This window comes from Streptomyces sp. NPDC027672 (assembly GCF_055566335.1).
The window spans coordinates 430,109-651,992 of record NZ_JBVHSO010000003.1 but is presented as its reverse complement, the minus strand read 5'-3'; the positions used below and the strand labels follow the sequence as shown (position 1 = coordinate 651,992).

206 protein-coding genes and 5 pseudogenes (2 of these 211 cut by a window edge) are annotated in these 221,884 nt (G+C 74.2%); 101 read left to right on the top strand and 110 right to left on the bottom strand.

The features are described 5' to 3' along the window. From treS to ACZ4SV_RS10945, 4 genes are all read left to right on the top strand, one after another. A protein-coding gene (treS, locus tag ACZ4SV_RS10960; RefSeq protein ID WP_468003281.1) for a maltose alpha-D-glucosyltransferase crosses the window boundary here: on the top strand, window positions 1–899 show its 3' portion. The gene continues 820 nt to the left of window position 1, outside the view; only the last 899 of its 1,719 coding nucleotides appear in the window; the start codon falls outside the window, past its left edge; its stop codon occupies window positions 897–899. Window positions 900–931: 32 nt separating this feature from the next. Further along, entirely contained in the window at window positions 932–2,296 is a 1,365-nt protein-coding gene (locus ACZ4SV_RS10955) for a maltokinase N-terminal cap-like domain-containing protein (RefSeq protein ID WP_468003279.1), read from the top strand. Between the two features lie 3 nt (window positions 2,297–2,299). Then, entirely contained in the window at window positions 2,300–4,501 is a 2,202-nt protein-coding gene (gene glgB, locus ACZ4SV_RS10950; RefSeq protein ID WP_468003277.1) for a 1,4-alpha-glucan branching enzyme, read from the top strand. Between the two features lie 93 nt (window positions 4,502–4,594). Continuing rightward, entirely contained in the window at window positions 4,595–5,683 is a 1,089-nt protein-coding gene (locus ACZ4SV_RS10945; RefSeq protein ID WP_468003275.1) for a glutamate--cysteine ligase 2, read from the top strand. A gap of 18 nt (window positions 5,684–5,701) precedes the next feature. Here the strand turns inward: ACZ4SV_RS10945 and ACZ4SV_RS10940 are convergent, their stop codons facing one another. Beyond that, on the bottom strand, window positions 5,702–5,917 hold the full coding sequence (locus ACZ4SV_RS10940; RefSeq protein ID WP_468003273.1) for a DUF6480 family protein: 216 nt from the start codon (window positions 5,915–5,917) through the stop codon (window positions 5,702–5,704). Between the two features lie 148 nt (window positions 5,918–6,065). Between ACZ4SV_RS10940 and ACZ4SV_RS10935 the strand changes: the two genes are divergently transcribed. The 5 genes from ACZ4SV_RS10935 (at window position 6,066) to ACZ4SV_RS10915 (ending at window position 12,736) form a co-directional block, all read left to right on the top strand. Continuing rightward, window positions 6,066–7,955 (top strand): AMP-dependent synthetase/ligase, encoded by a 1,890-nt coding sequence (locus ACZ4SV_RS10935; RefSeq protein ID WP_468003271.1) that lies wholly within the window; start codon window positions 6,066–6,068, stop codon window positions 7,953–7,955. 158 nt (window positions 7,956–8,113) lie between these two features. Continuing rightward, window positions 8,114–8,548 (top strand): ATP-binding protein, encoded by a 435-nt coding sequence (locus tag ACZ4SV_RS10930; RefSeq protein WP_365880658.1) that lies wholly within the window; start codon window positions 8,114–8,116, stop codon window positions 8,546–8,548. A 189-nt stretch (window positions 8,549–8,737) separates the two neighbouring features. Continuing rightward, window positions 8,738–10,114, top strand: coding sequence for an NAD(P)/FAD-dependent oxidoreductase (locus ACZ4SV_RS10925; protein ID WP_468003269.1), 1,377 nt, complete (start codon window positions 8,738–8,740; stop codon window positions 10,112–10,114). A 93-nt stretch (window positions 10,115–10,207) separates the two neighbouring features. Further along, window positions 10,208–10,414, top strand: a complete 207-nt coding sequence (locus tag ACZ4SV_RS10920; protein ID WP_397937602.1) for a DUF4287 domain-containing protein — start codon at window positions 10,208–10,210, stop codon at window positions 10,412–10,414. A gap of 99 nt (window positions 10,415–10,513) precedes the next feature. Continuing rightward, window positions 10,514–12,736, top strand: coding sequence for an FUSC family protein (locus tag ACZ4SV_RS10915; protein WP_468003267.1), 2,223 nt, complete (start codon window positions 10,514–10,516; stop codon window positions 12,734–12,736). Window positions 12,737–12,889: 153 nt separating this feature from the next. Here the strand turns inward: ACZ4SV_RS10915 and ACZ4SV_RS10910 are convergent, their stop codons facing one another. Both ACZ4SV_RS10910 and ACZ4SV_RS10905 read right to left on the bottom strand, forming a co-directional pair. Continuing rightward, complete coding sequence (locus tag ACZ4SV_RS10910) at window positions 12,890–13,744, bottom strand: RNA polymerase sigma factor SigF (RefSeq protein ID WP_468003265.1); 855 nt, start codon at window positions 13,742–13,744, stop codon at window positions 12,890–12,892. A 229-nt stretch (window positions 13,745–13,973) separates the two neighbouring features. After that, entirely contained in the window at window positions 13,974–14,399 is a 426-nt protein-coding gene (locus tag ACZ4SV_RS10905) for an ATP-binding protein (RefSeq protein WP_365884332.1), read from the bottom strand. A 124-nt stretch (window positions 14,400–14,523) separates the two neighbouring features. On the opposite strand from ACZ4SV_RS10905, the gene ACZ4SV_RS10900 reads away from it, so the two are divergent. Beyond that, window positions 14,524–14,766, top strand: coding sequence for a hypothetical protein (locus tag ACZ4SV_RS10900; RefSeq protein WP_468003263.1), 243 nt, complete (start codon window positions 14,524–14,526; stop codon window positions 14,764–14,766). 286 nt (window positions 14,767–15,052) lie between these two features. After that, window positions 15,053–15,511 (top strand): cyclic nucleotide-binding domain-containing protein, encoded by a 459-nt coding sequence (locus ACZ4SV_RS10895; RefSeq protein WP_365883676.1) that lies wholly within the window; start codon window positions 15,053–15,055, stop codon window positions 15,509–15,511. Between the two features lie 25 nt (window positions 15,512–15,536). Here the strand turns inward: ACZ4SV_RS10895 and ACZ4SV_RS10890 are convergent, their stop codons facing one another. Next, the gene (locus ACZ4SV_RS10890; protein WP_398217337.1) at window positions 15,537–16,835 is read right to left on the bottom strand and encodes an MFS transporter; all 1,299 of its coding nucleotides are present in this window, start codon (window positions 16,833–16,835) and stop codon (window positions 15,537–15,539) included. 85 nt (window positions 16,836–16,920) lie between these two features. After that, entirely contained in the window at window positions 16,921–17,535 is a 615-nt protein-coding gene (locus ACZ4SV_RS10885) for a LysE/ArgO family amino acid transporter (protein ID WP_468003260.1), read from the bottom strand. A 69-nt stretch (window positions 17,536–17,604) separates the two neighbouring features. On the opposite strand from ACZ4SV_RS10885, the gene ACZ4SV_RS10880 reads away from it, so the two are divergent. Then, a complete protein-coding gene (locus ACZ4SV_RS10880; RefSeq protein WP_468003258.1) occupies window positions 17,605–18,489 on the top strand; it encodes a LysR family transcriptional regulator ArgP in 885 nt (294 codons plus the stop codon). Between the two features lie 273 nt (window positions 18,490–18,762). Beyond that, on the top strand, window positions 18,763–19,014 hold the full coding sequence (locus tag ACZ4SV_RS10875; protein ID WP_397937589.1) for a WhiB family transcriptional regulator: 252 nt from the start codon (window positions 18,763–18,765) through the stop codon (window positions 19,012–19,014). A 56-nt stretch (window positions 19,015–19,070) separates the two neighbouring features. On the opposite strand, the gene ACZ4SV_RS10870 is transcribed toward ACZ4SV_RS10875, so the two are convergent. From ACZ4SV_RS10870 to ACZ4SV_RS10860, 3 genes are all read right to left on the bottom strand, one after another. Continuing rightward, window positions 19,071–19,520 (bottom strand): DUF6098 family protein, encoded by a 450-nt coding sequence (locus ACZ4SV_RS10870; protein ID WP_365884406.1) that lies wholly within the window; start codon window positions 19,518–19,520, stop codon window positions 19,071–19,073. A gap of 275 nt (window positions 19,521–19,795) precedes the next feature. Next, window positions 19,796–20,524: a L,D-transpeptidase family protein gene (locus ACZ4SV_RS10865; RefSeq protein ID WP_468003255.1), complete on the bottom strand. Its 729-nt coding sequence runs from the start codon at window positions 20,522–20,524 to the stop codon at window positions 19,796–19,798. Continuing rightward, window positions 20,521–21,975, bottom strand: a complete 1,455-nt coding sequence (locus ACZ4SV_RS10860; protein ID WP_468003253.1) for a M1 family metallopeptidase — start codon at window positions 21,973–21,975, stop codon at window positions 20,521–20,523. Before ACZ4SV_RS10860 ends, ACZ4SV_RS10865 begins: the two co-directional genes overlap by 4 nt. 192 nt (window positions 21,976–22,167) lie before the next feature. Between ACZ4SV_RS10860 and ACZ4SV_RS10855 the strand changes: the two genes are divergently transcribed. Next, window positions 22,168–22,518, top strand: coding sequence for a DUF488 domain-containing protein (locus ACZ4SV_RS10855; protein WP_365881580.1), 351 nt, complete (start codon window positions 22,168–22,170; stop codon window positions 22,516–22,518). Window positions 22,519–22,521: 3 nt separating this feature from the next. On the opposite strand, the gene ACZ4SV_RS10850 is transcribed toward ACZ4SV_RS10855, so the two are convergent. Then, window positions 22,522–24,195 (bottom strand): FAD-binding dehydrogenase, encoded by a 1,674-nt coding sequence (locus ACZ4SV_RS10850; RefSeq protein ID WP_468003251.1) that lies wholly within the window; start codon window positions 24,193–24,195, stop codon window positions 22,522–22,524. 49 nt (window positions 24,196–24,244) lie between these two features. Then, a complete protein-coding gene (locus tag ACZ4SV_RS10845; RefSeq protein ID WP_365881575.1) occupies window positions 24,245–24,865 on the bottom strand; it encodes a TetR/AcrR family transcriptional regulator in 621 nt (206 codons plus the stop codon). 159 nt (window positions 24,866–25,024) lie between these two features. Between ACZ4SV_RS10845 and ACZ4SV_RS10840 the strand changes: the two genes are divergently transcribed. From ACZ4SV_RS10840 to ACZ4SV_RS10830, 3 genes are all read left to right on the top strand, one after another. Beyond that, a complete protein-coding gene (locus tag ACZ4SV_RS10840) occupies window positions 25,025–25,654 on the top strand; it encodes an alpha-ketoglutarate-dependent dioxygenase AlkB (RefSeq protein ID WP_365881573.1) in 630 nt (209 codons plus the stop codon). 81 nt (window positions 25,655–25,735) lie between these two features. Then, window positions 25,736–26,482, top strand: a complete 747-nt coding sequence (locus ACZ4SV_RS10835) for an MBL fold metallo-hydrolase (RefSeq protein ID WP_397947433.1) — start codon at window positions 25,736–25,738, stop codon at window positions 26,480–26,482. 31 nt (window positions 26,483–26,513) lie between these two features. Continuing rightward, window positions 26,514–27,749: a DUF4032 domain-containing protein gene (locus tag ACZ4SV_RS10830; RefSeq protein WP_365881569.1), complete on the top strand. Its 1,236-nt coding sequence runs from the start codon at window positions 26,514–26,516 to the stop codon at window positions 27,747–27,749. Between the two features lies 1 nt (window position 27,750). Here ACZ4SV_RS10830 and ACZ4SV_RS10825 read toward each other — a convergent pair whose 3' ends face one another. Both ACZ4SV_RS10825 and ACZ4SV_RS10820 read right to left on the bottom strand, forming a co-directional pair. Further along, window positions 27,751–28,617 (bottom strand): universal stress protein, encoded by an 867-nt coding sequence (locus ACZ4SV_RS10825; protein ID WP_468003247.1) that lies wholly within the window; start codon window positions 28,615–28,617, stop codon window positions 27,751–27,753. Window positions 28,618–28,890: 273 nt separating this feature from the next. After that, a complete protein-coding gene (locus ACZ4SV_RS10820; protein ID WP_468003245.1) occupies window positions 28,891–30,636 on the bottom strand; it encodes a M4 family metallopeptidase in 1,746 nt (581 codons plus the stop codon). Between the two features lie 335 nt (window positions 30,637–30,971). Here ACZ4SV_RS10820 and ACZ4SV_RS10815 point away from each other — a divergent pair, with 335 nt between their 5' ends. From ACZ4SV_RS10815 to ACZ4SV_RS10780, 8 genes are all read left to right on the top strand, one after another. After that, complete coding sequence (locus ACZ4SV_RS10815) at window positions 30,972–32,186, top strand: serine hydrolase domain-containing protein (RefSeq protein WP_468003243.1); 1,215 nt, start codon at window positions 30,972–30,974, stop codon at window positions 32,184–32,186. Beyond that, window positions 32,176–32,853 (top strand): AIM24 family protein, encoded by a 678-nt coding sequence (locus ACZ4SV_RS10810; protein WP_397973130.1) that lies wholly within the window; start codon window positions 32,176–32,178, stop codon window positions 32,851–32,853. Before ACZ4SV_RS10815 ends, ACZ4SV_RS10810 begins: the two co-directional genes overlap by 11 nt. Window positions 32,854–33,018: 165 nt before the next feature. Beyond that, on the top strand, window positions 33,019–34,059 hold the full coding sequence (locus ACZ4SV_RS10805; RefSeq protein WP_468003241.1) for a tetratricopeptide repeat protein: 1,041 nt from the start codon (window positions 33,019–33,021) through the stop codon (window positions 34,057–34,059). Further along, a complete protein-coding gene (locus tag ACZ4SV_RS10800) occupies window positions 34,056–35,081 on the top strand; it encodes a polyprenyl synthetase family protein (protein ID WP_468003239.1) in 1,026 nt (341 codons plus the stop codon). Before ACZ4SV_RS10805 ends, ACZ4SV_RS10800 begins: the two co-directional genes overlap by 4 nt. A gap of 90 nt (window positions 35,082–35,171) precedes the next feature. Beyond that, entirely contained in the window at window positions 35,172–36,131 is a 960-nt protein-coding gene (locus tag ACZ4SV_RS10795) for a threonine/serine dehydratase (protein ID WP_468003237.1), read from the top strand. A 192-nt stretch (window positions 36,132–36,323) separates the two neighbouring features. Further along, window positions 36,324–37,295: an LLM class F420-dependent oxidoreductase gene (locus ACZ4SV_RS10790; protein ID WP_365877173.1), complete on the top strand. Its 972-nt coding sequence runs from the start codon at window positions 36,324–36,326 to the stop codon at window positions 37,293–37,295. Window positions 37,296–37,410: 115 nt separating this feature from the next. Beyond that, on the top strand, window positions 37,411–37,836 hold the full coding sequence (locus ACZ4SV_RS10785; protein WP_365877171.1) for an SsgA family sporulation/cell division regulator: 426 nt from the start codon (window positions 37,411–37,413) through the stop codon (window positions 37,834–37,836). Window positions 37,837–37,913: 77 nt separating this feature from the next. Continuing rightward, entirely contained in the window at window positions 37,914–38,564 is a 651-nt protein-coding gene (locus tag ACZ4SV_RS10780) for a DUF2238 domain-containing protein (protein WP_468003234.1), read from the top strand. Here the strand turns inward: ACZ4SV_RS10780 and ACZ4SV_RS10775 are convergent. From ACZ4SV_RS10775 to ACZ4SV_RS10765, 3 genes are all read right to left on the bottom strand, one after another. After that, window positions 38,531–39,055 carry a DUF6328 family protein gene (locus ACZ4SV_RS10775; RefSeq protein WP_397973141.1) on the bottom strand — a complete coding sequence of 175 codons (525 nt, stop codon included), beginning with the start codon at window positions 39,053–39,055 and terminating at the stop codon, window positions 38,531–38,533. The genes ACZ4SV_RS10780 and ACZ4SV_RS10775 overlap by 34 nt on opposite strands. Window positions 39,056–39,114: 59 nt before the next feature. Beyond that, window positions 39,115–40,098, bottom strand: a complete 984-nt coding sequence (locus ACZ4SV_RS10770) for an aldo/keto reductase (protein ID WP_365877167.1) — start codon at window positions 40,096–40,098, stop codon at window positions 39,115–39,117. 86 nt (window positions 40,099–40,184) lie between these two features. Further along, window positions 40,185–41,381: an FAD-dependent monooxygenase gene (locus ACZ4SV_RS10765; RefSeq protein ID WP_468003400.1), complete on the bottom strand. Its 1,197-nt coding sequence runs from the start codon at window positions 41,379–41,381 to the stop codon at window positions 40,185–40,187. A 339-nt stretch (window positions 41,382–41,720) separates the two neighbouring features. Here ACZ4SV_RS10765 and melC1 point away from each other — a divergent pair, with 339 nt between their 5' ends. Both melC1 and melC2 read left to right on the top strand, forming a co-directional pair. Next, window positions 41,721–42,101, top strand: a complete 381-nt coding sequence (gene melC1, locus ACZ4SV_RS10760; protein ID WP_468003231.1) for an apotyrosinase chaperone MelC1 — start codon at window positions 41,721–41,723, stop codon at window positions 42,099–42,101. A gap of 35 nt (window positions 42,102–42,136) precedes the next feature. Beyond that, the gene (gene melC2, locus ACZ4SV_RS10755; protein ID WP_468003229.1) at window positions 42,137–42,958 is read left to right on the top strand and encodes a tyrosinase MelC2; all 822 of its coding nucleotides are present in this window, start codon (window positions 42,137–42,139) and stop codon (window positions 42,956–42,958) included. On the opposite strand, the gene ACZ4SV_RS10750 is transcribed toward melC2, so the two are convergent. The 3 genes from ACZ4SV_RS10750 to ACZ4SV_RS10740 all read right to left on the bottom strand — a co-directional run bounded on the left by ACZ4SV_RS10750 (window position 42,959) and on the right by ACZ4SV_RS10740 (window position 45,260). Continuing rightward, entirely contained in the window at window positions 42,959–43,675 is a 717-nt protein-coding gene (locus tag ACZ4SV_RS10750; RefSeq protein ID WP_468003227.1) for a ribonuclease H family protein, read from the bottom strand. Window positions 43,676–43,709: 34 nt separating this feature from the next. Further along, window positions 43,710–44,504 carry a VOC family protein gene (locus ACZ4SV_RS10745; RefSeq protein ID WP_468003225.1) on the bottom strand — a complete coding sequence of 265 codons (795 nt, stop codon included), beginning with the start codon at window positions 44,502–44,504 and terminating at the stop codon, window positions 43,710–43,712. Window positions 44,505–44,777: 273 nt separating this feature from the next. Beyond that, window positions 44,778–45,260 (bottom strand): VOC family protein, encoded by a 483-nt coding sequence (locus tag ACZ4SV_RS10740; RefSeq protein ID WP_468003223.1) that lies wholly within the window; start codon window positions 45,258–45,260, stop codon window positions 44,778–44,780. 317 nt (window positions 45,261–45,577) lie between these two features. Here ACZ4SV_RS10740 and ACZ4SV_RS10735 point away from each other — a divergent pair, with 317 nt between their 5' ends. Further along, entirely contained in the window at window positions 45,578–46,462 is an 885-nt protein-coding gene (locus ACZ4SV_RS10735; RefSeq protein WP_365877183.1) for an RNA polymerase sigma factor SigF, read from the top strand. A 172-nt stretch (window positions 46,463–46,634) separates the two neighbouring features. Here ACZ4SV_RS10735 and ACZ4SV_RS10730 read toward each other — a convergent pair whose 3' ends face one another. Both ACZ4SV_RS10730 and ACZ4SV_RS10725 read right to left on the bottom strand, forming a co-directional pair. Beyond that, the gene (locus ACZ4SV_RS10730) at window positions 46,635–47,087 is read right to left on the bottom strand and encodes an ATP-binding protein (protein ID WP_468003221.1); all 453 of its coding nucleotides are present in this window, start codon (window positions 47,085–47,087) and stop codon (window positions 46,635–46,637) included. 140 nt (window positions 47,088–47,227) lie between these two features. Next, entirely contained in the window at window positions 47,228–47,638 is a 411-nt protein-coding gene (locus ACZ4SV_RS10725) for a hypothetical protein (RefSeq protein ID WP_365877181.1), read from the bottom strand. 343 nt (window positions 47,639–47,981) lie between these two features. On the opposite strand from ACZ4SV_RS10725, the gene ACZ4SV_RS10720 reads away from it, so the two are divergent. Continuing rightward, window positions 47,982–48,383, top strand: coding sequence for a nuclear transport factor 2 family protein (locus ACZ4SV_RS10720; protein ID WP_468003219.1), 402 nt, complete (start codon window positions 47,982–47,984; stop codon window positions 48,381–48,383). Between the two features lie 124 nt (window positions 48,384–48,507). Here the strand turns inward: ACZ4SV_RS10720 and mgrA are convergent, their stop codons facing one another. Then, complete coding sequence (gene mgrA, locus ACZ4SV_RS10715; protein ID WP_365877148.1) at window positions 48,508–49,500, bottom strand: L-glyceraldehyde 3-phosphate reductase; 993 nt, start codon at window positions 49,498–49,500, stop codon at window positions 48,508–48,510. 111 nt (window positions 49,501–49,611) lie between these two features. Here mgrA and ACZ4SV_RS10710 point away from each other — a divergent pair, with 111 nt between their 5' ends. Both ACZ4SV_RS10710 and ACZ4SV_RS10705 read left to right on the top strand, forming a co-directional pair. After that, complete coding sequence (locus ACZ4SV_RS10710; RefSeq protein WP_365877146.1) at window positions 49,612–50,493, top strand: LysR family transcriptional regulator; 882 nt, start codon at window positions 49,612–49,614, stop codon at window positions 50,491–50,493. A 120-nt stretch (window positions 50,494–50,613) separates the two neighbouring features. Continuing rightward, window positions 50,614–51,129, top strand: coding sequence for a mycothiol transferase (locus ACZ4SV_RS10705; RefSeq protein WP_365877144.1), 516 nt, complete (start codon window positions 50,614–50,616; stop codon window positions 51,127–51,129). Here the strand turns inward: ACZ4SV_RS10705 and ACZ4SV_RS10700 are convergent. From ACZ4SV_RS10700 to ACZ4SV_RS10685, 4 genes are all read right to left on the bottom strand, one after another. Then, window positions 51,111–52,181, bottom strand: a complete 1,071-nt coding sequence (locus ACZ4SV_RS10700) for an adenosine deaminase (RefSeq protein WP_468003216.1) — start codon at window positions 52,179–52,181, stop codon at window positions 51,111–51,113. The genes ACZ4SV_RS10705 and ACZ4SV_RS10700 overlap by 19 nt on opposite strands. A gap of 35 nt (window positions 52,182–52,216) precedes the next feature. Continuing rightward, complete coding sequence (locus ACZ4SV_RS10695) at window positions 52,217–52,609, bottom strand: VOC family protein (RefSeq protein WP_397937536.1); 393 nt, start codon at window positions 52,607–52,609, stop codon at window positions 52,217–52,219. 176 nt (window positions 52,610–52,785) lie between these two features. After that, a complete protein-coding gene (locus ACZ4SV_RS10690) occupies window positions 52,786–53,679 on the bottom strand; it encodes a M48 family metalloprotease (RefSeq protein WP_468003213.1) in 894 nt (297 codons plus the stop codon). Between the two features lie 93 nt (window positions 53,680–53,772). Then, window positions 53,773–55,095, bottom strand: a complete 1,323-nt coding sequence (locus ACZ4SV_RS10685; RefSeq protein ID WP_468003211.1) for an aldehyde dehydrogenase family protein — start codon at window positions 55,093–55,095, stop codon at window positions 53,773–53,775. A gap of 196 nt (window positions 55,096–55,291) precedes the next feature. Between ACZ4SV_RS10685 and ACZ4SV_RS10680 the strand changes: the two genes are divergently transcribed. After that, a complete protein-coding gene (locus ACZ4SV_RS10680; protein ID WP_468003209.1) occupies window positions 55,292–56,386 on the top strand; it encodes an acyl-CoA dehydrogenase family protein in 1,095 nt (364 codons plus the stop codon). A gap of 92 nt (window positions 56,387–56,478) precedes the next feature. Here ACZ4SV_RS10680 and ACZ4SV_RS10675 read toward each other — a convergent pair whose 3' ends face one another. From ACZ4SV_RS10675 to ACZ4SV_RS10665, 3 genes are all read right to left on the bottom strand, one after another. After that, window positions 56,479–57,621, bottom strand: coding sequence for an LLM class flavin-dependent oxidoreductase (locus tag ACZ4SV_RS10675; protein ID WP_468003207.1), 1,143 nt, complete (start codon window positions 57,619–57,621; stop codon window positions 56,479–56,481). Between the two features lie 63 nt (window positions 57,622–57,684). Beyond that, on the bottom strand, window positions 57,685–58,239 hold the full coding sequence (gene ssuE, locus ACZ4SV_RS10670; protein WP_365882425.1) for an NADPH-dependent FMN reductase: 555 nt from the start codon (window positions 58,237–58,239) through the stop codon (window positions 57,685–57,687). A gap of 231 nt (window positions 58,240–58,470) precedes the next feature. Next, window positions 58,471–58,548 carry a putative leader peptide gene (locus ACZ4SV_RS10665; protein WP_365882433.1) on the bottom strand — a complete coding sequence of 26 codons (78 nt, stop codon included), beginning with the start codon at window positions 58,546–58,548 and terminating at the stop codon, window positions 58,471–58,473. 534 nt (window positions 58,549–59,082) lie between these two features. Here ACZ4SV_RS10665 and ACZ4SV_RS10660 point away from each other — a divergent pair. From ACZ4SV_RS10660 to ACZ4SV_RS10650, 3 genes are all read left to right on the top strand, one after another. Next, window positions 59,083–60,594: an SDR family oxidoreductase gene (locus tag ACZ4SV_RS10660; protein WP_468003204.1), complete on the top strand. Its 1,512-nt coding sequence runs from the start codon at window positions 59,083–59,085 to the stop codon at window positions 60,592–60,594. A gap of 111 nt (window positions 60,595–60,705) precedes the next feature. Further along, window positions 60,706–62,082, top strand: a complete 1,377-nt coding sequence (locus ACZ4SV_RS10655) for a cryptochrome/photolyase family protein (protein ID WP_468003202.1) — start codon at window positions 60,706–60,708, stop codon at window positions 62,080–62,082. A 111-nt stretch (window positions 62,083–62,193) separates the two neighbouring features. Next, the gene (locus ACZ4SV_RS10650) at window positions 62,194–62,643 is read left to right on the top strand and encodes an SPW repeat protein (RefSeq protein WP_468003200.1); all 450 of its coding nucleotides are present in this window, start codon (window positions 62,194–62,196) and stop codon (window positions 62,641–62,643) included. A gap of 144 nt (window positions 62,644–62,787) precedes the next feature. On the opposite strand, the gene ACZ4SV_RS10645 is transcribed toward ACZ4SV_RS10650, so the two are convergent. After that, the gene (locus ACZ4SV_RS10645; RefSeq protein WP_468003198.1) at window positions 62,788–64,233 is read right to left on the bottom strand and encodes an APC family permease; all 1,446 of its coding nucleotides are present in this window, start codon (window positions 64,231–64,233) and stop codon (window positions 62,788–62,790) included. Between the two features lie 127 nt (window positions 64,234–64,360). On the opposite strand from ACZ4SV_RS10645, the gene ACZ4SV_RS10640 reads away from it, so the two are divergent. Beyond that, window positions 64,361–67,075: a glycoside hydrolase family 2 protein gene (locus tag ACZ4SV_RS10640; protein WP_468003196.1), complete on the top strand. Its 2,715-nt coding sequence runs from the start codon at window positions 64,361–64,363 to the stop codon at window positions 67,073–67,075. 45 nt (window positions 67,076–67,120) lie between these two features. Here the strand turns inward: ACZ4SV_RS10640 and ACZ4SV_RS10635 are convergent, their stop codons facing one another. Then, a complete protein-coding gene (locus tag ACZ4SV_RS10635; protein WP_468003194.1) occupies window positions 67,121–68,563 on the bottom strand; it encodes a hydrolase in 1,443 nt (480 codons plus the stop codon). Window positions 68,564–68,785: 222 nt separating this feature from the next. Between ACZ4SV_RS10635 and ACZ4SV_RS10630 the strand changes: the two genes are divergently transcribed. Continuing rightward, window positions 68,786–69,049, top strand: coding sequence for a GlsB/YeaQ/YmgE family stress response membrane protein (locus tag ACZ4SV_RS10630; protein ID WP_365883245.1), 264 nt, complete (start codon window positions 68,786–68,788; stop codon window positions 69,047–69,049). Window position 69,050: 1 nt separating this feature from the next. On the opposite strand, the gene ACZ4SV_RS10625 is transcribed toward ACZ4SV_RS10630, so the two are convergent. Both ACZ4SV_RS10625 and ACZ4SV_RS10620 read right to left on the bottom strand, forming a co-directional pair. Further along, a complete protein-coding gene (locus ACZ4SV_RS10625; protein ID WP_468003191.1) occupies window positions 69,051–69,827 on the bottom strand; it encodes a GNAT family N-acetyltransferase in 777 nt (258 codons plus the stop codon). Between the two features lie 221 nt (window positions 69,828–70,048). Next, entirely contained in the window at window positions 70,049–70,420 is a 372-nt protein-coding gene (locus ACZ4SV_RS10620) for a MerR family transcriptional regulator (protein WP_468003189.1), read from the bottom strand. 59 nt (window positions 70,421–70,479) lie between these two features. Here ACZ4SV_RS10620 and ACZ4SV_RS10615 point away from each other — a divergent pair, with 59 nt between their 5' ends. Both ACZ4SV_RS10615 and ACZ4SV_RS10610 read left to right on the top strand, forming a co-directional pair. Then, complete coding sequence (locus ACZ4SV_RS10615; RefSeq protein ID WP_468003187.1) at window positions 70,480–71,766, top strand: MFS transporter; 1,287 nt, start codon at window positions 70,480–70,482, stop codon at window positions 71,764–71,766. Beyond that, complete coding sequence (locus ACZ4SV_RS10610; RefSeq protein WP_468003185.1) at window positions 71,750–72,235, top strand: nucleoside deaminase; 486 nt, start codon at window positions 71,750–71,752, stop codon at window positions 72,233–72,235. The genes ACZ4SV_RS10615 and ACZ4SV_RS10610 overlap by 17 nt, the downstream gene beginning before the upstream one ends. Before the next feature lie 3 nt (window positions 72,236–72,238). Here the strand turns inward: ACZ4SV_RS10610 and ACZ4SV_RS10605 are convergent, their stop codons facing one another. After that, complete coding sequence (locus ACZ4SV_RS10605; protein ID WP_468003183.1) at window positions 72,239–73,093, bottom strand: GNAT family N-acetyltransferase; 855 nt, start codon at window positions 73,091–73,093, stop codon at window positions 72,239–72,241. A 396-nt stretch (window positions 73,094–73,489) separates the two neighbouring features. On the opposite strand from ACZ4SV_RS10605, the gene ACZ4SV_RS10600 reads away from it, so the two are divergent. Together ACZ4SV_RS10600 and ACZ4SV_RS10595 are read left to right on the top strand one after the other, a co-directional pair. Then, window positions 73,490–75,157 carry an alpha/beta hydrolase gene (locus tag ACZ4SV_RS10600; protein ID WP_468003181.1) on the top strand — a complete coding sequence of 556 codons (1,668 nt, stop codon included), beginning with the start codon at window positions 73,490–73,492 and terminating at the stop codon, window positions 75,155–75,157. A 157-nt stretch (window positions 75,158–75,314) separates the two neighbouring features. Next, complete coding sequence (locus ACZ4SV_RS10595; protein ID WP_468003179.1) at window positions 75,315–75,842, top strand: DUF4232 domain-containing protein; 528 nt, start codon at window positions 75,315–75,317, stop codon at window positions 75,840–75,842. Here the strand turns inward: ACZ4SV_RS10595 and asnB are convergent. Then, entirely contained in the window at window positions 75,835–77,676 is a 1,842-nt protein-coding gene (asnB, locus tag ACZ4SV_RS10590) for an asparagine synthase (glutamine-hydrolyzing) (RefSeq protein WP_468003177.1), read from the bottom strand. The genes ACZ4SV_RS10595 and asnB overlap by 8 nt on opposite strands. A gap of 426 nt (window positions 77,677–78,102) precedes the next feature. Here asnB and ACZ4SV_RS10585 point away from each other — a divergent pair, with 426 nt between their 5' ends. Continuing rightward, window positions 78,103–79,200: a baeRF3 domain-containing protein gene (locus ACZ4SV_RS10585; RefSeq protein WP_468003175.1), complete on the top strand. Its 1,098-nt coding sequence runs from the start codon at window positions 78,103–78,105 to the stop codon at window positions 79,198–79,200. A 157-nt stretch (window positions 79,201–79,357) separates the two neighbouring features. On the opposite strand, the gene ACZ4SV_RS10580 is transcribed toward ACZ4SV_RS10585, so the two are convergent. Beyond that, window positions 79,358–79,771: an SsgA family sporulation/cell division regulator gene (locus tag ACZ4SV_RS10580; protein WP_468003173.1), complete on the bottom strand. Its 414-nt coding sequence runs from the start codon at window positions 79,769–79,771 to the stop codon at window positions 79,358–79,360. A 360-nt stretch (window positions 79,772–80,131) separates the two neighbouring features. On the opposite strand from ACZ4SV_RS10580, the gene ACZ4SV_RS10575 reads away from it, so the two are divergent. Next, window positions 80,132–81,547: a PP2C family protein-serine/threonine phosphatase gene (locus ACZ4SV_RS10575; protein WP_468003171.1), complete on the top strand. Its 1,416-nt coding sequence runs from the start codon at window positions 80,132–80,134 to the stop codon at window positions 81,545–81,547. Between the two features lie 63 nt (window positions 81,548–81,610). Here ACZ4SV_RS10575 and ACZ4SV_RS10570 read toward each other — a convergent pair whose 3' ends face one another. Further along, the gene (locus ACZ4SV_RS10570) at window positions 81,611–83,107 is read right to left on the bottom strand and encodes a DNA-binding protein NsdB (protein ID WP_365882626.1); all 1,497 of its coding nucleotides are present in this window, start codon (window positions 83,105–83,107) and stop codon (window positions 81,611–81,613) included. Between the two features lie 331 nt (window positions 83,108–83,438). Between ACZ4SV_RS10570 and ACZ4SV_RS10565 the strand changes: the two genes are divergently transcribed. Both ACZ4SV_RS10565 and ACZ4SV_RS10560 read left to right on the top strand, forming a co-directional pair. Next, entirely contained in the window at window positions 83,439–84,581 is a 1,143-nt protein-coding gene (locus ACZ4SV_RS10565) for an aminoglycoside phosphotransferase family protein (RefSeq protein ID WP_365882624.1), read from the top strand. Between the two features lie 262 nt (window positions 84,582–84,843). Next, complete coding sequence (locus ACZ4SV_RS10560) at window positions 84,844–86,811, top strand: N-acetylmuramoyl-L-alanine amidase (RefSeq protein ID WP_468003168.1); 1,968 nt, start codon at window positions 84,844–84,846, stop codon at window positions 86,809–86,811. Window positions 86,812–86,890: 79 nt separating this feature from the next. Here the strand turns inward: ACZ4SV_RS10560 and ACZ4SV_RS10555 are convergent, their stop codons facing one another. From ACZ4SV_RS10555 to ACZ4SV_RS10530, 6 genes are all read right to left on the bottom strand, one after another. Next, the gene (locus ACZ4SV_RS10555) at window positions 86,891–87,388 is read right to left on the bottom strand and encodes a glycosyltransferase family protein (RefSeq protein ID WP_070026621.1); all 498 of its coding nucleotides are present in this window, start codon (window positions 87,386–87,388) and stop codon (window positions 86,891–86,893) included. A 159-nt stretch (window positions 87,389–87,547) separates the two neighbouring features. Next, the gene (locus tag ACZ4SV_RS10550) at window positions 87,548–88,981 is read right to left on the bottom strand and encodes a 3-hydroxybutyrate oligomer hydrolase family protein (RefSeq protein ID WP_468003166.1); all 1,434 of its coding nucleotides are present in this window, start codon (window positions 88,979–88,981) and stop codon (window positions 87,548–87,550) included. 205 nt (window positions 88,982–89,186) lie between these two features. Next, window positions 89,187–89,723: a cysteine hydrolase family protein gene (locus tag ACZ4SV_RS10545; RefSeq protein ID WP_468003164.1), complete on the bottom strand. Its 537-nt coding sequence runs from the start codon at window positions 89,721–89,723 to the stop codon at window positions 89,187–89,189. Window positions 89,724–89,819: 96 nt separating this feature from the next. Further along, window positions 89,820–90,737 carry a universal stress protein gene (locus ACZ4SV_RS10540; protein ID WP_468003162.1) on the bottom strand — a complete coding sequence of 306 codons (918 nt, stop codon included), beginning with the start codon at window positions 90,735–90,737 and terminating at the stop codon, window positions 89,820–89,822. Between the two features lie 164 nt (window positions 90,738–90,901). Continuing rightward, window positions 90,902–91,144, bottom strand: a complete 243-nt coding sequence (locus tag ACZ4SV_RS10535; protein ID WP_365941673.1) for a DUF397 domain-containing protein — start codon at window positions 91,142–91,144, stop codon at window positions 90,902–90,904. Between the two features lie 407 nt (window positions 91,145–91,551). Continuing rightward, the gene (locus ACZ4SV_RS10530; RefSeq protein ID WP_468003159.1) at window positions 91,552–92,391 is read right to left on the bottom strand and encodes an alpha/beta fold hydrolase; all 840 of its coding nucleotides are present in this window, start codon (window positions 92,389–92,391) and stop codon (window positions 91,552–91,554) included. Between the two features lie 157 nt (window positions 92,392–92,548). Here ACZ4SV_RS10530 and paaK point away from each other — a divergent pair, with 157 nt between their 5' ends. Beyond that, window positions 92,549–93,856 (top strand): phenylacetate--CoA ligase PaaK, encoded by a 1,308-nt coding sequence (gene paaK / locus ACZ4SV_RS10525; RefSeq protein ID WP_365880202.1) that lies wholly within the window; start codon window positions 92,549–92,551, stop codon window positions 93,854–93,856. A gap of 57 nt (window positions 93,857–93,913) precedes the next feature. On the opposite strand, the gene ACZ4SV_RS10520 is transcribed toward paaK, so the two are convergent. Then, window positions 93,914–95,146, bottom strand: coding sequence for an MFS transporter (locus ACZ4SV_RS10520; protein WP_468003157.1), 1,233 nt, complete (start codon window positions 95,144–95,146; stop codon window positions 93,914–93,916). A gap of 77 nt (window positions 95,147–95,223) precedes the next feature. Here ACZ4SV_RS10520 and ACZ4SV_RS10515 point away from each other — a divergent pair, with 77 nt between their 5' ends. From ACZ4SV_RS10515 to ACZ4SV_RS10505, 3 genes are all read left to right on the top strand, one after another. Further along, window positions 95,224–95,787: a CGNR zinc finger domain-containing protein gene (locus tag ACZ4SV_RS10515; protein WP_468003155.1), complete on the top strand. Its 564-nt coding sequence runs from the start codon at window positions 95,224–95,226 to the stop codon at window positions 95,785–95,787. Window positions 95,788–95,881: 94 nt separating this feature from the next. Beyond that, window positions 95,882–96,214, top strand: coding sequence for an ArsR/SmtB family transcription factor (locus tag ACZ4SV_RS10510; RefSeq protein WP_397947483.1), 333 nt, complete (start codon window positions 95,882–95,884; stop codon window positions 96,212–96,214). 103 nt (window positions 96,215–96,317) lie between these two features. Continuing rightward, window positions 96,318–97,193: a TIGR03620 family F420-dependent LLM class oxidoreductase gene (locus ACZ4SV_RS10505; RefSeq protein WP_365880194.1), complete on the top strand. Its 876-nt coding sequence runs from the start codon at window positions 96,318–96,320 to the stop codon at window positions 97,191–97,193. 156 nt (window positions 97,194–97,349) lie between these two features. On the opposite strand, the gene ACZ4SV_RS10500 is transcribed toward ACZ4SV_RS10505, so the two are convergent. Then, complete coding sequence (locus ACZ4SV_RS10500; protein ID WP_468003152.1) at window positions 97,350–98,846, bottom strand: acyl-CoA synthetase; 1,497 nt, start codon at window positions 98,844–98,846, stop codon at window positions 97,350–97,352. A gap of 272 nt (window positions 98,847–99,118) precedes the next feature. Between ACZ4SV_RS10500 and ACZ4SV_RS10495 the strand changes: the two genes are divergently transcribed. Beyond that, window positions 99,119–100,903 (top strand): serine hydrolase domain-containing protein, encoded by a 1,785-nt coding sequence (locus ACZ4SV_RS10495; protein WP_468003150.1) that lies wholly within the window; start codon window positions 99,119–99,121, stop codon window positions 100,901–100,903. Between the two features lie 47 nt (window positions 100,904–100,950). Here ACZ4SV_RS10495 and ACZ4SV_RS10490 read toward each other — a convergent pair whose 3' ends face one another. From ACZ4SV_RS10490 to ACZ4SV_RS10475, 4 genes are all read right to left on the bottom strand, one after another. Beyond that, on the bottom strand, window positions 100,951–103,083 hold the full coding sequence (locus ACZ4SV_RS10490; RefSeq protein WP_468003148.1) for a cellulose binding domain-containing protein: 2,133 nt from the start codon (window positions 103,081–103,083) through the stop codon (window positions 100,951–100,953). Window positions 103,084–103,358: 275 nt separating this feature from the next. Further along, on the bottom strand, window positions 103,359–104,921 hold the full coding sequence (locus ACZ4SV_RS10485) for a phytoene desaturase family protein (protein WP_468003146.1): 1,563 nt from the start codon (window positions 104,919–104,921) through the stop codon (window positions 103,359–103,361). A gap of 55 nt (window positions 104,922–104,976) precedes the next feature. After that, entirely contained in the window at window positions 104,977–105,819 is an 843-nt protein-coding gene (locus ACZ4SV_RS10480; protein WP_468003144.1) for an oxygenase MpaB family protein, read from the bottom strand. Between the two features lie 50 nt (window positions 105,820–105,869). Beyond that, window positions 105,870–106,241 (bottom strand): four-helix bundle copper-binding protein, encoded by a 372-nt coding sequence (locus ACZ4SV_RS10475; RefSeq protein ID WP_365877613.1) that lies wholly within the window; start codon window positions 106,239–106,241, stop codon window positions 105,870–105,872. Between the two features lie 102 nt (window positions 106,242–106,343). Between ACZ4SV_RS10475 and ACZ4SV_RS10470 the strand changes: the two genes are divergently transcribed. Beyond that, the gene (locus ACZ4SV_RS10470) at window positions 106,344–106,709 is read left to right on the top strand and encodes a DUF6479 family protein (protein WP_365877611.1); all 366 of its coding nucleotides are present in this window, start codon (window positions 106,344–106,346) and stop codon (window positions 106,707–106,709) included. Window positions 106,710–106,733: 24 nt separating this feature from the next. Here ACZ4SV_RS10470 and ACZ4SV_RS10465 read toward each other — a convergent pair whose 3' ends face one another. The 14 genes and pseudogenes from ACZ4SV_RS10465 to ACZ4SV_RS10400 form a co-directional block, all read right to left on the bottom strand. Next, the gene (locus tag ACZ4SV_RS10465) at window positions 106,734–107,189 is read right to left on the bottom strand and encodes an RpiB/LacA/LacB family sugar-phosphate isomerase (protein WP_468003141.1); all 456 of its coding nucleotides are present in this window, start codon (window positions 107,187–107,189) and stop codon (window positions 106,734–106,736) included. Between the two features lie 74 nt (window positions 107,190–107,263). Next, the gene (locus ACZ4SV_RS10460) at window positions 107,264–108,511 is read right to left on the bottom strand and encodes an ANTAR domain-containing protein (RefSeq protein ID WP_468003139.1); all 1,248 of its coding nucleotides are present in this window, start codon (window positions 108,509–108,511) and stop codon (window positions 107,264–107,266) included. Window positions 108,512–108,985: 474 nt separating this feature from the next. Continuing rightward, a complete protein-coding gene (locus ACZ4SV_RS10455; RefSeq protein ID WP_468003137.1) occupies window positions 108,986–109,894 on the bottom strand; it encodes a glycosyltransferase family 2 protein in 909 nt (302 codons plus the stop codon). Next, complete coding sequence (locus tag ACZ4SV_RS10450) at window positions 109,891–110,835, bottom strand: glycosyltransferase family 2 protein (protein WP_468003135.1); 945 nt, start codon at window positions 110,833–110,835, stop codon at window positions 109,891–109,893. Before ACZ4SV_RS10450 ends, ACZ4SV_RS10455 begins: the two co-directional genes overlap by 4 nt. Continuing rightward, a complete protein-coding gene (locus tag ACZ4SV_RS10445; RefSeq protein ID WP_365877601.1) occupies window positions 110,825–111,814 on the bottom strand; it encodes a glycosyltransferase family 9 protein in 990 nt (329 codons plus the stop codon). Before ACZ4SV_RS10445 ends, ACZ4SV_RS10450 begins: the two co-directional genes overlap by 11 nt. A 229-nt stretch (window positions 111,815–112,043) precedes the next feature. Next, window positions 112,044–113,468 carry a PfkB family carbohydrate kinase gene (locus tag ACZ4SV_RS10440; RefSeq protein WP_365941676.1) on the bottom strand — a complete coding sequence of 475 codons (1,425 nt, stop codon included), beginning with the start codon at window positions 113,466–113,468 and terminating at the stop codon, window positions 112,044–112,046. 212 nt (window positions 113,469–113,680) lie between these two features. Next, window positions 113,681–114,352: pseudogene (locus tag ACZ4SV_RS10435) on the bottom strand (D-sedoheptulose-7-phosphate isomerase); the annotation flags it as partial. Beyond that, window positions 114,349–115,581, bottom strand: a complete 1,233-nt coding sequence (locus ACZ4SV_RS10430; RefSeq protein ID WP_468003132.1) for a glycosyltransferase — start codon at window positions 115,579–115,581, stop codon at window positions 114,349–114,351. The pseudogene ACZ4SV_RS10435 and the gene ACZ4SV_RS10430, both read right to left, overlap by 4 nt. Then, window positions 115,578–116,540 carry a glycosyltransferase gene (locus ACZ4SV_RS10425; protein WP_468003130.1) on the bottom strand — a complete coding sequence of 321 codons (963 nt, stop codon included), beginning with the start codon at window positions 116,538–116,540 and terminating at the stop codon, window positions 115,578–115,580. The genes ACZ4SV_RS10430 and ACZ4SV_RS10425 overlap by 4 nt, the downstream gene beginning before the upstream one ends. Next, the gene (locus ACZ4SV_RS10420; RefSeq protein WP_468003128.1) at window positions 116,537–117,547 is read right to left on the bottom strand and encodes a glycosyltransferase family 9 protein; all 1,011 of its coding nucleotides are present in this window, start codon (window positions 117,545–117,547) and stop codon (window positions 116,537–116,539) included. Before ACZ4SV_RS10420 ends, ACZ4SV_RS10425 begins: the two co-directional genes overlap by 4 nt. Continuing rightward, on the bottom strand, window positions 117,544–118,086 hold the full coding sequence (locus ACZ4SV_RS10415) for a D-glycero-alpha-D-manno-heptose-1,7-bisphosphate 7-phosphatase (protein ID WP_468003126.1): 543 nt from the start codon (window positions 118,084–118,086) through the stop codon (window positions 117,544–117,546). The genes ACZ4SV_RS10420 and ACZ4SV_RS10415 overlap by 4 nt, the downstream gene beginning before the upstream one ends. Beyond that, window positions 118,083–119,081, bottom strand: a complete 999-nt coding sequence (locus ACZ4SV_RS10410; RefSeq protein WP_397937452.1) for a glycosyltransferase family 2 protein — start codon at window positions 119,079–119,081, stop codon at window positions 118,083–118,085. Before ACZ4SV_RS10410 ends, ACZ4SV_RS10415 begins: the two co-directional genes overlap by 4 nt. Further along, entirely contained in the window at window positions 119,078–120,712 is a 1,635-nt protein-coding gene (locus ACZ4SV_RS10405) for a carbamoyltransferase family protein (RefSeq protein ID WP_468003123.1), read from the bottom strand. The genes ACZ4SV_RS10410 and ACZ4SV_RS10405 overlap by 4 nt, the downstream gene beginning before the upstream one ends. 75 nt (window positions 120,713–120,787) lie before the next feature. After that, window positions 120,788–121,795 (bottom strand): NAD-dependent epimerase/dehydratase family protein, encoded by a 1,008-nt coding sequence (locus ACZ4SV_RS10400; RefSeq protein WP_468003121.1) that lies wholly within the window; start codon window positions 121,793–121,795, stop codon window positions 120,788–120,790. Between the two features lie 364 nt (window positions 121,796–122,159). On the opposite strand from ACZ4SV_RS10400, the gene ACZ4SV_RS10395 reads away from it, so the two are divergent. Both ACZ4SV_RS10395 and ACZ4SV_RS10390 read left to right on the top strand, forming a co-directional pair. Then, on the top strand, window positions 122,160–123,053 hold the full coding sequence (locus ACZ4SV_RS10395; protein ID WP_468003119.1) for a polysaccharide pyruvyl transferase family protein: 894 nt from the start codon (window positions 122,160–122,162) through the stop codon (window positions 123,051–123,053). A 101-nt stretch (window positions 123,054–123,154) separates the two neighbouring features. Further along, complete coding sequence (locus tag ACZ4SV_RS10390) at window positions 123,155–123,721, top strand: hemerythrin domain-containing protein (RefSeq protein ID WP_365877581.1); 567 nt, start codon at window positions 123,155–123,157, stop codon at window positions 123,719–123,721. 222 nt (window positions 123,722–123,943) lie between these two features. On the opposite strand, the gene ACZ4SV_RS10385 is transcribed toward ACZ4SV_RS10390, so the two are convergent. Beyond that, window positions 123,944–124,303: a DUF3040 domain-containing protein gene (locus ACZ4SV_RS10385; RefSeq protein ID WP_468003117.1), complete on the bottom strand. Its 360-nt coding sequence runs from the start codon at window positions 124,301–124,303 to the stop codon at window positions 123,944–123,946. 121 nt (window positions 124,304–124,424) lie between these two features. After that, window positions 124,425–125,030, bottom strand: a complete 606-nt coding sequence (locus ACZ4SV_RS10380; protein ID WP_468003115.1) for an HAD family hydrolase — start codon at window positions 125,028–125,030, stop codon at window positions 124,425–124,427. An 815-nt stretch (window positions 125,031–125,845) separates the two neighbouring features. Between ACZ4SV_RS10380 and dhaK the strand changes: the two genes are divergently transcribed. From dhaK to ACZ4SV_RS10365, 3 genes are all read left to right on the top strand, one after another. Next, window positions 125,846–126,838 (top strand): dihydroxyacetone kinase subunit DhaK, encoded by a 993-nt coding sequence (dhaK, locus tag ACZ4SV_RS10375; protein ID WP_365883252.1) that lies wholly within the window; start codon window positions 125,846–125,848, stop codon window positions 126,836–126,838. Window positions 126,839–126,905: 67 nt separating this feature from the next. Beyond that, complete coding sequence (gene dhaL / locus ACZ4SV_RS10370; protein WP_468003113.1) at window positions 126,906–127,514, top strand: dihydroxyacetone kinase subunit DhaL; 609 nt, start codon at window positions 126,906–126,908, stop codon at window positions 127,512–127,514. Window positions 127,515–127,521: 7 nt separating this feature from the next. Then, complete coding sequence (locus ACZ4SV_RS10365) at window positions 127,522–127,932, top strand: PTS-dependent dihydroxyacetone kinase phosphotransferase subunit DhaM (protein ID WP_365883259.1); 411 nt, start codon at window positions 127,522–127,524, stop codon at window positions 127,930–127,932. Between the two features lie 9 nt (window positions 127,933–127,941). Here the strand turns inward: ACZ4SV_RS10365 and ACZ4SV_RS10360 are convergent, their stop codons facing one another. Beyond that, the gene (locus tag ACZ4SV_RS10360; RefSeq protein ID WP_468003111.1) at window positions 127,942–128,661 is read right to left on the bottom strand and encodes a glycoside hydrolase family 75 protein; all 720 of its coding nucleotides are present in this window, start codon (window positions 128,659–128,661) and stop codon (window positions 127,942–127,944) included. A 417-nt stretch (window positions 128,662–129,078) separates the two neighbouring features. Between ACZ4SV_RS10360 and ACZ4SV_RS10355 the strand changes: the two genes are divergently transcribed. Together ACZ4SV_RS10355 and ACZ4SV_RS10350 are read left to right on the top strand one after the other, a co-directional pair. Next, window positions 129,079–130,047, top strand: a complete 969-nt coding sequence (locus ACZ4SV_RS10355) for a fibronectin type III domain-containing protein (protein WP_468003109.1) — start codon at window positions 129,079–129,081, stop codon at window positions 130,045–130,047. A 228-nt stretch (window positions 130,048–130,275) separates the two neighbouring features. Then, entirely contained in the window at window positions 130,276–130,860 is a 585-nt protein-coding gene (locus tag ACZ4SV_RS10350; RefSeq protein ID WP_397937440.1) for a hypothetical protein, read from the top strand. A 49-nt stretch (window positions 130,861–130,909) separates the two neighbouring features. Here the strand turns inward: ACZ4SV_RS10350 and ACZ4SV_RS10345 are convergent, their stop codons facing one another. Together ACZ4SV_RS10345 and ACZ4SV_RS10340 are read right to left on the bottom strand one after the other, a co-directional pair. Next, window positions 130,910–131,467, bottom strand: a complete 558-nt coding sequence (locus ACZ4SV_RS10345) for a PadR family transcriptional regulator (RefSeq protein WP_468003107.1) — start codon at window positions 131,465–131,467, stop codon at window positions 130,910–130,912. A 38-nt stretch (window positions 131,468–131,505) separates the two neighbouring features. Further along, on the bottom strand, window positions 131,506–133,521 hold the full coding sequence (locus ACZ4SV_RS10340) for an FAD-dependent oxidoreductase (RefSeq protein WP_468003105.1): 2,016 nt from the start codon (window positions 133,519–133,521) through the stop codon (window positions 131,506–131,508). Between the two features lie 160 nt (window positions 133,522–133,681). On the opposite strand from ACZ4SV_RS10340, the gene ACZ4SV_RS10335 reads away from it, so the two are divergent. Further along, on the top strand, window positions 133,682–134,095 hold the full coding sequence (locus ACZ4SV_RS10335; RefSeq protein WP_468003103.1) for a tautomerase family protein: 414 nt from the start codon (window positions 133,682–133,684) through the stop codon (window positions 134,093–134,095). 7 nt (window positions 134,096–134,102) lie between these two features. Here ACZ4SV_RS10335 and ACZ4SV_RS10330 read toward each other — a convergent pair whose 3' ends face one another. Then, window positions 134,103–134,477, bottom strand: a complete 375-nt coding sequence (locus tag ACZ4SV_RS10330) for a hypothetical protein (protein WP_365878651.1) — start codon at window positions 134,475–134,477, stop codon at window positions 134,103–134,105. 94 nt (window positions 134,478–134,571) lie between these two features. After that, the gene (locus ACZ4SV_RS10325) at window positions 134,572–135,456 is read right to left on the bottom strand and encodes a hypothetical protein (RefSeq protein WP_468003101.1); all 885 of its coding nucleotides are present in this window, start codon (window positions 135,454–135,456) and stop codon (window positions 134,572–134,574) included. 326 nt (window positions 135,457–135,782) lie between these two features. On the opposite strand from ACZ4SV_RS10325, the gene ACZ4SV_RS10320 reads away from it, so the two are divergent. Further along, complete coding sequence (locus tag ACZ4SV_RS10320) at window positions 135,783–137,864, top strand: SpoIIE family protein phosphatase (RefSeq protein ID WP_365941678.1); 2,082 nt, start codon at window positions 135,783–135,785, stop codon at window positions 137,862–137,864. A gap of 12 nt (window positions 137,865–137,876) precedes the next feature. Here ACZ4SV_RS10320 and ACZ4SV_RS10315 read toward each other — a convergent pair whose 3' ends face one another. Next, window positions 137,877–138,677 carry a putative protein N(5)-glutamine methyltransferase gene (locus ACZ4SV_RS10315; RefSeq protein WP_468003099.1) on the bottom strand — a complete coding sequence of 267 codons (801 nt, stop codon included), beginning with the start codon at window positions 138,675–138,677 and terminating at the stop codon, window positions 137,877–137,879. Between the two features lie 183 nt (window positions 138,678–138,860). Continuing rightward, window positions 138,861–139,967, bottom strand: a complete 1,107-nt coding sequence (locus tag ACZ4SV_RS10310; protein WP_468003097.1) for an ABC-2 transporter permease — start codon at window positions 139,965–139,967, stop codon at window positions 138,861–138,863. An 84-nt stretch (window positions 139,968–140,051) separates the two neighbouring features. On the opposite strand from ACZ4SV_RS10310, the gene ACZ4SV_RS10305 reads away from it, so the two are divergent. Continuing rightward, entirely contained in the window at window positions 140,052–140,492 is a 441-nt protein-coding gene (locus ACZ4SV_RS10305; RefSeq protein WP_397937425.1) for a MarR family winged helix-turn-helix transcriptional regulator, read from the top strand. Window positions 140,493–140,713: 221 nt separating this feature from the next. Here the strand turns inward: ACZ4SV_RS10305 and ACZ4SV_RS10300 are convergent, their stop codons facing one another. Beyond that, complete coding sequence (locus ACZ4SV_RS10300) at window positions 140,714–141,475, bottom strand: GNAT family N-acetyltransferase (protein ID WP_468003094.1); 762 nt, start codon at window positions 141,473–141,475, stop codon at window positions 140,714–140,716. A gap of 215 nt (window positions 141,476–141,690) precedes the next feature. On the opposite strand from ACZ4SV_RS10300, the gene ACZ4SV_RS10295 reads away from it, so the two are divergent. From ACZ4SV_RS10295 to ACZ4SV_RS10270, 6 genes are all read left to right on the top strand, one after another. Further along, window positions 141,691–142,296, top strand: coding sequence for a sulfite oxidase-like oxidoreductase (locus ACZ4SV_RS10295; RefSeq protein WP_468003092.1), 606 nt, complete (start codon window positions 141,691–141,693; stop codon window positions 142,294–142,296). Between the two features lie 4 nt (window positions 142,297–142,300). Then, window positions 142,301–143,056 (top strand): ferredoxin reductase, encoded by a 756-nt coding sequence (locus ACZ4SV_RS10290; protein WP_468003397.1) that lies wholly within the window; start codon window positions 142,301–142,303, stop codon window positions 143,054–143,056. Window positions 143,057–143,437: 381 nt separating this feature from the next. Next, entirely contained in the window at window positions 143,438–144,019 is a 582-nt protein-coding gene (locus ACZ4SV_RS10285; protein ID WP_468003090.1) for an Rv1733c family protein, read from the top strand. A gap of 209 nt (window positions 144,020–144,228) precedes the next feature. Further along, on the top strand, window positions 144,229–145,197 hold the full coding sequence (locus tag ACZ4SV_RS10280; protein ID WP_468003088.1) for an acetylxylan esterase: 969 nt from the start codon (window positions 144,229–144,231) through the stop codon (window positions 145,195–145,197). A 123-nt stretch (window positions 145,198–145,320) separates the two neighbouring features. Continuing rightward, window positions 145,321–146,511 (top strand): serine hydrolase domain-containing protein, encoded by a 1,191-nt coding sequence (locus ACZ4SV_RS10275; RefSeq protein WP_468003086.1) that lies wholly within the window; start codon window positions 145,321–145,323, stop codon window positions 146,509–146,511. 152 nt (window positions 146,512–146,663) lie between these two features. After that, window positions 146,664–147,407, top strand: coding sequence for a GntR family transcriptional regulator (locus tag ACZ4SV_RS10270; protein WP_468003084.1), 744 nt, complete (start codon window positions 146,664–146,666; stop codon window positions 147,405–147,407). Here ACZ4SV_RS10270 and ACZ4SV_RS10265 read toward each other — a convergent pair. The 3 genes from ACZ4SV_RS10265 to ACZ4SV_RS10255 all read right to left on the bottom strand — a co-directional run bounded on the left by ACZ4SV_RS10265 (window position 147,377) and on the right by ACZ4SV_RS10255 (window position 149,677). Then, window positions 147,377–148,150 carry a class I SAM-dependent methyltransferase gene (locus tag ACZ4SV_RS10265; protein WP_365883425.1) on the bottom strand — a complete coding sequence of 258 codons (774 nt, stop codon included), beginning with the start codon at window positions 148,148–148,150 and terminating at the stop codon, window positions 147,377–147,379. The two genes, ACZ4SV_RS10270 and ACZ4SV_RS10265, sit on opposite strands and share 31 nt — an antisense overlap. A 64-nt stretch (window positions 148,151–148,214) precedes the next feature. Further along, window positions 148,215–148,667: a hypothetical protein gene (locus ACZ4SV_RS10260; RefSeq protein ID WP_468003081.1), complete on the bottom strand. Its 453-nt coding sequence runs from the start codon at window positions 148,665–148,667 to the stop codon at window positions 148,215–148,217. 140 nt (window positions 148,668–148,807) lie between these two features. After that, the gene (locus ACZ4SV_RS10255; protein ID WP_468003079.1) at window positions 148,808–149,677 is read right to left on the bottom strand and encodes a hypothetical protein; all 870 of its coding nucleotides are present in this window, start codon (window positions 149,675–149,677) and stop codon (window positions 148,808–148,810) included. A 403-nt stretch (window positions 149,678–150,080) separates the two neighbouring features. Between ACZ4SV_RS10255 and rho the strand changes: the two genes are divergently transcribed. Together rho and ACZ4SV_RS10245 are read left to right on the top strand one after the other, a co-directional pair. Continuing rightward, complete coding sequence (gene rho / locus ACZ4SV_RS10250) at window positions 150,081–151,229, top strand: transcription termination factor Rho (RefSeq protein ID WP_468003077.1); 1,149 nt, start codon at window positions 150,081–150,083, stop codon at window positions 151,227–151,229. A gap of 98 nt (window positions 151,230–151,327) precedes the next feature. Beyond that, window positions 151,328–152,503 (top strand): D-alanyl-D-alanine carboxypeptidase family protein, encoded by a 1,176-nt coding sequence (locus tag ACZ4SV_RS10245; RefSeq protein ID WP_468003075.1) that lies wholly within the window; start codon window positions 151,328–151,330, stop codon window positions 152,501–152,503. Window positions 152,504–152,647: 144 nt separating this feature from the next. On the opposite strand, the gene ACZ4SV_RS10240 is transcribed toward ACZ4SV_RS10245, so the two are convergent. Next, the gene (locus tag ACZ4SV_RS10240) at window positions 152,648–153,586 is read right to left on the bottom strand and encodes a glutaminase (protein WP_397937409.1); all 939 of its coding nucleotides are present in this window, start codon (window positions 153,584–153,586) and stop codon (window positions 152,648–152,650) included. 185 nt (window positions 153,587–153,771) lie between these two features. Here ACZ4SV_RS10240 and ACZ4SV_RS10235 point away from each other — a divergent pair. Next, window positions 153,772–153,972: pseudogene (locus ACZ4SV_RS10235) on the top strand (IS1380 family transposase); the annotation flags it as partial. Window positions 153,973–154,178: 206 nt separating this feature from the next. Here ACZ4SV_RS10235 and ACZ4SV_RS10230 read toward each other — a convergent pair. Next, window positions 154,179–154,503: pseudogene (locus tag ACZ4SV_RS10230) on the bottom strand (hypothetical protein); the annotation flags it as partial. 123 nt (window positions 154,504–154,626) lie between these two features. Further along, window positions 154,627–155,184: an NIPSNAP family protein gene (locus ACZ4SV_RS10225; protein WP_468003072.1), complete on the bottom strand. Its 558-nt coding sequence runs from the start codon at window positions 155,182–155,184 to the stop codon at window positions 154,627–154,629. A 105-nt stretch (window positions 155,185–155,289) separates the two neighbouring features. Here ACZ4SV_RS10225 and ACZ4SV_RS10220 point away from each other — a divergent pair, with 105 nt between their 5' ends. Both ACZ4SV_RS10220 and ACZ4SV_RS10215 read left to right on the top strand, forming a co-directional pair. Next, window positions 155,290–156,219, top strand: a complete 930-nt coding sequence (locus ACZ4SV_RS10220; RefSeq protein WP_468003070.1) for a helix-turn-helix transcriptional regulator — start codon at window positions 155,290–155,292, stop codon at window positions 156,217–156,219. Window positions 156,220–156,258: 39 nt separating this feature from the next. Continuing rightward, window positions 156,259–156,351 (top strand): annotated as a pseudogene (locus ACZ4SV_RS10215) (DUF1737 domain-containing protein); the annotation flags it as partial. Window positions 156,352–156,412: 61 nt separating this feature from the next. Here ACZ4SV_RS10215 and ACZ4SV_RS10210 read toward each other — a convergent pair. From ACZ4SV_RS10210 to ACZ4SV_RS10170, 9 genes and pseudogenes are all read right to left on the bottom strand, one after another. Next, window positions 156,413–157,429 (bottom strand): asparaginase, encoded by a 1,017-nt coding sequence (locus ACZ4SV_RS10210; RefSeq protein WP_397970781.1) that lies wholly within the window; start codon window positions 157,427–157,429, stop codon window positions 156,413–156,415. A 361-nt stretch (window positions 157,430–157,790) separates the two neighbouring features. Continuing rightward, entirely contained in the window at window positions 157,791–158,522 is a 732-nt protein-coding gene (locus tag ACZ4SV_RS10205) for a FadR/GntR family transcriptional regulator (RefSeq protein WP_468003068.1), read from the bottom strand. Between the two features lie 110 nt (window positions 158,523–158,632). Next, window positions 158,633–159,469 (bottom strand): undecaprenyl-diphosphate phosphatase, encoded by an 837-nt coding sequence (locus ACZ4SV_RS10200; protein ID WP_365876760.1) that lies wholly within the window; start codon window positions 159,467–159,469, stop codon window positions 158,633–158,635. A 76-nt stretch (window positions 159,470–159,545) separates the two neighbouring features. Beyond that, entirely contained in the window at window positions 159,546–159,920 is a 375-nt protein-coding gene (gene crcB, locus ACZ4SV_RS10195) for a fluoride efflux transporter CrcB (protein WP_397937405.1), read from the bottom strand. Beyond that, on the bottom strand, window positions 159,917–160,297 hold the full coding sequence (locus ACZ4SV_RS10190) for a DUF190 domain-containing protein (protein WP_468003065.1): 381 nt from the start codon (window positions 160,295–160,297) through the stop codon (window positions 159,917–159,919). The genes crcB and ACZ4SV_RS10190 overlap by 4 nt, the downstream gene beginning before the upstream one ends. Then, window positions 160,294–160,755, bottom strand: coding sequence for a fluoride efflux transporter FluC (locus ACZ4SV_RS10185; RefSeq protein WP_365876766.1), 462 nt, complete (start codon window positions 160,753–160,755; stop codon window positions 160,294–160,296). Before ACZ4SV_RS10185 ends, ACZ4SV_RS10190 begins: the two co-directional genes overlap by 4 nt. 68 nt (window positions 160,756–160,823) lie before the next feature. Then, window positions 160,824–161,144 (bottom strand): annotated as a pseudogene (locus ACZ4SV_RS10180) (SMP-30/gluconolactonase/LRE family protein); the annotation flags it as partial. Between the two features lie 190 nt (window positions 161,145–161,334). After that, window positions 161,335–162,897, bottom strand: coding sequence for a glycoside hydrolase family 53 protein (locus ACZ4SV_RS10175; RefSeq protein WP_468003062.1), 1,563 nt, complete (start codon window positions 162,895–162,897; stop codon window positions 161,335–161,337). 108 nt (window positions 162,898–163,005) lie between these two features. Next, window positions 163,006–165,027: a beta-galactosidase gene (locus tag ACZ4SV_RS10170; RefSeq protein WP_468003060.1), complete on the bottom strand. Its 2,022-nt coding sequence runs from the start codon at window positions 165,025–165,027 to the stop codon at window positions 163,006–163,008. A gap of 235 nt (window positions 165,028–165,262) precedes the next feature. Between ACZ4SV_RS10170 and ACZ4SV_RS10165 the strand changes: the two genes are divergently transcribed. The 6 genes from ACZ4SV_RS10165 (at window position 165,263) to ACZ4SV_RS10140 (ending at window position 170,447) form a co-directional block, all read left to right on the top strand. After that, a complete protein-coding gene (locus ACZ4SV_RS10165; protein ID WP_397970769.1) occupies window positions 165,263–166,579 on the top strand; it encodes an ABC transporter substrate-binding protein in 1,317 nt (438 codons plus the stop codon). Beyond that, window positions 166,576–167,502, top strand: a complete 927-nt coding sequence (locus tag ACZ4SV_RS10160) for a carbohydrate ABC transporter permease (protein WP_397947525.1) — start codon at window positions 166,576–166,578, stop codon at window positions 167,500–167,502. The genes ACZ4SV_RS10165 and ACZ4SV_RS10160 overlap by 4 nt, the downstream gene beginning before the upstream one ends. Beyond that, window positions 167,499–168,404: a carbohydrate ABC transporter permease gene (locus tag ACZ4SV_RS10155; RefSeq protein WP_365876776.1), complete on the top strand. Its 906-nt coding sequence runs from the start codon at window positions 167,499–167,501 to the stop codon at window positions 168,402–168,404. The genes ACZ4SV_RS10160 and ACZ4SV_RS10155 overlap by 4 nt, the downstream gene beginning before the upstream one ends. Continuing rightward, window positions 168,401–169,432, top strand: a complete 1,032-nt coding sequence (locus ACZ4SV_RS10150; protein WP_468003057.1) for a LacI family DNA-binding transcriptional regulator — start codon at window positions 168,401–168,403, stop codon at window positions 169,430–169,432. The genes ACZ4SV_RS10155 and ACZ4SV_RS10150 overlap by 4 nt, the downstream gene beginning before the upstream one ends. 193 nt (window positions 169,433–169,625) lie before the next feature. After that, window positions 169,626–169,976, top strand: a complete 351-nt coding sequence (locus tag ACZ4SV_RS10145) for a VOC family protein (protein WP_397947528.1) — start codon at window positions 169,626–169,628, stop codon at window positions 169,974–169,976. A gap of 72 nt (window positions 169,977–170,048) precedes the next feature. Continuing rightward, window positions 170,049–170,447, top strand: a complete 399-nt coding sequence (locus ACZ4SV_RS10140) for a MarR family winged helix-turn-helix transcriptional regulator (RefSeq protein WP_468003054.1) — start codon at window positions 170,049–170,051, stop codon at window positions 170,445–170,447. An 82-nt stretch (window positions 170,448–170,529) separates the two neighbouring features. Here the strand turns inward: ACZ4SV_RS10140 and ACZ4SV_RS10135 are convergent, their stop codons facing one another. From ACZ4SV_RS10135 to ACZ4SV_RS10120, 4 genes are all read right to left on the bottom strand, one after another. Beyond that, the gene (locus ACZ4SV_RS10135) at window positions 170,530–170,928 is read right to left on the bottom strand and encodes an SseB family protein (protein ID WP_365876784.1); all 399 of its coding nucleotides are present in this window, start codon (window positions 170,926–170,928) and stop codon (window positions 170,530–170,532) included. A 265-nt stretch (window positions 170,929–171,193) separates the two neighbouring features. Continuing rightward, a complete protein-coding gene (locus ACZ4SV_RS10130; protein WP_468003394.1) occupies window positions 171,194–171,718 on the bottom strand; it encodes an isochorismatase family protein in 525 nt (174 codons plus the stop codon). Window positions 171,719–171,744: 26 nt separating this feature from the next. Next, window positions 171,745–173,253 (bottom strand): purine-cytosine permease family protein, encoded by a 1,509-nt coding sequence (locus ACZ4SV_RS10125; protein ID WP_365876786.1) that lies wholly within the window; start codon window positions 173,251–173,253, stop codon window positions 171,745–171,747. A 108-nt stretch (window positions 173,254–173,361) separates the two neighbouring features. Then, a complete protein-coding gene (locus ACZ4SV_RS10120; RefSeq protein WP_468003052.1) occupies window positions 173,362–173,547 on the bottom strand; it encodes a hypothetical protein in 186 nt (61 codons plus the stop codon). A gap of 181 nt (window positions 173,548–173,728) precedes the next feature. On the opposite strand from ACZ4SV_RS10120, the gene ACZ4SV_RS10115 reads away from it, so the two are divergent. Beyond that, on the top strand, window positions 173,729–173,923 hold the full coding sequence (locus ACZ4SV_RS10115) for a DUF2795 domain-containing protein (protein ID WP_365876790.1): 195 nt from the start codon (window positions 173,729–173,731) through the stop codon (window positions 173,921–173,923). A 428-nt stretch (window positions 173,924–174,351) separates the two neighbouring features. Then, entirely contained in the window at window positions 174,352–175,272 is a 921-nt protein-coding gene (locus ACZ4SV_RS10110) for a CAP domain-containing protein (protein WP_468003049.1), read from the top strand. Here the strand turns inward: ACZ4SV_RS10110 and ACZ4SV_RS10105 are convergent. Beyond that, complete coding sequence (locus ACZ4SV_RS10105) at window positions 175,239–176,438, bottom strand: MFS transporter (RefSeq protein WP_468003047.1); 1,200 nt, start codon at window positions 176,436–176,438, stop codon at window positions 175,239–175,241. The genes ACZ4SV_RS10110 and ACZ4SV_RS10105 overlap by 34 nt on opposite strands. Window positions 176,439–176,492: 54 nt before the next feature. Here ACZ4SV_RS10105 and ACZ4SV_RS10100 point away from each other — a divergent pair, with 54 nt between their 5' ends. Then, a complete protein-coding gene (locus tag ACZ4SV_RS10100; RefSeq protein ID WP_468003045.1) occupies window positions 176,493–177,233 on the top strand; it encodes an AraC family transcriptional regulator in 741 nt (246 codons plus the stop codon). A gap of 21 nt (window positions 177,234–177,254) precedes the next feature. On the opposite strand, the gene ACZ4SV_RS10095 is transcribed toward ACZ4SV_RS10100, so the two are convergent. Both ACZ4SV_RS10095 and ACZ4SV_RS10090 read right to left on the bottom strand, forming a co-directional pair. After that, complete coding sequence (locus ACZ4SV_RS10095; protein ID WP_468003043.1) at window positions 177,255–178,973, bottom strand: sigma-70 family RNA polymerase sigma factor; 1,719 nt, start codon at window positions 178,971–178,973, stop codon at window positions 177,255–177,257. A gap of 159 nt (window positions 178,974–179,132) precedes the next feature. After that, a complete protein-coding gene (locus ACZ4SV_RS10090; protein ID WP_365883131.1) occupies window positions 179,133–179,546 on the bottom strand; it encodes a winged helix-turn-helix transcriptional regulator in 414 nt (137 codons plus the stop codon). Between the two features lie 96 nt (window positions 179,547–179,642). Between ACZ4SV_RS10090 and ACZ4SV_RS10085 the strand changes: the two genes are divergently transcribed. The 3 genes from ACZ4SV_RS10085 (at window position 179,643) to ACZ4SV_RS10075 (ending at window position 182,715) form a co-directional block, all read left to right on the top strand. Further along, window positions 179,643–180,509, top strand: a complete 867-nt coding sequence (locus ACZ4SV_RS10085) for an alpha/beta fold hydrolase (RefSeq protein WP_468003040.1) — start codon at window positions 179,643–179,645, stop codon at window positions 180,507–180,509. A gap of 378 nt (window positions 180,510–180,887) precedes the next feature. Beyond that, window positions 180,888–181,994 carry an NAD(+)/NADH kinase gene (locus tag ACZ4SV_RS10080; protein WP_468003038.1) on the top strand — a complete coding sequence of 369 codons (1,107 nt, stop codon included), beginning with the start codon at window positions 180,888–180,890 and terminating at the stop codon, window positions 181,992–181,994. Window positions 181,995–182,214: 220 nt separating this feature from the next. Then, window positions 182,215–182,715 carry a peptidylprolyl isomerase gene (locus ACZ4SV_RS10075; RefSeq protein ID WP_365883134.1) on the top strand — a complete coding sequence of 167 codons (501 nt, stop codon included), beginning with the start codon at window positions 182,215–182,217 and terminating at the stop codon, window positions 182,713–182,715. Between the two features lie 117 nt (window positions 182,716–182,832). Here ACZ4SV_RS10075 and ACZ4SV_RS10070 read toward each other — a convergent pair whose 3' ends face one another. Continuing rightward, entirely contained in the window at window positions 182,833–183,612 is a 780-nt protein-coding gene (locus ACZ4SV_RS10070; RefSeq protein WP_365883135.1) for a thioesterase II family protein, read from the bottom strand. Between the two features lie 176 nt (window positions 183,613–183,788). Here ACZ4SV_RS10070 and ACZ4SV_RS10065 point away from each other — a divergent pair, with 176 nt between their 5' ends. The 3 genes from ACZ4SV_RS10065 to ACZ4SV_RS10055 are packed head-to-tail and all read left to right on the top strand — an operon-like array spanning window position 183,789 to window position 186,651. Next, window positions 183,789–184,457 carry a helix-turn-helix transcriptional regulator gene (locus tag ACZ4SV_RS10065; RefSeq protein WP_365883136.1) on the top strand — a complete coding sequence of 223 codons (669 nt, stop codon included), beginning with the start codon at window positions 183,789–183,791 and terminating at the stop codon, window positions 184,455–184,457. Window positions 184,458–184,471: 14 nt separating this feature from the next. Beyond that, complete coding sequence (locus ACZ4SV_RS10060) at window positions 184,472–185,638, top strand: alanine racemase (RefSeq protein WP_468003035.1); 1,167 nt, start codon at window positions 184,472–184,474, stop codon at window positions 185,636–185,638. A gap of 44 nt (window positions 185,639–185,682) precedes the next feature. Further along, entirely contained in the window at window positions 185,683–186,651 is a 969-nt protein-coding gene (locus ACZ4SV_RS10055; RefSeq protein WP_468003033.1) for a threo-3-hydroxy-L-aspartate ammonia-lyase, read from the top strand. Window positions 186,652–186,828: 177 nt separating this feature from the next. On the opposite strand, the gene ACZ4SV_RS10050 is transcribed toward ACZ4SV_RS10055, so the two are convergent. Further along, window positions 186,829–188,112, bottom strand: coding sequence for a hypothetical protein (locus ACZ4SV_RS10050; protein WP_468003031.1), 1,284 nt, complete (start codon window positions 188,110–188,112; stop codon window positions 186,829–186,831). Window positions 188,113–188,196: 84 nt separating this feature from the next. Beyond that, on the bottom strand, window positions 188,197–189,471 hold the full coding sequence (locus ACZ4SV_RS10045) for a hypothetical protein (RefSeq protein WP_468003029.1): 1,275 nt from the start codon (window positions 189,469–189,471) through the stop codon (window positions 188,197–188,199). A gap of 368 nt (window positions 189,472–189,839) precedes the next feature. On the opposite strand from ACZ4SV_RS10045, the gene ACZ4SV_RS10040 reads away from it, so the two are divergent. The 3 genes from ACZ4SV_RS10040 (at window position 189,840) to ACZ4SV_RS10030 (ending at window position 192,115) form a co-directional block, all read left to right on the top strand. Then, on the top strand, window positions 189,840–190,280 hold the full coding sequence (locus tag ACZ4SV_RS10040) for a hypothetical protein (RefSeq protein WP_468003027.1): 441 nt from the start codon (window positions 189,840–189,842) through the stop codon (window positions 190,278–190,280). Window positions 190,281–190,346: 66 nt separating this feature from the next. After that, complete coding sequence (locus ACZ4SV_RS10035) at window positions 190,347–190,919, top strand: hypothetical protein (protein WP_468003025.1); 573 nt, start codon at window positions 190,347–190,349, stop codon at window positions 190,917–190,919. Beyond that, window positions 190,916–192,115, top strand: a complete 1,200-nt coding sequence (locus ACZ4SV_RS10030; protein ID WP_468003023.1) for an MAB_1171c family putative transporter — start codon at window positions 190,916–190,918, stop codon at window positions 192,113–192,115. The genes ACZ4SV_RS10035 and ACZ4SV_RS10030 overlap by 4 nt, the downstream gene beginning before the upstream one ends. Window positions 192,116–192,527: 412 nt before the next feature. Here ACZ4SV_RS10030 and ACZ4SV_RS10025 read toward each other — a convergent pair whose 3' ends face one another. From ACZ4SV_RS10025 to ACZ4SV_RS10010, 4 genes are all read right to left on the bottom strand, one after another. Further along, on the bottom strand, window positions 192,528–192,728 hold the full coding sequence (locus ACZ4SV_RS10025) for an SCO3870 family protein (protein WP_468003021.1): 201 nt from the start codon (window positions 192,726–192,728) through the stop codon (window positions 192,528–192,530). A gap of 92 nt (window positions 192,729–192,820) precedes the next feature. Continuing rightward, entirely contained in the window at window positions 192,821–193,918 is a 1,098-nt protein-coding gene (locus tag ACZ4SV_RS10020; protein ID WP_468003019.1) for an enoyl-CoA hydratase/isomerase family protein, read from the bottom strand. 245 nt (window positions 193,919–194,163) lie between these two features. Then, entirely contained in the window at window positions 194,164–194,511 is a 348-nt protein-coding gene (locus ACZ4SV_RS10015) for a hypothetical protein (RefSeq protein WP_468003017.1), read from the bottom strand. A 129-nt stretch (window positions 194,512–194,640) separates the two neighbouring features. Continuing rightward, window positions 194,641–195,378 carry an SAM-dependent methyltransferase gene (locus ACZ4SV_RS10010; RefSeq protein WP_468003015.1) on the bottom strand — a complete coding sequence of 246 codons (738 nt, stop codon included), beginning with the start codon at window positions 195,376–195,378 and terminating at the stop codon, window positions 194,641–194,643. 405 nt (window positions 195,379–195,783) lie between these two features. Here ACZ4SV_RS10010 and ACZ4SV_RS10005 point away from each other — a divergent pair, with 405 nt between their 5' ends. The 5 genes from ACZ4SV_RS10005 (at window position 195,784) to ACZ4SV_RS09985 (ending at window position 201,195) form a co-directional block, all read left to right on the top strand. Next, window positions 195,784–196,122 carry an antibiotic biosynthesis monooxygenase family protein gene (locus ACZ4SV_RS10005; protein ID WP_365884185.1) on the top strand — a complete coding sequence of 113 codons (339 nt, stop codon included), beginning with the start codon at window positions 195,784–195,786 and terminating at the stop codon, window positions 196,120–196,122. Further along, window positions 196,119–197,006, top strand: coding sequence for an NAD(P)-dependent oxidoreductase (locus tag ACZ4SV_RS10000; RefSeq protein ID WP_468003013.1), 888 nt, complete (start codon window positions 196,119–196,121; stop codon window positions 197,004–197,006). Before ACZ4SV_RS10005 ends, ACZ4SV_RS10000 begins: the two co-directional genes overlap by 4 nt. Further along, window positions 197,003–198,151, top strand: coding sequence for an amidohydrolase family protein (locus ACZ4SV_RS09995; RefSeq protein ID WP_468003011.1), 1,149 nt, complete (start codon window positions 197,003–197,005; stop codon window positions 198,149–198,151). The genes ACZ4SV_RS10000 and ACZ4SV_RS09995 overlap by 4 nt, the downstream gene beginning before the upstream one ends. Beyond that, window positions 198,148–199,392: a cytochrome P450 family protein gene (locus tag ACZ4SV_RS09990; protein WP_468003009.1), complete on the top strand. Its 1,245-nt coding sequence runs from the start codon at window positions 198,148–198,150 to the stop codon at window positions 199,390–199,392. Before ACZ4SV_RS09995 ends, ACZ4SV_RS09990 begins: the two co-directional genes overlap by 4 nt. Window positions 199,393–199,968: 576 nt before the next feature. After that, a complete protein-coding gene (locus ACZ4SV_RS09985) occupies window positions 199,969–201,195 on the top strand; it encodes an MFS transporter (RefSeq protein WP_468003007.1) in 1,227 nt (408 codons plus the stop codon). Window positions 201,196–201,245: 50 nt separating this feature from the next. On the opposite strand, the gene ACZ4SV_RS09980 is transcribed toward ACZ4SV_RS09985, so the two are convergent. From ACZ4SV_RS09980 to ACZ4SV_RS09960, 5 genes are all read right to left on the bottom strand, one after another. Then, window positions 201,246–203,327: a SpoIIE family protein phosphatase gene (locus tag ACZ4SV_RS09980; RefSeq protein ID WP_468003005.1), complete on the bottom strand. Its 2,082-nt coding sequence runs from the start codon at window positions 203,325–203,327 to the stop codon at window positions 201,246–201,248. An 806-nt stretch (window positions 203,328–204,133) separates the two neighbouring features. After that, the gene (locus tag ACZ4SV_RS09975) at window positions 204,134–205,177 is read right to left on the bottom strand and encodes a 2-hydroxyacid dehydrogenase (RefSeq protein ID WP_468003003.1); all 1,044 of its coding nucleotides are present in this window, start codon (window positions 205,175–205,177) and stop codon (window positions 204,134–204,136) included. Window positions 205,178–205,204: 27 nt separating this feature from the next. Then, a complete protein-coding gene (locus ACZ4SV_RS09970) occupies window positions 205,205–205,810 on the bottom strand; it encodes a histidine phosphatase family protein (protein WP_468003001.1) in 606 nt (201 codons plus the stop codon). After that, window positions 205,807–207,321, bottom strand: coding sequence for an FGGY-family carbohydrate kinase (locus ACZ4SV_RS09965; protein WP_468002999.1), 1,515 nt, complete (start codon window positions 207,319–207,321; stop codon window positions 205,807–205,809). The genes ACZ4SV_RS09970 and ACZ4SV_RS09965 overlap by 4 nt, the downstream gene beginning before the upstream one ends. Next, window positions 207,314–208,867, bottom strand: a complete 1,554-nt coding sequence (locus ACZ4SV_RS09960; protein ID WP_468002997.1) for an FGGY family carbohydrate kinase — start codon at window positions 208,865–208,867, stop codon at window positions 207,314–207,316. Before ACZ4SV_RS09960 ends, ACZ4SV_RS09965 begins: the two co-directional genes overlap by 8 nt. 364 nt (window positions 208,868–209,231) lie before the next feature. Between ACZ4SV_RS09960 and ACZ4SV_RS09955 the strand changes: the two genes are divergently transcribed. The 4 genes from ACZ4SV_RS09955 (at window position 209,232) to ACZ4SV_RS09940 (ending at window position 213,989) form a co-directional block, all read left to right on the top strand. Then, window positions 209,232–210,053: a DeoR/GlpR family DNA-binding transcription regulator gene (locus ACZ4SV_RS09955; RefSeq protein WP_397937343.1), complete on the top strand. Its 822-nt coding sequence runs from the start codon at window positions 209,232–209,234 to the stop codon at window positions 210,051–210,053. A 176-nt stretch (window positions 210,054–210,229) separates the two neighbouring features. Continuing rightward, a complete protein-coding gene (locus tag ACZ4SV_RS09950) occupies window positions 210,230–211,072 on the top strand; it encodes an SDR family oxidoreductase (RefSeq protein WP_365881270.1) in 843 nt (280 codons plus the stop codon). Window positions 211,073–211,086: 14 nt separating this feature from the next. Beyond that, a complete protein-coding gene (locus ACZ4SV_RS09945; RefSeq protein ID WP_468002994.1) occupies window positions 211,087–212,142 on the top strand; it encodes a type I phosphomannose isomerase catalytic subunit in 1,056 nt (351 codons plus the stop codon). Between the two features lie 125 nt (window positions 212,143–212,267). After that, on the top strand, window positions 212,268–213,989 hold the full coding sequence (locus ACZ4SV_RS09940; protein WP_468002992.1) for a hypothetical protein: 1,722 nt from the start codon (window positions 212,268–212,270) through the stop codon (window positions 213,987–213,989). A gap of 66 nt (window positions 213,990–214,055) precedes the next feature. Here ACZ4SV_RS09940 and ACZ4SV_RS09935 read toward each other — a convergent pair whose 3' ends face one another. Further along, on the bottom strand, window positions 214,056–215,792 hold the full coding sequence (locus ACZ4SV_RS09935; protein ID WP_468002990.1) for a PP2C family protein-serine/threonine phosphatase: 1,737 nt from the start codon (window positions 215,790–215,792) through the stop codon (window positions 214,056–214,058). 390 nt (window positions 215,793–216,182) lie between these two features. Here ACZ4SV_RS09935 and ACZ4SV_RS09930 point away from each other — a divergent pair, with 390 nt between their 5' ends. Further along, window positions 216,183–216,536, top strand: coding sequence for a hypothetical protein (locus ACZ4SV_RS09930; protein WP_397947551.1), 354 nt, complete (start codon window positions 216,183–216,185; stop codon window positions 216,534–216,536). A 139-nt stretch (window positions 216,537–216,675) separates the two neighbouring features. Here the strand turns inward: ACZ4SV_RS09930 and ACZ4SV_RS09925 are convergent, their stop codons facing one another. Then, entirely contained in the window at window positions 216,676–217,713 is a 1,038-nt protein-coding gene (locus ACZ4SV_RS09925) for an inosamine-phosphate amidinotransferase 1 (protein ID WP_468002989.1), read from the bottom strand. A 929-nt stretch (window positions 217,714–218,642) separates the two neighbouring features. Between ACZ4SV_RS09925 and ACZ4SV_RS09920 the strand changes: the two genes are divergently transcribed. Beyond that, window positions 218,643–219,293: a response regulator transcription factor gene (locus ACZ4SV_RS09920; protein ID WP_365941944.1), complete on the top strand. Its 651-nt coding sequence runs from the start codon at window positions 218,643–218,645 to the stop codon at window positions 219,291–219,293. 256 nt (window positions 219,294–219,549) lie between these two features. Here ACZ4SV_RS09920 and ACZ4SV_RS09915 read toward each other — a convergent pair whose 3' ends face one another. Beyond that, window positions 219,550–220,911, bottom strand: a complete 1,362-nt coding sequence (locus ACZ4SV_RS09915) for a dihydrolipoamide acetyltransferase family protein (RefSeq protein ID WP_468002987.1) — start codon at window positions 220,909–220,911, stop codon at window positions 219,550–219,552. Beyond that, window positions 220,904–221,884 carry the 3' portion of an alpha-ketoacid dehydrogenase subunit beta gene (locus ACZ4SV_RS09910; protein ID WP_468002985.1) on the bottom strand. Its footprint extends 3 nt past the window's final position, so the window shows 981 of its 984 coding nt (coding positions 4–984); the start codon falls outside the window, past its right edge; the stop codon is at window positions 220,904–220,906. Before ACZ4SV_RS09910 ends, ACZ4SV_RS09915 begins: the two co-directional genes overlap by 8 nt.

Sequence of the window (221,884 nt, the reverse complement as noted above, 5' to 3'; positions counted from 1 at the left end):
ACTACGGCGCCGGCGGCGACGAGTGCCACATGGCGTTCCACTTCCCCGTGATGCCGCGCATCTTCATGGCCGTACGACGCGAATCGCGGCACCCCGTCTCCGAGATCCTGGCCAAGACCCCCGCCATCCCCTCCCACTGCCAGTGGGGCATCTTCCTGCGCAACCACGACGAGCTGACCCTGGAGATGGTCACCGACGAGGAACGCGACTACATGTGGGCCGAGTACGCCAAGGATCCGCGGATGCGCGCCAACATCGGCATCCGCCGGCGCCTGGCACCCCTGCTCGACAACGACCGCAACCAGATCGAGCTGTTCACGGCCCTGCTGCTGTCCCTGCCCGGCTCCCCGATCCTGTACTACGGCGACGAGATCGGCATGGGCGACAACATCTGGCTCGGCGACCGCGACGCCGTCCGCACCCCCATGCAGTGGACACCCGACCGCAACGCCGGATTCTCCACCTGCGATCCCGGCCGGCTCTCCCTGCCGACCATCATGGACCCCGTCTACGGCTACCAGGTCACCAACGTCGAGGCCTCCATGTCCTCGCCGTCCAGCCTGCTGCACTGGACCCGCCGCATGATCGAGATCCGCAAGCAGAACCCCGCGTTCGGACTCGGCTCGTTCACGGAACTGACCTCGTCGAACCCGGCGGTCCTCGCCTTCCTGCGCGAATACGGCGACGACCTGGTGCTGTGCGTGAACAACTTCTCCCGCTTCGCCCAGCCCACCGAACTCGATCTGCGGGCGTACGACGGACGGCACCCCGTCGAGCTGATCGGCGGCGTGCGCTTCCCCGCCATCGGTGAACTGCCGTATCTGCTCACCCTGCAAGGCCACGGTTTCTACTGGTTCCGGCTCACCCGAGTCGCATCCCGCATCGGCCGCCGCCGCTGACCCGTCCGGCGCCGAGGAAAGGACGCGTCACCATGCCGAAGACCATCACCCCCCGACCGCGCGCCGCGGCCGGACCCGACGGGCCGCTGGCCTCGCTCGGCGGGCTGCTGCGCGACTGGCTGCCGCGGCAGCGCTGGTTCGCGGGCAAGGACCGGCCCGTCACCGATCTGTCGGTGCTGTCCGTGACCGAGCTGTTCCCGGGGTGCCTGCACCTGCTGGTGCACGCCGCGCACGGGCCGGTACCCCTGCCCGGCGGCACGCCCGCGCCCGGCGACTGCTACCAGTTGCTGCTGGGCCTGCGCCCGCACCTCGCCCCGCGCCTGGAGCGGGCCCTCATCGGCCGGGCCGCGGAAGGCCCGCTGGCCGGTCTCGCGGTGTACGACGCGCTGCACGACCCTCGCTCGGCCCATCTGCTGCTGGAGCGGCTGCGGCAGCCCGGCGCCGCGGGCCCGCTGCGCTTCGAGGCGGACCCGGCCGCCCGGGTGCCCGGCGGTCTGCCGCCGCGGCTGCTGGACGCCGAGCAGTCCAACTCCTCCATCGTGTACGGCGACGCGTACATCCTGAAGCTGTTCCGGCGGATCCAGCCGGGCGTCAACCCGGACCTGGAGGTGCCGGCGGCGCTGGCCGCGCTGGGCTGCTCCCGGGTGCCCGCGCCGGTGGCCTGGCTGACCACGACCGCCCCGCGCCCGGCCACCCTCGGGGTGCTCCAGCCGTTCCTGCCGGACGCCGCCGACGGCTGGTCGCTGGCGCTCGGCGCGCTGGCCGCGGGCGACGACTTCACCGCCGAGGCCCGCGCGCTGGGCCGGGCGATGGCCGAGGTGCACCTCGCGCTGGCCGAGGCCTTCCCGCAGGCCGGGCCGGGCGAGAACGGCCGTACGGCCGAGGCGATGTGCGCGCGGCTGGACGCCGCCGCGCACGCCGTGCCCGCGCTGCTGCCCTTCGTGCCCGGTCTGCGGGCCGCCTTCGCGGCGCTCGCCACCTGCGACACCGGGCCGCCCGCCCAGCGCGTCCACGGCGACCTGCATCTGGGGCAGGTGCTGCGGGCCGGCCGCGACTGGTTCGTCATCGACTTCGAGGGCGAGCCGTCCCGGCCGCTCGCCGAGCGCCGGGCCCCGCAGTCCCCGGTGCGGGACGTCGCCGGGATGCTGCGCTCCTTCGACTACGCGGCCCGGCAGCGCCGCCCCTGGCGGCCCGAGTGGGCGCGCCGCTGCCGGGAGGCGTTCTGCGCGGGCTACGCGGCCCGCGCGGGCTGGGATCCACGCAAGAAGCACGCGCTGCTGCGCGCGCACGAGACGGACAGGGCGGTCTACGAGGTGCTGTACGAGGCGAGACACCGACCGGACTGGCTGCCGGTTCCGATGGCGGCGATCAAACGGCTCGCCGTGTGGGGAGGCTGACGCATGGCACTGCGCGACACCACGGCGCCCGAGGGCGCGGGGCCCGTGCCGCCCGTGGCCGAGCCGCTGGACGCGGCCGACCGCGACCGGCTGCTGGCCGGGGCCCATCACGATCCGCACGCCCTGCTGGGCTCCCGCCCGGTGCCGGGCGGCACCCTGTTCCGGGCGCTGCGCCCGAACGCCCGCTCGGTGAGCGTCCTGGCCGACGGGACGCGCACCGAGCTGCGTCCGGAGGGCGACGGCCTGTTCGCCGGCGTCCTGCCGTACCCGCAGGTGCCGTCGTACACCCTGCTGGTGGCCTACGACGACGGGGAGCAGGAGGTGCACGACCCGTACCGCTTCCTGCCCGCGCTCGGCGAGCTGGACCTGCACCTGATCCGGGAGGGCCGGCACGAGGAGCTGTGGCGGGCGCTCGGCGCGGAGCCCATGGTCCACCAGGGCGTGGCCGGCACCCGGTTCACGGTGTGGGCGCCGAACGCCCGGGGCGTGCGGGTGGCCGGGGACTTCACGTACTGGGACGGGACGCAGTACCCGATGCGGTCGCTCGGCGCGAGCGGGGTGTGGGAGCTGTTCCTGCCCGGGATCGGCGAGGGCACCCGGTACAAGTTCGAGATCACCTCGCGGCACGGCCACCGGTTCCTGAAGGCCGACCCGATGGCGCGGTGCGCACAGGTGCCGCCGGACACCGCGTCGGTGGTGACGGCCTCGCACTACGAGTGGGGCGACGCGCAGTGGATGGCGCGGCGCGGTGACACCCCCGTGCACCAGGCGCCGTTCTCGGTGTACGAGGTGCACCTGCCGTCCTGGCGTCCCGGTGCGACCTACCGCGAGCTGGCGGAGGAACTCCCGGCGTACGCCCGGGACATGGGCTTCACGCACCTGGAGCTGATGCCGGTGGCCGGGCATCCGTTCAGCGGTTCCTGGGGCTACCAGGTCACGTCGTACTATGCGCCGACCCCGCGGCTGGGCTCCCCGGACGACTTCCGGTACTTCGTGGACGCCTGCCACCGGGCCGGCCTGGGCGTGATCATGGACTGGGTGCCGGCGCACTTCCCGAAGGACGACTGGGCGCTGGCCCGCTTCGACGGGGACCCGCTGTACGAGCCCGGGAACCCGGCGCGGGCCGAGCACCCGGACTGGGGCACGTACGAGTTCGACTACGGCCGTACGGAGGTGCGCAACTTCCTCGTCGCCAACGCCGTGTACTGGTGCGAGGAGTTCCACATCGACGGGCTGCGGGTGGACGCGGTCGCCTCGATGCTCTACCTGGACTACTCGCGGGACTCCGGGCAGTGGGAGCCGAACGTGTTCGGCGGCCGGGAGGACCTGGACGCGGTGGCCTTCCTCCAGGAGATGAACGCCACCGTCTACCGGCGCTGCCCGGGCGTGGTGACCATCGCCGAGGAGTCCACCGCCTGGGACGGCGTCACCCGGCCGACGGACGGCGGCGGGCTCGGGTTCGGCCTGAAGTGGAACATGGGCTGGATGCACGACTCGCTCCAGTACATCCAGAAGGACCCGGTGCACCGCGCGTACCACCACAACGAGATGACCTTCTCGATGGTGTACGCCTACAGCGAGAACTACGTGCTGCCGATCTCGCACGACGAGGTCGTCCACGGCAAGCAGGCGCTGGTGTCGAAGATGCCCGGCGACTGGTGGCAGCGGCGCGCCAATCTGCGCGCCTACCTGGCCTTCATGTGGGCCCACCCGGGCAAGCAACTGCTGTTCATGGGACAGGAGTTCGCACAGGGCGCCGAGTGGTCCGAGGCGCACGGCCCGGAGTGGTGGCTGCTGGCCGACGACTACCACTCGGCCGGCGACCACCGGGGCGTCCAAAGCCTGGTCCGGGACCTGAACCGGGTGTACGGGGCGACGCCCGCGCTGTGGCAGCGGGACACCGACCCGGGCGGCTTCCGGTGGGTGCTGTGCGACGCGGCGGACGACAACGTGCTGGCGTTCCTGCGGTTCGCCGCCGACGGCGCTCCGCTGCTGGCGGTGTCGAACTTCTCGCCCGTCGTCCGGCACGGCTACCGCCTGTGGGTGCCCGACGGGTGCCCCGCCTGGCGGGAGGAGCTGAACACCGACGACGTCCGCTACGGCGGCAGCGGTGTCGGCACCGGGGCGCCGGTCAAGCCCGACGAGGGGTTCCTCACCCTGTCGCTGCCACCGCTGGCCACGGTCTGGCTGACGCCGGAGCGCTGAGAGCAGCCAGGTGTCGCGGGCCGTCCGGGGGGCAGGCGGGGTCGTACAGATCCCCGACTGCCCCTTGTGGCATGACAGAGGAGGACGGCCCACGTGCGCACCGTCGGAGTGGAGGAGGAACTCCTCCTGGTCGATCCGGACAGCGGCGACCCGAAGGCGCTGGCGGCGGCCGTGCTCGCCCGCGCCGAGCAGGACGATCCCGGACAGGACGTCTTCGAGAAGGAACTGTTCGGGCAGATGCTGGAGTTCGCCACGCATCCGCAGTCGGACATGGCGGACCTCGGCGAGGAGATCGTCCGCTGCCGCAAGGAGGCGGCCCGGCACGCCGGGCAGATCGGCTGCTCGGTCGCCGCGCTGGCCAGCTCGCCGCTGCCGGTCAGCCCGTCGCTGAGCGTGAACGACCGCTACCGGTGGCTGGCCGAGCGGTACGGGGTGCCCACCTGGGACCAGCTCGTCTGCGGCTGCCATGTGCACGTGTCGGTGGAGTCCGACGAGGAGGGCGTCGCCGTACTCGACCGGCTGCGCCCCTGGCTGCCGGTGCTGCGCGCGATCACCGCGAACTCGCCGTTCTGGCAGGGCCGCGACACCGGCTACGCCAGCTACCGCAGCCGGGTGTGGAACCGCTGGCCCTCGGCCGGGCCGGCCGAGCCGTTCGGGACCCCCGAGCGGTACCACCGGCGGGTGACGGACATGGTGGCCACGGGCGTCATCCTGGACGAGGCCATGGCCTACTTCGACGCGCGGCTGTCCGCCCGCTATCCCACCGTGGAGATCCGGGTGTCGGACGTGTGCCTGTCCGCGCGCACCGCCGCAACCGTCGCGACGCTCGTCCGCGCCCTGGTGGAGACCGCCGCCCGGGAGTGGCGGGCCGGCCGGCCGGTGCCCGACACCGGCGTGAGCCTGCTCCGGCTGGCCGACTGGCAGGCCGCCCGGTTCGGCCTGGAGGGCGACCTCGTCGACCCGGTGACGCTGCGGCCCCGGCCCGCCCGGCAGGTGCTGGACGCGCTGCTGGAGCACACCGGGGACGCGCTCGCCGACAGCGGCGACGCCGACCGGGCCGCGCAGGGCGTGGCGGAGCTGCTGCGCACCGGCAACGGCGCGCGCGAGCAGCGCGGACTGTTCGAACGCACGGGCAGCCTGCGGGACGTCGTCACCGAGTGCGTGCGGCGCACGCAGGCCTGAACGTCCCGCAGGCACCGGTCAGAAGATCAGGATCAGGGCGTACACCAGGAAGAACGCCGCGATCAGGATCACCAGACCGAGGATCAGCGTCAGCGGCGCCTTCGCCCAGCCCTTCGTCGGATTGTGCGTCTCGCGGGGCCCGGCCTCGGGCATGCTGCTCTCGGCGGGCGGGGTCTCGCCCGGCGGGACTCCGCCGCCGGGCTCCAGCCCCGTGGTGCGTTCGACATGGCTCATGCATGCCGAGTCCCCACCAGACGCCCGGATCATCAGCCGATCACGACTTCTCCGTTCCCCGCTCCCGGCTCGCCCGCCTGGGCTACATTCGAGCACCGCCGGAACGGAGCCGTTCGGCGCAGTGACCCCGCGTACCCAGGAGCAGCGCATGCGGAACGTCGCCCTCGCTCCCGCGGCCGCCCCGCCGCTCACCGGCGGTCTCGCCGACAGCGTCTTCGCCGCGGCGGACCGGAGCCCGGCCCGGCCGGTGCTGGCCCGCCGCGCGCCCGCCGGGTCCGGCTGGGAGGAGGTCACGGCGGCCGGGCTGCGCGACGAGGTGGTGGCCCTGGCCAGGGGCCTGATCGACGCCGGGATCGCGCCCGGCCACCGGGTGGCCCTGATGGCCCGGACGCGCTACGAGTGGACGGTGCTCGCGCACGCGGTGTGGACCGTGGGCGCGGAGCTGGTGCCCGTCCATCCGGCCGCCGCGCGCGACCAGGCCGAGTGGATCCTGCGGGACGCGGGCTGTGTGGCCGTGATCGTGGAGGACGAGCAGGGCGTCATGACGGTCGGCACCGTGTGCGCCCGGCTGCCGCGGCTGCGGCACGTCTGGCAGCTGGACGCGGGCGCCCTCGCCGATCTCGTGGCCCGGGGCGCGCGGGTGCCGTACACCACGGTGGAGTCGCTGCGCCGGATCGTGCTGCCGGACGCGACGGCGGCCGTCGTCTACACCTCCGGGACCTCGGGGCGGCCGATGGGCTGCGCGCTCAGCCACCGCGGCCTGGCCTACCCGTGCGACACGCTGCTGGCCGGCTGGGGGCACGCCGCCGCTCCCGCGGGCCGGCAGCCGTCCGTCCTGGCCTTCCTGCCGTTCTCCCACGTCTACGGCTTGATGATCATGCTGACCTGTGTGCGCGGCGGGGTGCTGATGGCGCACGAGCCGGAGCTGACCGAGGCGGCGCTGACCTCGGCCCTGGCCACGTTCCGGCCGACGTACCTGTACGGCGTGCCGTCGGTGTTCGAGCGGCTCCACAAGACCTTCCTGCGCACCGCGCGGGAGGCGGGCCGGGGCGCCCTGTTCGAGCGGGCCGCGCGCACCGCGCGGGAGTTCGCCGCGGCCGGGGAACGCCGGCGGCTGGGCACCGGGCCTGGTCCCGGGCTGGAACTGCGGCTCCAGCACGCCCTGTACGAGCGGACGGTGTACCGCGGGCTGCGCGCGACGCTGGGCGGCCGGGTGGTGCGCGGGGCCTCGGGGGGTTCATCGCTGAGCCGTGAACTGTGCCTGTTCTTCGAGGGGATCGGGGTGTTCGTGCACGACGCGTACGGACTCACCGAGACGTCCGGCGGGATCACCATGCAGCCGCTCGGCCGGGAGAAGTCCGGGACCGTGGGCCGGCCGCTGCCCGGCACCGACGTCCGGGTGGCCGGGGACGGGGAGATCCTGGTCCGCGGGCCCTCGGTGTTCCAGGGCTACACCGGGGACGAGGCGGCGACCCGGGCCGCGCTGCGCGACGGCTGGCTGGCCACCGGGGACATCGGGCGGCTGGACTCCGAGGGCTATCTGACGATCACCGGGCGCAAGAAGGACATCATCGTCACCAGCGGAGGCAAGAGCGTGGCGCCGGCCCCGCTGGAGCAGCGGCTGCGCATGCACCCGCTGGTCCACCAGGCGGTGGTGCTCGGCGACGACCGGCCCTGCGTCGGCGCCCTGATCACCCTGGACCCGGAGTTCCTCGCGCACTGGCGGGCCGCCCTGGCGGTGCAGGGCGCTCTGCCGGTCCGGGAGACGCGGGAGGAGAACGCGCTGCGGGAGGAGATCGCGCGGGCCGTGGCCTGCGCCAACAGCACCGTGTCGAGGGCGGAGTCCATCCGGGTCTACCGCGTCGTACGGGAACCGTTCGCCCCGGCCGGCGAGCTGCTCACGCCGTCCCTGAAGCTGCGCCGGGACGCCGTCGTGCGGCACTACGCCGCCGAGATCGACGCGATGTACCGGTCCCGGTCGCGAGCGGTTCCGCCGGAGCCCGCCGAGTGGGACGAGCCGGACGACGTGTTCCGGTGAGCCGGTGCGCCCGGCGACGACCACGGGACGCCGGCAGAGCGGACGGATAGTCCGCGCCTGCCGGGGAACCCGCAGCAGCGCACGAGAGATCAGCAACGACGACCGTCCTGGTCGCCGGGGCCCGTGGGGCCCGGCGGGCCCGGACCGGGGAATGCGAGATGGCGACGGAGCCGCGTTGGGACGACACACCGCCTTCGGAGGAGAAGTATGAGCGTACGTTCTCCTTCCCCGGCGAACTGCGCAACGTCACGGGCGCGCGGCTCGCCGCGGAGCAGTACCTGTGCGCGCTCGCCCGGGATGCACCGCCGGGCGCGCAGGAGTACTGGGACGACATCCTGCTCGTGGTGACCGAGCTGGCCGCGAACGCGATCCAGTACGCGCCGGGCCCCTTCGACCTGCGGATGCGCCGCACCTTCGACGGGGTGCACGTGACGCTGCGGGACACCAACCAGGCCCGGCCGGAGCCGCGGCCCTTCCACCCGCGCACCGGCGGCGGCGGGATCGGCTGGCACCTGGTGCACACGCTGTGCAGCCAGGTCAGCGTGGTCGTGCACGACGGCGGCAAGGACATCCACGCGTTCCTGCCCTGGTGACGAGTGTGTAGCCGGGCGCCAACCGGGTTACTCCACCGGCGGTGGGGGCACGTGGGTCCCCATACGTTCGTCTGCCTGCCGCACCCGGCTGGCGGGGCTGCCGAAGCCGCGGTGGGATCGGAGTCGGCGCTCGGCGATCCAGGGCATGCGAACGGCGTCGAGTCGGACCGCCTGGAGCCGCAGAAAGGGATGGACACCGTGACACGACCCAGGATCCTGGTGGTTGGCGCAGGCTTCGCCGGAGTCAGTTGCGTCCGCCGCCTGGAGCGCAATCTCGCCCCGGACGAGGCCGACGTCACCTTGGTGACGCCGAACTCCTACCAGCTCTACCTGCCCCTGCTGCCGCAGGTCGCCTCCGGCGTGCTCACGCCGCAGTCGATCGCCGTGTCGCTGCGCCGCAGCAGCAAGTACCGCACCCGGATCATCCCCGGCGGTGCGATCGGCGTGGACCTGAAGTCCAAGGTGTGCGTCGTGCGCACCATCACCGACCGGATCGTCGACGAGCCGTACGACTACATCGTGCTGGCGCCGGGCAGCGTGACCCGGACCTTCGACATCCCGGGCCTGACCGAGCACGCCTTCGGGATGAAGACCCTCGCCGAGGCCGCCTACGTGCGCGACCACGTCATCTCGCAGCTGGACCTGGCGGACGCCAGCGACGACCCGGCCGAGCGGGCGGCGCGGCTGCAGTTCGTGGTGGTCGGCGGCGGTTACGCGGGCACGGAGACCGCGGCCTGTCTGCAACGGCTGACGCACGCGGCCGTGCGACGCTACCCGCGTCTGGACCCGGGCCTGATCAAGTGGCACCTGATCGACATCGCGCCCAAGCTGATGCCGGAGCTGGGCGACAAACTGGGCCGCAGCGCGCAGGAGATCCTCAAGCGGCGCGGTATCGAGGTCTCGCTCGGGGTGTCGATCGACAAGGCCGGCCCCGAGGAGGTCACCTTCACCGACGGCCGGGTGGTGCCGACGCACACGCTGATCTGGACGGCCGGGGTGGTCGCCAGTCCGTTGATCGGCACACTCGGCGCGGAGACCGTCAAGGGCCGGCTGGCCGTGACGGCGCAGATGTGCCTGCCGGGCGAGGACGGGGTGTTCGCGCTCGGTGACTCGGCGGCCGTGCCCGACCTGGCGAAGGAGCAGGAGGGCGCGGTCTGCCCGCCCACCGCCCAGCACGCCATGCGGCAGGGCAAGGTGGTCGCCGACAACGTCATCGCCACGCTGCGCGGCCAACCGATGCGGCCGTACGTGCACAAGGACCTGGGGCTGGTCGTCGACCTCGGCGGCAAGGACGCGGTGTCCAAGCCGCTCGGTGTCGAGCTGCGCGGGGTGCCCGCGCAGGCGGTGGCCCGCGGCTACCACTGGTCGGCGCTGCGCACCAACGTCGCCAAGGCCCGGGTGATGACCAACTGGCTGCTGAACGCGGTCGCGGGCGACGACTTCGTCCGCACCGGCTTCCAGGCCCGCAAGCCCGCCCGGCTGAAGGACTTCGAGTTCACGGACGCCTATCTGACGCCGGAGCAGGTGCGGGCCCGGGTGGAGGGCACACCGGCCGTACAGCCGTGAGGTGACAGGGATCACAGAGGGCCGCCGGTCATTTCCGCACCGACCGGCGGTCTTCTCTGGTGACCGGAACACGTCACCGAAAGGAACACCACCATGGCGGAGCGGACCGTGAAGGGCCCGGCGAGCTATTTCCCGTCGATCGAGGAGAAGTACGGCCGGCCGGTCGCCGAGTGGCAGGAGCTGATCCGCTCCTCGCCGCTGACGCGGCACATGGAGCTGGTCGGCTGGCTGAAGTCCGAGCACGGCCTCGGCCACGGACACGCCAACGCCCTGGTCGCCGCCACCCTGGCCGAGGACTGACAGCACGGCCCCGCGTGCGATGCTGGGTCGAAGATCGAATTCCGATACGGGAGAGAGCGCGGCGGCGTGAGGGCAGTGGCACGGTCGGGACGGGCACGGATGTGGGACCTGCTCGCGGCGTCGGATCCCGGACTGCTGCGGCTGACCGCGGGGCTACGCACGGTCACCGCCATCGCCCTCGCACTGGCCGTGCTCGCCGTGCTGCGCGTCCCGGTGCCCCAGCTCGTCGCCGGGGCCATGGCGGCGATGGTCGCCACCTTCGCCATCCGGGAGAAGCAGCGCGGCCCGCAGGCGGTCACGCTCGCGCTCGGCCTGCCCGTGGCGCTGGCCTCGGTGTCGCTGGGCGCGCTGCTCAACCAGCGGGTGGTCGTCGGGGACCTGTTCTTCGTCGTCCTGATCTTCTGCGCCGTCTACGGCCGCCGGTTCGGCGACCGGGGCACGGCGCTGGGCCTGATCGGGTTCCAGATCTACTTCCTCTCCCTGTTCGTCGGCGCGACGGCGGCCACGCTGCCCGCGCTGTACGGCGTGCTCGGCGTGGCGTTCGCGAGCAGCGCGGCCGCCCGGTTCGCGCTGCTGCCGCAGACCGCCGCGGGCACCCTGGACCGGCTGCGGCGGGCCTTCCGCGCCCGGCTCGCCCAGTTGCTGGCCAGCCAGGCCGAGCTGCTGGACGCCGGGCCCGAGGAGATGGAGAAGGTGCTGGAGGAGCTGCGCACCCGGACCGCGCGGCTGCACGAGACGGCGCTGATGATCCAGGGCCGGCTGGAGGACGGCACCTCGGACGCGGCGGGGGCCCGGCTGCTCCAGCGCCGTGTCGCGGACGCCGAGATCGCGGCCGAGCGGCTCGGTCTGCTGCTGCTCACCGCGCGCAGCGCCGAGCGGACCGACACCCTCACCCTGCACCTGCCGGGCGCCCCGGTGCCCACCGGGGTCGAACCGCCGGTGCGGGACGAGGCGTCGGCGGCGCTGCGCCGGGACCTGCGGGCGCTGCGGCTGCTGATGCTGCGGCCGGCCGGCGAGGTGTCGGGCACCGCGCTCGCCCAGGTCCGCAACCGGCTGCTCGGCTACCGCGAGGAGGAGAATCTGCCCCAGGCGTCCCCGGCCGTGCAGGACGTCTTCCGGGGTCTCGGCGAGGCCGCCCGCGCCTCGCTGGGTCTGCGGCTCGCCCTGGAGGGGCCGCAGGACGACTCCGACGACAGCCCGGCGACCGCGCGCTCCCGCGAGGAACTGGACGCGGAGGACGCCGCGATCGAGGTCAGCGAGGAGAGCGAGCCGCCGGCGGCGGAACCGGCCGGTCTGCAACGGCCCACCACCCGGGCCGCGGTCCAGGTGGCCGTCGGCTCTTCGCTGGCCATCGCCGGCGGTGAGCTGCTGTCCAGCCAGCGCTGGTACTGGGCGGTGCTGACCTGCTGGATCGTGTTCCTCAACACCGCGTCCACGGGCGAGATCCTGGTGAAGGGCTACCGGCGGCTGCTGGGCACGGTGCTCGGTGTGGTGGCCGGCATCGGGCTCGCCGGGCTGGTCGGGCACCACACCTGGACGGCGTTCGCGCTGGTGCTGCTGTTCATCTTCGCGATGTTCTACACCGCGCCGCTGTCGTACACGCTGATGTCGTTCTTCGTGACGGCGATGCTGGGGCTGCTGTACACGCTGCTGAACACCTACAGCATGGCGGTGCTGGTGCTGCGGGTGGAGGAGACGGCGCTGGGCGCGGCCTGCGGGGTGTTCGCGGCGGCGATCGTGCTGCCGGTGCACACCGACCGCCGTACCAACGAGCTCCTGGTGGCGGTCCTGGAGCGGCTGGCCGAGGTCACGCGGGGCGCCGTCGACCAGCTGAGCGGCGGGGCGGGCGGTGATCTGGTGGAGCTGGCGCGCGAGCTGGACCAGGCGCTGGCCGATCTGCGGGCGGCCAGCCAGCCGCTGACCCATCCGATCACGCCGCTGCGGTCGCGTCGGAACACAGCCCGCTACGTGGTGGCGCTGCTGGAGACCTGCGCGTACCACGCGCGCTCGCTCGCGGCCACGGCCGAGCTGCTGCCGACGCATCCGTCGATCGCGGCGGACCCGCGGCTGCGCGGGGCGTGCGGGCGGATCGTGCACAACATCGAGGCGATCGCGGCGCGGGTCGCGGACCCGCGGGCCGCCACGGAGATCGAGAGCGGCTCCAGCATCGCGTCGATGCTGGAGCCGGGGACCCTGCGCACGCCGCGCTACGGCCGGGTGACCGACCGGGTGCTGCGCCATCTGCAACGGCTGGACGAGGCGGTCTCCGGCCTGGCGCGTCCGCTCGGTGTGGCCGGCGGCCCGGCACGGCCGGGCCGGTGAGCTGCGTCGCCGGCCGGGACAGGTGTAGCGCCGGCCGGCGTAGGTTCCTCGCCGGCGAGTGCAGCTTTCTCGCCGGCCGGCATGAGGGAGGGCCGCCGGTGAGGGCCACCGGCGGCCGGCGGGCCGGGGGCGTGCGCCGCCCGGCCGTGCTCTTCACCGCGGGTCGGCGGTGCCGGGCCGGCGGGCGCCGAGGGCCTCGTCGCGGACGCGGGCGCAGCTCCGGCTGATCAGCCGGGAGACGTGCATCTGGGAGATGCCGAGCCGGTCGGCGATGCGGCTCTGGGTCATGTCCTCGAAGAAGCGCATGTAGAGGATGGCCCGCTCGCGCTCGGGCAGCCGGCGCAGTCCCTCCTTGGCGGCCTCGCGGTCGACCACGACGTCGTAGGAGGTGTCCGCCTCGCCGAGGGTGTCGGCGAGGCTGTAGCCGTCGTCGCCGGCGGACAGCTCGGCGTCCAGCGAGAGGGTGCTGAAGCTCTCCAGCGCCTCCATGCCGGCCGTGACCTCGTCCTCGGTGAGCCCGGTGTGGGCGGCGATGTCGGCGACGGTGGGTTCGGGGCTGCCGGGGTTCTGGGTGAGTTCCCGCCGGGCGACCCGGACGCGGTTGCGCAGTTCCTGCACCCGGCGCGGCACCCGCAGGGCCCACATCCGGTCGCGGAAGTGCCGCTTGACCTCTCCGGTGATCGTCGGGACGGCGTAGCTCTCGAAGGCGCCGCGGGACGGGTCGAACCGGTCGATGGCCTTCACCAGGCCCAGCGCGGCCACCTGGCGCAGGTCCTCGACGGACTCGCCGCGGTCGCGGAACCGGCCGGCGATCCGGTGGGCCATGGGCAGCCAGGCGGTGACGAGCCGGTCGCGTACGGCGTCCCGCTCGGGGCCGTCGTCCAGTTCCGCCAGCCGGGCGAACAGCTCCGCGGTGTCGGGGGCGTCGTCATGGTTCCGGCGGCCGGGCGCCCCGGTGGTGGGGGCGGTGGGGGTGCCGTGACGGCTTGTCGACATGTCGGTCAGCATGCGGAATCGCTCCTGAACGTGGTTTCAGGGCACGGCCGGAACAGCGGTTCCGGGTTCAGGCCCGAACAGTGGTGTCAGGGTTGCCGCGGGTGAGCCGCCGAGCCCGCCGGGAGGGGCCCAGGCAGCGGTACTCTCCCCGCTGGGCGCGCGCCTCCGGTCCGAAGCACGAGACTCCGTCTGCCCCCCGCCCACACGGGCAAACGCGATGAACGGAACTTCCCGCACCGCTTCAGCGCAGCGGTACGACGGCCGTGATGCGCTTGCCGCCGCGGGGCAGCTCCGCCACCCGGACGTCCCTGGCCAGACGGCATACGAGGGGCCAGCCACGGCCGCCGGGCAGGGTGCGGTCGCGCCGGCCGGCGGCCACGGGGAGCGCGTCGCTGCGGTCGCTGACCGAGACCCGGACGCCGTCGGAGTCGACGTCCACGTCGAAGCCGGTGATGCCGCCGCCGTGGCGCAGGGCGTTGGTGGTGAGTTCCGAGGTGACCAGCAGGGCGTCCGCCATGGTCTGGGCCGGGCACGGCAGGGCGCGGGCGCGGCACCGTTCGGTGATCACGCGCTCGACGGTCCTGCGTGCCTCGGCCGGCCGGCCCGGCACCCTGCGGCGGGGGCCCGGCAGCGTCACGGAGGGACCGGTCCGGTGCTTGTCGTGCATGTCTTCCTCCTTGGGCGGTGCCCGAGTTGCCCTGTTCCCTCCTTTTCGACTCACCCCCGGCGGCGGTGTCAAACACCCTCGGTGTGGCGGTCATCACCCGGGCCGGAGCGGGTACCCGCGTGCCATGACGGATGTGGTGGACGCGGACGAGTTGTTGCGGCGGATCCGGCGCGGGCGGGAGTACGCGAGCGAGCAGGAGCGGTCCTGGCGGGAGCGGGCCGGCGCGCTGGCGGCGACCGACCCGGAGGGCGCGCGGGAGGCGGCGGACCGGGCACGGGCACTGGAGGCGGTGGCGGGAGTGCTGGAGGAGATCGTCCGGCCGGGCGGCGGTCCGGCACGGGACGACGGAGTGAAACAGGTCACTTGACCCATTTGGGGGTGCCCCCGGGTACAGCAGATGGTTTATCGTTCATTCATAGTGATGCGCGGAGCGGCGCGGAACCGTCCTTCCCCGCTCCTCGTGTCACCGCGTACGGCCCTGGCTGGCCTCCCCCGTCCAGCCAGGGCTTTTTTCTGCCCGGAAGGCGGCGCGCCGGGTGCCGCCCCGCCGCCGGACCGCCTCCTTCGAGGTGCCCGGTGCGGCGGCAGCGGATGAAATGGGCTCAAGCACACCAGCAGGACCGTCAACCGCCGCCGGCGAGGAGCCCCGCGCCATGACCAAAGCCATCAAACTGCTCACCGCGCTCCCCCAGGCTCAGCGCGAACGCCTCATGGAGGTGGCCAAGGAGGTCTCCTTCCCGGAGGACACCCGCATCTTCGAACCGGGCGGCACGGCCGACCGCTTCTGGGTGATCCGCTCGGGCGCGGTCCACCTGGACCAGCAGGTCACCTCCCGGCAGCGGGTGACGGTGGCCACGCTCGGCGCGGGCGACCTGCTCGGCTGGTCCTGGCTGTTCCCGCCGTACGAGTGGGACTTCGGGGCGGTGGCCTTCAGCAACGTGCGGGCCTACGAGTTCGACGGGCCGTCGGTCCTCGCGCTGTGCGTGGAGGATCCGCTGCTCGGGCTCTCGGTGGTGCGCACGGTGGCCGAGATCCTCGCCCACCGGCTGGAGACGACCCGCGGGAAGCTGATGGAGCAGTACACGATGCGCCGGCGCAGCGGCCCGCTCTAGGACCTGTCAGGACCTGTCGCCGGGGTCAGATCCGGTAGCGGCGCAGCGCCGGGAACGCGGCGGCCAGGGCCAGCATCGACACGACGACCAGGGCGCCGCCGCCCGCGACCGCGGCGCGCGGGCCGAACGCGGCGCCCATGGTGCCGTGCAGGACGTCGGCCAGCCGTGGCCCGCCCGCGACGACCACCGTGAACACGCCCTGCATCCGGCCGCGCATCTCGTCGGTCGCGGCCGACAGCAGGATGGCGCCGCGGAACACCATCGACACCATGTCGGCGACCCCGGCCGCGGCGAGGAAGCCCACGGCGACCCACAGGTTCCCGCTCAGCCCGGAGCCGGCGATGGCCACGCCCCAGGCGACGACCGCGCCGATGACCATCCAGCCGTGCCGGCGGGCCCGGGAGAAGGCACCCGAGAACAGGCCGCCGAGCACCGCGCCGACGGGGACGCCGGCGAACAGCACACCGAGCGCGAGGCCCTCGCCGTAGGAGCCGTACGTCTCGGCGGCCAGTTGCGGGAACAGGGCGCGGGGCATGCCGAACACCATGGCGACGATGTCGGCGAGGAAGGACAGCAGCAGCACCTTGTGCAGGGAGATGTACCGGAAACCGGCCGCTATCTCCCGCACCCCGGCCCGGCGGGCCACCTCGCCGAGCGGCGGCAGGGCGGGCAGCCGGAAGACGGCCCAGACGGTCGCGCACAGCGCCAGCGCGTCGATCAGATACAGCTCCGGGAGCCCGACCACCGGGATCAGCGCGCCGGCGAGCATCGGGCCGGCCACCAGGCCGACCTGCATCACCGTCGAGCCGAGCGCGCCCGCGGCCGGCAGTTGCCCGGCCGGGACCAGCCGGGCTATGGAGGCGCTGCGGGCGGGCGCGTTGAGCCCGAAGAACGCCTGTTGCAGCGCGAGCAGGACCATGAGCACGGCGACCGAGTCCAGACCGGAGACGGCGTGCGCCCAGAACAGCAGCGAGGTCACCGCGATGCCGCAGTTGGTGACCAGCAGCAGCTTGCGCCGGTCCACGGTGTCGGCGACCGCCCCGCCCCACAGCGCGAAGGCGACCATGGGCACCAGTCCGGCCAGGCTCGCGTAGCCGACCCAGGCCGAGGAGTGGGTGATGTCGTAGATCTGCTTGGGTACGGCGACGGCGGTGAGCTGGCTGCCGACCGCCGTGACGATGGTCGACGACCACAGCCGCCGATAGGCGGGGATGCGCAGCGGACGGGTGTCCATCGCCCAGCGCCGCCAGCCGCGCCGGGGCGGCTCCCCGGCCGCCGGCGCGCCGCTGTCGGTCCCGGTGCTGCTGCTCTCGCTCGTGTTCACGGATGTCCTGGTTGCTCGTTACATCTTTTCGGTTTCGGGAGCCCGACTATCTCAGCAAGACCCGGTTCCGGCCGAACGGGCCGGATCAGGACCCGACGAGCAGGCTCACGCCCAGGACCAGCATGGTGGCGGCGACCAGGCCGTCCAGCACCCGCCAGGCGCCCGGCCGGGCCAGGTGCCGGCCGAGCAGCCGGGCGCCGAAGCCGAGGGCGGCGAACCAGCACAGGCTGGCGAGCGCGGCGCCGAGCCCGAAGGTCCAGCGCAGCGGGCCCCGGTCCGCCGCCAGCGAGCCCAGCAGGAACACGGTGTCCAGGTAGACGTGCGGGTTCAGCCAGGTCATCGCCAGACAGGTGAGCACCGCCCGGCGGCGCGAGCCGGCCGCCTCGCCCTCCGTGCGCAGCCCTGGGCCCGGCCTGAGGACCCGGCGGGCGGCCAGGGCGCCGTAGCAGAGCAGGAAGACACCGCCGACGATCCCGACCGCCCGGACCGTGCCCGGCCAGGCCGCCACCACCGCGCCCACCCCGCCGACGCCGAGTGCGATGAGGAGCGCGTCGGACAGGGCGCAGATGCCGACCACGGCGAGGACGGCGTCCCGGCGCACCCCCTGCCGCAGGACGAAAGCGTTCTGGGCGCCGATGGCCACGATCAGGGAGAGGCCGGTGCCGAATCCGGCGGCAGCGGCGGTCAGAGCGGAGTGCATGCCGTCGACGCTAGGGAAACGCCTCGCACAAGTACAGCTAAAGATTTTTACGTACCATTAGGAGATGTGATGAGCGACCTTCCGGCGGAGCAGGTGCGCACCCTGCTGGCCGTGGTGGACGAGGGCACCTTCGACGCGGCGGCCGCCGCACTGCACGTGACGCCGTCGGCGGTCAGCCAGCGGATCAGGGCCCTGGAGCAGCGCACCGGCCGGGTCCTGCTGAAGCGCACCAGACCGGTCCGGCCCACGGAGTCCGGCACGGTGCTGGTGCGGTTCGCCCGGCAGCTCGCCCGGCTGGAGCGGGACGCCTGGGGCGAGCTGGGGCTGGACGGCAGCGGGGAGCCGACGCGGGTGTCGGTCGCGGTGAACGCGGACTCGCTGGCGACCTGGTTCCTGCCGGCCCTGACCCGGGTTCCCGGCCTCTGCTTCGAACTGCACCGGGAGGACCAGGACCACACGGCGGCACTGTTGCGCGAGGGCCTGGTGATGGCGGCGGTGACCTCCTCGCCCGACCCGGTGCCCGGTTGCACGGTCCGCCCGCTCGGCCGGATGCGGTATCTGCCGGTCGCCGCGCCGGAGTTCATCGCCGCCCGGCTGGACGGCCGGCCCCTGGCGGAGGCGCTGCCCCGGGCACCCGTCGTGGTCTTCGACCGCAAGGACGACTTCCAGGACGGCTTCGCGCGCCGTCTCGGCCTCGCCTCGGCCGGACCGCTCCGGCACCAGGTGCCCACCTCGGAGGGGTTCGTGGCGGCGGTCGCGGCGGGGCTCGGCTGGGGCATGGTCCCGCAGGCGCAGGCCGGACCGCTGCTGGAGCGGGGCCGGCTGGCCGTGTTCGCCCCCGGCGAGGTCATGGACGTCACGCTCTACTGGCAGCAGTGGAAGCTGGATTCGCCCGCCCTCGCGGCCCTGGCCGACGCGGTGACCGCGACCGCGGCCCGGGCACTGCGCCGCTGACTCCATTTCGGGAGTCCTTTCCGAACTCCCCGTCGGCAGCGCCCGGTCGGGCCGCCGGACGCCCTGCACCCCCCGCTGACCTGCTTGTTGACCGCCTACGGCCGCTGGACGGGCCGCTGCCCGGGGTGCCCCGGCGGCGACCGGTGCCCGATCCGCCGCCGGTTGTGCCGTTTCACGTCGGCGCGAGAGGTCACCCGAATCCGTGAGACCGCATACGGAGCGCGTGCGACAGGGCACGGACGACTTCCACCGATCCGATCCAGGAGACATCCGATGGACAACTGGCGTGACCATGCCGAGTGCCGCACCGAGGATCCCGACCTGTTCTTCCCGATCGGGACCACCGGGCCGGCGCAGGTGCAGACCCAGCAGGCGAAGGCGGTGTGCGGACGCTGCCCGGTCCGGGAGCAGTGCCTGGGGTGGGCGCTCGACAGCGGCCAGATCATCGGTGTCTGGGGCGGGACGACCGAGCTGGAGCGCCAGGCCCTGCGGCGCCGGGCCCGCTCCCGGCAGCGCTCGGGCTGACCGGGGGGACCCGGTGCAAGAGCGGCTGAGCCCCGGCGGGAGCCCCCCGCCGGGGCTCAGCCGCTCTTGCGGCGCAGGGTGCCCCAGTCCCGCTCCTGCCGGGTCACCTGCTCCCTGGCCGCCTCGATGACGTCCTCGGCGATCCAGCACAGCGGCTCGACGTCGGCCACGAGGGGCTCGTTGTCGGGGCCCCGGCCCGTCTCCCGGCCGCGCAGCACCCAGGGGCGCACGCCGGGGCCCTTCTCGTGCGGCAGGTGGGCGTAGTCGTAGAGGCGGCGGGCCACCCACAGCTCCACCGACCGGTCGCCCCACCACTCCGCCACGTCGAGCGGGTTCGCGGACAGTCCGGGCAGGGCGACGCCGGTCAGCTCGTCGGTGCTGGAGGAGGTGTGCAGGTCGGCGCCGGGCCCGCGGGACCAGCGGACGTACAGACCCTGGTGCCGTTCCGCCAGGCGGGCCGCTTCGGTGAGGGTGGACACGACCGGCAGGTCTTCCGGTGTGCTCATGGCCGACCTCCCTGTGGTGCGCGTGCGCGACCGGAGTACCCCCGGCGCGCGCCGGAAACCGGATGCAGGCCCTCCGCCCTGTTTCGGATCGCGTCCCAGGTCACCGGCCCGGCCGGAGTGCCCTCACCGCCCGCGACCGGCGGCGCACGGACCGCGAACGACTCTCACCGCAGGCGACCGGTGGCGCACGGACCGCGACCCGCTCTCGTCGCCCGCGACGGGCGGCGCACTGCTCTCATCGGCCGCGACCGGCGGCCTGCGGCCCCGCGACCGGTTCAGCGAGCGAGCCAGTCGGCGGGCCCCATGACGACGACCGGGTGCCGGGCCGGGTCCAGGGCGCGCAGCAACTGCTTCATGTGGGTCCGGGCGATGCTGACGCAGCCGTGGGTGGGGCCGCCGTGGTCGACGTGCAGCCACACTCCCCCGCCGCGCTCCGGGCCGAGCGGCCGGCTCCAGTCCAGCGGCGAGGTGCCGGGCTCACGGTTGTAGTCGACGGCGACGACGTAGTCGAAGGAGCCCTCCAGGGGCTCGCCCTCGAAGCCGGTGCCGGGCGAGCGGAAGCCGCGGGAGTGGTGGTACGGCAGCCGGCTGCCGGGGTCCGGGAGCAGGCCGCCGGCGTCGGAGAGGGTGTAGACGCCGAGCGGGGAACGCAGGTCGCCGGCCGTGTGGTGGGCGCTCCAGCCGCGCAGCGCGTTGTGGCCGGGCCAGGCCGGGCCCGCCTGCCAGCCCACGGCGGTGCGCCGGTGCAGGACGACCGTGCACAGCGGGGAGTCCGCGCCGCGCCCGGTGACGACGACGGCCTGCGCGCAGCGCCCGGGTATGCGCGCGGAACGCTCGGGACCGAGCCCGGGTATGCGGCGCCGGGCCGGGTCCGTGGACGGCCCGGGGGCGGCGGGCGCCGGCCGGCGGGCCGGCGCCCGGGTCTCGGTCGCCTCGGCGCCGCCGCAGCCGGTGAGCAGCAGCGGGGAGGCGAGGAGTGCTACGGCGGTTCTGCGTGGGATCATGGGTCGACTCTGGCCGAAGGCCGTGGGGAGAGGGGCGGGTTGGCGGTGCTGTCCGGCTTGCCCGGCGTGAACAGCCAGGTGCGGAACAGCCCGTTGAGCTGCTTCCCCGACTTCTGTTCGGCAAGCCTGGCGAACTGGGCGGTCGTACCGTGTCCGTCGCGGTGTCCGGCCGTCCAGGCGCGCAGGACGCGGAAGAACGCCGGGTCGCCGACGGCCCGCCGCAGCGCGTGCAGGGCCATGGCGCCGCGGGCGTAGACGGGGGTGCCGAAGAGGTGCCCGGGGCCGCCCGGGTCGCCGGGCGGATAGGCCCACAGTGCGTCACCCGCCGGGCGGGCGTAGAGGCTGTCGAAGGTCCGCTGGGCGCTGGGGCCGCCGTGCTGCTCGCTGTAGAGCCACTCGGCGTAGGTGGCGAAGCCCTCGTTGAGCCAGATGTCCTTCCAGGCGGTCAGGGAGACGGAGTCGCCGAACCACTGGTGGGCGCTCTCGTGGACGAGGGTGGCGAGGTCGGGCGCGGAGTCGTAGAGCGGCCGGGTCTGGGTCTCCAGGGCGTAGCCGGCTTCCGGGGCGTGGTCGACGATCGAGCCGGCGGCCCGGAACGGGTAGGGCCCGAACAGCCGGCTCTCCCACTCCAGCACGGACGGCAGCTTCTTCAGCACGGGCGCGGCGGCGCGGGCCTCGCGGGGGTCGACGGCGTTGTACACCCGGACGCCGTCGCGGGTGGTGTACCGCTCCACCTGGAAGTCGCCGATGGTGGCGGTGGCCAGGTAGGCGGCCATGGGCCGGGTCTCGCGCCAGCGGAAGGCGGTGTGCCCGTGGGCGGTGCGCCGTCCCAGCGGGACGCCGTTGGCGACGGCGGTGAGGCCCCGCGGCACGGTGATCGTGAAGTCGTACGACGCCTTGTCCCGGGGGTGGCCGTTGGCCGGGAACCAGGTCATCGCGCCCTGTGGTTCGCCCGCGACGAAGGCGCCGTCGTCGGTGGGGATCCAGCCGTCCGCCGAGCCGTCGGGGTCGGTGACCGGCTTCGGGGTGCCGTGGTAGGTGACGGCGACCCGGAACAGCCGGTCCCGCGCGGGGGCGCGCGAGGGGGTGACGACGAGTTCCTGTCCGTCCCGGGTGAAGCGGGCGGCCGCGCCGTCGACCGTCAGCCGGGTGACCTTCAGGCCGGTCAGGTCGAGGTCGAAGCGGGTGAGCCGCCGGGTGGCGCGGGCGGTGAGGACGGCGGTGCCGTCCAGGCGCCGGGAGGCGGGCTCGTAGCGGAGGGTCAGGTCGTAATGGCGCACGTCGTAGCCGCCGTTGCCGCTGAGCGGGAAGTACGGGTCGCCCGCGCCCGGCGCGCCGGGGCCGCACGGGGCGGCGGGCGCGGTGGCGCCGAGGAGCGCGGCCACGGCGACGGGGACGGTGGCGAGGACGGCGGTACGGCGGCGGGCGGGTGGTCTGCGCGTGGGCCTCACATGCGCTCCTCGGGAAGCGGCCGGTGATCGACTGGCCGTCAGCGTAGGCGGGCCGGCGGCCGGGCTTCCCCCTTCTTCCGGTCAAGTCCTGCCGCGTCCTTCCGGCCGAGCCGGGCCGCGTCGCCGCCCGGTCGGCGGCGCGCGGCGCAGTACGCTCCAACGACCGTCCCCGACCCGGAAGGAACCGTGTCCGTGAGCGTGCGCGTGCGCCGGATCTACGACCCGCCCGAGCCCGACGACGGTCTGCGCGTGCTGGTGGACCGGCTCTGGCCGCGCGGCCTCGCCAAGGACGAGGTCCATGTGGACGAGTGGCCCAAGGGGCTGACCCCGTCGGCCGAGCTGCGCAAGTGGTACCACGCGGGCGAGGGCTCCTACGAGGAGTTCCGGCGCCGGTACGAGGCGGAGCTGGACGCGCCGGAGGCCGCCGGCCTGCTGGACAGGCTGCGCACGGCGGCCCGCGCGGGGCAGGTGACACTGCTGACGGCGTCGAAGCGGCCGGCGGAGAGCCACGCGCGGGTGCTGGCCGAGCTGTTGCGCGACTGAGGTTCAGCCCGTGTGCGCGGCCGCGTGCCGGCCCGCCGCCCGGCCGGAGAACAGGCAGCCGCCGAGGAAGGTGCCTTCCAGGGCGTTGTAGCCGTGGACGCCGCCGCCGCCGAAGCCGGCCACCTCGCCCGCCGCGTACAAGCCCTCGACCGGGGTGCCGTCGGCGCCGAGGGCCCGGGAGTCCAGGTCGGTCTGGATGCCGCCGAGGGTCTTGCGGGTCAGCACGTGCAGCCGGACGCCGATGAGCGGGCCGGCGGCCGGGTCGAGGAGTCGGTGCGGGGCGGCGACCCGGCCGAGCCGGTCGCCGAGGTAGCGGCGGGCGTTGCGGATGCCCTGGATCTGGGCGTCCTTGCTGTAGGGGTTGGCGAGCTGGAGGTCGCGGGCCTCGATCTGACGGCGTACCCGGGCCGCGTCCAGCAGCGGCTCGCCGGTCAGGCCGTTCATCTTCTCCACCAGGCGTTCCAGGCTGTCCGCGGTGACGAAGTCCTCGCCCTGGTCGAGGAAGGCCCGCACGGGTGCCGGGGCGCCCTTGCCGAGCAGTCGGTCGCGCAGGACGGCCTTGCGGTCCCGGGCGGTGATGTCCGGGTTCTGTTCGGAGCCGGAGAGCGCGAACTCCTTCTCGATGATCTTCCGGGTGAGGACGAACCAGGAGTGGTCGTACCCGGCGATGTCCGGGGTGGTGCGCAGGTACCGGAGGGTGCCGAGGGTGTCGTAGCCGGGCAGGCAGGGGTCGGGCAGGCGGCGGCCGAGGGCGTCGAGCCAGATGGAGGACGGGCCGGGCAGGACGCGGATGCCGTGGCCGGGCCAGACCGGGTCCCAGTTGCGCAGGCCCTCGGTGTAGTGCCACATGCGGTCGCGGTTCACGAGCCGGACGCCGGCCGCTGCGCTGATGTCGAGCATGCGGCCGTCGACGTAGGCGGGCACGCCGGTGACCATCGCGGCGGGCGGGGTGCCGAGCCGCTCGGGCCAGTGGCGGCGGACGATGTCGTGGTCGGCGCCGATGCCGCCGGTGGTCACGACGACGGCCTGCGCGGTCAGTTCGAAGTCGCCGGCGCGGTCGCGGCCGGAGGCGACGCCGCGCGGGGAGTCGTCCGGGGCGAGGACCGTGCCGCGCACGCCGCGGGCCGTGCCGCCGTCGACGAGGAGTGCGTCGACCCGGTGGCGGTGGTGGAAGGTCAGCAGTCCGTCCCGGGCGGCCTGCCGGGCGTACCGGACGAAGGGTTCGACCACGCCGGTGCCGGTGCCCCAGGCGATGTGGAAGCGGGGCACGGAGTTGCCGTGGCCGTCCGCGCGCAGGTCGCCGCGTTCGGCCCAGCCGACGGTGGGCAGCAGGTCGATGCCGTGTCCCCGGAGCCAGGACCGCTTCTCGCCGGCCGCGAACTCGACGTAGGCGCGGGCCCAGCGCACCGCCCAGGCGTCCTCGTCGGCGAGCCGGTCGAACTGCGCGCTGCCCCGCCAGTCGGACCAGGCGAGGTCGAAGGAGTCCTTGACGCCGAGGCGGCGCTGCTCGGGCGAGTCGACCAGGAAGAGGCCGCCGAAGGACCAGTACGCCTGCCCGCCGAGGTTGGCGGCGTTCTCCTGGTCGACCAGGGCCACCCGGCGGCCCCGGCTGGTGAGTTCATGGGCGGCGACGAGCCCGGCGAGGCCCGCTCCGACGACGATGACGTCCGCGTCCATGGTGCATGTCCTTCCCTGACGGTGTTCGTGCTGGTGGTCCGCCGCCGGGCTAGGCGGGACCGCGGCCGCCGTCCGTCAGCAGCGCGGTGAGCAACTGTCCCAGCCAGGCCCGGGCGGCCTCGGTGTCCCGGTCCAGCAGCAGTTGGGTGGTGACGCCGTCGTACGCGGCGACCACGGCGCGCGCCGCGCCGTCCGCGTCGCCGAGCACGGCGGGCAGCGCGGTGTGGCCGCCGGCCCGGGAGAGCCGGTCGGCGATGGCCTCGCGGAGCCGGGCGCGGTGGTCGAGCAGGGCCCGGGCGACGACGGGGTCACGGGCGGCGTGCACCAGGAAGTCGGTCTTCACCAGCAGCCAGTCCACGTCGAGCAGCAGCACCTCGGTGACCCGGTCCACGGCGGCGGGCACGTCCAGGCCGGGACCGTCCTGGGCGAGCGCGTCGGCCACCTGGGCCGCGAGGAGCCCGGCACGGTCCCGGTACAGGGCGAAGAACAGCTCGTCCAGGGTGGCGAAGTTGGAGTAGAAGGCGCCGCGGCTGAACCCGGCCGCCTCGCAGACCTCCTCGATGGTGACCCGGCCGAAGCCCTTCGCCGCGAACACGGTGAACGCGGCGTCGAGCAGCCGGGCCCGGGTGCGGACCCGGCGCCGGGTGACGCGCCGTGGTGTCTGTTCCACCGGTTCCATCGGCACCGCCCCCTCGTTCGATACGCGAGCGTATCCAATACACCGGTGTAGCGAAAGACTCCGGACGCAACGCAGACCGGCATCCGGGCGGGCCCGCGCGACACGGAGATCAAATGGAACGCACATTCGATTAAGGAGTACGCTGGACTCATGTCCACGCACCTCCAGGGCTCCCTGTTCGACCAGACCGACGAGCTGCGGCTCGGCCCGCTCGACGGGCTGCGCCGGACCGAGCTGGGCACGGGCGCCTGGATCGACGTCCTGCCGGGCTGGCTGCACGGCGCCGACACGCTCTTCGAACGGCTCGCCGCCGACGTGCCCTGGCGGGCGGAGCGCCGGAAGATGTACGACAACGTGGTCGACGTGCCCCGGCTGCTGGCCCACTACGGCGCGGCCGATCCGCTGCCCCACCCGGTGCTGGACGAGGCCCGCGCCGCCCTGTCCCGGCACTACGCCGAGGAGCTGGGCGAGCCGTTCACCACCGCCGGGCTGTGCTTCTACCGCGACGGCCGGGACAGCGTGGCCTGGCACGGCGACCGCATCGGGCGGGGCGCCCGCGAGGACACCATGGTCGCGATCCTCTCCGTCGGCGAGCCCCGGGACCTGCTGCTGCGCCCGGCCGGCACGGGCGGCGCCACGGTGCGCCGGCCGCTCGGCCACGGCGACCTCATCGTGATGGGCGGTTCCTGCCAGCGCACCTGGGAGCACTGCGTCCCCAAGACCGGCCGGGCCGCGGGCCCGCGCATCAGCGTCCAGTTCCGGCCGCACGGCGTGCGGTGACCGGCCGCCCGCGCCCCCCGGACGGGACGCCGATCTGATTGGCTGGCCCTCCACGGACGTCGCACAGGGCTCGGGGAGATCATGCGGGCAGAGGTACGGCAAGTAGCCGACGGCACCTTCCTGGTGCACGGCAACCACGTCAACTGGGTGATCCTCAAGGACGGGGACGCCCTCACCCTGGTGGACACCGGCTATCCCGGAGACCGCCCGGGGCTGCTGGAGTCCCTCACGCAGGTGGGCGGTTCCCCGGAGGCGGTCGCCGCCGTCCTGATCACCCACGCGCACAACGACCACCTGGGCTCCGCCGAGTACCTGCGCGTCGCCCACGGCACGCCGGTGTACCTGCATCCGGCGGAAGTGCCGCACGCCCGGCGGGACTTCCTCCAGCAGGCCACCGTCAAGGACGTCGTGCGCAACGCCTGGCGGCCCGGTGTCCTGCCCTGGGCCGCCCATGTGATCAAGGCCGGCGGCATCGACCACAACCCCGTCACCGCGCCCGCGCCGTTCCCGGCCGACGGCCCGCTGGACCTGCCCGGCCGTCCGGTGCCCGTGCACACGCCCGGCCACACCGACGGCCACTGCGTCTACCACCTGCCGGAGGCGGGCATCGTCGTCTCCGGGGACGCGCTGGTCAGCGGGCACGCGATCTCCCGGATCAAAGGCCCGCAGATCCTGCCCGGCTTCTTCCACCACGACCGCGCCGGCGTGGTGGCCTCCCTGGAGCTGATCGGCGCGCTCGACGGCGACCTGCTGCTGCCGGGCCACGGTCCGGCGCACCGGGGCCCGGTGCGGGCGGCGGCCGAGCTGGCCCGGGACCGGGCGTCGTAGAACACCCGCGCGGGGCCTTAGGGTTCGTGTCATGGCCTTGCAGATCAGCGCCACGAACCCGGAGCACCCCGCCCTCCTGCTCGCCCTGCCCTGGCACACCCCGCTGGAGGAGTGGCCCGAGGAGTACCTCGTGCCGCTCCCCCGCGGCATCTCCCGGCACGTGGTGCGCTACGCGCACGCGGGCGACGAGGTGATCGCCGTCAAGGAGCTGGCCGAGCGGCCCGCGCTGCGCGAGTACGAGCTGCTGCGCGACCTCGACCGGCTCGGCATCCCGGCCGTCGACCCGCTCGCCGTGGTCACCGGCCGCACCGACCCCTCGGGCGCCCCGCTGGAGCCGGTGCTCGTGACCCGGCATCTGCGCGGCTCGATGCCGTACCGCTCGATGTTCGAGACCACGATGCGTCCGGCGACCATGCACCGGCTGATGGACGCCCTCGCCGTGCTGCTGGTCCGGCTCCACCTGGCCGGGTTCGCCTGGGGCGACTGCTCGCTGTCCAACACCCTGTTCCGGCGGGACGCGGGCGCCTTCGCGGCCTATCTGGTGGACGCCGAGACCGGCGATCTGCACCCGCGGCTCAGCCCGGGGCAGCGGGACTACGACCTGGAGCTGGCCCGCGTCAACATCAGCGGCGAACTGCTGGACCTGGAGGCGTCCGGCGCCCTGCACCCGTCCGTGGACCCGGTGGAGTTCGGTCACGAGATCTGCACCCGGTACCAGGGCCTGTGGCAGGAGCTGACCCGCACCTCGGTGTACCCGGCGGGCAAGTACCACTACATCGAGCGCCGGATCCGGCGGCTGAACGACCTCGGTTTCGACGTGGCCGAGATGCAGATCGAGCACTCCTCCAACGGCGACACGGTCACCTTCGTGCCGAAGGTCGTGGACGCCGGCCACCACCAGCGCCAACTGCTGCGGCTGACCGGCCTGGACGCGGAGGAGAACCAGGCGCGGCGGCTGCTGACGGACCTGGAGAGCTGGATGGCCACCCAGGACGACTACGCCCCGGGCGACCCGCTGGCCGCGCGGCCGGAAGTGCTGGCCCACCGCTGGGTGCGGGACGTCTTCCGGCCCACCGTCCGCGCGGTGCCGCCGGAGCTGCGCGGCTCCATGGACCCGGCCGAGATCTACCACCAGTTGCTCGAACACCGCTGGTACCTGTCCGAGCGGGCCCAGCACGACATCGGCATCGACACCGCCGTCAAGGACTACACCGACAACGTCCTGCCCCGGGCCCGCGCCCCGCTGGCGGAGGCCGGCCCGGAGTAGCTCACGCGTGCGGGACCACGGCCACCGGGCAGCCGGCGTGGTGCAGCACCCCGTGCGCCACCGAGCCGATCCGCGCGCCGACCGCCGTACGCCGCGCCCGGCGCCCGACGACCATGAGCTGGGCCCGGCCGGCCAGCGACAGCAGCACCTGGCCCGCGCTGCCCATCTCGACGTGCTCGGCGACGGGCACCTGGGGGAACCGCTCCCGCCAGGGCCGGAGGGCCTCGGCCAGCGCCTGCTTCTCGTACGGTTCGAGGCCGCCCGCGTCGTCGAGCAGCTTCAGCGAGCCGGGGCTGTAGGCGAAGACCGGCGGCAGGGTCCAGGCCCGTACGGCGCGGACGGCGGCGCCGCGGGCCGCCGCCGTCTCGAACGCGAACCGCAGCGCCGCCTCGCTGTCCTCGGGGCCGCCGTGCTGGCCGACCACCACGTCCCGGCCGGCCGCCTCCGCGGTGGCGTCGTCGCCGGCCCGGACCAGGACGACCGGCCGGGACGCCTCCGCGATCACCTGCTGGCCGACCGAGCCGAGCAGGAAGCCGACCACCGGCCCGTGCCCGCGCGAGCCGAGGACCAGCAGTTCGGCTTCGGCCGCCGCGTCCGCCAGCGCGTCCGCGGCCCCGGCCTCCAGCACGTTGGTGGTCACCGGCAGTCCCGGATACCGCTCCGTCACCGTGCGCGCGGTGTCCGTCATGCCCTGCGCCACCCACTCGCGCTGGGTGTCCCGGCCTGCGGCGGCGAGCGCCTCGGCGTACCGCCAGGCGTGCACCACGCGCAGCGGCAGACCGCGCCGTACGGCCTCCCGGGCCGCCCAGTCCAGCGCGGCCAGACTCTCCTCGGTGCCGTCCACCCCTGCCGTGATCGGGCGTGTCATCCCTGGGCCTCCTCGTCGTCGCGTCCTCGCGGTACCGGTGCCCGCGATCGGGCACCGCCGCGCACCGGGACGATCATCTCCCGGCCGGGCATGCGGAACGGATACCGACCCTATGACGGCGGCCGGTCCGGGCCGGCGCGTGCCCGCCCGGACGGTTCGCCCGGAGCGCCGGCCCGGACAGGCGGATGCCCCGCGCGAAGGCGGGGCATCCGGTGGTGCTGTACCGCGCCGGCCCGCATGAGCGGGGCGCGCGGCGTGGGGTGGTGCGGGTCGTCAGCGCGGCGTGTTGGCGGCGGTGACGTTCACGGCGGCCCACGAGGTGTTGACCGTCTTGTACTCGGTGCTGTTCGCGCCGTACAGGTCCTTGGCCGCCTTCAGCGTGGCGATGCGCGCCTGGTGGAAGTCGGTGGAGGAGACCATGTACCGGGTGAGCGCCCGGTAGTAGATGGCGGTCGCCTTGGTCCGGCCGATGCCCTTGACCTTGAGGCTGTGGTAGGTCGGCGAGTTGTAGGTCACCGTGCCGATCTTCTTCTTGCCACTGCCCTCGGCGAGGAGGTAGTAGGCGTGCGAGGAGACGCCGGAACCGGCGTGCACCTCGGTGTAGTAGGTGTCGGCGGACCAGTAGTCGATGGTGCCTTCCAGCTTGTCCAGCGACGGGTGGTCCAGGCGGCGCAGGAACTTCTGCGCGAGGCCCAGCTTCTCACCGACCAGGTAGTCCGGGGTGTCCTTCGTGTTCTTGGCGTAGAACTCGACGTTCGAGCCGAAGATGTCCGCGAGCGACTCGTTCAGCGAGCCCGGCTCGCCGTACTGGTTGCCGTCGGAGTCGACGAAGGTCGGCTGGAGGTTGGCGGTCGCCTCGACCACGCCGTGGGTCAGCTCGTGACCGGTGACGTCGAGGACGACGAGCGGCTTCTTGAACATCTCGCCGTCGCCGTCGCCGTACAGCATGCAGTTGCAGGTCGGGTCCCAGAAGGCGTTGGCGACCTTCTTGCCCCAGTGCACCATCGCCTGGGCGGCCTTGCTGTTGTTGGCGATGCCCTTGCGCTTGAACGTGGACTTGTAGAAGTCCAGCGTCTTGGTCACGCCGTACTGCGCGTCGGCGGCGACCGTGGCCCGGCTGCTGGTCGCGCCGTTGCCCCACACGTTGGTCGTGTTGGTGAACTTCGTGCCGGCGCCGAACTTCTCCGTGTACGAGCCCTTGGCGTCCCGCGTCTCGGTGCCGTACCGGCTCGGGTCCTTGAGCTGGTAGTGACCGCGCGAGGTCTGCGTGGTGGTCAGGCCGACGTTGCCCACGAAGAGGGTCTTGCCGGTGCCCTTGGCCGCCGACGGGTAGGCCGCGGCGCCGGTGGCGCCCGAGCCGACCAGGCCGGAGGCGGCGGAGGCGGAGCCGGTGGCCGGGTCCGCGGTCTCGCCGCGCCGGTGCAGGGTGTCGATCAGCTTCGGCGACAGGAACTCGTCCCGGGTGGGCGTGTTGCTGCGCACCTTGCCGGTGACCGCGTCCACGACGACCGTGCGGGCGGTGTCCTGGTCGGTGACGGTGACCTGGTAGGCGAGCGCGGAGGCGCCACCGCGGGCGTCCACCACCAGCCGGGCGCCGCCGGCGTCGCCCTTGGCGGCCTTCGCGGCCTTGGCGGCGGCCTGGCCGGCGGTCAGCTTCGCCTGGCCGGTGGGCTTGACCGCGTGGCCGGCCGCGCGGGTCACGCCCGCGTAGCCCAGCGTGCGGTCGAGGTGGACGACGAGGTCGCCGCCGAGCACCGGCAGGCCGTCGTGGGTGCGCACGAAGCGGACGTGCCGGGCGCCCTCGGGGTCGATCATGACGTCCTGGGCGTGCAGTGCGTCGCCCTGGGAGACGCCGGTCGCCGAGGCGTGGGCGAAGGCCGCGGTGCGCGCCGCCTCCACCACCACCGTGGCGTCCGAGGCGGCGGAGGCGGCGGACCGCTCCGCTCCGGTGGAGGCACTCGCGAAGGCCGTGCCGGCCAGGCCCGTGGCAGCCGTCGTCACCGCGACGGCGACCGCCATGGTGCGTATGTGCGGTCTACGCAATCTGATCAGGGTTCCTTCGTTCGAAGGCGGCCGACGTCGTCAACCGCCTTGAGACATGACGCCGTTGGGCGGCACGGGAGCCGGTCCGGCTCCGAGCGCCCACCCTTGCGGATCAGTCATGCGCACGTAAAGCCGGAATGATCCATTTCGCGAACTTCTATGGCAATCCTTTGCAAATGGGCGCCATAGAGTGATCACCGGATGACCGACTGTGTGTCGGCTGTGGAGACGCTCCCCTCATCCCCTAGGTTCCCAGGGCGGAATGTGACCGATATCGCATCAGGAACCGGGCCGACGGGAGAGAATACGGGATGGTCTCGACAAGGGTGGGGCGGGGAGCGGTCCTCGGAGCGGTCGCACTGTCGCTGCTGGCGGTCCCGGCGCGGGCCGCGGCCGGGCAGCCGGGCACCACGGCGGCGCTGCCGGCGCCCGACACCGCGGGCCTGGCGGCGGTGTTGCGCTCGGCGGTGGCCCAGGGCGCCCCGGGAGCGCTGGCCCGGATCGACGACCACGGCCGGACCTACCGGGTGACCCGCGGCGTCGCCGACCGCGCCACCGGGCGGGCCATCGGCACCGACGACCGGTTCCGGGTCGGCAGCGTCACCAAGACCTTCACCGCGGTCGTGCTGCTCCAGCTCGTCGACGAGCACCGCCTCGCGCTCGACGCGCCGGTCAACCGCTATCTGCCGGGGCTGCTGCCGGACGACCGGATCACGGTCCGTCATGTGCTGAGCCACCGCAGCGGTCTGTACGACTACACGAACGACATGTTCGCCGCCAGCGTCTCCGGCTTCGAGGCGGTCCGCAAGAAGGTCTTCACCTACCGGCAGCTGGTCGCACTGTCCCTGAAGAAGCCCCGCACCAACGCGCCCGGCGCCGCCTACGCGTACTCCAACACCAACTTCGTCGTCGCCGGGCTGCTGGTCGAGAAACTCACCGGGCAGCCGGTGCGGACCGCCTACCAGAACCGCGTCTTCACACCGCTGAAGCTGCGCGACACGTTCTACGTCCACCCCGGCACCACGCTGCCGGGCCGGTACGCCCGCGGCTATCTGACGCCGGACCGGGCGGGCGCCCCGCTGGTCGACGCGACGGAACAGACGGTCTCCTGGGCGCAGAGCGCCGGGGCGGTCATCTCCAGCGCGCGGGACCTCGACGTCTTCTACGGCGCGCTGCTCAAGGGGAAGCTGATGTCGGCCGCGCGGCTGGCGGAGATGGAGCGGTTCACCAAGGTCAACGCCACGACGGCGTACGGCCTCGGACTGCGCCGCCGCGAGCTGTCCTGCGGGGTGTCGGTGTACGGGCACACCGGAGCGGTGCAGGGCTACTACACCTACGCGTTCGCCACGAAGGACGGCGGGCGCAGCCTCACCGCCATGGCCACCACGTCGAACAACGGCAAGGTGCTCGACACGCTGGCCGGGGCCCTGGAGTCGGCGTTCTGCGGAAAGTCCGCGAAACCGGCACACTCCGCGATCTTGGCGGAACGCGGCCGTCCGCGACACCATGCCCTGCATGAAGGGTGATCTCTTTTCCAGTCAGCATGTGGTGCAGCCGGCCGTGGCGCCGGGGATGTACGTCGAGAACGCCAAGTGCGTCAAGTACGCGGTGGACGGCGAGATGTACGCCCGCCAGGGGGCGATGGTCGCCTATCGCGGCAACCTCGCGTTCGAGCGCAAGGGGCAGGGCGTCGGCGGCATGCTCAAGCGTGCCGTCACCGGGGAGGGGCTGCCCCTCATGGCGGTGCGCGGACAGGGCGAGGCCTGGTTCGCGCACGAGGCGCAGAACTGCTTCATCGTCGAGGTCGAGCCCGGCGACCAGTTCACGGTCAACGGCCGCAACGTCCTGTGTTTCGACGCCTCGCTGTCGTACGAGATCAAGACGGTGAAGGGTTCGGGCATCGCCGGCGGCGGCCTGTTCAACAGCGTGTTCACCGGGCAGGGCCGGCTCGGTCTGGTCTGCGACGGCAACCCGCTGGTCATCCCGGTGTCCGCGCAGGCGCCGGTGTACGTCGACACGGACGCGGTGGTGGGCTGGACCGCGCACCTGCAGACCTCGCTGCACCGGTCGCAGTCCATCGGCTCGATGCTGCGCGGTGGTTCGGGCGAGGCCGTGCAACTGATGCTCCAGGGCGAGGGGTTCGTCGTGGTGCGGCCGAGCGAGCTGACGCCCCAGAAGGCGCAGCAGCACTGAACCTTCCCGTGTGATCCACGCCGCACGCGCAACCCCGGCGGCCGTACCGGCGTCTTGACCGGCGACAGACCAAGCCCCGGCCCCTCGGGCCGGGGCATATCTCCGAGACGCTATGCATGCCGTGTAGAGACGCCGTCTATACACGGCGTGTATAGAAGGGTACGCATGTACGGCAAGGCTTTCGCCCCGGAGTACCAGGGCGCCCTGACCACCCTGTCCGTGAACTCCTCGCTCACCGATGTGCTGGCCGAGGCCACCGAGCGGCTGCGCGAGGCGGAACGCGCCGGGCGCGCCGAAGAGGCGGCCCGCTGCGGGCTCGCCGTCGCCGAGGCACACCGGCGGCTCGGCCGGATACAGGACGCCGACCGGGCGTGGAAGGCGAGTTACCGCGCCGCCCGGGAGGCCGGCGACACCGCCGCGATGGCCTGGGCGCTGTGGAGCGGCGGCACCCTGGCCCGGCAGCGGGGACGGTTCCCGCTGGCCTGGCGGCTGCTGGGACTGGCGGCCGAGCTCGGCGAGCGCGGCGGGGACGTCGTCGCCCGCGGCTACTCGCTGGCCGGCCTCGCGGAGACCGGCCGCATCCAGGGCGACTACGCGGCGGTCGGCCGGCTGCACGAACAACTGCTGGCCGAGGCCCGTAAGCGGGGCGAGGCCCGGCACACGGTGTGGGCGCTGGAGGGCATCGCCCAGATGCGCCGCAACACCGGCGACTACGACCAGGCGTACGCCCTGTTCGAGGAGGCGGCGCAGATAGCCGCCCGGGCCGACGACCGGCGCGGGCACGCCTGGGCGCTGCGCGGCCTCGCGGACGTCCTGTCGGTGCGCGACGGCGCCACCGGACGGGCGCTGGAGCTGCTGGCCGAGGCGGAGGCGACCTGCCGGGAGATGAACCTCTCCAGCGCGCTCGCCTACAACCACAAGATGCAGGGCAACGTCCTGTACCGCGCGGGCCGTTACCCCGAGGCCCGCGACCGCTACGAACTGGCGCTGGCGGAGTTCCGCGCGATGAGCGAACCGCGCGGCGAGGCACTGTCCCGGCTGGGCCTGGCCAAGTCCCTCGCCCGGCTCGGCCGCGACCGCGCCGAGACCGCCGCCGAACTCGCCGGCCTGGCCCGGACGCTGGAGCGCGGCGGGCTGCGGCACGTACGGGAGATGGTGGTCCGCGCCCAGCGGGAGTTCGGTCTCGAGACGGAGGCCGCACGGTGACGGCGCTCGTCTCCGCGGTGCGCGCGCCCGCTCCGGGTGTCCTCGCCCGCTGCCGTGAGCTGACCCGGCCGGCGCTCCGGGAGGCGGTGGGCCGGCTGCACCCCTGGGTGGGCGAGATGGCCGCGTACTCCTTCGGCTGGTGCGAGGTCGGCGGGGCGCCCGTCACCGCGCCGGGCGGCAAGGGCGTACGCCAGGCGCTCGCCGTCCTCGGCGCGGAGGCGGCGGGTGCCGCCGGGCGGACGGGTGTCCCGGCGGCGGTCGCGGTGGAGCTGGTGCACGCCTTCTCGCTGCTGCACGACGACATCATGGACGGCGACGCGGTCCGGCGCCGCCGCCCCGCCGTGTGGCAGGCGTACGGCACGGGTCCGGCCGTCCTGGCCGGCGACGCCCTGTTCGCGCTGGCGGTGGACGCCCTCGCCGCCGCGCCCCGGGGCCCCGGGGCGGTGCGGCTGCTCTCGGCGGCCCTCGCCGACCTGGTGCGCGGGCAGGCCGACGACCTGCTGTTCGCCACCCGGCCCTGGACGGGCCCCCAGCGGGTGACGCCGCGGGAGTACCGGACGATGGCCGAGGGCAAGACGGGCGCGCTGCTGGGCTGTGCCGTGGCGCTGGGCGCCGCGCTCGGCGGGGCGCCCGAGGACACGGTCCAGGCGCTGGACCGGGCCGGACGGCACCTCGGGGTCGCCTTCCAGCTCGTCGACGACGTGCTCGGCATCTGGGGGGACCCGGCCGTCACCGGCAAGCCCGTGGGCGGCGATCTGCGGGAGCGGAAGAAGACGTTCCCGGTGCTGGCCGCGCTCGGCTCCCCGGTGGCCCGGCGGCTGCCCGCGCTGCTCGGCTCCGCCGGGCACGCCGAGGAGGCCGCCGCGCTGATCGAGGCGGCCGGGGGCCGTACGGCGGCGCTGGCCGAGGCGCGGGCCCGGACGGCCGCGGCGCGCGAGCTGCTGGCCTCCGCGCGCCTGGCCCCGGCCGCCGCCGAGGAGCTGACCGGGCTGGTGGACTTCCTGGTGGGCCGCGTACGGTAGGCGGGATCCGGAAAGGCGTTGACCAGCGGCGCCCCGGCGGGTCAAGGTGCGAGCGGCGCGGCCGATCCGCGCCGGAAGGGGTGCAGCACCTTGATCGACATCTCGGACATCGCAGCCGCCGCCGAGCGGATCGCCGGACACGTCGTACGGACGCCGACGGTGCCGAGCCCGGGCCTGGGCTCGCTGCTCGGCGTCCCGGTCACCGCCAAGCTGGAACTCCTCCAGCGCACCGGCTCGTTCAAGGCGCGCGGGGCCGTGGCGAAACTGCTGTCGCTGAGCGAGGCCGAGCGCGCCGCGGGCGTGGTCGCGGTCAGCGGCGGCAACCACGGGATCGCGCTGGCGGTGATGGCGGCGGCCCTCGACGTGAAGGCCACCGTGGTGATGCCGCGCACCGCGCCCACGCGCTCCATCGCGCTCGCCGGGGACGCCGGGGCCTCGGTACGGCTGACCGACGGCATGGACAGCGCCTTCGAGCTGGTGACGCGGCTGCGGGACGAGGGCCTGACGCTGGTGCACCCGTTCGACGATCCGGTGGTCATCGCCGGGCAGGGCACGGTGGGGCTGGAACTGGCCGAGGACGCCGGGGAGCTGACCGACGTCGTCGTCAGCGTCGGCGGCGGCGGTCTGATCGCCGGGGTCGCGACGGCCCTGCGCGCCCTGCGGCCGGACGTGCGGGTGTGGGGCGTGGAGACCGCGGGCGCGGAGGCGATGGCCGGCGCGCTCACGGCCGGCGGTCCGGTGCCGGTGCCGCTGTCCTCCCTGGTCACCACGTTGAGCGCACCCTCGGCCTCGCAGCTGACCTACGACCATGTGGCCGCGCTCGTCGAGGAGGTCCTGGTGGTGCCGGACCAGGACGCGGTGCGGGGCTGTCTGGACCTCGCCGAGCACGCCAAGGTGTGGGCCGAGCCGGCCGCGGGCTGTCTGCTGCCGGCCGCCCGGCAGGTGGTGGAGCGGGTCGGTGACGGCGCCCGGATCGGGCTCGTGGTGTGCGGGGGCAACACGACACCCCGGGAACTGTTCGGCTGGGCGGACCGCTTCGGGCTGCTGTGAGGTGACCGTTCCTGCCGTCCCGCCGGGCGGCCGGCGCGGCTTCCCGCCGCGCCGCACCGCCCAGGCCGCGGCTGCGGCCTGGGACGGCACCGCGCACCGGAGACGCCGGCCACGTTCCCCGCCGGTCGTCCCGGAACCGGAAGAGTGGGCCGCACCCCGTTTTCCGGCCGCCGAGCCGGGGACTCGCTGCTTATGGTGCAAATCGGATACACGATGATGACCGAGCAGGCCGGCCCCCGGGACCTGGTGGAGCACGTGGTGGGAGCCGAGGAGGCGGGTTTCGACTTCTCGGTGATCTCGGACCACTACTTTCCGTGGCTGCGCTCGCAGGGACACGCCTCGTACGCGTGGAGCGTGCTGGGCGCCGCGGCCCAGGCCACCTCGCGGATCCCGCTGATGACCTACGTCACCTGTCCCATCCTGCGCTACCACCCGGCGGTCGTGGCGCAGAAGGCGGCGACCGTGCAGTTGCTGTCGGAGGGCAGGTTCCGGCTCGGCCTCGGCGCAGGGGAGAACCTGAACGAGCACGTGGTGGGCGGCGGCTGGCCGCCGGCGGACGTGCGCCACGAGATGCTGGAAGAGGCGGTGCACATCATCCGCGCGCTGTTCGAAGGCCGCCATGTCACGCACCACGGACAGCACTACGACGTGGAGTCGGCCCGGCTGTGGGACCTGCCGGAGTCGGCGCCGCCGATCGGCATCGCGGTCTCCGGCGAGCAGTCCTGCAAGCTGGCCGGACACCTCGCCGACCTGGTGATCGCGACCGAGCCGAAGGCGAACCTGCTGGAGGCCTTCGACCGGCACGGCGGCAGCGGCAAGCCCCGGGTGGGCCAGTTGCCGGTGTCCTACGATCCCGACCGGGGCGTGGCGATCGAACGCGCCCACTCCCAGTTCCGCTGGTTCGGCCTGGGCTGGAAGGTCAACGCCGAGCTGCCGCATCCCGACTCCTTCGAGGCCGCGACCCAGTTCGTGACCAAGGACGACGTCGCCTCCTCCATCCCGTGCGGTGACGACCCGGACGCCTTCGTGGAGGCCGTGCGGCCGTACGCCGAGGCCGGATTCGGGGAGATCGCCCTGGTGCAGATCGGCGGCGACGCGCAGCGGGAGTTCCTGGACTGGTCGGCGAAGACCCTGCTCCCGGCCCTGCGGGAGGCGTTCGCCTGACGCCGCGGGCCCCCGGAACACGCCGGGCCGAAGGGAATCGGCCGCTCGGATGAGCATCCTGGGCGATGCCGGGGTACTAGGACGCTCTACGCCGATCATTCCCGGAGGCCCGCGCGTGAACTCGTTCGTGCACAAGACGCTGGTGGTGCAGCTTCTCGCACCCGGTACCGGACGGTGCCCGGTGCTGGCGCATCTGGGCTACGACGCCGACGACCCGTTCGCCGTCACCGCCCTGTTCACCCATGACGGCCGTGTGCTGGCCTCCTGGCGGCTGGACCGGGACATGCTCGCCGCGGGCCTGGCCCGGCCGGTCGGCCTGGGTGACGTGCGGTTGCGGCCGGAGGGCTCCGAGCCCTGGCGCGAGCTGCGCATGGAGTTCCTCGGGGACGTCCGGCCGGACGGCGGGCGGCAACGCGCGGTGGTGTTCGCCTGGGCGCCCGCGGTCGCGGCGTTCCTGCGCGAGACCCACCGGGTGGTAGCGCCGGGGCAGGAACAGGTCCCGGTGGACGAGTTGCTGGCGGAGATCCTCTCCACGGGCTGAGTAGCCGTACTCATGCCGGCGGGGTGACCCCGGCGCCACGATGGGGCTCCACGACGCCTGACGGCAAGGAGCCCCCCGTGACCGCTGTGCACCCCGCCCCGCTCCGCGCGCCGCGCCGTGTGCCGCCCGCGCTCTTCGCCGGGGTGGCGGCCCTGGGACTGGCCGTGTCGGCGGTGGGCGCCCGCGACCGCATTACCTGGTTCCTGGAGACGGTGTGGGCCCTTATCGGCCTGCCCGTGGTGGTGCTGGCCTGGCGGCGCTTCCCGCTGACGGGGCTGCTGTGCGGGCTGCTCACGGCGCACGCGCTGGTCCTCGCGGCCGGCGGCCACTACACCTACGCTCAGGTCCCGGCGGGCGACTGGGTGCGCGACACCTTCGGCCTGGACCGCAACCCGTACGACCGCTTCGGGCACCTGATGCAGGGCTTCGTGCCGGCCGTACTGGTCCGTGAACTGCTCAGCCGGACCTCACCGTTGCGCGGCAGCCGCTGGCTGGCACCGCTCACCGTGTGCGCCTGTCTGGCCTTCAGCGCCTGCTTCGAGCTGCTGGAGTGGCTGGCGGCCGAGATCGGCGGCCACGGCGCGGACGCGTTCCTCGCGACCCAGGGCGATGTGTGGGACACCCAGTGGGACATGTGCTGCGCGCTGATCGGCGCCGTGCTGTCCCCGCTGCTGCTCGCCCGAGTGCACGACCGTCAGCTTGACGCGCTGTCGGACGCGTCCGTCTGATCGGCCGTCCGGTTGGTGTACCGGTGACGGGCCCACAGCGGCAGGCCGTACCAGCACACGAGGTACCAGGCGACGACGGCCGCCACCAGGTACGGCACATAACCGTCGTGGGTGGCCACCCGCATGATCAGCAGCAGGGACGACGTCATGGTGGCGAGCAGCAGGACCAGGCCGGCCAGCGTCAGCCGGGAGGCGAGCCGCACCGCCTGCGGTTTGACCGACCGGCCGGAGACGAGCCGGTGCAGGGACACCGGTCCGATGAGGGCGCCGGTCGCGCAGGCGCCCATCACCACGGTCACGATGTAGATCACCTGGTCGGTGGTGGCCAGCCGGCCGTACTTCGGCTGGAAGACGACCGTCAGCAGGAATCCGAAGAGGATCTGCACGCCCGTCTGCGCCACCCGGACCTCCTGGATGAGTTCACCCCACATCCGGTCGGCCCGTTCCTCCTGCGTCTCATCGCGCCCCCGGCGCCGCCCGTCCTGCGTCATGCGGTGCGGATAACCGCCCGGCCGTTCGTTCAAACGAACCGGTGTGCCCGAAAGCGCGTCTACCAGCGGTGTTCGACCTGGTCCTTGATCCGGCGGTCGTAGAGGTCACGGATCGCGGCGGCCGTCTCCGGCGGCAGCGGCGGCAGCTTGGCCGCGGCGGCGTTGGCGCGGGCCTGCTCCGGGTTCCGGGCGCCGGGGATCACCGTGGTCACGCCGTCCTGCTCGATGATCCAGCGCAGTGCGAGCTGGGCCGGGGTGCAGCCCTCGGGGGCGAGCGCGGCGAACTCGGCGGCGGCCTCGACGCCCGTGCCGTAGTCGACCCCGGCGAAGGTCTCGCCCTGGTCGAACGCCTCGCCGTGCCGGTTGAAGGTGCGGTGGTCGTCGGCCGCGAACACCGTGTCCTTGGTGTACTTCCCGGACAGCAGCCCGGAGGCGAGCGGCACCCGCGCGATGATGCCGACGCCGGCCGCGCGGGCGGCGGGCAGCACCTCGTACAGGGGCTTCATGCGGAACGGGTTGAGGATGATCTGCACGCTGGCCACGTTCGGCCGGGCGATCGCGGTGAGCGCCTCGTCACAGGTCTCCACGCTCACGCCGTAGGCGGCGACACGCTCCTCCTCCACGAGGGTGTCGAGGGCGTCGAACACGGCGTCCGAGGAGTACACCGAGGTGGGCGGGCAGTGCAGTTGGACCAGGTCGATGCGGTCGACGCCGAGGTTGCGGCGCGAGCGGTCGTTCCACTCCCGGAAGTTGGCCAGGACGTAGTTCTCCGGGACCTGCGCGAGCCGGCGGCCCATCTTGGTCGCCACGAACACATGCAGGTCCGGACGGCCGCGCAGGAAGGAGGCGATGGTCGCCTCGCTGCGTCCGTCGCCGTACACGTCGGCCGTGTCGAAGAAGGTGACCCCGGCCTCGGCCGCCGCCTCCAGGACGGACAGGGCCACCTTGTCGTCCACCTCACCCCAGTCGGCGCCGAGCTGCCATGTGCCGAGTCCGACGACCGATGCCCACTGACCCGACCTGCCGATTACGCGTTCGTCCATGGCGACAGTGTGTCATCCGGTGCGACGGCCGGCACGGCCGTGTGGCTCCTTCGGTGCGGTGGTGCCGGCGGGCGGGCCGGCGCGGGTCAGCGGTGCCGGGCGGTGGCGCGGGCGTGCAGGGCGCGGGCGGCGCGGGGGCCGAGCCAGCGTTTGAACCGGCGCAGCGGCTCCAGCCGGCCGGCCGCCCGGTCCAGGCCGTAGTACAGCCGCGGCGGCACGTACGGCAGCAGCGGCGAGTGGCGCTGGCCGAGCAGGGCGAACATCCGGTGCGGGGGCAGTTCGATGTAGCGGGGCAGGTTCTCGTACCAGCGGGCGCTGTAGCGGGCCGCGCTCTGTGCGGACAGCAGCTCGGCGCGGCGCCGGCGTTCGTAGGCGGCGAGGGCCTCGGGCAGGGCGGGGTGCGCGCGCAGGGCGCCGGCCAGGCACAGGGCGTCCTCCACGGCGAGGGTGGTGCCGGCGCCGATGGAGTAGTGGGTGGTGTGGGCGGCGTCGCCGAGCAGGACCAGGTCGCCGTCGTGCCAGGTGCGGTTGGTCAGGGTGCGGAAGCGCTGCCAGGAGGCGCCGGGGCGGGCGATGAGCGGGTGGCCGTCGAGGACGCGGGCGAAGAGTTTCTCCAGCAGGACCAGGCTCTCGCCGGGGTCGGCCCGGTCCAGGCCGAGGCCGGTGAGGGTCTCCGGGGAGCACTCGACGACACAGGTGCTGTGGCCGCCGCCGTACCCGTAGCCGTAGGCCCAGATCCAGCCGTGCGCGGTCTCGGTGAAGGCGAAGGTGAAGGCGTCGAAGACCCGGGTGGTGCCGAGCCAGATGTAGGGGTTGCGACCGGTGGTGGTCTCGGTGCCGAAGTGGTCCGCGCGGCGGGCGCGCAGGGCGCTGTGGACGCCGTCGGCCGCGACGACGAGGTCGGCGCCGGCGGGTGGCCGGGTCACCTCGCTGCCGTACTCCAGGCGGACGCCGAGGCCGCGGGCCCGGGCGGCGAGCAGGTCGAGCAGCCGGTGCCGGCCGATGCCGAAGCCCTCGTCGCCGTGGTGCCGGGTGGTCAGGTCGCGTACATGGGCGACGCCCTCGCTCCAGCGCACGGAGTGGGCCTCGATCTCCCGCGCCAGGACGGGGTCGTGCTCCCCCAGCCGGTCGAGGAGGCCCCGCCAGTACGTCACGCCCCAGCCGTAGGTGGAGCCCTCGGGGTCGCGTTCGTGGACGGTGACGTCGTGCGCCGGGTCCTGCCGCTTGAGCAGGAGGGCGAGACAGAGTCCGGCGGGCCCGCCTCCGACGCAGACGACCTTCACACGCACACCCCTGACAGTCACTCGACGCATTCAGTCGAAGACGGAGGGTAGCAGGGACGGCGACCCTTCCGATCGCGTCAGTCTGGGGTGGTGAGCCGCGCCACTCGGGCGGGCGGCGACGGGAAAGGATCAAGGAAAACCGGGGCGCTCCGGCAAGGAATTACCCGTTCCGGGGCGGACCGGACCACCGGGACGGCAAGATCAACTTCGTTCAACTCTCTACGACATGTGGTTAATTGTCCGGATCGCAGCCAACCGGTTCCGCATGATTTCTCCTGCTCCCGCAGGTCCCGATAGGCATGCCTCATCACCGCAGAACCACTCTCGGGGAGGACCCGCATGCCCGACATCACCCGGCGCCGCGCGCTCACCACGGCGGCAGCCGTCGCCGCCACGGCCTCGGCCGCCGTCGCCCTGGCCGCGCCCGCCGCGTCCGCCGCCGTCCGTCACGAGCCCACCGCGCCCGGCTCCTTCGACGAGGTCTACCAGGGCCGCCGGATACAGGGCCGTCCGGCGGCCGGCGGCGGACACCACCACGAACACGGCGGCGGCTACGAGGTGTTCATAGACGGCGTGCAGCTGCACGTGATGCGCAACGCCGACGGAAGCTGGATCAGCGTGGTCAGCCACTACGACCCGGTGCCCACCCCGCTGGCCGCCGCCCGCGCCGCGGTGGACGAGCTGCAGGGCGCGCCGCTGCTGCCGTTCCCCGCCAACTGACCGCCCACGCAAGGACTCCGGGAGCACCGCGCACCATGACCGTACGCAAGAACCAGGCCGCCCTGACCGCCGACGAGAAGCGCCGGTTCGTCGCCGCCGTCCTCGAACTGAAGCGCGCCGGACGCTACGACGACTTCGTCCGCACGCACAACGAGTTCATCATGTCGGACACCGACAGCGGCGAGCGGACCGGCCACCGCTCGCCCTCCTTCCTGCCCTGGCACCGCAGATTCCTGCTCGACTTCGAGCAGGCGCTCCAGTCGGTGGACTCCTCCGTCGCGCTGCCCTACTGGGACTGGAGCACCGACCGCACCCTGCGGGCCTCGCTGTGGGCGCCGGACTTCCTCGGCGGCACCGGGCGCAGCACCGACGGGCGGGTGATGGACGGCCCGTTCGCCGCGGCCACGGGCGACTGGCCGGTCACCGTGCGCGTCGACGCCCGTACGTTCCTGCGCCGCTCGCTCGGCACCGCCGTGCGCGAGCTGCCGACACCGACCGAGGTGGAGTCGGTGCTGGCGATGGCGACGTACGACATGGCGCCGTACAACAGCGCCTCGGACGGCTTCCGCAACCATCTGGAGGGCTGGCGCGGGGTCAACCTGCACAACCGGGTGCACGTCTGGGTCGGCGGCCAGATGGCGACCGGTGTCTCCCCCAACGACCCGGTGTTCTGGCTGCACCACGCCTACATCGACAAGCTGTGGGCCGAGTGGCAGCGGCGGCACCCGGACGCGGGGTACGTGCCGACGGGCGGCACCGCGGACGTGGTGGACCTCGGCGAGACGATGAAGCCGTGGAACACCGTGCGCCCGGCGGACCTGTTGGACCACACCCGGTTCTACACCTTCGACGCCTGATCAGGCGTCGGCGGTCCGGCACTCCGGGTGACCCCAGCCCTGCGCGTTCTTGGCGATCTTCTCGCCGGCCGCGTAGGACCGGCCGCACAGGCAGCGGCCGGGGAACTTCGCCTTGATGGTCCGCGCGGACGCACCGCCGGCCCGGGCGGCCGCTCCGCCGGAGCGGGCGGGTGCCTTCCGGCGGGGTGCGCCGGCCGTCGCCGGGGTGTCGGGCGAGGGCGGGGGCTGCGGCGAGCCGAGTGCGCTGCCGGCCTGCTCCTGCGCGGAGGCCGCCTGGCTGGCCGCGCGGTCGGCGAAGTCGTTCAGCGGGTCGCCGTCGACCTGGTGGGCGGGCACATAGCGGAACTCGACCGACCGGCCGCCGAGCAGTTCGTCGATGCGGACGACCAGGTCCTGGTTGGCGACGGGCTTGCCGGCGGCGGTCTTCCAGCCGTTGCGCTTCCAGCCGGGCAGCCAGGTGGTGACGGCCTTCATCGCGTACTGGGAGTCCATCCGGATCTCCAGCGGCACGTCCGGGTCGACGGCCGCGAGCAACTGCTCCAGGGCGGTCAGTTCGGCGACGTTGTTGGTGGCCCGGCCGAGCGGGCCCGCCGCCCAGCGGGCGGGGGTCCGCTCGTCGTCGTCCGAGACCACCCACGCCCATCCGGCCGGTCCGGGGTTTCCCTTCGAAGCCCCGTCGCACGCGGCCACCACACGTTCACGCATGCGCTCGATCATGCCATGGCCTTCGCCCGGCCCGTGCCGGGGCCGGTCACACGTCCCTGAGCCGGGGCATCTCCCCCTCGGTGGTGGTGACGTCGATCACCGAGAAGTCCGCGCCCTGCGGGTCGCTCAGCGCCGCGAACCGGCCGAAGGGGCTGCTCATCGGTCCGAAGCCGAGGATCCCGCCCAGTTTCACGGCCCGGCCGACGGCCGCGTCGCAGTCGTCGACGGCGAAATAGACGTTGACGTACGACGGGACCTCCGGCGGGAAGTCGTCGGTCATCCGCATCCGGCCCAGGACGGTGTCCTCGCCGACCTCGAACATCCGGAAGTCGACGGCCTCGTCCTCGATCTCCTTCATCCGGTACGGGAAGACGGCGCAGAGGAAGGCGTCCGCCTGCTCCGGTTCCCTGGTGAACACCTCGGCCCAGCAGTAGGCGCCAGGGGTGGCCGTCGTCTCGAAGCCCTCGTGAGCGCCCGCCTGCCAGATGCCGAACACGGCGCCGCTGGGTTCCCGGGCCAGGCACATGGTGCCGAGGCCGCCGACCCGCATCGGCTCCATCAGCACCTCGCCGCCGTGCTCCCGGACCTTCTCCGCGGTGGCCGCGGCGTCCGGCGAGGCGAGGTACAGGCACCACTGCGACCGGCCCTCCTGGCCGGGCACGGGCGGGACGACCGCGGCGACGGCCCTGCCGTCGGCGTAGGCCTGGGTGTAGTGGCCGTACTCCGACGACGACTCGCCGAAGGTCCAGCCGAGGACGTCGCCGTAGAACCGCTTGGCTCCCTCGACGTCGCTGAACATCGCGTCGGCCCAACAGGGCGTTCCTTCGGGTTGCACGGCCATGCTGGCGGCCCTCCTGGTGCGGTGTGCCCCGTTTGTTCACGCTAGTCATCCGGGGTCCGGGCCGCGCGCCGAGCCGGGAGGGACGTGCGGGGGCGCTTCGGGACAGGAGCGGCATGCGGGCCGCGATACGGGGCGAGAACGGCGTGCGGGCCGCGCTTCGGGCCGGGAGTCGCATGCGGGCGGCGCTTCGGGCCGGGAGCCGCATGCGGGCGGCGCTTCGGGGCGGGACGAAGGCGCGGGCCGCGCCCGCGCTCCGCCCACCCGACCGCTCCGCTACTCCCCCGCGTACGCCTTCTCCAGCTCCGCGGCGTCCAGCTTGCCCATGCCCATCATGGCCCGGGTGGCGCGCGCGGCCTTCCGCGCGTCCGGGTCGGCGATCATTTGCAGCAGCGGGGCGTAGACGACCTGCCAGGACAGGCCGTACTTGTCCTTGAGCCAGCCGCACGAGCCGCCCTCGCCGCCGTCCCCGGTGAGCTTCGTCCAGTAGGAGTCGATCTCCTCCTGGTCGGCGCAGAGGATCTGGAAGGAGACGGCCTCGTTGAACGTGAACTGGGGACCGCCGTCGAGCGCGAGGAACCGGTGGCCGTTGGCGGTGAACTCCACGGTCAGCACGGAACCGGCCGGCCCGGGCCCGTCCTCGGGCCAGCGGACGACCCGTCCGACGGCGGAGTTCTCGAAGACCGACACGTAGTAGTGCGCGGCCTCCTCCGCCCGGCCGTCGAACCAGAGGCAGGTGAGGAATCCGTCGGTGGTCATGAGCGCCTCCCGGGGCGTGTGGCGGAGTGGGGAACACGTCATCGTCATGGAGGAAGACCCCCGCCGGGCGCGGAACTCATCGGTGCGGCCACAATTGCGCCCTGAGGGAAATCCAGGGTGGTGACCGGCTGTTTCACGCCAGTGCAGTGCGACATGGGCATGCACGGCGTGACCGGGGGTACCCGGGCCGTGAGCGGTTCGGCGAGGGTGTATGACCTATGGAAAAGTGGGTACGCGCTCGGCACCCGAGCTGGCCGGCACCGAGCACAGAGACCGTAGAGGCACAACGTCGCACCGTGACTTTCGTGGGAGAGGCAATGAAGACCGCCGCCGGGACCCGGTCGGAAGCAGAGGTCGTCGAGCAGACCGAGCAGGACAGCACGGGCGGGCTGCCCGGCATCGCGGACCCGGCGTCCGTCGCCCCGCGGGACGCGCGCGAGCTGTCCCGCCAGTTCTTCCGCCGGCTGACCGAGCTGGAAGAGGGCACGCACGCGTACCAGTACGCGCGCAACACCCTCATCGAGATGAACATGTCGCTGGTGCGCTTCGCGGCCGGACGGTTCCGGGGCCGCGGCGACGACATGGAGGACATCGTCCAGACCGGCATGATCGGTCTGATCAAGGCGATCGACCGGTTCGAGCTGGCGCGCGAGGTGGAGTTCACCTCGTTCGCGCTGCCGTACATCGTGGGTGAGATCAAGCGGTTCTTCCGGGACACCACCTGGGCCGTCCATGTGCCGCGCCGCCTCCAGGAACTGCGGGTGGAGCTGGCCAAGGCCCGCGAGGAGCTGTCCAGCCGGCTGGACCGGGACCCGACGGTCGCCGAACTGGCCACGCTGATGAACCTCTCCGAGAACGAGGTGATCGAGGCGCAGCTCGCCTCCAACGGCTACAACTCCGCCTCCCTGGACGCCGCGCTCACCGGTGACGGCCCCGAGGACGGCGAGGCGGTGCTCGCCGACTTCATCGGTGTGGAGGAGGAGGGCCTGCGGCTCGTGGAGGACTTCCACGCGCTCGCCCCGCTGATGGCGGAGCTGAGCGACCGCGACCGGCAGATCCTCCACCTGCGGTTCGTGGAGGAGGCCACGCAGGCGGAGATCGGCGAGCGGCTGGGCTGCTCCCAGATGCACGTCTCGCGGCTGATCAAGCGGATCATCGCCCGGCTGCGGCAGGGGATGCTCGGCGAACTGGGCTGCGCCTGACCCCGGTGCCCGGGAGGCGCCTCCATCGGGCAGCGCCTCCCCCGGCTCCACCGGCATCCTCCGGCGGCCGGGAGCCGTACAGCGGTCCTCGCCGGCGCGAGGGGGCGACGGTGTGGAGCGGTTCTCGGCGGGGCGACGTTTGTGTTCTCGACGGGTCAGCGGTTCAGACGGATCAGCGGTGCAGCGGGAAGACGGCCCGGACCCGCTTGCCCACGGGGACGCGTTCCACGGTGACCTCCGAGGCCAGCGCGTGCACGATCTCCAGCCCGTGCCGGCCGACGCGCTCCGGGTTCTTGGGGAACCTGCGGGGCAGCGCCGTACTGCTGTCGTACACGGACACCACGACCGAGGTGCCCGTGCCCTCCAGCTCCAGGATGTACGGGCCGCTGCTGTGCCGGTCGGCGTTGGTGACCAGTTCGCTCACCAGGAGCAGCAGCTCGCCGTCGGCACGGCTGTCGGCGGTGGCGCACCACTCGGTCCGCAACTGCTGGAGGAACTGGGCGGCGAAGGCACGGGCCTCGGCGATGCAGCCGGGGTCGCCGGTGTAGTGCGCGGCGCGGCGCAGCGGTTCCACGGGTACGTCGAAACCACTCGGTATCACTGCCCCGCCCAGATGCTCCGTCATGCTGTCTCTCTCGAATACCCGGTCCGGCCGGTCGATGGTGCACCAGTCCTCGTACCCCGAGTCGGGCCCTTAAGTCCACCCGAACCGCGCGTCGGCGGCACACAGTGGTGAGTGTCACGAAGACGCGGCCGGGCCGCCGGTCAGGCTACGGGAAGGACCAGCCCCGGTATGGTCCGCTGCATGCGCAGCGCGTCGACGGACTCGGCGAGCAGCTCGTACTCGGTGGTCTCGTCGCCGGTCACGATCCGCACCAGCCTGCCCGCCGCCAGCTCGTCGGCGACCAGCTCCTGCCGGTCCGGATCGCCGCACCAGGCGCGCAGCACGGCGGGTACGTCGGGCACGGTGTCGGCGACCGGCACGAGCGCGTTCGGCGGGAAGTGCGCGGTCTCGGGCCGTGGGTCGAGCCGGTCCGCGATCCAGCTCGCGCGGTCGCGCAGCCACCACAGGGCGAGGGCGAGCGTAGGTGCCCGGTAGGTGCCGAGGGGCACGCCGATACGCCGTCCGCCGCAGACACCGTACGCCGTGACATGGCACAGGAACTCGTCGTGCATGCGCCCTCCCCCGTCCGCGGCGTTCGCCAGCCGGCGGGCCTCGCTCTCGGTGCGGCTCATGTGCGGTGGGTGATCGGGCCTTCGCTGGAAGTGAAGGCCGCACAGACGAGTATGTTCACCGCTGAATCACTGTCACCATGTCTTTCCGGCCAGTCTGTTGGCATATTCAGCGCGCCCGCTGGCCGGAATCCGGCGGCTCCGCGACGGCTCCGAGGGGCCCGGCCATGACCTCCGGGGTAATCGACGGGCCGCGACCGCGCCGGGCAGGGTGGACCCACCGGGTCGCCGCAGGCCGCGTCCGGTTCCTGACCAGTAACGATCCTTCGACGGAGGCTGATCTCCCATGTCCGCGACCACTCACCGTGACGTGACCACCGACCGTTACGCGACCGCCGTGGCCCGGTATTTCGACGCCTGGAACGCGACCGGCCCGCAGCAGCCGGCGCAGGCGGTGGCCGCCGCCTGGACCGAGGACGGCGGATACACCGACCCGCTCGCCGACGTACGCGGGCACGACGAGATCGCGGCCGTGATCGCCGCCGTCCACGAGCAGTTCCCCGGTTTCGTCTTCCGGCCCCTCGGAGCCGTGGACGGCCACCACCACACGGCACGCTTCTCCTGGGAGCTGGTGAGCGAGGCCGACGGGTCCGCGCCGGTGGCCGGCTCGGACGTGCTCACGCTGGACGCGGACGGCCGTATCCGCTCCGTGCTCGGCTTCCTCGACCGGGTGCCGGCCGGCGCGTGAGGAGCCCGCCGCACGCGTGAGCCCGGCCACCCTGGGCGGGCGGCCGGGCTCGTGCGGGGGCGGGCTCATGCGGGAGCGGGCGGGCTCGTGCGGGACCGGCGCCGGAGGGCCGGCGCCGGGGAGGTCACTGCTTGACGATGGCGTCGATCCGAGCCAGTTCCCCGGCGTCGAACTCCAGGTTGCGGATGGCCGCCACGCTGTCCTCGAGCTGGCGCGCGCTGCTCGCGCCGACCAGCGCCGACGTCACCCGGCCGGCCCGCAGCACCCAGGCCAGGGCGAGCTGGGCCAGGCTCTGGCCACGGGAGCCGGCCACCTCGTCGAGCGCGCGCAGCCGGGCGACCAGGTCCTCGGTGACCGCGTCCGAGTTCAGGAACGGGCTGTCGCTCGCGGCCCGGGAGTCCTCGGGGATGCCGTCGAGGTAGCGGCCCGTGAGCAGGCCCTGCTCCAGCGGGGAGTAGACGATGGAGCCGACCTGGAGTTCGTCCAGGGCGTCGAGCAGGCCCTCGTCCTCGGGGCGCCGGTCGAGCATCGAGTAGCGCGGCTGGTGGATGAGGAGCGGGGTGCCGAGGCCGGCGAGGATGCGGGCGGCCTCGCGGGTCTGCTCGGCGGAGTAGTTGGAGACGCCGACGTACAGCGCCTTGCCCTGCTGCACCGCCGAGTGCAGCGCGCCCATCGTCTCCTCCAGCGGAGTGTCCGGGTCGGGGCGGTGGGAGTAGAAGATGTCGACGTACTCCAGGCCCATCCGCGCCAGGCTCTGGTCGAGCGAGGACAGCAGGTACTTGCGCGAGCCCCACTCGCCGTACGGCCCGGACCACATCCGGTAGCCGGCCTTGGTGGAGATCACCAGCTCGTCGCGGTAGCGGGCGAAGTCCTCCTTGAGCGCCGCGCCGAACGCGGACTCGGCGGCGCCGGGCGGCGGGCCGTAGTTGTTCGCCAGGTCGAAGTGGGTCACGCCCAGGTCGAAGGCGCGGCGGAGGATGGCCCGCTGCGTCTCGACGGGACGGTCCGGGCCGAAGTTGTGCCACAGGCCGAGCGACAGGGCCGGCAGCTTCAGGCCGCTGCGTCCGGTGCGCCGGTAGGGCATGTCGGCGTAGCGGTCGGGGTGTGCGGTGTACAACGCGACTCCATGAGGGGTGGGCACGGATCTACCGGTTCCACTCTTCCCCCGGCGCCGGGCAGTGGTCCAACAGAAGAATCCGATGGAATTCAGCGGCTAGGGTTCTCAATCATGGAACTGCGCCATCTCCAGCACTTCGTGGCGGTCGCCGAGGACCAGCACTTCACCCGGGCCGCCGAACGCCTCATGGTGTCCCAGTCCGGCCTGTCGGCGTCCATCCGGGCGCTGGAGCGGGAGCTGCGGGCGCCGCTGTTCGTACGGACCACGCGCCGGGTGACGCTGACGGAGGCGGGCCGGGCGCTGCTTGCGGAGGCCGAGCGGATCCTCGCGCAGGTGCGGGCGGCGCACGAGGCCGTGGCGGCGGTGCAGGGGGTGCTGCGCGGCACGCTGGCCCTCGGCACCGAGCAGTGCATCGCCGGGGTGGACGTGGCCCGGCTGCTGGCGGCCTTCCGGGGCCGGCACCCGGACGTGGAGATCCGGCTGCGGCAGGCCGGCTCGGGCGAGCTGGCGGAGGAGGTCGCGGCCGGGCGGCTCGACCTGGCCTTCGCCTACCGCACCCAGGCCGACACCGACCAGTTGCGCTCGGTCTCCCTGGCCGGCGAGCCGATGACCGTGCTGTGCCATCCCAGCCACCGGCTCGCCTCGGCCCCGGCCGTGCTCGGCCCGGACGGCCTCGCCGGCGAGGTCTTCGTCGACTTCCACCCGGACTGGGGCCCGCGCCGCACCACCGACGCGGCGTTCACCGCGGCCGGCATCCGGCGCACGGTCGCCCTGGAGGTCAACGACGTGCACAGTCTGCTGGACCTGGTGGACGAGAACCTGGGCATCGCGGTCGTGCCCCGGCACTTCCGGCACAAACGGCCGTCGCTCACGGCGCTGCCGTTGAAGGGCACGGCCGAGACGGCGTACGAGACGGTGGCCCTGCTGCCGCCGGAGCGGGCCACGAGCCCGGCCGCCCGGGCACTGGTCACCCTGCTGGAAACGGGAACCTGACGCCTTGCGGGGCCGTCAGGACGCGCCCGGCACCGGATCGCCGGACAGCCGCTGCGGAAGCAGACCGCCGGCTGCCGGGTTACGGACGCGTGAGCGGCGGTGGTTTGCGATGGTGGACGTATGCATGCCAAGGACATCCTCATCGACGGCTACGGCCGCATCCAGGAAGAAGTCCACGCCGCCCTCGACGGGCTCGGCCCGGACGCCCTGCACCACCGCCCGGCCCCCGACGCCAACTCCGTCGCCTGGCTGGTCTGGCACCTCACCCGGGTCCAGGACGACCACATCGCCGACGCCTTCGACCTGGACCAGGTGTGGCTCGCGCAGGGCTGGGAGAAGCGGTTCGGGCTGGACCTGCCCCGGCACGACACGGGCTACGGGCACACCCCGGCCAAGGTCGCGAAGGTGCGGGTGGAGTCGGCCGGCCTGCTGACCGGGTACTACGACGCCGTGCACGAGCAGACCCTCGGCGCGCTGCGCACGCTCGCCGCCAAGGACCTGGAACGCGTCGTGGACGAGCGCTGGGACCCCCCGGTCACTCTGGGCGTGCGCCTGGTCAGCGTCCTGTCCGACGATCTCCAGCACGTCGGACAGGCCGCCTACCTCAGGGGACTGGTTCAGAGCGCGGCGGCGTAGCCCGGCAGGACGACGTCCTCGATGAGGGCCTTGCGCTCGTCGAACGGCAGGAACGCGCTCTTCAGGGCGTTCACCGTGACCGTGCGCAGATCCTCGACGGTCCAGCCGGCCTGCTCCACCAGCAGGGACATCTCGCGGGTCATCGTCGTACCGGACACCAGGCGGTTGTCCGTGTTCAGCGTGACCCGGAAGCCCAGGTCCTTCAGGGCGGTGATGGGGTGCTCGGCGATGGAGGTGGCGCAGCCGGTCTGGAGGTTGGACGTGGGACACATCTCCAGGGCGATGCGGCGGTCGCGCACCCAGGACGCGAGGCGGCCCAGCTTGCCGTCCACGATGTCCTCGGTGAGGCGCACGCCGTGGCCGATGCGCTGGGCGCCGCACACCTGGAGCGCCTGGTGGATGCTGGGCAGGCCGTGCGCCTCGCCGGCGTGGATGGTGAACGGCACGCTCTCGCCGCGCAGGTACGCGAAGGCGTCGAGGTGGTCGGCGGGCGGGAAGCCGTCCTCGGCGCCGGCGATGTCGAAGCCGACGACACCGGCGTCCCGGTAGGCGACGGCCAGACCGGCGGCCTCGCGCACCCGGTCGAACATGCGCATCCCGCACAGGAGGGTGCCGACCCGGACCGGGGTGCCGGCCGCCGCGGCCTTCGCCATGCCGGCGGCCAGGCCCTCCTGCACGGACTCGACGACCTCGTTCAGCGTGAGGCCGCCGGCGAGCATCAGCTCGGGGGCGTAGCGCACCTCCGCGTAGACGACGCCGTCGGCGGCGAGGTCGAGGACGTACTCCTCGGCGGTGCGCAGCAGGCCCTCGCGGGTCTGCATGACGGCGAGGGTGTGCTCGAAGGTGGCGATGTAGCGGACCAGGTCGCCCGAATCGGCGGCCTCGACGTACCAGGCGGCCAGTTGGGCCGGGTCGGTGGTGGGCAGCGTGTGGCCGGCCGCGTCGGCGAGTTCGACGACGGTGGCGGGGCGCAGGCCGCCGTCGAGGTGGTCGTGCAGGACGGCCTTGGGCAGCCGGCGGAGGGTCTCGGTGTCGATGCGGGGCGCGGTCATGGCAGGGGCTTTCCTCAGCGGTGGTTCCGGGCGGGTCAGGCGGCGGGCTGGAGCAGGTCCCAGCGGTTGCCGTACAGGTCCTGGAAGACGGCGACCGTGCCGTACGGCTCGTGGCGCGGCTGCTCCAGGAAGGTCACGCCGGCGGCGGTCATCCGGGCGTGGTCGCGGGCGAAGTCGTCGGTGTGCAGGAAGAAGCCGACGCGTCCGCCGGTCTGGTCGCCGATCCGGGCGCGCTGGCCGGCGTCCTTGGCGCGGGCCAGCAGCAGTCCGGTGCCGGGCCCGTCGCCGCCGGGCTCCACGACGACCCAGCGGGAGCCGTCGGGGCGCGGGGCGTCCTCGGCGAGGCGGAATCCGAGGGCCTCGGTGTAGAAGCGGATCGCCTCGTCGTAGTCGGGTACGACGAGGGTGACCAGGGCGACGCGACGCATGGCGGCCTTCCGGTGCGGGGGTGGTTAGCCGGTGAGGTTATACGTAAAACTACCGGGGCGCCAGTCCTGTTTCTACGCGCGTCACACGAGGGCGGAGCGGCGGTGCGCGCAGGGCCCGGCGGTATCGGTGGAGTGCGGGGACGGCCGTGTGGAGCGGGCCCGTCGGGGCGGGACCGTCAGGCCGTCTCCTCGCCCTGGGTGATCTCCACCCGGTGGTGGACGTCGGCCGTCGCCGTGGCCGAGGCCGCGCAGGACAGGACGGCACAGGCGGCGGGCAGCGCGCCGACGGCACGGCGGGCGCCCGGCGGCGGGCCCGGGGCGGCGAGCAGGGCCCGGACGCGCTGCGGGACCGGGCCGGTGGCCGCGCCGGGCGCGAAGCCGGGGCGGGCGGGCCGGGCGGTCCCGGCGGCCTGGGCGGCGAGCGCCGCGCGGGCGATGGCGCGGGCGGTCAGCGCGCGGTCGCCGACCGAGGCGGCGGCGGTCTCGTCGGCGGCGCGCTCGGCCGCGAGCCGGACGGCGGCGCGGACCCGGCGCAGCGCGGGATGGCAGTGCGCCGCGAGTCCGGCGGCGGCGAGGGCGTAGTCGTGGCCGCCCGCGCTGTGCGCCCGCTCATGGGCGAGCAGCGCCTCCCGCTCGGGACCGTCCAGGCTGCGCAGCATCGCCGTGGTGACGACGATCCGGTGCGGGCGGCCGGGCAGGGCGTAGGCGTCGGGCCGGGGCGAGACGATCACGCACAGGCCGCCGGCGGCGGGCCGGCGGCCGGCCTCGGCGCGGGCCGCGCGGAAGGCCCGGACCTCCGCCAGGGCCGCGCGGGCGAGGGTCCCTCCGCCGTGCAGGAGCAGGCCGGCCGAGACGGCGGCGGCCGGGACCGCGAAGCCGGCGGGGGCGGTGCGCAGCGGGTGGACCAGTTCGCCGAGCGCGGCGAAGAACGGCAGCTTCAACAGGCCGAGCAGGAGGAGCAGGCCGAGGGCCACCGCCGAGCAGCCGGCCAGGAGGACCGCGCAGCCGGCGACGGACCACAGCGCGGCGGCCGGGCCCGGCGCCCGCACGGCCGGACCCGGCCCGTTCACCCCCGGACCCGGCCCGTTCACCTCCGGACCCGGCCCGTTCGCCGCCGGACCCGGCCCGTTCGCGGCCGGGTCCGGGTGGCCGCGCTCGGCGGCTCAGCTCAGCGGCTTGGCCAGGACCGCCTTGCGGTGGCTGAACGTCTCGATGGAGTAGCGGCCGTGATAGCTGCCCATGCCGCTCTCCCCCACCCCGCCGAACGGCAGGTCGGAGACGGTCAGATGGGCGAGGGGCAGGCCGTGGCCGAGGGCGCCCGAGGAGGTCTCGGCGGCGATGCGCGCGCGGGTCTCCTCCGACTCGCTGAAGACGTACAGGGCGAGCGGCTTGTCGCGGTCGTTGATGAACCCGATCGCCTCGTCCAGGCCGGGCACGGTGACGATGGGCAGGATCGGGCCGAAGATCTCCTCCCGCATGACCGGCGACCCGGGGTCGACGTCCGCGAGGACCGTCGGCGCGAGATAGCGGTCCGCCCGGTTCCCGACGCCGCCGACGGCGACCCGCCCGGAGTCGAGCAGGCCCGACAGCCGGTCGAAGTGCCGTTCGTTGACGATCCGGCCGTACTCGGGCGAGCGCGCCGGGTCGGCGCCGAACAGGCCCTCGACCGCGCGGACGAGCGCCGCCTCCAGGGCCGGGGCGGTCTGCGGGTCGGTCAGGACGTAGTCGGGGGCGACGCAGGTCTGGCCGGCGTTGAGGAACTTCCCGCGGGCGAGCCGGTCCGCGACCACGTCGAGATCGGTGCCGCGGTCCACGAACACCGGTGACTTGCCGCCGAGTTCGAGGGTGACCGGGGTGAGGTGCTCGGCGGCGGCCCGCATGACGACACGGCCGACGGTGCCGTTGCCGGTGTAGAAGATGTGGTCGAACCGCTCGGCCAGCAGGGCCGTGGTCTCCGGGACCCCGCCCTCGACGACGGCGACCGCGTCCGTGTCCAGGTAGGCCGGGAGCAGCCGGGCCAGCGCGGCGGAGGTGGCCGGGGCCAGCTCGCTGGGCTTGGCGACGACCGTGTTGCCGGAGGCCAGCGCGCCGACCAGGGGGGCGAGCAGGAGCTGCGCCGGGTAGTTCCAGGGCGCGATGACGAGGACGACGCCCAGCGGTTCGTACTGCGTCCAGGCCGTGGCGTCCGCGCCCAGGTGTGCCGGGACGGGCGCGGGTTCGGGGCGCAGCCAGTCCGCCAGGTGCTCCAGGGTGTGGTCGATCTCCCGGACGGTGAAGTCGATCTCGGTGCGATAGGCCTCGGTGCTGCTCTTGCCGAGGTCGGCGCGGAGGGCGGCGGCGAGGTCGGCGCCGCTCTCCGTGAGCAGGGCGCGCAGCCGGCGCAGCTGGCCGGTGCGCCAGTCGGCGGACCGGGTGCGGCCGGTGCGGAAGGTGGCGCGCAGCCGGGCCACGACGTCGGCGGGCCGCTCGGGCAGGGGGTGGTTCACGGTGCCTCGCTGGGGGTGCGCGGGCCTGGGCGGCCCGCGGTGCGGTGGTCGGTCAGATGCATATGCCAACCTTTCATGTCCTCAAGTTCATTCCGGACAGCCGGCCGGGTGACGAGCGTCACCTCGCGGCGCGGGCCGGACGCGCGGGAACGGTCCGGGCGGGACCGGGAACCGGACGCGGGGAAGAATCGTCCGCATGGATCCCACCTCGCATCCGCTCGTCGTCCGCGCCCGCCGGCTCGCCACCGAACTGCTCCTGCCCGAGGCCGAGCGGGTGGACCGGGAGGGGGTGCCCGCGAGCCATATCGAGGCGGTGAAGCGGTCGGGACTGCTCGGGGTCGTCGCGCCGGCGGACCACGGGGGCGCGGGGGCACCGGTCGCCGTGCTGCGGGAGACCGCGGAGATCCTGGCCGGGGCGTGCTGTGCGACGTGGTTCGTGCAGACCCAGCACCACACGCCGGTGCAGACCCTGGCGCGTGGCGAAGGCCCGGTGCGGGACCGGCTGCTGGGCCCGCTATCCCGGGGCGAGCTGCTGGCCGGGGTGGCGTACGCGCAGCTACGGGCGTATCCGCGCCGCCCGGTGCGGGTCCGGCGGCAGGACGGCGGCTGGCGGTTCGACGGGACCGTGCCCTGGTACACCGGCTGGGGTCTGAACGACGTGCTGCTGCTGGCCGGGGCCACCGACTCCGGCGAGGTGCTGTTCGCCTTCGCCGACGCCCGTGAGCAGCCGGGACTGCGGGCCTCACCGCCGATGCGGCTGGCCGCCCTGACCGCCGCGCGCACGGTGTCGCTGGAGCTGGACGGCCTGTGGCTGCCCGAGGAGGCGGTGGCGCTGCACCTGCCGTACGACCGCTGGGCCGCCGGCGACCGGGTCAGGACGCTGCACGCCAACCCGGCGGTGTTCGGCGTGGCCCAGGCCGCACTGTCCCTCCTGGACGACACCAGCGCCGCCCCGCTGCGCTCCCGCCTGGCCGAGGTCCGCCGCCGGGCCTACGACCTGGCCGACCGGCCGGTGCCGCAGGCGCGGGCCGGTGCCGGACCGGCGCTGCCGCAGGCGTGGGTGCAGGAGAGGCTGGCGGTGCGCGCGGAGGCGTTCGAGGTGCTGCGCACGGCCACCACGGCGGCGGTGGTGGCCGGCGGCGGCCGTGCGATGTCCTTGGCCTCCCGCGCCCAGCGGCTCGCGCGGGAAGCGCTGTTCCTGCTGGTGCAGGGGCAGACGGCCGAGTCGCGCGAGGCACAGCTTCGGGCCCTGGGCGCCGGGCCGGCGGACGCCGGGGAACAGGACGGCTGAGGAGCGGCCCGCGCCCGGGGAGGGCCGGCCGTGACCGCGCCCCGTTCGGGTGGGAGGGAACCCCGTGCGGCCGGCCCGCCGGCGCGTGGTGTTCAGCTCACGAACGGCGTCGCGGCGGACGGGCGGGCCGCCGTCGTGCCGGGGTGCGCCCACAGGCCCTGCGCGGCGAGCCGGGGCAGGACGCCCTCGCCGAACCAGTAGGCCTCCTCCAGGTGGGGATAGCCGGAGAGGACGAACTCGTCGATGCCGAGGGCGTGGTACTCCTTGATCCGCTCGGCGACCTCGTCGTGGCTGCCGACCAGCGTCGTCCCGGCGCCTCCGCGTACGAGTCCGATGCCGGCCCACAGGTTGGGGTGGATCTCCAGGCCGTCCCGGCTGCCGCCGTGCAGTTCCAGCATGCGCCGCTGGCCCTCGGACTCGCTGCGGGCCAGGCCCTCCTGCACGGTGCGTACGGTGTGCGGGTCGAAGCCGGCGAGCAGCCGGTCCGCCTCCGCCCAGGCCTGCTCCGCGGTGTCCCGGGTGATGACGTGCAGCCGGATGCCGAAGCGGGGTATACGGCCGTGGCCTTCGGCCAGTTCCCTGACCCGGGCGATCTTCTCGGCGACCTGCGCGGGCGGCTCGCCCCAGGTGAGGTACACGTCGGCGTACCGGGCCGCGACCGCGACGGCGGCCGGTGAGGACCCGCCGAAGTACACCTCGGGCACCGGCTCGGGCGGCCGGGTGAGCCGCGCCCCCTCCACCCGCAGGTGCTCGCCGTGCAGGTCGACGCTCTTGCCCTCCCACAAGTCCCGGACGATGTGCAGGAATTCACCGGTACGGCGGTACCTGTCGTCCTTGTCGAGGAAGTCACCGTAGGCCCGCTGTTCCTGGCTCTCGCCGCCGGTGACGACGTTGAGCAGCAGCCGTCCGCCGCTCTGCCGCTGGAACGTGGCCGCCATCTGCGCGGCGAGGGTCGGCGAGAGGAAGCCCGGCCGGAAGGCGACCAGGAACTTCAGCCGTTCGGTGTGCCGGCTGACCATGGCGGTGGTCAGCCACGCGTCCTCGCACCAGGCACCGGTCGGGGTGAGCGCACCGACGAAGCCCAGGTCCTCGGCGGCCCGGGCGATCTGGCTCAGGTAGCCGACCGTCGGGGGCCGGTCGCGGCCGGAGGCGGTCACCGGGGTGCCGTGGCCGCCGCCGACGACATCGCGGCTGTCGCCGTTGGTGGGCAGGAACCAGTGGAAGGTGAGGGACACGGGGTCTCCGATCGCTTGCGTCCGTGGGGGGAGGAGAAGGCGGGGGCCGGGGCCGCCGCCCGGTCAGCTCGCCGCCGCCAGCAGCGGGGTGCGGTCCAGGGCCGCGGCGAACTGGTCCACCACCTGCGCCAGCGCCTCCGCGGTGGCGGGCGCGACGGTCAGCGAGCCGTCCTCCCGCACGGAGATGTCCTTGTCGAGGGTGAACCAGCCCTGGACTATGTGTGCGGCACCCATGGAGTTCAGCACCGGCCGCAGGGCGTAGTCGATGGCGAGGACATGTGCGGTGGAGCCGCCCGTGGCCAGCGGCAGCACGGTCTTGCCGGTGAGCGCGTACTGCGGGAGCAGGTCCAGGAGCGCCTTGAGGACCCCGGAGTACGACGCCTTGTAGACGGGCGTGCCGACCACGACGCCGTCGGCGCGGGCGAACAGCTCGGTGACCTCGACGATGGCCGGGTGCCGGAAGTCCGCGCCGAGCAGGGCCTCGGGCGGGAGGGCGCGGACGTCGAGCGGGATCACGTCGTGGCCCTGGGCGATGAGCCGCTGGTCCAGGTGGCGCAGCAGACGGCCGGTGCGCGAGGAGGCGGAGGGGCTGCCGGAGACGGACAGGACGGTGGCCATGGGTGCCTCGTTTCTGGGGTGCGCCGGACGGCCGTGGCGGGGCGGGCGTCCGGGAGGAAACGCGATCGGGAGGAGTGCGCCGCCGAGCCGGGCTCGCGGACGCGGGACTCCTGCCGCGCGACCGCTCGACGGGACGTCGGGCACACGGCGCCCGGTACGCGGACGTACGGGGAGCGCGGGGTGCCGGAGGCCCGGAGGGGAAGGGAAGGAGAGGAGGAGAAGGGCGGCGGATCAGACCGCGGCGCGACAGACGGCGCTGGAGACGCGTGCGAGATCGACATGGCGTCGCCGCGTGAGGTCCAGTCGCATCGTCATGTCGTTGATCGTGGCAGCAGCCGGTGAGAGGCGTCAAGGAAATCCCGGCGGGTCTCGTATCGCGGACCGGCGCGCTGCCGGGGGCCGTGACCGCGAGCCCGCTGAACCTCCGCACGTCAGGGGCGTGTTCGGCGGCGGTGCGGGCGGACCGTCCGGCCGCCGCGGCCCGGGGCGGGGCCGCCGGGCGGCCGTCGGGTCCGGCCGTCCTCCGCCCGCGCGTCGGCCACCACGAGGAACGCGTCCGGCTCCGGACCTCTCACCGAGGAACGCGTCCGGCTCCGGGTCCCTCACCGAGGAACGCGTCCGGCTCCAGACCCCTCACCGAGGAACACGTCCGGCTCCGGGTCCCTCACCGAGGAACGCGTCCGGCTCCAGGTCCCTCACCACGGCCACCGGACCCGTCCGCACCACTCTTCCGCCACGGCCGGGCCCCCCTTGGTACGCCCGTTCCGGTGACGACCCCGTCCGCTCGCCCGCCCCGGCGGGAAGTGTCCCCAGGGGACCGGCGACACGGAGGAGCTGCGAGCGATGCGGCAGGACGACTCGGCGGACGGGTTCCGCTGCCTGGTGACCGGGGCCACGGGCTACATCGGCGGCCGGCTCGTGCCCGAGCTGCTGGCCGCCGGCCACCGGGTGCGCTGTCTGGCCCGCTCCCCGGAGAAGCTGCGCGACCATCCGTGGGCGGACGCGGTGGAGGTGGTGCGGGGCGATGTCACGGACGCCGGTTCGGTCGCCGCGGCGATGCGGGACGTCGACGTGGCGTACTACCTGGTGCACGCGCTCGGCAGCGGCGCGGACTTCGAGGAGACCGACCGCCGGGCCGCCCGGATCTTCGGGGAACGGGCGAAGGCGGCCGGGGTGCGGCGCATCGTGTACCTCGGCGGTCTGGCGCCGGCCGGGGTGCCCGAGGACCGGTTGTCGCCGCATCTGAGGTCCCGGGTGGAGGTCGGCCGCATCCTGCTGGCCTCGGGCGTGCCGACGGCCGCGCTGCGCGCCGCGGTGATCATCGGCTCGGGCTCGGTCTCCTTCGAGATGCTGCGCTACCTCACCGAACGGCTGCCGGTGATGGTGACACCGAGCTGGGTGCGCACCCGGATCCAGCCCATCGCCGTACGGGACGTGCTGCGGCTGCTGGTCGGCTGCGCGGGGCTGCCGGAGGCGGTGCACCGGACCTTCGACATCGGCGGCCCGGACATCCTGACGTACCGGGAGATGATGGTCCGCTACGCGCGGGTGGCGGGGCTGCCCAGGCGGCTCATCGTGTCCGTGCCGGTCCTCACGCCGGGCCTGTCGAGCCACTGGGTGGGTCTCGTCACGCCCGTGCCGGCGCCCATCGCGCGGCCCCTGACCGAGTCGCTGCGCCACGAGGTGGTCTGCCACGAGCACGACATCGCCCGGTACGTGCCCGATCCGCCGGGGCATCCGCTCGGCTTCGACGAGGCGGTGCGGCTGGCCCTGCGCCGGGTGCGCGAGGCACGGGTGAGCACCCGCTGGTCCTCCGCGGCGGTGCCGGGCGCGCCCAGCGACCCGCTGCCCACCGACCCGGACTGGTCCGGCGGAAGCCTGTACACCGATCACCGCGAGGCGGTGGTGCAGGCGCCGGTGTCCGCGCTGTGGCGGGTGATCGAGGGCGTGGGCGGCGAGCACGGCTGGTACTCCTTCCCGCTGGCCTGGAGCGCGCGCGGCTGGCTGGACCGGCTGGTGGGCGGGGTCGGTCTGCGCCGGGGCCGGCGGGACGCGGAACGGCTGCGTGCGGGCGACTCGCTGGACTTCTGGCGGGTGGAGGAGATCGAGCGGGGCCGGCTGCTGCGGCTGCGGGCGGAGATGCGGCTGCCGGGGCTCGCCTGGCTGGAGATGTGCGCGGAACCGTACGGCGAGGGGCGGAGCCGTTATCGCCAGCGCGCCCTGTTCCATCCGCGCGGGCTGCTGGGCCACCTCTACTGGTGGGGTGTGTCGCCCTTCCACGCGGTCGTCTTCGGCGGGATGGCCCGCAACATCGCCCGGGCGGCGGCCCGGCAGTATCCCGGGCCCGCCCGCTGACCCTCCTCCCCCGCCGCACACCGGGCATCCGCAGACCCGAGGGTCCGTCAACTCCTTTCGCAGACCGACCTGGAAGCATCCCCGTCCCTCCCTTTCCCCCGGAGACCCGCCATGTCCGTCCCGGTCGTCCTGTTCACCGCCGACCTGCGCCTGCACGACCATCCGCCGCTGCGGGCGGCGCTGGACGGCGGCGGCCCGGTCGTCCCGCTGTTCGTGCGCGACCGGGGCGTGGCCGACGCGGGGTTCGCGGTGCCCAACCGGCTCGCGTTCCTCGCCGACTGCCTGCGGGACCTGGACGGCGGGCTGCGCGAACGGGGCGGGCGGCTGGTCGTGCGCTCCGGTGACGTCGTCGAGCAGGTCTGCGCGGTGGCCGCGGAGGCGGACGCCGACGAGGTGCACATGGCGGCCGACGTCAGCGCCTACGCCGGGCGGCGCGAACGGCGGCTGCGGCACGCGCTGGAGGCCGCCGGGCGGCGGCTGCGCGTGCACGAGACGGTGACCTCGGCGGTGGCGCCCGGCGCGCTGACCCCGGCCTCCTCGGACCACTTCGCGGTCTTCACGCCGTACTACCGCCGATGGTCGGGGCAGCCGCTGCGGGAGGTGCTGCGCGCGCCGCGCGCGGTTCCGGTGCCCGCCGGCATCGGGTCGGAGGACCTGCCGTCCCGGGTGGCGCCCGCCGAACTCTCGCCGGGGCTGCCCGAGGGCGGTGAGACCGCCGGGCGGGCGCGGCTCGCCGACTGGCTGCGCTCGGGTGTCGCCGGGTACGAGGACCGGCACGACGACCTGGCCGGGGACGCCACCTCCCGGCTCTCGCCGCACCTGCACTTCGGCACGGTGTCCGCCGTCGAGCTGGTCCGGCGGACGCGCCGGGCGGGCGGTCCGGGCGCGGAGGCGTTCGTCCGGCAGGTCGCCTGGCGGGACTTCCACCGCCAGGTGCTCGCGGCGCGGCCGGACGCGGCCGTCGCCGACTACCGCACCCGGCACGACCGGTGGCGGTCCGCGCGGACGGCCCGGGCGGACGTCGAGGCCTGGCGGGAGGGCCGTACCGGCTATCCGGTAGTCGACGCGGCGATGCGCCAGCTGCGCCACGAAGGATGGATGCACAACCGGGCCCGGCTGCTGACGGCGTCCTTCCTGGCCAAGACGCTGTATGTCGACTGGCGCGTCGGGGCCCGGCACTTCCTGGACCTGCTGGTCGACGGGGACGTGGCCAACAACCAGCTGAACTGGCAGTGGGTCGCGGGCACCGGCACGGACTCCCGCCCGAACCGGGTGCTGAACCCGGTGGCCCAGGGCCGGCGGTACGACCCGGACGGCGCGTACGTACGGCGCTGGGTGCCCGAGCTGGCGGGTGTGCCGGGCCCGGCGGTGCACGAACCGTGGAAGCTGCGGGGCGCGGACCGGGAGCGGGTGGCCGCCTACCCGGAGCCGGTCGTCGGTCTCGCCGAAGGGCTGGCCCGGTTCCGGCAGGCCCGGCTTCCCCGCTGAGCACGCTCCAGACCTACACATAAGGAATAAATAAGAGCAAACTGGACTCTGTGGCGCTTGCCGCGCAACGGACCGGCCGCGGTCCGGTCGGCGAAGTCGAAGGAGACGACTATGGCCAACTTGCACAGGGGTGACCTATCGAGCCACCCCGATGTCTCCGAAATGCGGGATCGCTACGCCCGTGTCCTCGGCGGCCGCGATGTGGCGCTCGTGGACGGGCCGGTGTTCCTGCTCGGCGTGTACTGCGCCGCGTCCCCGTGGATCCTGCACTACACGGCGAGCCAGCCCGCCCTCGTCACCCACAACCTGATCGTGGGCATAGCGATCGGTCTGCTGGCCCTCGGATTCACCCGGGCGCCGGAGCGCATGTACGGCCTGAGCTGGGCCATGTGCGCCCTGGGCGTCTGGATGATCATCGCTCCGTGGATCGTGGGCCGCCGCCCGGACATGGGCGTCGTCATCAACAACGTCGTGATCGGAGCCCTGGCCCTCGTCCTCGGACTGATCTGCGCCGGCACGGCGGCGAAGACCGCCTCCCGGCCACTGGACCCCCGGCCGTAGCGGAACCCGGGCGAGAGCCGGGAAGAGCCGCAGGAGCGTCGTAGAACTTCGTGGAAGCCGAAGTCGTGGAAGAGGAACGGCGGGGCCGGTCCGCCCGGGCGGACCGGCCCCGCACCTGTCCGTGATTCCCCCGCGCTCGTCGCTCTAGTTCAGCTCCAGGGCGTCACGCCGGGCGTCCGTGTCCTCGCCGGTCTCCTTCGGGCCGAACGGCCAGGTCCGCTCCCGGCGCGCCCAGAGCAGGAAGGCCACGCAGCCCAGGGCCAGCCAGGCCAGGGACCACTCGACGGGACGGCGGCCCGGGGCGTTGCGGTCGGCGCAGGCGTAGATCACGCACCAGCCGGCGAAGGCGACGGCGCCCGGCAGCGGGTAGAGCCACATCCGGTACGGGCGGGGCAGGTCGGGCCGGCGCGTGCGCAGGACCGTCAGCGCGACGATCTGGGCCAGCGCCTGCACGATCACCATGACCGTGGTGAGCAGTTGGATCAGGGTGACCAGATCGGTGTGGCGGCCGACCAGGAAACCCACGGCGGTGATCACTCCCATGGTGGCGAGGCCGAGCACCGGGAAGCGGTGCCTCGGGTGCAGAGTCGCGTACGGGCGGAAGAAGACCCGGTCGCGGGCGGCGTCGTAGGGCACCCGGGAGCCGCCGAGCAGGCCGGTGAAGACGGAGGCGAACGCGGTGACCAGGATGAGCACGGTCACCGTGCCGGCGGCGCCCCTGCCCCAGGTGTCCTCCAGGACCGCTGAGGCCACCGAGGTGGAGGCGATGTCGTGCGGGTCGGTCATCCGGTGCCAGTCGACCACGCCGAGCGTGCCGATCTGGAGCAGCAGGTAGATCACCATGATGCCGAGGACCGACAGGACGATGGAGCGCGGGAGCGTACGGCCGGGGTCGCGGATCTCGGCGCCCATATAGGCGGTCGTGTTGTAGCCGAGGTAGTCGTAGACACCGATGGTCAGGCCCGCGGCGAAGCCCGGCCAGACGTGTCCGCCGGCCAGGTCGAAGGCGCCCGCCGGGTAACTGAACGCCAGGTGCGGGCTGAAGTCGGTGGCCGCGGCGGCGATCACCAGCAGCACGGAGGCGATCATCACGGTCCACAGCACGGCGGTGATCCGGGCGATGTGCTCGATGCCGCGCCACAGCAGGAGCACGACCAGGGCGATCACCCCGAGCCCGGTCAGGTCGCCGGCGGTCCGGCCCAGGCCGGGCGCGAGATAGCCGAGGTACTGGACGAAGCCGACGACGCCCGTGGACATGATCAGCGGGATGAAGAGCATCGCCGTCCACACGAACAGGAACGGCATCAGCCGGCCGGTGCGGTATCGGAAGGCCTGGCGCAGATAGACGTACGTGCCGCCGGAGCCGGGCAGGGCGGCGCCCAGCTCGGCCCAGACCAGCCCGTCACACAGGGCCAGGACCGCCCCCGCGGCGAACCCGACGACCGCCTGCGGGCCGCCGAACGCGGCGACCATCAGCGGGATCGTCACGAACGGGCCGATGCCGCACATCTGGCTCATGTTGATCGCGGTCGCCTGGAACAGACCGACGCGGCGGACGAGACCACCCGTGGGTGGCGGACTACCGGACATGGGGCCTCCTGACGCGGGTGGCGCGGACGCCCGGCGCCGGCCGCGAGGCTCGTTGACACGGCCCCGGGGGCGACCTAGCGTGACCGCGATTAGTAAAGTTTCCTAACTTTACGGGCTGGAGACCGCCTTGTTCCCTCGCCCCGCCCACCGGCTCCCCTCGGCCGTCGCACTCCTCGCCCTGGTCTGCTCCCTCGCCACCGGCGCCTGGACCGCCCCCGGGAAACCGGGCGGGCAGCACCGGACGGCACCGGTCACCCGCGTCCCCGGGACCGCGGGCAGCGCCACCCCGCTGTCCGGCTACGCCGTGCAGTCCACGGCGAAGGTGCGCGACGCGGCGGCGGAGGTGTCCTCGCCCGGCTACCCGGCGCGGGACTGGTACCCGGCGGGCCCCCGCTCCACGGTGCTGGCCGCGCTGCTGGCGAACGGTGTGTACGCCGACCCCTTCCGCTCCACCGCCCAGCGCGGGATCCCGCGGGCCGACTTCCAGGTGCCGTGGTGGTACCGCTCGGACTTCACCGTCGCGGACACCGCGCGGCGCACCTCCCTGGACTTCAGCGGAGTCATGTCGGCGGCCGACGTCTACGTCAACGGGCGCCTGGCGGCACCGGCTTCGCGGGTCGCCGGCGCCTACACCCGCCACGAGCTGGACATCACCGCGCTGGTGCGGCCGGGCGCCAACACGGTCGCCTTCCTGGTCCGGCCCAACGACCCGGACAAGGACCTGACCATGGGCTGGCTCGACTGGCTCCAGCCGCCGCCGGACCGGAACATGGGCCTGGTCCGGGACGTCCTGGTCCGCCGGGGCGGCCCGGTCGCGCTGCGCGACGCGCACGTGGTGACCGAGCTGGCCGTGCCGTCGCTCGCCAGCGCCGGCCTGACGGTCAGGGCCCGGGTCCGCAACGACACGGGCGGCGCGGTCACGGCGCGGGTCGGCGGCCGGGCCGCCGGGACGCCGTTCTCCCGGGCGGTGCCGCTCGCCGCCCACGAGACGAAGACCGTCACCTTCTCCCCCGCCGACGTGCCCGCTCTGCGCCTGAGCGCGCCGAGGGTGTGGTGGCCGGCCGGGATGGGCGGGCAGCCGCTGTACGGCCTCGATCTCACCGCCACCGTGGCCGGCACGGTGTCGGACACCGTGCACGACACCTTCGGCATCCGGGACGTGCGGGCCCCGCTGAACGCCGACGGCGCCCGGCAGTACTGGATCAACGGCCGGAAGCTGCTGGTCAAGGGCGGCGGCTGGTCGCCGGACGAGTTCCTGCGCTGGGACCGCCGCTATGCCGAGGACCGGCTGAAGTACGCCGTGGACCTGGGTCTGAACACCCTGCGACTGGAAGGCCATCTGGAGCCCGACGAGTTCTTCGCCCTCGCCGACCGCCACGGCGTGCTCGTCCTGCCGGGCTGGGAGTGCTGCGACAAGTGGGAGGGCGAGGTCAACCCGACCGGTTCCGGGCAGAAGTGGAGCGCCGCCGACCACGCGGTGGCCCGGGCCTCGATGGCCGCCGAGGCCGCCCGCCTGCGCGGTCATCCGAGCGTGCTGTCCTTCCTGATCGGCAGCGACTCCGCGCCCGACGCCACGATCGAGAAGGGCTACCTGGACGCCCTGGAGGCGGCCGACTGGCCCGTTCCCGTGGTGCCCGCCGCGTCCGGGGCGTCCGCGCCGCGGCTCGGCGCCTCGGGCATGAAGATGACCGGCCCCTACGACTGGGTGCCGCCCGGCTACTGGTACGCCAAACGCGAGGGCGGGGCCACCGGCTTCAACTCCGAGACCAGCGCGGGCCCGAGCATCCCGACCCTCGACACGCTGCGCCGGATGATGACGCCCGCCGAACTGGACACCCTGTGGAAGGACCCGGACGCCCGGCAGTACCACCGCTCGCCGTCCGCCACCTTCGGCACGCTCGCGATCTACGACAAGGCGCTCGCCGGCCGCTACGGCGCCCCGACCGGCCTCACCGACTACGTGCGCAAGGCCCAGCTCGCCCAGTACGAGAACGTCCGCGCCCAGTTCGAGGCGTACCAGCGCAACGCGGCCGACGCCGAACGGCCCGCCACCGGGGTCGTCCACTGGATGTTCAACAGCGGCTGGACCTCACTGCACTGGCAGTTGACCGATCGATACCTGGATCAGAACGGCGCCTACTTCGGCGCCAAGAAGGCCAACGAGCCGCTGCACGCGCAGTACTCCTACGACGACCGCTCGGTCGTGGTGGTGAACAACCGGCCCGGTGCCGCGCGGGGCCTGACCGTGCGGGCCACGCTCTTCGACCCCGACGGCACACGGAGGTACGACGAGACCGCCGCCGGGGTGACGGTGGACGGCGGCGGCGCGCACACCACGCCGCTCGTCCTGCCGTCCGCGGTGGGCGGGCCGGCGCGCACGCACCTGCTCCGCCTGATGCTGACCGACCCGGACGGCACGGAGGTGAGCCGGAACGTGTACTGGCTCTCCACCGAGGCCGACAAGCTGGACTGGGGCCGCACCACCTGGTACTACACGCCCACGACCGGCTACGCCGACTTCCGGGCGCTCGCCTCGATGGACCGGGTCCCGGTGGCGGCGACGGCGCGCACCCGCACGGCGGACGGCCGGTCGACCACGACGGTGACGCTGCGCCGCGCCGGGAGCGGCACGGCACCCGCGCTGCTGACGGACGTGCGCGTCGTGGACGCGAAGGGCAGGCCGGTGCTGCCGGTGCGCTGGTCGGACAACATGGTGAGCCTGTGGCCGGGCGAGTCGGTGACGCTGACCGCCACCTACCGCACGGCCGGTCTGCGCGGCTCGGCGCCGGGCGTGCGGGTCTCCGGCTGGAACACGCCGGAGCGGACGGTGCCGGCCGCGTGACACCGGCGGGGGCGGGACCCGGCGGCCCGCCCCCGCCGTACCGGCTCAGCTCACGTCGAGCGCGGTGTCGTCCACGACGAACGACGTCTGGTACTTGGAGCCCTCGGTGCCGGTGAACTTCAGCGTGACGGTCTGCCCGGCGTAGCCGCCGAGGTCGAAGGAGCGCTGGGTGTAGCCGGTGGCGGCGTTCAGGTTGGAGTAGGTCGCCAGGGTGGCGAGGACCGTGCCGGAACCGTTGAGGACCTGGACCTTGAGGGTGTCGTAGGCCGTGGCGGTGGTGGTCTCGGCGGTGTCCACGTGCAGTTGGAAGCCGAACCGGGCGGAGCAGCCGGACGGGATGGTCACCGACTGGGCGAGCGTGTCGGTGGTGGCGGTGCCGTTGCCGTCGAGCCAGGCGTAGGAGGAGCCCGTACGGGGCGTCCGGGCGGTGGAGTCGGTGATGACACCGCTCGTGGCGGTCCAGGCGGTGGTGCCGGACTCGAAGCCGCTGTTGCCGAGGAGCTGGGCGGCGGTGCAGGTGGCCGGGCCGCCGCCGCTGCCGCCGCCGCTCGCGCCGGACAGCCACTCGGTGGCGTTGAGCGCGAGGGCCGCGTTGGTGGCCCCGGTGTCGTGCCAGCCGTCGTAGAGGGTGTTGCCGGACTGGCCGGTGCCGTCGTCGGCCGGGGAGCTGTCGCCCCAGAAGGCCACCCGGCCGCTGCCGAAGGTGCTGGTGGCGAAGAAGGCGCCGGTGGTGCCGGAGTAACCGGTGCGGTAGAGCAGGCCCTTGACGGCGGGGTTGTCGGCGGGCTTGAGGGTGGCCGTCGTGCCGCTGGCGATCAGGCTCTTGGTGACGGTGCCGAAGGAGCCGTGCAGGACCGGGTCGGTGCTGTCGCCGATCGCGGCCGGGTGGTCGGAGGAGATGCTCAGCGAGTCGACGGAGAAGCCGAACGGGTCGGTGGAGTCGACGCTGTTGTTCGTCATCAGGTCGTTGAAGATCTCGACCGCGTCGTAGCCGTCGTTGTTGCGGTCGGCTCCGGTGTGGTCGGAGATCATGAACAGTCCGCCGCCGTTCTTGACGAAGTTCATGATCGCCGTCTTTTCGGCGCTGGTGAACGGCGTGTTCGGTTCGGGCAGGACCAGCGTGTCGAACCGGGTGAGGTCGGTCGCGGAGGTGCCGCCGTAGCCGAGGGCGGAGCCGGCCGGGAGCGTCTTCAGGCTGTAGCCGCCGGTCTTCTGGAGCGCGACGCCCCAGGAGGACAGGGCGCCGGTCCAGTCCGTCTCGGCGGCCGGCGTGGCGTTCTGGCCGAGCGGGTCGGGCTGGCTGGTGGAGATGATCCAGTCGGCGTTGCCGGCGGTCTCGGCGTGGGCGTTGTCGAACAGGACGCGGTGCGTGACCGCCGCGTGGGCGGGCGTGCCGGTGCCGGTCTGGACGGCGACCGTGCCGAACAGCAGCGCCGAACCGGCCAGGACGGCGGTGCGGCCACGGCGGGATCTGCTGGATGTGAGCATCCGTCGAACCTCCCTGTGGGGCGGGGCAAGAGGCGGGGCGGCGCCAAGTCTGCGCGCGTAGAACCTGCTTGAGGTGTCTTCCACACGTCGCTTGGTTGAAAGGTACATGGCATGGCGGGCCGGTGGACAGAGGCTTCCCGGGGCAGCCGCGTGGCCGCGCCGCCAGCGGGCACATGCGACAGCAGCAAGGTACGCGAGCGAGAACGCCGAAGAGGGAAGACCATGGAGATTTCGGGCATTGTCAGCGCGATCCTGATCGGCATCGTCATCGGTGTGCTGGGCCGGCTGGTCGTCCCCGGACGGCAGCACATCGGTGTCCTGTGGACCATCGCCGTCGGCATCGTGGCCGCGCTGGTGGGTTCGGCGATCGCCGCCGGACTCGGGGTCGCCGACACCGACGGGCCCGACTGGATCGAGTGGCTGATCCAGATAGCGCTGGCGGCCGCGGGCGTGGCCGCGCTGGACCGGGTCCGGGCCCGGCGCTGAGTCAGTTCCCGTAGAGGTACGGCGTGGTGGTGCTGAGCGCCTGGAAGCCCAGGCGGGCCAGGATCGGGCGGCTCTGGGCGGAGGCGTCGACCTGGAGGTGGCGGTAGCCGAGGGCGGCGGCGACACGGGCCCGGTGGGCGACCAGCGCGCGGTACACGCCCCGGCCCCGCCAGGCCGCGACGGTCCCGCCGCCCCACAGCCCCGCGAACGGGGTGCCGGGCACCGGCTCCAGCCGGGCGGCGGCCACGGGTTCGCCGTCGGCCAGCGCCACCACGGCGACCACCGCGCCGGGATCGGCCGCCAGGCTCGCCAGCAGCAGGCGCCGCAGCCGGCCGCCGTCGGCGCCGAACACCTCGTCGTGGACGTCCGCCACCAGCCCGACCCCGGCCGGGTCGGTGACCTGGGCGAAACGGATGCCGGCCGGGGCGCCGGGGCCGTGCGCGAGACCGGCCGCCTCGCCGGTCATCAGGGTCTCCGCGGGCTCGGCCCGGAACCCGGCGGCGAGCAGCCGGTCACCGAGGTCCGCCGGCTCGTCGTGGGCGTACAGCTTCCACTCGAAACCCCGGCCGAGGCCGGTGAAGCGGGTGATCTGGTCCTGTATCGCCCGGTCCGCGCCCGCCGCGTCCAGCCCGGACCAGAGCACTCCGTTCCAGCCCGGGGCGTCCGCGACCTGCCGCACCACCCCGCCGGTCCGCTCGATCCGGGCCCCGGGCCCGTCGGGCCGGGCATCGCGGCGTATCAGCCGGTCGTAGCGGGCGAGCAAGGCGGCAGGGTCCATGACGCCACTCCAGCACGGGCGGCCGGGCCCGGACAACGGGATTTCGCCCCCGCGCCGGCCGGACGCGGACAGCGGGTCCCGGGGGCCGAATCAGCCGGCGTCCGGCCGTATCCGGCGGGCGTGTCCGCCACTGTCCGGCCGTATCCGGCGGCGGGTGTGCCACGGTCCGGCCCTGCCCGGCGGGCGAGCCCGCCGCTGCCCCGCCGTACCCGGCAGGTGCGTCAGCCGTTGTCCGGCCGTACCGCCGCCAGGTAGGCGGTGAGCCGGTCGCGGTTGCGGGCCAGGCAGTCGATGCGGGCCTGGATGCGGTCGACGTGCTCCTGGAGCCGGGCGACCGTCTCCGCCGGCACGGTGTCCGGGGACGGCACGAGATGGCCCGGCCCGCACAGGTACGGCAGGATCGCGCGGATCATCTCGGTGGTGAGCCCCGAGTCCAGCAGGCCCCGCAACTGGCGCACCCGCGCGACCGCGGACTCCGGATAGCTGCGGTAGCCGTTGCCGGTGCGCTCCGGGTCGAGCAGGCGCTGCTCCTCGTAGTAGCGCAGCAGCCGGGTGGGGACGCCGGTGCGCCGGGACAGTTCGCCGATCCGCATGCGGCCTCCCGGGCCCGTGCTTGACCTTCCCACTGATGTGAGCGTTCGACCATGCTCGCATGACCCAGTCCTCCCAGGTCAAGGGCGGTCGTCTGCCGTGGTCGGGGCTGCTCGCCCTGTCCTGCGCCGCGTTCACCGCCGTACTGACCGAACTCCTCCCGGCGGGCCTGCTGCCCGTCATGGCGGCCCCGCTGCGGGTGTCCGAGTCCCGGATCGGCTTCCTCGTCACCGCGTACGCCGCCGCCTCCTTCGTGGCCGCCGTCCCGGTCACCGCGGCGCTGCGCGGGCTGCCCCGGCAGCCGGTGCTGTGCGGCGCGCTGCTGGGCTTCGCCGTCAGCGATGCGCTGGTCGCGCTGTCGTCGTCGTATCCGCTCACCGTCGCGGCCCGGCTGCTCGCCGGGGTGATGGGCGGCACGCTGTGGGCGATGCTCGCCGGTTACGCGGCCCGCATGGTGCCCGCGGAGCGGCGCGGCCGGGCCATCGCGGTGGTCCTCGCCGGGATCACCGTGGCCCTGGCCTGCGGGGTGCCCGCCGGTACCGCGCTGGCCGGGGCGCTGGGCTGGCGGGCCGCGTTCGCCGCCCTGGCCCTGCTCGCCGTGCTGCTCGTGGGCTGGATACGGCTGCGGGTGCCCGGCTTCCCGGGCGAGCCGGCCCACGCGCGGGTGCCGCTGTCGCGGGTCGCGGTCCGCCCCGGCATCCGCCCGGTGCTGTCGGTCACGCTGTGCCTGCTGCTGGGCCACCAGGTGATGTACACCTACGTCGTCCCGTTCGCCGCGCGGGCCGGGTACGGCCGTACCGGCGTGCTGCTCGCGGTGTTCGGGACCGCGACGGTGGCGGGCATCTGGCTCACCGGGGTGCTGGTCGACCGGTGCCCGCGGCCCGCGCTGCTCGGGGCGCTCGCGCTGATCGCGGCCGTGCTGGCGGTCCTGGGTCTGGCGGCCCGGACGCCCGGGGTGCTGACCGGCGCGGTCGCGCTGTGGGGCGTGGCGTTCGGCGGGGCGCCGACGCTGGTCCAGACGGCGCTGGTCGACGCGGCGGGGCCCGCCGACGCCGATGTGGCGACCGCGTTGCAGACCACGGTGTACAACGCGGGCATCGCCGCCGGTTCGCTCACCGGCGGCCTGGCGCTGGACGCGCTGGGCGCCGGGGCGCTGCCGTGGACCGCGCTGCCGCCGGTGCTGCTGGCGCTGGCGACGGTCGCGCTGGCCCGCCGGCACGCCTTCCCGGCCGGGCGGAGCGCCGCCGCCTCCCGGGGCGGGTCGCTGGCCGAGCCGGGCGCGGTGGGCGTAACCTGCCCGGCCGGAGATCATGACGTGCGGAGGAGTGCCGATGGTGCGCGACGGTGAACTGCGGTATCTGCGCCGCTGTGTGGAGCTGGCCGAGGAGGCGCTGGACGCCGGTGACGAGCCGTTCGGGTCGGTGCTCGTGGCCGGGGACGGCACCGTGCTGGCGGAGGACCGCAACCGGGTGGCGGGCGGGGACCACACCCGGCACCCCGAGTTCGAACTGGCCCGCTGGTCGGCGGCGCACCTGACACCCGGGCAGCGGGCGGCGGCGACCGTCTACACGTCCGGCGAGCACTGCCCGATGTGCGCGGCGGCGCACGCCTGGGTGGGGCTCGGCCGGATCGTGTACATCGTCTCCTCCGAGCAACTGTCCGCCCTGCTCGGTGAGTTGGGCGTGCCGGCGCCGCCCGTGCGCACCCTGCCGGTGCGGGACATCGCGCCCGGGGTGACGGTGGAGGGGCCGGTGCCCGCCCTGGTAGAGGAGGTACGGGACCTGCACCGCCGCCGCCACGCGGCCCGGCTGGGCTAGGAGTCAGCCGAGTTCGAGCGTGGTGACGCCGAAGATCCGCTCCCGGGCGTGGGCGCGGACCGGGCCGGTGTACATGCGCGCGGTCTCGAACGAGGGCCGCAGTCCCGCCTCTTCGGCGAGGGCGAGGCCGGCCGCGTTGGGCTCGGGCACGTCGATGGCGACCTCGCTCCCGGCCGCGCCGGCGGTGAGGGCGGCGAACAGGGCCCGGGCGTCGGCGGCGGTGTCCGCGAAGAGCGGGCCGATGCGCAGGCTGTCGTGGCCGGGCCGGATCACGCCGTAGCCGGTCAGCCGCCCGCCGTCCTCGCGGACGAGGGCGCGGTGGCCGGGGGCGGTGAGCCACGCGGCGAGGAACCGGGGGCGGTCGGCGGGGTGGCAGGCGCTGTCGTACGCGGTGAGCGCGGCCAGGTCGGCGGGCCCGGCCGGGCGGACGCCGGCGGGCTGCCGGACCTCGGCGGCCGGGCCGGTGAACCGGAGGGTGCGGTAGGCGGGCCGGAAGCCGGACTGCCGGTAGTTGTCCTGCTGGGCGACGACTCCGTCCAGGCCGACGGTCCGGCCGCCCGCGTGCGCCAGGGCGGTCTTCCAGGTGGTGAGGCCGTGTCCCTGACCGCGCAGGCCGGGGCGGACCAGATAGCAGCCGAGGAAGGCGTAGTCGGGACCGTGGTTCACCACGGAGACGGCGGAGACCGGCTCCCCGTCGATCCGGCCGAGGAAGAACCCGTCGGGATCCTGGGCGAAGAACGCCGGCCCGTCGGACAGCCCCGGATTCCAGCCCTCCGCCGCCGCCCACCCGCTGATCACCGGCCAGTCGGCGAGGGTGGCCTGCGTGACGACGAGGTCGTGGTGGGCCGCAGAGGTCATCGGTGCGCTCCGTTTTCCGTCGGGGTCGGCTGTCGTGCGGCCCGGCTGTCGGCCGGTCCGCCCGCAGCATCCTCGCGGATCGCCGGAGGCCGCGCCACGGGCGGACCGGCCGACGCACACCCGGTGCCCGCCGGGCACGGCACGGGCCGCCGTCCGGCCGGGGTGACGCGTGCTTGCCGGCCGGGGTGACGCGCGCCTGCCGTCGAGGGGGCGCGTGCCTGCCGTCAGGGGTGCCGCGCGCCTGCGGTCCGGGGTGCGGGCACCGGCACGGAGGGTGCGCAGGATACGGCGGCTGGTGCCGGGCCGCCCGTCCGGAGGCGGCCCTTCCGGTGGCCGTCTATGGTGATCCGAGGGCGCGGCCCCCGGTCCTCGGGCGGGCGCCCCGGGAGGCGATCGATGCTGGTCAAGCTGTCCACACGGCCCGCCCTGCGGCGCTGCGCGAGTGCCTCGGCACTCGCTCTGGCACTGCTCGGCGCCGGGCTGCCCGCGGCCGCCGCCGACCGGCCGCAGCCCGACCTCGCCCGGTTCTACCGGCAGGAACCGGTCTGGGCCGCCTGCCGGGGCCCGGACATGCCCGGGGACCTGGAGTGCGCGAAGGTCACCGTCCCGCTCGACTACGCCCGGCCGGACGCGGGCACCCTCGACGTGGCGCTGGCCCGCTACCGCGCCACCGGGGCGTCACACGGCTCGGTGCTGCTGAACTTCGGCGGCCCCGGTGGTGCGGGCATCCCCGAACTGGCCGCCGAGGGCAGGCAGTTCATGGACCTGACCGATGGTTACGACGTGGTCACCTTCGATCCGCGCGGGGTCGGCCGGTCCTCTCCCGTCTCGTGCGGCGAGGGCGACGGCGCGGCCTCCACCGGGCCCGGTCTGGGCGCCGACCCGGCCCGTCCGCAGGCGCTGTTCCGGCAGCTGCGGCAGGCGGCCGACCAGTGTGCGCGCGCCTCCGGTCCGGTGCTGGCGCACATCGGCACCGTGAACGCCTCCCGCGACCTGGACGTCATCCGCCAGGCGCTCGGGGACGGGAAACTGAACTACCTGGGCTTCTCCTACGGCACCCGGCTCGGCGCGGTGTACGCGGCGCAGTTCCCGGGCAAGGTCGGCCGGATGGCGCTGGACGGCGTGGACACGCTCACCGAGCCGCCCGCCGAGGAGGCGCTGGCGGGCGCCGAGGGACAGCAGACGGCGCTGGAGGACTTCCTGGACTGGTGTACGACGGATCTGGGCTGCCCGTTCGGGCAGGACCGGCGCGCGGCCGGGGACGAAGTGGTCCGGCTGGTGCGCTCGCTCGACCGGAACCCGGTGCCGACGGACTTCGGCGGCGCGTTCACCGGCCAGGACCTGGTGGGCGCCGTCAGCCGGGCCCTCTACAGCAAGGACCTGTGGCCCTCGCTGGAGCGCGCGCTGGTCTCCCTGGTGGAGGACGGGGACACCCGGCGGGTACTGGCCTTCGCCCTGGGCGGCATCGGCCTGCCCGGCGACCGTCCGTCGGCGGACAGCAGCCTGTCGGGCGACCGGTCCCGGACGGACGGCGGCCTGCCCGCCCGGTCCCGCGCGGACGGTGGGCTGGTCGACACCGAGGACGTCCCCGCGGACAACCTGCCGGCCGCCCTGATCGCGATCAACTGCGCGGACGACCCCGACCGGCCCGACGCGGCACGGCTCACCGCGGACCTGAAGCGGCTGCGGGCCGCGTACGACCAGGCGTCGCCGGTCTTCGGCCGCTACCGGCTCACCCAGGTGCTGATGTGCTATGGCCGGCCCAGGGGCACCGACTTCATCCGGAACCGGGTCAAGGACGTGCACGCGGCGAAGATGCTGCTCGTGGGCACGCGCGGCGACCCGGCGACGCCGTACCGGTGGACCGTGGAGACCGCCCGCCGGCTGGGCCCCTCCGCGGTGGTGCTGGACAACAAGGGCGAGGGCCACACCGGCTACTCCTCCTCGCGGTGCGTGCACCGCAAGGTCGACGACTTCCTGCTCTACGGCACCCTGCCCGCGAGCGGCAGCTCCTGCCCGGCGAACGCCGCCGGCGCGGGCGCCACCCCGGACGGCGCCGGCTGATCCCGCGCCCCCGCCGTCACCCGGACCCGAGACGAGACGTGACACGACCGGGTGACGGTGGGGCACCGGGGCAACCTCCCGGCCGCGCCGGGCGTCCCACCGGACAGGTGGCTCCGGCCGCCGTCCTCCCGTACCCGACCACGACAGGGGACTCCTCATGCGCCTCCGTGCCGCCCTCGCCGTACCCGCCGCCGTCTCGGCCGCCGCGGCGGCCCTGGTGCTGACCGCGCCGCAGAGCCAGGCCGTCGCGCGCCCCGAGCGGACCGCCCGGTGCACGGAGCAGTCGCTGACGGTCCGGGCGAAGGCCGCGGCCGGGGACCCGACCGTGCTGCGGGTCGCCGTCACCAACCGCGGCGGCCGGGCCTGTGCCGTCGACCGTGTGCCCACGGTGACCTTCGGGAACCTGGACGGCGCCGCGCTGCCGGTGCCTGCGGGCGGCACCGGCAGCTACCGGCTCGCGGCGGGCGGCACCGCCTACGCCGGCGTGCGCACCATCGTCGACCCGGCGGACCCGGAGGCCCGCCGGACGGACTCGGTCACGGTGGCGGCGTCGGCCGCGCACTGGGGCCGTTCGTTCACCGCGGCCGAGCTCGGCACCGGGCGGCAGGTGCTGGTGTGGGAGCCGGTGACGACCTGGTGGCAGCCGACGGCCGCGGCGGCGGACCGGGCGATCGGGCTCAGCTGAGCACCAGCTCGGGCGCGTAGAGGTCGAGCCAGCCCGCCAGGTCCAGGGCGCGTTCCAGACCGCGCCGGGCCGCCTGGGTGCTGACCGGCGTGTCCTGTTCGGCGGCCTGCCGGACGCGGTCCCGGTCGACCAGGTCGAAGACCGGGTGGGAGGGCCGGGACAGCAGCTCCTTGACCTGCTCCTGGAGGGCGCGGGCGTACCGCGGGTCCTGGGTGGACGGGTACGGGCTCTTCACCCGGTCGTACACCGAGCGCGGCAGGACGTCCGCCGTCGCCTCCCGCAGCAGGCTCTTCTCCCGGCCGTCGAAGGACTTCAGGGCCCAGGGCGTGTTGTAGACGTACTCGACCAGCCGGTGGTCGCAGAACGGCACCCGGACCTCCAGGCCGACGGCCATGCTCATCCGGTCCTTGCGGTCGAGCAGCATGCGCACGAAGCGGGTCAGGTGCAGATGGCTGATCTGCCGCATCCGGTACTCGAAGTCGCTCTCGCCCTCCAGCCGGTCGATGCCGGCCACGGCCGTGCGGTAGCCGTCGGCCACATAGCCTTCGAGGTCCAGGGACTTGGTGATGTCGCTGCGCACCACGTCGGCGTCCTCGCCGAAGTGCCGGCCCATGGTCGCCAGCCAGGGGAAGGTGTCGGCGCGGCGCGCCTCCTCGTCGAAGAACTGGAGGTAGCCGCCGAAGACCTCGTCGGCGGACTCGCCGGACAGGGCGACCGTGGACTTCTGCCGGATCGCGCGGAAGAGCAGCAGCAGCGAACTGTCCATGTCGCCGAGGCCGGCCGGCAGGTCGCGGGCCCGGATCACCAGTTCGCGCACGGCGGGGTCGGCGAGGGCCTCGGAGTCGAGGACGATGTCCTGGTGGTCGGTGCCGGCGAGCCGGGCCACGTCGTGGACGAAGGGCGTGTCGGGGGTGCCGCGCAGTTCGTCGGCGACGAAGTTCTCGGACTGGCCGACGAAGTCGACGGCGAAGCTGCGCACCTTCTCGCCGGTGGCGCCGAGTTGCCGGGCGGCGAGCGCGGTCATGGCGGAGGAGTCGAGGCCGCCGGAGAGCAGGGTGCAGCGCGGCACGTCGGCGACGAGCTGGCGGCGCACGATGTCGTCGAGCAGCGAGCGCACGGTGGCGATCGTGGTGTCGCGGTCGTCGGTGTGCGGGCGGGTCTCGAGCTGCCAGTACACGCGGGTGGACAGACCGGAGCGGTCGACGGTGACGACGGTGCCGGGCTCCACCTCGCGCATGCCGTCCCAGATGGCGTGCCCCGGGGTCTTGACCATGACGAACAGTTCGCGCAGGCCGTCCAGGGTGACGCGGCGCCGGGCCAGCGGGTTGGCGAGGATCGCCTTGGGCTCGGAGCCGAACAGGACGCCGTCGGCGGTCGGGTAGTAGTAGAAGGGCTTGATGCCCATGCGGTCGCGGATCATCACCAGCTTGTCGTGCCGGCCGTCCCAGACGGCGAACGCGTACATGCCGTTGAGGCGTTCGGCGACCTTGTCACCCCACTCCAGGTAGCCGTGCAGGACGACCTCGGTGTCGGAGTCGGTGGTGAACCGGTGGCCGCGGTCGGTCAGTTCCCGGCGCAGTTCGGTGAAGTTGTACGCCTCGCCGGAGTAGACCAGGGCGATGGTGCCCCCGGGGGTCGCCAGGGTCATCGGCTGCCGGCCGCCGGGGAGGTCGATGATGGCCAGCCGGCGGTGACCGAGAGCGGCGGGGCCCTCGGTCCAGGTGCCCCGGTCGTCCGGGCCCCGGCAGGCCATCGTCTCGGTCATCGCATCCAATGCGGTGGCTTCGGTGGTCAGATCACGGTCGTATGAGACCCATCCCGTAATGCCGCACATGCGCTACCTCCTCACCTCCGGCTGTCGGCGTGCCCACGCTCACCTGCGGATTCCCCCGCTGGCGGACGGCCGCCCGACAAACCAGTTGTATCGAGCATCTATCTACGAGCGTCCGTCAGGCATCCGGCCGAGTCAACGTGGCGGTAACCCGGGGCAGCCATCCACCCCCCGGTTTCGGCCGTGTTTTGCCTCAGCGAAATGCACAGAGCCGCGCGTTCTCGCACATCAGGCGACAGGAACCGGCCACAAGCAAAAAGTTCCTCAAGTAAACGGCGTGTTACAGGTTCGCGATCAGAAACACCCGTCGCCGCGCCCCGGCGGACCCGTGACGGTGCGCGACCCTCCGCCTCCGGGCCGCGGCGCGAAACCGTCCTGCCCGGATTACCCCGAATGCCGTAAAGGTGATTCCGCCCTATCGTGCTGTTCATGGAGCACGCACTGAGTCCCGCGACCCTCGCCGAACTGCGGCGCCCGCGCCCCTATCCGGCGGTATCCGTGCTGACCCCGACGCATCGCCGGGAACGCGGAAGCGGCCAGGACCCGGTCCGGCTGCGCAACGCGCTCACCGAGGCGCGCCGCCGCCTGGAGTCCGATCCCGCCGTGACCCGCGAGCGGCGCGCCGATGTCGAGGCACAGCTCGACCGCGCCCTGGCCGAGGTGGACCTCACCCACGCCGAGGACGGCCTGGTGATCTTCGCCGCGCCGGGCGAGCACCAGGTGTGGTCCCTGGCCCGGACCGTCCCCGAACGGGTGGTGCTGTCCGACACCTTCCTCACCCGCAACCTGGTCTCGGCCCACGCGGCCGAGCGGCCGTTCTGGGTGCTGTCGCTCTCCGCCGACCGCGCCACGCTGTGGAGCGGCGGCGCCGGCCGGGTCGTCGAGGACCACTCCGGCGGCTTCCCGCTGGCACACGTGCGGGAGGACTTCGACGCCCAGCGGCAGATGCGGATCGGCGACCAGCCGAGCACGTTCCGCGACGAGGGCACGCGCCACTTCCTGCGCGAGGCGGACACCGCCATGGGCGCGGTCCTGCGCGCCGACCCCCGCCCGCTGTACGTCACCGGCGAGCAGGCGGCCCTGTCCCTGATGGACGAGGTCGGCACCGGTGCCGCGCGGTCCGCCGTGCGGGTGCGGCACGGCGGTCTCGCCCACGCCGGCCCGGACGCCGTGTGGCAGGCGGTGAGCCCGGTGCTGGAGGCGGAGACCCGCAGGAACGCCGCGTCCGTCGTGCGGGAACTCACCGCGGCGCGCGGGCGCCGGGCCTACGCGGCCGGCGTGGACGAGCTGTGGCAGAGCGCCCGGGACGGCCGGGTCCGGCTCCTCGCCGTCGAGGAGAACTACCGCACGACGGTCCGCGAGACCGGTGATCACCTGGTGCCGGCCGAGCCGGGCGACCTCGACGCCCGGGACGACATCGTGGACGAGATCGTCGAACGGTGTCTGGAGACCGGCGCCGACGTCCGCTTCGTCCCGGACGGCACGCTGGGCGAGGCGCACGGCATCGCCTGCGTGCTGCGCTACTGAGCCGCCTCACGGCCGCGCTCCCCGCACGGGTGCCCTGCCGGACGTGGCCGGCACCGGGTGCCGGCCACATGGGAGCGGATCACATGGGGGCGGATCACATACGACGCCTCGACCAGATGGTGAACGGTGCCACGATCGCGGCCGTCGCCGGGCCCGCTCACACCCCGCCGAACAGGGCGCTCAGCCCCCGCTCGACCACTCCGGTCACGTCCTCCCGGCCGCCGGGCACCACCGCGTACGTGCGCAGCAGGAAGCGGCGCAGCGCGGAGACCTCGAACAGCAGCAGGGCCACACCGTGCGGCGAGTGGAACTCCAGGAGCGTGCGGGTACGGCCGTACGGCCGCACCCGCACGTCCCCGTGGCCGGCCGGTGCCTCCAGCCCCTCGTCGAGCAGGGAGCGCGCGAAGGTCCAGGTGACCTCCCGGCCGTGCAGGGCCGCCTCGGCCGGGAAGTCCAGGTACACCGCGAGCGGGTCGGCCGCGGTGTAGCGCAGCGTGGCGGGCACCGGGACCTCCTGGTCCCCGGCGGTGACGAGCCAGGCGTGGGCGAGCTGTTCGACACTGGTGTCCATGCCCTTAAGAGTCCGTACGGGCCGGTCGCATGCCGTCAATTCCGGTCAGAGTTCGGCAGGTACCGGCCGCTCCCCCGTACAGCGAAGCGACGGAACGGACGCAGCAGCGTCGAACACCCGCTTGAACAGGGCCGAAGCGTCGGCCGTCTGCTTCAACTCACGTAGCAGTCCTACGACTTGACCGGAGCGGCGCGTACGCCGTTGACCTGCGTCCACCCCTCCGGAAGGACTCTGGCATATGCCGGAAGCACCGCCGTATCGTGTGTTGCCGAATCCCTTACAGCGCGTCGCGGGCTGTGCCAGAGTCGTAGCCGGTCCCCGTCGTCCGCCGCCGAACCGTCCCCCCACCCGGAGTGCGTCATGCCGTCCCCAGTCTCCGCGGACCGCTCATCGGCCCAGCCGCCCGGACGCGGCTCGGTCGAAGCGCTGATCACGCAGACGCGGCGGCTCAAGGGCGACGTGAACGCCGTACGACGGGACACCCGCGGCGACGGAGCGGACCCGGAGGAACGCTGGCAGCGCGCCCTGTACGACCTCGCCCTGCACCAGCTCGACGACCTCCACGCCCACTTGGCCCAGCTCCGGGACGGTCCACCACCCGAGCCGGCCGGACCGTCCGCCGCCCGGCCCACGCCCCCCGCTCCGGGCGGGTCGCTGCTCGGCCGCGTGGGCAGCGCCGAGTGGAACCTGCTGACGGACGCCGTCACCTGGTCCGGCGAGCTGTACCGGATCCTCGGCCTCGACCCGGCCCGCCCCGCCCTCACCCTGGACGAACTGCCCGGCCTGGTCGCCGAGGAGGACCGGCCGGGGCTCACCGCGATGGTGACGGACTGCCTGGTCGACGCCAAGCCGATCGACGGCGAGTTCCGCGTCGTACGGCCCGACGGCGCCGTGCGCACCGTCCACATGATGGGCGAACCCGTGCTCGGCGCCGACGGCGGCACGGCCTCCCTGTGGGCCGTGCTCCGTGACGTCAGCGAACTGCGCCGCAGCCAGCGGACGGTGTGCGAGACCCGTGACTCGCTGCACCGCCACCGGCGGGAGCGGACCGGGCACCGGATCGCGGCCGGGCCGCCAGAAGCCGTGGCACCGCCCCGGCCCGGCTCCCCGCGGCTCCCGCACGAGGGCCCGGCCGCCCTGGAGCTGGCCGCCCACCGGCTCCCGGCCGCGACCGCCGCCCTGCTCGGCGAGGACTGGTACGACGCGCTGGAACTGCCCGACGGCCAGACGCTGCTCGCCGTGGGCGGCCTCACCGGGCAGGACGTGGCCGCGGACGCCGGGACGGCGACGCTGCTCGGCGCCGTGCGCGGCATGGCGATGGCCGGGACGGAGCCCGGCCGTATGCTCGCGCTGCTCAACCGGCTGCTCGCCGCCACCGCGCAGCCCGTGCTCGGCAGCGCCGTCTGCTGCCGCTACCGGCCCGGGACCCGCACCCTGCTGTGGGCGCGGGCCGGACACCCCGCCCCGCTGCTCTACCGCGACGGGACGGGGCGCGTGCTGGACGCGCCGGACACCGTCCTCCTCGGCGCCGCCACCGGCACCGGCTACGGACAGTCCGCCGTCACCCTGCGCCCCGGCGACCTCCTCCTGCTGCACACCGACGGACTGCTCCCGGGCCACGACAGGACGGCGGCCGCGGACCGGCTGCTCGGCCTCGCGCCCCGGTTCGGCCCGGCGCCCACGGCACAGGACTGCGTGCGCGCGGTCGCCGAGGAGTTCGGCGCGGCCGGGCGCGAGGACGACGCGTGCGTCCTCGTCGCCAAGGTGACCGGGTGAGACGTCGCCAAGGTGACCGGGTGAGGCGGACCGGCCCGCCGGAGCGGACGGCGCACAGGTCCCCTACGCCTGTGCGCCGGCCCCGCCCGGCCTGGCCCGCTGCCTGGGCAGGGCCACTCTGATCTCCTCCCGCAGCCGGCGGATCCCGGGCGAGCCGGCGTACTCGGCGGTGAGCCGGTACATCTGCTCCAGCCGGTCCCAGGTGCGACGGGAGGAGTTGGAGCCCATGGACATCAGGGCCAGCCGCGCGTACCGGTCGGCCTGTTCGGGGTCGTCGGCGATGAAGCAGGCCGAGGCCATGGAGAGATGGTCGAAGATCTTCGACCGCTCCCGTCCGTCGACGCGCAGCGCGAGGGCCTTCTCGGCGTAGTGCCGGGCGGTCCCGGCCGCGCCGGGGTCGAACTCCGCGAGGGTGCGGTAGGCCAGTGCCTGCATGCCGTACAGATCCTCATCCTTGAAGGTCTGCATCCAGTCCGGCTGCCGCGCGTCCTGCCGGTCGGCGACGAAGAGGTCCTCCGCCTGGCCGAGTGTCCGGCGCATCGCCTGGCCCCTGCCCATCGCCGCCTGCGCCCAGGCCTCGACGGTGTGGAACATCGCCTTGGTGCGCGGCTGGAGCCCGTCCCCGGAGCCGGACTGGGCCAGCTTCATCAGGTCCAGGGCCTCGTCCGGCCGGCCGAGGTGCACCATCTGCCGGGCCGCCCGGGACAGCGCCTCGCCCGCGCGCGGCCGGTCACCGCCCTCCCGGGCGGCGTGGGCGGCGATGACGAAGTACTTCTGCGCCGTGGGCTCCAGACCGACGTCGTGCGACATCCAGCCGGCCAGGGCGGCGAGGTTGGCGGCGACGCCCCACAGGCGCCGCTGGAGATGGGGTGGATGGTGGTAGGCGAGCATCCCGCCCACCTCGTTGAGCTGGCCCACCACCGCCTTGCGCTGCAGCCCGCCGCCGCGGGCCGCGTCCCAGGCGCGGAACACCCCGACCGAGTACTCCAGGGCCTCGATCTCCTGGATGCCGACGGGAGCCGCCTCGTACCGGTCGAACCCGGCCGGGTCGGCGTGCAGTGGGTCGTCGAGGACAGGGGCGTCGGCCTTCAGGGCCGGGTCGGTGTGCAGCCAGTCGTACATGGCGCTGCTGAGTGTGGATCCCGCGGCGAGCACGGCACCCGCGCCCACCAAGCCGCGTCGGTTGAGCATGAGGTCCATTCCCGTGAATTCGGTGAGGACCTCGGCGGTCCGTTCGGGCGCCCAGGGCACGCCGTCGGGATGTTCCTCGATCCCGTCGCCCTGCCGTTTCCCCGCACGCCCGTGCCGCACCAGACCGAGGTCCTCGATGGTCACGACACGGCCGAGACGCTCGGTGAACAGGGCCGCCAGCACCCGCGGCACGGGATCGCGCGGGATCTCTCCCCGGTCGATCCACCGCCGCACCCGGGAGGTGTCGGTCGCCAGCTGCGGATGGCCCATGGCCGCCGCCTGCCGGTTGACCTGCCTCGCGAGTTCCCCCTTCGACCAGCCGGCCAGGCCGAACAGGTCCGCAAGGCGGGTGTTGGGTCGTCCGCTCACATCAAGCCCCCAGGTTCTCGGCTGAGTTGACAGTAGTGCCGCGGAGGTTGCCGGGCGACTATTCGCCAGGGTTCGCCAGGGTCCGCCAGATGGTGTGCCACCGCTCATCGGGTGTCAGGTAGGAAAGCGCCACCCCGACCCGGTCGCCACCTCCCCGTGACGGCCGTCCGGTCGCCATGACGGGCACACTCCCCAGGGTGTGCCCGGACGGCCGGGCCGGGTGGGCGCATGCTCCGCCACCGCGCTCACGGGGCACGCCCCCGCGGGCGGGAGTGCGGAGCGCGGACGTACTGGCAGGCACAGCAGGCACACGAAGGGATCTGTCTTTCCCATGTACGCAGCTTCGTCCTCCGTGTCCGCTCCGCCCCGGCCGTTGCGCTCCCGCCCCGCGGGAGGCGGGCCGTATCTCGACCCGGGGGCGCGTCCGGGCGGCCCGGTGGCGGGCGCGGGCCGGCTCCGGCGGGTCCCGGGCCAGCCCGGGGCGCAGCCGCTCAGCGGGCGGCTCGACCTGTCCGGTCCGCAGGGCGCCCAGTTACGCACCGCGCTCGCGGCGGTGCAGCGGATCTGTCCCGAGTTCGCCCCGGTGCAGGTCCTGCGGCGCAGCGGGCGGTCGGTCCTCCTGGTCGGGACGACGGGGCGCAGCACGGCGGTCGCCAAGTGTCTCCTGGACCACTCGCCCGCCTGGGTGGAGCGGAGCCGTCAGGAAATAGCGGCTTACCGCACGTTCGTCCGGCACCGGCCGCCGGTGCGGGTGCCGAGGCTGATCGCGGCGGACCCGGACAACTGCACGCTGGTGATCGAGCGCATGGCCGGCCGCCCGGTGGCGGTCCAGCGGCATCCGGTGGAGCCGCCGCCGCGCACGGACATCCGGGCGGCGCTCGGCGCGATCTGCCGGGTGAACGGCTGGCGGCCGCCGGCGGGCACGTTCGACATGCCGCTGGACTACGCGGCCCGGATCTCCCGTTACCACGAACTGGGCCTGCTCACCGACCGGGACCTCGGCGACCTGCAGAAACTGCTGCACGGCATCGCCCACGAGGTGGGCCGGCACGGCATGCTCCAGTTCTGCCACGGCGACGCCCTGCCGTCCAACATCCTGCTGTCCCCGGCCGGGCCGGTGCTGGTGGACTGGGAGCACGCGGGCTGGTATCTGCCGGGCTACGACCTGGCGACCCTGTGGCTGGTCCTCGGGGACGCCGCTCCGGTGGCCCGGCGGCAGATCAGCCAGATCGCCCAGTCGGCGGGCCCCGCCTCCCGGGACGCCTTCCTGGTGAACCTGATGCTCCTGCTCACCCGGGAGATCCGCACGCTCGAGACGGCCCTGCAGCGTGCGCTGCACGACGCGGCCCCGGCGGCACCGGCCCACCCGGGTGCCGTGCCGTCCGGCGAGGAACAGCGGCTGCTGCTCCGGCGGTTGCACGACGACTGCCAGATGGCCCGCAGGGCCGTCCGCGCGGCGGTCGGCACGCGCTGACGGGGACGACTGCTCCGCGGTGTGCCCCGGGCGGCGGCACACCGCGGATCCCCGGCACAGGCCGGGCACCGACGCCACTGGTGTACGCCGGTGACGCCCCGCAGGCCCGGCCGCCGCCGCCGCGAAACCCGCCGTGACCCCTCCGCGACGTGGGACATCCCCTCCCTGACGGCATCATTGACGGATCGTCGGCCAGCCGGTAGCACTGACCCAGCCCGGCGCCGTACGCCCCGCCACGCTCCGCCCGTCACAGGAGGCCGCATTGCGAGGATCCGCCAACGACCCCTCATCCACGACCGGTTCCGGGCGTCCGCGGCGGACCGCCGTCCCGCTCGCCTCCGCGGCCCTGCTGCTGCCCCTGCTCGCCGCGGCCCCGGCCCAGCCCGCCCCGGACCCTTCCGGGCACGGTCTCCAGCAGGCGTTCACCGACGCGGCGGCCGACTACCACGTGCCCCGCGGTGTGCTGCTGGCCGTCTCCTATCTCCAGTCCCGCTGGGACGGGCACGCCGGCGCGCCGAGCGTGACCGGCGGCTACGGCCCGATGCATCTCACCGACGCCCGGACCGCGCTCGCCACCGCGGAGCACTTCGCCGACGGCACGGAGGACGCCCGGGGCGACACCGCCCGCGCCGCATGGCGTCCCACGGCCGGCACGCCGGCCCCGCTGGAGATCCCGGCCCGGCTGCGGACGCTGCCGAAGGCGGCGGAACTGACCGGCATCCCGGCCGGAAGGCTGCGCACCGACCCGGCGGCGAACGTGGCCGGCGGCGCCGCTCTGCTCGCCGCCGCGCAGCGGGAGCTGGGCGAGCCGGCGAGCACGGACCCGGCGGACTGGTACGGCGCGGTGGCCCGGTTCTCCGGCGCGGACGACACCGCGACCGCCGCGGCGTACGCCGACGACGTGTACGACGTGCTGCGCACCGGCGAGGAGCGGGTGACGGACGACGGCGAGCTGGTGACCCTGGCCGCGCGGCCGGGGCTGACCGCCGACACCGCCCGGCTGGGGCGGGCCGGCCTGCGCACGCTGTCCCGGGACGGCACCGAGTGCCCGAGGTCGGTGTCCTGCGAGTCGGTCCCGGCGCCGTACGCGGAGTTCGGCGACGACTACGGCAATCACGACCTCGGCGACCGTCCGGCGTCCCAGCGCATCAAGTACCTCGTCATCCATGACACGGAGGGCACCTGGGACGGGGTCCTGAACCTCGTCCAGGACCCCACCTATGTGTCGTGGAACTACACGATCCGCTCCACCGACGGGTTGATCGCCCAGCATGTCCAGGCGAAGGATGTGGCCTGGCACGCCGGCAACTGGGACGTCAACGCCCGCTCCATCGGCATCGAGCACGAGGGTTTCCTCGCCGCTCCGGACGCCTGGTACACGGAGGCGATGTACCGCTCCTCGGCGCGGCTGGTGCGGTACCTCGCCCGGACGTACGGCATCCCGCTGGACCGCCAGCACATCCTGGGCCATGACAACGTGCCGGGACCGACCGCCTCCACGGTCCCGGGGATGCACACGGACCCGGGCCCGTACTGGGACTGGCGGCACTACTTCCGGCTGCTGGGCCATCCCTTCACGCGCACGGCCGGCAAGCACTCCGGGGTGGTGACGGTGCTGCCGGACTACGCCGCCAACCAGCCCGTGTACACCGGCTGCACGGCCAAGGGCGAGCCCTGCGCGCCCCACGGCTCCGGTGAGGTCCGGCTGTACACCGACCACGACGAGTCCGCGCCGCTGGTGAAGGATATCGGTCTGAAGACGGCCCCGACCACCGGGGTCAACGACCTGTCCTCGCGGGTCTCCACCGGCCAGCAGTACGCGGTCGCGGACCGCTGGGGCGACTGGACGGCCATCTGGTACCTCGGGCAGAAGGCGTGGTTCCGCAACCCTGACGAGAACCCGGCGGCGGTGCCCGCGCGCGGCCTCGTGGTGACACCGCGGGACGGCCTGGCGAGCGTCCCGGTGTACGGCCGTGCCTATCCGGAGAAGGCGGCGTACCCGGCGGAGGTCCCCGCCCAGTCGGTGGTGCCGCTGCCCTACACGGTCCCGGCCGGGCAGAAGTACGTGGTGGGCGACGAGCTGCCGGGCGAGTACTACTACGCGGTCACCTTCACGCCCGAGTCGCACCGGGTCGTGGTGGGCGAGGACCTGTACTACGAGATCCAGTACGGCCACCGGGTGGCGTTCGTGCGGGCCGCGGACGTGACGGTCGAGCGCGCGGCCCGCTGACCGGACGGCGGTGGCCGGGTCCCGCCGGACCCCGGCCCCGCCGGGTCTCGGCCCTGGTGGGTCTCGGCCCTGGTGGGTCTCAGCCCTGCTGGAAGAGCTCCGCCGGGAGCGGCTTCAGCAGGGCGTACAGGTCGTCGGTGATGGGGCGGTCCCAGGCGGCGATGGTCACGAGGACGCCGTCGCTGCGGTCGAACTGGACGCAGGAGATCCGGCTCTCGGAGAGCTTCAGCCGCCGCACGATGAGCAGGTTGTCGCCCTGGAGCACCGGGGTGTCCTCGGTACCGACGACGGTGACCTCCTCGTCGTTCTCCAGCGCCAGCAGCAGCTGGCCCACCTCGAAGGGGATCTCGCCCTCGGCGACCTCGCGGGCCGGGGAGCCCTCCGGGAGGTTGCCGATGATCATGGCGGGGCCGCGTCCGCCGAACAGGTCGTACCGCAGGAAGACGCCCTGGCAGGTGCCGTCCGGGGCGGGCAGCAGACCCGCGCCGAGGTTGCCCGGCCAGTCGCCCGGGTCCATGGCCAGCACGTCGAAGTCGGGTCCGGCGGGGGTCGCGCTGCGGCGGCGGAGGAACGACATGCGGCCATGGTACGTGTCCGTGCCGCGGTGGGTGAGCCGTGGGCTTCCGAAGATCGACCGGGGTCCGCCCGGCCCTTCGCGGCGTCGCCGGGAGGGCGGCCGGGCGGCAAATCGCCAGGGGCCCCTCGTGTGGATCAGGCCGGATCCCGGGGAAGGACGCTAGCCCAGCGGGCAGTGGGTGAGCAGGGTGGCCGGATCGGCGCCGGGCGGCCGGGGGACGGTGTGGCCGGCGGGCGGGGGCTCCCCCGCGCCGATCCAGTGTTCCAGGGCCGTGAACGCGGAGCGGTGGCAGGGCACCATCGGGCGCAGCCGGCCGGGGAAGGCGTCGGCCAGGGAGTCGGTGTGGGTGCCGTCCTCGATGCGGTAGTAGCGCAGCAGGGCGCCGCGGCCGGCCTCGTGGACCATGCGGGCGTAGACGTCGGAGTCCTGGCTGATCGGCAGCAGCACGTCGAGGGTGCCCTGGAGGGTGATCAGGGGCTTGCCGATGCGTCCGGTCAGGGCGATGCGGCCGACCGCGCGGTGGACGGCGGCGGGCCGGGACGCGTAGTCGTAGTCGGCGTCGCAGGCGGGCGTGCCCGGAGCGCAGTACGGCGTGCCGGCCTCGGTGTCCCCGTCGTAGCCGGGGTCGACTTCCTCGCGGTAGATGCGCTGGGTGAGGTCCCAGTAGACCTGGTAGTGGTATGGCCACAGGAACTCGGAGCCGGCCGGGAAGCCGGCCCGGTGTAGTACCGCCGCGGCCTCGGCGGACCCGGGTCCGCCGGCGGCGTAGGCCGGGTAGTGGCGCAGGGCGGCGGGCAGGGAGGTGAGCGGGTTGGGGCCGGCGGAGCGCCAGAGGGTGCCCTCCCAGTCCACTCCGCCGTCGTACAGCTCCGGGTGGTGCTCCAGTTGCCAGCGCACCAGGTAGCCGCCGTTGGACAGGCCGGTGACGAGGGTGCGGGCCGGCGGGCGGCGGTAGCGCTGGGTGACGACCGCGCGGGCGGCCCGGGTGAGCTGGGTGAGGCGGGTGTTCCATTCGGCGATGGCGTCGCCGGGCCGGCGGCCGTCGCGGAAGAAGGCCGGGCCGGTGTTGCCCTTGTCGGTGGCGGCGTACGCGTAGCCGCGGTCGAGCACCCAGTCGGAGATGGCCCGGTCGTTGGCGTACTGCTCACGGATGCCCGGGGTGCCGGCGACCACGAGGCCGCCGTTCCAGTGGTCGGGCAGGCGGATGACGAACTGGGAGTCGTGCCGCCAGCCGTGGTTGGTGTTGGTGGCGGAGGTGTCCGGGAAGTAACCGTCGAGCTGGATGCCGGGGACGCCCGTGGGCGTGGGCAGGTCCCGGGGGGTCAGGCCCGCGTAGTCGGCGGGGTCGGTGTGGCCGGAGGCGACGGTCCCGGCGGTGGTCAGCTCGTCCAGGCAGTCGGCCTGCCGGCGGGCGGCGCCGGGCACGTCCAGCCGGGCGAGGCCGGCGCAGTGGGCGTCCGCGGTGGCCGGTCGATCGGGGGTCGCGGGGGCCGGGGTGGCCGCGGTGGCCAGGAGTGCGCAGACGGTGACGAGCGCGAGCGCGCCCGGTGTGGTGCACCGGGCGCGGTGGTGTTCTGTTCGGTGCGCGGTCATACGGTTCCTCCGGCGGGTCTGGGGACGCGCTGGAGGCTAGAGGCGGTGTGGTGGTCGCGGACATGTGCGGGGCCGCCATGATGACGGCCCGTTCCAGGGTGCCGGACACCATGGCGACCGGATGGCGACCGGCCGTGAGGCCCCGGGCGCCGACGCTTTCAGGGTGGTCGTCCCGGCGTCCTCCGGGAGGGCCGGGTGCGAGCTGTCACGCCCAGAGGTCCTGGCTCTCGCACACGTGGGCGCCCATGTTGCGCTCCATCATCCGCAGTGCCGCGTCGGCGAGGTCCCCGTGGATGTGTGCGACGGCGTCCCGGGGAACCGTCACGTCGTAGTGCCGGATGTGGGCGTCGAGAGCCGAGTAGAGCACACACTGTTCGGTCACCTGCCCGGTCAGCACGAGCCGTTCGACGCCGTGCTGTTGCAGCAGGTAGTGCAGCGGTGTCTCGAAGAAGATCGAGTGGCGGGCCTTGAGCACGAACAGGGAGTCGCTGTCGGGTTTCAGCGGGTCGACGAGGTCGGCGTGCGGGCTCGCCAGGGCGTGTTCGAGGACCTCACCATGGTGTGAGCGCCATTCGCCGAAGTTGTCGTTGACATAGACGACCGGCACGGAATGACGCCGCGCACGCTCCAGCAGGTCGGCCAGGACGGGTACGACCGACTCCGCCGACGGGAGGAGTTGCTCGGCGTCCTTGTGGTCGTACGTGTTGATCATGTCGATGACGATCAGCGCAGTCTTGCTCATTTCTTCAGAGTTCCACCGATCCGCGAGAGGTACCGTCCGACGTGGCGCCGGTTGGCAGCGGGGGGCGCCGCGGCCGTCACTCCCCCGGCGGGGCCGTCACTCCGGTGGCGGGGCCGGGGGCACGACCGCGACCGGGCTCGCCGCGTGCAGCAGGACCGCCTGGGTGACCGAGCCCATCATGCGGGCCGGGGCGAGCAGCCGCCGCCGGTGCCGGCCGACGACGACGAGGTCGGCGTCCCCGGAGGCGGCGACCAGCCGGCCGGCCGCGTCGCCGGGCAGCGCCTCGGCGTCGGCGCGGACCTCCGGGTGCCGCTCGCGGTGGGGGGCGAGGAAGCCCTCGGCGAGGGTCCGGATCTCGTGCGCGACCGCCTCCTGGTCGACCAGGGGCGGCACCGGCTGGCCGGGCGCGGACCAGGTCGGTACCGGCCACGGGTAGGCAGCGATCGCCTGGAGCCGGGCGGCGCGTCCGGCGGCCTCGGCGAAGGCGAAGGCGAGCACGCCGTCGTCGGGGCTTTCGGCGTGCAGTCCGACGACGACCCGGGGCCCGGGCCCGGCGGTCGTCTCCCCGTGCACCTCGCGGCCGGGCGGCGGTACGACGACCACCGGGCAGGCGGCGTCCCGGGCGACGGCGAGGCCGTTGGAGCCGAGCAGCAGACTGGCGAACCCGCCGCGGCCCCGCGATCCGAGCACCAAAAGCTGGGCTTCCCGGCCCAGTTCGGGCAGGACGGCGCCGGGGACGCCCGCCCGGGCGACGTACTCCACGGCCGGCTCCCCGGCCCCTTCCCCGGTGCCGTTCCCGAGCCGGGCGCGCACCTCGTCGAGCACCGGATCGCCCTCCGCCTCGGGCGGCGGTCCGGCGACCAGCACGTCGGCCTGGCCCCAGGCCGCGTACTGCCGCACGTGCACCACGCGCAGCGGTGCCCGGCGACGGCGGGCGGCGTCCAGCGCCCAGTCCAGGGCGCGCAGACTGTCCGCGGACCCGTCGACCGCGGCGATGACCGGTGCAGCGCTCATGCTTCCTCACCTCCGGAGCGGGGACTTCCCCGTGCTGGGGCCAGCCTCGCTCAGGTCCGGCTCCCGCCGGGCGCCGCCGGGCGCGTGTCCGGAAATCCGCCGGGAACACACCCCGGTTCAGGTGAGGGACGGCCAGGGTCCCGGGCGGGGGCGCGGCGGGCGGCTCAGGTGAGGTCGAACTCGCCTTCCCGGGCGCCGGAGACGAAAGCGCCCCACTCGGCGGGCGTGAAGATCAGGGAGGCGCTCTCCGGCCGGCGGCCGTTGCGCATCGCGATGAAGCCCTCGACGAAGGCGATCTGGACATCGCCCAGCCCTCGGCTGCTGGACTGCCACTCGGCCTTGCTGAGATCCAGCTCCGGCTTGTCCCAGCCCGCGAGCCGCTGCTGCTGGGTGGTGCTCTCGGCCACGTCCGTGCTCCTCCCGGTTCGTCGTCCGCGGGCCAGCCTAGCGACCGGTCGCTACGGCCGACAGGGCACGTGGGCGCGGTCTTTCCGGCGGTCCGGCGGGACGTGGGCGGCCGGTGCGCCCGCGTCCCGTCACGCGGGCCCCCGCCCCGGCGGCCCGCGCCCCGCCTCCCGAGGGCGCCGCATACCGGCCGCCACGGATCGCGAGGCCGGCGAGCGGCACCGGTCCGGGGCCCGCTGTCCGGCCGTTGCCGTCGGGGGCCCGTTCCCGGCGGGGGCCCGTTCCCGGCGGAGGCCCGTTCCCGGCGGAGGCCCGTTCCCGGCGGAGGGCCGTTCCCGGCGGAGGGCCGTTCCCGTCGGGGGCCCGTTCCCGTCGGGGGGCCGTTCCCGGCGAACGGCGGCGGGACCGCTCAGGCGGGGTCCAGGAAGGCGAGCGTCCGGTCGCGGAACGTTTCCGGGTCGTCCAGCCAGGGGTAGTGGGCGGCGCCGGGCTGGACGGTCCACTCGGCGTGCGGGAAGGCGCGGGCGGTGCGGCGGGCGAGTTCCGGGCACGGGCCGCCGTCGAGGGCGCCCGCGTACACGAGGACCGGCGCGGGCAGGGCGGCGAGGGCGGCCCGGGTCTCGCGCGGGGTGAAGGCGCCCTGGACGAAGTAGCGCTCGCCCGCCTCCTCGTTGGTCTGGCCGACTTCGGCCGTGGTGTGGGCCCGGGCGGTGTCGTCCCAGCGGCCGTGGAAGAACGGCAGGAACACGTCGTCGAAGTCCGCCCGTCCGGCGAGCCAGGCCCGGAAGGCCGGGAACGCGTCCGCGAACCACGGCTCGTGCGCGCGCAGCCGGGCCGCGGCCAGTCGCTCCTCGGGGGTGGCCCGCAGACCCAGCGCGGACGGGTTGGGGGTGATCAGCAGCAGCCGGCGTATCCGGTGCGGGTGGCGGGCCGCGTAGAGCATCGCCAGGGCGGCACCCGCCGAGTGGGCGAGCAGATCCATGTGTTCCAGACCCATGTGGTCCCGCCATACCTCGACATCCTCGACCATCCGGTCGCAGCGGTAGGTGTCCGGGTCCGCCGGCACCGCCGAGTCACCGGTGCCCCGCAGGTCCAGCAGGGCCAGGCGGCGGTGCGCGGTGAGTCCGCCGAGGTCCCCGAGGTAGGCGGAGGCCCGCATGGGGCCGCCGGGCAGCACGGCGAGCGGCTCGCCCGTGCCGCGCAGGTGGTAGGCCAGCCGGGTCCCGTCGGCCGCGGTGAAGGTGGGCATGCGGTGATCCTTCCGGGCGCCCCCGGCCGCTCGCAACGTGTCCGCCGAAAATCCCGCCCGCCTCTTGCCCGGAGGCGCGGCCGCCTGCGTTACTGACCCCAGCACGGACCGAATGATCGGTCGCCCGGTATGTACGGATGGTGAGGGAGGCGTCGCGATGGCGGAGGTGGCGGACCTGCTCGACGCGGGGGAACGGCTCGGGGCGGACGAGCTGCGGGCGGTGCAGTTGGAGCGGCTGCGCGCCTCGCTGCGGCACGCCTACGAGCACGTGCCGTTCTACCGGGACTCCTTCGACCGGGCCGGGGTCCGCCCCGAGGACTGCCGTACGCTCGCCGATCTGGCCCGCTTCCCCTTCACCGGCAAGGCCGACCTGCGGGCGAACTACCCGTACGGCATGTTCGCCGTGCCCCGGGAGAGGATCCGCCGGCTGCACGCCTCCAGCGGCACCACCGGACAGCCCACGGTGGTCGGGTACACGGACCGCGACCTGTCCTTGTGGGCCGACCTGGTGGCCCGGTCGATCCGGGCGGCCGGCGGCCGGCCCGGCGACATCGTCCATGTGGCGTACGGCTATGGGCTGTTCACCGGTGGTCTGGGCGCCCACTATGGCGCCGAGCGCCTGGGCTGTACGGTCGTCCCGGCGTCCGGCGGGATGACGGCCCGGCAGGTGCGGCTGATCCTGGACCTGGAGCCGTCCGTCATCATGGTGACCCCGTCCTACATGCTCACGCTGCTGGACGAGTTCGAGCGGCAGGGCGTGGATCCGCGGACCACCTCGCTGCGGGTAGGCGTCTTCGGCGCCGAGCCGTGGACCGAGGCGATGCGGCGGGAGATCGAGGAGCGGTGCGGGATCGACGCCCTCGACATCTACGGGCTGTCGGAGGTGATGGGTCCCGGTGTCGCCCAGGAGTGCGCGGAGACGAAGGACGGCCTCCATGTGTGGGAGGACCACTTCTACCCGGAGGTGGTGGACCCGGTCACGGGCGAGGTGCTGCCGGAGGGTGAGCGGGGCGAGCTGGTCTTCACCTCGCTGACCAAGGAGGCCATGCCGGTCATCCGGTACCGGACGCGGGACCTGACCCGGCTGCTGCCGGGCACGGCGCGGGCGTTCCGGCGGATGGAGAGGATCACCGGACGCAGCGACGACATGGTCATCCTGCGCGGGGTCAACCTCTTCCCGACCCAGATCGAGGAGATCGTGCTGCGCACGCCCGGGGTGGCGCCGCACTTCCAGCTGCGCCTGACCCGGCAGGGCCGCCTCGACGCGCTGACGGTCCGCGCCGAGGCCCGCCCGGACGCGCCGCCGCAGGTACGGGAGGCGGCGGCCCGGACCATCGTCGCGGCGGTCAAGGACGGCATCGGGGTGTCGGTGGACGTGGAGATCGTGGAGCCCGAGTCGCTGGAGCGTTCGGTGGGCAAGATCCGCCGCATCGTGGACCTACGGCAGCGGGCAACGGAAGGGTAGGCGCACGCGCCAGCGCGCGCGGCGCCCCACTCCCCCGCTCACCCCGCCGGGCACCGCTCAGGGCACCCGACTCGGTGGCACCGGGGCCGTGGCCGGCCGGGCGGACGGCCGGGGTCTGGTCAGATGCCGGGCGAGTGCGAGGACGGCGCCGAGGGCGACCAGCGCCGCCACGCCCGGCCAGCCGAACCGGCCGTACGCCCGGACCCCGAGCCAGGACCCGGCGCTGCCGCCGAGGAACGCGCAGGTCATATAGGCGGTGTTGACGCGGGCCCGCGCGTCGGGGCGCAGCGCGAAGTTGCGGGCCTGGTTGGCGACCTGGCCGCTCTGCACGGCCACGTCCAGGAGCAGCATGCCGCCGGCCAGGACGACCAGTCCGGCGGTGCCGCCCATCCCGCCGAGGACCAGCGCTCCCGCCGAGCCGATCACCCCGAGCAGGCACCACAGGCTCACCGCGTCCGGTCCCCGCCGGTCCGCCGCGCGTCCGGCGAGCGGTGTGCAGAACATGCTCGCCGCACCCACCAGTCCGAGCACACCCACGGTCTGGGCACCCATGCCGTACACCGGTCCGGTCACCAGCAGGGTGAGCGCGGTCCAGGCGGCGCTGAAGCCGCCGAAGACGGCCGCCTGGTAGAGGCAGGAGCGCCGTAGAGCGGGTTCCTCCCGCAGCAGCCGCAGCGGGGCGGATATCAGGCGTGGATACGGCTCGCGGGAGGAAGGTGTGGTGTCCGGCACCACCCGGGTGAGCAGCGCCGCGAGGCCGAGCAGCAGTGCGGCGGCGACGAGGTAGGGGGCGCGCCAGCCCAGCCACTGGCCGAGGGTGCCGCTGAAGGTGCGGGCGAGGAGGATGCCGCCGATGAGCCCGCTGAGCAGCGTGCCGGTGACGGCGCCGCGCCGTTCGGCGGGGACGAGTCCGGCGGCCATCGGGATGATGATCTGTGGGACGACCGTGGTGACGCCGGTGAGCGCGCTGGCGGCGATCAGGACGGGCAGGGCCGGCGCGGCACCGGCGGCGAGCAGGCCGGCCGCGGTCAGCGCGAGCAGGGTGACGATCAGCCGGCGGTGCGGCAGCCGGTCGCCGAGCGGCACCAGCAGGAAGATGCCGCCCGCGTAGCCGAACTGGGCCGCGGTCACGACGAGGGCCGCGTCGCCGGCCGGGACGCGCAGGTCCGCGGCGATCAGCGAACTGATCGCCTGCGGGAAGTAGATGGTGGCGACACTCACTCCGCAGGCGAGTGCCAGCACCAGGATCACCCGGCGGGGCGGGGCCGGCGGTTCGGGGGACGCGGACACACGGACACCTCTCCGGGAACCGGTTTGAGCGGTTCCCGAACGGTACCAGTCAAACCGGTTCCCGGTAGGCTGCGAAGGTGTCGACGACCATCCGCTTCCGCCAGGGCGCCGGACGCCTGTGCCTGGACTTCGCCCGGACCCTGCGCTACCGGGGCACGGACGGCGCCGTGGAGGAGCTGCCCGACGCCGAGGCCCTGGCGGCCTGGGTGCGGCAGTGCGGCCCCTGTCCCGCCGGGCCCGGCGACGCCACGCCCGGCCTGGTGCCGGAGGCGCAGGAGCTGCGCGAGACGGTCCACCGGCTGATCGGCGCCGCCCGCACCGGCCGGACACCGGACGCCCGGACCCGCGCCCTGGTCAACGCGGCCGCGGCCCGTCCCGTGCCCGTGCCCGCGCTCACCGCATCCGGCCGGCTGACCTGGCACACCGGCGACCCGGTGCGCGCCACGCTGGCCCTCGTCGCCCGGGACGCGCTGGACCTGGTCGCCTCGCCGGCCGTGGACCGGGTGCGCGACTGCGCCGCGGCCGCGTGCGGAGCGCTCTTCCTCGACACCTCCCGCCCGGGCACCCGGCGCTGGTGCTCCATGGACACCTGCGGCAACCGGGCCAAGAAGGCGGCGCTGCGCCACCGGACCACCGGGTGACCGCGCCACAACACTCCTGACCGCACCTGACCGCACCTGACCGCAGCACCGTATCGACGTATCCCGAATCGACGGCCGGGCCTATACTCGCCTCATGACGGACACCGCCGCAACCCCGGACCCGGACCTGGTCAACGCGCTGCGGGCGCTGTCCAACCCGATACGGCTCCAGATGCTGCGCTGGCTGCGCGAGCCCGAACGGCACTTCCCGATGGAGGCGGCCATCGCCGACCCGGCCGAGGTGGGTGTGTGCGTGAGCCACATCCAGGCGAAGGCGGGCCTGGCCCAGTCCACCGTGTCGACCTATCTCGCCGAGCTCCAGCGGGCGGGCCTGGTCCGGGCGACCCGTGTGGGCAAGTGGACCCACTACAAGCGGGACGAGGAGCGCATCGCCGCCCTCGTCGCGGAGTTGGGCCGAACGCTGTAGAACCCCCTGGCAGGTCCCTCCCGTGGACACTCCTTGCGCTTCATGTCGAGATTCTGCGATATTACGATTCTCCGATTGGCCCACCCTGCTAGGGAGCACACCGATGGACCTCGGCACGTTCGGGATCTACACCTTCGACTTCGAATTCCAGCCGGCCGCCCAGATCCGTGACTCCCTCGCGGAGCTGGAGGAGCTGGGCTGGCGGGCGCTGTGGGTCCCCGAGGCGCTCGGCCGGGACGCGTTCACCCACGCCGGCTTCCTGCTCGCCTCCTCCAGCCGGCTGACCGTGGTCAACGGCATCGCCCGCATCTGGTCCCGGGAGGCCCTCTGGGCCAAGGGCGCGTCGCTGCTGCTCGCGGACGCCTACCCGGGCCGGCACATCGTCGGCCTCGGCTTCGGCGGCGATCCCCGGCCGGGCGTGAAGCCGCTGGCCGCCATGAACGCCTACCTGGACGAGCTGGACGGCCTGGAGACGCCCAACCCGCGCCCGGCGGCCCCGGTGCGGCGGCTGCTCGCCGCGTACGGGCCGAAGATGCTGGAGCTGGCCCGGGAGCGCGCCGAGGGAGCCCACACCTACAAGGTGAACACCGCCCACACCGCCCAGGCCCGGGAGATCCTCGGCCCGGACGCCTTCCTGGCCGTCGAGCACGCCGTCCTGCCGGAGGCCGACCCGGTCCGGGCCCGCGCCCTCGCGCGCGAGCACCTGCACGGCTACCTCCAGACGCCGTACAACGTCGCCAAGTTCCGCCGGCTGGGCTACACGGACGACGACCTGTCCGGCGGCGGCAGCGACCGCTTCGTGGACGACCTGGTGTTCTGGGGCGACACCGACACCATCGCGCGCAAGCTGCGCGGCCACCTCGACGCGGGCGCCGACCATGTGGCCGTGCAGGTGGTCGGGGTCGAGCCGGGCGCGTCGACGCTGCCGCACTGGCGGACGCTGGCCGGCGCGCTGCTGTCCGACGACGACCGCGGCTGAGCACCACCGGATCGCGAACCGCGGCTGAGCACCACCGGACCGCGGACCGCGGCTGAGCACCGCCGTACGCGCACCCGGCCGGCGAACCGCGCGCGGGCTGCGATCCGCGCACCCGAACGGCGAACCGCGCGCACCCGGCCGGCGGACCGGGCGCGGTTAGCCGCCGAACCGGGTGCGCAGTTCGCGTTTGAGGATCTTCCCGCTGGCGTTGCGGGGCAGCTCGCCGACGAACAGGACCCGTTTGGGTGCCTTGAACGGGGCGATGCTGTCCTTCACGTGTGCGATGAGCTGTTCCTCCGTCACCTCGCCGCGCGGGACGACGACCGCCGTGACGGCCTCGATCCACCGCTCGTCGGGCAGGCCGATCACGGCGGCCTCGGCGACCGCCTCATGGGTGTAGAGGGCGTCCTCGACCTGGCGCGAGGCCACCAGCACGCCGCCGGTATTGATGACGTCCTTCACCCGGTCCACGATCGTGAAATAGCCCTCGGCGTCCCGCACCGCGAGGTCGCCGGAGTGGAACCAGCCGCCCCGGAAGGCCTCGGCGGTCTCCTCGGGCCTGTCCCAGTAGCCCTCGCACAACTGTGGTGAGCGGTAGACGATCTCGCCGGGCGTGCCGGCGGGCACGTCCGCGCCGCTCTCGTCCACCAGCCGGGCCTCGACGAACAGGACGGGACGCCCGCAGGAGTCCGGCCGCCCCTCGTGCTCCTCCGGGCCGAGGACCGTGGCCAGCGGGCCGATCTCGCTCTGCCCGAAGCAGTTGTAGAAGGCGAGTCCGGGCAGGCGCTCGCGCAGCCGCCGCAGCACCGGGACCGGCATCACCGACGCGCCGTAGTAGGCCTTGCGCAGCCCGGACAGGTCCCGGGTGGGGAAGTCGGGGCGGCCCGCCAGGGCGATCCAGACCGTCGGCGGCGCGAACAGGCTGTCCACGCGGCCCGCTCCGATCAGGTCGAACAGCAGGTCGCCGTCGGGCGCGTCGAGGATCAGGTTGGTGGCGCCGACCGCCAGGCCGGGCAGCAGGAAGACGTGCAGTTGCGCGGAGTGGTAGAGCGGCAGGGAGTGCGCGGGGCGGTCGCCCGCGCTCAGATCGAGCGCCGTGATCGCGCTCAGGTACGCGTGCACCAGCGCCCGGTGCGTCATCATGGCGCCCTTGGGCAGAGCGGTCGTACCAGAGGTGTAGAGCAGTTGCGCCAGGTCCTCGCCGCGGGGCTCGGGGCCGTCGTACGGCGTGGCCCGCGGCAGCCGGGCGAGCAGGCTGTCGCCGGTGTCGCGCAGCGGCAGTGTCCGTGCGCCGCCCGGGAGCCGTACGGCGAGGTCCGGGTCGGCGAGGACCAGGGAGCTGCCCGACTGGCCGAGCAGATAGGCCAGGTCGGCACCGACGAGGCCGTGGTTGACCGGCACGTGGACCAGGCCCGCGCGGGCGCAGGCGAGGAAGGCGATCAGACAGGCGTCGGAGTTGCGGCCGTAGACGGCGACCCGGTCGCCGGGCGTGAGGCCCTCGGCGAGCAGCAGGGTGGCCGCCCGGGAGACGGCATCGTCCAGTTCCGCGTACGTCCAGGCGCGTTCGCGGTACTCCACCGCGACGCGCGCCGGGGTGCGGCGGGCGCTGCGCCGCAGCACCCCGTCGACCGTGCTGCCGTGTCCCTGGGTCATGAGTGCCGATCCTCGGTCCGCCGGCCGGACCGGTCAAGCACCCCGGCGTCTCCCGCCGGCCGGACGGCGGGCCGGAACCCGTGACCGATGCCCCCGGCCGCGCGTGACGGCCCGCCACCCGGACGCGCGGCACCCGCCGGGCGTGCCCGAAGACCACGGCCTTGTCCGGAAGCGTCCCCCGCCCGCGCCCCGTTGACACGCTCCCCGTCCGACAGGAAAGTTTCACCGGCAGGGCAAGTCCCGAAAGATACTTTCAGGCGGGAGGCCGCACCATGACGGACGACCTGGCAGGCGGACGAGGGGGCGGGCCGAGCCGGCGCCGGCTCGTCGCGGGCTCCCTGGCCGCGGGCGGCGCGTTCGCGCTCGGCGCCCTCCCCGCGCATCCAGCCGCCGCGGCCGCCTCGGACCGCCGCCCCACCCTGCGCCACGGCTCGCCCGAGCGCGCCGGACTGCTCCCGGCCGAGCTGCGGCAACTCGTCGCGGACGCCGAGGCGTTCCTCGGCCCGTCCCCGCGGCACCCCTGGTACGCGGGCGCCGTCCTGCTCGCCGGGCGCGGCGGCACCGTGGCCCTGCACGAACCGATCGGCACGGCGGTGCGCTACGCGGCGTACGACGAGAAGACCGACAGCGGTGTGGAGTTCCCGCCCGACCGGCAGCTCCCGACGACCCGTGACACGGTGTTCGACCTGGCCTCCGTCTCGAAGCTGTTCACCTCGCTCCTGGCCGTGCAGCAGATCGAGCGGGGCGCCCTGGACCTCGGCGGGACCGTCGCCTCGTACCTCCCGGACTTCGGACGCGCCGGCAAGGGCGAGGTGACCATCCGTCAGCTCCTCACCCACACCTCGGGCCTGCGCTCCTGGCTGCCGCTGTACGAGGAGCCGTCGTACGAGGGGAAGCTGGAACGGATCTGGGACGAGCCGCCGCTGCACCCGCCCGGCACCGTCTACCTCTACTCGGACCTGAACCTGATCACCCTGCAACTCGTCCTGGAGCGGATCACCGGACGCGCGCTGGACGTGCTGCTGCGCGACGAGATCACCGGCCCGCTCGGCCTGGACAGCACCCGCTACAACCCGCCCGCCTCCTGGAAGCGGCGGATCGCGGCCACCGAGGACGCGCGCCCGCCCTGGTCCGGGCTGGACCGCGGCCTGGTGTGGGGCGAGGTGCACGACGAGAACGCCTACGGCCTGGGCGGCGTCGCGGGCCACGCGGGCGTGTTCTCTTGCGCCTGGGACCTCGCGGTCCTCGGCCGGACGCTGCTCAACGGCGGCTCCTACGGCCGGACGCGCATCCTGCGGCCCGAGTCGGTGGACCTGATGTTCACCGACTTCAACACGGCTTTCCCCGGCGACGAGCACGGCCTCGGCTTCGAGCTGTACCAGCACTGGTACATGGGCGCGATGGCCACCCCGCGCACGGCCGGCCACACGGGTTTCACCGGCACCTCGCTCGTGCTCGACCCCACGACCGACTCCTTCCTGATCGTGCTCGGCAACTCCGTGCACCCGGTGCGGACCTGGCGTTCCGGCTCCGCGCCCCGGGTCGCCGCAGCGAACCGGCTCGCCCGCGCGGTGCCGGTGCGCCCGGCCCGGGGCCGTACCGCCTGGTTCTCCGGGATGGCGGGCGGCACGGCCGCGACGCTCACGCTCCCGGCGCTGGACACCGCCCCGGGTCCGGCCCGGCTGCGCTGCGCCCTGTGGTGGGACACCGAGCCGGGGGCCGACCCGGTGTCCCTGGAGTGCTCGACGGACGGCGGCACCACCTGGCGGCCGGTCCCCTTCACCACCAGCCGGCACGGCGCGGACCCCGAGGAGCACCCGGCGGGCACGGTCACCGGCTGGTCGGGCCGTGTCTGGCACCGGGTGACCGCGCCGCTGCCGGCCGACCGCCTGCTGGTGCTGCGCTGGCGCTACACCACCGACGCGCTGTACGTCGGCCGGGGCGCGTACGTGGACGCGCTGCGCGTCGAGTCGGCCGGCACGGTGCTCTTCGACGGCGCCCGCCCGGCGGACACGGCGCGGATCACGTCCGCGGGCTGGCAGCTCTCGGCCGACTGAGCACGGCGGGCGGCCGGCATCCGGTCCGGTTCCGGGCGGGCCGGTGGTCAGCCGCCCGAGCAGACGGTGCCGTTGAGACGGAAGACCGTCGGATCGGGGTTGGGTCCGTCGTTGGCGCCGACGAATCCGAAGGAGGCGGTCGAGCCGCCGTCCGGGGCCAGCGGGCCGGCGCCGTCGGGGGCGGTCACCCGCACGTGGGTGCCGCTCTGGTGGAACGTGGCGTTCCAGCCGGAGGACACCGACTGACCGGCGGTCGGCCAGTCCCAGTCGACGGTCCAGCCGGTGATCGGCGTGTCCGCGAGGTTGCGGACGGTGATCGTGGCCACGAAGCCGTTGCCCCAGCCGGTGTCGCGGTGGTAGGTCACCGCGCAGGCGGCGTTGGGCGGAGTGCCGGTGGTGAAGGTCAGCGGAACGGACGGGGCGGAGAGCCGGCCCGAGGCGTCGGCCGCGAGCACGTTGACCGTGTGGGTGCTGCCCGGGGGCAGGTTCCGCAGGGTGACGGACGTGCCGGTGGTCTCTCCGGTCAGGCGGGTGTGCGTGCCGTCGCGCTCCTGGACCAGATAGCGGGCGGCGCCCGTCGCGCCGTCCCAGGACAGGCGTGCGGTGGTGTCGGTCACGGCCTCCAGCCGGGGTGTGCCCGGGGTCGCGGCGGCCGAGGCGCCGGGTCCGGTGCCGGCCTGCGGGGTGAGGGTGACGGTGAGCAGCCCGTAGGGCTCCACGGTGACCCGGGAGGAGGACGCCGTCCCGCCGGTGACCTCGGTGATGTCGCTGTCACCGCGGGCGTAGCGGCTGACCCGGGGTGCGGCGGCGGACGGGGTGAAGCCCGCGTAGCCGAGGTCCACGGTCCGGGCGGCGTCCGGGTTCTTGTTGACGAGCAGGACGCTCAGGCGCCCGTCGCGGCGGAGTACGGCGTGTGCCGAGACGTCCTGCGCGGAGGACTCGGCGGCGACCATGGTGTCGCCCGCGGTGCCCAGTTCGCTGGTCATCTTCATGCCGTAGTAGGGGTGGAACGGTGTGTTCGGCGCGGGTTCGCAGACGTCACCGGTGCAGGCGCCGCTGGAGAGCATGCCCATGTCGCCGTAGTCGGTCTCGCCGTCGACGGTCGTGATCTGGCCCGCGCCGTTGTGGGTGTCCCACCAGTCCACGGTGAACACGCCGTTCTCCAGTGCCGTCATGAACGCGTCGGCGGCGAACAGGCCGTTGGGGCGGGCGGTGAGCCGGGCGCCGCCGGTGTTGGTGTTGATCTCGGTGAGGGCGATGCCGATGCGCGGTGAGTCGGGGCCCGCGTACCGGTCGAGCTGGCTGCGCACCTCGCGCAGTTCACCGGGCAGCCGGGCCAGCCGGGCCGTGGCGTCCTCGGCGGTGGTGTCGGATCCGCCCGCGTACCAATGGACGCTCACGAAGTCGACGACGTCGGTCACCTGGGAGAGCACGGTGTGGTTCCAGTCGCCTGCGTCGCCCTCGCCGACCACGCCGTCCGGCCACTCGCCCGGAGCGGTGAGGACCGCGCCGATCTTGACGGTGGGGTCGACGGCCTTCATCGCCTTGGCGTAGGCGCGGACCTGACGGGCGTACTCCTGCGGGCTCTTGTCCGCGTGCTCGTCGTGCTCCCAGCCGCTGCCGTAATGGCCGTTGCCGTAGATCTCGTTGCCGATCTCCCAGTACTTCGCGCCGTAGTTCTTGGTGATGTTCGCGTACCTGACCCAGCCGGCCGCCTCCTCGGGCGTGCCCGAGCCGTAGTTGGCGATCAGGATCGGCTGTGCCCCGGTGGCGCGGACGGTGCCCATGAAGGAGTCGAAGCCGGTGCCCGGGGCGACGTATCCCCCGGGCGCCGTGTGGGTCTCCCAGTGGTAGATGTCGGCGTAGGAACCGCCGGGGTAGCGCATCGTGCCGACGTCGGCCGCCTTCATCAGGCGGGCGACCTCGGGATCGTTCATGTGCGCGTCCCAGATGGCGGTGTTGACGCCGCGGGCGGTACCGGACAGCCGGCCCAGTGCCGCCTGGGCGTTGACCTGGACGGCGACGTCCGCGGCGGCCGCCGCCCGCTGGGGTGCGGCGGGGGCGGCGCCGGCCAGCGGGGGCAGCAGGGCGAGCGCGGCGGCCAGCACGGTCGCGCCCCGTACGAGGGGCCGGAGCCCCCGGGCACCGGCCGGCCGGCCGGTTCTGGGCAGTGGTGGCATGCGAGTCCTCCCTCGTGGGCCCGGCGGCGCGGCGGGTGCCGGACGGTACCGCCGGACGGGCGGTGTGACGGCGCGGCGGCGGGACGTTCCGCGCCGGACACGGAAAGGCGGAGCGTGGGACGCGTGCGGTGGTGCGCGTGAAGCGTGCGACGACGGTGCGTGTGCGGGCCGGGCGGCCGGAACCCGCCTGTGGGAGCGCTCCCATGATGAGAGGGGGGTGACGTCCTGTCAACGCCCGGGAACGGTGCGGATCGAGAGGGAGCGGCCAAGCGGGTTCAGTCCCGCTCCAGGACCGCCATCGCCGCGTTGTGGCCCGGTACCCCGCTCACCCCGCCGCCGCGTGCCGCGCCCGCGCCGCACAGCAGGACGTTGGGGTGGGCGGTCTCCACGCCCCAGCGGCCGGTGTCCGGCTGGGCGTAGGGCCAGGACAGGGGGCGGTGGAAGATGTTGCCGCCGGGGAGGCGCAGGTCCCGTTCGAGGTCCAGCGGGGTCCTCGCCTCGATGCAGGGGCGGCCGTCGGCGTCGGTGGCCAGGCAGTCGGCGAGGGGTTCGGCGAGGTGGGTGTCGAGTTCGGCGAGGGTGGCGGCCAGCAGTTCCTCGCGGGCGGCGTCGTTGTCCCGGTCGAAGAGGCGGGCCGGGGTGTGCAGGCCGAACAGGGTGAGCGTCTGGTAGCCGCGCCGGGCGAGGTCGGGGCCGAGGATGGTGGGGTCGGTCAGGGAGTGGCAGTAGATCTCCGACGGCGGGGACCCCGGGAGCCGGCCGGCGGCGGCCTGGGCGTGGGCGGTGGCCAGTTGCCGGTAGCCCTCGGCGACGTGGAAGGTGCCGGCGAAGGCCTCGCGGGGGTCGGTGCCCGGGTCGCGCAGCCGGGGCAGCCGGGTGAGCAGCATGTTGACCTTGAGCTGGGCGCCTTCGGCGGGCTCGGGCGGCGCGGCGCCGGTGAGGGCGGCCAGTTCGTGCGGGGAGGCGTTGACCAGGACGTGCCGGGCGGCGGCGGTGCCCTCGCCGTCGGCCGTGCGGTAGGTGATCTCGGCGTGGCGCCCGTCGGTGTCGATCCGGGTCACCTCGTGCCCGGTGGCCAGGCGCGCCCCCGCCGAACGGGCCGCCGCCGCGAGCGCGTCGGTGAGCGCGCCCATGCCGCCGACGGGCACGTCCCAGGCGCCGGTGCCACCGCCGATGACGTGGTAGAGGAAGCAGCGGTTCTGGGCGAGGTCCGGGTCGTGGGCGTCGGCGAACGTGCCGATGAGCGCGTCGGTGAGGACGACGCCCCGGACCAGGTCGTCGGCGAACGTCTTCTCCACGACGACGCCGAGCGGCTCCTCGAACAGGGCCCGCCAGGCGGTCTCGTCACCGACGCGGCGGCGCAGCGCGTCACGGGTGGGCAGCGGTTCGGTGAGCGTGGGGAAGACGCGCTGGGCGACGTGGCGCGTCATGCCGTAGAACCGCTGCCAGGCCGCGTACTCGCCGTCGCCGCCGGTCAGCCGGGCGAACGCCTCCCGGGTGCGCTGCGCGCCGCCGCCGACGAGCAGGCCCGTGGGCCGTCCGGCGCGCTCGGCGGGGGTGTACGAGGAGATGGTGCGGGCGCGGACCCGGAAGTCCAGCCCGAGATCGCGCACGATCTTCGGCGGGAGCAGGCTGACCAGGTAGGAGTACCGGGACAGCCGGGCGTCGATCCCGGCGAACGGGCGGGTGGAGACGGCCGCGCCGCCGGTGTGGTCCAGCCGCTCCAGCACCAGCACGGAGCGGCCGGCCCGGGCCAGGTAGGCGGCGGCGACCAGGCCGTTGTGGCCGCCGCCGACGATCACGGCGTCGTAGGCGCGGCCTGTCTCGTTCGCGGGCATGGTTCTTCGTAGCACGCGGCCGTTCACGACGGCCAGGGGCGGGGTTCCGGCCGGGTCACCGCCTCGGTCCGCCCGGTGCCGGACGCGCGTCCGGGCCGAGGCGGGCCATCGCGCGCAGGATGTGCTTCGGCGGGAGCTGCCAGCGCACCCGGGCGGGTATCGCGCGCAGTACGGCGCCCGTGGCGCGCAGGGCGCGGGTGACGGCGGCGGGCGGCGGGGCCGGCCGGCCGTACAGCTCGTGGGCGTACGGCGGCAGGGAGGCGTAGGCCAGCCGGGCCACGTGCCGCCACAGCAGTTCGCGCGCCGGGACGAGGAGCGGGTGGACGGGCGGGCGGCGCAGGAAGGCGTCCACCTCACGGGCCTCGGGGCCGGCGGCGAGGTCCGGGCGTACCTTCTCGAAGTAGGCGGCCAGTTCGGCGCGGTTCGCCGGCACGGCCCGCGGGTCGAGCCCCACGAGCCGGGCGCTCGTCCGGTGCTCGGCCAGATACCGGTCGGCCTGGGCGTCGGTCAGCGGCACGCCCGAGCGGCGCAGGACGTGCAGATAGGAGCCGATCTCCGCGCAGTGCACCCAGAGCAGCAGCGCGGGCTCGTCGAGGCGGTAGCGCTCCCCGGTGTCCGGGTCGGCCGCCGTCAGCGCGGCGTGGATCCGGCGCACCCGGGCACCGGCCTGCTCGGCCGCCCGCGTGGTGCCGTACGTCGTCGTCCCGACGAAGTCCGCGGTCCGCATCAGCCGCCCCCACGCGTCCCGCCGGAAGTCGGAGTTCTGCAGCACGCCGCGGACGGCACGGGGATGCAGGGCCTGAAGGTAGAGCGCGCGCACGCCGGCGACCCACATCATGGGGTCGCCGTGCAGTTGCCAGGTCACCGAGTCGGGGGTGAACAGCCCGGGGTCCGCCATGTGCGCAGTATGGCCACGGGGCGCGGCGGACTACCAGGGGCCCGTAGCACCTACTGGAGCACTTCGAGGAAGCCCGCGCAGGCGTCGGCACAGGCGCGGCAGGTGGCCGCGGCCGACTCGGCGCCCGGGAGCCGGTCGAAGGCGAGGGCGCACTCCAGGCAGACCGAGCGGCACCAGTCCACCCGGACCCGGATGCCCTCCTCGTCCTGCTGGTTCTCCTCGCACAGCACCCGGCAGGTGGCGTCGCACGCCTCGGCGCACATGATGCCCAGCCGGCGCACGCGCTCCTGGCCCTCGGTGCCGTCCGGGTCGACCAGGCTCGCCCGCACGGCGCAGGCCCGGGCGCACTCCGTACACGCCTGGGCACAGGTGAAGCGGTCCTCTAGGAACCGGTACAGCTGCTGGGAAGTCGGCGATGTCACAGGGGGCGGGTAGCCGGGGCGGGCGACCGCAAACCCTCCACCCCTCATCCCTGATGTCCGCTTTGTTCGGTTCATACCTCTCTATAGGGGTATTCGTCTTTCATGAACATAGCTTCGATGCAACTCGCCGCGGCGAGCGGTCTGATGAGCCTGGTCCTGTTCGTCGTGGCCGTGGCCCTGCTCGCGCTGCTCGGGGGCGGCTTCTGGATGACCTCCCGCGTCAGGTCCAGGGAGCTGCCGCGCCCCCGCCCCGACGAACAGCCCACGATGCCGCCGGGCGGGCCGGTGCACGAGGTGCGCGAGAACAGGGAGTCCGCGGAGGTGCCCCGGATCGCCAAGGGCGAACGTCCGCTCACCCCGTACGAACTGTCCAACATGGACACCCGGCCGAGTGACTCGAAGGACCGCCCGCGCTGGAGCAAGGGCTCCAGCGGCTCGTTCGGCGGCGGCGGTCTGGGCGCCCACTGAGCCGCCTCGGCCCGGACCAGGTCGCTAAGAGGCGTCGCGGGGGACGTCCAGGCGGGCGACGCGGGTCATGTTGTCCCGGTCCTCCGGGTCCTGGCTGGGCTCGGCCGCGAACCAGGCGTCGAGGATCTCCCGCAGCAGCGGTTCCGAGGTCAGCCTGAGGCTGAGCGCCAGGACGTTGGCGTCGTTCCAGCGGCGCGCGCCGTCCGCCGTGGCGGCGTCCGCGCACAGCGCCGCCCGGACGCCCGGCACCTTGTTGGCCGCGATGGACGCGCCGGTGCCGGTCCAGCAGCACACCACCGCCTGGTCGGCCGCGCCGTCGGCCACCTCCCGGGCGGCGGCCTCGGAACAGACCGCCCAGCGCGCGTCGGCCCCGGGCCGCAGCGCGCCGTGCTCCCGGACGTCGTGACCACGGCGGCGCAGCTCCGCGACGAGCAGGCGGGCGACGGGTTCGTCCATGTCGGAGGAGACGGAGATCCGCATACTCCGGAGCGTAGCGCCCGCGCACGGCGGCCGGACCTGCCGGGCGGCGGGGCGGCGCGGGGCGGCGGAGGTGTTCAGCCGGTGGGCGTCAGCGTCCCGTGGAGGTGTTCGAGGGCGTCCAGCAGCACCGAGCGGTGGTACCAGCTCAGCCAGGCCGAGGTGTCCGCGGCCAGCAGGGCGAACGCCTCGGTCTGCGCGGCGGTGGGCCGGTGGCCGGCGTCGGGCCAGTGCAGGCCGATCACGCCCGCGCACGAACCGGCCGAGGAGAGCACCGGGACGCTGTGCAGGGCGCGGGCGCCGCCGGCCAGCAGCACGTACCGGCACTCGTCGGAGAGCAGCGCGTCCGTGGCGACGTCGGGGACGCTCACCTGGCGGCCCCGGGTGCGGGCCGCCGCGTCGGCGGTGCCCTCGCCCCGGCCCCGCGCGAGGTGGTCGAGAAGCGTCTCCGCGCAGCCGTGGCGGGTCTCCGGCACCAGGGCGTTCACCGCCGGGTCCACCAGTTGCACGTAGCCGCCGGGCGCCCGGCCGATGGCCAGCGCCTCGTGCAGCACGGTGTCGATCATCCGGCGGCGGCAGCGCGGGTCCCGGCCGCCGCGGGCGAGGACGCGCAGCTGCGGCACGGGCAGGGGCCTGCGGCCCGGAAACCACACCTCGCCGCTCGGGGCCCGGGCCACGACCACGGCCGAGACCAGGACGCGCAGGGGCACGTTGAACCGCTGTGACGCCTCGCGCAGCGCCCGGAATGCGCTGCCGGAGTCCGGCAGCCCGTAGCGGACCATGAGCACGCCCTGCGCCATGCCGATCAGCGGGGCGCTGCGCACCCGGGCACGCAGCGCGCGGACCTCCTTGTGCAGGTCCTCGTACGAGGGGCGGACCGGGTCGGCGAGCTGGGACCGCCAGGCGGGCAGTTCCTCCACCCGGGAGGCGGCGCGGGCCAGCGCGCGCAGCGCCTCGTCCAGGGTGGCGTACAGCTGGACGCCGGTCAGCCGGGCCAGGTGCACCGCCTCGCGCACCCCGGGCCGGGCGCGGACGATGACCAGGTCCGGGCGTCCGGTGCGCGCCCGGGTCGTCTCGCTGAGCGTGCGCAGCACTGCGGCGCCGCCGAGCTGCACATGGGCCATGTCGAGGACGGGGCGCAGTCCGGCGCGGTCGGCCCGGGCCAGGTGGCCGCGGAGTTCCTCCGCCCAGACCTCGGCGCCGTGGGCGTCCAGGCTGCCGGTCATGCGCAGCAGCAGGGCGCCCTCGGCGGGCAGTCCCTCGACTACGGAGGACTCGATGACGAGCCGGGCCGGTGCGGCCGGCCGGCCGGCGGAAGGTTTCATCGCATCACCCAGACAGGACGTCACGGCACCGGAGCGGACGTCCTGCCGGCCGGACAGGACGTCACGGAGGTCTCGCCCGGCCGCTTCCCGGCCTCGGCACCCACTGTGCACGGTAAGCGCGGCTCCGCGGCCGCGCCATCCACGGCGCCGGGCGCGGGCGGCCCCCACAGGGGCCGGCCGGGGCCGCCGGGTCGCGTGCGGGGCGGCGGCCGGGGTGGCGTGTGTCCCGGGTGCCGGGTGGGCCGGCCGCGGTCGGGTCTGGCGGACGTGCCGCCGGGCTGTACGACGGGCCGGGCGCGGGCGTTGCCGGGGCGGCCGGGGTTCGTGGCGCGGCGCGGCGGCGCGGGTGGGGTACGCGTCGGTGCCTCCAGCGGTGGGGGCTCCCCAGGTGTGCAGGCGGTCTGTCCGGCCTGCACGGGGTGCGTCGGGCGCGACGGCGTCTCCGAGCCGGGGGCGTGGCGCGGCGTCGGCCGGTCAGCCGACGTACCGCCGTGCGGGTGAGTCGCGGCGGGCCCGTTCCAGCGCGGCGATCCGGCGTTCCAGGGCCGCCGGCACGGGATCGCGCTGGCGCAGCACCCACGGCAGTCCGGCGGTGGCGTGGGCGAACGCGCGGGCGGACGCGGCGTCCCGGGGCACGGTCCTCACGAGGTGCCCGGTGCGGCGCAGTGCCGGCAGCAGGGGGCGGCGCAGCCAGGTGAACCACAGGGTGTTGCGCAGGCCGAGGACGCGGCGGGCCGTGCTGTCGCGCTGCAGGGAGGCCTGGTGGTGGACGGTGAGTTCCTCGGCGTAGGCGAGCCACCAGCCCTGGCGTTGCAGATCGCAGGCGAGCAGTTCCTCCTCGCCGCCGAGCCACAGGCCGGGGTGGAAGCCGCCGCCGGCCCAGAACGCCTCGGTGCGCAGCACGGTGGCGGCGGCGAGGAAGGAGCCGAGCGCGGGTCCGGGCAGCCAGTCGGGTCCGGGCAGCGGGGATTCGCGCAGCTCGCGCACCACCGGGTCCTCGGTGCCGGCCGGTTCGACGAGGATGCGCGCGGTGACGGCCGCCAGCCGGGGCCGGGTGTCCAGCAGGTCGGCGGCCCGGCGCAGGCTGCCGGGCTCCCACCAGGTGTCGTCGTCGCAGAAGGCGACGTACGGCGTGCGCGCCCGCCGGACGGCCAGGTTGCGGCCGATGGCGCCCAGGTTGCGGCCGGGGCGCAGCAGGGTCATCTCCGGGAAGTCCCGGGCGACGGCCTCGGCGGTGCCGTCGGTGGAGGCGTTGTCGGTGACGATGACGGGCGGGCGTTCGGGCAGTCCGCGCAGCAGGGCGAGGGTGCGCAGCAGTTCGTCGCGGCGGTTGTGGGTGATCACGACGACGGTCGTACGGTCGTCGGGTCCGGTCCGGGTCATGTCGGTGCGGTGCCTTCCCGTGGGCGTCCGGAGGCCTCCCGGTCGAGCAGCCGGGCGGCGTGCTCGACGCGCGGGGGCAGGGGGCGGCGGCGGGCGAGCGCGGCCGGGAACCGGGCGACGGCCTCCTTCAGGGCCCGGCGCGCGCCGGGGCGGCCGGCCGCGGCGGCCAGTGCCAGGTCGGTGCCGGCGCGCAGGGCGACCGGCCAGGGGCGGCGCAGACAGGTGGTGAGGACGTGGTTGCGCCGGACGAGCGAGGAGCGGCCGGTGCGGCCGTGGTCCTCGGGGTGGTGGCGGGCGCACAGGGCGGGCTCGTAGGTGACGCCCCAGCCGGCGGCGGCCAGGTCGTAGGCGAGCAGGGTCTCCTCGCCGCCGAAGAAGAGCAGCGGGTGGTAGCCGCCGACGCCGAGGAAGGCCTCCCGGCGGACCACGCAGGCGCAGCCGAGGAAGCCGAGCACCGGGCGGCCGGGCAGATCCGGCTGGGCGGGCAGCGGCGAGGCGGCGAGAACGGCGTTGAGCGGGTCCTCGGCGGCCTCGGCACCGACCAGGGTGCGGGCGGCGAGCAGGCCGAGCCGCGGGTGCCGGTCGAGGAGGTCGGCGGCGCGGGCCAGGCTGCCCGGTTCCCACCAGGAGTCGTCGTCGCTGAAGGCGACGTAGGGCGTGCGGGCGTGGCGCGCGGCCAGGGTGCGGCCGACGGCGCCGGTGTTCCGGGCGGGCCGTAGCAGACGGGTGACGGCCGGGTGGCCGGCCACGGCCCGGCGGGTGGTGTCGGCGCGGGAGTTGTCGACCACGACGACCGGTGGCCGTTCGGGCAGCGCGGCCAGCGCGTCCAGGGTGCGCAGCAGGCTGGCGGGGCGGTCGCGGGTGATGACGGCGACGGTGATCCGCGGATCGCCGGGGGCGGCGGGGGCGCGGGTGCGGCCGGGGGCCGGTTCAGTGGGCATGGGCCACCTCCTCTCCGGTCGCCCGGCGCCGGGCGCGGGTGTCCCGCAGGAGCGTCAGGCAGGCCGCGGCGACCTCGCCGGTGCCGATGCGCAGCAGGCGGGCGTCGGTGGTGGCGCCGTGCGGGTCGCCGGGCGGGCCGGGCTTCCACAGGGCCACGTGGTCCGGGCCGGGCGGCGGGCCCCACAGGCGCGGGGAGACGGGTCCGAACAGGGTGACGGAGCGGGTGCCGTGGGCCACCGCGAGATGGGCGAGACCGGTGTCGCCGCTGAGCAGCAGGGCGGCCTCGGCGATCAGGGCGCTCAGCGGGCCCGGGGGCAGGCCGCCGGTGAACACGTCGCCGCCCGGCCTGCCGCCGCGTTCGGCGACCTCGCGGACCAGGTCGTCCTCGCCGGGGCCGCCGGTGAGGACCACGCGGTGGCCGGCGGCGCGCAGGCACCGTACGACGGCCGCGAACCGCTCCGCCGGCCAGCGGCGGGAGGCGGAGGCCGCGCCGGGATGCACGACGACCGCGCCCGGGGCCGGGGACGGCGTGGCGGGGCGGGGCAGCCGCAGGTCCCGGGGGTCGGCGGGGATGCCGTAGGCGCGCAGGAAGGCGCACCAGCGGTCGCGTTCGTTGACGCGGGCCGGCCAGGGCGGGCCGTCCGGGCAGGCGTGGGCGAGCAGCCGGCGCGGGCGCAGGGCGGCCAGGGCGTCGCGGCTCTCGGGGCCGTTGCCGTGCAGGTCGACGGCCACGTCGGGCGGTGGGCCGGGCCAGTGGCGCAGGCCGGGCACCGCGCGGCCCGGTGCCTCGGCCGGGAACACGGCGTCGACCGCGCCGCTGGCCAGCGCGAGTTCGGTCAGGCCGGGCGGCTGGGCGAGGACGATCCGGTGGCCGGGGAAGGCGCGGCGGATGCCGCGCAGCGCGGGCACCCCGGCCAGCAGGTCCCCCAGGCCCAGCGCGCGCAGGACCAGGACGCACGGGGCTTGCTCGGCGGTCACTGGACGCGTTCTCCGTAGCGCACGGGGAAGCGGCCCACGACGCACCCGGCCGCGCACCCGGCCGCGTCGGCGGCGGGGCGCCCGAGGCGGGACTTGGCAGCCGGGGCGGCGGGGACCGCGCGGCGGGTCTCGGGACCGAGGGCGGCGGGGGCCGGGCGGGTCCTGGTGGTGGTGGCCGTCGGGTGGGGCGCGTGCGGGGGGTGTGGGGCGCGTGTGCGGGGGGTGGGGGTCACTGGGGGTCTCCCGCCGTGGGGGTGAGGGCCGCCCGGCGGGCCAGGCCGGTGGTGGAGCGGCCGTCGAGGTAGGGCAGCAGCAGGACCTGGCCGCCCCAGCTCTCCACCAGCGGCTGTTCCGGCAGCCGGGTCCGCGCGTAGTCGCCGCCCTTGGCCCAGATGTGCGGGCGGAGTTCGCCGAGGAGGCGTTCGGGGGTGTCCTCGTCGAAGACGGCGACGGCGTCCACGCACTCCAGCGCGCGCAGCACCCGTACCCGGTCGGCGGCCGGGACCAGGGGCCGGCCGGCGCCCTTGCGGCGGCGTACGGAGGCGTCGGAGTTGACGCACACGACGAGGCAGTCACCGGCCCGGCGGGCGGCCTGGAGCAGGGCCACGTGACCGGCGTGCAGCAGGTCGAAGCAGCCGCCGGCGGCGACGACGGTGCCGCCCGCGGCCCGGACCCGGGCGGCGGTGCGCACGGCGTCGGCGGTGGTGTCGCCGTCGGCCGCGGGCTCCGCGGCCGGCTCCGGCCGGTCCGGTACGGCGATCGCGCGGGCGCCGCCCTCGGCGACATAGCGGGTGGCGGCGTGGACGGCGGCCTGGACGGCGGCCTCGGTGAGGGCGCCGTCGGCGAGCTGTCCGGCGGCGGCCGCGGCGAACCGGTCACCGGCTCCGCACGGGTCGCCCGTGGCGGCGGCCGGGGTCGGCACCAGCAGCGGGGTCTCGCCGTGCGAGAGCAGGGCGCCGCGGTCGCCGAGGGTCACCGCGACGGCCTGGGCCCGCCAGGCCCGGACGAGGGCGCGGGCGTCCCGGGCGGCGGTGCGCAGCCCGGCCGTGTCGCCGGCCGCCCCGGCGCCGGCCGCGGTCAGCCGCCGGGCGAAGGCGCGGGCCTCCTGGGCGGAGGGGGTGGCGAGGCGGACGCCGGGGACGGGGGGCCGGCCGCGTACGTGGGGGTCCCAGACGACGGGGGCCGCCGTGTGGGCCAGGGCGTCTCGGAGGACGTCGGCGGTGCCCCGGCCGTAGTCGGCGACGAGGACGCCCGCCGCCGCCGCGATCGCGGCCACCGCCTGCGGGGTCGCCTCGCGGGCGCGGCCCTCGCCGTCGTCCAGGCGCAGCAGCGGCCGGTCGCCGGCCAGGACCCGGGTCTTGCTGCTCAGCGTGCCGTCCAGGGGCAGTGCCACGAGGCGGACCCGGCCGGCCAGCAGGGCGCGCAGGGTGTCGCTGGCGGGGTCGGTGCCGAGGGCGGTGACCAGGGTGACGGGACGGCCGTCGGCGGCGGCGAGGCAGGCGGCGAGGGCCGCGCCGCCCGGGCGGGAGCTGCGCCGGGTGTCGTGGACGACGGGTACGGGCGCGTCCGGGGCCAGGCGGTCGGCCCGGCCGCACAGGTCGTGGTCGAGCAGGGCGTCGCCGACGACGACCAGGGGCGTCTGTGAGGCGGTCATGCCTGTCCCTTCCTGGGGGCTATGGGCGCGCCGGGTGCGGTCCGGCCGACGCTGCGGGCGCGGCCGACCGGCCGGCCGTCGACACCAGGCCGGCCGTCGGCACCGGGCCCGCTGACGGCGCCGGGCAGGCCATCTACGCCGGGCGGGCTGTCCACGCCGGGCCGGGCGTCCGCGCCGGGCTGGCCGTCCACGACCGGCTCATCATCCACACCGGCCCGACCATCGACGCCGGGCCGGCCACCCACGCCAGCCCGACCACCCGCACCCCGTCCGCCGCCGCCGACTGTGCCATCCGCCCGCTGGCCCGCCGCGCCGCGTTCCACGGCCCGGTCGAAGCTCTCGCAGAGCATGTGCACGGCGACGAGGTGGAGTTCCTGGACGGTGGCGGCGCCGGGCGCGTCGACGCACAGGGCCTCGTCGGCGCCGAGGTGCAGCGGGTTGGGCGGGCGTCCGGTCAGCGCCCACACGGTCATGCCGAGGCCGTGCGCGCGTTCGGCGGCGGTCAGCAGGTTGGCGCTGGCGCCGCTGGTCGACAGCAGCAGGAGCACGTCGCCGGGGCGGCCATGCGCGGCGGTCTGCCGGGCGAACAGCTCCTGGACGCCGTAGTCGTTGGCGATCGCGGTGGTGGCGGAGGTGTCGGCATGCAGGGCGACCGCGGAGAACGGCGGGCGGTCGTCGCGGTAGCGGCCGACGAGTTCGGCGGTGAGGTGCTGGGCCTGGGCGGCGCTGCCGCCGTTGCCGGCGGCGAGCAGCCGGGCTCCCGCGCCCAGCCGGCGGGCGAGTTCGGCGCCCCAGCGCTCCAGCAGCGGGCCGTGCTCCCGGAACGCCTCCAGGGCCTTGGCGAGGTCGTCGCAGTGCGGTGTGGCGTGGAGGCCGGTGTTCATCGGACCACCCCCGAGAGCGAGCGGACCGGGGACACGGCGGCGTACACCCCGGCCACGCCGTCGGCGACCCGGTCCCAGGTGTAGTGGCCGAGCACCCGGTCGCGGCCGGCGGCCCCGTACCGGGCGAGCCGGCCGGGGTCGGCGAGGAGGGCGCGGAGGGCCGCGCCGAGGTCGTAGTCGTCGTCGGCCGGGACCAGCAGGCCCGTGGTGCCGTCGACGACCGTGTCGAGCTGGCCGCCGACGGCGGTGGCGACGACCGGTGTGGCGCAGGCCATGGCCTCCAGCGGGACGATGCCGAAGGGCTCGTACCGGGGCAGGGACAGCACCAGGTCTGCGCTGGACATCAGCCGGGGCATCCGGGCCCGGCCGACCCCGCCGAGCAGGGTGACCCGGTCGGAGACGCCGTACTCGCCGGCGATGCCGTACAGGCGCGCGGCCTCGGGTTCGGTGCCGAGCAGGTCGGCCTCGGGGCCGCCGGCGATGAGGAGTTCGGCGTCGGGGACGCCGGCCAGGGCGCGGATGGCGTGGTCGAAACCCTTGCGGGGCACGAGCCGGCCGACGGCGAGCAGCCGTCTGCGGGCGCCGGGCGGGCGGGTGGGGGCGACCGGTGCGAACTGGTCGGGGTCGACACCGCAGGGCACGACGCTGATCCGGTCCTCGGGCAGTCCCATGGCCTTCAGTTCGGCCACCTCGTCGCTGCACGTGGCGATGATCCGGGCGCATTCGTGGCCGATGGCCTCCTCGATGGCGAGGCGCTGCGGCGGGCTGGTGTCGGCGGTGCCCTGGTAGCGCTTCTTCACCGTGCCCAGAGCGTGGTAGGTCAGCACGACGGGGACGCCCTGGTCGCGGGCGCCGGCCAGGGCGGCCAGGCCGGACATCCAGAAGTGGGCGTGCACCACGCCGGGCGGGCTCTGCGCCCACTGGCGGGCCAGGAAGTTCCCGAACTCGGTCATGTGCGGGAGGAGTTCGTCCTTGGGGACGGGGGCGGGCGGTCCGGCGGGCACGTGCACCACCTGGACGCCGTCGATGAGGGTCACCCGGTCCGGCAGACCGGCCGAGTCCCGCCGGGTGTAGACCGTGACCCGGTATCCCCTGCGGGCGAGCTGTCGGGCGAGCTGCGCCACGTACACGTTCTGGCCGCCCGCGTCCGGGCCGCCGAGCGCGGCCAGCGGGCTGGCGTGCTCGGAGACCATGGCGACGCGCCCGGCCGAGTGCGGAATGCGGCTCATCGGGTGACCTCCTTGATCAGGCGTTCCCAGTCGTCCAGGAAGCGCCGCTCTCCGTAGCGGGCCTGGGCCGCGGCCCGGGCCGCCGCGCCGGTCCGGCGGGCCAGTGCGGGGTCGGCGAGGAAGGCGCGTACGGCGTCCTGCAGTACGTCGAGCCGGTTCGAGACCACTCCGGCGCCCTCGGGTACGGCCTCCCGGACCTCGGTGGTGTCCAGGGCGACCACGGGCATGCCGAGGAACATGGCTTCCAGCAGGGACAGGCCGAGCGAGGTCCAGCGCACGGGGTGCAGGTACAGGCGGCACCGGGCCATCTCCCGGTGCAGCTCGCGCTGGGGCAGGTCCCGGGTGCGGCAGCGTCCGGGCGGCAGGCCCAGGTGGCCGGCGAGTCCTTCGGTGCGCATGCCGAAGACGTCCAGCGGCGCGCACCGGGCGAACGCCGGCAGCAGGTCGGTGCCGGTCGTACGGCCCCTGCGCACGGGGTCGTTGACGACGACGGCCGCGCGCGGCTCGGTGCCGGTCCACAGCGGGCCGGGGTCGACGATGCCGTGTTCCACGACCTCCGCCGGGGCACGGCCGTTGTCCCACATCAGCCGGTTGAAGTGGGTGACGTGCACGACGGGCACGGCCGACTGCCCGGCGAGCGGGTGGAGTTGCCGTTCGGGCGACTCGTCGGGGCTGTTGTGCTCGACGTACACGGCGGGCACGTCCCGTCCGGGCCGGCGGCCGGTCCAGCGCAGGGCGAGTCCGGGTTCGTGCGGGCGCTGGAGCACCATCAGGTCGATGTCGGCGTCCCGCAGTTCGCCGGGGGTGAGTTCGCGCACGGATCCGGGCCAGTCCCAGGTCACCGCGCGGCCGAGGCCGTCGGGTCCGCGGTCCTCGGTGACCGGGACCAGATAGGTGTGCGGGCCCTGGACGAAGGCGGTGAGCCAGGATCCGTGCACGTGCCAGACGAGGATGTTCATGACTGCCGCTCCTGGATGAGCTTGTGCACCGCGCGCACCACGTCCTGTCCGGTGACCTCGTCCAGGCAGGGGTGGCCGGGCACCGGGCAGGTGAGGGCCCGGGTGTCCGCGCAGGGCGCCGACTGGTCGCCGAGCAGGATGACGGGGACGCCGTAGGGCGCCCAGCGTTCGGCCGGTACGACGGGTGCGAACAGCGAGACGACCGGGGTGCCGACGGCGGCGGCGAGGTGGGCGGGTCCGGTGTTGGCGCTGATCACGACGTCGGCCAGGCGCAGCACCCCGGCGAGGGTGCGCGGGGAGGTCCGGCCGCCGAGGTCCACGGCCGTGTCGCCGCTGACCCGCCGGGTGAGGCCGCTCTCGTGGGGGCCGCCGGTGACGACGACGCGGTGCCCGGCGTCGGCGAGCAGGGTGACCGCCTCGGCGCACCGGCCGGGGCTCCAGGCGCGGGCGGGGGCGCTGGCGCCGGGGTGCAGGACGACGTAGGGGCCGTGGCCGGTCAGCCCTCCGGTGTCCGGCGGGGGCAGGACGCGCAGCCGGCCGTCGTCGCCGGGCGGCGGTGTGAAGCCCATGGCGGCGGCGGTGTCGAGGGCCGCCTCGGCCTCGTGCCGGCCGGCCCGGCGGCGGTGGCGTACGTCGAGGAGGCGGCCGGGGTGGTCGGTGCTGTCGGCGCCGATGCGGCGGACGCCGGCGAGCCGCAGCAGCAGGGCGGTGGGCAGCGGGCTCTGGTGGAAGGAGGTGAGGACGAGCGCGCTGTCGTGGGCGCCGGCGCGCAGCCGGTCCAGCAGGGCGCCGATGTCCGCGGGGCTGACCGGGGGCGGGTCGAAGCCCTCCCAGGGCGCCTCCCACACCAGTACCTCGTCGACGCCGGGCAGCAGCCGGGCGGCGTCCGCGCCGCGCGGTCCGCACAGCAGGGTGACCCGGCTGCTGTGGGCGGCGACGGCGCGGACGGCGGGGCCGGCGAGCAGGACGTCACCGAAGCTGTCGAGCCGGACGACGAGGGAGTTCATGCCGGTGTCCTCCCCGCTGCCGCGCCGAGGGCGCTCCGTACGGCGGTGAGCACGTCGGGGGCCGACTGGCCGGCGAAGCGTGCCGTCTCGGCCGGTGCGGTGGCCGCGTTGGGCACCAGCACGCCCCGGGCGCCCGCGGCGCGGGCGGCCAGCACGTCGGCGGCGATGTCACCGATCACCAGGCAGGCGGCGGGCGGTACGCCGAGCCGGGCGGCGGCGGCGCGGACCAGGCCGGGCCGGGGTTTGCGGCAGGGGCAGCCGGCGTCGGGGGCGTGCGGGCAGAACACCCAGGTGTCCAGGCCGCCGAGCAGCGCGTCGGCGCGCGCGTTGACCCGCAGGACCTGTTCGACGGTGAGCAGTCCGCGTCCGATGCCGGACTGGTTGCTGACCACGCCGGTGGCCAGGCCCTGGGACCGGGCGAGCGCGACGGCCTCCACGGCGCCCGGCAGCAGCCGGACCCGGTCCGGGTCGCCGTTGTACGGCACGTCCGCGACGAGGGTGCCGTCGCGGTCGAACAGGACGGCGCGGACGGGGGTCATCCGGCACCTCCCAGCGGCCGGGCGTGCCGGTGGCGGACGGCGCCGCGCAGCCAGTGCTGTACGGCGAGCGGCGGTATGAGCACGCTGGTGCCGAGCATCCCGGCGACCTCGCGGACGGTGCGCGGGCCGGGCAGGATGCGGGCGAGGGCGAACTCGGCGGTGCCGAGGGTCCACAGCGCGGCGCAGGCGGTCGCGGCCCGGTGCCGCCCGGTCAGCGCGCAGGCGGTGGCGGCGAGGGCCACGCCGGTGACGGCCAGGTGGCGGGGCAGCCGGCCGCGGGGTGCCCGGGCGCGGTGCCACCAGTCGCGGCCGTGCAGCCGGTTCATCAGGGCGTCGTCGGCGTTGCCGCGCTGTACGGGCAGCGAGGCCCACCAGTGGGCGGGGCGGACCGGGTGCCGGGTGACGCGGGCGCCGCGGGTCAGGGCCCAGCCGGCCCGCTGGACGCGCAGGGCGAGGTCGGCGTCCTCGCGGAAGGCCCGCGGGAAGCGTTCGTCGAAGCCGCCGGTCCGTTTCAGGGCCTCGGTGCGGTAGGCCATGTCGGCGGTGGCCCAGGCGGCGTTCTCCAGCCCCTTGGTGGTGCGTTCCCAGTCGGTGGGCCGGCGGTCCGGGGGCAGCGGGACCCGCAGCCGTCCCTGGACGCCGCCGGTGTCGGGGCCGGCCTCGCGCAGGTCCCCGGCGAGCCGCCGGGACCAGTCGGGGAGCACCTGGACGTCGTCGTCCAGGAAGACCGTCCAGGGCGTGCGGACGGTGCGCCAGCCGGTGTTGCGGGCGGCGGCCGGGCCCTTGCCGCCGGTGCGCAGGGTGCGCACCCGGTCGAGCAGGTGTCCGGCGCTCTCCAGCGGCAGGTCGCCCTCGGGGGCGGGCCGGTCGTCCACGACGACCACCTCGTGCGGAGGGTGCTCGCCGGTGCCCTGGGCGAGCGCGCGCAGACACTCGGCGAGGCAGGGGCGGCCGATGGTCGGGACGACGACGGTGTAGGCGGGGGCGTCGCTCATGCGAAGGCCTTCCCGCGGCGGATCGCGAACGGGCCGAGCACCAGCAGGTCCACGGGGGCGGAGCCGAAGCACTCCAGGGCGTCCCGGGGGTCGTCGACCATGGGCCGGCCGGCGGTGTTGAGGCTGGTGTTGACCACCACCGGCAGCCCGGTGCGCCGTTCGAAGCCCTCGATCATCCGGGCCACCAGAGGTTCCTGGGCGCGGTCGACGGTCTGGATGCGGGCGGTGCCGTCGACGTGCACCACGGCCGGGATGCGGGCCCGCCACTCGGCGGCCACGTCGTGCACGAACAGCATGTGCGGGCTGGGCAGCGGCCCGTCGAAGATCTCGGCGGCGCGTTCGGCGAGCACCATGGGCGCGACGGGCCGGAACTCCTCGCGTCCCTTGACCGCGTTGAGCCGCTCCAGGTTCGCCGCCCTGCCCGGGTGGGCGAGCAGGGAGCGGTGGCCGAGCGCGCGCGGCCCGTACTCGCTGCGGCCCTGGAACCAGGCCACGATCCCGTCGGCGGCCAGCGCCTCGGCGGCCGTCTCGGCGATGTCGGCGGGTTCCTCGTACGGTACGGCGGCCCGCTCCAGCCACGCCCGCAGTTCGGTGTCGCTCCAGCCGCGGCCCAGGGCGGCCGTCGGCATCGGCTCCAGGGTGTCCTTCTGCCCGGCGATGTGCGCGGCGGCGCCGAGGGCCGTGCCGGCGTCGCCGGCGGCGGGCTGCACCCAGAGGTGCCGGAAGCCGCTCTCGCGCCACAGCCGGGTGTTGGCGACGCAGTTCAGGGCGACACCGCCGGCCAGGGTGAGCGCGTCCTCGCCGGTGTGCTCGCGCAGCCACCGGGCGAGCGCCAGCATCACCTCCTCCAGGCAGAGCTGGGCGCTGGCGGCGAGGTCGGCGTGGTCCTGGTTCCAGCCGCCGCCGGCCGGGCGCGGCGGGACGAGTTCGGCCCAGGGCACCGGGCGGGCCCGGAAGCCGCCCCGGTCGTCGGCGCGGACGTACTCCCGCAGCCGGCCGGCGAAGCGCGGGGTGCCGTAGGAGGCGAGCGCCATGACCTTGAACTCGTCGCTGCTGCGCAGGAATCCGAGGTGCTGGGTGAGGTCCTCGTAGAACAGGCCGAGGGAGTCGGGCAGTTCCTGGGCGGCGAGCACGGTCAGCTCGCGGTTGCCGTAGCGGCCGGCCAGGTGGGAGCCGCACTCGCCGCGGCCGTCCAGGACGAGGACGGCGCAGTCGGGGTACGGCGAGACGGCCCCGGCGGAGGCCGCGTGCGCCACGTGGTGCGGGACGAAGCGCACCTTGGCGGGGTCGAGGCCGGGCAGCGCCTCGGCGAGGAAGTCCGGTGCCTGGCGGGCGTAGTGCTGGCGCAGGTGGTCCCAGGGGTCGTGCAGGCCCATGCGGTCGGCGGGGCGGGCCAGGGCGGGGTCGTAGGAATAGGCGACGGCGTCCAGGTCGGACGGGGTGAGGCCGGCCTGTTCCAGGGTCCAGCGGGCCGCCTGCTCGGGCAGTTCCCAGGCCGAGAAGGGCAGGGGCCGCTTGCCGTGCTTGCGGCGGGAGAACCGCTCCTCCTCCGCCGCCGCCACGACCGTGCCGTCGGTGAGCAGGGCGGCGGCCGGGTCGTGGAAGAGTGCGTTGATTCCGAGGACGTGCATGCGCTGTCTCCAGGGCCGGGGACGGGCGGGGGGGTTGGGGCAGGCGGGGCCGGGATACGGGCGGAGCGTGCGGGGTCAGGGCAGCGGGGGCGGGGCCGTCGCGGACGGGGCCGGTTGCGGGGACAGGGCGGTGAAGTAGGCGATGGTCTGCTTCAGGCCCTCCTCCCAGGGCACCTGCGGCGACCAGCCGAGCAGTTCGCGCGCGAGGGTGGTGTCCGGGCGGCGCCGGCCGGGGTCGTCCACGGGCCGGTCGATGAACGCGATCGGGGAGCGGGAACCGGTCAGGGCGACCACCCGGCGGGCCAGGTCGGCGACGGTGATCTCGTCGCTGCCGCCGATGTTCACCGGCCGCACGGACCGGCTCGCGGCGACCCGCAGGATGCCGTCCACCGTGTCGTCGACGTAGCACAGCGAGCGGGTCTGGCTGCCGTCGCCGGTCACCGTGAGCGGCTCGCCGGCCAACGCCTGGCAGATGAAGGTGGGCACGGCGCGGCCGTCGTGGGCCCGCATCCGCGGCCCGTAGGTGTTGAACAGCCGGACGATCCCGGCGTTCGTGCCCCGGGTGCCGGCGTGCGCGGTGACCAGGGCCTCGGCGAACCGCTTGGACTCGTCGTACACGCTACGCGGCCCGACCGGGTTGACGTTGCCCCAGTAGCCCTCGTGCTGCGGGTGCACCTGCGGGTCGCCGTACACCTCGGAGGTGGAGGCGAGCAGCAGGCGGGCGCCGTCGCGTTCGGCGAGGGCCAGCACGTTGCGGGTGCCGGTGCTGCCCACGTCCAGGGTCTGCAGGGGCAGGCGCAGGTAGTCGGCGGGCGAGGCCGGGCAGGCGAAGTGCAGGATCAGGTCGTACGGGCCCGGCAGCAGCCCGGCGCACTCGTCCGCGCACACGTCGCAGTGCACGTAGCGGAAGCCGGGCCGGTCCTCCAGGTGCGCGATGTTCTCGCGGCACCCGCAGACCAGGTTGTCGGCGCAGTCGACTTCGACGCCTGAATCCAGCAGCCGTTCGCACAGGTGGGAGCCGAGGAAGCCGGCGCCGCCGGTCACGAGGGCGCGCCGCCAGGGGAACGGTGTCACACCAGTCATGGGGGCTACTCCTTCGTCGTCCTTCGAGGTCCGGGGCCCGGAACGGGTCGCCGGACGCTCCGGCCGCGTGGCGCCGGGCCGTGCGCGGGCCGGTCCGGCGCGTACCGCGCCACCGGGCCCGGTCCGCCGGCCCGTTGGGGAGGGGCTCGTCGGGGACGGCCCGTTGGGGACGGGCCCGTCGGCGAGGGGAGGACAGGGCCCGGGTCCCCCCGGACGCCGGGACCGCCCTGTCCGGCCGCCACTGGCTGGACGGCACTGGCTGCGGAGTTCCCGAGCCAGTTGTTTTCACACCTTTGATCCTTATTGTCCGGAATCATGGGTACTCGCGCGACTCCTGCGCCCCGTTACCACGGTGGAGACCCCGATGCACGACGACGTCCCCGCAGCCGTACTGCGGCTGCTGCGCGCGCCCGGCCGGACCCCGGAGCGGCTGCTGCTCACCGGCTGGTTCAGCTTCCTCGACGGGGAGGCCACGGCCGGGGACGTGCTCGCCCAGCGGCACATGTCCGCCGCGCTGGCCCGGGCGGGGATCGCGCACGACACCGCCTGGAGCCCCGGTTTCCGGCCCGGGGCGCTGTCGCTGCGCACGGCCGTCCCGGACGCCTACGACACGTTGCTCTTCGTGTGCGGTCCGGTGCACGGACCCCAAGTGGCCGCACTCCATGCCAGGTTCGGATCCTGCACACGACTGGCGGCCGGGGTCTCCGTGGTCGACCCGGCGGACCCCGCCGCCACCGGTTTCCACGCGATCGTCGCCCGGGACGGCACCGCGGACCCGGTCCGGCGCGATCTGGCCGCCGCCGCACCGGCGGGCCCGCCGCCGCCCGTGGCCGGCGTGGTGCTCTCCGGCGGCCAGGGCGAGTACGGCACGCGCCGGCGGCACACGGAGGTGAACGCGGCGATCACCGGCTGGCTCGCCGGCAAGGACTGCGCGCGGGTGCCGGCCGAGACCCGGCTGGCCGTCGACGACTGGCGGCTGTGCGCCACCGCGGAGCAGTTCCTCGCCCTCGTCGCCCGTTTCGACGTGGTCGTCACCACCCGGCTGCACGGCCTGGTGCTCGCGCTGCGCGCCGGCACCCCGGTGATCGCCGTCGACCCGGTCGCGGGCGGGGCGAAGGTCACCGCGCAGGCCCGGGTCCTGGGCTGGCCGGCGCTGGTGGCGGCGGACGCGCTGACCGCGCGCATTATGGACCACTGGTGGGAGTGGGCGCTGTCCGGACCGGGCCGGACGGCCGCCGCCCGCCACCCGATGCGCTGACCGGGCACGGCCGGCCGTGTAACGCGCCGTGTCCGGGGCACCCGGCGCAGCGACGGCCGGCCGCTCACGGGCCGCCGCGTTCCACGCAGGAGGTAACGACCATGGGCCATGGCGGAAACGTCATCCAGGAGCTGACCACCGACCACGGCGAGGTCGAGGAGATCTTCGGCCGGATCGAGGCGCTGCCGCCCGGCTCCCCGGACCGCAAGACCCTGTGCGACCAGGCGACGATCGAGCTGGTCCGGCACTCGGTCGCCGAGGAGTCGTACCTGTACCCGGCGGTGCGCGAGCACCTGACGGGCGGTGACGCCCTGGCCGACAAGGAGATCGAGGAGCACGCCGAGGCCGAGCGGCTCATGAAGGACCTGGAGGGCTGCCAGGCGGACGATCCGCGGTTCGACACACTCATCACGCGGCTGATGAGTGTGATCCGCTCCCATGTGGCCGACGAGGAGGAGAACCTCTTCCCGCGGCTGGAGGCCGCCTGTCCGCCGGACGCGCTGATGGAGCTGGGCGACAAGGTCCGCCGGGCCAAGAAGACGGCCCCGACCCGCCCGCACCCGTCGGCGCCGGACAAGCCCCCGGCCAACAAGCTGCTGGCACCGGGGGCCGGTCTCGTCGACCGGATGCGGGACGCGCTGTCGGGCCGCGGCAAGGACAAGGACTGACGGCTGCGGGGTTACGGCCACGGGGTTACGGCCGCGCGTTCGGCCGCGCCTTACGGTCCCGCCTCGAAAGGCGGCCGGTGTCCCGGCGGGCCGCGCCCGGTTTCTCCCGGTGCGCGGCTCGCCGTACGCCTCAGGCGGTGCGCGACTCGCCGTACGCCCAGGCCGTGATTCCTCTACGCCGCGCACGCCGTACTCCTCGTCCGAGACGCGGACGGCGCCGGTTCAGAGCCAGGAGGCGGGCCGGGTGCCGCGGCGGGGCCGCGGGACGGGGCGGCTCGCCCGGCACAGCAGCCGGAACACCTGGGAGAGGGTCAGCGGCCACAGCAGCGCGAAGCACCACAGCAGCGCGGGGTCCGAGGTGCGCATGCCCATCACGGCGACGAACACCGAGGCGGCCCCCAGCAGCAGCACCGCCGCCGGCAGCCAGCCACCGCGCCGGGTCACGCCTCTGCGCCTCCTGCGTCCCATGCGGCGCGCGAACCGGCGGTCCTGCCGGAGGTCCGCCTCGATCCGCAGCAGCGCGAGCCGCTCGCGCGCCGACAGCCGCACCTCGTCGTGCTCCCACATCCTCCACTCGTCCACGGCGACGGCACCTCCTCCGGTCGGCGGCCTGACGGGCTCCCCGCCTGCTGGAACCGCCCGGCACCGGGTTCCCAGGACGGCCCGGCCGATGCGGTGCCGGCGGCCCGGGGACCGGGCGGGTTCAGGCGGCCGGGGTGCGGGTGTAGGGCCGGACGTCGATGACCTCCATGCCGGCGGCGTGGGCCGCGGCGATGCCCTCGTCGCTGTCCTCGTACACCAGGCAGCGGGACGGCTCGGCGCCCAGCAGGCGGGCCGCGGCGAGGAAGATGTCGGGCGCGGGCTTGCCCCGGGCGACGTCGTCACGGGTGACCAGCGCGTCGAAGGCGTCGTGGAACGGCTGGTGGCGCAGGGTCGCCTCGATGACGTGCCGGGCGCCGCCGGAGGCCACCGCCATGGGCAGCCGGTGCCGGGACGCCTCGACGATCTCCAGGACCGGCGGCAGCGGGCGCACCGCGTGCGCCTCCTCCAGGAACTGCGCGTCGCGCTCGGCGACGAGTTCGGCGACGGAGCGGGAGAGCGTGAGACCGCGCTCGGCGACCAGGGTGTGGATCATCTCGGCGGAGGACAGGCCGGTGCGCGCGTCGAACCACTCCTGTTCCAGCCGCACTCCCTCGGTGGCCAACGTGCCCGCCATGGCACGGTAGTTGACGTACTGGCTGTCGACGAGGGTGCCGTCCCAGTCGAACAGGAGGCAGCCGGCGGAGCGGGGCGCGAGAGCAGGGTGCATGGGGTTCAGTCCTCGGTGGGGTGGGTCAGGGGTACGGCAGGGTACGAGGCCGGTGCGGTCACTCTTGTGAAGCCGCCCCGGTGGTGACGCCATGTTCCGAAATCAAGGGATGCGCACGGCACTTGAATGCTTCACTGTCTGGAAGTACCTGCCAGTCGGCAGCGCGGGGCATGTCCGGTTCCGTATGCTTCCCGCAGCCGGACGAGCCGGACACGGCGCCCGTTCCGAGCCGGCCGGCAGTGGGCCTCGTCACATGAGGTTGTGTCAAGTCGGTGGTCTGGGAAGGCGGTTCGCCGGGCCGATGCGGTCACCTCGCCATGCTCGCGGCGCCCCGGAGAGGAGGGCTCGTCATGGACCCGTACGGGCTGATGCGCACCGCCTTCGCCGCGCGGGACGGGAACGCCCCGGGCGGGCCACCGCGGGCCGGGCGGCCGGCTCCGGCCCCGCCCGGGTGATCCCGTCGCGCGGGCACGGCCGGCCCGGATAAGGGCGGAGACGGGGGCGGTGCGGGGGCCGGAAAGCCGGACACACAAAGTCGACGGTTCGCCACGGAACGTGAAGCCGTGCGGTCTCGGGTGACCTCCGCCGCGCCAAGGTCGATACTGCCAGTAGACGGGTGGGACGGCCATCCGCGGCAGGTCGCCGGCCCCCACCTGACGGCCCGTCACCGACGTCCGCACCGAGTCGGCGCGCACCCCGCGGCGACCCCCCTGCCGACCCCACCGAACCGCCGAGATCAGAAAACCACCTCCGGGCCGGTGACCTGCTACGACGCGGGTTCCCTGGGCCGAGGTCAGGCTCACGAGGAGACACCCATGAGGATGTTGATCAACGTACCGGAGACGGTCGTGGCGGACGCGCTGCGCGGTATGGCCGCCGCGCATCCCGAGCTGATCGTGGACGTGGAGAACCGGGTGATCGTCCGCCGGGACGCGCCCGTGGCCGGGCAGGTCGCCCTCGTCTCGGGCGGCGGGTCCGGTCACGAGCCGCTGCACGGCGGGTTCGTCGGCCCGGGCATGCTCGCCGCCGCCTGTCCCGGGGAGGTCTTCACCTCACCGGTGCCGGACCAGATGGCGCGCGCCGCGGCGGCCGTGGACAGCGGCGCGGGCGTGCTGTTCATCGTGAAGAACTACACCGGTGACGTGCTGAACTTCGACATGGCCGCGGAACTCGCCGAGGACGAGGGCATCCAGGTGGCCAAGGTGCTCGTCAACGACGACGTGGCGGTCACCGACAGCCTCTACACGGCGGGCCGGCGGGGCACCGGCGCGACGCTCTTCGTGGAGAAGATCGCCGGCGCCGCCGCGGCCGAGGGCCAGCCGCTGGAGCGCGTGGAGGCGATCGGCCGCCGGGTCAACGACAACTCCCGCAGCTTCGGCGTGGCCCTCAGCGCCTGTACGACGCCCGCGAAGGGCAGTCCCACCTTCGACCTGCCGGAGGGCGAACTGGAGTTGGGCGTCGGGATCCACGGCGAGCCCGGCCGGGAGCGGCGGCCGATGATGACGTCGGGGGAGATCGCCGACTTCGCGGTCAACGCCGTCCTGGAGGACATGCCGCCGCGCAATCCCGTCCTGGTGCTGGTCAACGGCATGGGCGCGACCCCGCTGCTGGAGCTGTACGGGTTCCACGCCGAGGTGCAGCGGGTGCTGCGGGAGCGCGGTGTGGCCGTGGCCCGCACCCTGGTCGGCAACTACGTCACCTCCCTGGACATGGCGGGGGCCTCGGTGACCCTGTGCCAGGCCGACGAGGAGCTGCTGCGGCTGTGGGACGCGCCCGTGAACACCCCGGCCCTGCGCTGGGGCATGTGATCCGCACCGGCAGCCGGCCACCGGTGCCGGCCGCATGGTCAACGGCCCTAGAACACAAGGAGATCCAGTGCTCGACGCCGATTTCTTCCGCCGTTGGATGACGGCGGCCGCCGCGTCCGTCGCCCGCGAGGCGGAGCGGCTCACCACCCTCGACTCGGCCATCGGGGACGCCGACCACGGCAGCAATCTGCAGCGCGGGTTCACGGCCGTGACGGCCACCCTGGAGAAGGAGGCCCCGGACACCCCGGGGGCCGTCCTGGCCCTGGCCGGACGGCAGTTGATATCGACCGTCGGCGGTGCGTCGGGGCCGCTGTACGGCACCCTGCTGCGCCGGACCGGCAAGGCGCTCGGCGATGCCGCCGAGGTCGGCGTGGCGGAGCTGGCCGCGGCGCTGCGGAAGGGCGTGGACGCGGTGATGCAGCTCGGCGGGGCGACGCCGGGCGACAAGACCATGATCGACGCCCTGGTGCCGGCCGTGGACGCGCTCGGTTCGGGGTTCGCCGCCGCGCGGACCGCCGCCGAGGAGGGCGCGCTGGCGACCACGCCGCTGCGGGCGCGCAAGGGGCGGGCCAGTTACCTGGGCGAGCGCAGCATCGGCCACCAGGACCCGGGGGCGACCTCGTCGGCGCTGCTGATCGCCGCGCTGGCCGAGACGGCGGAGGCGGACGGTGAGTGAGGACAAGGTGACGGACGACAAGCGGGTCGGGATCGTACTGGTGTCGCACAGCGCGGAGGTGGCCGCCTCCGTCGCCCGGCTCGCGATGGGCCTGGCAGGCGGGGCGGACGCGGTGCCGGTGGCCCCGGCGGGCGGCACCGAGGGCGGCGGGCTCGGCACCAGCGCCGAGCTGATATCCGCCGCGGCGGCCTCGGTGGACCGGGGCGCCGGGGTGGCGGTGCTCACCGATCTGGGCAGCGCCGTGCTCACGGTGAAGGCGCTGCTCGCCGAGGGCGACGAGCTGCCGGCCGGCACCCGGCTGCTGGACGCGCCGTTCGTCGAGGGCGCGGTGGCGGCGGTGGTCACCGCCGCCACGGGTGCCGATCTGGACGCGGTGGAGGCCGCGGCGGCGGAGGCGTACGGCTACCGCAAGGTGTGACGGCGTCCGCTACCGGGCGGCGGCCGGCCGGCGCTTGCCGATGAAGCGCCTGGCCAGCCGCTCGCCCTCCGCGGCCGTCGCCGCCCGGTCCTCCATGCGGCGGACCCGGGAGTCGCGGAAGACGATGTACGTCACGCCGGAGGGCGCCCCGCCCTCGACCGGGTCCGGCCGGATGCCGAGGGCGCGTGCGGCGGCGTAGGACGCCTCGCCGATGAGGTCGCGCGGGCCGGTGTCGCCGACGACCGCGTACCGCACCCGGTCGCGGTAGACGACGGCGGCCACGCAGCCGCCCCGTACGCCGGACGCGTGGGGGTTCCAGCGGCGGCTGGGTGCCGGGACCACGATGTAGGGCAGGGTCTCGGAGGTGAGCTGGCGGCCGTCGGACTGCTGGAAGGCGGTGGTGTCGGCGAACAGCGGGTCGGTGCGGCGGTTGCAGCGGGCGGTGGGCCGCCCGTCGCAGTCGACGTCCAGGTCGGCCTTCCAGAAGACGGCGTCGCGGGTGCCGCAGACCCGCACGGTCGCGCGGCCGTCCGCGTCGGTGCGGTACCGGCCCCGGGAGAGCTGCCTGCACGCGCCGGCCCGGGCCAGGAGGTCCGCGGCGGTGACCGCGCCCTCGCCGGGGGCCGTGGGCCGCACGGGCGGCGGGACGGCGGTGGCCGGGGCGGGCAGCGCCGCCGGGGCGAGCAGGGCGGCGCCGGCCGCTGCCAGCGTCAGGGACGGGACACGCACGATGGAGGACCCTCTCGTCGGGGACGAACCGAGCCCACTGTGCGGGGGGAACGGGCGTGCGGCCACGGGAGCCACCGCGAAGGGGCCGGATGGAGCACGCTCCTGACACTCCGTAAGGGGACAGCGGAGCGGCGCCGGCCGCCGGGGCGCCCGGCGGGGACGACAGGGGCCGGGGATCCGGAGCGGGTGCCGCCCGGCTCCCCGGCCACCCGCGCCGGCGCGGGATCGGCGACGACAGCGTGTCCGCGCCACGGGCGTGAACTTCCCTGTCCTGGCGGGCAGTTCAGCCGTAGGGAACGCCAGCATACGTAACGCCGGGCGGTGGTCACCAGCACGGCCCCTTGCTGCGGGCCCCCGGCCGGGCCACTATTGGTCCGGACCTTTAGAGGATATCCGGTCCGTCGGGAGGGCAGTGCCGTGCGACGCGTTCCGCTTGCGCTCGTGCTGGTCTGCGGCGTGGTGCTGCTGGTCGCGTCCTGCGGCTGGGGCCGGGCCGCGGACGAGGGCCGGATGCCGGGCGCCCCGGCCGGGGTCACGGCCACCGCGGGCAGTGCCACGAGCGTGCACGTGATGTGGAACGCGGCACCGCGCAGCGCCGGGGTCCGCACGTACGAGGTATATCGGGACACCACGAAAGTGGCCGAAGTACCGGGTGCGCAGCACATGGTGGACGTCACCAGGCTCAGGCCGTCCACCCGGTACGCCTTCACCGTGCGGGCTCGGGACACCGCGGGCCGGCTGGGTCCGCCGAGCGCGGCGGTGCGGGCCCGCACACCGGCCGTCACGGTGGCGGACCGCTCGGCTCCCACCCGGCCGGGCAAGGCCACCGGGCGGGCCGTGGGCAGCCGTGCCGTCCAGCTGTCCTGGAGCGCGTCCCGGGACGACCGGGGCGTGCTGTCGTACGACGTCTATCAGGGCGGGGTGAAGATCCACAGCGTCGGCGGGAACCAGACCGCCACCGTCGTCACCGGTCTGCGCCCGGGCGGCCGGTACGTCTTCACGGTGCGGGCCCGGGACGCGGCCGACAACCTCTCCCCCGCCGGCGCACCGGTCCGTCTCACCACACCGGGCCACGACGACGGACGGAACACCGCGCCCGCCTCGTTCACCGCGACCGCCCACCGGTCCGGCGGCGCCTACTACATCGACCTGGCCTGGGACCCGCCGCGCGTGGACGGCGTGATCACGGAATACCTGATCCGGCTGGACGGCGGCACGGACTCCTCGCTCGTCTGGGGCGGCGCACCGCCGAGCGGCCGGGCGCACCACAGCTTCTACGCGGGCACCGCCGCAGGCGAGGAGCACCGGGTGCGGCTGCGGGCCCGGCTGCCGGACGGCACCTGGGGCGGCTGGTCGGCGGAGCGGACGGTCACCACGGGCGGCTGACCCGCCCGCGCGGCGGCCGGACGTGGCGGGACGGCGCCGGTCACGGTCACGGCGGACGGGCACCGGCGGTCCGGTGCGCGGGAAGCGGCCGCGGTCACCTGATCGGTCCTCCCCCGGGTGCGCCGGTGACCGGCGGGGCGTTGGCTGCGGTTGAGGCAGCACGGGCGTTCCCCGATCCCCGGCGGCGCATCGGACGTACCGCCGACCGTGCCGCCGGAGGCCAGTCCCATGGACAACTCGCGACTCCTGCTCCGCTCCGGCCTGACCCTGGCGGCCGCCGCCGTCCTCCCGGCCGCGCTCGCCGGGCCGACCGCCGCGGCCTCGGGCATCTCGGTCAGCACCATCGGCTCGACGGTCTCGGTGGTCACCAGCGCGTGCACCCAGATCAACGGCAGTTGGGGCACCGCGGCGCTGCTCGGCAGCCGCCAGGCGAACTTCTCCCAGGGCCGGCAGGTGAGTCTGGCCGGCACGTCCGTCAGCCAGTCCGCGGCCTGGTCCGCGGTGAGCCCGGGCACCTACACCGTGGTGGTGGTCTGCTCCAGCGGCAGCACCGCGGGCAGCCAGTCGGTGATCGTCTCCGCTGCGGCCGCGCAGCCCAGCGCGCAGCCCCGGCCCCAGACCAGCCCGCAGACCAGGCCGACGATCTCGGCGACGACCGCTCCGGCCCCCTCCCGGGGCGTGATGGGCGGCCTCGGCGGCGCCGCCCGCGACTACGGCCCCCTGACGCTCGGCGTCGGCGCGGCCCTGGTCGCCACCGGTGTCGTGGCCACCGGCTGGGTCCTGCGCCGCCGCTCCGGGCCGTACCGGCTCTGAGCCGGCCGCCGGGCGTCCCCGGCCGGGCGGCGGTCCGGGGAGCCGGCCCTCAGTCCTCTTCCGGCCGCTCCCCCGGCCGTGCGTCGAACTCCGCCAAGGCGTCGGCGAGCCACCGGATCCAGAAGTTCTCCAGGTCGATCCCGGCCCGCAGTACCAGGTGGTGCAGCCGGTCCTGCGGGGTGTCGCGGTCCGGCGGGAAGTCGCGGTCCTCGATCGCCTGGTACTCGGCCAACTGCCGTCGGTGCAGCTCCAGATGGCGGCGCAGGTCGGCCTCCAGGCCCACCGTGCCGACCACGGCCGCCGCGCGCAGCCGCAGCGGCAGCGGGTCCCGCATCGGCCGGGGGTCCTGCGCGGCGGCGGTCCAGCGGGCCAGTTCGGCCCGGCCCGCGGGCAGCACCTCGTAGCTCTTCTTCTGCCCGCGGGCCGGCTGTTCGGCCGGCAGCGCGCGGATGAAGCCCTCGGCCTCCAGTTTCCCCAGCTCGCGATAGATCTGCTGATGCGTCGCGGACCAGAAGTAGCCGATCGACTTGTCGAACCGGCGGGTCAGCTCCAGGCCCGACGACGGCTTTTCCAGCAGGGCGGTCAGGATCGCGTGCGGGAGTGACATGGCCTCATCCTAGGAACGTCGCCCACGGCGCCCGGCGGCTACAGCGCCGCCGCCAGCTCGGTGCCCTGCTTGATGGCGCGCTTGGCGTCCAGTTCGGCGGCCACGTCGGCGCCGCCGATCAGATGCGCGCGGCGCCCGGCGGCGACCAGCGTCTCGTACAGGTCGCGGCGCGGCTCCTGGCCGGTGCAGAGCACCACCGTGTCGACCTCCAGGACCGTGCTCTCGCCGCCGACGGTGATGTGCAGACCGGCGTCGTCGATCCGGTCGTAGCGCACGCCCGGCACCATGGTCACGCCCCGGTGCTTCAGCTCGACGCGGTGGATCCAGCCGGTGGTCTTGCCGAGTCCGGCGCCGACCTTGGTGGCCTTGCGCTGGAGCAGGTGGACCTGGCGGGGCGGGGCGGGCCGCCGCGGCGCGGTGAGGCCGCCGGGCGTCCGGTACTCCGTGTCCACGCCCCAGTGCCTGAAGTACGTCTGCGGGTCCTCGCTCGCCTTGTCGCCTGCGTCGGTCAGGTACTCGGCGACGTCGAAGCCGATCCCGCCGGCGCCGAGGACGGCGACCCGGTCGCCGACGGGGGCGCCGTCGCGCAGCACGTCGAGGTAGCCCACGACGCGGGGGTGGTCGACGCCGGGGATGTCCGGGGTGCGCGGGGTGACGCCGGTGGCGACGACGACCTCGTCGAAGTCCGCCAGGTCGCCGGCCTCCACCCAGGTGTCCAGGCGTACGTCGACGCCGTGCGCCTGGAGCTGGTGGCGGAAGTAGCGCAGCGTCTCGTCGAACTCCTGCTTGCCCGGCACCTTGCGGGCGACGTTGAGCTGCCCGCCGATCTCGCTGTTGGCGTCGAACAGGGTGACGGCGTGGCCGCGTTCGGCGGCGGAGACCGCGCAGGCGAGGCCGGCCGGACCGGCGCCGACGACCGCGATCCGCTTCTTCAGCCGGGTCGGCGCGAGGACCAGCTCGGTCTCGTGGCAGGCCCGCGGGTTGACCAGGCAGGAGGTGAGCTGCCCGCTGAAACTGTGGTCGAGGCAGGCCTGGTTGCAGCCGATGCAGGTGTTGATGGCCTCCGGGGTGCCGGCGGCGGCCTTGGCGACGAAGTCGGGGTCGGCGAGCATCGGGCGGGCCATGGACACCATGTCCGCGTAGCCGTCGGCCAGCAGTTCCTCGGCGAGATCGGGGGTGTTGACGCGGTTGGTGGTGATCAGCGGCACGGAGACCTCGCCCATGAGCCGCTTGGTGACCCAGGTGTAGGCGCCGCGCGGCACGGAGGTGGCGATGGTGGGGATGCGGGCCTCGTGCCAGCCGATGCCGGTGTTGATGAGCGTGGCGCCGGCCGCCTCGACGGCCTTGCCGAGGGCGATCACCTCCTCCAGGGAGGAGCCGCCGGGGATCAGGTCCAGCATGGACAGCCGGTAGATGACGATGAAGTCCTCGCCGACGGCCTCGCGCACCCGCTTGACGATCTCGACCGGGAACCGGGTCCGGTTCTCGAACGAGCCGCCCCAGCGGTCGTCGCGCCGGTTCGTGGGCGCGGCGGTGAACTCGTTGATCAGATAGCCCTCGGAGCCCATGATCTCCACGCCGTCGTAGCCGGCCCGCCGGGCGAGGCGGGCGGTGCGGGCGTAGTCGTCGATGGTGCGCTCGATGTCGGCGTCGGTCAGCTCGCGCGGCACGAAGGGGCTGATGGGCGCCTGGAGCGGGCTGGGCGCGACGAGGTCGCGGTGGTAGGCGTACCGGCCGAAGTGCAGGATCTGCAAGGCGATCCGGCCGCCCTCGCGGTGTACGGCCTCGGTGACGGTGCGGTGCGGCTCGGCCTCCTCCTCGGTGGTGAGCATGGCCCCGCCCTCGTACGGCCGGCCCTCTTCGTTGGGCGCGATGCCGCCGGTGACGATGAGTCCCACCCCGCCGCGCGCGCGGGCCGCGTAGAACGCCGCCATCCGCTCGAAGCCGCGCTCGGCCTCCTCCAGGCCCACGTGCATCGAGCCCATGAGGACGCGGTTGGGCAGCGTGGTGAAGCCCAGGTCGAGCGGGGTCATCAGATGCGGGTAACGGCTCATCGGCCCTCCGTACACGGTGTCGTCGCCTCTTGTTGTAGAGGAACCCCGATGCCTTGTGCAACTAGTTGCATAACCGCTGGAGGGTGACTCCCACCACTCTGTACCTACTAGTATGTACACTCACCGGTGACCGAACCGCCGCACGGAAGGACCGCAGGCCATGCCCTTCGTCCGCATCGACACGCTCGGCACCGATCCCGCTCGCCTGGACGCGCTCGGCCAGGCCGTCCAGGACGCCCTGACGGAAACACTCGGCATCCCGGAGGAAGACCGCTTCCAGGTGCTCACCGGCCACGACGGTGTCACCGGCACACTGCGCTACGGCGACTATCCCGGCGTGCGGCGGGACGACGCGGTCGTCTTCGTGGCCATCACCCTGCGCGCCGGACGGGACGCGGGCCGCAAGCGGGCGCTGTACCGGCGGATCGCCGAGCTGGTGCACGAGCGCACCGGCACCGAGCCCCGCAACGTCTTCGTGACCCTGACCGAGAACGCCTCGCCTGACTGGTCCTTCGGCCACGGCCTGGCGCAGTACGCCCCGGCCGACGAGGAGCCGGCCGGGGCGCGGGGGTGAGGAGGGGTCAGCGGCTCTCCAGGCGCAGGTGCAGATCCCGCTCCTGGTCGCCGGAGGCCGTGCAGGTCTCCTGCACGGTGAACATCGAGTCCAGGGTCTGCCGGAACCGCTCCACCGCCTGGTAGCTGCCCTGGACGTCCGCCTGGACGGGCGAGTCCAGGCGGACCGCCGGACAGTCGTGCTCCCGGGCGTCCGCGACGTCGAAGGTCCCGAGCCACACCATCGGACGGCTCTCGTGGAGCTGCTGGGGCGCTTCCCCGGGAGCCCGGTCGGAGGCGAAGCAGGCGCTGAGCGCTTCGAAGACGAGCCGTGCGTCGTCCTTGGAATATCCGCTGATCTCCACCGAGACGGTGTCCGGATGCGGCTGCTCCGTGTCTGCCATCATCGCTCCTTTCGTGGCCGTGCTACGAGGAGACGGTGTACCCCGTCGCGCCTCGTCCACCCCCAGGAAAACACCACGGGCAGCCGCGCACACCTCAGCCGCGGGCGAACTTGTACGTCTTGCTGTCCGTCAGCACGCAGAAGCCGGGCGAGACGACGATCACGCGCAGGACGCCGCTGCGGCGGTCGTAGTCGATGCCCTCCGCCTCGAAGGTGCCCGTGCAGGAGCTGCGCAGCGGCAGCTGGCGCAGTGCCGTGACATGGCCGAGGACGTCGGCGGTGCCGTTCGGCGCGGCCGACAGGTCGATCTGGAGGAGCGGCTTGGTGAGGCCGAAGAGGCTGCCCTCCGGGTCGTCGGAGGAGCACAGCAGGGTGACCGGGCCGGCGAAGTCGCAGCCCTGGACGTCGCGGACGGCGTGGTCCAGGCGGACGGCGGAGACCTGCGGGAGGTCCGCCGCGGGCGAGGTGTCCGGGTTGGCGCCGGGCGCCGGGAAGACCAGCAGGCGGGTCATCGTGCCCCACTCGCCGGACAGCATCCACCGGCCGTCGGGCGAGACGGCGGCCCAGGAGTTGTTCAGCGCCTCGCCCGCGCCCAGCGTGTGGACGTACTCGGACCAGGTGCCGTCGGGCGCCTGCACGCGGAACATCTTCGAGTTGCCGGAGTCACGCTGGTAGGGCTCGATGTAGTAGCCGTCGTACGAGGCGTCGGGGTCGCCGACGTGGTTCCAGCCGCGGCCGGCGACGCCGGGCGGGACGGTCCCGATGCCGGTGTAGCGGTTCGGGCTGTTCGCCGGCACCTCCACCGAGGTCAGGCCCTGGCTCTCGGTGAGCGGGTCGGCGCGGTCGGAGCCGGTCTCGGTCCAGGCGGCGGCCGCGGAGGCGGGCCCGGGCACGGCGAGGGAGACGACGGCGGCGGTGGCGAGGGTGACGAGTCCGGTGAGAGCTGCGCGACAACGTTGCCGGGCGGACGACGCGGGCATGGGCGGCTCCTCGGAGGGGCGGGGACACGGGCTGGGCGGACGGGAACGCTCCGCCGGCGGACAGTCTGGCGGGACCAGATCGTCATGTACAGACCAACAACGGGACGGGCGCGTGAACTCGCACGGCTCCGGGAGCCCGGGGCAGGAGTCACGGCGCGGCGGCTCGCGCACGGCGGCTCCGGCGGACGTACCGCGCCTTGGTGAGAGATGGTGGAGGTGGACGCAGACGGCGAACGCGGCGGAGAGTCGGGTGTGAGCACGGCAGGACGAGGCAAGACGGCACGGGGGACGTCGTACCGTGCGGACGGGCGAAGGCGGTGCGTGGCATGAGTGCAGCCGAGGCTCCGGTGGCCGAGAACGGCGAGCCGGCGCGCGGGCCGGTGCCGCCGGGCGGTCTGCTCGACGTCCTGGGCGTGGCGTCGGTGGTGCTGGACACCCGGGGCCGGATCGTGCTGTGGAGCCCGCAGGCGGAGGAGCTGTTCGGGTACTCCGCGCAGGAGGCTCTCGGCCAGTACGCCGCCCGGCTGATGGTGCACGAGCGGCACATCCGGCTCGTCGGCGAGCTGTTCGCCGAGGTGATGCGCACCGGGCAGAGCTGGGCGGGCGGCTTCCCGGTCCGGCACAAGGACGGCAGCACCCGTCTGGTGGAGTTCCGCAACATGCGCCTGCTGGACGACCGCGGGGACGTCTACGCGCTCGGGCTGGCCGCCGACCAGTCGACCGTACGGCGGCTGGAGCAGGACGTGGCGCTGTCCGAGCGCATGGTGAAGCAGTCCCCGATCGGCTACGCCGTCCTCGACACCGAGCTGCGGTTCGTCTCCGTCAACCCGGCCCTGGAGCGGATCAACGGCATGCCGGTCGCCGCGCACGTGGGCCGGACGCTGCCCGAGGTGCTGCCGCTGCTGAACGCCCGCGAGCTGGAGGCCGTCGCCCGGCGGGTGCTGGAGACGGGCGAGCCGCTGGTCGACGACACGCTCGTCGGCCGCACCCCGGCCGACCCGGACGAGGACCACACCTGGTCGCACTCGCTGTACCGGCTGGAGGACACCCTCGGCAACGTGCTCGGTGTGGCGGTCTCGCTGGTCGACATCACGGAGCAGCACCGGGCCTCCGTGGAGGCGGAGACCGCGCGGCGCCGGCTCGCGGTGATCGCCGACGCCTCCGCCCGCATCGGCACCACGCTGGAACTGGAGCGCACCGCCTCGGAGCTGGCCGAGGTCGCCGTGCCGGAACTGGCGGACGTGGCGGCCGTGGACCTGCTGGACGCGGTGGTCGAGGGCCGGCCCAGCGCGCTGGGACCCTCGGAGTCCGCGGTGATCCGGGCGCTGGCCCTGCGCCCGGAGGAGGGCAGCGACGCCGTACGGGCCGCCGACCCGCCCGGCCAGATCGCCCGGTACGCGCCCGACCGGCTGGTCACCGAGTGCGTGCGCACCGGCGAGGCGGTGCTGGTGCCGCGGGTGAAGGACGAGGACCTGCCGCGGATCGCCCGTTCCGCCGAGGCGGCCGTGCTGCTCGGCCGGGCGGGCCTGCACTCGTACCTCGCGGTGCCGCTGATCGCGCGCGGCGAGGTGCTCGGCGCGCTGGACCTCAAACGCACCCGCAATCCGGCGCCGTTCGACGAGGACGACGTGCTGCTGGCGCGGGAGCTGGCCGCCCGCGCGGCCGTGCAGATCGACAACGCGCGCTGGTACCAGAACGCCCGCAACACCGCGCTCACCCTCCAGCGCAGCCTGCTGCCCGGCCATCCGCCGGTCACCACCGGCCTGGAGGTGGCCTCCCGCTACCAGCCGGCGGGCACCACCAGCGAGGTGGGCGGCGACTGGTTCGACGTCATCCCGCTGGAAGGGGGCAAGACCGCGCTCGTGGTGGGCGATGTGATGGGCAGCGGGGTCAGCGCAGCCGCCACGATGGGCCGGCTGCGCACCGCGACCACCACCCTGGCCGCCCTCGATCTCGACCCGGCCCGGCTGCTGGAGCACCTGGACAAGACGACCTCGGCCCTGGACCACTCCATCGCGACCTGTGTGTACGCCGTCCACGACCCGCATCTGCGCCAGTGCCGGATCGCCAACGCCGGCCATCTGCCGCCGGTCCGGGTACGGCCGGGCCACCCGCCGGAGCTGCTCGACCTGCCGACGGGCGTGCCGCTCGGGGTGGGCGGGGTCGGCTTCTCCACCGTCACGGTGGACTTCGCGCCCGGTGACGAGCTGGTGTTCTACACCGACGGTCTGGTGGAGACCCGCCGCCACTCCCTGGACGAGCGCCTGGCCTTCCTGCTCTCCCTCCTGGACGATCCCGCCCGCCCCCTGGAGGAGGTCTGCGACCTCCTCCTGCGCACCCTGCACCAGCCGGACAACGACGACGACGTGGCCCTGCTCATCGCCCGCGCCCAGCACCTGCCGGGGTGAGCGGGCGGAGCGTCAGGGCAGTACGCCGATCACCACGTGCGCGGCGAGTTCGTCCGACACCGCCAGCCGGGCCGTCAGGCCCGCGTCGGTGAACGCCCGCAGGGCGGCGGGTGCCTGGCGCTCGCTGGTCTCGGTCAGCAGGCTGCCACCGGGGGCGAGCCACCCGGGTGCCCCGGCGGCCACCCGGCGCAGCACGGCCAGGCCGTCGGCGCCGCCGTCCAGCGCGACCAGCGGCTCGTGGTCGCGGGCCTCCGCCGGCAGCAGGGGCACCTCGGCCGTCGGGACGTAGGGGACGTTGGCCGTCAGGAGGCCGACCCGGCCGCGCAGGCCGGCGGGCAGGGCGTCGTACAGGTCGCCCTCGTAGGCCCGCCCGCCGCAGGCCGCGAGGTTGCGGCGGGCACAGCGCACGGCGGCCGGGTCGATGTCGGCGGCGTGCACCTCGGCGCCGTCCAGGGCGTGGGCGAGGGCGGCGCCGAGCGCGCCGGAACCACAGCACAGGTCCACGACGACGGCCGCGTCCGGCGCCGCCGCCAGCGCCTGGTCGACCAGGAACTCGGTACGGCGGCGGGGGACGAACACCCCGGGCGCCACGGTGACGCGCAGCCCGTGGAAGCCGGCCCAGCCGAGGACGTGTTCGAGCGGGAGGCCGGCGGTCCGCCGGTCCACCATGCCGGCCGCCTCCTCGGGCGTGCGGGCGGTGGCGAGGATCAACTCGGCCTCGTCCTCGGCGAAGACGCACCCGGCGGCGCGCAGCACGGAGACGATGGCGGACGAGGTCAGCGGTGCGGGAACGGGCATGGGGGATACGGGCATGAGGAGCCGGAAGCCTTTCGGGAGCGCGAGATCTCAGGGCGCTCCCGCGGTCACCGCTGCCGGTGTACCGCGTCGTCACGAGAGGCGAGCACCCCGGCCGACACAGCGGTAATGGGTCTCACCTCCTCGTCACGAGGGGCCGCGAAGTGCGCGGCCCGACGGCCACTTTATCCCACGGCCGGATCAGACGCCGACCGCTTCCTCCGTCTCCTCCTCGGCCTCCTCGGCGTGCTCTGCCTGCTTGTCCTGCTTGTCCTGTCGCGCGGTGTCCGGCCGGTCCGGCCGGGTCCCGGCGGCGGTAACGGACGCGGTGCGGGCGGAGTGCCGCGGGGTGTGGCGGGTGCGCTCGTACAGTCCGGCGACCGCCGTCACCGCGAGACCGGCCAGCAGCCAGCCGGCGAGCGTCCACACCTCGCGGGCGAGACCGTCGTGGCCGAAGTAGAGCAGGCTGCGGACGCCCTCGACGAAGCCGGCGCCGTTCCAGAAGGCGTGCAGGGCGCCGAAGAAGCCGTTCTGCAGTTCCGGCCGGAACAGGCCGCCGGAACTGGTGAAGTTCAGCATCACGAACAGCACCATCATGGTCAGCGTGGTCCACCGCTTCAGGAACGTGTGCAGGCCGACGCCGATGAAGAGGACGCCCGCCGAGTACAGCCAGGCCATGCCCCAGACGCCCGCGAGGCCGTGGTGGGCGAGGTGGAACACCGGCCCGGCGAGCAGCGCGCCGATGCCGCCGACCACCGCGGAGACGCCGAGGGTGAGCGGCGCGCGGATCCGCATCGGGAGCGCGGCGCCCGCGGCACCGAGCGCGGCGACGGAGGCGTACGAGCCGATGCTGACCGCGATCAGCAGGAAGAACAGGCCCTGTCCGGTCGGGTCGTCGGCGACCGGCTGCGCCACGTCGGTGATCTTCAGCGGCAGGCCCTCCTCGGCGGCGACCGGCGTGAACACCTTCTCCACGGCCGTGGCGCCCATGTCGGAGGCGGCGCTCGCCACCAGCAGCTCCGGCGCCTGGGCGCTCGGCACATAGGCGCCGGTCACCTCGCGGGACCTGAGCAGGCCGACCGCGGCGGCGCGGGTGGCCACCGTGCGGACGTCCAGCTTCTCGCCCGCGGTGTCCTTGACCGTCTGCGCGAAGACCTTGGCCCGCGGGGCGGTGCCGACGACGGCGACCGGCAGGTGGTGCGGCTCCGGGGTGACGAACGCCCCCATGTACGCGAGCCCCATGCCTATGCACATCAGCAGCGGGGTGATCAGGTGCGTGAGCACATGGCGCAGTGCCGGTGACCTCATCGCGCACGACCTCCAAAGGTTGGCTTATACAACTTTCCGTTCAAGTTGTACTATACAACTAGAACCCCCGGAGGAGGTATTCGCGTGAGCGCAGCGGAGTCGGCCGTCGAGACGATCCAGCACGAGATGACCATCTTCGCCCGCCGGGCCCGCGCCTCGGCGGGGCGGATGCACCCCGAGCTGTCCCTCGTGTCGTACACCCTGCTCGGCCACCTGGAGGAGCGCGACGGCTGCCGGGCGACGGACCTGGCGGCCCACTACGCGCTGGACAAGTCCACGGTGAGCCGTCAGGTGGCGGCGCTGGAGCGGGCCGGCCTGATCGAGCGCCGGCTGGACCCGGAGGACCACCGGGTGCAGGTGCTGCACCTGACGGAGGCCGGCCGGGAGATCCTGGCCCAGGTCACCCGCAGCCGCCGGACGGCCTTCCGGGAACGGCTCGCCGAGTGGCCGGAGGAGGACCTGGTGCGGTTCGCGGCCTACCTGGAGCGGTACAACGCCGGTTCGGCCGACACGGGCACGGACTGAGGGCGGGCGCGGCCACGGGGCCGGTCCACGCCGGTCCACGGCGGTGCGGGCCGAAGGGCGCCGGGCGCTTGTCCGACAGAACCAGCCGGCGCCGGCGCCGACCGAAGCGGCCACTGGTCGGCGCGCACCCGCGTACGCCGGCTTACGTCGGCGTAGGTCCAGCGTGGCCACCACCGCTCCGGTCCGGGCGGCACCCGCCCGGACCGGAGCGGCCGCCGGGCCTACGGCACCGGTACCGCCTCGCGGTCGTTCACCAGCCGCTGCGGGGTCCGGGCCTCCAGGAACGCCGTGCGGCGGCGCAGCCGGAAGCCGAGGGACTCGTAGAGCCGGATGGCGTGCGTGTTCCCGGCACCGGTGTGCAGGAACGGCGTCTCCCCGCGCTCGCGGATGCCGTGCGCCACCGCGAGGACCAGGCGGCTCGCCAGGCCCTCGCCGCGGTACGCGGGGTCGGTGCAGACGGCGCTGATCTCGGTCCAGCCCGGCGGGTGCAGCCGCTCCCCCGCCATGGCGATCAGCACCCCGTCCCGGCGGATGCCGAGGTAGGTGCCGAGTTCCACGGTGCGCGGCAGGAACGGTCCCGGCCGGGTGCGCGCCACCAGGTCCAGCATCTCCGGCACGTCCGCCGGTCCGAGCGGCACCGCCTCCGGGTCCGGCGCGGCGGCCAGGCCGTCGTCCACGTACTGCACGCCCTCGACCCGCTGGGTGATCTCCCAGCCCTCCGGCACCTCCCCGCGGAAGCCGGGCAGCGGGACCCCCGCGCCGGGACCGGCCAGCGCGGCGAGGTCCGCCCAGTCCCGCGCGTCCGGCTCGTCCGGCAGTGCCAGCCACGGGGAGACGTCGAGGGGATAGCGCAGGACCCGGCCGCGCCGCTCGGCGAAGTGGGCGTGCGGCCCGGTCAGGGAGGCGCGGGCCGGGTTGTCGAGGACGTGCGGGGCGCCGGCGGCGGTCGGGCCGGGGCCGTCCTGGCCGTTCACGGCGCTCATCCGGCCACCTCGATCACGGACCTGGGGTCATACGCCTGGGGCATCCTCGTTCCTCACTTCTCTCGCTCTGTCACCGGCCGGCCGAAGCCGGTCACCGATCGGCAAGGAGCGGTCCGGGACCGGTATTCCCGGGCCCCGGCAGAGTTCATACGGCCGCAACGATGGGGGCGCCGGCCGGGGAACGAGCACGCGGAACGACAGCGTACGGTTGAAGCATGAACGTCACGCGAGGCTTCACGGGCCGCCCGCGCGCCGCCGGTCCGGGACTGCCGCCCGGGCAGTACGACGCGCGCGGGGACTGGCCCGTCCTGTCCGCCGAGGTCACCCCGGACCTCGCGCCCGCCGACTGGTCCTTCCGCATCGACGGCCTGGTCGACAGCCCGCACACCTGGGACTGGGACGCCGCGCACGCGTTGCCGGCGGCGGCGTACGAGGGCGACATCCACTGTGTGACCGGCTGGTCGAAGTTCGGTGTGCGGTTCGGCGGTGTCTCACTGGACGCCTTCTTCAGTGTGGTGCGGCCACATAAGTCCGCTACACATGCCCTCGCCTACTCCCACACCGGTTACACCACCAACCTGCCGCTCGCCGACCTGACCGGCGGACGGGCCTGGATCGCCTGGGAGTACGACGGCGCGCCGCTGCCGGCCGAGCACGGCGGTCCGGCGCGACTGCTGGTGCCCCACCTCTACTTCTGGAAGAGCGCCAAGTGGATCGCCGGCATCACGCTGCTGGACCACGACGAGCCGGGCTTCTGGGAACGCAACGGCTACCACGCGCGCGGCAATCCGTGGCAGGAGCAGCGGTACTCCGGTGACTGAGACGGTGACGGGGACGACGACTGCCGTGACCCGGTTCGCGGTGCCCGGGCGGATCGCGGTGGACGGCGGGACGGCCTCGCGGTGGCAGACCGCCACCGTGACGGAGATCCGCCGCGAGACACCGCACGCGGCCACGTTCCGCCTGGCGGTGCCGGCGTGGGCGGGGCATCTGCCGGGCCAGCACCTGATGCTGCGGCTGACCGCCCCGGACGGCTACAAGGCACAGCGCCACTATTCGATCGCGTCGGCGCCGGACGAGTCCGGGCACATCGAGCTGACCTTGGACCGGGTGCCGGACGGCGAGGTCTCCGGCTGGTTCCACACCGTGGCCCGGCCCGGTGACACGATCGAGGTGCGCGGCCCGCTGAGCGGTTTCTTCGCCTGGCCGGGCGACCGGCCCGCGCTGCTGCTCGGGGCCGGCTCCGGGGTCGTACCGCTGATGTCGATGGTGCGGCACCACCGGGCGCGCGGGCTCACCGTCCCGCTGCGCATGCTGGTGTCGGCGCGCAGTCCCGAGGAGCTGATCTACGCGGCCGAGCTGGGCCCCGAGACCACGCCCGTGTTCACCCGCAGCGCCCCGCCCGGGGTGCCGGTGGGACGGATGACGGCCGCACATGTGGCGCCGCTCCTGGCCGAGCAGCCGGACGGTGGGTGGGAGGCCTATGTGTGCGGATCCAACGGTTTCGCCGAGCACGCTTCCCGGCTGCTGGTGGCGGCGGGCCAGCCGGTCGACCGCATCCGCATCGAACGGTTCGGCTGAGCGGACGGGACCGGGCCCGGGCCGCCGCCCCCCATCCCAGGAGCCCCGCCGTGCCCCGCCGATCCCGCCGTGCACCGCGATCCCGGTGGCCCCGCGGCCCGGCTCATCCCGCAGGCCCCACCGACCCCGCAAGCCCCACAAGCCCCGCAAGGCCCCGCCGACCCCGCAAGGTGCCCCCCCGTGACCGCTCCCCCGCTCGCGCCGGCGGCTCCCGGGCGCGATCGTGGGGCGCGGGGCTGTCCTCGTGCGCCTGATGGGCCGGAACTCGCGGTTCGCGGTGTGCGCGAGGTGCGCCGAACGGGGTACGAGACCTGAGGACGCTCGTGTGCGTGGGCGGGGGGCCGGCGGTCCGGCTCCCCCTTCGGCAGCGAGGAGGTGGACATGCGGACCCGGGTGCGGGGCTGGCGCTGGCGGCGCAATCCGCTGCGGCGCCGGTCGGACGTCGTGGAGGCGTGGACGGTCCTGGTGGTCACCGTCCTCATGCTCGTCGTCGCTCCCCTGGTCGGTGCCGCGGCGGGCCTGCACGCCCACGATGAGGCCCGGGCGCTGGCCGCGGTGCAGCGGGCCGAGCGCCATCAGGTGCGCGCCGTGGTGATCGACGAGCCGTCCCGGCGGCCGTCCACCGAAGGAGACCACCGGCTCCCCTACCGCGCCCAGGTGCGCTGGGCCGAGCCGGGCGGTGATGTGCGGACGGTGTGGACCCGGGTGCCCGCCGGGTCCCGCCCCGGGAAGCCGGTGACGGTGTGGCTCGACTCCCGGGGCCGGAGTGTGGCGCCGCCCCCGGACGACATGGCGGTGTGGCAGCACACGGTGACCGTCGGGCTGTGCGCGGCGGCGGGCACGGCAACGGTGGTGTTCCTCGGCCGCACGGTCGAGCGGCGGATCGCCCTGCGCCACCGGCTGGCCGAGTGGGAGCGGGAGTGGGAGCGGACCGGACCGCGGTGGACCCAGCCACGGACGTGACCGGTGGTCCGGTCACCGGCCTCCGGTCGGGCATGCGCGCGCCGGTCGGGAGCAAGCGCTTGCCCGCCCGCGGACCAGGAGTGTTCGTCCCGTCGGCGCGGTGACCGCCGGACGGTCCGGTCCGCGGTGACCCTGGCGAGTGGTCCGATCACCCACGTACCGTGAGGCGGCACACCCGACACACTCTTTCGTCACCAAGGCGGTTGTTGATGGCCCTGTTCGATCTTCCTCTCGACGAACTCCGCGCGTACCGCAGCGAGTCCACCGAACCGGAGGACTTCGACGCCTTCTGGGAGAAGACGCTCCAGCAGGCCCGTGAGCACGAGCTGAACGCGCGCTTCGAGCGCGTGGACGCCGGTCTGACCACGGTCGAGGTCTACGACGTGACGTTCGCCGGGTTCGACGGCCAGCCCGTCAAGGGCTGGCTGCGGCTGCCCGCCGGGGCCACGGAACCGCTGCCGCTGGTCGTGGAGTTCGTCGGCTACGGCGGCGGACGCGGCCTGCCGCAGGAGAACCTGCTCTGGGCGTCGACGGGCCGGGCGCACTTCCTGATGGACACCCGCGGGCAGGGCAGCGCCTGGGGCGGCGGCGGTGCGACGGCGGACCCGGTGGGCGCGGCGCCGGCGTACCCCGGGTTCATGACGCGGGGCATCGACGCCCCGGAGAACTACTACTACCGCCGGGTGTTCACGGACGCCGTGCGCGCGGTGGAGGCGGCGCGCTCGCACCCGCTGGCCGACGCGGCGCGGACCGTGGTGTCCGGGGCCAGCCAGGGCGGCGGCATCACGCTCGCCGTCGCCGGGCTGGTCCCCGACCTGGTCGCGGTCGCCCCGGACGTGCCGTTCCTGTGCGACTTCCCGCGCGCGGTGACGCTGACGGACCGGCACCCGTACCGGGAGATCGGCCTGTTCCTCAGGACGCACCGCGGGCGCTCGGCGGAGGTGCGGCGCACGCTGTCGTACTTCGACGCGGTGCACTTCGCGGCCCGGGGCCGGGCTCCGGCCCTGTTCTCGGTGGCCCTGGAGGACGAGACGTGCCCGCCGTCGACCGTGTTCGCCGCGTTCAACGCGTGGGCGCACCAGGACAAGGCGATCGAGGTGTACGACTTCAACGACCACGAGGGCGGCGGGCCCTTCCACGACGCGGTGAAGCTGCGCTGGCTGCGGTCGTACGCCTGACGGCCGCCGGCGGGCCGGTCCGGGCCGCACCACCCCTTTCCTCCTGTCCGACCAGTCGGTACGTTCGGGGCGTCCGGGCCGCCGGCCGGCGCGGCCCGGTTTCCCGGCGACGACGGAGGGCCCATGTCCACGCAGGAGACACCGAGGACCGCGAACACGCCCGTGCCGATCCACGGGCACTGCGCTCCGCGGTTCGCGGCGGTGCGGGAGGCTTTCGAGGAGAACTTCCGCGAGCGCGGCGAACTCGGCGCGGCGGTGGCGGTCACCGTCGCCGGGGAGACGGTGGTGGACCTCTGGGGCGGCTGGGCGGACGCGGCGCGGACCCGGCCCTGGGAGCGGGACACCGTGGTGAACGTGTGGTCCACCACCAAAGGGCCGGTCGCGCTGTGCGCGCACCTGCTCGCCGACCGGGGGCTGCTCGACCTCGACGCGCCGGTGGCCGCGTACTGGCCCGAGTTCGCCGCGGCGGGCAAGGAGAAGGTGCTGGTACGGCACCTCCTGTCACACCGCGCGGGGCTGTCCGGATTCCGGGAGCCGCACACCCTGGAGGAGTTGTACGACTGGGAGCTGACCACCGCGCGGCTGGCCGCCATGGCGCCCTGGTGGGAGCCGGGCACCCGGTCGGGCTATCACCCGCTGACGTACGGCTTCCTGGTCGGCGAGGTCGTACGGCGGGTCTCGGGGCTGCGGCCGGGGGCCTTCCTGGAGCGGGAGGTGACCGGGCCGCTCGGGGTCGACTTCACGATCGGCCTGCCGGCGCGGGACCACGGCCGGGCGGCCGGCCTGGTGCACCGGCCGGCCGGGTCGTCCGCCGAACGGGAGGCCGCTCTCGGCCTGTTGCCGCCGGCCGTGCGGGCCGCCCTGACCAATCCGGCCGTCGGGGCCGCGCAGGCGAACAGCGCCGGCTGGCGGTCGGCGGAGATCCCCGCGGCCAACGGTCACGGCACGGCGCGTGCGGTGGCGGCGCTGTACGGCGTCTTCGCGGGGCGTGGCGCGCACGGCGGCCTGCGGCTGCTGTCACCGGAGGCGGCGGAGCGGGTGCGCGAGGGCCAGGGCCGCTGCCGCGATCTGGTGCTCGGGGTGGGCCTGGAGGGCGAGACCGAGGCCGGGCTCGGGGTGTGGCTGAGCGGGCCGCAGGGCTCGTACGGCCCGAATCCACGTGCTTTCGGCCATGACGGGTTCGGCGGTTCCTGCGGGCTCGCCGACCCGGAGGCCGGGGTGTCCCTGGGCTATGCGATGAACCGGATGGGGTCGCGCATCGCCGACGATCCGCGGAAGTCGGCACTGGTGGACGCGCTGTACCGCGCACGCTGAACGAGTGCCGTGGCGTCGGGTGACCGCCGTACAGACGGGTGGATTCCGGTCGAACCAGCGGACCGGCCTTCCCTTGTGGTTTAGACCAATGGTAATTGTGGTCGCGCAACGAGCCCGTATGACTACGTCTTGTCACCGACAGGAGGCGCGGCATGGCCCGCACCACCCCGCACGACCCCCCGCCCGGCGACGGCCGGCCCCTGTACGGACGGATAGCGGCGCTGCTGCTCGGCGAGCTGCGCGCCGGCACCATTCCGCCGGGTGAACGGCTGCCGGGCGAGCGGCATCTGGCCGCGCACTTCGGGGTCAGCCGGGAGACCGTCCGGCAGGCGCTGGAGGTGCTGCGCCGCAGCGGGGTGGTCGCCACCGACCGGCGGGGCAGCCATGCCACGCTGCCGGGCCGGCCGGTCGAGTCACCGGAGTCGCTCACCTTCCCGGTGGGCGCCCGGCCGGCGCACCCCTGTGCGGTCGACCGGGCCACGGTGGCCTGGGAGGCGCCGTCGCCCGAGCACGCCCGGGCGCTGGGTCTGGCCCCGCACCGGCCGACGCTGGTGCACCGCTACCGGTCGGTGACGGAAGACGGACGGTCGCTGCGGACGGCGGTGACGACGTTCTCGGCGGTGGCCCTGGCCGAGGTGGCGGAGCTGGCCCGCTACCGGGGCCGGGCCGACGGGGCCACACCCGCGCAGTTGCGCCGGGCCTACGACTGGATGCGCAAGGCCGGGCTCTCGCTGCACCACCGGGACTGCATCACCCAGGTCGGCGACGCCTCCTCGGTCCTGGTGACCCGGCGTGTGCACGACCAGTACGCACGCCCGCTGGAGATCACCGATCTGGTGGTGAACGCCGAACAGGAGGCGCTGGTCTACGAGTTCACCCTGCCCGCCGCGGGCTGACCGGGCGAGCCGTCCGGAGCCGGCGCACGGGCCACCACCAGCCGGCCGCGCGGGGCACCGTCCGCCCGGCGGCCGAACCCGGGCAGGGCGCGCAGCTCGACCGCGAAACCCGCCCGCTCCAACTCCCGCAGCACGGTGCCGAGTCGCAGCGCCCGGTAGTACATGACGAACGGCGGCCGCCACAGCGCGTTGCGCACCCGCATGGCCGCGTCGAAGCCGAGCAGCAGCCAGAAGGCGGGGTGCCCGGGCCGGGGCGGGGCGAAGACCGGGAAGGCGAACCGGCCGCCGGGCCGCAGTGCCGCCCGGACCCCGGCGAAGAGGCCCGGCAGTTCCCCCGGCAGGAAGTGCCCGAAAGCGCCGAAGGAGACGACGAGATCGAAGGCGGCGGCGAACGGCAGGGCCCGGGCGTCGGCCCGTACCCAGGTGACCCGCGGCGCACCGGCGGTCCGCACCCGGTGCCGGGCGACGTCGAGCATGCCGGCGCTGAAGTCGACCCCGGTGACGCCGCGCCGGCACAGCCCGGTGAGCAGCCGGGTCCCGGCGCCGGTGCCGCAGCACAGGTCGAGTCCGTCCGTGAACGGGCCGAGCGGGGCGAGCGTCGCGGCCACGGAGTCCAGTACGCCGTCGGGTGTACGGAACGGCGTGCGGTCGAACTTCGGCGCGAGCAGGTCGTAACCGCGTTCGACGGACGACAGCGCCTGCACGGCGAGTTCGCGGCAGGTGGGGCCTTCGGGACCGAACATGGCAGCAGCCTACGGCGGCGCCGCGGACCGCGGGTGTGCGCTCGGCCGGCCGCGGGGGCCGCCGTCAGCCGAAGGTGTCGCGGCACAGGCGGACGATCGCGGGCGAGGCCATGCCGTCCGCCCGGCGGCACAGGTCGCGCATCCGGGTGGCGGCGGACGGGCGGGCACGCGGGAGCCGCTGCCGCACGGGCGCGCGCCGCTCGGGGCGCTCGCCCCGGGCGCGCGGGGCGGCGGGAACCGTGGCCCGGGGCGGTCCGGCGGGTGCCGGTCCGCCGTGGGACGCGGAGTCCCGCGGCGGCCGGACGGCCCGGTCCGGACCTCCGTGACCGGTGCGGACGAGTGCCGCTCCGGACCGTGACTCCCGCACCGGGGCGGGGAGTCCCGACGGTGTCGCGGCCGGGCCGCTCGTCTGGGCGCGCCGGGAGCCAGCGTCGGGCGGGGCGGCGGGGCTGACGGTGGTGCAGCCGGCGACGCTCACCAGCGCCGCCACCAGCAGCGGAAGAAGTCGGCGAGGCACCCGCCCACTGTGCCGCACCGTCCGGCGTCACGGCTCGCCCCGCGCCCGAGGACCACCCCGACGAGCGACCGGCCGGGCTGACGCACCGCGCCCGGCGGGAGGGCTGGCGCGCGCGGGCGCGTCGGCCACCGGTCCGCGGGTCAGTCCCGGAGCCGCTTCAGCGTGGCCTTGGCATCGGTCTTCAGCCAGCCGGTCACCTCGGTGAGCGTGGGCGGGTCCTTGTCCGTGCCGTAGGAGGTGAGGTACAGGCTGTAGGTCATGAGGTACGTCACCCAGCCGTCGCGGACGGCGAGGGTGGCGTACCGGGAGCCGCCGGAGGAGCCGGTCACGGTGTCCTGGCTGATCAGGTACGCCTCGTCGCCTATGCCCTCCACCGGGTCGGTGTCGTAACCGGTGTGGCTGGAGGCGTAGTTCTTCCAGGTGGCGGTGAACTCGGGTCCGGGGTCGGTGCTCTTGTGCAGGTCGAGCTGCATGCTCAGATAGGCGTCCGCGTACGACGAGCCGGTCTTCTTCAGACCCAGGCTGCAGTAACTCTCCTCCAGCGCCCGCTCCTTGAGCGAGGTGTGGGTCGGGGCGGAGTCCTTCTCGGGATACTCGCCCGTGAAGGACGAGTAGTCGGCGCCGGAGCACATGCTGGCGGGTGACGCGTAGCCGCGCAGGTCCGCGCCGCCGTCCTTGCCGCCGGCCAGGAAGACACCGGCCGCCCAGGCGGCGGAGGCCACGACCGCGCCGACGGCGGCCCACAGCACCGCCCGGCCGGCCCCGCCGCCACGGACCGTGACGACGGGCGGCACGGGTGCGTACCCGGGCGGCTGCGCGTACGGGTTCCCGGGCTGCGGCGGGCCCGGCGCCGGCCGGCCGACCAGTGTGGGCTGCGCGTAGAAGGCCCCGGGCGGCGGCTGCGGGTCCGGGTGCGGAGAGGCCGCCGGCTGCGGCGGGACGGCCGGCTGCCGGCCGGGTTGGTCGTCCGGCGGGCCGGCCGGCGGCGGGGACTGCGGTGGCGTGGACATGCCGCGAAGGTAGTACACGCCCGGAGGTCACGTTTCCAGACGCCCGCAATCGTTACGGTCTGCGGACGTCTGCCGTATATCCGGCCGGGAATCACACGTTCCGGTGGTTTGTTGCAGCAGTAGCGGACACCGCATCCCAACGGGTGGTAGCGTGCAGTCAGCACGTGTGCACGCCCACAGTGGGCGCCGGTGCCAGTCTCTTTCTCTCGGCTGACTGTGCTCGCCGCTGTCCCGGATCCCCCGGTTCCCGGCGCGTCAGCTTCCCGGCTCCACCTCGTGACCGGCCCTTCCCGCCGTGTCCGAGGCGCCGTTTCCGCCGCCCCCCGGAGGCTCCGCAGACGCCTCCCGCTCGCGGCCTCGCTCCCGCTTGTCTTCCCCGTACCGTCCGCGAAAGGACTCCCACATGACCACCACACTCGAACGCTCCTCCGAGGCCCGGCAGTCGTCGGCCGTCCCGCTCGTCACCGGTGTCCTGGACATCGACACCCACGGGAAGGGACATCTGCGGTCCGCGGGCCTGCTCCCCGCCCCCGCCGATCCGCAGGTCGCCCCGGCCCTGATCCAGCGCCACGGACTGCGCAAGGGCGACCTGATCGAGGGCGTCCGGGGCGCCCAGCGGACGCTGACCGAGGTCGCGCGGATCAACGGACGCGCACCCGGCGAGCCGGGCGCCCGGCGGCACTTCCGCGACCTCACCCCGCTCCACCCGCACCGGCGCCTGCGCCTGGAACACCCCGCCGCCCGGCTGACCGGACGCGTCACCGATCTGCTCGCGCCGGTCGGCAAGGGTCAGCGCGGCCTCATCGTGGCCCCGCCCAAGAGCGGCAAGACCGTGCTGCTCCAGCAGTTCGCCGCCGCCGTCGCCGGCAACCACCCCGAGTGCCGGCTGATGGTCCTCCTGCTCGACGAGCGGCCCGAGGAGGTCACCGAGATGCGCCGCTCGGTGCGCGGCGAGGTGTACGCGTCCACCTTCGACCGGTCGCCCAAGGAGCACATCGCCCTCGCCGACCTCGTCGTGGAGCGGGCCAAGCGGCTGGTGGAGGCCGGTGAGGACGTCGTCATCCTGATGGACTCGCTGACCCGGCTGTGCCGGGCGCACAACAACGCCTCCGCCGCCGGCGGCCGTACGCTCAGCGGCGGTGTCGACGCGGGCGCCCTGCTCGGCCCGAAGCGGTTCTTCGGCGCCGCGCGCCAGGCCGAGGAGGGCGGCTCCCTCACCATCCTCGCCACGGCGCTGGTGGAGACCGGCTCCCGCGCCGACGGCTTCTTCTTCGAGGAGCTGAAGGGCACCGGCAACATGGAGCTGCGGCTGGACCGTGAGCTCGCCACCCGGCGTGTCTTCCCCGCCGTGGACATCGACGCCTCCGGCACCCGCCGCGAGGAACTCCTGCTCACCCCGGCCGAGTTGACGGCCGTACACGGTCTGCGCCGCGCCCTGCGCGCCCGGGAGACCGGTCCCGCCGCCGCGGAGACCCTCCTCGAACGGCTGCGGGCCACTCCGGACAACGCCGCGTTCCTGCGGCAGATCCGGCCCACGCTGCCTGCCGCCTGACGCCCGGCCCGGACGGCCGGTGCGGCATCCGGGTTGCACGGCGCCCCGAACGGCCCGGGCAGCGCGATGACTGCGGCACCTGTTCGTAGGTTGATCATATGGTCATCGGATTCTCTTATCGTGCGGCAGTGTCGGCCTGCGCCCTCTGTGTGGCGGGCCTGCTGGTGCTCACGCCCGCCGCTGCCGCCGCCGGACACCCGGCCGGGGAACCCGCCCCGCCCCGCCCCCGGGCCGCGATGCCCGGCCCGGCCCTGCTGTACCACTCCGGCACCCAGGTCCGGCCGCACCACGGCGCACCCGCACTGCCGGAGGTCTCGGCGCTGTCCTGGCTGGTCGCCGACGCGACCGGCGGAGAGGTGCTGGCCGCCAGCGACGCGCACCGCGAACTCCCGCCCGCCAGCACCCTGAAGACCCTGTTCGCGCTCACCGTGCTGCCGGTGCTGCCCGGCGGACTCCAGCACACCGTGCGGTACGACGAGCTGGCCGACGTAGGCGAGGGCAGCAGCCTGGTCGGCGTCGAGGAAGGGCACACCTACCAGGTGGCCGACCTGTGGCGCGGGGTCTTCCTCAGCTCCGGGAACGACGCCGTGCACGTGCTCGCCCGGCTCGGCGGCGGCTGGGAGGCCACGGCCGCCCGGATGCAGGACAAGGCCCGCTCGCTCGGCGCCCTGGACACCCACGTGGTCTCCCCGGACGGCTACGACGCCCCCGGCCAGGTGTCCTCCGCCTTCGACCTGGCGGTGTTCGGCCGCGCGGGCCTGCGCAACGCCGACTTCGCCCGGTACTGCTCCACCGCCGTGGCTGATTTCCCCGGTGACGGTTCGCCGTACCCCATCGAGAACACCAACCGGCTGCTGACCGGCGAGGACGGCGTGACGCCGTACCCCGGGCTCATCGGCATCAAGAACGGCTACACCAGCAACGCCGGCAACACCCTGGTGGCCGCGGCGCGCCGGGACGGGCGCACCCTCGTGGTGAGCGTGCTCAACCCGCAGGCCGACGGCGGGCTGACCGTGTACGAGGAGGCCCGCGCGCTGCTCGACTGGGGGTTCGCGTCGGCCACGCGGGTGGACCCGGTGGGCTCACTGGACGGGCTGCGCCCGCCCTCCCGCCCGGTGCCGTCCGCCGCGCCGGTGGCGGCGGCCGGCGCACCGGCGCGGGACGACGCGTCGGACTGGTCCGGCACGGCCGTCGTCGCGGGGCTCTCCGGGCTCGGTGCGGGAGCCGTGGCGCTGGCGCTGCGGGCCAAGGGCGGCCGGTCGGCACGCGGCTGACCCGCCGGCAGTCCGGGCCAGACCCAGGCGCGGGTGTCACCGCCGGGAAACCCTAGGGGCGCAGGAGGCGTCGGACCACAGCCGCACCGCGCTGGTCCACCGCACCGCGTACCGGTCCGGGCTGCGGGGAGGGAAGGATGACGGTCAGAACACCGACAGGCCCGTGAGGGTCGTGAACCGGTCCAGGGCCGCGACGCCCGCCACCGAGTTGCCGCGTTCGTCCAGGCCCGGGCTCCATACGCACAGCGTGCAGCGGCCCGGTACGACCGCGATGATCCCGCCGCCGACCCCGCTCTTGCCGGGCAGGCCCACCCGGTAGGCGAAGTCGCCGGCCGCGTCGTAGGTGCCGCAGGTCAGCATGATCGCGTTGACCTGTTTAGCCTGGCTGCGGCTGAGCAGCCGGGAGCCGTCGGCGCGGATGCCGTGCCGGGCGAGGAAACCGGTGGCGAGGGCCAGGTCGGCGCAGGAAGCGGCGATGGAGCACTGCCGGAAGTACTGGTCGAGCAGGACCGGCACCTCGTTGTCGATGTTGCCGTAGGACGCCATGAAGTGGGCGAGGGCGGCGTTGCGGTCGCCGTGCGCGGTCTCGGAGGCGGCGACCTCCCGGTCGAAGTCCAGCTCCGGGTTGCCGCTCTCGGCGCGCAGGAAGGACAGCAGTTCGCCGGCGGCGTCCCCGGTACGGGTCTGGAGCCGGTCGGTGACAACGAGGGCGCCCGCGTTGATGAAAGGATTCCGCGGGATGCCGTTCTCGTACTCCAGCTGGACCAGGGAGTTGAACGGGTTGCCGGACGGCTCGCGGCCCACGTGCTCCCAGAGCGCGTCGCCCTCGCGGGCCAGGTCCAGGGCGAGCGTGAACACCTTGGTGATCGACTGCGCGGAGAACGGCTGCCGCCACTCCCCCACCCCGTACACGGTGCCGTCCGGCTCGGCGACGGCCATGCCGAAGCTGCGCGGATCGCAGGCCGCGAGCGCCGGGATGTAGTCGGCCGGACGGCCGCGGCCGGGGGTGTGGCTGATCTCCTCGGCGATGCGTTCCAGGACCGGCAGGAAGGCGGTGGACGACGTCGTTGTCATGATCACCATTGTGCCTCCAGGCCGGTCCCGGCGCCTCATCGTGCCGACGTCACCGCAGGTCAGGTAGCCGGTACGACCGCGGGACAGGCCGCCGGCCCGGCTGTGGCGGCCGTCCGCCCGGATGCGGTGCCGATGCCTCCAACGGGCGCCGTTTTTCTGGGTAATGGGGAGTCCGGCCACCCCCATGGTGTGCGGCCCGGGCCATCAAGCAGGACGCCACCGCGACCTGGAAGAAGACCTGCGGACATCATCCTCCGTTGGCCTTCGTCGACGACGGAAGAGGCGGGAGCGCTGGGCCGGTGGCCGGCCTGCTCAGGCCGGGCGACGCGGGCAGCAACACCGCCGCCGACCACATCACCACCACTCAACTCGCTCTGGCCTTGATGCCGAAGAAGGTTCCTACCCACTCCGAAGGCGAAACGCGCGCTGGTCTGGATGCCCACGCTTGCTCTGGCCGGCGAAACCCGCAGGTGGGCCGCTGGCCTGGACCGAGTGATCGCCAACTCCCCGGCACGGCTCGAAGCTCTAGCAGTCTGGTTACCGCCGGAGGGAGAACAGCTCCGGTCCGGGCCGGGGACACACCTTCAGCCGGGGTCGGGTATCCGGACGCCGCAGGGCAAGTGACCACCCGTACCACGGCTGGACCGAAGGCCCTGTCCGCGATTCGGCCCCCGCCCAGCGCGACCGCCAGGACCGCGTCCAGCAGGATCTTGCCCGGAGCGTGCACCGTCCGCGAATGGGCGCCAGGGCATCAACGCCGTCGGTATCGCCCGATCCACCCCGGCCTTGCGGATCGTCTCGACCACCCGATCCACCCCGGCCCTGCGGATCGTCTCGACCAGCAGCACGGCCCAGGCCTGGGACCCTATCTCTTGTCCGCCGTCCTCGACGCGGACGCGTGGATAGGACCCGATACGCTTCTTCACCTGGGAAGCGCCTCCGACGGTGGCAAGGGAAAAGGCCTCGACAATCCTCGTTCTTGCTGTTCAGAGGCACTTTCCCGCTTACCTGACCACCCGTCGGCAGTACGTTTCACCAACCGTGCGCGGTCAGGGGTTCCGAGGCTTCACGGGCTCCCATCGCAGCCGTCGGGTCGGCCAGGGTGCCGGCTCGGCCTGGCCGAACCAGATCCGGACGTCCTCCCCGGTCCGGACGGGCAGGCGGGGGAAGTCGTTCTCGGCGTGCTCGGTACGGTGCAGCGCGTGGTCCGGGCCCAGGTGCCGGGCGGCGTAGACGTCGAAGCCGGCCGCGTCGGTCGGATGGCAGATGGTCACGAGCACCTCGTTCGTATCCGGCTCAGGCATGAAGCCCGGACCGCGCAGCAGCAGGACGTCGTCGCTGTCGATCATGGTGGCGTTGGCGGTGTCGCGGTGCTTCTGCCAGACCGGGCCGGTGTAGAACGCCTCCAGCGCGCGCCGGCGGTGCGCCATGTCGGGGAACCCGCGCAGCCAGACGAAGCGGTCCGGGTCGTCCAGGTCGCGGAACCGGCCGCCGACGGTGATTCCGACCGCCTGCTGACCGGTCACGAACTCGCGCTCGAACAGCTCGATCAGCGTCTCGCGGGCGCCGGGATGCAGGGTGTACTGCCGGAGTTCGACGATGCTCATGCGGTGGCCCGCCCGGTACGTGCGAGGTCCATGGTCCAGTTGTCGTCCATGTGCCGCAGGTTAGGTCCGCTCTGCTGACACCAACTGTCAGTGGATACTGGCGGCATGCGTGCGAGCCGGCTGGTCACCCTGCTTCTGCTCCTCCAGAACCGCGGCCGGATGACGGCCCGGCAACTGGCCGAGGAACTGGAGGTCTCGGTCCGGACGGTCTACCGGGACGTCGAGGCGCTCGGTGCCGCCGGCATCCCGCTGTACGGCGCCGCCGGGCACGCGGGCGGCTACCGGCTGGTCGACGGTTACCGGACCCGGCTCACCGGACTGACCGTGGACGAGGCGCGGGCCGCGTTCCTCGTGGCGCTCCCCGGTGCCGCTGCCGAACTCGGCCTCGGCGAGGCGCTTGCCACCGCCCGGCTCAAGCTGCGGGCCGCCCTTCCGGCGGAGCTGCGCGCGCACGCCGAGCGGATCCAGGAACGCTTCCTGCTCGACGCCCCCGGCTGGTACGGCGACGTCGACCAGGTGCCTCACCTGGCCGCGGTCGCCGCCGCGGTGTGGGCGCGGCGAGCGGTGGTGCTGCGGTACCGGCGCTGGCGGGCGCCGGAGGAGATCGAGCGACGGGTGGAGCCGTACGGGCTCGTCCTCAAGGCCGGCCGCTGGTACCTGGTCGCCGGTGGACCGTCCGGGATCCGCACCTACCGAGTCGACCAGATCCTCGGAACACGGCCGCTGGAAGAAGAGTCCGTCACCCCGGACGGCTTCGACCTGGCCGCATACTGGAACGTCCATCTGGCCGACTTCCGAGCGCGACTGCACACCGCGGACGCCCTGGTGCGGCTCACCCCAGAGGGCGCCCGCCGCCTCGGCGTGACACCCACGGGCGACGGATGGACGGAGGTCCGCGTGCCCATCGAGTCGATCGACCACGCTCACCGAGACTTCCTGCGGCTGGGCGCCGACGTCGAGGTCCTAGCACCGGCCGAACTACGCCACCGCATCGCCCAGACGGCACGAACCCTGGCCACCCGGTACGAAGGATGACCCCTGGGCAGAAGGTTCTCCCCGCTTGGCAGCCAACGACTCGGTTACGAGCTGCACGAAGGCCCCGCCGTCACGTTCAACGGGGAGAACGTCATCGTCGCCCAGGCGCTGGTCTGGCCGACGCGGTCGTAGGGACCTTCACTCGTCGGACAGACACACCCGATCAACTGATGAGCCCATCAAAGAGACCCTCTCAGGCGGCAGCGGTGGGTGCGGTCGGCTCCAGTGCGTCCACCGGCCGTACCCGGCCGACCGGCCTGCCGCCCCCGAGCAGCGGCTCTCCCGCGAACTCCGTGAGCAGTCGCGGGTCGACACCCGCGAGCGCGAGCGCCGCCGCGGCGACGGGGATGCGCGCCCGGTTCGCGCCGTCGGCTATCTTCACGGCGACAGCCGTGCCGTCGGGCAGCGCGGCCACCTGCACGCCCTCGAAGCCGTCCTTGGCGAGCAGGCCCGGCACGGCCCGCATCAGCGCGGCCACGTCGCGTCCCGAGCCGGAGGCCATCTCGGCGTGCTCGCGCATCGCGGCGGCGACCCGGGCCTCGGGGGTACCGGGCGCGGCGGAGGTGATCCGGGCCAGGGCGCGGGCGAGGCCGTGCAGGGAGACGGCGAACAGCGGAGCCCCGCAGCCGTCCACGGTGACCCGGGCGACGGGCTGGCCGGTCAGTTCCTCGACGGTGCGGGCGATGGCCTGCTGAAGCGGGTGCGCCGGGTCCAGGTAGTCGGGGAGGGACCAGCCGTTGAGCTTGGCCGTCCACAGCATGGCGGCGTGCTTGCCGGAACAGTTCTGGGCGAGGCGGGAGGGCAGGCGGCCCTCGCGGACCCAGGCGTCCCGGACGACCGGGTCGAACGGCAGGTCGGGCACGTTGCGCAGGTCGTCCTCGCCGAGACCGGCGAGTTCGAGGATGCGCCGGGTGCCGGCGAGGTGCCGCTCCTCGCCGGAGTGGCTCGCGGCGGCCAGCGACAGCAGTTCGCCGTCGAGCGGGAGGCCGGCCCGCAGCATGGCCACGGCCTGGACGGGCTTGAGCGCCGAGCGCGGGTAGAAGGCCGCCTCTATGTCACCGAGCTGGAACCGCACCCGGCCGTCGGCACCATGGACGACGACGGAGCCGTAGTGGACACCCTCCACCACGCCGCCGCGGACGAGGTGGGCGACGGGAGTGTGGAGGGGCTCACGGACGACGGGGGCGCCGGCGGGGGAACTGCTGTACATCATTTCCTGCATCTCAAGGTCGGGATCGGCCGGTACGCGGGTCACGCGCCGGCGCCGGTGGAGGTGGAGGTGGGGATCGCGCGGTCGCGGCTGCCGTACCGACCCGCAGCCGGTGCCGCGACCGCCGGCAGCGGACAGGGCACGGTGGTGCCGCCGCCGGTGAAGGCCAGGAACGCGCGGTCACGGCCGCTATACCGGCCCCCAGCCGGTGCCGCCACCGTCGGCGGCGGACAGGCCACGGTGGCGTGCCCGGGGGTGTCCGTGCAGCCGGGTGCCCGCGTAGAGCCGGTGAGCGGCGTCCTGCCGTACGGGAGCGGGCCGTGACCCTTCGGGTGGGTGGGGCCGGGTGCCGTCATGGCGTTCACGTCCCGGCTCCGTCTGCCGCCCGGGTGTCCGTCCGCTGCGGCCGCACGATGTCGGTGAGGCTCGTCTCGACCCGGTCCAGGTGGTGGCTCATGGCGGCCACCGCGTCCCGCTCGCTGCCGTCGGCCAGCGCCTCGACGATCGCCCGGTGCTCGCGGTCGGACTGCTCGCGGCGTCCGCCCAGCTCGTTGAGGAAGGCCGACTGACGTGCCAGCGCGTCGCGGATCTCCTCGATGACCCGGCGGAAGACCGGGTTCTGGGCGGCCTCGGCCACGCCGAGGTGGAAGAGGGTGTCCATCGCGACCCAGGCGGTGGTGTCGGTCTCCCGCTCCATGCGGTCGAGGAGGTGCGCGAGGTGGTCCAGGTGCTCCGGGGTGCGGCGCAGGGCGGCGTAGCCGGCGACCGGGATCTCGATGTGGCGGCGCACCTCCAGCAGGTCGCTGGCCGCGTAGTCGCCGAAGGTGGGGTCCTCGACGGTGTCCGCGACGACGAAGGTGCCCTTGCCGGTCCGGGAGACCGTGAGGCCCATGGTCTGCAGCGCGCGCAGCGCCTCGCGCAGCACCGGCCGGGACACCTCCAGGGTGCGGCACAGCTCGGCCTCGGAGGGGAGCTTGTCGCCGACGGCGTACCGGCCGCGCTCGATGGCGTCGCGGAGGTGGCCGAGCACTGCTTCGAGGGCGCTGACGCGCCGGGGAGCGAGACCACCTGTCTGGCTGTCTGACAGGTTCACGGAGCGATCCTGCGCGGTGGCGGCCGGGAGTGTCAAGGCGGGGAGACGCGCACGGGGTGCGGCGCCCGTGTCCGGGCGTCCGCACCCCGTGGGTGCTCGGCGGTGGCGGCTCAGCCGCTGAGCGTGCCGGTGGCGAGCAGGCCGAGCAGCAGGGCGCCGACGATGATCCGGTAGATCACGAAGGCGTTGAAGGAGTGCTTGGCGACGAACTTCAGCAGCCAGGCGATCGAGGCGTAGGCGACGACGAACGACACGATCGTGCCGACGGCCAGCGGGGCGGCGCCGACCCCCGCGCCGAGGGCGTCCTTCAGCTCGTACAGGCCCGCGCCGGTGAGGGCCGGGATGCCGAGGAAGAAGGACAGCCGGGTGGCGGCGACGCGGTCCAGGTCCAGGATGAGCGCGGTGGACATGGTGGCGCCGGAGCGGGAGAAGCCGGGGAAGAGCAGGGCGAGGATCTGGGAGCAGCCGACCCACATCGCGTCCTTGAAGGACGTGTCGTCCTCGCCGCGCTTGTGCCGGCCCATCTGGTCGGCGGCCCACATCACACCGGAACCGGCGATCAGCGAGCCGGCGACCACCCACAGGGAGGCGAGCGGGCCGTCGATCAGCGGCTTCGCGGCCAGGCCCACCACCACGATCGGGATGGTGGCGGCGATCACCCACCAGGCGAACTTGTAGTCGTGGTGGTAGCGCTCCTCGCGGTGGGCGAGCCCGCGGAACCAGGCGGTGACGATCCGCTTGATGTCCTTGAAGAAGTACACGAGCACGGCCGCGATGGCGCCGACCTGGATCACGGCGGAGAACCCGACGACGGACGCGTCGTCGACGGGGATGTCCATGAGCCCTTCGGCGATCTTGAGGTGGCCGGTGGAGGACACCGGCAGGAACTCGGTCACCCCCTCGACTACTCCGAGGACGACGGCCTGACCGACGGAGATGGCACTCATGGGATCCAGTTCTGAGGAAGGGTTGGTCGACAATGCTGTAGACAGTACTCACGGCGCGGGGCCGCGCGGCGAGCGCCTATGCCCACAGGAGGCCGGCGAGTGAGAAACCGGTGAACGCCGCCGCGAGTCCCGCCGCCACGCTCGCCACGACGTTCACGGCAGCGTAGAGGCCGGAGCCGGCCTCGGTCAGCCGCAGGGTCTCGTAGGAGAAGGTCGAGTACGTCGTCAGCGCGCCGCACAGCCCGGTGCCCAGCACGAGCCGCAGATCGGGACCGACCGCCCCGGCCGAGGCACCGCCCGTGACCAGCCCGAGGACCAGGCAGCCGGTCACGTTCACCACGAAGGTGCCCCAGGGGAAGAGCGAGTCGTGCCGGGCCTGCACGGCGCGGTCGGTGAGGTAGCGCAGGGGCGCGCCGACCACGGCGCCCGCGACGACCAGCAGCCAGTTCACAACGACTTCTTACCCTCCGGGTCCGTTTCGTCCGGACCGTGCGCACCCCGCGTCCACCGGACGACCTCGCACTCCTCCAGGGTCACGAGGCACGCGTCGGCCAGTTCGCCGAGGCGCGGCAGGAACGCCCGGACCCGCTCCTCGGCGTCCACCACGACCACCGCGACCGGCAGGTCCTCGCTGAGGGACAGCAGGCGGGAGGTGTGGATCCGCGAGGAGGCGCCGAAGCCCTCGATGCCCCGGAAGACGCTGGCGCCGGCGAGTCCCGCGGCGTGCGCCCGGTGCACGATCTCGGCGTAGAGCGGCCGGTGGTGCCAGGTGGCGTTCTCGCCGACGTAGGCCGTCAGCCGCAGCACGCGGCCGGTGAGGGACGTCATGGCCGCCTCCCGAGGAAGACCCGGCGGGCGGCGGCCGAGGCCAGCCACACCGCCGCGAGGGCCGCGCACAGTGTCACGGCCAGATAGGCGAGGGCGGAGCCCGGGCGGCCGGCGCCGGCCAGTGTGCGGATGTCGACCGCGTACGTGGAGAAGGTCGTGTAGCCGCCGAGCACACCGGTACCGAGGAAGGGCCGCAGCAGACGGTGGGCGGCCCACACATCGGTGACGAGCACCATGAGGACGCCCATGGCGGCACACCCGGAGACGTTGGTCCACAGCGTCGCCCAGGGGAAGCCTCCGGGCGGGGTGGGCCAGGCGAGCGTGAGCGCGTAGCGGCCCGTCGCGCCGAGCGCGCCGCCGGCCGCCACGACCGCGACGACGGGCGCCTGGGCACGCCACCCGGACCGCCGGGGCGGTGCGGGGCGGACGCCGCGGGTCTCCGTTTCCGGGGCTGTCATCTGGTACGTCTCCTCTTACGGCCCCTGCCCCGTCGGGCGATCAAGGCCGCACCCAGCGTACCGCCGCCTCAGCCGGCGGCCGGCCGGGCGCAGACGGCCACCCCGGGCTCGCGGAGGCTGCCCAGCACCAGGTGGTCGCCGGTCGCGCAGACGCTGGTGACCATGCGGAAACCGGACCGGCGGCGGGTGAGGTGGTGCACGACGCGCCCCTGGTCGTCCACGGCGACGACGCCCGCGGTCCCGCTCGGGCGGTACGGCGCGTGTACGGCGGCCCGCGCGGTGCCGCGCCGGACGGCCGGCGCGGCGCGGTGCAGCAGGCGCAGCGCGGGTACGGGCGGACTGGCCAGGGCGAACCAGATCGGGCCGCCGGGGCCCTCGCGCCAGAGGTCCGCCCGGCACGAGGGCCCGGCCCGGTACGAAAGCTCCGCCCGACGCGAAAGCCCCGCCCAGCACGAGGGCCCGGCCCGGCGCGAGGGCCCGGCCGCCGTGTCGCGGCCGGGCCCGGGCCTCGTCCGACGCCGCGCAGGCGCCCTCCGGGCGAGGGTGCGCGGGGCCGGGCGGGCTCTGGTGAGCGGTGGTTCAGCGGTGGCTGAACCACGTCATGGAGGACAGCGCCCGGTCGTCGTAGCCGAACAGGGCCTGGTTCTCCCAGCCGTTGCCGGAGGCGGCGTCCGCCGGGTCCCAGCCGTTGCCGGCGACGGCGGTCCAGGTGGCCTCCCAGGAGAAGACGCCGAGACCGCGGCCGTTCGGGACGGCTTCCACGATGCTCGCCACGTCGTTCATCCACTTGGTCTGGCCGGCCACGGTGGCCGGGTAACCGGGGACGAGTTCGCCGGTGGTGTCGATCTGGTTGGTGAGCGCGTCGTCGCTGTCGAGACGGAAGGGGTAGGCCGTCTCGGCGACGAAGACCGGCTTGCCGTAGCGGGAGGCCGCGTCGTCCAGCGTGGTCTGGAAGTCGGCGAGCGGGCCGTGCCAGTAGCCGTAGTAGGACAGACCGATGGCGTCGAACTTCACGCCGTTCGCCACCGCGTTGTCGAACCACCACTCGGTGCCGGCCTTGTCGCCGCCCTTGGCCAGGTGCAGCGCGACGACGGTTGCGGAGTTGACGGCCTTGACGGCGTCATAGCCCGAGTTGATCAACCCGGCGAGCTGGCTCCAGTGGTCTGTCGACCCCTCGGACCACAGCATGCCGCCGTTGATCTCATTGCCCACCTGGACCATGTCGGCGGTGGTGCCTTGAGCCTTCAAGGCGTTCAAGACGTCGTACGTGTGGTTGTACACGTCCGTCTTGAGTTGACTGTATGTATGGGCCGTCCATGCGGCCGGCTTCTGCTGCGCGCCCGGGTCGGCCCAGGTGTCCGAGTAGTGGAAGTCGACCAGCAGCTTCATACCCTGCGCCTTGACGCGCTTGGCCGTCGCCAGCACGTGCGCCTTGTCGTTGAAGCCGTCGGCCGGGTTCACCCAGACCTTCAGACGCGCGTAGTTCATGCCGTACGACTTGAGAATGGACAGCGCGTCGCCCGTGCCGCCCGAACTCGTCCGGTAGACACCGCCCTTGGCCTCGCTCTTGGCGAGGGAGGAGATGTCGGCACCATGGATGGATGTACCAGTGGTGCCGGACGTGAAGGTCAGATCGTCCACATTGATCCAGTTACCGGCATTCGCGTCACTGTTGATGCTGATGGTGCACTGGTTGTTGGTCACCTTGACCGGCGTGACGATCCTGATCCATCCACTGGACGAGATCGGCAGATCGGTGCGCTGTTCGGCACCGCCGCAGTTCTTGAGCGCTATGTACGCGGCATTCTGTCCCCCGCTGGACCGCACCCACGCGGTCAGCGTGTAGTTCCCGTTGGCCAGCCCGGACAGGTACTGGTACGTCTCCACCTTGTACGCGGACGCCGCGTAGTGGCTGAGGCGGTAGCTCCCGCCGTGGCCGCCGGCCTCCGTGTACGAGGCGCCGGTGTCGCCGTACTCCGACCAGCCGGCGGGCGTGGCCGCGCCCGCGCCGTCGGACTCGAAGCCGGCGTTGGCGAGGGTGCTCGCGGCCTGGGCGGGCTGGGCGGGCAGGGCGGTGAGGGCGAGCCCGGCCGCGAGCGCCGGCAGCAGGGCCCTGGTGGTGCGTCTGGGATGGAACTTCATCGTCCGTCGTCCCTTCGACGTAACTGGGGAAAAGGGTCCTCCGGTGGTGCCGGAGGAGAGCCCCTCCGCCCGCGGCTCCACGGCTCGCGCGGACGGAGGGGAGCCGGTTCAGCCGTCGAGCCGTACGACCCGGACGGCCCCCGCGGGGACCGCGAGGCGGCCCGCGGCGCGTTCGCCCGTCAGCAGCTCGGTGCCGGGCGTGTCCAGCGGCACCTTGGTGTCGCCGGCGGTGTGGTTGACGACGAAGAGGTACGTGCCCGTCTCACCGCTGCGGCGCACGACCTCGACGTCACGGGGCAGGTCGGTGCGCGGAGCGAGCCCGGCGTCGCCGGCCGCGCGGCCGATCACCGCGTCCAGGCCCTGGGTGTCGAGGCGGGTGGAGACGTACCAGGCGGTGCCGCGGCCGAGCCGGTGCCGGGTGACGGCCGGGCGGCCCGCGGTGAGCCCGTCGGCGTACGTCCAGACGGTCTCGGCGCCGCGCGGGACGACGAACTCCGTCCACACGTCACCGGTCGGCCCGGTGCCGTCCGGGCCGGTCAGCCGCACCCGCTCGTCCTTCAGCAGCGGCGAGAACTCCTCCACGGTCAGTCCGAGGACGTCGCGCAGCACGCCCGGGTAGGCACCCTCGTGGACGGCGTCGTGCTCGTCCACGATCCCGGAGAAGTACGACACCACGAGCGTGCCGCCGTTCTTGACGTACTCCCGGACGTTGCGTCCGGCGGCCTCGGTCATCAGGTAGAGGGCCGGTACGACGACAAGGGGATAGGCCGACAAGTCGGCTTCGGGGTGGGCGAAGTCGACCGTGAGGTGGCGGTCGTAGAGGGTCTCGTAGAAGGAGTCGGCGCGTTCGCGCGGGTCGTGGTCCTCGCTGGGGCGCCACGCGAGGTTCTGCGCCCACCAGGACTGCCAGTCCCACAGCAGGGCCGCGTCGGCCTCGGTGCGGGTGCCCCGGATCTCGCTCAACGCGCCGACGGAAGCGCCCAGTTCGGCCACCTCGCGCCAGACGCGGGTCTCGGTGCCGCCGTGCGGGAGCATCGCCGAGTGGAACTTCTCGGCGCCGCGCCGGGACTGGCGCCACTGGAAGAACATCGCGCCCTCGGAGCCGCGCGCCACGTGGGCGAGGGAGTTGCGGGCCATCTGGCCGGGGGCCTTGGCGGGGTTGCGGGGCTGCCAGTTGACGCCCGAGGTGGAGTGCTCCAGCAGCAGCCAGGGCGCGCCGCCGGCGACCGAGCGGGTGAGGTCGGCGGCCATGGCGAGGTTGACGTGGGTGCGTCGGCCGTCGGTGATCAGGTAGTGGTCGTTGGTGACCAGGTCGACCTCGCGGCCCCAGGCCCAGTAGTCCATGGAGTCGCACTGGCTGAGGGCGGTCATGAAGTTGGTGGTGACCGGGACGCCGGGTGACAGGCGGTGCAGGATGTCGCGTTCGGCGCGGAAGTTCTCCCGGATGGTGGCGTCGGCGAACCGCTTGTAGTCCAGGGCCTGGCCCGGGTTGCCGACGGTCGGGGTGGCCCGGGGCGGGTTGATCTCGGCGAGGTCGGCGTAGCGCTGGCCCCAGAAGGCGGTGCCCCAGGCTTCGTTGACCGCTTCCACGCTGCCGTAGGTGTCCGCGAGCCAGCGGCGGAAGTGGGCCGCGCAGGAGTCGCAGTAGCAGGCCGAGACGGGGACGCCGTACTCGTTGTGGACGTGCCACAGGGCGAGCGCGGGGTGGTCGCCGTAGCGCTCGGCGAGGCGGGTGGTGATGTTCGCGGCGGCGGCGCGGTAGTCGGCGTTGCTGTGGCAGATCGCGCCGCGCGAGCCGAACTCGTAGCGCACGCCCTCGGCGGTGACCGGCAGTGCCTCGGGGTGGGCCCGGTAGAACCAGACGGGCGGCACCACGGTGGGCGTACCGAGGTCGACGCGGATGCCGCTCTCGTGCAGCAGGTCCAGCACCCGGTCGAGCCAGCCGAAGTCGTACCGGCCCGGCGCCGGTTCCAGCAGGGCCCAGGAGAAGATGCCCACGCTCACCATCGTGACGCCGGCCTCGCGCATCAGCCGGACGTCCTCGCGCCAGACGGATTCCGGCCACTGCTCGGGGTTGTAGTCCCCGCCGAAGGCGAGCCTCGTGAGGCCCCTGGGGCTGGTGTCCGGCATGGATCCCTCCCGGGAAATCGATCAGATGGGAACGTGCACAGACAACGGCAGCCGTGCGAGCCCAACATAACCGCACAGCAACAACCATTGACAAGTGTCCGGGATGTTTCTCTACTGTGAACGCTCACAGAAGCATGGCAGGGGCTCGCGGCAGCGAGCAGCCGGGTCATGTGAGCGTGCACATCTGCATGGCAGGTCCCCGCAGCGGGCGGGGGCCCAGGTCAGGGGAGAAACCATGCCGCACACGAAGCGCCGCCGCCTCGTGACAACCGCCGTCGCCGTGTCCCTCGGCGCCACCGCCCTCGCCGCCTGCGGCTCCGGGGACGGGGACGAGGCCGGATCGGGTCCCGTCTCGCTGACGTACTGGACCTGGACACCCGGCATGGACAAGGTCGTGGACCTGTGGAACAAGGGGCCGGGGAAGAAGCAGCGGATCACCGTCACGGTGAAGAAGCAGGCGTCCGGCGACACGCTGGTCACCAAGATCCTCACCGCGCACAAGGCGAAGAAGGCCCCGGATCTGGTGCAGGCCGAGTACCAGGCGCTGCCGACGCTGGTCAGCAACGACGCGCTGGCCGACATCTCGGGGAAGGTCGGCGACGTCAAGGGCAAGTTCGCCGAGGGCGTCTGGCAGCAGACCACGCTGGGCACGGACGCGGTCTACGCGGTGCCGCAGGACATCGGCCCGATGATGTTCTACTACCGCGAGGACCTGTTCAAGCAGTACGGCCTGAAGGTCCCCACCACCTGGGAGCAGTTCGCCCAGACCGCCCGCCGGCTGAAGGAGAAGGCGCCGGACAAGAGCCTGACCACCTTCTCCGCCAACGACTCCGGCCTCTTCGCGGGGCTCGCCCAGCAGGCGGGCGCCAAGTGGTGGACCACCTCCGGTGACAAGTGGAAGGTCGGCATCGACGACGCGGCCACCCGGAAGGTCGCGACGTTCTGGGGCGGTCTGGTCAAGGACGGCGTCATCGACAACCAGCCGATGTACACGCCGTCCTGGAACAAGGCGCTGGACACCGGCAAGCAGATCGCCTGGGTGAGCGCCGTGTGGGCGCCGGGCACGCTGACCACGGCGGCGCCGGACACCAAGGGCAAGTGGGCGATGGCCCCGCTCCCCCAGTGGTCGCTCGACCAGGACGTCACCGGCAGCTGGGGCGGCTCCTCCACGGCGGTCACCACCGACTCCGCGCACCCGGAGGCCGCCGCCGCGTTCGCGACCTGGCTGAACACCGACCACGACGCGCTGAACGCGCTGGCGAAGGAGGGCGGCATCTATCCGGCGTCCACCTCCGCCCAGCTCAGCGGCGCGTTCTCCAACCCGCCGGCGTACTTCGCCAACCAGCCGGACTTCTACACCAAGGCCGCCGACATCGCGAAGACCACCGCGCCGTCCGCCTGGGGCCCGAACGTGAACGTCGCCTACACCTCCTTCAAGGACGCTTTCGGCGCCGCCGCCAAGAACCGGTCGGACTTCGCCGGCGCCCTGCGCACGATGCAGGACGCCACGGTCGCCGACCTGGAGAAGCAGGGCTTCGAGGTCTCCCGGTGAGCAGTTCCGCCGGCCGTCGGCCGTACGGGGTCAAGGGGGCCCCGTACGGCTTCCTCCTGCCCGCCACGCTCCTGTTCGCCCTCTTCTTCGCGCTGCCCATCGGCTACGCGGTCTGGCTCAGCTTCCGCAAGGTGCGCGTCTTCGGGCTCGGCCTGGGCTCGGGCGCCCGCAAGGAGGTCTGGGCCGGATTCGAGAACTACACCGGCGCCTTCCAGGACAGCGAACTGCTGCACGGCGCGCTGCGCGTGCTCGGCTACGGCTGCGTCGTCGTCCCGGTGATGCTGGGCCTGGCGCTGCTGTTCGCGCTGATGCTGGACTCGGACAAGGTACGGCTCGCCCCCTTCACCCGGCTCGCGATCTTCCTGCCGTACGCCATTCCCGGTGTGGTGGCCGCACTGCTGTGGGGGTTCCTGTACCTGCCGGACGTCAGCCCGTTCTACTTCGTGCTCGACCGGCTGGGCCTGCCGCAGCCGGACCTGCTGGACGGAGGTCCGCTCTACCTCGCGCTGTCGAACATCGCGGTCTGGGGCGGCACCGGCTTCAACATGATCGTCATCTACACCTCGCTGCGGTCGATCCCGGCCGAGGTGTACGAGGCGGCGAAGCTGGACGGCGCCACCCCGTTGCAGGTCGCCCTGCGGATCAAGATCCCGATGGTGGCGCCCTCGCTGGTGCTGACCTTCTTCTTCTCGATCATCGCGACGCTCCAGGTGTTCAACGAGCCGACCACCCTGAAGCCGCTCACCAACTCGGTCAACACGACCTGGAGTCCGCTGATGAAGGTGTACCAGGACGCCTTCGGCCGTAACGACATGTACGCGGCTGCCGCCGAGGCGACGCTGATCGCCGTGGTCACGCTGGCGCTGTCGTTCGGTTTCCTGCGGGCCGCGAACCGCCGCAACAAGCAGGAGGCGACGCGTTGAGTACTCTTGCCGTCCGCAAGGCCGCCCCGGCCGCCGGCACCACTCCGGGTACGGCACAGGGGCCTCCGCTGCGCCGCCGGATCGCGCTGGTCCCGACGCTCACCCTGCTGCTGGGCGCGGTGTACACCCTGCTCCCGGTCGCCTGGGTGGTGATCGCGTCGACCAAGTCCGGGCACGAGCTGTTCTCCACGTTCACCTTCCTGCCCGGCACCGGCTTCCTCGACAACGTCAAGGACCTCAACGCCTACCGGGACGGCGTCTACTGGACGTGGATGGGCAACTCCGCCCTGTACGCCGGCCTCGGGGCCCTGCTGTCCACCGCCGTGTCGGCGTTCAGCGGCTACGCGCTCGCGATCTACCGCTTCCGGGGCCGCGAGACGATGTTCAACGTCCTGCTCGCGGGCGTCCTGATGCCCCCGGTGATCCTCGCGATCCCGCAGTACCTGCTGCTGGCGAAGGCCGACCTCACGGACTCCTACCTGTCCGTGCTGCTGCCGCAGATCCTCTCGCCGTACGGCGTCTACCTCGCCCGGATCTACGCGTCGGCCGCCGTGCCGGCCGACGTGGTCGAGGCCGGGCGGATGGACGGGGCGAGCGAGTGGCGGATCTTCACCCGGATCGCGCTGCCGATGATGATCCCCGGCATGGTCACGGTCTTCCTGTTCCAGTTCGTCGCGGTCTGGAACAACTTCCTGCTGCCGTACATCATGCTCAGCGACGACGAGAAGTTCCCGCTCACGCTGGGTCTTTACACCCTGCTGGAGCAGGGTTCGAACACGCCGGCCCTGTACACCCTGGTGATCACCGGCGCGTTCCTCGCGGTGCTGCCGCTGATCGCCCTCTTCCTGGTCATCCAGCGGTTCTGGAGCCTGGACCTGCTGTCCGGGGCCGTAAAGTCATGACCATGAGCAATCCGGGGGGACGGCGCAGACCGCCGACGATCCACGACGTGGCGCGCGAGGCGGGTGTCTCGCGCGGCACCGTCTCACGCGTGCTCAACGGCGGGCACTACGTCAGTCCCGCCGCGCAGGAGGCGGTCAACGCCGCGATCCGCAAGACGGGTTACGTCGTGAACCGGCACGCCCGCTCGCTGATCACCGGGCGTTCGGACTCGGTCGGTTTCCTGCTGACCGAGCCCCAGGAGCGGTTCTTCGAGGACCCCAACTTCAATGTCCTGCTGCGTGGTTGCACCCAGGCGCTGGCCGCGCACGACGTGCCGCTGCTGCTGATGCTGGCGGGCACGCCGGACGAACGGCGGCGGATCACGCGGTACATCACCGCCGGGCACGTCGACGGGGTGCTGCTGGTCTCCAGCCACTCCGGTGATCCGGTCGCCGAGGAGCTGCGCGAGGCGGGGGTGCCGCTGGTCGCCTGCGGCAAGCCGATCGGCCTGGGCTCGAAGGTGAGCTACGTGGCCGCCGACGACCGGGACGGCGCGCGGGACATGGTCCGGCACCTGCTGTCGCTGGACCGGCGCCGGATCGGCGTGGTGACCGGCCCGCTCGACACCCCGGGCGGTGTGGAGCGGCTCGCCGGCTACCGGGAGGTGCTCGCGGAGGCGGGTGTCGCGGCCGACGACCGGCTCGTCGTCTCCGGTGACTACAGCCGGGCCAGCGGCGAGGCGGCCGCGGAGCGGCTGCTGGCCCGGGCACCGGACGTGGACGCGGTGTTCGTCGCCTCCGACCTGATGGCCCTCGGTGTGCTGACGGCCCTGCACCGGGCCGGCCGGCGGGTGCCGGAGGACATCGCCGTGGGCGGGTTCGACGACTCGCCGGCGGCGACCGCCGCCACCCCGGCGCTCACCACCATCCGGCAGCCGTGGGACCGGATCAGCACCGAGATGGTGCGGGTGCTGCTGGCCCAGATGGGCGGGGAGGACCCGGCGGCGGTGATCCTGCCGACGGAACTGGTCCGACGCGACTCGACGTGACGCCGGGTGCGGCCGGGCGGCCCGGGTGTCCGGGGTGCCGCTGCACGTCGTACCGGAGCCGCTGCGGGTGCCCTGGTTCCCGGGCGCCGGGGGCGACCGGTCAGGATCGGAGAAGCCGTCGCGGGCCCCGCGCCTCTAGCGTGGGAACACCGGCGGGGAGCCCGCCGGCCGCACCGTGAAGGAGTGAGTTCCCATGACCGCCGGTCTGCAGACGATCATCTATCCCGTGAAGGACCCGGAGCGGGCCAAGGCCGTCTTCACCGCCCTGCTGGGCGTGGAGCCGTACGTCGACGAGCCGTACTACATCGGCTTCAAGGCCGCCGGGCAGGATGTCGGCCTGGACCCGAACGGGCACGCGCAGGGTCTGACCGGTCCGGTGCCGTACTGGCACGTGACCGATCTGCGCGAGCGGCTCGCGGCCCTGCTCGCGGCCGGCGCGGAGCTGCTCCAGGACGCCCGGGACGTCGGCAACGGCCGGCTGATCGCCTCCGTGAAGGACGCCGACGGCAATCTGGTGGGGCTGCTCCAGGACCCGGCCGCCTGAGGTCCCGGGACCGCCCGTACGGGCACTAGTTGCACACTCAACGAAGAGCCCGTTCGGTGCTACCGTGCCGTTATGGCAGTCAAGACGGTCGAGACCCGGCTCGAGGAACGCTGGCGGGACATCCTCGCCGTGCACGCGCGCACGATGTGCGAGATCGACCGCGCTCTGCATCCGCACGGGCTGGGCGCGAGCGACTTCGAGGTGCTGGACCTGCTGGCCGCGGAGTGGCCGGAGCGGGGCGAGCAGTGCCGGGTGCAGAACCTGGTCGGCCGGGTCCACCTCAGCCAGAGCGCGTTGTCCCGGCTGATCGGCCGGCTGGAGAAGGACGGTCTGGTCGAGCGCTCGGTGTGCGTGGAGGACCGGCGCGGTGTGTGGGTCGAACTCACGCCCAAGGGGCGCGCGCTGCACGCCGAGGTGCTGCCGCTCCAGCGAGCGGTGCTCCGGCGCATGCTGGCCGGGCAGGAGCCCTGATCCGGGGCGACAGGCCCCGAAGCACCGGTCCGTCCGGCGGCGCCCCGGCGCACTGTCCGCTCCCGCGCGTGTGCCGGCCGGTTCAGCGGGCCAGCAGCGTGCGGACTCCCTGCGAGGTCAGCGTCAGCGAGTGGTCGGAGCTGCCGTCTATGGCGAGGGAGAGGTTCTCCTCGGGCCACTGCGCGGCGAGCGCGCCGAGCGGGATCAGACGGTAGCGCGAGACGAAGGGCAGCAGCTCGGCCATCTCGCCCTCCGTGGTGAACACCGGGACGACCGGATCACCGCCGGGCTGTTCCAGGACGGGCAGGGCCACCGTCGTGGCGTCGGCGCCCTCTCCGTCCACCGTGTCGTCCGGCACCGGGACGAGTACGTCACTGTGGGCGAGGGTGTCCAGCGCGGCCTGGTCCTCGGCGTTCGCGGCCAGCGCGTCCAGTGCCTGCTGGGCCGGCGTCGGAAGGTCGGCGTGTGCGGGTGTCTCCATGGCTGATCCCCAGGTAGCGGACGGTCGTACGGGCTGCCCGGACGGTCCTGCCCGGGCGTGCTCCCGCCTCGCGTACCCGGTGGGGTGCGGGGCATGCGCACGGATCGACGGGAGGTCGGGCGCCGGCCCGGCCATGCCGTGCGCGCTGGCCGCCGGCCCGGCAAGAGCGTACGGGGAGAGTCCGCACCGAGCCGGGCCGCGCCGGCCGTCGTAGGCAGGCGGTCGGCGCACAAGTCGCGGGGGCGTCGGCCGGTGCGGGGCGCGGTCAGGTGCCGGGGGCCGGGAGCGGCAGGCCGGCGAGGGTGGTGACGCGGATCAGCGGCTCGTACAGCCGCATGATCTCCAGCGCCCTGTGGTGGGAGTCGTCGTCCGCGCCGGCGCAGGCGTCCGCCACGACCAGCACCTCCGCGCCAGCGTCCGCGGCGGCCAGGGCCGTGGACAGCACACAGCAGTCGGTGCTGACGCCGGCCAGCACCAGACGGCCGTCCGGGCCGACACGGTCGGCGAGTTCGGGTGTCCACTTGCCGAACGTGCCGGCGTCCACGACATGCTCCGCGAGGTCCGCGAAACCGTCCGTCAGCTCCCACAGGCCGGCCTGCGGCGGCAGGCGGGCGAAGGGCCACCGGTCGTAGTAGGCACGCCAGGCGCCGGCCGGGCGTTCCGGGGCCAGGAAGCGGGTGAAGGTGACGCGGCCGGCGAAGGCGGGCAGCAGGCGGCGCACTCCCGCCGCCGCGTCGGCGTACCGGGGCGCGGCCCAGGGGCTCGCCGGGTCGGCGAAGACGCGCTGCATGTCGATGACGGCGAGGTGGCCGCCGATCACGGGGCCGGCGCCTTCGCCCCGGGCGCCGGACTCGGCGCCTGGGCCTCCTGGCGGCGCACCCGGCCCGGACCGGGCAGCAGCGTGCCGAGGAAGGCGAGCGCCAGGGCGGCCAGGACGCCCAGGTTGGCGTAGGCCCAGGAGCCGTCGCGGCCGCCGAGGCCGAGCGGTCCGAGCAGATAGCCCTGCCAGGTCAGCCAGTGCGCGGCGGTGTTGGTGACCAGGCCCCAGCCGACGGCCGTGGCGGCGAGGGTGAGCAGCAGCGGCAGGAGCGGGACGTCGCCGTAGCGGCCGTGCGGGCGGTACAGGTCGCCGTCGTCGTAGTCGCGGCGGCGCAGGGCCAGGTCGGCGAGCATGACACCGGCCCAGGCGGCGATGGGCACGCCGAGGGTGGTGAGGAAGCCCGTGAACTGGCCGAGGAAGTCGTCGGCGAAGAACACGATGTAGACGGCGCCGGCGATCATCAGGACGCCGTCGAGCAGCGCGGCCAGCGGGCGGGGCACGCGCAGGCCGGCCGAGAGCAGGGCCAGGCCGGAGGAGTAGATGTCGAGGACGGCGCCGCCGACCAGGCCGAGGACGGCGACCACCGCGAAAGGCACGAGGAACCAGGTCGGCAGGAGAGTGGAGAGCGCGCCGATCGGGTCGGCGCCGATCGCCTGGCTCAGCGGGGCGGAGGACCCGGCCAGCAGCAGGCCGAAGACCAGCAGCACCAGCGGGGCGAGGGAGCCGCCGAACGTGGTCCAGCCGATCACGCCGCGGCTGGAGGCGGCGCGCGGCAGGTAGCGGGAGTAGTCGGCGGCGGCGTTGACCCAGCCGAGGCCGAAGCCGGTCATCATGAACACCAGCGCGCCGATGAACTGCTGTGCCGAACCGGACGGGAGGGCGGCGACCGTGCTCCAGTGGATGCGGTCGGCGACGAGCACGACGTAGACGACGGTGAGGACGCCGGTGATCAGGGTGATCCAGGTCTGCAGCCGCATGATCAGGCCGAAGCCCATCACCCCGCCGACGACGGTCAGCGCGGCCACCACCAGCAGGGCGACCGCCTTGGTCTCGGTGCCGCCGCCCCAGCCGAGGCGGCTGAAGACGGTCGCGGTGGCCATCGTGGCGAGTGCGGTGAGGACGGTCTCCCAGCCGACGGTGAGCATCCAGGAGACGACGGACGGCAGCCGGTTGCCGCGCACTCCGTAGGCGGCGCGGCTGAGCACCATGGTCGGTGCCGAGCCGCGCTTGCCGGCGACCGCGACGAAGCCGCACAGCAGGAAGGAGACGACGATGCCGAGCACACCGGCGGCGAGGGCCTGCCCGAAGGAGATGCCGAAGCCGAACGCGAAGGCGCCGTAGCCGAGTCCGAGGACGGAGACGTTCGCCCCGAACCAGGGCCAGAACAGGGTACGCGGGGTGCCGTGGCGTTCCGCGTCCTCGATGACGTCCAGGCCGTGGGTCTCCACCCGCAGGGCGCGGTTCGCGGACGCGCCGTCGAGAGGATCCTGCGGTAATGCCGTCACCGAGCCACCTGCCCCCACCGCGGCGCCCCGGCCGCCGTACCTGTCCGAACGTGTCGGGTCACGCTAGGTCGGCGTCCGGAGGGCGTCAAGGCGGCTCCGGTCACCTGCCTACGTGGTGCCCTCGTCCTCGTCCGCGGCGGGGTCGTCCCCTTCGGCCTGGGACGGGGTGGTGCGGGGCGGCTGCTCCGCGTCGGGCGTGTCCGGCTCCCGTTCGCCCTCGGCCTGGGACGGGGTGCCGGCGACCGGGTCGGACGGGGTGCCGGACGGGGTGCCGGACGGGGTGTTCTCGCTCATCTGGTTCCTCTCGGACGCGGTTCGCGGTTGTTCCGGCGGGCCGGGTACCCGCGCGCGGCCGGGTCCATCGCCCGCCGGTCGAGGTGAATCCGCCGCCGGACGAGGGGTACCCAGGCAGTCTCGGCGCAGCATGCGGCGCCGGGCCGTTTGATCCTGCACCAACTCACCGCCTGGAGGAACCATGGCGGGTATCACCCCACCTGATCTGCAGAAAGCCCTCTCCGGCGCGGATTACCCGGCCAGTTCCGATCAGCTTCGGGAGGTCGCCGAGAAGAATCACGCGCCCAAGGAGGTCACGGAGCGGATCTCCCACCTCGGAAAGAAGGAGTTCCAGAATCCCGCCGAGGTCAGCAAGGCCGTCTTCCAGAACGAGTGACGGCGACCGGACACGGGTGTGCGGCGGCCGGATGCCTCGGCTCCGGCCGCCGCTTGATGCGCGCACGCGGTGGGGAGGCGGTGGCGGGAAGTGACATCCGCCACAGGGGGCCCGGCCACTAAGGGTGCCGCATAGTAGTCGCCACTCCGGCGACATAGGGGATTTGTCCGTCTTGCCGTGGGCGTGCGGTGCGGTCCGCGCCCCGGCCGCTTGGCCTCCGCGCGTGTCGTCGTATCCGTCGCGGTCTGCCGTCTTCTGACGGGCCGACAGCGTCGGGCAAACATCGCTTTAGCGAAGATCGGCACCTTCCGGTCTGCCTGGCAAGGGCCGTGACGTTCTACGAAGCGAGGTAGTGGACGAGCCCTTTGCGTCGCGTGTGAGGGCCTCCTGAGAATGGGCGCTCCGCGATCACCGAGTGAGGTTGACGTATGGGGCAGCACCGCAAGACCAAGCACTACCGGCGCATATTCATCACCGCCGCCGCCGTCGGCGCCGTGGGCGTACCCTCCGTCGCACTGGCCTGTTCCGAGTGGCCGTCCGGCACCGGCACGCAGCCGCAGGCCGCCGTGACGGGCACGCCCGTGGCATGGGGACAGGATGCATACGGGGATCACACGCGCAACGGACTCGACGCGGTCGCGGGGCAGACCACCCGGCTGGCGACGCCGTGGAGCACGGCTCCGACCGCCTCCGCCGCGCCGGCCACGACGCCGAGCACGGAGCCGGGCGCGAAGAAGAGGCCTCCGGTGCAGCGGTCCCAGCAGGCCCATCGGGTCCCGGGGCCCCGGCACACCGCGCCGCCCGCCACTCCCCCGGCCACGCCCACCGCCGCCGCGCCCGCCACGCCCACCACCGCAGCGCCGGCGACCACGGCGGCGGCGACCACGGCGCCGGCCGGCACAGCGTCCCCGTCCGCGCCGAGCGCCTCGCAGTCCGTGGCGCCGAGCACCGGACAGCCCGCCGCCACGGCGTCCGCTGCCGCCGCCGATATCCTGCGGCTCGTCAACGCCGAGCGGAGCGGCGCCGGTTGCCGGCCGCTGACCCTGAACTCCACGCTGAGCAAGGCCGCGCAGGCCCACAGCGAGGACATGGCCGCCCACCGGAACATGTCGCACACCGGGTCCGACGGCTCCTCCCCGGGTGACCGCATCACCCGCGCCGGCTACACCTGGAGCAGTTACGGCGAGAACGTCGCCTACGGCTACACCACGGCGGAGCAGGTCATGGCGGGCTGGATGGCCAGCCCCGGCCACCGGGCCAACATCCTCGACTGCGGGTTCACGGAGCTCGGGGTCGGTCTCGCGCAGCCCGGCGGTTACTGGACCCAGGACTTCGGCACAGCCCGCTGACCGCCCCCGGCGGGCGGCCCGGGCCGCCCGCCGGGGACCGCCGGTTCGGTGAGGGTGCGCAGCAGCAGCCAGCTCAGGACCGGCATCAGCACCAGCGGGGCCAGCGCGGTCCGCAGGGAGGTGGCGTCGGCGACCCGGCCGATGACCGGGCTCAGCAGTCCGCCGGCGCTGACGGTCAGACCGAGGGTGATCCCGTTGGCGGTGCCTACGTGTGCGGGCAGGTAGTCCTGGCCGAGCGTCACCTGGAGGGAGAACGGGACGTACAGGCCGGCGGAGGTCAGGGCCACGCACAGGTACAGCGCGGGGCCGGGGACGAACACGACGCCCGCGACCGCCACGGCCGAGAGCAGGTACGCCCCGCGGCACACCGTCACCCGGTGCCGGCGGCCCGCCAGCCGGCCGCCCAGCACGGAGCCGGCCGCGCCGCCCAGGTAGAGCACGAACAGGGCGGCCGTACCGGCTGCCGGGCCGCCGCCCGTGCGCTGTGTCGCGTACAGGGACAGGAAGCTGCTCAGGCCGGTGAACACGACCGAGCGGCACACCACGGCCAGCGACAGCCGCAGGAAGGACGCCCGGTCGTCGGGGCCGGCCGCCGGTTCGCGGGCGAGCAGGCGCCGCCGCTGCCCCGGCGCGCGCAGCGCGGCGAGGCTCAGCGCGGCGCCGGCCAGCGCCGGCAGGGCCAGCAGCGGGGTCCGGTCCAGTCCCCCGGTGCCGACGACGGCCGCGACCAGGAACGGAGCCAGGGCGAAGCCGGCGTTGCCGCCGAACGAGAACCAGGCCATGGCGCGGTGACCGTCGCCGCCGGCCAGCCGGGCGACCCGGGCGGACTCGGGATGGTAGGCGGCGACGCCCGTCCCGGACACCGCCACGCACAGCAGCGTCAGCGCGTACGACCCGCCGGTGCCGCTCAGCGCGATGCCCAGCCCGGCCAGGAGCGTGCCGGCCGGCAGCAGCCAGGGAACGGGACGGCGGTCGGTGAGCGCGCCGAACAGCGGTTGCGCCACCGAGGACAGCAGGGCGGCGGCGAGGACGACGCCCGAGGCCGCGGCGTAGCCGTAGCCGCGCTCGGTGACGAGGAACGGGATCAGGGACGCCACGGCTCCCTGGTAGACGTCGACGCAGGCGTGTCCCACGGACAGCAGGGTGATCGATGCTTTGCTTCGCACCCGGCCATGCTGCGGCCCGGGCGGTCGGGCGCGCTTTCGATAAGCTGCCAGGCGATGACGCAGATCCGCCATGAGCCGGTGGCTTCCACCCGCGCCCAGCGGCTGGACCCCGGCGCGGCGATAGACGCCCACCGGCACGACGACCACCAGATCGTCTACGCGGGCCGGGGCGTGCTGGCCGTCACCACCGACGCGGGTTCCTGGATCGCGCCGGCCACCCGCGCCCTGTGGGTGCCGGCCGGCACCGTGCACGCCCACCGGGCGCACGGCACGCTGGACCTGCACCTCCTGGGACTGCCCGGGACCGAGAACCCGCTCGGCCTGGACGCGCCGACCGTCCTCGCCGTGAGCCCGCTGCTGCGCGAACTGATCGTCGCCTACACCCGGGGCCCGTGCGACGGCGGACCCGAACGGGCCCGGCTGCGCGCGGTGTTGCTGGACCAGTTGCGGGCCTCGCCGCAGCGGCCGCTGTGGCTGCCGGCGCCCGCGTCCCCCGTGCTGCGCGCGCTGTGCGACCTCCTGCGCGCCGATCCGGCCGACGGCCGCACGCTGGCGGAGCTGGGCCGGGAGGTCGGGGCGAGCGACCGTACGCTGTCCCGGCTGTTCCGCCGTGACCTCGGGATGACGTTCCCGCAGTGGCGGACCCAGTCGCGGCTGCACCACGCGCTGGTCCTGCTGGCCGAGGGCGTGCCGGTGACCACGGTGGCACACCGGTGCGGCTGGTCCTCGGCCAGCGCGTTCATCGCCGTCTTCCGGCGCGCTTTCGGGCACACGCCGGGCAGCGGGCGCGGGTGACGGCCGGGCCCGGCCGCCGGTTCAGGACCGGGCGCCGAAGTCCTGGGTCCACCAGGGCCCGCCGGAGCCGTGGTGCACGCCGACGCCGATGTCCTGGAACGCGCAGTTGAGGATGTTGGCGCGGTGGCCGGGGCTGTTCATCCAGGAGTCCATCACCGCGCGCGGGTCCTGCTGGCCCCGGGCGATGTTCTCGCCGTACGTGGACCAGCGGTAGCCCGCCGCCGTGACGCGCTCGCCCGGGCCGGCGCCGTCGGGGTTGGTGTGGTCGAAGAAGTCGCGGGCGGCCATGTCGTCGGAGTGGCCCTGGGCGGCCGCCTCCAGTTGCGGGTCCTCGGTGACCGGGCCGCAACCGGCCGCGGCCCGCTCCTTGTTGACGAGCGCGACCACCTGGGCCACCGTGCCGGCGGGCGCCGGCTGCGACCGCGGGGTCGCCGGGGCGGCCCGGGGCGTGGTGGGCGCGGGGGCGGGCGGCTCGGCCTTCGGTGTGCCGCTCGTCCGCGCGGGGCGGGGACTGCGCGCGGGGCTCGGCTTCCTGATGCGGGTGGGCGAGGGCGACGGGGACGCGGAGGCCGAGAGGGACGGCGATGCCGAAGGCGAGGCCGGGGTGGCGGCGGCGCCGGTCGCGGCGAGGTCGGCGACGGGGGCGCCGGCGGTGGGCGCGGCGGCCGCGTCCCGGGTCTCCGGTCCGGTGCCGGTGCCGAGGTACCACAAGCCGCCGCCCGCGACGCAGGCCGCCACCACGGCGCCCGAGACGGCCCGGCGCCGGTTGCGCCGCCGGCGCCGCGCCTCGCCGCGTGCGGTCGTACGACGCCGGGAGGCGCGCAGACCGACGGGGCCCGGCTGCTCGCTCTCGCCGGGCCGGCCGGACGGGGCGGCCGGGGTGGGCGAGGCGCCGCCGGCCGGGTCCGGGCCGGCGATGGCCGTATGGGCGGCCGGCTGGAGGCCGGCCACCGCGGACCGGGTCGTCGCGAGCAGGGCCGAGGACACCGCGACCAGCGCGAGCCCGGCGAGCAGGCCCTCCGCGGGCAGCAGCCCGTTCCACAGGCCGCCGCAGCGGGCGCAGTCGCGGGCGTGCCGGGCTATGCGCTTGCGCCACAGCGCGGAGGGCACCCCGTCCCAGGCGGCCAGCGCTGTGTGCAGGTCCGCGCAGGCGGGCCGGGTGCCGAGCGCCCGTACCACCACGCGGGCCGCCTCCAGCCGCGCCTTCATCCGCTGCACCCGTACCGCCGTGTGCTGCGGCGAGACACCGAGGGCCGTGGCGACCTCGGCGCGGGTCAGCTCACCGGCGCACTCCAGCCACCACAGCGAGAGCACCTCGCGGTCGTCCGGCTCCAGCCAGCGCGTGGCGTGCGCGGTCTCCTGCCGCTGGCCGGACAACTGGAGCCGGACGATGGTCAGATCCACGAAGTCGGCGCCCGGGTCGGCGACGTCTGCGGCCTCCTCCACGGCGTCCGGGGCGAGTCGCCGGTCCTGCCAGTGCGCCCGTACCCGGTTCATCGCGATGGCCACCAGCCAGGAGCGGAAGCTCTCCGGGTCGCGCAGGTCGCCGAGTGAGCCGAGGGCCCGGAGCATGGTCTCCTGGACCACGTCGTCGACGTCCACGGAGCCGTTCAGGGCCCGCCCGACGATGTTGTAGACCAGCGGGAGGCAGGCGCCGACCAGGGCGTCCTGGGCCGCCGGGTCCCCCGCCCGGGCAGCGCTCACCAGTGCCGCCGTGTCCTGCGTGTGCCGTGTCCCCATCAGAGCTTCCCTGTCCTTCGACGCCCGACGTGCTGTCCGTTACCTGGGAGACCGCCCGGTGCGGCGCCGATAACAGTTCTTCGGAAAATCGTTCGAGGGGAGGTTCACAGGAGCGGCGGGACGGCCGCAAGGAGAGAGATCACAGCGGGCCGGGGCGGCTCATGCCCCGCCGGGCCGCCCGTCCTGCCGGTCGCTCAGTTCGTTGGCCCGGTCCACCTCGGCCATGTGCTCCTCGGCCCAGTCGCGTACGGCGGCGAGCACGGTGTCGAGCGACAGTCCGAGCGGGGTGAGCCGGTAGTGCACGCCGGGCGGCACGGAGGGCTCCACCCTGCGCGCGACCAGGCCGTCCCGGACCAGGGTCCGCAGGGTCACCGCGAGCATCTTGTGCGAGACGCCCGGCATCCGGCGCAGCAGTTCGGCGAAGCGCACCTCTCCCGGTGCCGCCTCCGCCAGCACCTTCACCGCCATCGACGTCCATTTCGTGCCGATCCGGTCCAGCAGCCGGCGGGTCGGGCACGCGGGGTCGAAGAGGTCGCCGCGCGCGGCGGGCGCGTCCTTGGCCTGGGAGGTCACCTGAAGCTCACCAACTGACGGGAAAGTGCGTTCTGTTGGTCCCGACCCTAATTACCTAGCGTTCGGTTGTCACCATTCGTTACCCGAGGGATGCCCATGACTGTCACCTCCGTGCCCGGTGTGCGCCTGCGCCGCGTCACCGTCGGCGGGACCACGCTCAACGTCGCCACGGCGGGCGCGGGCCCGGCCGTACTGCTGCTGCACGGCTTCCCGCACACCTGGCGGCTGTGGACCGAGGTCATCGGGCCGCTGGCCCGCCGCCACCGGGTGATCGCGCCGGACCTGCGGGGCTTCGGCGACAGCGACCGCCCGGCGGACGGCTACGACGCCGGGACGCTCGCCGCCGACGCCGCGGGCCTGCTGGAGGCGCTCGACGCCGGCCCGGCCGCCGTGGTCGGCATCGACCTCGGGGCGCCGCCCGCGTTCCTGCTGGCCATGCGGCGGCCCGCGCTGGTACGGCGGCTGGTGCTGATGGAATCGCTGCTGGGCGACCTGCCGGGCGCCGAGGAGTTCCTCGCGGCCGGGCCGCCGTGGTGGTTCGGGTTCCACGCCGCGTCCGGACTGGCGGAGTCCGTGCTCGTGGGGCACGAGGAGGCGTACGTCGACTGGTTCCTGCGCCAGGGCACGCTCGGCCGGGGCGTACGGCCGGACGTGCGTGCCGCGTTCGTCCGCGCCTACACCGGCGCCGAGGCGCTGCGCGCGGCGTTCGGCCCCTACCGGGCGCTGTCCGCCGGCGCCCGGCAGATCCGGGAGGCCGTGGCCGGCGCCCGGCTCACCGTGCCCGCCCTGACGGTCGGCGCCCATCCGGTGGGCCGCTCGCTGGAGCGCCAACTGCGGTCCCACGCCGACGAGCTGACCGGCCGGGTGATCCCGGACTGCGGTCACCTCGTCCCGCTGGACCGCCCGGAGGCCCTGCTGGCGCTGCTGGAGCCGTTCCTCGCGGCGGACGACGGCCGGCGGTGACACCGGGGTGACGGCGGGAGGCGCGGACGACGACGGCCGGCAGTGACGGCGCGGTGGCGCGGGGGCGCGGACGACGACGGCCGGCAGTGACGGCGCGGTGGCGCGGGGGCGCGGACGACGACGGCCGGCAGTGACGGCGCGGGGGCACGGGGGCGCGGACGACGACGGCCGGCAGTGACGGCGCGGGGGCACGGACGGTGGCTGGCCGCCCGCCCGGGGCCCACGCCTCGGGTCGGCGGCGTGGCGCGCGCCGGGACGGGCCGGTTCGCGGTGAGGATGGCGCCGGGCCCGGTCCGGGCCGTCGTCGCGGCCGTCCGCGGGCGCGACGGTGTGCGCGGGGCGGCCGTGGGTGTCGGTCCGGGAGGCGGGTGTGCGGGTATGACGGTGAACCGTGTCGGTCTGGTCGTGCACGGCGGGCGCTCCGAGGCCGTGGCCGCCGCCCGGGAGGTGCGCGCCTGGTGCGCCGGGCACGGCGTGGCGTGCGCGGACATCGACGTGTGGCAGGAGGGCGCCCGGCGCAGCGCCCGCGAGGAGATGGACGGCGCGGGCGGTCCGGACCTCGTCGTCACCCTGGGCGGGGACGGCACGTTCCTGCGCGGTGCCCGGCTGGCGGCCGAGACCGACGCCCAGGTGCTCGGGGTCGACCTCGGCCGGGTCGGTTTCCTCACCGAGGTGCCCGCCGCGGCGGTGCGGGCCGCGCTGGACGCCGTACGGGAGGAGCGGATCGACGTCGAGAGCCGGATGCTGCTCACCCTGCGCGCCTCGTGCCGGCTGGAGGTGCCCGCGGGGATGGAGGCACTGCTGCGGTACGGGCGCGGGCCGATGCTGCCGCCGCCCCGGGTGCGCGCGGAGTGCGAGACGGGCGGCGACTGGGGGGTCGCGCTGGACGTCACCGCGCTGAACGACGTGGTGGTGGAGAAGCTGGCCCGGGACCGGCAGGTGTCGGTCGGGGTGTATCTGGCGGGCCGGCTGCTGGCGAGCTACTCGGCCGACGCGCTGCTGGTGGCCACGCCCACGGGCTCGACGGCGTACAGCTTCGCCGCGGGCGGTCCGGTGGTCTCGCCGCGCGCGGAGGGCCTGGTGTTCACTCCGGTCGCGCCGCACATGGTGTTCAACCGCTCGGTGGTGGCCGCGCCGGACGAGCCCGTCGCGCTGCGGGTGCTGCCGCGCTCGGGCCGGGCCGCGGTCAGCATCGACGGCCAGTTGCGCGGGGTGCTGAACCCCGGGGACTGGATCGGCGTGTACGCCGCTCCGCGCCGGCTGCGGGTGGTGCGGCTCGGTCCCACGGACTTCTACGGACGGCTGCGGGAACGGATGAACCTCACCGACGCGCCGGCCGCGCTCGCCGACGGCCAGGCCGCCCCGCTGTGGCCGGTGCGCACCCCGCCGCCGGCCGACCTGGCCCATCTGGCGCTGCCTCCGGTGCCCGGCGACGCGCCCGGCCCTCCCGACGCCGCGCCCGGGAATGCCGGGACCCGCCGGTAATGCGGCGGAAATGGGCCCGCGCGGCCGTCGCCGGACCGCGTCATGACCCGGATGGCCGTTCGAGCCCCGGGGCGCCGCGACGGCGTACGCGTGTCCTGTGGTCGTATATTCCATGGTGCGCTGGGGCCGTCGGACCGGCGTGGTCCCCGATCGCACCGGTGAACGGCCGGCAGGGCCGTACCTGTAGCGTGGGCAAGCCCACTGGAATAAGGAGATTGTGATGTCGTCCGTCGAGCTGAACACCAACTTCGGCCGGATCGTGCTGGAGCTGAACGACGCCGAGGCGCCCAAGACCGTCGAGAACTTCCTGTCGTATGTGCGCAGCGGTCACTACGACGGCACGGTTTTCCACCGGGTAATTAACGGCTTTATGGTCCAGGGCGGCGGTTTCACCACGGACATGCGGCAGAAGCCCACCCAGGCGCCGATCCAGAATGAGGCCGACAACGGTCTGAAGAACGACAACTACACCGTGGCGATGGCGCGGACGGGTGACCCGCACTCGGCGACGGCGCAGTTCTTCATCAACGTCTCGGACAACGCCTTCCTGAACTACTCGGCGAAGACCCCGAACGGCTGGGGCTACGCCGTGTTCGGCCGGGTCACCGAGGGCAAGGACGTCGTCGACGCCATCAAGGCCGTCAAGACGGGCAGCAAGCACGGCCACCAGGACGTGCCCACCGAGTCCGTGGTCATCGACTCCGCCAAGGTCCTCGGCTGACGCACCCCGCCGGGCGGCACCGTCTCCACCGGTGCCGCCCCGCGTCCCCGCCGCCCCGCGGCTCCCGGCCCGCCGGCCCCGTGCCGCCCGGCCGGGGCCGGGTGCGCGTGTCCGGGCTCAGACCGCCGTGCCGGGGCCGGGTACGAACCGCCGCAGCGCGGACTGGATGTCGGCCAGTACGGCCCGCTGCTGCGCCACCAGGTAGAAGTGGCCGCCGGGATACACGTGGAACTCGAACGGGCCGTCCGTCTCCTGCTCCCAGGTCCGGGCCTCGTCCAGGGTGACCCGCGGGTCGGCGTCGCCCGTCATGACGACGACGGGGCAGCCCGGACGCGGTCCGGGAGCGGCCCGGTAGGTCTCCACCGCCCGGTAGTCGGCCCGCAGCGCGGGCAGGATCATCCGCAGCACCTCCTCGTCCTGGAGCAGGGCGGAGTCCGTGCCGTCCAGCTTGGTGACCTCCTCGAGCAGCCGCGCGTCGTCGCCCTGGTGCACGGTCTCGGTCCGCTCGACGGACGGGCCCCGGCGGCCGGAGAGGAAGAGCGCCGACAGGGGCCGGCCGGCCTTCTCCAGGAGCCGGGCCAGTTCGAAGCCGACCAGGGCGCCCATGCTGTGCCCGAAGACCGCCAGGGGTGTCTCCTCCCGCTCGTCCAGCGCGTCGAACACGCCCTGCGCGAGGTCCTGGATGGAGTCCCGCGGCGGTTCCGCCAGGCGGTCCTGGCGGCCCGGGTACTGCACCGCGCGTACGTCGACCGCGGGCGACAGCGCCTTGGAGACCGGGAAGTAGAAGCTGGCGGAGCCGCCGGCGTGCGGCAGGCAGAGCAGCCGTGGCGCACCGGGCTCCGGCTGGTGGAAGTCGCGCAGCCACTTCTGGTGCTCCGCGCTGGACCGGTCGGCCATGGATCCCCCTCGATGGTGTGTGCCGTGTGCGAAAGGTGCTGCTGTGGAGCCTAGTTGACGTGGGCGGCGGCGGGGCGGGCGGACCGGTCCGGGCTCTGGTGGACAGCGGACATCCGGCGGCTTAGACTCCCGATCCAGAAGTGGACTAGCTGTCGATTTCTGTCTGGGGAGGGGCCATGGACCGGGTGGCGCACGGCAGGGCCGTGGACGGCGCGGAGGGCGACGCCGCGGACGAGCACCTCATCCGGGAGGTGGAGAAGATCGCCGTCGCGCTGGGCCGCATGTTCCCGGGCCTGTGCGAGGTCGTGCTGCACGACCTGCGCGACCCCGGGCACGCCGTCCGGGTGATCGAGAACAACCTGTCGGGCCGTCAGGTCGGCGACTCCGCGACCGAGTTGGGACTGGCGCGCATCGCCGACCCGGAGTACCCGAGCGTCATCCAGAACTACCCCAACCGGTTCCCCGACGGCCGCCCGGCCAAGAGCACGTCCATCGGCATCAGGAACGCGGCCGGCGAGTACGTCGCGGCGCTGTGCCTGAACCTCGACGTGTCCGTCCTGTCCCCGGTCACCCTGGCCCTGTCGAACCTCGTCGCCACGGACCGCGAGCACCACGGCCGGCCCCTGGAGACCCTGCGCGACCGCACCGCGCGCGAGCTGCGCGAGGTGGTGGAGAGTCACGCCGCCGAGCGCGCCGCCACGCCCCGCTCGCTGAGCCGGGAGGAGAAGCGGGCGCTCGTGCGCCGGTTGCAGCGCGACGGCTACTTCGCCTCGCGCGACGCCGCCCAGACCATCGCGGACCTGCTCGGCGTGTCCCGGGCGACGGTCTACAACTACGCCAAGTGAAGGGCCGTCCGACCGTGAGCACCGCCGACTCCCCCGCCGTCCGGACCCTGGCCGATCCCGACACGCCGTTCGCCGTCGTGGACGCGGACCGGACGCGGCGCAACATCGCGCGGCTGCGGGCGCGGGCGGACCGCCTCGGCGTCTCCTTGCGCCCGCATGTGAAGACGGCCAAGAGCCTCGACCTCGCCGCCCTGCTGCACGGCGGCGCCCCCGGTCCGGTCACCGTCTCCACCCTCGCCGAGGCCGAGGCGTTCGCCGGCGCCGGATACGACGACATCACCTACGCCGTCGGCATCGAACCGCGCAAACTGCCGCGCGTGGTGGCCCTGGTGCGCCGCGGGGTCACCCTGCGCGTGCTGCTGGACAGCATCGAGCAGGCGGCGTTCGTCGCCGAGGCCGCGCGCGCGGCCGGTGTCGCCGTGCCCGCCCAGATCGAGATCGACTGCGACGGCCACCGCGGGGGCCTGCGGCCCGACGCCCCGGAGCTGCCCGCCCTCGGCCGTGTCCTGCACGACGCGGGCTGCCTGGACGGCGTACTGACCCACGCGGGCGCGTCGTACTCCGCCTACACCGCCGGGGAACGGCGCGAGGCGGCGCGCGACGAACGCGACGCGGCGGTCGCCGCGGCCGGCCGGCTGCGCGCGGCCGGCCTGCCCGTGGCCACGGTCAGCGTCGGCTCCACACCCACCGCGCACGCCGCCGACGACCTCACCGGGGTCACCGAACTGCGCGCCGGCACCTATGTCTTCTTCGACCTGGTGATGGCCGGCCTCGGCGTCTGCGCCCTGGCCGACCTCGCCCTGTCGGTGGTGGTCACCGTCATCGGCCATCGCCCGGAACACGGGTGGATCCTCACCGACGGCGGCTGGATGGCCATGTCCCGCGACCGCGGCACCGCCGCCCAGCCGCAGGACCAGGGCTACGGCCTGGTCACCGACCTGTCCGGCACCCTGATTCCGAATCTGGTCATGACCGCCGCCAGCCAGGAGCACGGCACGCTCACCGCCCGGGACGGCGCCGCCCTGCCCGAGCTGCCCATCGGCACCCGGCTGCGGGTCCTGCCCAACCACGCCTGCGCCACCGCCGCCCAGCACCACGGCTACCACGTCGTCGACAGCGCCCGCGCCACGGCGTCCACGCCCGCGATCGAGGCGTACTGGCCCCGCGTCCTCGGCTGGTGACCGCGCCGCTCCCCCGTCCCGTCCCCTCGCCCGAAGGACAGTCCATGGCCACCGCACCGCCCGTCACGTTCGCCGACGTCCAGGAGGCCGCCGCCCGCCTCCAGGGCGTCGCCCACCGCACTCCCGTCCTCACCTCCCGCACGCTGAACTCCCTGGTGGGAGCGGAGGTGTTCATCAAGGCCGAGAACTTCCAGCGGGTCGGTGCCTTCAAGTTCCGCGGCGCCTACAACGCCGCCGCCCAGCTCCCGCCGGACCGGCTCGCGCAGGGCATCGCCGCCTACTCCTCCGGCAACCACGCCCAGGCCACCGCGCTGGCCGCCCGCGAACTGGGCACCACCGCCGTCATCCTGATGCCCGAGGACGCCCCCTGCTCCAAGCTGGCGGCGACCGCCGGCTACGGCGCGGAGGTCGTCACCTACGACCGCTACACCGAGGACCGCATCGCGCTCGGCCACGCCCTGGCCGAAGAGCGCGGCCTCACCCTGATCCCGCCCTACGACCACCCGGACGTCATCGCCGGCCAGGGCACCGCCGTCGTGGAACTCCTGGAGGAGACCGGCCCGCTGGACGCCCTCCTGGTGCCCGTGGGAGGCGGCGGACTGATCGCCGGAAGCGCCATCGCCGCGACCGCGCTGCACCCCGGCATCCGGGTCGTCGGCGTCGAACCGGAGGCGGGCGACGACACCAAGCGCTCCCTGGAAGCCGGTGCGCGCGTCACCATCCCGGTACCCCGCACCATCGCGGACGGGCAGGCCCCGGACACGCCCGGCGCACTCACCTTCCCCGTCAACCAGCGGCTGGTCGACTCCATAGCCCTGGTCAGCGACGCGGAGATCGTCACCGCGATGCGTTTCGCCTTCGAACGGCTCAAGATCGTCCTGGAGCCGAGCGGTGCCACGCCGCTGGCCGCGCTGCTGGCCGGACGCGTCGCCCGGCCGCCGCGGCGGATCGGCCTCATCGCGTCCGGCGGCAACATCGACACCGCCCGCTTCGCCGCCCTCGTCAGCGGCTGACCCGGCCCACCGGGCCCCGGCCGGCCACCGCCGTCCCGCCGTCAGGCGGTGCGGGTCGCCCTGGGCGCGGGTGCGGTACCCGGGCGCGGGGGCGGGGTCGGCGCGGGTGCGGTGCCCGGCTCCGGGGCCGGTCGGGTCGTACGGCGCGGCGGGCTGTCGCGCCGTCGGGGAGCGGGGTTACTGGCGGGCGTCCCAGTTGCCGGAGACGGGCAGGTCTCCGGTGGTGCCCCAGCCGACCTTGACGAGGGTGCCGTCGTCCTTGCGCAGGTGGAACTCATGCGTGGACGGACGGTAGATGCCGACGTTGTCCGGGCCGGCGCCGTCCCAGTTGGCGGAGACCGGCAGATCACCGTCGTCGCCCCACACCACCTTCTTCAGACTGCCGTCGTCCATCCGCAGGTGGAACTCATGGGTGGACGGACGGTAGATCCCGACGTTGTCTGCGTGACCGCCGTCCCAGTTCCCGGCGACGGGCAGGTCACCGTCGTCGCCCCACACGATCTTCCTCAGGCTCCCGTCGTCCATCCGCAGGTGGAACTCATGCGTGGAGGGCCGCCAGATGCCCACGTTGTCGGCGTGACCACCGTCCCAGTTCCCCGACACCGGCTGATCCCCGACCGTGCCCCAACCGACCTTGACCAGACTCCCGTCGTCCTTACGCAAGTGGAACTCATGCGTGGACGGACGGTAGATCCCGACATTGTCGGCCGCGCCACCGTCCCAGTTACCGGCCACCGGCACGTCACCAACCGTCCCCCAGCCGATCTTGACCAGACTCCCGTCATCCTTACGCAGATGGAACTCGTGCGTGGACGGACGGTATATACCGACGTTGTCCGGGCCGGGGTCGACGGATTCGTCGAACAGGACGTCCACGATGCGGTCGCCGTCGGCGGCCTGGAGCTGGTACCGGTCCGGGTAGGCGGAGTTCTGGACCGCCTGGCAGACCTCGCCGACCGGCCGGGTCTGCCAGTTCGACACGCCGAGCATCCCGTTCAGGAAGGCGTTCGTCGCCCAGGTCGGGTCCATCCGCTGTTCGAACGAACCCCAGCTGGCCCGCTGCTGGAACAGGCCCACGCTGTCGTGGTCCTCGGTGTTGGGGTTGTTGCGCAGGGTGGTCTCGACGATCGAGGTGGTCACGGCGATGACGGCGGCGCGCCGGGGCAGGCCGCGGGCCTGGACGGCCTTGACGATGGCCCGGGCGCAGGACAGCCGGTAGGTCGTCATATAGCCGCTGAGGGTGCCGGTCAGCGTGCTGTTGAGCTGGTTCACGACGGTCTGGTCGGTGCTCAGGTTCGGGCCGCAGACGGCGTCCGGGGCGAGGGCGACGGCGGCCGGGTCGGAGAGGTCGACCCGGGCTCCGTCACCGGCGTGGGCGTCCGGGGCCGCGCCGAGGAGCGCGGCCGCTATGGCGGTGGTGGTGGCGAGGACGGCGAGGTGGTGGCGCGGAATGCGGTTCACGGACAAGGCTCGGCTTCCGGTCGGCTGACGATGAGGTGGGCGCACCGGCGGCGCGGCGGGCTGTCGCGCCGTCGGGGAGCGGGGTTACTGGCGGGCGTCCCAGTTGCCGGAGACGGGGAGGTCTCCGGTGGTGCCCCAGCCGACCTTGACGAGGGTGCCGTCGTCCTTGCGCAGGTGGAACTCATGCGTGGACGGACGGTAGATGCCGACGTTGTCCGGGCCGGCGCCGTCCCAGTTGGCGGACACCGGCAGATCACCGTCGTCGCCCCACACCACCTTCTTCAGACTGCCGTCGTCCATCCGCAGGTGGAACTCATGGGTGGACGGACGGTAGATCCCGACGTTGTCTGCGTGGCCACCGTCCCAATTCCCGGCCACCGGCAGGTCACCGTCGTCGCCCCACACGATCTTCCTCAGGCTCCCGTCGTCCATCCGCAGGTGGAACTCATGCGTGGAGGGCCGCCAGATGCCCACGTTGTCGGCGTGACCACCGTCCCAGTTCCCCGACACCGGCTGATCCCCGACCGTGCCCCAACCGACCTTGACCAGACTCCCGTCGTCCTTGCGCAAGTGGAACTCATGCGTGGACGGACGGTAGATCCCGACATTGTCGGCCGCCCCGCCGTCCCAGTTCCCGGCCACCGGCACGTCACCAACCGTCCCCCAGCCGATCTTGACCAGACTCCCGTCATCCTTACGCAGATGGAACTCGTGCGTGGAGGGACGGTATATACCGACGTTGTCCGGGCCCGGGTCCACGACGTCGTCCACCACGCTGTTGTTGCGGACCGGCTTGAAGGTGCCGTAACCGGAGAAGTACGGGTAGGGGATGGTCCGGTGGTGCACGCCGGTGCCGGTGAACTCGTAGCCGCTGTACGAGGTGTGGGCGGAGTCGGCCCAGCCGTCGAAGAGGACGATGTGGCCGGAGGCGCCGGCCGCGTCGTTGAGCAGCGCGTCGCCGGGCTTCAGGTCCTCCTTGCCGATCCAGGAGGCGACACCGCTGGGGACGAAGCTGGTGGTGTCGAGCCCGGGGGTGTCGAGGTCCCAGGCCATGGACACGTAACCGGAGCAGTCCTGGCGGTAGCCCTGGTAGGTCTTCGTCCAGCTGTAGTCGAGTCCGAGGCCGACCCAGGACGCCGCCCGGTCGATGACCTCGGCGCGGGTGAGGGCGGGTGCGGCGGCGAGCCGGGAGGTCGGCGCGGAACGGCCCTGCCCGGCACCGCCCTTGTCCTTCGTGGGGACGGCGGCCGACGGGGCGTCGCCCGGCGCGGCCAGCGCCGGTGTGGTGGCGGCGATGCCGACGGTCAGCGTGGCGGCGGCCGCGACCAGCGCGCGGTTCAGGACACGTGTGGTGGACATGAGTGGTTCCCCCCATGAATGTGGACAGTCATGCGCGCTCGGTGCGTTCTCCGAGGTGGTGGTGCGGATGTGACGCCTGGTCACGACGGAGCATCATTCAGGCGTCGCTCGAACGGAGTCAATGTTTATTGAAAACACACGATCACCGACATGGCCGGTTCAATGCGGGGCACACGGGAACATCATGACCATCTGTCGTGACAAAACCGGACGACTCGCCAGAGGCGCGTCAGGAATCAGCCACCTTCATCTGGCTTGAATTCGCAAGGTGCTTTCACTGTGGTGAAACCAGCAGGTAGCCGCCCCGCGCATCCCGCGGGGCACGCGATAATGCCCGGACGGCAGGTGGCGTCGAGAGGTGAGCGACCGTGAGTGAGACCGAAGGGCAGCGGCTGGCCGCCCGCCTCGAATACCTCTTCGAGCACGTACAGCCGCTCGGCAGGCGCCACACCCTCCAGGAGGTGGTCGACGGCATCAAGGCGGACGAGGAACCGGGCGGCACCTCCCTGTCGGTGGGCCGGCTGTCGATGCTGATGAACGGCAAGGCGCCCAACCCCACCGTCGGCACGCTGCGCGCGCTCGCCGCCTTCTTCGGCGTGCCGGTCGGCTACTTCGTGGACGACGCCGTCGCCGACCAGACCATGGCCCAGCTCGCCCTGATCACCGCGATGCGCAACAACGACGTCAAGGCCGTCGCCCTGCGCGCGGCGGCCGTCGCCACGCTCTCCGCGCGCGGACTCGACGTGGTCCGCGGCCTGGTCGAACAGGCGGCCGAACAGCCATCCGGGCGTCGCGGACCGGAGGCTTAGAATTGCCTCTCACAAGGCTGTGACCGCGGGCCGGACGCATCGCCTGCGGTCGGGGGGAGAGAGACCGTGCAGGACGGTGACCGGTTCCGGGGTGACTCCTGGTCCGACTTCCGGGCCAGGTGCGACGCCATCCTGGGCGGGCTTCCGCTCGACGACGCGCGACCGGTGACCATCGGCGCGCTGTGCGCCGCGATCGAACAGCGCTCCGGCAGACGGCTGGCCCTCTCCCCGCTCCCGGAACAGGCGGGAACCGCTGGTCTGTGCGGTCTGTGGATCAGCCTCGGCGACACCGACCACATCTTCTACGAGGCGTCCACCAACGCCTTCCACCAGCGCCACATCATCCTGCACGAGCTATCCCACCTCCTGCTGGACCACGAGACCGAACGGGACGGCGGCGGACCGCCGCCCGGCCTGGACGCCCTCTTCCCGGGCCTCGATCCCGCCATGGTGCGCAGGCTGCTCGCCCGCGGCCGTACCGACTACACCGAACGGCAGGAACAGCAGGCCGAGTTGCTGGCGACCCTGATCCACCAGCGGTCGGCCGGCCGCGCGTCGCGCCGCGGGACGCCCGCCCGCACCGGGTCCGCGGTCCTCGACCGGCTGGCCCGCGCCCTCGGAGAGGTGCGTCCCCGGTGACGGCCGTCCGTCCGTACGAGGTGGCCCTGCTGGTCCCGCTGTGGTTCCTCACCGCGCACACCGCCCGCCGCGCCCTGCGCGGCCGCGCCCGGCCGGACTCCGGACCCGCCCGGCTGCTCGCCGGCACCGTCGCGCTGATCACCCTGTCGGTGACCGTGGGCGTGCCGTGGGTGCGCCGCGCCATCGACACCGCCACCGGGGTGCGCAGCGTCACCGCTCTCCTCGGCCATCTGCTCGGCGTCTGCGCGATCACCTGCCTGACCGGGTTCGTCCGGCAGGTCTCCGCGGCCCCCGGGCCGGCGCCCGGCCGCGGACCCCGCGCCTGGGTGCCGCTCGCGGTGGTGGTGGCCGTGATGTGCGGGGCGTTCCTGCCGACGGCCCGGCCGGACGGCGAGCAGGACCTGCTGACCCACTCCCACTCGGCGGCCCAGGACGTCTTCTGGGCCGTCTTCCTCGGTTACGTGGTCTGGGGCGTGCTGGCGGTCGGGCTGATGTGCCTGCGGTACCACAAACAGGCTCCGCCGGGCCCGTTGCGGACCTCCCTCAACCTGATCGGCTCGGGCGCCGCGACGGGCCTCGTCTACGCCGTGCACCGGGGCGCCCACCTGGCGCTGCGCGGCTCCGGCAACCCGCTGTTCGCCGACGCCGCCGTCGTACCGGTCACACAGGCCCTGCTGACCGGCGCGCTGTTGCTGGCCACAGCCGGGATCGTCTGGCCCGCGCTGGCCGAGCACCGGCGCGCCCGGACCGACCGCCGCAGACTGCGGCGCCTGGAACCGCTGTGGCGGATGCTGGGGGACGCCGTACCGGACGTCGTCCTGCCGCTGCCGGACGCGCTGCGCGCCGAACCGGAGCTGCTGCTGTACCGGTACGCCGTCGAGATCAGCGACGCGATGCTCGCCCTGGGTCCGTTCCGCTGCGCCGGCGTCGAGGCGGCGGCCCGGGAACGGCTCGCCGCGCACGGGTTCACCGGTACGCGGCTGGCGGCGGCCACCGAGGCCGTGGTCCTGCGCTCCGCCATCGGGCGGGCGTCCCGGGCCCGCACCGCACGGCACCCGGCCGGGCAGCCGGAACCGCCGGGCGGACGCACCGGACCCGAAGACCCGCTGCCCTGGCTGGAGTTGCTGGCCGCGCACTGCCGGCACCCGCTGGTCGACACCGTGTACGCGGGGGTGACCGCGCCGGCGGACCGGTGAACGGGGCGCGGGGGGCGGCGGATTGGTGAGCGGGGTGCCCGCGGGGGCGGATTGGAGAGGGGTCTGCCGCGGCGGCGGGCCGGTCAGCGGGCCTGCGGCCCGGCGGACGCGTGACGGCGGGCCCGTGAGCGGGCCTGCCGCCCGGCGGGGTGCCGCCGGGCGGCGCGGGTTCGGCGTGGGGCGTCCCGCCCGGCTTTGCCGCAGCCGGCGGCGGCCGTGCCCTCCGGGAGCCCGGCGGGCGTGCAGGCCGCGCGGTACGCCGTGGGCTAGGTGTCCGGCGCGCGCCGGAAGCGCGGGCGGAGGCCGGGCGGGCTGCCGAGGTCCGGGGTCTGTCGCCCGGACCCGGCCGGATCCCGTCCGGACCCGCCCGGAGCCGGCCGGGCTCGCGGGGTGCCGGGGGGGGAGAGCCGGGTCAGTTCGCGTGCGGTCGGCCGTCCCGGACCCAGGTCACCAGGACCAGCGCCGCGGTGACGTACATCAGGACGCTGAAGGTGGCCACGGACTCGACGTACTGCTCATAGCCGTCCGCGCGCAACTGGAGCGCGAGAGAACCGAGTGCGGTGCCCAGCGCCGCGGTGCCGGCGGCCATGGCCATGAACGGGGCCTTCGTCATGGGTACTTCCTCCAAGCCACGAGACGATTGATCGACACCGAGACTATCTCCCGCCCGGCGGTATGCGGTGCGTCGGCCGGACCGTGGCCGGTTCAGTGCGCGGCGCCGCCGGCCGGGTCTGCCCCGAGTCCCAGTTCGCCGTCGCCGAGCGGTGCGAAGAAGCGTGCCACGTCGGCGTCGGTGACCTCGGCGAGGGTCGCGGGCGACCAGCGCGGACGGCGGTCCTTGTCGACGAGCTGGGCCCGTACGCCCTCGACCAGGTCGGGGCTGGACAGGGCGGCGAGGGAGACGCGGTACTCCTGGTCGAGCACCCGCTCCAGCGAGCCGAGGCGCCGGGCGCGGCGGAGTGCGGCCAGGGTGACCTTCAGCGCGGTGGGCGACCGGGCGAGGAGGGTCTCGGCCGCCTCCTTCGCGTCCGGGTCGCCGTGGGCGAACAGCCGCTCGACGATCTCCTCCGCCGTGCCGGCCGTGTAACAACTGTCGATCCAGTCGCGCTGCCCGGCCAGCCACCCGGCCGGCGGCGGCTGGACGTGCCGGGCCAGGGCGTCCGCCACGGGGACGGCGGCGAGGTCGGCGACGAAGGCGCCGAGGGACGCGGCCGGGACGTAGTGGTCGGCGAGCCCGCACAGCAGGGCGTCGCCGGCGCCGATCTCCGTGCCCGTCAGCGCGAGGTGGGTGCCCAGTTCGCCGGGGGCGCGGCCGAGGAGGTGGGTGCCGCCGACGTCGGGGACGAAGCCGATGCCGGTCTCGGGCATGGCGATCCGCGACCGCTCCGTGACGACGCGAACGCCGCCGTGCGCGGAGACGCCGACCCCGCCGCCCATGACGATGCCGTCCATCACGGCGACGTACGGCTTCGGGTAGCGGGCGATACGGGCGTTGAGGTGGTACTCGTCGCGCCAGAACGCGGCGGAGGCGGTGCCGTCGCCGTCGCGGGCGTCGTCGTGGACGGCGCGGATGTCGCCGCCCGCGCACAGCCCGCGCTCCCCCGCGCCGGTGATGACGACGGTCTCCACGGCCGGGTCGTGTTCCCAGGCCGTCAGGGCCTCGGCGATCCGGCGGACCATGGCGTGGTTCAGGGCGTTGAGCGCCCTGGGCCGGTTGAGCGTGAGGTACGCGGCCCGTCCCTCGGTGCGCGCCAGGACGGGGTCGGCCGGGTGGGACGGGGCCGTCCACGCGCCGCCGGTCATCCGCACCCCTCGGTCAGGCCACGGGCCACGATGTCACGCATGATCTGGTCGCTTTCTTCCGGATCGGGCACCACGGGTCGCCGACGATCTTCTCGTGCGCCGCACGCCGAGGCGACGGCGACCCCCTCTCGGCGGGTCCCCGTCCGGCTGGGCCGGACGGGGAGGGGCTCCTCACACCCACCACCACGCGGGCACCACCCGCCCGGCCCCGCGCCCGGTGCCACTTCGGCCCGCGCCCCCCGCCGTCAGCTCCAAGGCCAGGCCGTGTCCTGGTTCAGCGTGCCCACGGCCAGGCCGCCCGCGCAGGCGATGGCCCACGCCGCCGAGGACCACCGTGCGTGCATGCGGCTCACCGCCGCGCCCGCTTGCGTGGGCAGCAGGCAGCCGCACAGCAGCAGCGCCATCAGGTCGTCCGGTCCGGCGTCCTGGTTCCCGGTCAGTGCGCCGCCGGCGGCCACCGCCATCGCGGCGAGGATCAGGTCGCGCAGGTCCACCTGGCCGAGCGAGGGCAGGTCCGCGCCGCGGCCCCGGCGGACCGTGTAGAGGACCAGGGCGGTCACCTCGGCGGCGACGGCGAAGAGCGCCACCAACATGCGTTGTTCTCCTGGGGCTTGCTCACCGGCCTGGCGGTTTCGGCACGACGGCGCGGTCAGGCCGGAAATGATCTCCGGACAGCCCGAATAAGAACATATATTGTTCGATCTTGGCTAATTCTTGGTGATTCAGCCCTCGGTAGGACGCAGGACCAAGGAGACGAAGCCGAAGACGTCCCGGTAGCCGCGCAGCCATTCGGTGCGGTGGACCGTGGCCGTCTCCAGCGCCCGGGCACTGTCCGGATGGGCGGGGCGGTCCAGCGCCCAGGAGGCCAGCGATCCCGTCCAGGCCCACTCGTACGCGTCCAGTTCCTGGCGCGTGCTGACGTGCGCGTGCACGGGTGTCCAGCCGTCCGCGACGATCCGGTCCACCGTGACCGGCAGGTCGTCGAGGTCACCGAGCAGGTCGACGGCCTCGGCGGAGGGCTCGCCGTCCCAGAACCCCTCGCCCACCAGGACGCGGCCGCCCGGTGCCAGATGCCGGCGCGCCGCCGCGAGGGCGAGCAGGAGGCCGCCGAACGCGTGCGTGGCCCCGACACAGAGCACGAGGTCGAAGGCGTGCGGGGCGGTGAACGTCGCCGCGTCCTGCCGGTGCAGTTCCAGACGGTCGTCCACGCCGAGCCGGCGCGCGGCCCGGTGCGCGTCGTCCAGCGCGCGCCCGGAGACGTCGATGCCCTCGGCGCGCAGCCCCGGCCAGGCGGTCAGGGCCCGCAGCAGCCACTCGCCGCCGCCGCAGCCGAGGTCGAGCACGCGTCCGGCACCTCGCGGCAGCCCCCGCTCCAGCAGCCGGCGCACCGCGTCGTCGTCGAGCGGCGCCGCTATCGGATGGTCCGCGTGCGCGTGCCGGGAGATCTCGTCGTGGTCCACCGCCGGAGCCTGACACAGCCGCCGGCGCCCACGCATCCGAATAAGCCGACGCATCCGAACAAGGTGACGCATCCGAACAAGGCGCGCGCTCCCGCGCGGTGCGGCGGAGCCCGGACCCGACACCGGCCGGCGGGCGGCGGCCGGCGGGCGGCGGGCGGCGGGCGGCGGGCGGCGGGCGGCGGGCGGCGGCCACTCGAACGGGTAACCGGCCCGACCCCTTCCCGGGGCCGCCCGCCACGCCCCGCCGCAGGACGCCGGAGGCGGTCCGACACTCACCCGAAATGACTAATGACGCACCGTGCACCCCTTGTCCCCACTGGACCCCGCCCCATTCGGAGTTGCGGCCGTACGGGCGACATGAGTCCGTGGGAGGCGTGTCCCACCGGATCTCACTCAGGAGGAACCATGGGCACCAACCACCAGGGCCGATCGGCCGACAAGCTGGGCGTCGTCTTCGCCGTCCGCGTCGTCGAGGGCGGCGAACAGGGCTTCCTGGACCTGTACGAACAGCTCCGGAAGTCCGTGTCCGGGACGCCCGGTCACCTCATCGAACGGCTCGGCGAGCCCGCCGACGACTCCCGTCAGTGGGTGATCACCAGCGAGTGGCAGACGGCCGAGCACTTCTTCGCCTGGCAGCAGAGCGAAGAGCACCGTGAACTCGTCGCGCCGTTGCGGCAGTTCGTGGACCAGCGGCAGTCGCTGCGGTACCGGGTGATCAAGGAGACCCGGGGGGTGGCGTCATGACGCGCATCCCGCGCGGCCCCGTCGCCGTACTCGGCCTGGGCGCGATGGGCGCCGGGCTGGCCCGCCGTCTGCTCGACCAGGGCGTACCGGTCCGGGTCTGGAACCGCACCGCCGAGCGGACCGCGCCGCTCGCCGAGGCCGGCGCCCATGTCGCCGCGCACCCGGCCGAGGCGGTCGAGGGCACGGTCGCCGCGCTGTGCGCCGTGGCCGACGGCGAGGCCCTGGGCAGCGTGCTGCGCGGCCCGGACGGCGTCCTGTCGCGGGGCCCGTACCCGGGCATCCTGCTGTGTGCCAGCACCGTGGCGCCCGAGGAGGTCGTGCAGATCGCCGGGGACCTGCCCGCCGTCTTGGACATGGGCATGCTCGGCAACCGCGACCACGCCCGCGACGGCGAGCTGCGGCTGTTCGTCGGCGGCACGGAGGAGACGTGCGCCGCCGCCCGTCCGCTGCTGGAGACGCTGGGCAAGGAGGTCGTCCATCTGGGCGCACTCGGTTCCGGCATGCGGATGAAACTGCTCCTCAACCTGCTGATGGGCATCGAGGTGCAGGCGCTGGCCGAGGCCACCGAACTGGCGGAGGCCTGCGGACTGGACCGGAGGCTGGTCCTGAAGACCATCGCGGGCAGCGGCTTCGCCTCCCCGGTCATGGCGTTCAAGTCGCGGCGGCTGGCCGCCGACCGGTTCGACGAGCCGGACTTCCGGCTGCGCCTGATGGCGAAAGACCTCATGCTCGCTACCAAGCAGGCGGCAGCAGCCGGCCTGAGCCTGCCGCTGGCGACCGCCGCGGCGGAGACCCACGTCCGCGCGACCGAGCAGGGACTGGGCGACCAGGACTGTGCCGCGGTCACCCGCGCACTGAGACCGAAACCGGGAACCGACACGTGATCATCGACATCCACGGGCACCTGTCCCCACCGGAAGCCGCCGCACGCTTCCCCATGCCCCCGAGCCTGACCGACGTCGACGGCATGCTCGCCGCCCGCGCCGAGGCCGGCATCGACCTGACCCTCATCGGCAGCCCGGTCGGGGCCGGGGCGATGGCGCGGGTGCCCGGCGTGGACAACTACGCGCAGCCGCGCGACCGGCTGCGCGCGTTCCACGCCTGGATGTCGGGCCTGATCCGCCGGTTCCCGGACCAGTTGCGCGGCTATGTGTACGCCAACCCGTTCGGGGACGACGATCACCTCGAAGGCGTACGGGAGACGCTGGCGGACCCCGCCTTCGTCGGTCTGATCACCACGTCCAGCGTGCACGGGGAACTGCTCGGTTCGCGCCGCGCCGACTCCTTCTTCGCGCTGGCCGCGGAGGCGGGGGTGCCCGTCCTGGTCCACGCGCCGGCCGAACCGGCCGGCACCGAACGGGTCGAGCAGTCCGGCTTCGTGGAGCAGATCGGGCGCTTCGGCGATGTCACGCTGGGCCTGGCCATGATCGCGTTCGCGGGGTGGCTGGACAAGTACCCGGATCTGCGGCTGATCGGCGCGACCGGCGGCGGCGCGCTGGCGCTGCTGCCGGAGCGGCTGCAGACCGCGGCGCGCCCCCCGCACTGGGCCGGGGGCGCGCCGCCCGCCGGCGGCCGCCCGGGGACGCCCTCCGCGTCCCCGGGCGGCCGTGCCCCGGGGACCGCGGACTCAGCGGCCGGGGCACGGACCGGCGGGTCCCCGGCCGACGGACCCCCGACCGGCGGGGCAGGCACCGGTGGGACAGGGGCCGGCGGGACTCGGACCGGCGGGGCACCGCCGGCCGTACGGCCGGCGCCCGGTCCGGACGCCGTCGAGCCCGCGGCCGACCCGGCCGCCGCGCTGCGCCGCATGTACGTCGACACCAGCCCGTTCAGCGCGGCGCACCTGAGTCTGAACGCGGAGGTGCTGGGCCCCGGCCGGATGCTGTTCGGCACCGACTCGCCGCCGATGGCCGCGCCGCTGGAGGACTTCGTCCACATGATCGAGAAGCTGCCGCTCGACAAGGCGTCCCAGCAGCTCATCCTCGGCGGCAACGCCCAGGCCCTCTTCGACCTCAGGAGCCGTCCGTGACCACCACCCAGGAGGCCGTCGCCGCGGCCGAGCGGTGCACCCCCGAGTTCCGTCGCGATCCGCACCCGGTCTACGCCCACCTGCGCTCCGCGGCGCCCGTCTGTCCCATGACACCGCCGCACGGCAACGAGACGTATCTGATCACCCGGTACGAGGACGCGCGGGCCGCGCTGTCGGACCCGCGGCTGAGCAAGGACATGTACGGGGCCATGGACGCCTACCGGAGGATCTTCGGTGACTCGTCCGTCGCGCTGGACGACAACATGCTCAACTCCGACGCGCCCAAGCACACCCGGCTGCGCCGGCTGGTCAACTCCGCTTTCACCCCCCGGCGGGTGCAGGCGCTGCGCCCGCGCATCGAGGAGGTCGTCCGCGGTCTGCTCGACGCGTGCCCGGCCCGGGAACCCGTCGACCTGCTCCCGGTGTTCGCGTTCCCGCTGCCCATCATCGTGATCTGCGACCTGCTCGGCGTGCCGGCCGAGGACCGGTCGGGGCTGCAGCGGCTGTCCACGACGGTGGCGCAGACCGGGTTCGGCGAGGAGTTCAAGCGGGCTCAGCAGAAGGCCGAGGAGGAGCTGCACGCGTACTTCACGCAGCTCGTCACCGCCAAGCGGGAGCGGCCGGGTGACGACCTGCTGAGCGCGCTCATCGCGGCCCGGGACGGCGAGGACGGCGCCCTCACCCAGAGCGAACTGGTCTCCACGGCCTTCCTGTTGATGTTCGCGGGCCACAAGACGACCGCGTACCTCATCGGCAACGCCGTGCACCATCTGCTGTCCCGGCCCGCGCAGTTGCGCGCCGTACGGGAGGAACCGGAGCTGATCCGCGCGGCGGTCGAGGAACTGGTGCGCTACGACGGCTCGGTGGAGAGCGCGACGTTCCGCTACGCGACCGAGGACGTGGAGTACGGCGGGACCCTGATCCCCAAGGGCGCCCTGGTGCAGGTCGCGCTCAGCTCGGCCAACCGCGACCCGCTGAAGTTCGACGCCCCGGACGAGCTGGACGTCCGGCGGCCGGGCAACGCGCAGGACGCCCATCTCGGCTTCGGGCACGGCAGCCACTACTGCCTGGGCGCCCCGCTGGCCCGGCTGGAGACCCAGCTCGCCCTCACCCTCCTGTTCGACCGGTTCCCCCGGATGGCCCTGGCCCACCCGGCCGGCGGCCCCCGGTGGCTGGAGGTGCCGTTCCCCGCCTTCCGCGGCCTCGCCGAACTGCCGGTCGTCCTCGACCCGGCCGCCTGAGCCCCGGCCGAACGCCCGCCTTCCCGGTGGCCGGGCCGCGCGTTCCCCGGTGTGTGCCGCGTCGCTGACGCGGCCGCTCGTCGGCTGGACGGCCGAGGCGGATGAGAACGTCACGAACGCCTTCCCCGGCGGTAACTGCCGGCGGACATCGGCTGATTCAGGTCACCGGGGACGCGTCTGCCGCCGCGCGGGCGCCGGTGGGCGAGGCGCCGGTCGCCGGCCCCACCGCCGTGACCGGTCTGCCGGTGCGTGCGTTCGGCCCGCCCGCCGCGCCCGTGGGCGCCTACCGGCCCGTACCGCCGCCGCGGTCCGCGCGAGGGCCGCTGCCGCACCCCGAGGAGGTCTTCGCGGCCCTGCGGGACGAGCGGCCCGCCGACACGGCGCCGACCCCGCCGGGCCGGCCACGCCGGGGCTGGTGCGGGAGGCGGGCCGGTACGGCGCGGAGGCCGGTCCTCGGCGCGGACACCGCCGGTCACCCGTCGCCGCCCACCCGTTCCGCTCCCCCGCCCTCCCCCGGTACTGTCCGTCGCGCACTCCCGCACCGCTCCCGCAGCCGCTCCAGGGGGGTATGCCGTCATGCCGTCCGTCGCCCCGTCCCGCTCCCCCGGCACCGCCACGGGGACCGGAACCACCGGCCGTACCGTCTGGACGGTGGTCCTGTGCTGGGTCACCGTCCTGCTGGAGGGCTACGACCTCGTCGTCCTCGGCGCCATCATCCCGACCCTGCTGAAGACCCGTCACCTGGGCATGACGGCCGGGGACGCGACCACCGTCGCCACGCTGTCGCTGGCCGGCGTCGCCGTCGGCGCGATGCTGGTCGGTCCGCTGGCCGACCGGCTCGGCCGGCGTCTGCTGCTGATCGCCTCGGTGGTGCTGTTCTCCGTCTTCACCCTCCTGGTGCCGCTCGCCGGCTCCGTCACGGTGTTCGCCCTGCTGCGGTTCGCGGCCGGGGTGGGCCTCGGCGCGTGCATGCCCGTGTCGCTCACGCTGACGGCCGAGCGGCTGCCGGCGGACCGGCGGGCCCGCGCCAGCACGCTGATCATGACCGGCTATCACACCGGTGCCGTGATCACCTCGCTGCTGGCGCTCCAACTGGCCGGGCACTGGCAGGTTCTCTTCTACGTGCTCGGTGCCGCCGGGCTGGTCACCGCGGCCGTCCAGTGGTTCCGGCTGCCGGAGTCGGAGGCGTTCGTCCGCGCCGGGGAGCAGGCCGGGGCCGTCCGGGTGCCGTTCACCGAGCTGCTGAAGCCGGCGTACCTGCGCGCCGGTCTCGGGATCTGGGCGGCCTCGTTCATGGGTCTGCTGCTCGTGTACGGCCTCAACACCTGGCTGCCCAAGCTGATGAACGACGCCGGCTATCCCGTGCCCACGGCCGTGACCCAGCTCCTGGTGCTGAACGCGGGCGGGGTGGCCGGTCTGGTGCTGGGCGGCTTCGTGGCCGACCGGCGCGGCATCAAGCGGACCACGGCTGTCTGGTTCGCGGTCTCGGCGGCCCTGCTGGCCTGCCTCGGCATCAGGATGCACAGCGATCTGCTGCTCGACTCGGTGGTCTTCCTCACCGGGGTGTTCGTCTTCTCGGCGCAGGTGCTGGTCTACGCGTACGTCACCGGCTTCTACCCGCCCTCCGTGCGCGGCACCGCGCTCGGCTCGGCGTCCGGCATCGGCCGGATCGGTTCCCTCGTCGGCCCCACGGTCACGGGCGCGCTGGTGAGTGCCGGGATCGGCCACCCGTGGGGCTTCGTCTTCTTCGCCGCCGTGGCCGCCCTCGCCGTCCTGGCCGTCCTCACCCTGCCCCGCCTCTGACGCCCTCCGCCCGCCGGTGACCACCGCCCCGCGGAGGACCGGGCGGCCGCTCAGTCCGCGGAGAGCGGCTGGGCCCGGACGATGAGCAGGGCCACGTCGTCGTGGCCGGCCGGGTGCCACAGCTGCCGCAGCAACCGGTCGCAGGTCTCCTCCGGGGACCGGTCGGCCACGGCCAGCAGCCGCAGCAGTTCCTCCAGCCGTTCGTCGATGGGGTCGTGGCGGGTCTCCACCAGTCCGTCGGTGTACAGCACCAGGCGGTCGCCGGGCCCGAAGCCGATGGCGGTGCTCTCGAACGGGACGCCGCCGACCCCGAGCGGCGTGCCGGTGGGCAGATCGAGGAGGTGCGGCTGTCCGCCGGCCCGCACCAGGACCGGCGGCAGGTGGCCGGCGGACGCCACGTGCAGTTGCTCGCGGTGCGGGTCGTAGACCGCGTACAGGCAGGTGGCGATGTACGGGTCCAGATCGCGGGTGATCTTGTCGAGGTGGGTGAGGATGCGGGCCGGTTCGAGGTCGAGGTCGGCCAGGGTGGAGGTCGCGGTGCGCAGCCGGCCCATGGTGGTGGCGGCCGGGATACCGCTGCCCATGACGTCACCGACCGCGAGGGCCGTGCGGTCGCCGTCGAGCGCGATCACGTCGTACCAGTCGCCGCCGACCTCGCTGCGGGCCTCGGCGGGCCGGTAGCGGGCGGCCAGCTCCAGGCCCGGGCGGCCCGGCGGGAGCTGCGGCAGCAGGCTGCGCTGGAGGGTCTCGGCGGCGCTGCGGATGTGCTGGTGCAGGACGGCGTTGTCGATGCTGAGCGCGGCGGACGAGGCCAGCTCGCAGGCGAGGGTGAGGTCGTCGTCGTCGAACGGCAGCGGGTTGCGGGCCCGGGCCAGGCTCATCACGCCGATGATCTTCTCGCGGGCGATGAGCGGGACGGCCATGTCGGTGTGCACACCGGCCCGGGCCAGCAGTCCGGCGGCCGCGGAGTCGGTGGCGATGCGGGCCAGCTCGCCGCCGTCCAGGTGGGTGAGGAGGAAGGGGCGGCGGCTGCGGATGCAGTACGACGCCGGGTGCTCGGCGTGGTAGGTGGTGAGGTGGCCGGGCGGCACGAGCGCCCGGCCGGCGTCCGTCGGGTACGCGGTCTTCACCGCCACGGCGCGGAACAGCGCCGGGCCCTCGCCGAGGTCCGTGCGGCCCGTCTCCAGCACCGAGTCGAGCAGGTCCACCGAGACCATGTCGGCGAGGTCGGGCACCAGCACGTCGGCCAGTTCCCGGGCGGTGCGCTCGACCTCCAGGGTGGTGCCGATCCGGGCCGAGCCGTTGGCCATCAGGCGCAGGCGCTGCTGGGCCTGGTCGGCCTTCTTCGCCGCCTGGTAGCGGTCCGTGACGTCGACCACCACGTTGGCGATGCCCAGCACCCGGCCCTGGTGGTCCTCCAGCCGGTAGACGGACACCGCCCAGGCGTGCTCGTTCCCCGGGTCGGCGGCCGTCCGGCCCACCACCTGCTCCTCCACCACGGGCTCGCCGGACGCCAGGACCTGCCGCATCACGGTCTCGGCGTCCAGGAAGGGCGCGTCGGACAGGATCTCGCGGAAGCGGCGGCCGAGGTGGCCGGCCTCGGAGACGCCGTGCATGGCCGACAGAGCCGGGTTGACGGCCAGGTAGCGCAGCTCGGTGTCCAGGACGGCCAGCCCTATCGGCGCCTGGGTGACCAGTCGGTTGGACAGGGCCAGCTTGCGTTCCATCTGCCGCAGGGCGATCCGGTCGGTGGCCAGTCCCAGGGCGTAGTGGTCACCGAGGCTGTCCGTCAGCCGGACGTTGCGGAACTCCACCATCCGGGTGCTGCCGTCCTTGTGCCGGACCGGGAAGGCGCCCGCCCAGCCCCGGCCGGTCTCCATCACGTCGGCGAACAGGGTGATCGCCGCGTCCTGGTGCTGGGGGTGGAGCAGAAGCGGCGCGGCGTACTGGCCGACCGCTTCGTCACCGGTATAGCCGAACAGTTGTTCGGCCTGCGGACTCCACATGTCGATCTTGCCGTCGGCCTCCAGCAGCACCGCGGCGACGCCCAGCAGGTCCATCAGCCCGCTCGGGTCCGCCGCGGCGCCGGCCAGGTGATCCGCCTGCTCCGGGCGCTGCTCCTCTCGCCTCATGGCGCGCGCTCCTTCCTCGGCCGGCGTCACCGGTGGCGACCGGCTCGCCCCGCGGACCGGGGCAAGCGGTCGTCCCGCAGATCAGCGGCCCTTTCCACGATGCGGCACGGGGCCCGGGACGGCCACGGCGGCACACCGACGAAACCGCCGCGCCGGGGACCCGCCCGGCCACACCGGCACGGTCCCCGGCCGCCGTACGGCCCGGTACGGCGCGGGGCGGCGCGGTACGGCGCGGTACGGCGCGGGGCGGCACGGCACGATTCGACCCGGCGCGGCACGGCACGGCGGCACGGCGCAACCCGGCACGGCACGGCACGACGCCGGCCCAGCGCAGCCCGGCCCGACACGGCCCGGCGCGGAGCGGCCCGGCCCGGGGCGGGGCGGGGCGGCGCGGGGCGGCGCGGGGCGGGGTGAGGCAGCACGGGGCGGAGCGGCGCGGGGCAGCCCGGCCCGACACGACCCGACGCGGGGCGGCGCGGCCCCCCACGGGGCGACGCGGCGGGGGGCGCGGGGCGGCGGCGCGGCCCGGCCCGACACAGCCCAGCACAGCACAGCACAGCCCGGTTCGGCCCGGTTCGGCCCGGCCCAGCACAGCCCGGTTCGGCCCGGCCCGACACAGCCCAGCACAGCCCGGCGCAGCCCGGCCCGGCCCGGCACAGCCCGGCCCGGCCCGGCGCAGCCCGAGCGGGGCGGGGCGGCGCGGCCCGCGCCCGGCACAGCCGGACCTGCGGTGGCCGCGGGGTAGGCAGGCCGCAGGCCGCCGGAACCGCATCCGCGGTGACCGGACCGGGCGCCGGGCGCGTGGGTCAGCCAGTCCGCGGCGCCGGGTTGGCGCAGTGGGCCAGCGGTTCGCCGCGCAGGAAGCGGCCGGCCTCGGCGGCGACGATCCGGGCGGCCTTGTGGGCGACCTCGCGGCTGGCGCCGGCCATGTGCGGGGTGAGGACGACACCGGGTGTGGACAGCAGGCGGGAGCCGGCCGGCACCGGTTCGACGGGGAACACGTCGAAGCCGGCCGCGGCCAGCCGGCCCGAGTCGAGCGCGTCGCACACCGCGTCGTAGTCGACCAGGGCGCCGCGGGCGCAGTTGACGAGGACCGAACCGCGCGGCATCGCCTCGATCCGGGCCCGTCCCATCATGCCCCGGGTCTCCTCGGTCACCCGGGCGTGCAGGGAAACGATCCGGGAGCGGCTGAGCAGCTCGTCCAGGGAGACGAGTTCGGCGACGCCGCGCACCTCTTCGGGCCGCACGTAGGGGTCGTGGACGAGGACCGTGGCCCCCATGGCGTGCAGGACCCGGGCGACGCGGGAACCGACGGCGCCGCAGCCGACCAGTCCCACGACCGAGCCGTCGATCTCGACGCCGCAGCGCGCGTAGTCGTAGGTGTCCCCGCGCCACACACCCCGCTTGAGGTCGGTGTGGACGTCGCCGATCCCGCGGGCGGCGGCGAGGATCAGCGCGAGGGCGTGCTCGGCGGTGGCGACGGCGTTGCGGCCCGGGGCGTAGCAGACGGCAACGCCGTGCCGGGTGGCGGCCGCCAGGTCGGCGTTGACGGGTCCGCCGCGGCTGACGCAGAACAGTTCCAGCTCCGGACAGGCGGCCAGCACACGTTCGGTGAGCGGCGCCAGCTGGGTGACGCAGATCCGGGCGCCGCGCAGCGCCTCGATCATCTCCTCCTCGGTGCCGGACGCCTCGTCGACCCCGGCGACCCTGCCGAACGGCGTGTGCGGCCAGGGCAGCCGGAGCTGCCGGACGTCCAGCTCACAGCCGGCGGGCGCGGCGGCGCGCAGTTCCTGTTCCAGCAGCCGGGGCAGGACGAAGTGGTCGCCGGCGGCGAGGACGGTGGTGGGCACGGTGGCACTCCCGGGGAAGCGGCGGTGTCAGCGGACGGGGACGTTGAGGCCCAGCAGGGCCGCCTGGCCGTCGCGCAGCCGCAGCTCGGTCAGCGCGCCGTTGCCGAGGACGGGGAAGACCCGGCGGTAGCGGGCCAGGGGGATGCCGAGCAGTGCGCACAGCGCCAGGCGCAGCAGGGTGGAATGGGCGACGACGAGGACGCGGCCGTCGGGGAGGGCGCGCGCGGTCTCCTGGAGGCAGCCGGTGGCGCGGCCGGCCGCCGCCGCGGGGTCCTCGCCGCCCGGCAGGTGGTGGGCGACCGGGTCGGTGAGGAAGGCGGCGAGCGCCTCGGGGAACGCCTCGGCCATCTCGGCGCGGGTCAGCCCGTCGCCGCGGCCGAAGTCCACCTCGTACAGGCGCTCGTCCACCCGGAGGGCGAGGCCGAGCGCGGTCGCGGCGGGCGCGGCGGTCAGCCGGGCCCGGGACAGCGGTGAGCAGAGCACGGCGTCCAGGTGCTGTCCGGCGGCCCAGGCGCCCAGTTCGGCGGCCTGCCGGCGGCCGAGCGCGGTGAGCGGCACGTCGGTGCGGCCCGCGTAGCGGTTCTCGGCGTGCCACACGGTCTCCCCGTGGCGTACGAGCACGAAGTCGGTCACGGCCGGGCCCTTCCGCGCGCGTGTGCGGCCACGGCCGGCGGCAGCCAGCCGCGGCGGGCCAGCGCGTCCATGAAGCCGAGGTAGACGGGCAGCAGGCGGGCGGTGCGCGCGGGGTCGGGACGCAGTTCCCCGCGCAGCCGCACCATGGCGCCCGCCGCCTCCGCCAGCGTGGCACCCGAGGCGGTGGCGGCGAGGACCGCCATGCCGACGGCGCTCTCGGCGTGTTCGGGCAGCCGGGCGGGGCGGCCGAGGACGTCGGCGCGCAGTTGTGACCAGTAGGGGTTGCGGGTGCCGCCGCCGGTGAAGGTGAGCGGGCCGGTCACGGGGGCGCCGAGGTGGTCGAGGTAGTCGAAGCAGAGCCGTTCCAGGAGGGCCACGCCCAGCAGGCAGGCGTGGAACTCCTCGGCCTCGCCCGAGAGTTCTCCGAGGGTGAAGGGCACGGCCCCGGGGGCGCGGAACGGGAAGCGCTCGCCGCCCGAGCCGACCAGCGGGTAGACGACGGCGGTGGAGCCGGTCGCGGCGGCCCGCGCGGTCAGCGCGTCGAGGTCGGCGGGGCGCGCGCCGGGGAAGCGGGCGGCGAGGACGCCGGCCCCGCTGCCCGAGGCGCCGCCGGGCAGCCAGGTGCCGTCGGGGCCGCGGTGGCAGTAGACGACGCCGCCGGGATCGCGGACGAGGTGCGGGCTCGCGCCCTTGAACACCAGGGTGGTGCCGAGGACGGAGTTCCAGGCGCCGGGGGTGAGCGCGCCGGCCCCGATCTGCGCCGCGCAGCCGTCGGTCATGCCCGCGGTGATGAGGGTGCCGGCCGGGATGCCGGTCGCCTCGGCCGCGGCGGCGCACACGGTGCCGAGGACCGTGCCGGGCCGTACGACGTCGGGCAGCAGCCCGGCCGGGACGCCCAGCGCGTCCAGCTCGGCTTCGGGCCAGCGTTCGGCGACGAGGTCGTAGCCGGTCTTCAGGGCGTGGCTGGCGTCGGCCGGGACCTGGTGCCCGGCCAGCCGCCAGGTGATCAGGTCGGCCTGGTGCAGCAGGCGCGCGTCCGCGGGCGGGGCGGCGCCGCCCGGTCGGGCCCGGTCGTGCAGCAGCCAGAGGAGTTTGGGCAGGGCCCAGGAGGGCTGCATGGCGCGGTAGCCCAGCTTGTCCCAGACCGGGGCGCCGAGGGTGTTGACGCGGTCGGTGTGCGCGTCGGCGCGGCGGTCGTCGTACATCAGCCCCGGGGTGAGCGGGACGCCCGCCGGGTCGGCCAGGAGCACGGTGCCGGACGTGGCGTCCACGGCCAGGTCCCGTACCCGGCGCGGGTCGACGCCGGTCAGGGCCGCGCGGCAGGCGGTGGCGAGCGCGGACCACCACTGCTCGGGGTCCTGCTCGTGGCGGACGCCGTCGCGGCGGCCGGTCAGCGGGCGGGAGGCGGCGCCCAGCAGCCGGCCGGTGCCGTCCACGGCGACCGCGCGGACGCTCTGGGTGCCGAGGTCGAGCCCGAGGTGGACGGCGTCGGCGGACAGCGCGTCAGACATGCGGGGCCTCCGGGGCGAAGGCGGCGGGCGGCGGGGCGGCCGGCGCGGACGCGGGCGCGGGTGCGGGTGCGGAGGACCAGCCGAGGGAGCGGGCGGCGGCACGCCAGGTGAGGTACGTGTCGTAGAGCCCGTCGTAGAACGCGGTCCGTTCCGCGTCCGGCTCCCAGGTCGCGCCCGTGCGGACGTACCGGGCGGCGGCCTCGCGCATGCCGCTGGCCGCGCCGGTGCGGACGAGCCCGGTCAGGAAGGCGCCCTTGGCGCCCGGTTCCGTGTCGGTGCCGCGGGCCGTCGGCACGCCGGTGACGTCCGCGATGAGCCGGCACCAGCCGTCGCTTGCGGCGCCGCCGCCGCACAGGCGCAGTTCGCCGACACGGGTGCCGGAGGCGGCCAGGCAGTCGCGGACGACGAGGGACAGGCCCTCGAAGACGGCGCGGGCGAGGTGGGCGGGCGTGTGGTCGAGGGACAGGCCCCAGAAGACGCCGCGGGCGCGCGGATCGAGGAACGGGGCGCGCTCGCCGGCGGGCGAGAGGTACGGCAGGAATCCCAGTCCGTCCGCGCCCGGCGGGCTGCCGAAGGCGAGCCCGCCGAGCTGGGCGGGGTCCGCTACCGCCAGGGTGCGGCAGGCCCAGTCCAGGACCTCGGTCCCGGCGAGGGTGGGGAAGGCGCGTAACACCCGTTCGCGCCCCTGATAGGCGATGGTGATCCCGCACGGCTCACCGCCGGTGTCCGGCTCCCGGCTGACGATCTCGGTGCACAGCGTGGTGCCGAGGATGGCGCACGCCTGGCCTGGTTCGACGGCGCCGGCGCCGCGGGCGGTGGCGGCGATGTCGTAGGGGGCCATGACGACGGGCAGGCCGGGGGGCAGCCCGAGTTCGGTGGCCGCGTGCCGGGTCAGCTCGGCGACGCGCTCCCCTTCGCCGAGGATGCGCGGCAGCAGCGGTTCGGCCCACCGCAGGGCGAACAGGTCGAGGATCGCCGGGTCGTAGCCGCCGGTGGCGTGGTCGAGGAAGGGCGCGGAGGCGTCGGACTCGTCCACCGCGCGCACCCCGGTGAACTTCAGGAACAGCCAGCCGGCCGCCGTCAGCGCGGTGCGGGAGCGCCGCAGCCGGTCCGGGTCGTGCCGGGCGAGCCAGCTCAGCACCGCGTTCGGCATGCCGCTGCAGGTGAGCGAGCCGTTGCGGCGGAACGCCTGGTCCAGGACGCCGTCGGCCTGCCAGCGGGTGAGCAGGTCGCCGGCCCGGCCGTCGGACCACAGGATCGCCGGGCCGGTGGGGCGGCCCTCGCCGTCGACGAGCCAGCAGCCGTCGCCCTGGGCCGTGAAGCCGATCAGCCGGACCGGGTCCCGGCCGGGGCCGAGCCGGTCCAGGGCGTCGCGCACGGTGTGGACGACGGCGTTCCACACCGCGTCCATGTCCTGTTCCGCCCAGCCGGGGCGGGGCCGCAGCACCTCGGTGCCGATGCGGCAGACCGTCAGTTCGCGGCCCTGGTCGTCGAAGACGACGGACTTGATGACCGAGGTTCCGACGTCGATGGTGAGCACCGTCATGACTGCCCTCCCTGCCCCTCCGCCCGGGCCGCGCCCGGCGACCGGGTCCGCCGGACCGGGCGGTCCGGCCGCGTGCGGCTCGCGGTCCTCAGCCAAACGCCTGCCCGAGCGGGCCGTCAATCGGCCGTGCGGCTTATCCCGCGGCCGGCTCCGGGCGCCGTGTGACATCGCCGTCCGGCCCGGACCGGCCCGCGTCGTCCCGTAGGTCGACCCGCCGTTCGCGCGGTCGGCGGCCGGCTCACGGCCCGCCGTGGCCGTGTTACGTTCCTGTGGTTTTCTCACGAGCTCCTCCCCGTTCGTGCTCCTCGCGTACGGCGGTGCGGCGCTCGGTCACCCGGGGGGACACCCGAGAGGAGCGGCTGCCATGCCCGGTGCGGACGCCCGGACGGAGGCCCGGGAGGAACGGCGCGGCCGGGTGCGCGAGCGGGTCACCAGCGAGGGGTTCGTCCGCACCGCCGACCTCGCGGCCGAGTTCGGTGTGAGCGTGATGACCGTCCACCGCGACCTGGACGCGCTCCAGGCACAGGGCTGGCTGCGCAAGGTGCGCGGCGGGGCGAGCAGTCTGCCCTCGACGCAGTTCCACGGCAGCGCCGGTGAGCGCCTGACGACGAGGGTGCGGGCCAAACAGGCGCTGGCGCGCGCCGCCGCCGGGGAACTGGCCCCCGGGCAGGTGGTGATGATCGACGACTCCACGACCTGTCTGCACCTGGTCCGGCACCTGCCCGGGCACACGCCCCTCACCGTGATCAGCAACTCGCTGCCGGTCGTCTCCGCGCTGGCCCGTGAGCCCGGCGTGGCCCTGATCGCGCTGGGCGGCACCTATTTCCCGGCCTACGACGCGTTCATGGGCGCGCACACCGCGCAGAGCGTACGGGCGTTCCGGGCGGATGTGCTGTTCCTGTCCACCACGGCGGTCACCGGCGGCCGCTGCTATCACATGTCACCGGAGACGGTGCAGGTCAAGCAGGCGATGATGGCCGCCGCCACGCGCCGTGTGCTGCTCGTCGACCACACCAAGTTCGCCCATCAGGGGCTGTACGCGCTCGCCCCGCTCACCGACTTCGACCTGGTGCTCGTCGACGAGGCGGCCCCGGCGGCCGAGGTGCGGCGGCTGCGCGACAGCGGGGTCCGCGTCCGCACGGCCGGCCATCCGCCCGGGACGCCCCGGACGCCCACCGGCACGTGAACATCACACGGTCCTCACTCACCCGTCCCGTCGGCGCCCGACATTCGGCCGTCCGGGCGGTTTCCGGTGATTGGTCCGGGTAACCCGATCGCGGGACACGGACGGCGCGCCCGCCCTTCTCGGGTGTCGACCTCCGTCCCGTATCACGTTTGCCCAGGTCAAGGAGCTGGTAACCGATGACTCAGCCCGCGCAGCAGCAACAGCCTCCCGGCACGGAAGCGGAGATGCGGCCGAGGCCCGACCACGGGGAGGACAGCTACCGGGGGTCGGGCCGGCTGGCCGGGAAGGCCGCGGTGATCACGGGTGGGGACAGCGGTATCGGCAAGGCGGTGGCCATCGCCTTCGCCCGGGAGGGCGCGGACGTGCTGCTCTCCTATCTGCCCGAGGAGGAAGACGACGCCCGCGACACCGCGCGGTGGGTGGAGCAGGCCGGGCGCAAGGCGGTGCTGGTGCCGGGCGACCTCGTGGAACCGGCGCACTGCCGGGAGGTGATCGGCCGGGCGGTGGAGACGTTCGGCCGGATCGACGTGCTGGTGAGCAACGCCGCGTTCCAGATGACCCGGACGTCGCTGGAGGAGATCCCCGACGAGGAGTGGGACCGCACGCTGGCGACCAATCTCAGCGCGATGTTCCACCTGTGCAAGGCGGCGGTGCCGCACATGCGGCCGGGAGCGTCGATCATCGCCACCACCTCGGTCAACTCCGACATGCCGCCGCCCACCCTGCTGCCCTACGACGTGACCAAGGCGGGCATCGCCAACATGGTCGGCGCCATGGCCCAGTTGCTGGGCGACCGCGGGATCCGCGTCAACAGCGTGGCCCCCGGCCCGATCTGGACCCCGCTGATCCCCGCGACGATGCCGCCGGAGCAGGTGGAGAGCTTCGGCTCCGACGTGCCGCTGAGCCGTCCGGGCCAGCCGGCCGAGGTCGCCCCGGTGTACGTGCTGCTCGCCTCGGACGAGGGTTCGTACGTCTCCGGCGCCCGGATCGCGGTCACCGGCGGCCAGCCCATCCTGTGAGGAGCGCACATCCCGTGGACTGGTATCCGTTGCGCCTGACCACGCCGGTCAAGCAGCACGTCTTCGGCGGGCGCGTCCTGGCCGGCCGGTGGGGCCGCGCCGGGCTGCCGGACGGCCCGGTCGCCGAGACGTGGGAGGTCAGCGACGTGGACGGCGAAGGCTCCGTGGTGGCCGCGGGTCCGCTCGCCGGGCGCAGCCTGCGGCAGCTTACCGAGGAGCATCCGCAGGAACTGGTCGGGCGCGGCTGGCGCGGTGAACGCTTCCCCGTGCTGACGAAGTTCATCGACGCCACCGGCCCGCTCCCGGTCCATCTGCACGCCGACGACGAGACCGCCCGCCGGTTCGAGGGCGAGCCCAACGGCAAGACCGAGGCGTGGCACGTCCTGGACGCGGCGCCCGGGGCCACCGCGCTGGCCGGCGTCAAGCCCGGTGTCGACCGCGACCGGCTCCACCAAGCGCTGCTGGCACAGGACTTCGACGCCGTCCTGCGCCGGCTTCCGGTGCGCGCCGGGCAGACCCTGTACGTCCCCGGCGGCACCCTGCACAGCTTCGGCCCCGGCACCCTCGTCTACGAGATCGAGCAGACCTCCGACATCCAGCAGCACGCCATGCGCCACCGGATGGAGGACGGCTCGCCGCTCACGGACCGGGAGTGGCACACCAACCTGGACCGGCTGCTCGCGCAATGGCGGCCCGGACCGCGCCCCGACTTCCGCTCCGGGTTGAGCGTGCGGGTGGACGACGGCGTGGAGCGCACCGTGCTGTGCGCCGGCCCCTACTTCGCGCTGGAGCGGTGGCGGGCCGGCACCACGGCGCCCCTGGTGCACACGTTCTCCACCGCGCTGGTCCTCAGCAACGCCGGGGCGCCCGTCACCGTGGCGACTCCCGGGGGACGGGAGCGGCTGGGCCGGGCCGAGAGCCTGCTGCTGCCCGCGGCACTCGGCCGGCTCCGGATCGAAGGCCCGGCCGACGTCCTGCTCGGCTACCTCCCCGACCTCGACACCGACATCAACACCCCCCTGCTCACCGCCGGCCACGGCTTGGAGGCGATCACGGCGCTCGCCGGGTAACACCCCGCACGGGCTTTGGGGCGGCTCACCAAACCGCCCCCGAAGTCCGGTACACGCCACGACACCGCGAACGGCCCGGGACTATCGTGTGCCTCCACGGGCCGGACGATCATGGGGGTGAAGGCGTGGGCGAGGCGGGGCGGCTGCCCGTCGCGCTGCGCGGTGACGGGCGGCGCTGGAGCACGGTGCCGGCCGAGCGCAGCGTCCTGGGCGTCGTGCACAACATCACCTCCGCCACCCGGCTGCTGGATCTGCTGTCCGTCTTCGAGAACGACGAGCGGGTGCAGGTGTTCTTCTCCTGCACCGGATCGTCGGCCCTCGACGAAGGGACCGGCGCGTTCCTCACCGCGCACGGCATGCTGCACATTCCGTGGAGCGAGGCGGTGTCCCGGTCCTTCGACATCGCCGTCGCCACGAGCCGGGGCGGAGATCTCCACCGGCTCCGTTGTCCCGTCGTGTTCGCACCGCACGGCGCCGGCTACAACAAGAGACTCGGCCGGGAAGGCGGGGCTTTCGGGCTCACCGATGAATGGCTCGTGCATGAGGGCAGGCTGATTCCCGCCGCGCTGGCGCTGTCGCACACGGAACAGCTCGACCGGCTGGCCGAGGGCTGCCCGCGGGCCCTGCCCATCGCCCAGGTCGTGGGCGATCCGGTTCTCGACCAGCTCAGCGCCGGCCGGGCCTTCCGCGCCGTGTACCGGGAGGCCCTCGGTCTGCTGCCCGGTCAGCGTCTGGTCGTCGTCTCCTCGACCTGGGGCCATGGTTCGGTCCTCGGCTCGCCTCGGACCGGCATCCTGCGCCGGGCCCTCGCGGAACTGCCCGCCGACGAGTTCCGGGTGCTGGCCGCCGTCCACCCCAACGCCTGGTACGGGCACGGCGCCTGGCAGATACGCACCTGGCTGGCCTCCCTCGTCGACGCGGGACTCGTCCTGCCCGCTCCCGAAACGGAGGTGTGGAAAGCCGCCCTGTGCGCGGCCGACTTCCTGATCGGCGACCACGGTTCACTGACCCTGTACGGCGTCGCGCTCGGAGTCCCCTGCCTTCTCGGCGCCTTCCGGGACTCCGTCGTCGCCCCGGGATCCCCCATGCGGCGCCTGCGCGGACTCGTCCCGGGCATCACCGGGACGCGGCCGCTGTCCGCCCAGCTCGCCCACGCCGCCGACACCCAGCGGGACGACGGGGAGCTGGCCGCGCTGAGACGGAGCGTGACATCGGAACCCGGGAAGTCGGCCGCCCTCGTACGCCGGCTGCTCTACTCCCGGCTGGATCTGCCCGAGCCGCCGTACCCCGCGGCGACCCGGGCGGTACCTGTGCCGTCGGTCCCCTCGCCGCGCGCCGGCCGGCTCCCTCACCTGCCCGCGACGCTGGTGTCCACGGCCGTGGACCAGGGCGGCCGGGACCCGGAGATCTCCCTGCGCCGCTTTCCCGCCGCGCTCCAGCAGGCGCCGCACGACCGCCTCGCCGCCGCCCATCTGGCCGCGGACCCGGACGATCCCGACCGCCGCTGGCCCCGGTCGGCCGAGGTCCTCCTGCTGCCGCACACGAGATATCCGGACCCGGACGCGGTGCGGTGGTCCGACTTCGCCGCCCTGTTCCCCGGGTGCGCTCTGATCGCGGTGGAGGAGGCCGGCCACGGCTGCACCGTGCTCCTCGGAGACGACACGCGACTCCGCGCGCGCTGGGCCGACCGTCCCGCCTGGGCCTCCTTCGACGCCGCCGCGTCGGCCGTCCACGCCTGGACCCGCGCGTCCCCCGCGGAAACCCGCACCCAGGACGCGCTCCGCCTCGGCATCCACGCGGGCGAGGGCCTCCCGCCGGCGCTCGTCGACGTCGTCCCGCTGCGCTGACCCGGCCGGCCGCCGTCCCGGCGCGACGCGACGCGGGTCCGGGCCGTGTGTCGGCGCGTGGTGCTGTTATGTGGGTGGGTGGGGGTCTGTTCGGGTGGGGGCTCTTACGGCCAGGAGGGCTACGTCGTCCAGGCCCGGCGGGTGGACGCGGCGCAGGAGGTGGTCGGTGAAGGACGGCAGGGGCCGGTGGGCGAGGGCGGCGGCGTGCTGGCGCAGCCGGTTCAGGCCCTCGTCGAGGGTGTGGCCGGGCGCCTCGACCAGGCCGTCGGTGTACAGCAGCAGGGTGGCGCCCGGCGGCAGCAGGATCGTGGCGTCGGGGCGGGAGGTGCGCACGCCGGTGCCCAGCAGGAGGCCGTGGCCGTCGGTGAGGTAGTGCGTCAGGCCGTCCCGGGTGACGAGCAGCGGCGGCGGATGACCCGCGTTGGTCCAGGACAGCTGCCAGTGGCCGTCGCTGGTCTCCGTGACCCGGGCGAAGATGAGCGTGGCCATGGAGACGTCGGTGATGGGCATGATCGCCTCGTCGAGGCGTTCCACGACGCTGCTGGGCGGTTCCTGCTGGGACCAGGCGTAGGCGCGGAGCATGTTGCGCAGCTGGGCCATGCCGGCGGCGGCCTCCAGGTCGTGGCCGACGACGTCGCCGACGGCGAGCGCGGTGGCGCCGTCGGGCAGGGTGAAGGCGTCGTACCAGTCGCCGCCGACCTGGGAGGCGTCGGGGGCGGGCAGATAGCGGACGGTCATCTGCAGGCCGGGCACGCGGGGCATCTGGGGCAGCAGGTGGTTCTGCATGGTCTCGGCGACCTTGCGCTGCCGCTGGTAGAGGCGGGCGTTGTCCAGCGCCAGACCGGCGCGGCGCGCGATGTCCTCGACCAGGGTCAGGTCGGCGGTGGTGAAGTTCCCGGGTTTCTCGGCACGGCCGAGCGTGAGCGCGCCGAGGACGTCGCGCGTGCTGCGCAGCGGCGCGATGGCCGCGGAGTGCATGCCGGTGACCTCGAACAGGCGGTGCTGTTCGACGGCGATGCCGGAGTCCGGGGCGCGCTGGTAGGTGTCGGGGCCGGCCAGCGTGGAGGCGACGCCCCGCAGGGCCCGGGACAGCGGCATCGGGGACTCCTCCGGGACCGGGGGCATCGGCCCCTCCAGGTCCTCGCGACGGATCACGGTCTCGCCGTCGGCCTGGGCCACGACGGTGCGCCACACCTCGTCGCGCTCGGTGATCAGGTCGATGACGGCCCAGTCCGCCAGGCGCGGCAGCACCAGGGCCACCAGCCGGCGCAGGGCCTCGTCGATGTCGAAGGTGGACGTCAGCTGGGTGGTCGTCTCCGCCAGCAGGGCCAGCCGCTCGAAGTCGGTCAGCGTCTCGGTGGTCTGCTCCGTGCGCCGGCCCGTGCCGGGTGCCTGCTCGGACGGGTGGAAGACGACGAGTGTGCCGTTGCGCTCGGCACCGATGTCGTACGGCGTGATCGTCCAGGAGACCGGCAGCAGCGAGCCGTCCCCGCGCGCGAAGTACTCGTCGCCGCCCTGGGCCGGGCTCCCGGCGTGGAACGCCTGCCGCATGCCGCACTGGGTCGTGGCCAGCCGCTGGCCCTGCGCGCCCCGGTGCAGCAGGTCGTGGGCGTCCTGCCCGAGGAGTTGCCCGGCGGACCGGCCCAGCAGGTCTTCGGCGCGGGAGTTCACGGCGACGATGTGGCCCTGCTCGTCCACGACGTACACCCCGGCCCCGATGGCCTCCAGGACCACGCCGAGCGAAGCGGAGGGCACGGCCGCGGGCCCCTTCCGTCCGGCCTCCGTGCTCTCCGGTCTCACCATGTCCTTGCCTCTCTCGGAACCGGGCTTCCGCCCCCGGCGCCGCTTCCGCGTCCGTACGGCGTTGTGCCCGCGGCGTCCCTACCCCTATGCCCCGCCTCGCGGAAGAGACAGCCGCTTCATCTGTGACCTGTGCTCATTCTGCGCACCCGCCGCCCGGGCCGCGTGCCGGGGAGGGCCGTGAGCCCGGATCGGCCGGGCGGCCCGGTCGTCCCGGGTGCCCCGGCCGCACCGCGGGGTCCGGGGGATGCCGTCCGTCGGCCGGAGAGAAACGATGCGGCGTTCCCCGATCGGGGGAAGACCCACCCCGTTCGAGGGAAGACGCGCATCACGGCCGGCGGCCGGGGCATCGCTCGCACTGACCAGGTCCGCCTTCCGACAGAGGAAAACCCCGTGCGTCTTCGCTCCCTCGCCGCGTCCGCCGGCACCCTGACCAGTGCCCTCGTCCTCCTGCTGGCCGTGCCCGGCTCCGCCCTGGCGGCGACCGGCCAGTTCCGCTACTCCTACACCACCGCGGAGGGGTACGAGGCCGTCGGCTTCCTGAACGATCCGGCCGGCGGCGAGTGCATCGACCTGCACGGACCCGGCTCCGAGCCGGGCTCGCCCGGCCGCGCCCCCAAGAACCGCACGGACGCGACCGCCACCGTCTTCCTCGCCGCCGGCTGCGAGGGCGACGTCTACTACACCCTGCCTCCCGGCGCGGGCGCCGGCGACCGCCTGCTCGTGCGGTCCGTCGTCTTCTCCTGAGCCTCCCGCCGCGGGGCACCGGAAAAAGAGAAAGCTCCCCGGACCGGGCACAGCCGCGGTCCGGGGAGCCGTCGCGTGTACGCGCGCCCGCCCTGGGGGTTTTCGGCGTCGGGAGGAGACGAGCGGCCCGCGGCCGGTCCTACCGGTACGTGGCGAGTTCGCCCCTGCGGCGCACGTCGAGCGTCACACAGTGGAATCCGCCGCCGAGGGTCCTGGAATGGGTGAGCTGCGCCGGGATCACCTCGACGCCATGCTGCTCCAGCACCCGGATGAGGCCGACCTGGCGTTTGTCCACGATGGCCTTCCCGGGCGCGACCACCAGGAAGTTCATGCCGATCCACACCGACGACTTCGGGTGGTCGCCGAGGTACCCGGTGTCCACCAGCTCCGGGCAGACGATCCGGTCCCAACCGCGCAGGAAGTCGGGCATGTTGGTGTCGTTGACCCGGGCCGGGTTTATCAGGACGAGCCCGGGGCGCAGCGGCACGATGGTCGAGTCGATGTGCGTGGAGGTGTACAGGCCCTCGCACGCGTGCACCGTGTACCGGTCGCCGAGCAGGGCCTGCAGCCAGCGCGCACCGAGCGCGTTGCCGCTGTCGGAGATCTGGTACAGCAGGTCCGTGCCGAACCTGAGCACGTTCGCGGCGTCGAAGACCGGTTCCAGATTGCGCAGCCGCTTGCCGGGCGGCGCGGTGGGCTCGTACATGTCGTCGGCCAGCTGGGGCTTGGGCGCCGACAGCCAGCGGGCGCCGCTCTCCAGGTACTCCAGGAACAGGTCCTTGTACGCGAAGCCTTCGAGCCAGCGGGCCCGCAGCACCATCGGCGACTCGATGATCGAGTCGCCGACCGCGAGGAACCCGTCCCGGGGGCAGTAGTCGTAGAACCCGTCCGTGCTCCAGTCCGGGGTGGCCAGGACCGCCTTGTGATCACGTCCGCCGGGCCGCCGCACCTTGACACCGAGGCCGGTGAGAATGGCCGTCAGCTCTTCGAGTTCGGCCTCGGTCTGCTCGACGACGTGGGCGGGATACGGTCCGGACGGAATCTCCGCCGGGTCCATGTCCGGGTATTCGGTGGCTATCAGGCTGCGATCCGCGACCGGCACCCGCGCACCTGCCATGGTTCCGACGACGATCTCTTCGAGCGGATCCCATTCCGTGTGCACATCGACCAGGCTCATCGGGCTGCCCCTCTCATGCCGGACGCCGCCGGCGCGGCGTCAGTCGGTCGGTCGGTCGGTCGAACACCGTGTAAAACGATCGAGCAATAGCGCGGCGCCCTCGGCGGGCAATGAGGTCAGCCGACTCAAACACGCCATGGTCGGCTCGGTCAAGTGATCTGCCAGGACGCCGTTTTGCGTGTGCGAGACCCTCACAACCGGACGGCTCCCGGGCCCGGTCAGGGCATGCCTGCCGCGCTGCGCGGCCCGCCCGCGGCGGGCGGGACCCTCCGGTCCGCGGGCGGCGCGGCGGCTGGATCCACTCCCGTCGCGGCGGTGCGCCGGCGGGCTGCCCGGGCGCCGGTACGGCCACCCGGCCGGCGTGCTGACCTGCGCGGAACCCGCGCGAGGGCCGGGAAAGTCCGCCGGAACGCCCGCCCGGTAACCTTGACATTCGATCAAAACATCGACTAAAAACTCCTAGGCCCAATCCTGGCGTGAACGGACTCGTCGACGCCTATTGACACGCCTTCACCGCACGACAGAGCCGCTCGTCCCCGACAATCGCGCACGAGGCAGGGCCGGAAGCACTTCTCGCCGACATCGTGATGAATGGCGCTTCTACGGGCGTCCACGGCGCCGCTTTCCGGCCGATGATGAGACCGTTCCGAGGACCGGTAAGCGACGCGACCCACAAGGTCGACGCGTAGAACAGGGGGAAACACAGATGTTGAGCACAGCTGTGAAACGGGGATCATCCGCACACCGAGCCTGTCGCAGTTCGTCAACGCCCCGATCAGTCTGATGATCGGGGCGGTGCCCTTTGTGCTGCCGGCACATCGCCTGCCATCGATCAGGCCGCCGGAGCCGAAGCCGGCCGTGACCGTGCGGAACGGAAGCCGGCGCCCGCAGTCAAGCGCTTCCAGCGACCCTCACCGAGGCGGAACACCATGACCATACGGGTACTCATCTGCGACGAACTGCCCGTCATCGGGGACGGCTTGAGAACCCTGCTCGACGCCGTACCGGACATCGACGTGATCGGCACCACCGACAACGGCATGGAGGCCATCGTCCTGGTGCGCACCAGCCGGCCCGATGTCGTGGTCACCGATCTGAGCCTGCGCACCATCTCCGGTCTGGAGCTGATCCGCCGGCTCGGCAAGGAGGACACGCCCCCGCACATCGTCGTCTTCACCCGGTCCGACGCCGACCAGACGGTCAGCGACGTGCTGCACGCCGGCGCGAGCTGCCTGCTCGGCAAGGACGCGAGCCCGCAGGAGCTGATCACCGCCATCCGGGCCGCGGCCGCCGGCCGGACCCTGCTCGCCCCGGACATCGCCCACCGCCTGGTCACCTGGTTCCGGGAACAGCCCGCGACCCGGCAGCACCCGTCCTGCCCGGAGGTCACCGACCTGACCCCGCGGGAGAAGGAAGTGACCCAGTTGGTGGCCCGGGGCATGTCCACCGAGGAGGTGGCCCGCGAGCTGACCATCGGCGTGGCCACCGTACGCACCCATCTGTACCGGGTGCGCACCAAGCTGGGCGTCCGCGACCGCGCCCAGCTCGTCTCCCTGGCCTACCGGTCCGGGCTCATCTAACGGGCCGGACGCGCTGGACACGGGCCGTGGCGGCCTCGCGCGTTCGCGCGCGAGGCCGTCACGGCTGCCCGCAGCGGCCGTCCCTGGATCCGGAGATGCCGGCGACCCGCGGGGAAAGCTGACCGTATTTTCGATCGCGGTCGGCAGGGATCTCTCTTCGCTCGTTTTCACGGTGAACAGGCCCCGCGAAGAAGAAATGCATCCGCCGGCTTATGTCATAGGGAATGACCGATGGAAATCGTCCCGGCCGTCCTTCTCACATCCGCAGCAGGGCCATTTCGGGTGATTCGACGAGGTCCCGCAGCGCGGTGAGGAAAGCGGCGGCCTCCGCGCCGTCGCACACCCGGTGGTCGAACGCGCAGGTGAGTTTGGCGGTGGGCCGTACGACGAGCGTGTCGCTCCCCAGGACGTGCGGGCGGGGCCGGATCGAGCCGACGCCGAGGATCGCCGCCTCGGGGTGGTTGATGACCGGCACCCCCTCGTCGAGCCCCAGCGCGCCGAAGTTGGAGACGGTGAAGGTGGACCCGGTCAGCTCGCCGGGGCCGAGGGTGCCCGCGCGGGCCCCGGCCGCCAGCCGTGCCGTCTCCGCGGCCAGCCGCGCGGTGGTCAGCTCCTGGGCGTCCCGGACCACCGGCACGACCAGGCCGCGCGGGGTCGCCGTGCCGATGCCCAGGTGTACCGCGTCGTAGGTGCGCACCGCCGGGCCGTCCTCGGTGAAGGTGGCGTTGAGCCGCGGATGATCGCGCAGCGTCAGGGTCAGCAGCCGCAGCAGGAGTGCGAAGGGTGTGACCCCGTCCGCCCGGGAGTCCTCCCGCAGGCGGTCGCGCAGGGCCAGCAGGCGGGAGAAGTCGGCGGTGACGGAGCAGTGCGCGTCCGGGATCTCCCGGCGGGAGAGGGTCATGCGCGCGGCCGTCCGCGCCCGTATGCCGCGGACCGGAAGGGTGCGGATCCCCGGTGCGGTTCCGGGTGGGTCCTCGGGCCGGGTGGTGCGGACCTCCGGTGCGGTTCCGGGCGGGTCCTCGGGCCGGGTGACGGGAGAGTCCGCGGCCGCGTGGACGTCCGCCCGTGTGAGGGTTCCCTCGGGGCCCGAGCCGCGGCCGAGCGCGGCCAGGTCCACGCCGAGCGCGCGGGCGAGCCGGCGCACGGGCGGCTTGGCGCGGGGGCGTCCGGTGTCCGTGGGGACGGTCTGCGCGCGCCGGGGCGCGGGGCGCCGCCGGACGGTGCGCCGTCCGCCGTCCGTGCCCCGGTGCGCGCCGTATCCGACGAGGACCGGCCCCGTTCCGGCACCGCCGGCGCCGTCCTCGCTGCCGTCCTCGCCGCCGGTGCCGGCGGCGGCCGGTGCGGTGTCGATGAGGGTCAGGCGCGTGCCCACCGGCAGGGTCTCCCCGGGTTCGCCGTGTCGTTCCAGGACGGTTCCGGCGAACGGGGAGGGGATCTCCACCTCGGCCTTGGCCGTTTCGAGCACGCACAGCGGCTGGTTGACCGCGACCGGGTCGCCCGGTGCCACCGACCACTCGACGACGGTCGCCTCGACCAGTCCCTCCCCCAGGTCGGGCACGAGGAACTCCCGGACCGTGTCGTCGGTGCCGGCGCGGTTGTCGGTGCCGGCGTCAGTCATGGGCGTACCCGAAGGACCGGTCGATGCTGTCGAGCAGCCTGTCCACCCCTGGCAGCCATGCCTTCTCCCATCGTGCGGGCGGATACGGTGTGTCGAAGCCCGTGGCCCGCAGCACGGGGGCTTCCAGGTCCCAGAACAGTTCCTCCTGCACCCGGGCCGCGATCTCCGCGCCCAGCCCCAGGGTGCGCGGGCCCTCGTGCAGCACCACGCAGCGTCCGGTGCGGGCCACCGACGCGGCGATGGCGGGGAAGTCGAGGGGTGCCAGCGACCGCAGGTCCAGCACCTCCAGTTCCCAGCCGTGCTCGCGACGGGCGGTCTCCGCGGCTTCGAGGGCGGTGCCGACGGTGCCGCCGTAGGCGATGACCGTGACGTCCGTCCCGGTGCGGCGGACCACCGCCCGTGCCAGGTCCGCCGGCGGGGCCTCGGCGGCCGGGTCACCGCTCTCCCAGTAGCGCCGCTTGGGCTCCAGGAAGAGCACCGGGTCGTCGCAGTCGATGGCCTGGCGGAGCAGGACGCCGGCGTCGGCCGCCGTGCCGGGCGTCACCACGCGCAGCCCGGCGGTGTGCGCCCAGTAGGTCTCGGTGGACTCCGAGTGGTGCTCGACCGCGCCGATGCCGCCGAAGGACGGGACGCGCAGCGTCACCGGCACCGCGAGCTGCCCGCGGGTGCGGTTGCGGTACTTGGCCAGGTGACTGACGATCTGGTCCAGGGCCGGATAGGTGAATCCGTCGAACTGGATCTCGGGCACCGGGCGCAGTCCGCGCATCGCCATGCCCAGCGCCACTCCGACGATCGCCGACTCGGCCAGGGGCGTGTCGAAGCAGCGCTGCGGGCCGAACCGCTCGGCGAGGCCCTCCGTCACCCGGAAGACTCCGCCGTTGCGCGCCACGTCCTGGCCGAAGACGACGACGCGCTCGTCCTCGGCCATGGCCTCGCGCAGCGCCGTGTTGATGGCTTCCACCATGGTCGCCGC

Coding starts and splice junctions, on each gene's coding strand:
- ACZ4SV_RS10540 (WP_468003162.1), bottom strand. CDS start 90,737: ATGAGCGCTGCACCGGTCATCGCCGCGGTCGACGGGTCCGCGGACAGT.
- ACZ4SV_RS10130 (WP_468003394.1), bottom strand. CDS start 171,718: ATGCAGCGCGTCTTCGCCGACCCGGCGAGCCCCTGGGCCGCGCCCCGG.
- ACZ4SV_RS10420 (WP_468003128.1), bottom strand. CDS start 117,547: ATGAACTCCCTCGTCGTCCGGCTCGACAGCTTCGGTGACGTCCTGCTC.
- ACZ4SV_RS10425 (WP_468003130.1), bottom strand. CDS start 116,540: ATGAACATCCTCGTCTGGCACGTGCACGGATCCTGGCTCACCGCCTTC.
- ACZ4SV_RS10490 (WP_468003148.1), bottom strand. CDS start 103,083: ATGCCACCACTGCCCAGAACCGGCCGGCCGGCCGGTGCCCGGGGGCTC.
- ACZ4SV_RS09985 (WP_468003007.1), top strand. CDS start 199,969: ATGCCGTCCGTCGCCCCGTCCCGCTCCCCCGGCACCGCCACGGGGACC.
- ACZ4SV_RS10345 (WP_468003107.1), bottom strand. CDS start 131,467: ATGTCACTCCCGCACGCGATCCTGACCGCCCTGCTGGAAAAGCCGTCG.
- ACZ4SV_RS10380 (WP_468003115.1), bottom strand. CDS start 125,030: ATGCACCCTGCTCTCGCGCCCCGCTCCGCCGGCTGCCTCCTGTTCGAC.
- ACZ4SV_RS10830 (WP_365881569.1), top strand. CDS start 26,514: ATGGCCTTGCAGATCAGCGCCACGAACCCGGAGCACCCCGCCCTCCTG.
- ACZ4SV_RS10615 (WP_468003187.1), top strand. CDS start 70,480: ATGACCCAGTCCTCCCAGGTCAAGGGCGGTCGTCTGCCGTGGTCGGGG.
- ACZ4SV_RS09965 (WP_468002999.1), bottom strand. CDS start 207,321: ATGTCTGACGCGCTGTCCGCCGACGCCGTCCACCTCGGGCTCGACCTC.
- ACZ4SV_RS10350 (WP_397937440.1), top strand. CDS start 130,276: ATGGACAACTCGCGACTCCTGCTCCGCTCCGGCCTGACCCTGGCGGCC.
- ACZ4SV_RS10720 (WP_468003219.1), top strand. CDS start 47,982: ATGTCCGCGACCACTCACCGTGACGTGACCACCGACCGTTACGCGACC.
- ACZ4SV_RS10635 (WP_468003194.1), bottom strand. CDS start 68,563: ATGCTCACATCCAGCAGATCCCGCCGTGGCCGCACCGCCGTCCTGGCC.
- ACZ4SV_RS10340 (WP_468003105.1), bottom strand. CDS start 133,521: ATGAGCCGTTACCCGCATCTGATGACCCCGCTCGACCTGGGCTTCACC.
- ACZ4SV_RS10790 (WP_365877173.1), top strand. CDS start 36,324: ATGGTGCAAATCGGATACACGATGATGACCGAGCAGGCCGGCCCCCGG.
- ACZ4SV_RS10075 (WP_365883134.1), top strand. CDS start 182,215: ATGTCGTCCGTCGAGCTGAACACCAACTTCGGCCGGATCGTGCTGGAG.
- ACZ4SV_RS10275 (WP_468003086.1), top strand. CDS start 145,321: ATGTCCACGCAGGAGACACCGAGGACCGCGAACACGCCCGTGCCGATC.
- ACZ4SV_RS09920 (WP_365941944.1), top strand. CDS start 218,643: ATGACCATACGGGTACTCATCTGCGACGAACTGCCCGTCATCGGGGAC.
- ACZ4SV_RS10300 (WP_468003094.1), bottom strand. CDS start 141,475: ATGAGCGCCGTGAACGGCCAGGACGGCCCCGGCCCGACCGCCGCCGGC.
- ACZ4SV_RS10610 (WP_468003185.1), top strand. CDS start 71,750: ATGGTGCGCGACGGTGAACTGCGGTATCTGCGCCGCTGTGTGGAGCTG.
- ACZ4SV_RS10750 (WP_468003227.1), bottom strand. CDS start 43,675: ATGATCGAGCGCATGCGTGAACGTGTGGTGGCCGCGTGCGACGGGGCT.
- ssuE (WP_365882425.1), bottom strand. CDS start 58,239: ATGGCCACCGTCCTGTCCGTCTCCGGCAGCCCCTCCGCCTCCTCGCGC.
- ACZ4SV_RS10745 (WP_468003225.1), bottom strand. CDS start 44,504: ATGGCCGTGCAACCCGAAGGAACGCCCTGTTGGGCCGACGCGATGTTC.
- ACZ4SV_RS10320 (WP_365941678.1), top strand. CDS start 135,783: ATGAGTGCAGCCGAGGCTCCGGTGGCCGAGAACGGCGAGCCGGCGCGC.
- ACZ4SV_RS10925 (WP_468003269.1), top strand. CDS start 8,738: ATGGACACCGTGACACGACCCAGGATCCTGGTGGTTGGCGCAGGCTTC.
- ACZ4SV_RS10335 (WP_468003103.1), top strand. CDS start 133,682: ATGCCCTTCGTCCGCATCGACACGCTCGGCACCGATCCCGCTCGCCTG.
- ACZ4SV_RS10730 (WP_468003221.1), bottom strand. CDS start 47,087: ATGACGGAGCATCTGGGCGGGGCAGTGATACCGAGTGGTTTCGACGTA.
- ACZ4SV_RS10070 (WP_365883135.1), bottom strand. CDS start 183,612: ATGGCCGACCGGTCCAGCGCGGAGCACCAGAAGTGGCTGCGCGACTTC.
- ACZ4SV_RS10900 (WP_468003263.1), top strand. CDS start 14,524: ATGACGGATGTGGTGGACGCGGACGAGTTGTTGCGGCGGATCCGGCGC.
- ACZ4SV_RS10120 (WP_468003052.1), bottom strand. CDS start 173,547: ATGAGCGAGAACACCCCGTCCGGCACCCCGTCCGGCACCCCGTCCGAC.
- ACZ4SV_RS10020 (WP_468003019.1), bottom strand. CDS start 193,918: ATGACCGGCGGCGCGTGGACGGCCCCGTCCCACCCGGCCGACCCCGTC.
- ACZ4SV_RS09950 (WP_365881270.1), top strand. CDS start 210,230: ATGACTCAGCCCGCGCAGCAGCAACAGCCTCCCGGCACGGAAGCGGAG.
- ACZ4SV_RS10455 (WP_468003137.1), bottom strand. CDS start 109,894: ATGACCCGGACCGGACCCGACGACCGTACGACCGTCGTCGTGATCACC.
- ACZ4SV_RS10100 (WP_468003045.1), top strand. CDS start 176,493: ATGACGCAGATCCGCCATGAGCCGGTGGCTTCCACCCGCGCCCAGCGG.
- ACZ4SV_RS10660 (WP_468003204.1), top strand. CDS start 59,083: ATGCGGCAGGACGACTCGGCGGACGGGTTCCGCTGCCTGGTGACCGGG.
- ACZ4SV_RS10225 (WP_468003072.1), bottom strand. CDS start 155,184: ATGAGCATCGTCGAACTCCGGCAGTACACCCTGCATCCCGGCGCCCGC.
- ACZ4SV_RS10175 (WP_468003062.1), bottom strand. CDS start 162,897: ATGAAGTTCCATCCCAGACGCACCACCAGGGCCCTGCTGCCGGCGCTC.
- ACZ4SV_RS10650 (WP_468003200.1), top strand. CDS start 62,194: ATGGCCAACTTGCACAGGGGTGACCTATCGAGCCACCCCGATGTCTCC.
- ACZ4SV_RS10270 (WP_468003084.1), top strand. CDS start 146,664: ATGGCCCGCACCACCCCGCACGACCCCCCGCCCGGCGACGGCCGGCCC.
- ACZ4SV_RS10815 (WP_468003243.1), top strand. CDS start 30,972: ATGGTCTCGACAAGGGTGGGGCGGGGAGCGGTCCTCGGAGCGGTCGCA.
- ACZ4SV_RS10880 (WP_468003258.1), top strand. CDS start 17,605: ATGAGCGACCTTCCGGCGGAGCAGGTGCGCACCCTGCTGGCCGTGGTG.
- ACZ4SV_RS10915 (WP_468003267.1), top strand. CDS start 10,514: ATGTGGGACCTGCTCGCGGCGTCGGATCCCGGACTGCTGCGGCTGACC.
- ACZ4SV_RS10645 (WP_468003198.1), bottom strand. CDS start 64,233: ATGTCCGGTAGTCCGCCACCCACGGGTGGTCTCGTCCGCCGCGTCGGT.
- ACZ4SV_RS10705 (WP_365877144.1), top strand. CDS start 50,614: ATGCATGCCAAGGACATCCTCATCGACGGCTACGGCCGCATCCAGGAA.
- ACZ4SV_RS10115 (WP_365876790.1), top strand. CDS start 173,729: ATGGCGGGTATCACCCCACCTGATCTGCAGAAAGCCCTCTCCGGCGCG.
- ACZ4SV_RS10850 (WP_468003251.1), bottom strand. CDS start 24,195: ATGGACGCGGACGTCATCGTCGTCGGAGCGGGCCTCGCCGGGCTCGTC.
- ACZ4SV_RS10065 (WP_365883136.1), top strand. CDS start 183,789: ATGGACCGGGTGGCGCACGGCAGGGCCGTGGACGGCGCGGAGGGCGAC.
- ACZ4SV_RS10015 (WP_468003017.1), bottom strand. CDS start 194,511: ATGTTGGTGGCGCTCTTCGCCGTCGCCGCCGAGGTGACCGCCCTGGTC.
- ACZ4SV_RS10430 (WP_468003132.1), bottom strand. CDS start 115,581: ATGAGCCGCATTCCGCACTCGGCCGGGCGCGTCGCCATGGTCTCCGAG.
- ACZ4SV_RS10165 (WP_397970769.1), top strand. CDS start 165,263: ATGCCGCACACGAAGCGCCGCCGCCTCGTGACAACCGCCGTCGCCGTG.
- ACZ4SV_RS10465 (WP_468003141.1), bottom strand. CDS start 107,189: ATGCGGATCTCCGTCTCCTCCGACATGGACGAACCCGTCGCCCGCCTG.
- ACZ4SV_RS10665 (WP_365882433.1), bottom strand. CDS start 58,548: ATGCGACTGGACCTCACGCGGCGACGCCATGTCGATCTCGCACGCGTC.
- glgB (WP_468003277.1), top strand. CDS start 2,300: ATGGCACTGCGCGACACCACGGCGCCCGAGGGCGCGGGGCCCGTGCCG.
- ACZ4SV_RS10170 (WP_468003060.1), bottom strand. CDS start 165,027: ATGCCGGACACCAGCCCCAGGGGCCTCACGAGGCTCGCCTTCGGCGGG.
- ACZ4SV_RS10410 (WP_397937452.1), bottom strand. CDS start 119,081: ATGAGCGACGCCCCCGCCTACACCGTCGTCGTCCCGACCATCGGCCGC.
- ACZ4SV_RS10870 (WP_365884406.1), bottom strand. CDS start 19,520: ATGAGCACACCGGAAGACCTGCCGGTCGTGTCCACCCTCACCGAAGCG.
- paaK (WP_365880202.1), top strand. CDS start 92,549: ATGGCGGAGGTGGCGGACCTGCTCGACGCGGGGGAACGGCTCGGGGCG.
- ACZ4SV_RS09925 (WP_468002989.1), bottom strand. CDS start 217,713: ATGAGCCTGGTCGATGTGCACACGGAATGGGATCCGCTCGAAGAGATC.
- ACZ4SV_RS10470 (WP_365877611.1), top strand. CDS start 106,344: ATGAACATAGCTTCGATGCAACTCGCCGCGGCGAGCGGTCTGATGAGC.
- ACZ4SV_RS10820 (WP_468003245.1), bottom strand. CDS start 30,636: ATGGCGGTCGCCGTCGCGGTGACGACGGCTGCCACGGGCCTGGCCGGC.
- ACZ4SV_RS10700 (WP_468003216.1), bottom strand. CDS start 52,181: ATGACCGCGCCCCGCATCGACACCGAGACCCTCCGCCGGCTGCCCAAG.
- ACZ4SV_RS10695 (WP_397937536.1), bottom strand. CDS start 52,609: ATGCGTCGCGTCGCCCTGGTCACCCTCGTCGTACCCGACTACGACGAG.
- ACZ4SV_RS10805 (WP_468003241.1), top strand. CDS start 33,019: ATGTACGGCAAGGCTTTCGCCCCGGAGTACCAGGGCGCCCTGACCACC.
- ACZ4SV_RS10630 (WP_365883245.1), top strand. CDS start 68,786: ATGGAGATTTCGGGCATTGTCAGCGCGATCCTGATCGGCATCGTCATC.
- ACZ4SV_RS10145 (WP_397947528.1), top strand. CDS start 169,626: ATGACCGCCGGTCTGCAGACGATCATCTATCCCGTGAAGGACCCGGAG.
- ACZ4SV_RS09980 (WP_468003005.1), bottom strand. CDS start 203,327: ATGAGGCGAGAGGAGCAGCGCCCGGAGCAGGCGGATCACCTGGCCGGC.
- ACZ4SV_RS10025 (WP_468003021.1), bottom strand. CDS start 192,728: ATGACGAAGGCCCCGTTCATGGCCATGGCCGCCGGCACCGCGGCGCTG.
- ACZ4SV_RS10480 (WP_468003144.1), bottom strand. CDS start 105,819: ATGGCGGACCCCGGGCTGTTCACCCCCGACTCGGTGACCTGGCAACTG.
- ACZ4SV_RS10565 (WP_365882624.1), top strand. CDS start 83,439: ATGTACGCAGCTTCGTCCTCCGTGTCCGCTCCGCCCCGGCCGTTGCGC.
- ACZ4SV_RS10265 (WP_365883425.1), bottom strand. CDS start 148,150: ATGTTCGGTCCCGAAGGCCCCACCTGCCGCGAACTCGCCGTGCAGGCG.
- ACZ4SV_RS10940 (WP_468003273.1), bottom strand. CDS start 5,917: ATGAGCCATGTCGAACGCACCACGGGGCTGGAGCCCGGCGGCGGAGTC.
- ACZ4SV_RS10185 (WP_365876766.1), bottom strand. CDS start 160,755: ATGACAGCCCCGGAAACGGAGACCCGCGGCGTCCGCCCCGCACCGCCC.
- ACZ4SV_RS10510 (WP_397947483.1), top strand. CDS start 95,882: ATGACGGACACCGCCGCAACCCCGGACCCGGACCTGGTCAACGCGCTG.
- ACZ4SV_RS10625 (WP_468003191.1), bottom strand. CDS start 69,827: ATGGACCCTGCCGCCTTGCTCGCCCGCTACGACCGGCTGATACGCCGC.
- ACZ4SV_RS10095 (WP_468003043.1), bottom strand. CDS start 178,973: ATGGGGACACGGCACACGCAGGACACGGCGGCACTGGTGAGCGCTGCC.
- ACZ4SV_RS10415 (WP_468003126.1), bottom strand. CDS start 118,086: ATGACCCCCGTCCGCGCCGTCCTGTTCGACCGCGACGGCACCCTCGTC.
- melC1 (WP_468003231.1), top strand. CDS start 41,721: ATGCCCGACATCACCCGGCGCCGCGCGCTCACCACGGCGGCAGCCGTC.
- ACZ4SV_RS10460 (WP_468003139.1), bottom strand. CDS start 108,511: ATGAAACCTTCCGCCGGCCGGCCGGCCGCACCGGCCCGGCTCGTCATC.
- ACZ4SV_RS10255 (WP_468003079.1), bottom strand. CDS start 149,677: ATGTCCACGCCACCGCAGTCCCCGCCGCCGGCCGGCCCGCCGGACGAC.
- ACZ4SV_RS10575 (WP_468003171.1), top strand. CDS start 80,132: ATGCCGTCCCCAGTCTCCGCGGACCGCTCATCGGCCCAGCCGCCCGGA.
- ACZ4SV_RS10555 (WP_070026621.1), bottom strand. CDS start 87,388: ATGTCGTTCCTCCGCCGCCGCAGCGCGACCCCCGCCGGACCCGACTTC.
- ACZ4SV_RS10285 (WP_468003090.1), top strand. CDS start 143,438: ATGCGGACCCGGGTGCGGGGCTGGCGCTGGCGGCGCAATCCGCTGCGG.
- ACZ4SV_RS10140 (WP_468003054.1), top strand. CDS start 170,049: ATGGCAGTCAAGACGGTCGAGACCCGGCTCGAGGAACGCTGGCGGGAC.
- ACZ4SV_RS10775 (WP_397973141.1), bottom strand. CDS start 39,055: ATGACGCAGGACGGGCGGCGCCGGGGGCGCGATGAGACGCAGGAGGAA.
- ACZ4SV_RS10810 (WP_397973130.1), top strand. CDS start 32,176: ATGAAGGGTGATCTCTTTTCCAGTCAGCATGTGGTGCAGCCGGCCGTG.
- ACZ4SV_RS10885 (WP_468003260.1), bottom strand. CDS start 17,535: ATGCACTCCGCTCTGACCGCCGCTGCCGCCGGATTCGGCACCGGCCTC.
- ACZ4SV_RS10295 (WP_468003092.1), top strand. CDS start 141,691: ATGAACGTCACGCGAGGCTTCACGGGCCGCCCGCGCGCCGCCGGTCCG.
- ACZ4SV_RS10600 (WP_468003181.1), top strand. CDS start 73,490: ATGCTGGTCAAGCTGTCCACACGGCCCGCCCTGCGGCGCTGCGCGAGT.
- ACZ4SV_RS10545 (WP_468003164.1), bottom strand. CDS start 89,723: ATGAGCAAGACTGCGCTGATCGTCATCGACATGATCAACACGTACGAC.
- ACZ4SV_RS10485 (WP_468003146.1), bottom strand. CDS start 104,921: ATGCCCGCGAACGAGACAGGCCGCGCCTACGACGCCGTGATCGTCGGC.
- ACZ4SV_RS10220 (WP_468003070.1), top strand. CDS start 155,290: ATGCGTGCGAGCCGGCTGGTCACCCTGCTTCTGCTCCTCCAGAACCGC.
- ACZ4SV_RS10875 (WP_397937589.1), top strand. CDS start 18,763: ATGGACAACTGGCGTGACCATGCCGAGTGCCGCACCGAGGATCCCGAC.
- ACZ4SV_RS10055 (WP_468003033.1), top strand. CDS start 185,683: ATGGCCACCGCACCGCCCGTCACGTTCGCCGACGTCCAGGAGGCCGCC.
- ACZ4SV_RS09955 (WP_397937343.1), top strand. CDS start 209,232: ATGCCCGGTGCGGACGCCCGGACGGAGGCCCGGGAGGAACGGCGCGGC.
- ACZ4SV_RS10200 (WP_365876760.1), bottom strand. CDS start 159,469: ATGAGTGCCATCTCCGTCGGTCAGGCCGTCGTCCTCGGAGTAGTCGAG.
- ACZ4SV_RS10770 (WP_365877167.1), bottom strand. CDS start 40,098: ATGGACGAACGCGTAATCGGCAGGTCGGGTCAGTGGGCATCGGTCGTC.
- ACZ4SV_RS10655 (WP_468003202.1), top strand. CDS start 60,706: ATGTCCGTCCCGGTCGTCCTGTTCACCGCCGACCTGCGCCTGCACGAC.
- ACZ4SV_RS10150 (WP_468003057.1), top strand. CDS start 168,401: ATGACCATGAGCAATCCGGGGGGACGGCGCAGACCGCCGACGATCCAC.
- ACZ4SV_RS10325 (WP_468003101.1), bottom strand. CDS start 135,456: ATGCCCGCGTCGTCCGCCCGGCAACGTTGTCGCGCAGCTCTCACCGGA.
- ACZ4SV_RS10605 (WP_468003183.1), bottom strand. CDS start 73,093: ATGACCTCTGCGGCCCACCACGACCTCGTCGTCACGCAGGCCACCCTC.
- ACZ4SV_RS10210 (WP_397970781.1), bottom strand. CDS start 157,429: ATGTACAGCAGTTCCCCCGCCGGCGCCCCCGTCGTCCGTGAGCCCCTC.
- ACZ4SV_RS10910 (WP_468003265.1), bottom strand. CDS start 13,744: ATGCTGACCGACATGTCGACAAGCCGTCACGGCACCCCCACCGCCCCC.
- ACZ4SV_RS10310 (WP_468003097.1), bottom strand. CDS start 139,967: ATGAGGTCACCGGCACTGCGCCATGTGCTCACGCACCTGATCACCCCG.
- ACZ4SV_RS10045 (WP_468003029.1), bottom strand. CDS start 189,471: ATGTCCACCACACGTGTCCTGAACCGCGCGCTGGTCGCGGCCGCCGCC.
- ACZ4SV_RS10005 (WP_365884185.1), top strand. CDS start 195,784: ATGGGCACCAACCACCAGGGCCGATCGGCCGACAAGCTGGGCGTCGTC.
- ACZ4SV_RS10280 (WP_468003088.1), top strand. CDS start 144,229: ATGGCCCTGTTCGATCTTCCTCTCGACGAACTCCGCGCGTACCGCAGC.
- ACZ4SV_RS10135 (WP_365876784.1), bottom strand. CDS start 170,928: ATGGAGACACCCGCACACGCCGACCTTCCGACGCCGGCCCAGCAGGCA.
- ACZ4SV_RS10930 (WP_365880658.1), top strand. CDS start 8,114: ATGGCGACGGAGCCGCGTTGGGACGACACACCGCCTTCGGAGGAGAAG.
- ACZ4SV_RS10550 (WP_468003166.1), bottom strand. CDS start 88,981: ATGACCGCGCACCGAACAGAACACCACCGCGCCCGGTGCACCACACCG.
- ACZ4SV_RS09935 (WP_468002990.1), bottom strand. CDS start 215,792: ATGGTGAGACCGGAGAGCACGGAGGCCGGACGGAAGGGGCCCGCGGCC.
- ACZ4SV_RS10620 (WP_468003189.1), bottom strand. CDS start 70,420: ATGCGGATCGGCGAACTGTCCCGGCGCACCGGCGTCCCCACCCGGCTG.
- ACZ4SV_RS10865 (WP_468003255.1), bottom strand. CDS start 20,524: ATGATCCCACGCAGAACCGCCGTAGCACTCCTCGCCTCCCCGCTGCTG.
- ACZ4SV_RS10110 (WP_468003049.1), top strand. CDS start 174,352: ATGGGGCAGCACCGCAAGACCAAGCACTACCGGCGCATATTCATCACC.
- ACZ4SV_RS10580 (WP_468003173.1), bottom strand. CDS start 79,771: ATGGACACCAGTGTCGAACAGCTCGCCCACGCCTGGCTCGTCACCGCC.
- ACZ4SV_RS10495 (WP_468003150.1), top strand. CDS start 99,119: ATGACGGACGACCTGGCAGGCGGACGAGGGGGCGGGCCGAGCCGGCGC.
- ACZ4SV_RS10240 (WP_397937409.1), bottom strand. CDS start 153,586: ATGGTGATCATGACAACGACGTCGTCCACCGCCTTCCTGCCGGTCCTG.
- ACZ4SV_RS10835 (WP_397947433.1), top strand. CDS start 25,736: ATGCGGGCAGAGGTACGGCAAGTAGCCGACGGCACCTTCCTGGTGCAC.
- ACZ4SV_RS10500 (WP_468003152.1), bottom strand. CDS start 98,846: ATGACCCAGGGACACGGCAGCACGGTCGACGGGGTGCTGCGGCGCAGC.
- ACZ4SV_RS10895 (WP_365883676.1), top strand. CDS start 15,053: ATGACCAAAGCCATCAAACTGCTCACCGCGCTCCCCCAGGCTCAGCGC.
- ACZ4SV_RS10390 (WP_365877581.1), top strand. CDS start 123,155: ATGGGCCATGGCGGAAACGTCATCCAGGAGCTGACCACCGACCACGGC.
- ACZ4SV_RS10920 (WP_397937602.1), top strand. CDS start 10,208: ATGGCGGAGCGGACCGTGAAGGGCCCGGCGAGCTATTTCCCGTCGATC.
- ACZ4SV_RS10585 (WP_468003175.1), top strand. CDS start 78,103: ATGGAGCACGCACTGAGTCCCGCGACCCTCGCCGAACTGCGGCGCCCG.
- ACZ4SV_RS10315 (WP_468003099.1), bottom strand. CDS start 138,677: ATGCCCGTATCCCCCATGCCCGTTCCCGCACCGCTGACCTCGTCCGCC.
- ACZ4SV_RS10450 (WP_468003135.1), bottom strand. CDS start 110,835: ATGCCCACTGAACCGGCCCCCGGCCGCACCCGCGCCCCCGCCGCCCCC.
- ACZ4SV_RS10935 (WP_468003271.1), top strand. CDS start 6,066: ATGCGGAACGTCGCCCTCGCTCCCGCGGCCGCCCCGCCGCTCACCGGC.
- dhaK (WP_365883252.1), top strand. CDS start 125,846: ATGAGGATGTTGATCAACGTACCGGAGACGGTCGTGGCGGACGCGCTG.
- ACZ4SV_RS10400 (WP_468003121.1), bottom strand. CDS start 121,795: ATGACTGGTGTGACACCGTTCCCCTGGCGGCGCGCCCTCGTGACCGGC.
- rho (WP_468003077.1), top strand. CDS start 150,081: ATGACCACCACACTCGAACGCTCCTCCGAGGCCCGGCAGTCGTCGGCC.
- ACZ4SV_RS10000 (WP_468003013.1), top strand. CDS start 196,119: ATGACGCGCATCCCGCGCGGCCCCGTCGCCGTACTCGGCCTGGGCGCG.
- ACZ4SV_RS10190 (WP_468003065.1), bottom strand. CDS start 160,297: ATGACGTCCCTCACCGGCCGCGTGCTGCGGCTGACGGCCTACGTCGGC.
- ACZ4SV_RS09960 (WP_468002997.1), bottom strand. CDS start 208,867: ATGACGGTGCTCACCATCGACGTCGGAACCTCGGTCATCAAGTCCGTC.
- ACZ4SV_RS10740 (WP_468003223.1), bottom strand. CDS start 45,260: ATGACCACCGACGGATTCCTCACCTGCCTCTGGTTCGACGGCCGGGCG.
- ACZ4SV_RS10530 (WP_468003159.1), bottom strand. CDS start 92,391: ATGCCCACCTTCACCGCGGCCGACGGGACCCGGCTGGCCTACCACCTG.
- ACZ4SV_RS10080 (WP_468003038.1), top strand. CDS start 180,888: ATGACGGTGAACCGTGTCGGTCTGGTCGTGCACGGCGGGCGCTCCGAG.
- ACZ4SV_RS09915 (WP_468002987.1), bottom strand. CDS start 220,911: ATGACTGACGCCGGCACCGACAACCGCGCCGGCACCGACGACACGGTC.
- asnB (WP_468003177.1), bottom strand. CDS start 77,676: ATGTGCGGCATTACGGGATGGGTCTCATACGACCGTGATCTGACCACC.
- ACZ4SV_RS10680 (WP_468003209.1), top strand. CDS start 55,292: ATGGATCCCACCTCGCATCCGCTCGTCGTCCGCGCCCGCCGGCTCGCC.
- ACZ4SV_RS10905 (WP_365884332.1), bottom strand. CDS start 14,399: ATGCACGACAAGCACCGGACCGGTCCCTCCGTGACGCTGCCGGGCCCC.
- ACZ4SV_RS10955 (WP_468003279.1), top strand. CDS start 932: ATGCCGAAGACCATCACCCCCCGACCGCGCGCCGCGGCCGGACCCGAC.
- ACZ4SV_RS10395 (WP_468003119.1), top strand. CDS start 122,160: ATGCACGACGACGTCCCCGCAGCCGTACTGCGGCTGCTGCGCGCGCCC.
- ACZ4SV_RS10840 (WP_365881573.1), top strand. CDS start 25,025: ATGTCCACGCACCTCCAGGGCTCCCTGTTCGACCAGACCGACGAGCTG.
- melC2 (WP_468003229.1), top strand. CDS start 42,137: ATGACCGTACGCAAGAACCAGGCCGCCCTGACCGCCGACGAGAAGCGC.
- ACZ4SV_RS10440 (WP_365941676.1), bottom strand. CDS start 113,468: ATGACCGCCTCACAGACGCCCCTGGTCGTCGTCGGCGACGCCCTGCTC.
- ACZ4SV_RS10735 (WP_365877183.1), top strand. CDS start 45,578: ATGAAGACCGCCGCCGGGACCCGGTCGGAAGCAGAGGTCGTCGAGCAG.
- ACZ4SV_RS10085 (WP_468003040.1), top strand. CDS start 179,643: ATGACTGTCACCTCCGTGCCCGGTGTGCGCCTGCGCCGCGTCACCGTC.
- ACZ4SV_RS10405 (WP_468003123.1), bottom strand. CDS start 120,712: ATGCACGTCCTCGGAATCAACGCACTCTTCCACGACCCGGCCGCCGCC.
- ACZ4SV_RS10330 (WP_365878651.1), bottom strand. CDS start 134,477: ATGGCAGACACGGAGCAGCCGCATCCGGACACCGTCTCGGTGGAGATC.
- ACZ4SV_RS10725 (WP_365877181.1), bottom strand. CDS start 47,638: ATGCACGACGAGTTCCTGTGCCATGTCACGGCGTACGGTGTCTGCGGC.
- ACZ4SV_RS10825 (WP_468003247.1), bottom strand. CDS start 28,617: ATGACACGCCCGATCACGGCAGGGGTGGACGGCACCGAGGAGAGTCTG.
- ACZ4SV_RS10245 (WP_468003075.1), top strand. CDS start 151,328: ATGGTCATCGGATTCTCTTATCGTGCGGCAGTGTCGGCCTGCGCCCTC.
- ACZ4SV_RS10595 (WP_468003179.1), top strand. CDS start 75,315: ATGCGCCTCCGTGCCGCCCTCGCCGTACCCGCCGCCGTCTCGGCCGCC.
- ACZ4SV_RS10710 (WP_365877146.1), top strand. CDS start 49,612: ATGGAACTGCGCCATCTCCAGCACTTCGTGGCGGTCGCCGAGGACCAG.
- ACZ4SV_RS10505 (WP_365880194.1), top strand. CDS start 96,318: ATGGACCTCGGCACGTTCGGGATCTACACCTTCGACTTCGAATTCCAG.